At 43.7% G+C, this 230,686-nt stretch carries 196 protein-coding genes, 1 tRNA gene and 4 pseudogenes (2 of these 201 only partly in view); 93 read left to right on the top strand and 108 right to left on the bottom strand.

All coding sequences use genetic code 11. The annotated features are described in order from the left end of the window. The 9 genes from ACSAZL_RS20575 to ACSAZL_RS20535 form a co-directional block, all read right to left on the bottom strand. Nucleotides 1–1,856, bottom strand: the 5' portion of a protein-coding gene (locus tag ACSAZL_RS20575) for a type II/IV secretion system ATPase subunit (protein ID WP_440946416.1). 7 nt of this gene lie to the left of the window's left edge; only the first 1,856 of its 1,863 coding nucleotides appear in the window; the start codon lies at nt 1,854–1,856; the stop codon falls past the left edge of the window. After that, nucleotides 1,849–2,658: a phosphate ABC transporter permease PstA gene (gene pstA / locus ACSAZL_RS20570; protein ID WP_440948922.1), complete on the bottom strand. Its 810-nt coding sequence runs from the start codon at nt 2,656–2,658 to the stop codon at nt 1,849–1,851. Before pstA ends, ACSAZL_RS20575 begins: the two co-directional genes overlap by 8 nt. 88 nt (nt 2,659–2,746) lie before the next feature. After that, nucleotides 2,747–3,727 (bottom strand): phosphate ABC transporter permease subunit PstC, encoded by a 981-nt coding sequence (gene pstC / locus ACSAZL_RS20565; protein WP_440946415.1) that lies wholly within the window; start codon nt 3,725–3,727, stop codon nt 2,747–2,749. A gap of 95 nt (nt 3,728–3,822) precedes the next feature. Continuing rightward, complete coding sequence (locus ACSAZL_RS20560) at nt 3,823–4,776, bottom strand: PstS family phosphate ABC transporter substrate-binding protein (protein ID WP_440946414.1); 954 nt, start codon at nt 4,774–4,776, stop codon at nt 3,823–3,825. Nucleotides 4,777–5,374: 598 nt separating this feature from the next. Next, nucleotides 5,375–6,184, bottom strand: coding sequence for a formylglycine-generating enzyme family protein (locus ACSAZL_RS20555; RefSeq protein ID WP_440946413.1), 810 nt, complete (start codon nt 6,182–6,184; stop codon nt 5,375–5,377). Nucleotides 6,185–6,602: 418 nt separating this feature from the next. Further along, nucleotides 6,603–8,882 carry a hypothetical protein gene (locus ACSAZL_RS20550; RefSeq protein WP_440946412.1) on the bottom strand — a complete coding sequence of 760 codons (2,280 nt, stop codon included), beginning with the start codon at nt 8,880–8,882 and terminating at the stop codon, nt 6,603–6,605. Between the two features lie 52 nt (nt 8,883–8,934). Continuing rightward, on the bottom strand, nt 8,935–9,147 hold the full coding sequence (locus tag ACSAZL_RS20545; RefSeq protein ID WP_440946411.1) for a hypothetical protein: 213 nt from the start codon (nt 9,145–9,147) through the stop codon (nt 8,935–8,937). Between the two features lie 199 nt (nt 9,148–9,346). Beyond that, nucleotides 9,347–9,709: a hypothetical protein gene (locus ACSAZL_RS20540; RefSeq protein WP_440946410.1), complete on the bottom strand. Its 363-nt coding sequence runs from the start codon at nt 9,707–9,709 to the stop codon at nt 9,347–9,349. A gap of 28 nt (nt 9,710–9,737) precedes the next feature. Further along, the gene (locus ACSAZL_RS20535) at nt 9,738–10,700 is read right to left on the bottom strand and encodes a PhoU domain-containing protein (RefSeq protein ID WP_440946409.1); all 963 of its coding nucleotides are present in this window, start codon (nt 10,698–10,700) and stop codon (nt 9,738–9,740) included. Between the two features lie 762 nt (nt 10,701–11,462). Between ACSAZL_RS20535 and ACSAZL_RS20530 the strand changes: the two genes are divergently transcribed. From ACSAZL_RS20530 to ACSAZL_RS20515, 4 genes are all read left to right on the top strand, one after another. Then, entirely contained in the window at nt 11,463–12,494 is a 1,032-nt protein-coding gene (locus ACSAZL_RS20530) for a PEGA domain-containing protein (protein ID WP_440946408.1), read from the top strand. An 839-nt stretch (nt 12,495–13,333) separates the two neighbouring features. Beyond that, nucleotides 13,334–14,386 carry an elongation factor Tu gene (locus tag ACSAZL_RS20525; protein ID WP_440946407.1) on the top strand — a complete coding sequence of 351 codons (1,053 nt, stop codon included), beginning with the start codon at nt 13,334–13,336 and terminating at the stop codon, nt 14,384–14,386. Nucleotides 14,387–14,488: 102 nt separating this feature from the next. After that, complete coding sequence (locus tag ACSAZL_RS20520) at nt 14,489–14,977, top strand: gamma-glutamylcyclotransferase family protein (RefSeq protein ID WP_440946406.1); 489 nt, start codon at nt 14,489–14,491, stop codon at nt 14,975–14,977. 288 nt (nt 14,978–15,265) lie between these two features. After that, nucleotides 15,266–16,105, top strand: coding sequence for a class I SAM-dependent methyltransferase (locus tag ACSAZL_RS20515; RefSeq protein ID WP_440946405.1), 840 nt, complete (start codon nt 15,266–15,268; stop codon nt 16,103–16,105). Between the two features lie 217 nt (nt 16,106–16,322). Here ACSAZL_RS20515 and ACSAZL_RS20510 read toward each other — a convergent pair whose 3' ends face one another. The 4 genes from ACSAZL_RS20510 to ACSAZL_RS20495 form a co-directional block, all read right to left on the bottom strand. Further along, on the bottom strand, nt 16,323–17,096 hold the full coding sequence (locus ACSAZL_RS20510; RefSeq protein WP_440946404.1) for a sugar phosphate isomerase/epimerase family protein: 774 nt from the start codon (nt 17,094–17,096) through the stop codon (nt 16,323–16,325). A 258-nt stretch (nt 17,097–17,354) separates the two neighbouring features. Further along, nucleotides 17,355–17,825 carry an RNA-binding domain-containing protein gene (locus ACSAZL_RS20505; protein ID WP_440946403.1) on the bottom strand — a complete coding sequence of 157 codons (471 nt, stop codon included), beginning with the start codon at nt 17,823–17,825 and terminating at the stop codon, nt 17,355–17,357. 101 nt (nt 17,826–17,926) lie between these two features. Beyond that, on the bottom strand, nt 17,927–18,487 hold the full coding sequence (locus ACSAZL_RS20500; RefSeq protein WP_440946402.1) for a dephospho-CoA kinase: 561 nt from the start codon (nt 18,485–18,487) through the stop codon (nt 17,927–17,929). Between the two features lie 368 nt (nt 18,488–18,855). Next, nucleotides 18,856–20,100, bottom strand: a complete 1,245-nt coding sequence (locus ACSAZL_RS20495) for an ORC1-type DNA replication protein (protein WP_440946401.1) — start codon at nt 20,098–20,100, stop codon at nt 18,856–18,858. Nucleotides 20,101–22,237: 2,137 nt separating this feature from the next. Between ACSAZL_RS20495 and putP the strand changes: the two genes are divergently transcribed. Both putP and mfnA read left to right on the top strand, forming a co-directional pair. Next, nucleotides 22,238–23,782 carry a sodium/proline symporter PutP gene (putP, locus tag ACSAZL_RS20490; protein ID WP_440946400.1) on the top strand — a complete coding sequence of 515 codons (1,545 nt, stop codon included), beginning with the start codon at nt 22,238–22,240 and terminating at the stop codon, nt 23,780–23,782. 1,300 nt (nt 23,783–25,082) lie between these two features. Next, the gene (gene mfnA, locus ACSAZL_RS20485; RefSeq protein WP_440946399.1) at nt 25,083–26,270 is read left to right on the top strand and encodes a tyrosine decarboxylase MfnA; all 1,188 of its coding nucleotides are present in this window, start codon (nt 25,083–25,085) and stop codon (nt 26,268–26,270) included. A gap of 178 nt (nt 26,271–26,448) precedes the next feature. Here the strand turns inward: mfnA and ACSAZL_RS20480 are convergent, their stop codons facing one another. Continuing rightward, nucleotides 26,449–26,679, bottom strand: coding sequence for a hypothetical protein (locus ACSAZL_RS20480; protein ID WP_440946398.1), 231 nt, complete (start codon nt 26,677–26,679; stop codon nt 26,449–26,451). A 661-nt stretch (nt 26,680–27,340) separates the two neighbouring features. Here ACSAZL_RS20480 and ACSAZL_RS20475 point away from each other — a divergent pair. After that, nucleotides 27,341–28,435, top strand: coding sequence for a CBS domain-containing protein (locus ACSAZL_RS20475; protein WP_440946397.1), 1,095 nt, complete (start codon nt 27,341–27,343; stop codon nt 28,433–28,435). A 640-nt stretch (nt 28,436–29,075) separates the two neighbouring features. Continuing rightward, nucleotides 29,076–30,617, top strand: a complete 1,542-nt coding sequence (locus tag ACSAZL_RS20470) for a TraB/GumN family protein (RefSeq protein ID WP_440946396.1) — start codon at nt 29,076–29,078, stop codon at nt 30,615–30,617. Nucleotides 30,618–30,782: 165 nt separating this feature from the next. Here the strand turns inward: ACSAZL_RS20470 and ACSAZL_RS20465 are convergent, their stop codons facing one another. Continuing rightward, nucleotides 30,783–31,079 carry a DUF4405 domain-containing protein gene (locus tag ACSAZL_RS20465; RefSeq protein ID WP_440946395.1) on the bottom strand — a complete coding sequence of 99 codons (297 nt, stop codon included), beginning with the start codon at nt 31,077–31,079 and terminating at the stop codon, nt 30,783–30,785. A 202-nt stretch (nt 31,080–31,281) separates the two neighbouring features. Here ACSAZL_RS20465 and ACSAZL_RS20460 point away from each other — a divergent pair, with 202 nt between their 5' ends. Next, nucleotides 31,282–31,575, top strand: a complete 294-nt coding sequence (locus tag ACSAZL_RS20460; protein WP_440946394.1) for a hypothetical protein — start codon at nt 31,282–31,284, stop codon at nt 31,573–31,575. Between the two features lie 86 nt (nt 31,576–31,661). Here ACSAZL_RS20460 and fhcD read toward each other — a convergent pair whose 3' ends face one another. From fhcD to ACSAZL_RS20425, 7 genes are all read right to left on the bottom strand, one after another. Next, nucleotides 31,662–32,555, bottom strand: coding sequence for a formylmethanofuran--tetrahydromethanopterin N-formyltransferase (fhcD, locus tag ACSAZL_RS20455; RefSeq protein ID WP_440946393.1), 894 nt, complete (start codon nt 32,553–32,555; stop codon nt 31,662–31,664). 599 nt (nt 32,556–33,154) lie between these two features. Continuing rightward, the gene (locus ACSAZL_RS20450) at nt 33,155–33,613 is read right to left on the bottom strand and encodes a chemotaxis protein CheD (protein ID WP_440948921.1); all 459 of its coding nucleotides are present in this window, start codon (nt 33,611–33,613) and stop codon (nt 33,155–33,157) included. A 164-nt stretch (nt 33,614–33,777) separates the two neighbouring features. After that, a complete protein-coding gene (locus ACSAZL_RS20445) occupies nt 33,778–34,404 on the bottom strand; it encodes a chemotaxis protein CheC (RefSeq protein WP_440946392.1) in 627 nt (208 codons plus the stop codon). Between the two features lie 144 nt (nt 34,405–34,548). Next, the gene (locus tag ACSAZL_RS20440; protein ID WP_440946391.1) at nt 34,549–35,565 is read right to left on the bottom strand and encodes a CheR family methyltransferase; all 1,017 of its coding nucleotides are present in this window, start codon (nt 35,563–35,565) and stop codon (nt 34,549–34,551) included. A 73-nt stretch (nt 35,566–35,638) separates the two neighbouring features. After that, nucleotides 35,639–37,660 carry a chemotaxis protein CheA gene (locus tag ACSAZL_RS20435; RefSeq protein ID WP_440946390.1) on the bottom strand — a complete coding sequence of 674 codons (2,022 nt, stop codon included), beginning with the start codon at nt 37,658–37,660 and terminating at the stop codon, nt 35,639–35,641. A 364-nt stretch (nt 37,661–38,024) separates the two neighbouring features. Then, a complete protein-coding gene (locus ACSAZL_RS20430) occupies nt 38,025–39,095 on the bottom strand; it encodes a protein-glutamate methylesterase/protein-glutamine glutaminase (protein WP_440948920.1) in 1,071 nt (356 codons plus the stop codon). 380 nt (nt 39,096–39,475) lie between these two features. Continuing rightward, nucleotides 39,476–39,841 (bottom strand): response regulator, encoded by a 366-nt coding sequence (locus tag ACSAZL_RS20425; RefSeq protein WP_440946389.1) that lies wholly within the window; start codon nt 39,839–39,841, stop codon nt 39,476–39,478. Nucleotides 39,842–40,928: 1,087 nt separating this feature from the next. On the opposite strand from ACSAZL_RS20425, the gene ACSAZL_RS20420 reads away from it, so the two are divergent. From ACSAZL_RS20420 to ACSAZL_RS20375, 10 genes are all read left to right on the top strand, one after another. After that, the gene (locus tag ACSAZL_RS20420) at nt 40,929–41,309 is read left to right on the top strand and encodes a response regulator (RefSeq protein WP_440946388.1); all 381 of its coding nucleotides are present in this window, start codon (nt 40,929–40,931) and stop codon (nt 41,307–41,309) included. 324 nt (nt 41,310–41,633) lie between these two features. Then, a complete protein-coding gene (locus tag ACSAZL_RS20415) occupies nt 41,634–43,703 on the top strand; it encodes a methyl-accepting chemotaxis protein (protein WP_440946387.1) in 2,070 nt (689 codons plus the stop codon). Between the two features lie 153 nt (nt 43,704–43,856). Continuing rightward, nucleotides 43,857–44,399, top strand: a complete 543-nt coding sequence (locus ACSAZL_RS20410; RefSeq protein WP_440946386.1) for a chemotaxis protein CheW — start codon at nt 43,857–43,859, stop codon at nt 44,397–44,399. A 141-nt stretch (nt 44,400–44,540) separates the two neighbouring features. After that, a complete protein-coding gene (locus ACSAZL_RS20405; RefSeq protein WP_440946385.1) occupies nt 44,541–45,995 on the top strand; it encodes a GntP family permease in 1,455 nt (484 codons plus the stop codon). 164 nt (nt 45,996–46,159) lie between these two features. Beyond that, complete coding sequence (locus ACSAZL_RS20400; protein WP_440946384.1) at nt 46,160–46,609, top strand: metal-dependent transcriptional regulator; 450 nt, start codon at nt 46,160–46,162, stop codon at nt 46,607–46,609. A gap of 270 nt (nt 46,610–46,879) precedes the next feature. Beyond that, a complete protein-coding gene (locus tag ACSAZL_RS20395; protein WP_440946383.1) occupies nt 46,880–47,872 on the top strand; it encodes a metal ABC transporter solute-binding protein, Zn/Mn family in 993 nt (330 codons plus the stop codon). 114 nt (nt 47,873–47,986) lie between these two features. After that, nucleotides 47,987–48,751, top strand: coding sequence for a metal ABC transporter ATP-binding protein (locus tag ACSAZL_RS20390; protein ID WP_440946382.1), 765 nt, complete (start codon nt 47,987–47,989; stop codon nt 48,749–48,751). Between the two features lie 47 nt (nt 48,752–48,798). Beyond that, the gene (locus ACSAZL_RS20385; protein ID WP_440946381.1) at nt 48,799–49,623 is read left to right on the top strand and encodes a metal ABC transporter permease; all 825 of its coding nucleotides are present in this window, start codon (nt 48,799–48,801) and stop codon (nt 49,621–49,623) included. Nucleotides 49,624–49,853: 230 nt separating this feature from the next. Beyond that, nucleotides 49,854–50,771 (top strand): helix-turn-helix domain-containing protein, encoded by a 918-nt coding sequence (locus ACSAZL_RS20380; RefSeq protein ID WP_440946380.1) that lies wholly within the window; start codon nt 49,854–49,856, stop codon nt 50,769–50,771. Nucleotides 50,772–51,387: 616 nt separating this feature from the next. Next, on the top strand, nt 51,388–51,843 hold the full coding sequence (locus tag ACSAZL_RS20375; protein ID WP_440946379.1) for a hypothetical protein: 456 nt from the start codon (nt 51,388–51,390) through the stop codon (nt 51,841–51,843). A 662-nt stretch (nt 51,844–52,505) separates the two neighbouring features. On the opposite strand, the pseudogene ACSAZL_RS20370 reads toward ACSAZL_RS20375, so the two are convergent. The 9 genes and pseudogenes from ACSAZL_RS20370 to ACSAZL_RS20330 all read right to left on the bottom strand — a co-directional run. Beyond that, nucleotides 52,506–52,667, bottom strand: a pseudogene (locus tag ACSAZL_RS20370) (pentapeptide repeat-containing protein); the annotation flags it as partial. 447 nt (nt 52,668–53,114) lie between these two features. Further along, nucleotides 53,115–54,503: a DUF7507 domain-containing protein gene (locus ACSAZL_RS20365; protein ID WP_440946378.1), complete on the bottom strand. Its 1,389-nt coding sequence runs from the start codon at nt 54,501–54,503 to the stop codon at nt 53,115–53,117. 284 nt (nt 54,504–54,787) lie between these two features. After that, nucleotides 54,788–55,841, bottom strand: a pseudogene (locus ACSAZL_RS20360) (transposase). A gap of 641 nt (nt 55,842–56,482) precedes the next feature. Next, nucleotides 56,483–57,373 (bottom strand): pyruvate synthase subunit PorB, encoded by an 891-nt coding sequence (gene porB, locus ACSAZL_RS20355; RefSeq protein WP_440946377.1) that lies wholly within the window; start codon nt 57,371–57,373, stop codon nt 56,483–56,485. Then, nucleotides 57,370–58,581 (bottom strand): pyruvate synthase subunit PorA, encoded by a 1,212-nt coding sequence (porA, locus tag ACSAZL_RS20350; protein ID WP_440946376.1) that lies wholly within the window; start codon nt 58,579–58,581, stop codon nt 57,370–57,372. The genes porB and porA overlap by 4 nt, the downstream gene beginning before the upstream one ends. Next, entirely contained in the window at nt 58,581–58,841 is a 261-nt protein-coding gene (porD, locus tag ACSAZL_RS20345) for a pyruvate synthase subunit PorD (RefSeq protein ID WP_440946375.1), read from the bottom strand. Before porD ends, porA begins: the two co-directional genes overlap by 1 nt. Beyond that, complete coding sequence (locus ACSAZL_RS20340) at nt 58,838–59,386, bottom strand: pyruvate ferredoxin oxidoreductase subunit gamma (RefSeq protein WP_440946374.1); 549 nt, start codon at nt 59,384–59,386, stop codon at nt 58,838–58,840. Before ACSAZL_RS20340 ends, porD begins: the two co-directional genes overlap by 4 nt. 575 nt (nt 59,387–59,961) lie before the next feature. After that, entirely contained in the window at nt 59,962–60,933 is a 972-nt protein-coding gene (dusB, locus tag ACSAZL_RS20335; protein WP_440946373.1) for a tRNA dihydrouridine synthase DusB, read from the bottom strand. Nucleotides 60,934–61,306: 373 nt separating this feature from the next. Beyond that, nucleotides 61,307–61,864: a signal peptidase I gene (locus ACSAZL_RS20330; protein ID WP_440946372.1), complete on the bottom strand. Its 558-nt coding sequence runs from the start codon at nt 61,862–61,864 to the stop codon at nt 61,307–61,309. 1,109 nt (nt 61,865–62,973) lie between these two features. Between ACSAZL_RS20330 and ACSAZL_RS20325 the strand changes: the two genes are divergently transcribed. The 5 genes from ACSAZL_RS20325 (at nt 62,974) to ACSAZL_RS20305 (ending at nt 70,972) form a co-directional block, all read left to right on the top strand. Continuing rightward, on the top strand, nt 62,974–64,962 hold the full coding sequence (locus ACSAZL_RS20325) for a DNA-directed DNA polymerase II small subunit (RefSeq protein WP_440946371.1): 1,989 nt from the start codon (nt 62,974–62,976) through the stop codon (nt 64,960–64,962). Between the two features lie 112 nt (nt 64,963–65,074). Then, nucleotides 65,075–66,112 (top strand): 4-demethylwyosine synthase TYW1, encoded by a 1,038-nt coding sequence (gene twy1, locus ACSAZL_RS20320; protein WP_440946370.1) that lies wholly within the window; start codon nt 65,075–65,077, stop codon nt 66,110–66,112. Between the two features lie 857 nt (nt 66,113–66,969). Continuing rightward, nucleotides 66,970–68,217 carry a peptide chain release factor aRF-1 gene (gene prf1 / locus ACSAZL_RS20315; protein WP_440946369.1) on the top strand — a complete coding sequence of 416 codons (1,248 nt, stop codon included), beginning with the start codon at nt 66,970–66,972 and terminating at the stop codon, nt 68,215–68,217. Between the two features lie 187 nt (nt 68,218–68,404). Beyond that, a complete protein-coding gene (gene argS / locus ACSAZL_RS20310; protein ID WP_440946368.1) occupies nt 68,405–70,114 on the top strand; it encodes an arginine--tRNA ligase in 1,710 nt (569 codons plus the stop codon). Nucleotides 70,115–70,600: 486 nt separating this feature from the next. Further along, the gene (locus ACSAZL_RS20305) at nt 70,601–70,972 is read left to right on the top strand and encodes a hypothetical protein (RefSeq protein ID WP_440946367.1); all 372 of its coding nucleotides are present in this window, start codon (nt 70,601–70,603) and stop codon (nt 70,970–70,972) included. Between the two features lie 70 nt (nt 70,973–71,042). Here the strand turns inward: ACSAZL_RS20305 and ACSAZL_RS20300 are convergent, their stop codons facing one another. Beyond that, a complete protein-coding gene (locus ACSAZL_RS20300; RefSeq protein WP_440946366.1) occupies nt 71,043–71,984 on the bottom strand; it encodes a DUF5655 domain-containing protein in 942 nt (313 codons plus the stop codon). 264 nt (nt 71,985–72,248) lie between these two features. Here ACSAZL_RS20300 and ACSAZL_RS20295 point away from each other — a divergent pair, with 264 nt between their 5' ends. Together ACSAZL_RS20295 and ACSAZL_RS20290 are read left to right on the top strand one after the other, a co-directional pair. After that, nucleotides 72,249–72,575 carry a hypothetical protein gene (locus tag ACSAZL_RS20295; protein ID WP_440946365.1) on the top strand — a complete coding sequence of 109 codons (327 nt, stop codon included), beginning with the start codon at nt 72,249–72,251 and terminating at the stop codon, nt 72,573–72,575. Nucleotides 72,576–72,692: 117 nt separating this feature from the next. After that, on the top strand, nt 72,693–74,102 hold the full coding sequence (locus tag ACSAZL_RS20290) for an ATP-binding protein (protein WP_440946364.1): 1,410 nt from the start codon (nt 72,693–72,695) through the stop codon (nt 74,100–74,102). Nucleotides 74,103–74,288: 186 nt separating this feature from the next. Here ACSAZL_RS20290 and ACSAZL_RS20285 read toward each other — a convergent pair whose 3' ends face one another. Beyond that, complete coding sequence (locus tag ACSAZL_RS20285) at nt 74,289–76,061, bottom strand: asparagine synthase-related protein (RefSeq protein ID WP_440946363.1); 1,773 nt, start codon at nt 76,059–76,061, stop codon at nt 74,289–74,291. 656 nt (nt 76,062–76,717) lie between these two features. Between ACSAZL_RS20285 and ACSAZL_RS20280 the strand changes: the two genes are divergently transcribed. Together ACSAZL_RS20280 and ACSAZL_RS20275 are read left to right on the top strand one after the other, a co-directional pair. Beyond that, nucleotides 76,718–77,761, top strand: coding sequence for a methionine synthase (locus ACSAZL_RS20280; RefSeq protein ID WP_440946362.1), 1,044 nt, complete (start codon nt 76,718–76,720; stop codon nt 77,759–77,761). A gap of 170 nt (nt 77,762–77,931) precedes the next feature. After that, a complete protein-coding gene (locus tag ACSAZL_RS20275) occupies nt 77,932–78,966 on the top strand; it encodes a methionine synthase (protein ID WP_440946361.1) in 1,035 nt (344 codons plus the stop codon). 411 nt (nt 78,967–79,377) lie between these two features. On the opposite strand, the gene ACSAZL_RS20270 is transcribed toward ACSAZL_RS20275, so the two are convergent. Next, complete coding sequence (locus ACSAZL_RS20270; RefSeq protein ID WP_048128601.1) at nt 79,378–79,548, bottom strand: ribbon-helix-helix domain-containing protein; 171 nt, start codon at nt 79,546–79,548, stop codon at nt 79,378–79,380. A gap of 698 nt (nt 79,549–80,246) precedes the next feature. Beyond that, nucleotides 80,247–80,320, bottom strand: a tRNA-Lys gene (locus tag ACSAZL_RS20265). Nucleotides 80,321–80,870: 550 nt separating this feature from the next. Here ACSAZL_RS20265 and ACSAZL_RS20260 point away from each other — a divergent pair. From ACSAZL_RS20260 to ACSAZL_RS20240, 5 genes are all read left to right on the top strand, one after another. After that, entirely contained in the window at nt 80,871–81,077 is a 207-nt protein-coding gene (locus ACSAZL_RS20260) for a TRAM domain-containing protein (protein ID WP_048175167.1), read from the top strand. 66 nt (nt 81,078–81,143) lie between these two features. Then, nucleotides 81,144–81,350, top strand: coding sequence for a TRAM domain-containing protein (locus ACSAZL_RS20255; protein ID WP_011033302.1), 207 nt, complete (start codon nt 81,144–81,146; stop codon nt 81,348–81,350). Nucleotides 81,351–81,418: 68 nt separating this feature from the next. Continuing rightward, nucleotides 81,419–81,625, top strand: coding sequence for a TRAM domain-containing protein (locus tag ACSAZL_RS20250; protein ID WP_011033303.1), 207 nt, complete (start codon nt 81,419–81,421; stop codon nt 81,623–81,625). Between the two features lie 57 nt (nt 81,626–81,682). Then, nucleotides 81,683–81,889, top strand: coding sequence for a TRAM domain-containing protein (locus ACSAZL_RS20245; RefSeq protein WP_048064799.1), 207 nt, complete (start codon nt 81,683–81,685; stop codon nt 81,887–81,889). A 420-nt stretch (nt 81,890–82,309) separates the two neighbouring features. Next, nucleotides 82,310–82,735, top strand: coding sequence for a polymer-forming cytoskeletal protein (locus ACSAZL_RS20240; RefSeq protein ID WP_440946360.1), 426 nt, complete (start codon nt 82,310–82,312; stop codon nt 82,733–82,735). A gap of 261 nt (nt 82,736–82,996) precedes the next feature. On the opposite strand, the gene ACSAZL_RS20235 is transcribed toward ACSAZL_RS20240, so the two are convergent. The 3 genes from ACSAZL_RS20235 to ACSAZL_RS20225 all read right to left on the bottom strand — a co-directional run bounded on the left by ACSAZL_RS20235 (nt 82,997) and on the right by ACSAZL_RS20225 (nt 85,708). Continuing rightward, nucleotides 82,997–83,761: an ABC transporter ATP-binding protein gene (locus tag ACSAZL_RS20235; RefSeq protein WP_440946359.1), complete on the bottom strand. Its 765-nt coding sequence runs from the start codon at nt 83,759–83,761 to the stop codon at nt 82,997–82,999. 1 nt (nt 83,762) lies between these two features. After that, nucleotides 83,763–84,551, bottom strand: a complete 789-nt coding sequence (locus tag ACSAZL_RS20230; protein WP_440946358.1) for an ABC transporter permease — start codon at nt 84,549–84,551, stop codon at nt 83,763–83,765. A 137-nt stretch (nt 84,552–84,688) separates the two neighbouring features. Further along, nucleotides 84,689–85,708, bottom strand: coding sequence for an ABC transporter substrate-binding protein (locus ACSAZL_RS20225; RefSeq protein ID WP_440946357.1), 1,020 nt, complete (start codon nt 85,706–85,708; stop codon nt 84,689–84,691). Nucleotides 85,709–86,129: 421 nt separating this feature from the next. Here ACSAZL_RS20225 and ACSAZL_RS20220 point away from each other — a divergent pair, with 421 nt between their 5' ends. Continuing rightward, nucleotides 86,130–86,651: a helix-turn-helix domain-containing protein gene (locus ACSAZL_RS20220; RefSeq protein ID WP_011020126.1), complete on the top strand. Its 522-nt coding sequence runs from the start codon at nt 86,130–86,132 to the stop codon at nt 86,649–86,651. A gap of 170 nt (nt 86,652–86,821) precedes the next feature. On the opposite strand, the gene ACSAZL_RS20215 is transcribed toward ACSAZL_RS20220, so the two are convergent. The 5 genes from ACSAZL_RS20215 to ACSAZL_RS20195 all read right to left on the bottom strand — a co-directional run bounded on the left by ACSAZL_RS20215 (nt 86,822) and on the right by ACSAZL_RS20195 (nt 95,675). Beyond that, on the bottom strand, nt 86,822–90,316 hold the full coding sequence (locus ACSAZL_RS20215) for an S-layer protein domain-containing protein (RefSeq protein WP_440946356.1): 3,495 nt from the start codon (nt 90,314–90,316) through the stop codon (nt 86,822–86,824). 224 nt (nt 90,317–90,540) lie between these two features. Next, nucleotides 90,541–91,542, bottom strand: coding sequence for a thiamine-phosphate kinase (gene thiL, locus ACSAZL_RS20210; RefSeq protein ID WP_440946355.1), 1,002 nt, complete (start codon nt 91,540–91,542; stop codon nt 90,541–90,543). Nucleotides 91,543–92,134: 592 nt separating this feature from the next. Further along, the gene (locus tag ACSAZL_RS20205; RefSeq protein ID WP_440946354.1) at nt 92,135–92,929 is read right to left on the bottom strand and encodes an anaerobic ribonucleoside-triphosphate reductase activating protein; all 795 of its coding nucleotides are present in this window, start codon (nt 92,927–92,929) and stop codon (nt 92,135–92,137) included. A gap of 34 nt (nt 92,930–92,963) precedes the next feature. Beyond that, complete coding sequence (nrdD, locus tag ACSAZL_RS20200) at nt 92,964–95,354, bottom strand: anaerobic ribonucleoside-triphosphate reductase (protein ID WP_440946353.1); 2,391 nt, start codon at nt 95,352–95,354, stop codon at nt 92,964–92,966. Between the two features lie 69 nt (nt 95,355–95,423). After that, nucleotides 95,424–95,675 (bottom strand): glutaredoxin family protein, encoded by a 252-nt coding sequence (locus ACSAZL_RS20195; protein WP_440946352.1) that lies wholly within the window; start codon nt 95,673–95,675, stop codon nt 95,424–95,426. Between the two features lie 747 nt (nt 95,676–96,422). Here ACSAZL_RS20195 and radB point away from each other — a divergent pair. Continuing rightward, nucleotides 96,423–97,133 carry a DNA repair and recombination protein RadB gene (radB, locus tag ACSAZL_RS20190; RefSeq protein ID WP_440948919.1) on the top strand — a complete coding sequence of 237 codons (711 nt, stop codon included), beginning with the start codon at nt 96,423–96,425 and terminating at the stop codon, nt 97,131–97,133. 151 nt (nt 97,134–97,284) lie between these two features. Here the strand turns inward: radB and ACSAZL_RS20185 are convergent, their stop codons facing one another. Continuing rightward, nucleotides 97,285–98,385, bottom strand: coding sequence for an inositol-3-phosphate synthase (locus tag ACSAZL_RS20185; RefSeq protein ID WP_440946351.1), 1,101 nt, complete (start codon nt 98,383–98,385; stop codon nt 97,285–97,287). Nucleotides 98,386–98,999: 614 nt separating this feature from the next. Here ACSAZL_RS20185 and ACSAZL_RS20180 point away from each other — a divergent pair. The 6 genes from ACSAZL_RS20180 (at nt 99,000) to ACSAZL_RS20155 (ending at nt 108,736) form a co-directional block, all read left to right on the top strand. Then, a complete protein-coding gene (locus tag ACSAZL_RS20180; protein ID WP_440948918.1) occupies nt 99,000–100,019 on the top strand; it encodes an S-methyl-5-thioribose-1-phosphate isomerase in 1,020 nt (339 codons plus the stop codon). 377 nt (nt 100,020–100,396) lie between these two features. Then, on the top strand, nt 100,397–100,564 hold the full coding sequence (locus ACSAZL_RS20175) for a preprotein translocase subunit Sec61beta (RefSeq protein ID WP_440946350.1): 168 nt from the start codon (nt 100,397–100,399) through the stop codon (nt 100,562–100,564). Between the two features lie 24 nt (nt 100,565–100,588). Further along, a complete protein-coding gene (locus ACSAZL_RS20170) occupies nt 100,589–101,566 on the top strand; it encodes an alpha/beta hydrolase family protein (protein WP_440946349.1) in 978 nt (325 codons plus the stop codon). A gap of 49 nt (nt 101,567–101,615) precedes the next feature. Continuing rightward, the gene (locus ACSAZL_RS20165; RefSeq protein ID WP_440946348.1) at nt 101,616–103,739 is read left to right on the top strand and encodes a MutS-related protein; all 2,124 of its coding nucleotides are present in this window, start codon (nt 101,616–101,618) and stop codon (nt 103,737–103,739) included. Between the two features lie 831 nt (nt 103,740–104,570). Then, nucleotides 104,571–106,757: a polyphosphate kinase 1 gene (gene ppk1, locus ACSAZL_RS20160; RefSeq protein WP_440948917.1), complete on the top strand. Its 2,187-nt coding sequence runs from the start codon at nt 104,571–104,573 to the stop codon at nt 106,755–106,757. Nucleotides 106,758–107,104: 347 nt separating this feature from the next. Continuing rightward, nucleotides 107,105–108,736: a Ppx/GppA phosphatase family protein gene (locus ACSAZL_RS20155; protein WP_440946347.1), complete on the top strand. Its 1,632-nt coding sequence runs from the start codon at nt 107,105–107,107 to the stop codon at nt 108,734–108,736. Between the two features lie 51 nt (nt 108,737–108,787). On the opposite strand, the gene ACSAZL_RS20150 is transcribed toward ACSAZL_RS20155, so the two are convergent. Next, complete coding sequence (locus tag ACSAZL_RS20150; RefSeq protein ID WP_440946346.1) at nt 108,788–111,469, bottom strand: CYTH and CHAD domain-containing protein; 2,682 nt, start codon at nt 111,467–111,469, stop codon at nt 108,788–108,790. A gap of 609 nt (nt 111,470–112,078) precedes the next feature. Here ACSAZL_RS20150 and ACSAZL_RS20145 point away from each other — a divergent pair. Then, nucleotides 112,079–113,200 (top strand): ORC1-type DNA replication protein, encoded by a 1,122-nt coding sequence (locus tag ACSAZL_RS20145; protein ID WP_440946345.1) that lies wholly within the window; start codon nt 112,079–112,081, stop codon nt 113,198–113,200. Between the two features lie 1,168 nt (nt 113,201–114,368). On the opposite strand, the gene thsB is transcribed toward ACSAZL_RS20145, so the two are convergent. After that, the gene (gene thsB, locus ACSAZL_RS20140) at nt 114,369–116,027 is read right to left on the bottom strand and encodes a thermosome subunit beta (protein ID WP_440946344.1); all 1,659 of its coding nucleotides are present in this window, start codon (nt 116,025–116,027) and stop codon (nt 114,369–114,371) included. A 783-nt stretch (nt 116,028–116,810) separates the two neighbouring features. Here thsB and ACSAZL_RS20135 point away from each other — a divergent pair. Further along, nucleotides 116,811–118,232, top strand: coding sequence for an Hsp70 family protein (locus ACSAZL_RS20135; protein WP_440946343.1), 1,422 nt, complete (start codon nt 116,811–116,813; stop codon nt 118,230–118,232). A gap of 82 nt (nt 118,233–118,314) precedes the next feature. After that, on the top strand, nt 118,315–119,031 hold the full coding sequence (locus ACSAZL_RS20130) for a DnaJ domain-containing protein (protein ID WP_440946342.1): 717 nt from the start codon (nt 118,315–118,317) through the stop codon (nt 119,029–119,031). Between the two features lie 106 nt (nt 119,032–119,137). Here ACSAZL_RS20130 and ACSAZL_RS20125 read toward each other — a convergent pair whose 3' ends face one another. The 4 genes from ACSAZL_RS20125 to ACSAZL_RS20110 all read right to left on the bottom strand — a co-directional run bounded on the left by ACSAZL_RS20125 (nt 119,138) and on the right by ACSAZL_RS20110 (nt 123,645). Continuing rightward, nucleotides 119,138–119,887, bottom strand: a complete 750-nt coding sequence (locus tag ACSAZL_RS20125) for a DUF169 domain-containing protein (protein ID WP_440946341.1) — start codon at nt 119,885–119,887, stop codon at nt 119,138–119,140. A gap of 29 nt (nt 119,888–119,916) precedes the next feature. Next, nucleotides 119,917–121,536, bottom strand: coding sequence for an O-phosphoserine--tRNA ligase (gene sepS, locus ACSAZL_RS20120; RefSeq protein ID WP_440946340.1), 1,620 nt, complete (start codon nt 121,534–121,536; stop codon nt 119,917–119,919). 398 nt (nt 121,537–121,934) lie between these two features. Further along, complete coding sequence (locus ACSAZL_RS20115) at nt 121,935–122,666, bottom strand: haloacid dehalogenase (protein ID WP_440946339.1); 732 nt, start codon at nt 122,664–122,666, stop codon at nt 121,935–121,937. Nucleotides 122,667–123,372: 706 nt separating this feature from the next. Then, nucleotides 123,373–123,645 (bottom strand): UPF0147 family protein, encoded by a 273-nt coding sequence (locus ACSAZL_RS20110; RefSeq protein WP_048064806.1) that lies wholly within the window; start codon nt 123,643–123,645, stop codon nt 123,373–123,375. 245 nt (nt 123,646–123,890) lie between these two features. Here ACSAZL_RS20110 and ACSAZL_RS20105 point away from each other — a divergent pair, with 245 nt between their 5' ends. Beyond that, nucleotides 123,891–124,571, top strand: a complete 681-nt coding sequence (locus ACSAZL_RS20105; RefSeq protein ID WP_440946338.1) for an Sjogren's syndrome/scleroderma autoantigen 1 family protein — start codon at nt 123,891–123,893, stop codon at nt 124,569–124,571. Nucleotides 124,572–125,328: 757 nt separating this feature from the next. Here the strand turns inward: ACSAZL_RS20105 and ACSAZL_RS20100 are convergent. Next, nucleotides 125,329–125,550 carry a hypothetical protein gene (locus ACSAZL_RS20100; RefSeq protein WP_440946337.1) on the bottom strand — a complete coding sequence of 74 codons (222 nt, stop codon included), beginning with the start codon at nt 125,548–125,550 and terminating at the stop codon, nt 125,329–125,331. Nucleotides 125,551–125,625: 75 nt separating this feature from the next. On the opposite strand from ACSAZL_RS20100, the gene ACSAZL_RS20095 reads away from it, so the two are divergent. Next, nucleotides 125,626–125,808, top strand: a complete 183-nt coding sequence (locus tag ACSAZL_RS20095) for a hypothetical protein (RefSeq protein ID WP_440946336.1) — start codon at nt 125,626–125,628, stop codon at nt 125,806–125,808. A 292-nt stretch (nt 125,809–126,100) separates the two neighbouring features. On the opposite strand, the gene ACSAZL_RS20090 is transcribed toward ACSAZL_RS20095, so the two are convergent. The 4 genes from ACSAZL_RS20090 to ACSAZL_RS20075 all read right to left on the bottom strand — a co-directional run bounded on the left by ACSAZL_RS20090 (nt 126,101) and on the right by ACSAZL_RS20075 (nt 132,116). Beyond that, nucleotides 126,101–128,602 carry a DEAD/DEAH box helicase gene (locus ACSAZL_RS20090; protein WP_440946335.1) on the bottom strand — a complete coding sequence of 834 codons (2,502 nt, stop codon included), beginning with the start codon at nt 128,600–128,602 and terminating at the stop codon, nt 126,101–126,103. 160 nt (nt 128,603–128,762) lie between these two features. Beyond that, a complete protein-coding gene (gene glyS / locus ACSAZL_RS20085) occupies nt 128,763–130,604 on the bottom strand; it encodes a glycine--tRNA ligase (RefSeq protein WP_440946334.1) in 1,842 nt (613 codons plus the stop codon). 218 nt (nt 130,605–130,822) lie between these two features. After that, nucleotides 130,823–131,233, bottom strand: coding sequence for a hypothetical protein (locus ACSAZL_RS20080; RefSeq protein ID WP_440946333.1), 411 nt, complete (start codon nt 131,231–131,233; stop codon nt 130,823–130,825). Nucleotides 131,234–131,309: 76 nt separating this feature from the next. Further along, nucleotides 131,310–132,116 (bottom strand): IS5 family transposase, encoded by an 807-nt coding sequence (locus ACSAZL_RS20075; protein WP_440945022.1) that lies wholly within the window; start codon nt 132,114–132,116, stop codon nt 131,310–131,312. 460 nt (nt 132,117–132,576) lie between these two features. Here ACSAZL_RS20075 and ACSAZL_RS20070 point away from each other — a divergent pair, with 460 nt between their 5' ends. After that, nucleotides 132,577–132,852: a hypothetical protein gene (locus tag ACSAZL_RS20070; protein WP_440946332.1), complete on the top strand. Its 276-nt coding sequence runs from the start codon at nt 132,577–132,579 to the stop codon at nt 132,850–132,852. A 158-nt stretch (nt 132,853–133,010) separates the two neighbouring features. Further along, nucleotides 133,011–133,217, top strand: a complete 207-nt coding sequence (locus ACSAZL_RS20065) for a hypothetical protein (protein WP_440946331.1) — start codon at nt 133,011–133,013, stop codon at nt 133,215–133,217. Between the two features lie 240 nt (nt 133,218–133,457). Here the strand turns inward: ACSAZL_RS20065 and ACSAZL_RS20060 are convergent, their stop codons facing one another. Then, entirely contained in the window at nt 133,458–134,048 is a 591-nt protein-coding gene (locus ACSAZL_RS20060; protein WP_440946330.1) for an acetate uptake transporter, read from the bottom strand. Between the two features lie 387 nt (nt 134,049–134,435). On the opposite strand from ACSAZL_RS20060, the gene surE reads away from it, so the two are divergent. Further along, nucleotides 134,436–135,239: a 5'/3'-nucleotidase SurE gene (surE, locus tag ACSAZL_RS20055; RefSeq protein WP_440946329.1), complete on the top strand. Its 804-nt coding sequence runs from the start codon at nt 134,436–134,438 to the stop codon at nt 135,237–135,239. Nucleotides 135,240–135,423: 184 nt separating this feature from the next. On the opposite strand, the gene ACSAZL_RS20050 is transcribed toward surE, so the two are convergent. Together ACSAZL_RS20050 and moaA are read right to left on the bottom strand one after the other, a co-directional pair. After that, entirely contained in the window at nt 135,424–135,585 is a 162-nt protein-coding gene (locus tag ACSAZL_RS20050) for a hypothetical protein (protein WP_440946328.1), read from the bottom strand. 85 nt (nt 135,586–135,670) lie between these two features. Continuing rightward, nucleotides 135,671–136,696 carry a GTP 3',8-cyclase MoaA gene (gene moaA / locus ACSAZL_RS20045; protein ID WP_440946327.1) on the bottom strand — a complete coding sequence of 342 codons (1,026 nt, stop codon included), beginning with the start codon at nt 136,694–136,696 and terminating at the stop codon, nt 135,671–135,673. Nucleotides 136,697–137,005: 309 nt separating this feature from the next. On the opposite strand from moaA, the gene ACSAZL_RS20040 reads away from it, so the two are divergent. Next, on the top strand, nt 137,006–138,325 hold the full coding sequence (locus tag ACSAZL_RS20040) for a cobyrinate a,c-diamide synthase (protein WP_440946326.1): 1,320 nt from the start codon (nt 137,006–137,008) through the stop codon (nt 138,323–138,325). 181 nt (nt 138,326–138,506) lie between these two features. On the opposite strand, the gene ACSAZL_RS20035 is transcribed toward ACSAZL_RS20040, so the two are convergent. Next, nucleotides 138,507–139,274: an SDR family oxidoreductase gene (locus ACSAZL_RS20035; RefSeq protein ID WP_440946325.1), complete on the bottom strand. Its 768-nt coding sequence runs from the start codon at nt 139,272–139,274 to the stop codon at nt 138,507–138,509. Nucleotides 139,275–139,543: 269 nt separating this feature from the next. Here ACSAZL_RS20035 and ACSAZL_RS20030 point away from each other — a divergent pair, with 269 nt between their 5' ends. After that, nucleotides 139,544–140,044: a glyoxalase/bleomycin resistance/dioxygenase family protein gene (locus ACSAZL_RS20030; RefSeq protein WP_440946324.1), complete on the top strand. Its 501-nt coding sequence runs from the start codon at nt 139,544–139,546 to the stop codon at nt 140,042–140,044. A gap of 46 nt (nt 140,045–140,090) precedes the next feature. Here ACSAZL_RS20030 and priL read toward each other — a convergent pair whose 3' ends face one another. The 4 genes from priL to ACSAZL_RS20010 all read right to left on the bottom strand — a co-directional run bounded on the left by priL (nt 140,091) and on the right by ACSAZL_RS20010 (nt 142,970). Beyond that, on the bottom strand, nt 140,091–141,203 hold the full coding sequence (priL, locus tag ACSAZL_RS20025) for a DNA primase regulatory subunit PriL (RefSeq protein ID WP_440946323.1): 1,113 nt from the start codon (nt 141,201–141,203) through the stop codon (nt 140,091–140,093). Between the two features lie 7 nt (nt 141,204–141,210). Beyond that, complete coding sequence (locus tag ACSAZL_RS20020) at nt 141,211–141,948, bottom strand: DNA polymerase sliding clamp (RefSeq protein ID WP_440946322.1); 738 nt, start codon at nt 141,946–141,948, stop codon at nt 141,211–141,213. A 313-nt stretch (nt 141,949–142,261) separates the two neighbouring features. Beyond that, nucleotides 142,262–142,576, bottom strand: coding sequence for a transcription factor S (locus ACSAZL_RS20015; protein ID WP_440946321.1), 315 nt, complete (start codon nt 142,574–142,576; stop codon nt 142,262–142,264). After that, the gene (locus ACSAZL_RS20010) at nt 142,536–142,970 is read right to left on the bottom strand and encodes an NUDIX domain-containing protein (RefSeq protein ID WP_440946320.1); all 435 of its coding nucleotides are present in this window, start codon (nt 142,968–142,970) and stop codon (nt 142,536–142,538) included. Before ACSAZL_RS20010 ends, ACSAZL_RS20015 begins: the two co-directional genes overlap by 41 nt. 794 nt (nt 142,971–143,764) lie before the next feature. Here ACSAZL_RS20010 and artA point away from each other — a divergent pair. The 4 genes from artA to ACSAZL_RS19990 all read left to right on the top strand — a co-directional run bounded on the left by artA (nt 143,765) and on the right by ACSAZL_RS19990 (nt 146,483). Next, nucleotides 143,765–144,634 carry an archaeosortase A gene (gene artA / locus ACSAZL_RS20005; protein WP_440946319.1) on the top strand — a complete coding sequence of 290 codons (870 nt, stop codon included), beginning with the start codon at nt 143,765–143,767 and terminating at the stop codon, nt 144,632–144,634. Nucleotides 144,635–144,639: 5 nt separating this feature from the next. Continuing rightward, a complete protein-coding gene (locus tag ACSAZL_RS20000) occupies nt 144,640–145,266 on the top strand; it encodes a phosphatidylserine decarboxylase (RefSeq protein WP_440946318.1) in 627 nt (208 codons plus the stop codon). A 1-nt stretch (nt 145,267) separates the two neighbouring features. Continuing rightward, nucleotides 145,268–146,011 carry an archaetidylserine synthase gene (locus tag ACSAZL_RS19995; RefSeq protein ID WP_440946317.1) on the top strand — a complete coding sequence of 248 codons (744 nt, stop codon included), beginning with the start codon at nt 145,268–145,270 and terminating at the stop codon, nt 146,009–146,011. A gap of 115 nt (nt 146,012–146,126) precedes the next feature. Further along, nucleotides 146,127–146,483, top strand: a complete 357-nt coding sequence (locus tag ACSAZL_RS19990; RefSeq protein WP_440946316.1) for a dihydroneopterin aldolase family protein — start codon at nt 146,127–146,129, stop codon at nt 146,481–146,483. Nucleotides 146,484–146,536: 53 nt separating this feature from the next. Here the strand turns inward: ACSAZL_RS19990 and hisC are convergent, their stop codons facing one another. The 5 genes from hisC to ACSAZL_RS19965 form a co-directional block, all read right to left on the bottom strand. Beyond that, nucleotides 146,537–147,637 (bottom strand): histidinol-phosphate transaminase, encoded by a 1,101-nt coding sequence (gene hisC / locus ACSAZL_RS19985; protein WP_440946315.1) that lies wholly within the window; start codon nt 147,635–147,637, stop codon nt 146,537–146,539. After that, nucleotides 147,618–148,805 carry an acetylornithine transaminase gene (locus tag ACSAZL_RS19980; protein ID WP_440946314.1) on the bottom strand — a complete coding sequence of 396 codons (1,188 nt, stop codon included), beginning with the start codon at nt 148,803–148,805 and terminating at the stop codon, nt 147,618–147,620. Before ACSAZL_RS19980 ends, hisC begins: the two co-directional genes overlap by 20 nt. Before the next feature lie 252 nt (nt 148,806–149,057). Further along, the gene (locus tag ACSAZL_RS19975) at nt 149,058–149,282 is read right to left on the bottom strand and encodes a hypothetical protein (RefSeq protein ID WP_440946313.1); all 225 of its coding nucleotides are present in this window, start codon (nt 149,280–149,282) and stop codon (nt 149,058–149,060) included. A gap of 136 nt (nt 149,283–149,418) precedes the next feature. After that, nucleotides 149,419–150,531 (bottom strand): hypothetical protein, encoded by a 1,113-nt coding sequence (locus tag ACSAZL_RS19970; RefSeq protein ID WP_440948916.1) that lies wholly within the window; start codon nt 150,529–150,531, stop codon nt 149,419–149,421. Between the two features lie 357 nt (nt 150,532–150,888). Beyond that, entirely contained in the window at nt 150,889–151,371 is a 483-nt protein-coding gene (locus ACSAZL_RS19965) for a PUA domain-containing protein (RefSeq protein WP_440946312.1), read from the bottom strand. A gap of 319 nt (nt 151,372–151,690) precedes the next feature. Between ACSAZL_RS19965 and ACSAZL_RS19960 the strand changes: the two genes are divergently transcribed. The 5 genes from ACSAZL_RS19960 to ACSAZL_RS19940 all read left to right on the top strand — a co-directional run bounded on the left by ACSAZL_RS19960 (nt 151,691) and on the right by ACSAZL_RS19940 (nt 156,261). Next, a complete protein-coding gene (locus ACSAZL_RS19960) occupies nt 151,691–152,797 on the top strand; it encodes a hypothetical protein (protein ID WP_440946311.1) in 1,107 nt (368 codons plus the stop codon). A 122-nt stretch (nt 152,798–152,919) separates the two neighbouring features. Continuing rightward, complete coding sequence (locus ACSAZL_RS19955; RefSeq protein WP_440946310.1) at nt 152,920–154,002, top strand: hypothetical protein; 1,083 nt, start codon at nt 152,920–152,922, stop codon at nt 154,000–154,002. Between the two features lie 287 nt (nt 154,003–154,289). Next, nucleotides 154,290–155,420, top strand: a complete 1,131-nt coding sequence (locus tag ACSAZL_RS19950) for a hypothetical protein (protein ID WP_440946309.1) — start codon at nt 154,290–154,292, stop codon at nt 155,418–155,420. A gap of 47 nt (nt 155,421–155,467) precedes the next feature. Continuing rightward, nucleotides 155,468–156,034 carry a hypothetical protein gene (locus ACSAZL_RS19945; RefSeq protein ID WP_440946308.1) on the top strand — a complete coding sequence of 189 codons (567 nt, stop codon included), beginning with the start codon at nt 155,468–155,470 and terminating at the stop codon, nt 156,032–156,034. Continuing rightward, the gene (locus ACSAZL_RS19940; RefSeq protein ID WP_440946307.1) at nt 156,010–156,261 is read left to right on the top strand and encodes a hypothetical protein; all 252 of its coding nucleotides are present in this window, start codon (nt 156,010–156,012) and stop codon (nt 156,259–156,261) included. The genes ACSAZL_RS19945 and ACSAZL_RS19940 overlap by 25 nt, the downstream gene beginning before the upstream one ends. Nucleotides 156,262–156,399: 138 nt before the next feature. Here the strand turns inward: ACSAZL_RS19940 and ACSAZL_RS19935 are convergent, their stop codons facing one another. Beyond that, nucleotides 156,400–156,702: a DUF1894 domain-containing protein gene (locus tag ACSAZL_RS19935; RefSeq protein ID WP_440946306.1), complete on the bottom strand. Its 303-nt coding sequence runs from the start codon at nt 156,700–156,702 to the stop codon at nt 156,400–156,402. Between the two features lie 255 nt (nt 156,703–156,957). Further along, nucleotides 156,958–158,346: a phytoene desaturase family protein gene (locus ACSAZL_RS19930; protein ID WP_440946305.1), complete on the bottom strand. Its 1,389-nt coding sequence runs from the start codon at nt 158,344–158,346 to the stop codon at nt 156,958–156,960. A gap of 519 nt (nt 158,347–158,865) precedes the next feature. Between ACSAZL_RS19930 and ACSAZL_RS19925 the strand changes: the two genes are divergently transcribed. Next, complete coding sequence (locus ACSAZL_RS19925) at nt 158,866–159,300, top strand: DUF1890 domain-containing protein (RefSeq protein ID WP_440948915.1); 435 nt, start codon at nt 158,866–158,868, stop codon at nt 159,298–159,300. Further along, the gene (locus ACSAZL_RS19920) at nt 159,297–159,671 is read left to right on the top strand and encodes a DUF1894 domain-containing protein (RefSeq protein WP_440946304.1); all 375 of its coding nucleotides are present in this window, start codon (nt 159,297–159,299) and stop codon (nt 159,669–159,671) included. The genes ACSAZL_RS19925 and ACSAZL_RS19920 overlap by 4 nt, the downstream gene beginning before the upstream one ends. A 259-nt stretch (nt 159,672–159,930) precedes the next feature. Here ACSAZL_RS19920 and purM read toward each other — a convergent pair whose 3' ends face one another. Further along, nucleotides 159,931–160,935, bottom strand: a complete 1,005-nt coding sequence (purM, locus tag ACSAZL_RS19915; RefSeq protein WP_440948914.1) for a phosphoribosylformylglycinamidine cyclo-ligase — start codon at nt 160,933–160,935, stop codon at nt 159,931–159,933. A gap of 22 nt (nt 160,936–160,957) precedes the next feature. Continuing rightward, nucleotides 160,958–162,376, bottom strand: coding sequence for an aspartate kinase (locus ACSAZL_RS19910; RefSeq protein WP_440946303.1), 1,419 nt, complete (start codon nt 162,374–162,376; stop codon nt 160,958–160,960). Nucleotides 162,377–162,839: 463 nt separating this feature from the next. Between ACSAZL_RS19910 and ACSAZL_RS19905 the strand changes: the two genes are divergently transcribed. Both ACSAZL_RS19905 and ACSAZL_RS19900 read left to right on the top strand, forming a co-directional pair. Further along, entirely contained in the window at nt 162,840–164,033 is a 1,194-nt protein-coding gene (locus tag ACSAZL_RS19905; RefSeq protein WP_440948913.1) for a cofactor-independent phosphoglycerate mutase, read from the top strand. 284 nt (nt 164,034–164,317) lie between these two features. Beyond that, entirely contained in the window at nt 164,318–164,779 is a 462-nt protein-coding gene (locus tag ACSAZL_RS19900) for an Hsp20/alpha crystallin family protein (RefSeq protein WP_440946302.1), read from the top strand. 266 nt (nt 164,780–165,045) lie between these two features. Here the strand turns inward: ACSAZL_RS19900 and ACSAZL_RS19895 are convergent, their stop codons facing one another. Beyond that, a complete protein-coding gene (locus ACSAZL_RS19895) occupies nt 165,046–165,444 on the bottom strand; it encodes a hypothetical protein (RefSeq protein WP_440946301.1) in 399 nt (132 codons plus the stop codon). Nucleotides 165,445–166,008: 564 nt separating this feature from the next. Here ACSAZL_RS19895 and ACSAZL_RS19890 point away from each other — a divergent pair. Further along, nucleotides 166,009–166,773 carry a coenzyme F420-0:L-glutamate ligase gene (locus ACSAZL_RS19890; protein ID WP_440946300.1) on the top strand — a complete coding sequence of 255 codons (765 nt, stop codon included), beginning with the start codon at nt 166,009–166,011 and terminating at the stop codon, nt 166,771–166,773. Nucleotides 166,774–166,892: 119 nt separating this feature from the next. Here the strand turns inward: ACSAZL_RS19890 and ACSAZL_RS19885 are convergent, their stop codons facing one another. Beyond that, nucleotides 166,893–167,216, bottom strand: coding sequence for a cupin domain-containing protein (locus ACSAZL_RS19885; protein ID WP_440946299.1), 324 nt, complete (start codon nt 167,214–167,216; stop codon nt 166,893–166,895). A gap of 50 nt (nt 167,217–167,266) precedes the next feature. Further along, nucleotides 167,267–167,728, bottom strand: coding sequence for a deoxycytidylate deaminase (locus ACSAZL_RS19880; protein ID WP_440946298.1), 462 nt, complete (start codon nt 167,726–167,728; stop codon nt 167,267–167,269). Nucleotides 167,729–168,122: 394 nt separating this feature from the next. On the opposite strand from ACSAZL_RS19880, the gene ACSAZL_RS19875 reads away from it, so the two are divergent. The 3 genes from ACSAZL_RS19875 to ACSAZL_RS19865 all read left to right on the top strand — a co-directional run bounded on the left by ACSAZL_RS19875 (nt 168,123) and on the right by ACSAZL_RS19865 (nt 171,829). Next, on the top strand, nt 168,123–169,028 hold the full coding sequence (locus ACSAZL_RS19875) for a protein translocase subunit SecF (protein ID WP_440946297.1): 906 nt from the start codon (nt 168,123–168,125) through the stop codon (nt 169,026–169,028). Next, nucleotides 169,025–170,737, top strand: coding sequence for a preprotein translocase subunit SecD (locus tag ACSAZL_RS19870; RefSeq protein WP_440946296.1), 1,713 nt, complete (start codon nt 169,025–169,027; stop codon nt 170,735–170,737). The genes ACSAZL_RS19875 and ACSAZL_RS19870 overlap by 4 nt, the downstream gene beginning before the upstream one ends. A gap of 66 nt (nt 170,738–170,803) precedes the next feature. Continuing rightward, a complete protein-coding gene (locus ACSAZL_RS19865) occupies nt 170,804–171,829 on the top strand; it encodes an AAA family ATPase (protein WP_440948912.1) in 1,026 nt (341 codons plus the stop codon). A gap of 607 nt (nt 171,830–172,436) precedes the next feature. On the opposite strand, the gene ACSAZL_RS19860 is transcribed toward ACSAZL_RS19865, so the two are convergent. The 5 genes and pseudogenes from ACSAZL_RS19860 to ACSAZL_RS19840 form a co-directional block, all read right to left on the bottom strand. Then, nucleotides 172,437–172,673, bottom strand: coding sequence for an AcrB/AcrD/AcrF family protein (locus ACSAZL_RS19860; RefSeq protein WP_440946295.1), 237 nt, complete (start codon nt 172,671–172,673; stop codon nt 172,437–172,439). Nucleotides 172,674–172,686: 13 nt separating this feature from the next. Beyond that, nucleotides 172,687–172,956, bottom strand: coding sequence for a monomethylamine permease (locus tag ACSAZL_RS19855; RefSeq protein WP_440946294.1), 270 nt, complete (start codon nt 172,954–172,956; stop codon nt 172,687–172,689). Further along, the gene (locus ACSAZL_RS19850; RefSeq protein WP_440946293.1) at nt 172,943–174,349 is read right to left on the bottom strand and encodes an APC family permease; all 1,407 of its coding nucleotides are present in this window, start codon (nt 174,347–174,349) and stop codon (nt 172,943–172,945) included. Before ACSAZL_RS19850 ends, ACSAZL_RS19855 begins: the two co-directional genes overlap by 14 nt. 297 nt (nt 174,350–174,646) lie before the next feature. Then, a pseudogene (locus ACSAZL_RS19845) lies at nt 174,647–176,023 on the bottom strand (monomethylamine:corrinoid methyltransferase). Nucleotides 176,024–176,042: 19 nt separating this feature from the next. After that, a complete protein-coding gene (locus ACSAZL_RS19840) occupies nt 176,043–176,699 on the bottom strand; it encodes a methyltransferase cognate corrinoid protein (protein WP_440946292.1) in 657 nt (218 codons plus the stop codon). A gap of 1,455 nt (nt 176,700–178,154) precedes the next feature. Between ACSAZL_RS19840 and ACSAZL_RS19835 the strand changes: the two genes are divergently transcribed. From ACSAZL_RS19835 to ACSAZL_RS19810, 6 genes are all read left to right on the top strand, one after another. Beyond that, nucleotides 178,155–178,874, top strand: a complete 720-nt coding sequence (locus tag ACSAZL_RS19835; RefSeq protein ID WP_440946291.1) for a helix-turn-helix transcriptional regulator — start codon at nt 178,155–178,157, stop codon at nt 178,872–178,874. Nucleotides 178,875–178,953: 79 nt separating this feature from the next. Then, complete coding sequence (locus ACSAZL_RS19830) at nt 178,954–179,268, top strand: hypothetical protein (RefSeq protein ID WP_440946290.1); 315 nt, start codon at nt 178,954–178,956, stop codon at nt 179,266–179,268. A gap of 139 nt (nt 179,269–179,407) precedes the next feature. After that, nucleotides 179,408–180,352 carry a cache domain-containing protein gene (locus ACSAZL_RS19825; RefSeq protein ID WP_440948911.1) on the top strand — a complete coding sequence of 315 codons (945 nt, stop codon included), beginning with the start codon at nt 179,408–179,410 and terminating at the stop codon, nt 180,350–180,352. Nucleotides 180,353–180,393: 41 nt separating this feature from the next. After that, nucleotides 180,394–180,834, top strand: a complete 441-nt coding sequence (locus ACSAZL_RS19820) for a sensor histidine kinase (RefSeq protein ID WP_440946289.1) — start codon at nt 180,394–180,396, stop codon at nt 180,832–180,834. 30 nt (nt 180,835–180,864) lie between these two features. After that, a complete protein-coding gene (locus ACSAZL_RS19815; protein ID WP_440946288.1) occupies nt 180,865–181,104 on the top strand; it encodes an ATP-binding protein in 240 nt (79 codons plus the stop codon). A 19-nt stretch (nt 181,105–181,123) separates the two neighbouring features. Beyond that, a complete protein-coding gene (locus tag ACSAZL_RS19810; protein WP_440946287.1) occupies nt 181,124–181,303 on the top strand; it encodes a hypothetical protein in 180 nt (59 codons plus the stop codon). 482 nt (nt 181,304–181,785) lie between these two features. Here ACSAZL_RS19810 and ACSAZL_RS19805 read toward each other — a convergent pair. The 4 genes and pseudogenes from ACSAZL_RS19805 to mtbA all read right to left on the bottom strand — a co-directional run bounded on the left by ACSAZL_RS19805 (nt 181,786) and on the right by mtbA (nt 185,863). Beyond that, nucleotides 181,786–183,162 (bottom strand): annotated as a pseudogene (locus ACSAZL_RS19805) (monomethylamine:corrinoid methyltransferase). Nucleotides 183,163–183,181: 19 nt separating this feature from the next. Further along, the gene (locus ACSAZL_RS19800) at nt 183,182–183,838 is read right to left on the bottom strand and encodes a methyltransferase cognate corrinoid protein (protein WP_440946286.1); all 657 of its coding nucleotides are present in this window, start codon (nt 183,836–183,838) and stop codon (nt 183,182–183,184) included. 251 nt (nt 183,839–184,089) lie between these two features. Beyond that, nucleotides 184,090–184,227 (bottom strand): hypothetical protein, encoded by a 138-nt coding sequence (locus ACSAZL_RS19795; protein WP_440946285.1) that lies wholly within the window; start codon nt 184,225–184,227, stop codon nt 184,090–184,092. 616 nt (nt 184,228–184,843) lie between these two features. Then, nucleotides 184,844–185,863 carry a methylcobamide:CoM methyltransferase MtbA gene (mtbA, locus tag ACSAZL_RS19790; protein ID WP_440946284.1) on the bottom strand — a complete coding sequence of 340 codons (1,020 nt, stop codon included), beginning with the start codon at nt 185,861–185,863 and terminating at the stop codon, nt 184,844–184,846. Between the two features lie 419 nt (nt 185,864–186,282). On the opposite strand from mtbA, the gene ACSAZL_RS19785 reads away from it, so the two are divergent. From ACSAZL_RS19785 to ACSAZL_RS19775, 3 genes are all read left to right on the top strand, one after another. Continuing rightward, a complete protein-coding gene (locus tag ACSAZL_RS19785; RefSeq protein ID WP_440946283.1) occupies nt 186,283–186,885 on the top strand; it encodes an NAD(P)H-dependent oxidoreductase in 603 nt (200 codons plus the stop codon). A gap of 99 nt (nt 186,886–186,984) precedes the next feature. Continuing rightward, complete coding sequence (locus ACSAZL_RS19780; RefSeq protein ID WP_440946282.1) at nt 186,985–187,686, top strand: class I SAM-dependent methyltransferase; 702 nt, start codon at nt 186,985–186,987, stop codon at nt 187,684–187,686. A 207-nt stretch (nt 187,687–187,893) separates the two neighbouring features. Further along, nucleotides 187,894–189,516: a methylamine methyltransferase corrinoid protein reductive activase gene (locus tag ACSAZL_RS19775; protein WP_440946281.1), complete on the top strand. Its 1,623-nt coding sequence runs from the start codon at nt 187,894–187,896 to the stop codon at nt 189,514–189,516. Nucleotides 189,517–189,740: 224 nt separating this feature from the next. Here the strand turns inward: ACSAZL_RS19775 and pylD are convergent, their stop codons facing one another. The 5 genes from pylD to ACSAZL_RS19750 form a co-directional block, all read right to left on the bottom strand. Beyond that, on the bottom strand, nt 189,741–190,520 hold the full coding sequence (pylD, locus tag ACSAZL_RS19770) for a 3-methylornithyl-N6-L-lysine dehydrogenase PylD (RefSeq protein ID WP_440946280.1): 780 nt from the start codon (nt 190,518–190,520) through the stop codon (nt 189,741–189,743). A 75-nt stretch (nt 190,521–190,595) separates the two neighbouring features. Then, a complete protein-coding gene (gene pylC, locus ACSAZL_RS19765) occupies nt 190,596–191,687 on the bottom strand; it encodes a 3-methylornithine--L-lysine ligase PylC (RefSeq protein WP_440946279.1) in 1,092 nt (363 codons plus the stop codon). 1 nt (nt 191,688) lies between these two features. After that, nucleotides 191,689–192,741 (bottom strand): methylornithine synthase PylB, encoded by a 1,053-nt coding sequence (gene pylB, locus ACSAZL_RS19760; protein WP_440946278.1) that lies wholly within the window; start codon nt 192,739–192,741, stop codon nt 191,689–191,691. Between the two features lie 246 nt (nt 192,742–192,987). Next, nucleotides 192,988–194,307, bottom strand: a complete 1,320-nt coding sequence (gene pylS, locus ACSAZL_RS19755) for a pyrrolysine--tRNA(Pyl) ligase (protein WP_440946277.1) — start codon at nt 194,305–194,307, stop codon at nt 192,988–192,990. 580 nt (nt 194,308–194,887) lie between these two features. Continuing rightward, complete coding sequence (locus tag ACSAZL_RS19750) at nt 194,888–195,604, bottom strand: hypothetical protein (RefSeq protein ID WP_440946276.1); 717 nt, start codon at nt 195,602–195,604, stop codon at nt 194,888–194,890. 134 nt (nt 195,605–195,738) lie between these two features. On the opposite strand from ACSAZL_RS19750, the gene ACSAZL_RS19745 reads away from it, so the two are divergent. From ACSAZL_RS19745 to ACSAZL_RS19730, 4 genes are all read left to right on the top strand, one after another. After that, nucleotides 195,739–196,233, top strand: a complete 495-nt coding sequence (locus ACSAZL_RS19745; RefSeq protein ID WP_440946275.1) for a DUF134 domain-containing protein — start codon at nt 195,739–195,741, stop codon at nt 196,231–196,233. 167 nt (nt 196,234–196,400) lie between these two features. Next, complete coding sequence (locus ACSAZL_RS19740; RefSeq protein WP_440946274.1) at nt 196,401–196,790, top strand: DUF5320 domain-containing protein; 390 nt, start codon at nt 196,401–196,403, stop codon at nt 196,788–196,790. Nucleotides 196,791–197,084: 294 nt separating this feature from the next. Next, entirely contained in the window at nt 197,085–197,300 is a 216-nt protein-coding gene (locus ACSAZL_RS19735; RefSeq protein WP_440946273.1) for a hypothetical protein, read from the top strand. Nucleotides 197,301–197,332: 32 nt separating this feature from the next. Next, a complete protein-coding gene (locus tag ACSAZL_RS19730) occupies nt 197,333–198,313 on the top strand; it encodes a radical SAM protein (RefSeq protein WP_440946272.1) in 981 nt (326 codons plus the stop codon). 131 nt (nt 198,314–198,444) lie between these two features. Here ACSAZL_RS19730 and ACSAZL_RS19725 read toward each other — a convergent pair whose 3' ends face one another. Both ACSAZL_RS19725 and ACSAZL_RS19720 read right to left on the bottom strand, forming a co-directional pair. Next, a complete protein-coding gene (locus ACSAZL_RS19725) occupies nt 198,445–198,951 on the bottom strand; it encodes a ferritin (protein ID WP_440946271.1) in 507 nt (168 codons plus the stop codon). A gap of 55 nt (nt 198,952–199,006) precedes the next feature. Continuing rightward, nucleotides 199,007–199,459 carry a universal stress protein gene (locus ACSAZL_RS19720; RefSeq protein ID WP_440946270.1) on the bottom strand — a complete coding sequence of 151 codons (453 nt, stop codon included), beginning with the start codon at nt 199,457–199,459 and terminating at the stop codon, nt 199,007–199,009. A 151-nt stretch (nt 199,460–199,610) separates the two neighbouring features. On the opposite strand from ACSAZL_RS19720, the gene ACSAZL_RS19715 reads away from it, so the two are divergent. Both ACSAZL_RS19715 and ACSAZL_RS19710 read left to right on the top strand, forming a co-directional pair. Further along, entirely contained in the window at nt 199,611–200,576 is a 966-nt protein-coding gene (locus ACSAZL_RS19715; protein WP_440946269.1) for a DUF7490 domain-containing protein, read from the top strand. Further along, nucleotides 200,573–200,830: a hypothetical protein gene (locus ACSAZL_RS19710; protein ID WP_440946268.1), complete on the top strand. Its 258-nt coding sequence runs from the start codon at nt 200,573–200,575 to the stop codon at nt 200,828–200,830. The genes ACSAZL_RS19715 and ACSAZL_RS19710 overlap by 4 nt, the downstream gene beginning before the upstream one ends. A 121-nt stretch (nt 200,831–200,951) precedes the next feature. Here ACSAZL_RS19710 and ACSAZL_RS19705 read toward each other — a convergent pair whose 3' ends face one another. Further along, complete coding sequence (locus ACSAZL_RS19705; protein WP_440946267.1) at nt 200,952–201,611, bottom strand: TfuA-related McrA-glycine thioamidation protein; 660 nt, start codon at nt 201,609–201,611, stop codon at nt 200,952–200,954. Then, nucleotides 201,608–202,882 carry a YcaO-related McrA-glycine thioamidation protein gene (locus ACSAZL_RS19700; RefSeq protein ID WP_440946266.1) on the bottom strand — a complete coding sequence of 425 codons (1,275 nt, stop codon included), beginning with the start codon at nt 202,880–202,882 and terminating at the stop codon, nt 201,608–201,610. Before ACSAZL_RS19700 ends, ACSAZL_RS19705 begins: the two co-directional genes overlap by 4 nt. Nucleotides 202,883–203,269: 387 nt before the next feature. Here ACSAZL_RS19700 and ACSAZL_RS19695 point away from each other — a divergent pair, with 387 nt between their 5' ends. Continuing rightward, nucleotides 203,270–203,482: a YgaP family membrane protein gene (locus ACSAZL_RS19695; protein WP_440946265.1), complete on the top strand. Its 213-nt coding sequence runs from the start codon at nt 203,270–203,272 to the stop codon at nt 203,480–203,482. 897 nt (nt 203,483–204,379) lie between these two features. Then, nucleotides 204,380–204,601: a hypothetical protein gene (locus tag ACSAZL_RS19690; RefSeq protein WP_440946264.1), complete on the top strand. Its 222-nt coding sequence runs from the start codon at nt 204,380–204,382 to the stop codon at nt 204,599–204,601. A gap of 84 nt (nt 204,602–204,685) precedes the next feature. Here the strand turns inward: ACSAZL_RS19690 and ACSAZL_RS19685 are convergent, their stop codons facing one another. Both ACSAZL_RS19685 and ACSAZL_RS19680 read right to left on the bottom strand, forming a co-directional pair. Beyond that, nucleotides 204,686–205,234: a hypothetical protein gene (locus ACSAZL_RS19685; RefSeq protein WP_440946263.1), complete on the bottom strand. Its 549-nt coding sequence runs from the start codon at nt 205,232–205,234 to the stop codon at nt 204,686–204,688. A gap of 326 nt (nt 205,235–205,560) precedes the next feature. Then, a complete protein-coding gene (locus ACSAZL_RS19680; protein ID WP_440946262.1) occupies nt 205,561–205,734 on the bottom strand; it encodes a hypothetical protein in 174 nt (57 codons plus the stop codon). Nucleotides 205,735–205,858: 124 nt separating this feature from the next. On the opposite strand from ACSAZL_RS19680, the gene ACSAZL_RS19675 reads away from it, so the two are divergent. Together ACSAZL_RS19675 and ACSAZL_RS19670 are read left to right on the top strand one after the other, a co-directional pair. Then, nucleotides 205,859–208,096 carry a heavy metal translocating P-type ATPase gene (locus tag ACSAZL_RS19675; protein ID WP_440946261.1) on the top strand — a complete coding sequence of 746 codons (2,238 nt, stop codon included), beginning with the start codon at nt 205,859–205,861 and terminating at the stop codon, nt 208,094–208,096. A 290-nt stretch (nt 208,097–208,386) separates the two neighbouring features. Continuing rightward, nucleotides 208,387–208,920: a c-type cytochrome gene (locus tag ACSAZL_RS19670; RefSeq protein ID WP_440946260.1), complete on the top strand. Its 534-nt coding sequence runs from the start codon at nt 208,387–208,389 to the stop codon at nt 208,918–208,920. Nucleotides 208,921–209,052: 132 nt separating this feature from the next. Here ACSAZL_RS19670 and ACSAZL_RS19665 read toward each other — a convergent pair whose 3' ends face one another. Then, nucleotides 209,053–209,271 (bottom strand): PLDc N-terminal domain-containing protein, encoded by a 219-nt coding sequence (locus tag ACSAZL_RS19665; RefSeq protein ID WP_440946259.1) that lies wholly within the window; start codon nt 209,269–209,271, stop codon nt 209,053–209,055. Nucleotides 209,272–209,452: 181 nt separating this feature from the next. After that, nucleotides 209,453–210,835, bottom strand: a complete 1,383-nt coding sequence (locus ACSAZL_RS19660; RefSeq protein ID WP_440948910.1) for an MFS transporter — start codon at nt 210,833–210,835, stop codon at nt 209,453–209,455. 74 nt (nt 210,836–210,909) lie between these two features. On the opposite strand from ACSAZL_RS19660, the gene ACSAZL_RS19655 reads away from it, so the two are divergent. Both ACSAZL_RS19655 and ACSAZL_RS19650 read left to right on the top strand, forming a co-directional pair. Continuing rightward, complete coding sequence (locus tag ACSAZL_RS19655) at nt 210,910–211,065, top strand: hypothetical protein (protein ID WP_440946258.1); 156 nt, start codon at nt 210,910–210,912, stop codon at nt 211,063–211,065. Between the two features lie 74 nt (nt 211,066–211,139). Then, nucleotides 211,140–212,006, top strand: coding sequence for a class I SAM-dependent methyltransferase (locus tag ACSAZL_RS19650; RefSeq protein ID WP_440946257.1), 867 nt, complete (start codon nt 211,140–211,142; stop codon nt 212,004–212,006). A gap of 272 nt (nt 212,007–212,278) precedes the next feature. On the opposite strand, the gene pheS is transcribed toward ACSAZL_RS19650, so the two are convergent. The 7 genes from pheS to ACSAZL_RS19615 all read right to left on the bottom strand — a co-directional run bounded on the left by pheS (nt 212,279) and on the right by ACSAZL_RS19615 (nt 222,119). Beyond that, the gene (pheS, locus tag ACSAZL_RS19645; RefSeq protein WP_440946256.1) at nt 212,279–213,757 is read right to left on the bottom strand and encodes a phenylalanine--tRNA ligase subunit alpha; all 1,479 of its coding nucleotides are present in this window, start codon (nt 213,755–213,757) and stop codon (nt 212,279–212,281) included. A 145-nt stretch (nt 213,758–213,902) separates the two neighbouring features. Continuing rightward, nucleotides 213,903–215,216, bottom strand: coding sequence for a tryptophan--tRNA ligase (locus ACSAZL_RS19640; protein ID WP_440946255.1), 1,314 nt, complete (start codon nt 215,214–215,216; stop codon nt 213,903–213,905). Nucleotides 215,217–215,907: 691 nt separating this feature from the next. Beyond that, nucleotides 215,908–217,122, bottom strand: coding sequence for a radical SAM protein (locus ACSAZL_RS19635; protein ID WP_440946254.1), 1,215 nt, complete (start codon nt 217,120–217,122; stop codon nt 215,908–215,910). Nucleotides 217,123–217,558: 436 nt separating this feature from the next. Then, a complete protein-coding gene (locus ACSAZL_RS19630) occupies nt 217,559–218,167 on the bottom strand; it encodes a translation initiation factor IF-2 subunit beta (RefSeq protein ID WP_440946253.1) in 609 nt (202 codons plus the stop codon). A gap of 38 nt (nt 218,168–218,205) precedes the next feature. Then, a complete protein-coding gene (locus ACSAZL_RS19625) occupies nt 218,206–218,727 on the bottom strand; it encodes a 50S ribosomal protein L16 (protein WP_440946252.1) in 522 nt (173 codons plus the stop codon). A 306-nt stretch (nt 218,728–219,033) separates the two neighbouring features. Then, nucleotides 219,034–220,155, bottom strand: coding sequence for a DUF1786 domain-containing protein (locus ACSAZL_RS19620; protein WP_440946251.1), 1,122 nt, complete (start codon nt 220,153–220,155; stop codon nt 219,034–219,036). A 143-nt stretch (nt 220,156–220,298) separates the two neighbouring features. After that, the gene (locus ACSAZL_RS19615; RefSeq protein WP_440946250.1) at nt 220,299–222,119 is read right to left on the bottom strand and encodes an MFS transporter; all 1,821 of its coding nucleotides are present in this window, start codon (nt 222,117–222,119) and stop codon (nt 220,299–220,301) included. Nucleotides 222,120–222,358: 239 nt separating this feature from the next. Here ACSAZL_RS19615 and ACSAZL_RS19610 point away from each other — a divergent pair, with 239 nt between their 5' ends. Next, nucleotides 222,359–223,132, top strand: a complete 774-nt coding sequence (locus tag ACSAZL_RS19610; RefSeq protein ID WP_440946249.1) for an HFX_2341 family transcriptional regulator domain-containing protein — start codon at nt 222,359–222,361, stop codon at nt 223,130–223,132. A gap of 142 nt (nt 223,133–223,274) precedes the next feature. After that, nucleotides 223,275–223,814 (top strand): MogA/MoaB family molybdenum cofactor biosynthesis protein, encoded by a 540-nt coding sequence (locus ACSAZL_RS19605; protein WP_440946248.1) that lies wholly within the window; start codon nt 223,275–223,277, stop codon nt 223,812–223,814. A gap of 186 nt (nt 223,815–224,000) precedes the next feature. Here the strand turns inward: ACSAZL_RS19605 and ACSAZL_RS19600 are convergent, their stop codons facing one another. Continuing rightward, entirely contained in the window at nt 224,001–225,587 is a 1,587-nt protein-coding gene (locus tag ACSAZL_RS19600; protein WP_440946247.1) for a hypothetical protein, read from the bottom strand. A 272-nt stretch (nt 225,588–225,859) separates the two neighbouring features. Here ACSAZL_RS19600 and ACSAZL_RS19595 point away from each other — a divergent pair, with 272 nt between their 5' ends. Continuing rightward, nucleotides 225,860–229,087 carry a DEAD/DEAH box helicase gene (locus ACSAZL_RS19595; RefSeq protein WP_440946246.1) on the top strand — a complete coding sequence of 1,076 codons (3,228 nt, stop codon included), beginning with the start codon at nt 225,860–225,862 and terminating at the stop codon, nt 229,085–229,087. 1 nt (nt 229,088) lies between these two features. Beyond that, nucleotides 229,089–230,027 carry an SWIM zinc finger family protein gene (locus ACSAZL_RS19590; RefSeq protein WP_440948909.1) on the top strand — a complete coding sequence of 313 codons (939 nt, stop codon included), beginning with the start codon at nt 229,089–229,091 and terminating at the stop codon, nt 230,025–230,027. Nucleotides 230,028–230,084: 57 nt separating this feature from the next. On the opposite strand, the gene ACSAZL_RS19585 is transcribed toward ACSAZL_RS19590, so the two are convergent. The 3 genes in view from ACSAZL_RS19585 to feoB are tightly spaced (each overlapping or abutting the next) and all read right to left on the bottom strand, a layout consistent with a single transcriptional unit that may run on beyond the window. After that, nucleotides 230,085–230,348 (bottom strand): FeoA family protein, encoded by a 264-nt coding sequence (locus ACSAZL_RS19585; RefSeq protein ID WP_440946245.1) that lies wholly within the window; start codon nt 230,346–230,348, stop codon nt 230,085–230,087. Beyond that, a complete protein-coding gene (locus ACSAZL_RS19580) occupies nt 230,345–230,509 on the bottom strand; it encodes a hypothetical protein (RefSeq protein WP_440946244.1) in 165 nt (54 codons plus the stop codon). The genes ACSAZL_RS19585 and ACSAZL_RS19580 overlap by 4 nt, the downstream gene beginning before the upstream one ends. Next, nucleotides 230,506–230,686, bottom strand: the end of a protein-coding gene (feoB, locus tag ACSAZL_RS19575; protein ID WP_440946243.1) for a ferrous iron transport protein B. Its footprint extends 2,030 nt past the window's final position; 181 of the gene's 2,211 nt are visible here — the last part of the coding sequence; the start codon falls outside the window, past its right edge — the gene reads right to left on this strand; its stop codon occupies nt 230,506–230,508. Before feoB ends, ACSAZL_RS19580 begins: the two co-directional genes overlap by 4 nt.

Raw genomic sequence — 230,686 nt, 5'->3', positions numbered from 1 at the left:
TTATCCTCCTGAGCGTTCTGCATCCTCACATAGTCCTTGACTGCACTGGCTACTTTTGCGTAATCCAGGATATCGTTCTCATGGAGCCACTCAAGCACTCTTGCACGGGTGTACATTTCCTCAACAAGGCCTTCTTCGGAGATCCCGAACTCTTCCTCGATGTCTGCAAACATCGCGCTGCTCCCGCCGAACTCATATGTATCGTCCGCAGCATTCCACTTGAAGACCGGGTTCGTTACCAGGTCGCCTTTTTCGGGGTCAAGTTCCACGATTTCTACGATGCGCATAACCCTTCTTATGAAATGTTCCCCGTGCTTGACCATGGCGTTGAAGATCACCACGTCCAGGCTTGCAAAAAGGTTTCTGGGCACGTTCATGGGCTCGGACTCTACCCTTGAGAGCAATTCCTGAATGCTCCCTGCGTGGATTGTCCCCATACAGGGGTGCCCAACCGAGATTGCCTGGAAAAGGGTGTTAGCTTCTTCTCCTCGGACTTCACCCACGAAGATGTATTCGGGGCGCTGCCTGAGGGCTGCTTTCAGGAGGTCATAAAGTTCGATGTCTCCTTTAGCCTTGCCCCCTCCCTCATTTCCTCCGAAACCGATCCTGGTAACGGACTGCGTCCAGTTCGGGTGCATAAGGTTCAGTTCTGCGGTATCTTCTATGGATACGATCTTGTACTCGTGGGGGATGAAAATGCCAAGCGCATTGAGGGTGGTGGTCTTTCCCGAAGCCGTCCCTCCCGCTGCAAGGATGGAACGCTTGCGTTCGATAATTATCCAGAGGTAGGCGAGCATGAGGGAATCGAAGGTTTTGTACTTCATAAGGTCGATACAGGAAATAGGGTTGGACTTAAAGCGCCTTATCGTAAAAGTCGAACCTTTCTTTGTGACCTCACGCCCCAGGGTCAGATTTGCCCTGCTCCCGTCAGGAAGGGTTGCATCCCTGATCGGCTGAAGGAGGGAGATGTGCCTCCCCGAGATCTGGGCGATCTTCATGACAAAGTTATTGAGCTCCACTTCCTCAAAAGTAACATCGGACTTGATGGACCCGTAGAACCTGTGGTTGATATAAATATAAGTACCGGGCCCGTTGCAGGTGATATCTTCCACATAGGGCTCATTCATGAGGATGTCAATTTTCCCGTACCCCATATATTTTTTCATTAGGTAGTAAAACATCTTGTCCTTCTGGAACTGAGTAAGTTCAATCCTGTAGATCCTGAGAATCAACAAAAAACGGTCCTCTAACGCCTTTTTCCGCTCCTTTTCGTCCACGATCAGGATTTCCGAAGAAGTCATCCTCTCAAAAGCCTTTTCGATGATGTTCAGGTATTCCTTCTCTCCCCCGATCAAAGGGGGCTCGATCCCTTCATGGACAAGCTCCTCCCCATTAAAATGGACCCGAGCATACTGGAAAGGCGCTTTTACCTCGTAAGTCACATCAATATCCCTGAGAGAAATCCCGTATTTTGGGAAGGAAATTTCTCCAGGATCAAAGCCGGGATCTTCGGAGTCCTCAAATTTGGGATTTAAAAGCTTCCTGGCACCCTTCTTAAGGCCGACCTTTACCTCCCCCACATCCGTATCAAGCACGACACTCTCAGTCTCAGGGGACTTTCCCTTCTTAGTCCCATCTTTTTTGAACAGGTTTTTCAGACTGAACTTCGGCTTCTTCTTCTGTGAAGGGATGCCGGGCTTAACAATTTTTTCGGAAGCTTCCGGCTCTACAGGCTTCGTAAAGCCGCTTTCCGAAGGGTCAACAGCCTCGACTACATCCGAAGATGCCGAAACTTCCTGGGCAGCAGGCGCCTTTTTTCTGAAGAATTTTCCTGCGCCAGTCCCGAAATCATCCAATCTTTCTCCTCCTCAGAAACATGCGTGTCGTGAAATTGATCAGCATGACTATCAGGATCAATACGAAGGCGGCCCCGAAACTTTCGGAAGGCGATACCATATTTGGGAATTCAAACCCGTGGTAAACAGTTATCGGGAGAGCCGCAACAAGGTCTTGAAAAGGATAAATCTTTACACCGAAGATGAACTTGTCATTGGGGACAATTTTCCATTCAGGGAAAAACTGAGAGTAGCCGGCAGTCAGCACAACCACTGCGGACTCTTCGGCAGCCCTCCCTATGCTGAGCAATATGCCTGTAATAATCCCAGGGAGAGCGTAAGGAAGAGATATTTTACTGATGGTCTCCCACCGGGTCGCTCCAAGGGCGTAGCTTGCGTCTTCAAGTTCCAGCGGTACGCTTTCGAGGGCATTTTCAGCCGCTTTTTCCATAACAGGCAGGACAAGTATTGCAAGGGCTATTGTCCCTGAGATTAAGGAAAATCCCCCTGTAAAGTACCGCATCTGGATAACAAGGAAAAGGAACCCAAAAAGCCCGAGTACAATAGATGGTGTGCCTGAAAGGACTTCGAGCAAAAAACTGAAAAAATCGGTAAAAAAGCCCTCTTTTGCATACCTTTTAAGGTAAATTGCAGTCCCTATTGCGAAAGGGACGGCAAGAAGGGGAGAGAGGGTTGAAAGCAGGAGAGTTCCCACAATAGCATTTCCTATGGCTCCTCCAAAGCCGAAGACCTGAGACTCGGAAGAGAATACAAACTCAGTGGTTAAAGAAGGAAGCCCCCTGATTGTTATTGTCCCGAGTATGAATAAAAGGGCCAGGACTACGGTTGCTGCTGCAAAATAGGATATACACGTGAAGATATTGCCCTTCAGAATTCTTAGATCCGTGCTGTTAATACCTATACCTCCTCACAAGTAATCTTGCAAACCCCGCAAGAAGGATTTCAAGCGCAAAAAGGACTGCCGCAATCCCGAAAAGGGCACTCATAATCTCTTGATTTCCTATACTCTCCCCTACATTTGTTACAATTTTGGTGGTCATGGGGAGGGTGTAGTCAAAGATTGAGGACGGGGTTTTGTTTATATTCCCAATAAGCATAACTACAGCCATCGTTTCTCCCATAGCTCTCATAATCCCGAGCACAATTGCAGAAAGTATGCCTCCTGAGGCTGCTGGCAGTACTACGTGCCTGATAGTTTCCCATCTGGTTGCCCCGAGAGCAAAAGAAGCTTCTCTGTATACACTAGGGACTGTCCTCATGGAGTCTTCCGAAATGGTAACGATAGTGGGCAAGATCATTATCGAGAGCACGACAGAGGCTAAAAAGACCCCATCGCCCTGCCCAGGAGTTACATCCTTCATAAAAGGAATAAAGTAAAAAATGCTGCTGATTACAGGGTCTATATACTTCAGGATGTCTGCGAGCACATAAAGCCCGAATATCCCGTAGACCACCGAGGGGATCCCCACGAGCAGCTCTATGAGAGGGCGAAAAGTCGAAACTACCCGTGGAGAGGCAAATTCAGAGAGAAATATGGCAGTAAAAATGCTTGGGGGTACGGCAAGGACAATAGTAACTGTGGTTACAATAAGGGTTCCCATAATAAAGTTTCGGATCCCGAAAGCCCCATTACTCCAAGAGCTTCCAGTGATAAAACTGGGCCCCTGACTTTCAAAAACAGGAATTGCAGAGTAAAATATGAAACCGATAAAATACAGGATAAGGACTGCTGTAAGGAGGACGATACCCAGAAAAACAGCGGAAGGAAGTTCATCAGGAATCCTGTTTTCAGTAAATTTTATTTTTTTCCCAATATGCAGACTAGGAATTCCGTTTTCAGCATATTTTGCTTTTTCCTCAAATTTAACCATTTGAAACCTCAAAAAATTTTCGAAAAAGAAAAAAAAGTTGGTTTGTATTAAGTAAACACAAACCATCACAAACCAGTAGTTACACTAATTTGTACTTAGAATTTGTAGTCATAGATGCTGTAGTAACCTGCATCGTGGAAGTAGTCAATTGCTGCAGGAGACATTGCAAAGTCAATGAATGACTTTTCTGCTGCAGATGGTGTGCCGAGAGTACAGTAGTACAGGTTTCTGCAAAGACCGGTTGGGAACACAGGGGTTTCGGTAGAGGCACCTGCTTTAATCTTTAATGATTTCTGAATGTTCTTTGGAGTCACGTCGCTGTTTGCACAGGTGATACCAATAGCTGTTACACCATCACCATCTTTCACAAATCCGTAATCGACAAAACCGATTGTAGGAGTAGTTGCAGCTTTAACGGCTGCATATACACCGGCATTACCGGAAGCGCCTTTAGCAGATGTGCCGTCAATAAATGTCTTGCTGCTGTTGCCGCTGATGTACTCAGAGAAGGTATCTTCAGTGCCGCTAGCTTCGGATCTCTGGTATGCTGTCACAGTTACACCACCGAGAGTGCCACTTTCGTATGCAGTCTTAACATCAGCTACAGATACGTTATCGGGGATTGTTGCAAAACCTTTACCGATAAGAACCACTCCACTACCACCGATTTCAAAAATTTCAATGTCTGGATGGCTTGCGGGGTCAACTTTTGCATAATCGGAAGAAGAACCGATGTCGAGGACACCCTGTTCACAGCCGGCTACACCTGCACCGGATCCGCCGCCCTGGACGGTTACTTTAACACCCTTGTGGCTTGTCATGAATGCGTCTGCAAGGAGTTCGGAGACAGGCTGGACAGTGGTGGAACCGCCGATAAGGAGTTCGGAGGATGATGCACTGGAGGTTTCGCCAGCGCTTGCTTCGCTGGAGACATCGCTGCTGAATGCGCCGAGTAATGCACCGACTGCTGCTGCGCCGATGATTGCGACAACAACCAGTACGAGTGTTGCTACGACTGGAGATACTGCTTTATCGTTCTTAAATACCATAATTTATTACCTATGAGTCCTAGTTTTTCGATATATTTTTAGGACTTATGCACTTGAAATCTAAACCAAGCACCTGTGAGTTTTCGAGATATGGTAAATTGATATGGTTGGAGTTTAAGCAAATAAGGGTTTGTTGGTATTGATTTCTCAGTTCAACTGCATAAGTCCTGAAGATACCATAAGTACCGGGGTTAACAACTGTAGATTGGTGACCCCCCACTTAGGGAGCTAAATCTTTTGCTCAGTCCTATAATTTTATTTGATCTATATAATGTTTGCACAAAGGGTATACATAAACGCATTTTTGATATAGAATAGACCATTTACTATATAGATTGTCATAGAAGGGAATTAGATAAGTAAAAAAAGAATTAAGAGGCAAAATCAACATCAAAAGAAGGGATGCCCTCTGGAGAAAGAGGGTTAAAGGCAGGAAAAAATATTGTGTGTTTCATGCCGGAAATTCCTGAAAGAATAAGGGCACTCAGTTAAAATTTAGTGGAGAGAGATACGGGAAAAAGGAGTGAAAGAGCCTTTCAAACCCTGCAAAAATAAATAAAGTTGAAATATGAAAGAAAAACCTTTTCAGGTGTTTTTTTCATGCGTTTTTTACCAGGCGGAAGCCGAGGCAGCTAACCCTTAAGTCTGCAGAGTTGCTCCCACGGAAGTTGCTTGTGCAGAGGTTGGGACCGTCGAGCCAGCTCCCTCCCCTTCCCACTACAGATGTCTGGTTTTTGTCTGACCAGGCACTGCCGTCAGAGGGTGCGCCCTCATAGCTGCTGTTCCAGCTGTCCTGGGTCAGCTCCCAGACGTTGCCGTACATATCATAGAGCCCCCAGGGGTTCGGGAGTTTCTGTCCTACAGGGTGGGAGGTCTCGTTAGCATCATAACCTGACCATCCGTATTCGATGAGGTCTTCATTTTCGTCCCCGAAAGAGAAGCGTGTAGTAGTCCCTGCCCTGCAGGCGTATTCCCATTCAGCTTCTGTTGGGAGGCGATATGTGTTCGAGCCTTCTTTTAGGTTTAACTTGAGGATAAACTGCTGTGCCTCAGACCAGAGCGCACTGTCCACGGGCAGGTCGTCACCTTTGAAATACGAAGGGTTGTAGCCCATGACTTCAGTCCATTCTTTCTGGGTGACCTCATATTTTGACATGTAGAACGGCTCCTGGATGGTCACGTTGTGGACAGGAGAATCGAAATCAAACAACTTTCCCTCATATGAAGGAGACCCCATCCGGAACTCTCCTGCCGGGATAAGCACAAATTCCATGCCGAGGGAATTGGTATAGTTTTTAGGAAGCTCTTTGGGTCCGTCATCGATACAACCCGAAAAGCCCACAATACAAACAAAAAGAAGAAAAACCGGAATTAACTTCAATAACTTTCGTTTTGGGGATAAAGACATTGCCTCAACACCTTTTCTGCTGCTATTATTTTGCAGGGCCCTTATACGGGCACCTGTTCACGGCCTGACTCCTTAACTGCCCCCAGAGGCGCCAGAGAGCCTGAAAAGGAGGCATACGGCAGCCTTCAGGATGGAGGAGGTTCAGGAACAAATTCGTTGAATACAAGCTCATTAAATCTGAAACTCATCTAATCCAAAACTCATATATACATGGACCCTTTGTTACCTACAAAATTTAAAAGTATTTAAAAGTATCAGATATTAAATACTTTTCTTATGAAATATATAGAAAAACCCTGACGCGGAAAGATTCCATACATATAATTTTTCTGTATAAATTTCCTGAAGGGCAAAAAAGAGAGGAAAAGTATGGGAAAGTATGCCCTCCGATCCAGCCTCAGGTTTCGCTCCCGGAAGTTTACTGGACCTCTTCATCTTCAGAAGCCGTCCCTGTGTCTTTTCCCCCGGGCAGAAGTCCTGTAACGAAATTCCTGATTTTAACGATAAGGGGTTCATGCTCTGAAATATCCTCGGTTTCCTCGGTGAAGTCTGACGGTTCGGAATCTCCTTTCCCGCCGGGCAGAAGTCCTGCAAGGGAATCCTTGATTTTGTCAAGGGTTGATTTAGGGGGTTCGGGAAGTTCTGCCGGGGAGTCTTCGAGCGTCTCGACAGATTCAGGCTCTATCTCACTTACCCACCGCTTTGCTATGGGGTCCCAGTCTTCTGCCCAGTCTCCGGCCGAAGCATCCCAGTTTTCGGAGGTTACTTCCCAGCTGTTTTCGTAGTAATCCCATTGCTGCATGACTTCGGCTCCGGACTTGAAAAAAGAGGAGAAAACAGTCCCTTTGTAGTTATTCCGGTCCGTGAAGTCCACCTCTGCATACGGGAGGTCCATATTGCGGAGATTTTCGGGCTCAAGAGAGTATTTCAGGTCGTAATATTCTCCGGGCTGCAGGGAAAAAGCTGCTGAAACGGACGTGGAGTCCTCTCCCTCGTCGATTTCAAGTTCCCATTCTTTGAGAGGAAGGGTGGAGTCCTGCATCTGCCCGTTGCGCCATAAACTGATGCTGTCTGAGACAAGTCCGGCTTCCAGTGGCACCAGGTCGCTCAGGCTGGCGGAGGCAGCCCTGTCCCCGTCGTTCTTAACCGTGACAGCGACATCAACCTTATCTTCCCCGGAACTTTCGAGAACTTTGTTGACAACTATATGGGGCCCGTGCACCGTAAGGGAAACGGAGTCCGATGTTTCTGAAAGGTTGTACCCGTAACATTCGGCACTGACTGAAAAGCCTTCGATCTGATAGGTGTCTGGTCGGGTAGGGACAAGGATATAGTATACATTGTAAGACTCCTTACCTGAGATGGATTCTGGGAGGATATCTCCAAGTGTAACGGAGTCCGCATTTTCGGGAATCTGGATAGATACCCTGCCCAGGGAGGAACCAGGCTTATTCCCTGAAATTCTGGCAGGTTTCCCGTTCCTGTAAGCTTCGGCAACGAGCAAGCCCTCCGGCACAGAGGGGAGTACAAAACTCAGGTTTTCCAGAGGATAGCCCTGGAGGTTATAGAGAGCTTCCCTGAGTACACAATAGCCCTTGAGCCCGTGAACCTCTGAATCCTCTATGTACCAGGAACTCATGAAAATTTCTTTGTCTTCAGAGAAATGGACGGTTTTTTCGGTGGAATTAGATTCCGATTCTTCCTCATTCGCCTGAGAAACGCCTTCGAGAGAGAGAGAATATGTGTAGAGCTTCCGGACAACATTGATGTCCGGATCTGGAGGACTGCAGGAAAGGGTTTTATTTCCCTCATATTCATACCCGAGAATATCGTCTCCTGTAGCGATCGCAGTAATGTTACATGGCTCCATTTCCAAGTGCGAATTAATATCTTCCCAGGAAGGAGCTGTCACGGTAAAGTTGATTGAACGCTCCTCGCCTTTTGCCAGCCACCCAAGGTCTGCATAGAGGTGGTTACCTTTACTCTGTATGTCCCTTTCCGAAAGGTTCTTCCTGCTGTTCGCAAGGTCAAAATTTGTAAGGTTCACATCAAGTTTAATGCTTTCGACCCAGGCATCCCCGCTGTTCTTAACCCTGACTACGATATCTTTTTCCCTTCCCGGAAAATAATCTGCCTCTTCGACAGATACGCCATCATAAGTCTCGGTACTTGATTCAACCTCGATTTCCAACTCGGGGTTTCCCCGTTTATAGTATTTTAATTGGGCATGAGGAGTACCCTGGCTGTCTTCGGTTATGTCGGTCAGTTCGATCTTCAACTCATGGTCAATCTGGCACCAGTTTTCGTCCTCTCCGGTTTTATCTGTTTCGTCCAGAAAAAGGATCTTATGCACGGGTTTGGCTCCTTCCTCAGCTTCTGCTATGGAAATATCAGCCATCGTATGCCCGAAGTTAAAATCATTGACCTTGAGGACGTAAGGGACAATCTCATATTCCCATGACTCGTTGATGACCTGAACCTCAAGCTTAGTTCCCGAGTACTGGGAGTCCATTGTAGTCGTCTTCCAGGCAATATCCCCGCTTCCAAATTCCACCCATTCGACGTCATCGGCTCCGGAATCTGTCACTGTGTCATTGGGGGCGTAAATTTGGTAGGCAAATACTGATGGTGCCAGCCCAACAATCAAAAATATATAAAGAAGATGGACTACGGCAGCCTTTGGTAAACCATAACTCATAAGACCAGACTCGACAAAAGTGCGGTTAATGCGGGTTAATTTGGGGCACAACTTATACTTGAGCAGTTTCCTTAGTCTCTTTTCTCTGAACTCTGTTGGAACGAACCCTGTACAGCACGAACACTAAAAGCATGTACATGAAAAGCCCTACAAACACCAGGAGCAGGACGTATGAATACCCCTGATATGGCGCATACCAGCAAGTAGAGTAAAAAGAGCATAATGCAAGTATTGTTGCAGCCAGCAGACTGAGTATTTTGTTCATCAGTTGAAGAACATATTATCAGGAAACTATAAACTTTGCACAAATGAATTTTATAGCGCACAATTCGTTAATTAGGGCTATATAGATCTCTTTATATTCATTTTGCCCTCCTCTGGAGCTGAATTTGGTTTTATTTATGGACCTTATTCATGCGGTTTAAACCCTTTTTCACCTGACCTTTTTGCCTCTGCCTGCCACCTCAGTTCGTTTTCTTGAGGACTTCGTATCCGAAAGCCAGGAGAGTTGTCAAGACCGAGATCATGGAAAGGGAAATCACGCTGTTGGAGTACCAGGGGTTCTGTACATACCAGGAGAGCCCACCGAGGACATGAGTTATGCTTATCAGCAGCACTACGGCAACTCCCACAAAGTAAATCTCGGAGTCTATCAGGAGACTCAACACAAAATACCCGGCAGCATAGTAGAAAAGAACCATTGCCCCCATGTAAGGGATGACAATGCCGTGCTCGACAGCAAAACGCAGGGTCGGGCTGAATTCATACTTGAGGATTAACTCTGTACTTCCTGCAAAATGAAAAGTCAGTAAATAGTCAGTAAGCACGGCAATACAGAGACAGAGGGGGACCAACTTATAATTGCGATAGATCGATTGTAAGTTTTGCGATATTTCTTGCATAGTCTTTTATCCTGCTAAAACTGTCGGTAATAATGTCAAGCGTTGGCTCGGTTGCGGACCTGTTCAGTACGAGCAACTCAGCCCCAAAATTTTCTTTTTCTTGCAATAAATTATTTGCAAGTTCGGTATCCAGAAGGCGGAGTGAATTTACACTGTCCTGGACAAACAGCCGGGTGAAAAGCCCGAACTCTAAGAGTTTTTCTGTTTCTTCCCCCGAAAAACTGGTTCTTTCAAGGTTATGTGCAATCTTTACTATAAGGCTCCCTATCCTTTCCAGCTCGCATGCAGCAAGCCGATAGTAGAAAGCTTCGATAAGTCTCAATCGATCGTTTTTCGAGGTCTTGTTAAGGTTAAGCCTAGAGACGATTAGTTTTGAGAGTAGAAAGAATATTTTATTCACATCTTCATCTCTGCGTCTTATATCCCTGATAGCTTCCGGATCCCTGGCTTTCAGAATCTCAAGAAGGTCATTGAACATCAGGAACACAAGGGAAGACATTCTCTTAAACCCGGCTTCAATTGTAAATTCGTCCATATCAAGAATGTCCTGGATCAAGATTCTGGAATCTCCGACTTCCACGATCTCATAGCCAATAAGTACCTTACAGAGCTCCTTAATTTCATTCTTGATTTCCTGTCGACCTTCAATTCCACTTATCTCAAGGAACTGGCAGCTCCCCATGATGTAGGCACCTATTATGTTCCTTTTAAGTTCATCCACGCTTTCTTTCATCACCAATCTTCTGGATGCTGTCGATTTTCTTAATGTGAGTGGAGAAATTACGAGAGAGCCGTCCTCCTGATACGATAGACCAACTGATGAGCCGGCTCCAAGAACTGATTTCGTTACCCATTTCTTCGGAAGTGTTAAAATATAAGTAGACTTTCCCGTGATCTGAACTTTCCGTGTTTCCATCTCCTACCCCATCCCAATAAGATTTTTTTATAGAAACTTAATTATCAATTTGATTCATTCAATTGGATTTACTCATAAAAAAATTCAATCTGTATTCGCCTCTTAATTTCTATAGACATGCCTATTTGATTCGGAACCACTCTGAAATTTTCTTGAGTAACAGTTTGAATATAATATTACAAATATTAAATTTTTTTGATACTCCGGGATTCCCCCGAACAGCCTGCAAACTTTCGAATAAGGGAGTTACAGGTTTTTTCGAATATTCCACCTTTTTCAAGATATGTACCTTTATTTTAGCACTGCTTTTCTTGACTCTGATACAGCTACACGAGTCAGATTAACCTTCAAATTCTCTGTAATGAGGAACGCATCAAGGTATTTTTTTATATTAATTTTTTAAATATGTACAGTTCCTCAAGTTGAACAGTGTCTGATTATTTGGCTCCTGATTAATAATACTATCTAGAAATGCTACATATACATATAAAGGAAAATCTTTATATAAAAATAATTTGTACCTCTCAATAACGGGTAATATCTCCCAACAACAAGTATTATCAGCCATTACTAAGTAATACATGAAAAAAAGTCAGTATTATTGGCAATTAATATATAGTTTCACTCGTCCGGGAGCTAATCGAACATTACCCACAACCCCAGACAAGTACTTTTTTAATACAAATTGTCGCCCACTCTGAAATCTTAAAGTGATTTGAAATGTTCGGCTATATATTTTGAAAATAAGCCCTGAGGGAGAAAATGGGTATTTACGATAAAATCAAAAACGTCTTTAAGTGCACAAAAAAGGAATTTATGCCCCCAAAAAGGGTTTTATTGTATTGTTTTGCTGCCCTGTTCCTTTTTCTGATCCTGATAGCAGCAACAGAATATTATATGCTGCCCATGGAAGCCAGAAGCGGGGCGGATTTTAATTTACGGAGTATCCATCCCCTTACGAGCTATGCGGACAGGGGGGAGACGGTACCTTTAAAGTTTAATGTTTTTACCCACTCTCCCGGGCTTTATGAGTTAAAGGTTTATTCTCCTGAGGGAAAATTAGTCTTCAGAAGCCTGAAATCTGTCCGAAAAAATGATTTTGATGCCTGGACAATCACTTCCGAGCTTGAGGCACAAGAGTTCGGACAGTATGCAGTAGAACTGTCAGGGATTTTCAACAAGAATGAAAATAAGTCCTACAGGACATCTTTCTGGATAGAGGAGTTGAGTAAGAGGCAGCAAAGATTTTCAGAATCCGAAGGTTCCGAAGGCAAGCTTTCTGCTGACTCCAGGAATAACCCCTCAATTACTGAAAACCTGATAGAGGAGCTGGAACCTGTAAGCTTCGAGTTTTCTGAAGATCCCGAAGATGATAGGCCTGTATCCCTGGAAAACGAATCAGTGCCGCCGGTAAATCTGACAGACAACGGTTCGATACCAGTTAAGGAACCTGGCAGTCTTTATATCAACTCGATCCCCATCGGAAGCACGATATACCTGAACGGGCACGATATGGGAAGAACTCCTCTCAACATCGACAACCTTCCGGTCGGAGACTATTCACTGATACTTGAGCTGGACGGATACGAAGCACTTGAGACAAAAGTAGACGTCCTTGCCGGGCAAACCACAACGGTTTACCAGCCCTTAGCGAAAATTCAGCCTTCGGATGACACGAAAAAGCCTTTGATAACTGCCCTTCATATAAAAGCTTTCATCATTTTCATGATTGCAGGCTTTTTTGTGTATGTTATAATTGAAGTATTGCTAAAAGATGCGAATAAAGTCCGATGAACAGAGACTATAGAGCAGATTGCTGAAAAAATTTCTTTTAAAATTCTTGCAATACACCTTGTGAATCCCTTACCAGTATGACCACTTTTTTGAGCAGATCACGGACTTTAAGAACGCCCGGAAAAGGTCTTCCTTTGTGAAGATTACCTTTTGCTGGGGGCTCGCTCGTTTCGCTATCCCCTGCAGGGTCAGGATTTCAAATCGAATGTTTTATAAGAATTTTGACCCCTTCCTCCCGACCCGTACTGAAAGATCGAAAAGCTTCCGATCTTGCAGATACTTCCGAAAACCTATTAAATATTGTTTTACTTTCCTTTGTCTCAGCAGGTTGCCAACTCTGATTTTCTTCTTAGCTTCTGCCAGGAGATTGTTTGGCATCATAGTGATCCGATTCGTAAATGTCTGCGTTGCCTGAGGTAGATTTTTCCCATGTTATCCGCAGGGTTTAAAGTATCCAACCAATCAATTATAGTAGAATCTACCCTATTCATTCACTTTCATTAAAAACTCTTAACATGATGAATATATTATTACTTTTGTAATAAGATACTACACCAGTACCAGTGACAGGTACAAAGTTAACTAAAACCATCGTCTAAAAATTGCAGTTTAAAACAAGGTGTAAATATCAAAAACCTGGACTATCTTGGAAATACAGGATTTAAATCAATCCTGTAATCAATCCTGTAATCAACCCTGTAATCAATCCTTACACTCAAATTAATTCAACAAATCAGGAAATATTACCGTACACATTATTGATTCAGAAACATTAATTCAGAAACATTAATTCAGAAACATTAATTCAGAAAATACTGATTCGGAAAAGGGGACTCACAATGGTAAACGTTGCAATTATAGGGACAGAAAAAAGCGGGAGGACCTCCCTTGCCGCAAACCTCGGGAGAAAAGGAACGTCTTCCGACATAACCATGTACAACAATGATAAGGAAAGCCGTAAAATGGTTTTTGTGGATGCGCACAGCTATCCGAAAACCCTGAAATCCCTGATTACGGCCCTGAATATTTCGGATCTGGCAGTCCTGTGCATCCCTCCCCAGGGCCTGGACGCCCATACCGGAGAATGCATTATTGCCCTGGACTTACTCGGGTTTAAACATGGAATCATTGCCCTGACAAGATCGGACAGCACGCACATGCATGCAATTGACGAGCTGAAAGCAAAGATAAAAGTGATCACTGCAGGAACTGCACTTCAGGAATGGGAATGTATCTCCCTGAACACAAACAAAAGTGCAAAGAACCCCTTTGAAGGCGTAGACGACCTTAAAGCCAGAATAAATGAGATGGCAGAGCAAATAGAAGCCGAACAGGCAGAACTTAACAGCCTGCCTACAAGGATCTTCATAGACCACGCTTTCAATGTGACAGGCAAAGGTTGTGTCGTGCTCGGAGTTGTCAAGCAGGGCATCTCAAAGGACAAGGATAAGACCAAAATTTTCCCGCTGGATAGGGACATCGAAATCCGCTCTATCCAGAGCCATGATGTTGACATCGACAGCGCCCCGACAGGCACAAGAGTAGGCATGCGTCTGAAAAATGTCCAGGCCAAAGATATAGAAAGAGGTTTCATCATTTCCGACAAGGAGATCGTGACTACCGACTATACCCTGGAATGTACCATCTCAAAGTTCACGAAAAAGATAGAACCGGCAAGTGTCCTGCACCTCTTTGTCGGTTTGCAGTCCGAACCTGTGCGCGTTGAAAAAATCCTGGTTGACGGAAACGAAGTAAAAGAAGCAAAGCCTGGAACTACCTGCGTGCTGGAACTTTCAGGAAACAAAAAGGTCGCTTACAGCAAAGAAGACCGTTTCCTGCTTGCAAACCTTGACCTTACCCAGCGCTTTGCAGGTTACGGTTTTTCGAAATAAGACTGTCAAAATAAGACTAAAAGAATTTGGACTGAAAGATCGGGTTGAAAGGTCGGATTGAAAGATCGGATTAAAAGGGACGGGTGCAGAAAAGGGGAAAACATGTCTCAGGAAACAGACAGGACTCTTTATGGCAGGGTTTTTCACAGGAATGTCTGCTGGCAGCGCTCATACGAAAGAGTGGAAGGTGAAGAGCTCGTAATGGCACTTTACGGCAGCCTGAGAAACGGGCTTTACAATAACCGGCGTTTCGATCTTCAAAACAGGTCCGAATTCCTTGGGACTATAAAAATCGACGGATATGCACTCTATTCCCTTGGTCCCTACCCTGCTGTTTATCCTTCGGAAAACGGTTCCGTGGTCGCAGAGGTGCGAAGATTCTCAGGAAAAAAGCAACTTGAAGTTGCTAAATCCATTGATTATATGGAGCTTTTCGGAGGGTACCACAGGGAATATGTGAACCTGGAACTCCCGGAGAAAAAACTCAGAGGTATCATCTACGTGTATGACGAAAAGCCCGAAACGGAGAAAATCCAGCATGGAGACTGGACCAGATACCTCAAAGAAAAAGAGCTGCCTGGTGAAAGCTGAAATAAACAGATAACACTGTCTGTACCGTCTGCGTGAGGAGTTCCCAACATACCGAAACTTTATTAACAGGGAATCCTAAAAATGTTCGGCGATGAACAACAACTGAACCATTCTGTTTTATTGAAGGATGTTAACGGTTAATCGTAGATATCGGGTCTAACGGTTAATCGCAAATATAGCGTCTGAAGGCTGATTGTAGATTAGAGTTTGACGGTTAATCATAGATATTGGGTCTAACGGTTAATCGCAGATATGAGAGTCCGTGAAATTGGAAAGGAGGACTCATTAATGAATTTTGCAGATATTATTGAGTTTGCAGAAAAACCGCAAATCTATACAGAAGGGAATGCTGTTATGTGGACAGATGACCACATTTCAAAGCAGTTGTTGGATGTTCACCTGAACCCGGATATCGACCTTGCAAGCCGGAGAAGAACGAGTATAAAGAGTACTGTGGACTGGATTTTAAATTCGGTCAATCTGAAAAAAATGAACATTCTTGATCTGGGATGCGGGCCTGGATTGTATGCCGAACTCATGGCAGAGAGGGGACATAAAGTAACAGGTGTCGATTTCTCTAAGAATTCGATCGAATATGCCAGAAGCGAAGCCATAAAGAAAAATCTGGATATAGAATACGTAAACCTGAATTACCTCGAATTGCGTGAAGAAAATAAATATGATCTTGTAATGATGGTTTTTACTGACTTTGGCGTCTTAATACCAGAAGCAAGAAAGAAGTTGTTACATAACGTTTACAGGGCTTTAAAACCTGGCGGAACTCTCATTTTTGATGTTTTGAGTGATAAAGACATTGAAACGAAAGTTGCTGAGAAATCCTGGGGAGTGGAAGAGCGTGGCTTCTGGAAAGATAGACCACACCTGATTCTTTCAGACTCCTTTTACTATCCGAAAGACAAAGTGATATTGTACCAGCATATCGTAATCGATAATTCTGACAATTTCGATGTGTATCGTTTTTGGACTCACTTTTTCAAGTCTGATGACCTGAAGAAGATACTGGGACAGGAAGGCTTTAAAAAAATTGAGTGCTATGACGATGTCTTACCGGATACCGATCTCTGGAATGGAAATAACGTTATCTTCTGCAAGGCAACTAAAAAGTAATTTCAACCGTCTTCGAGTGAAACAATTATTTTGGAAATACAATTTTGGAAATACGATTTTGGAAATACGATTTTGGAAATACGATTTTGGAAATACAATTTTGGAAACACCGGAAAAAGAACGGTTTGAAAAAAATAAAAATACAGAAAATAGAACAAAATGGAAAATAGAACAAAATGGAAAATAGAACCAAAATGGAAAATAAAGTCTCGAAAACTCACAGTTTTCTTAAAAATTCAAGGCTTTTGATCCCTTCTTCAACCGAAGCCATTTCTGTAACAAAGATCCCCTTATAGTTTAAGAGCTTCTCCATAACCTGTTTCCAGTTTACAGTTCCCTCCCCGAGGGGGAGATGCTCATCTTTTTTGCCCATGTTATCATGGATATGCACATGGGAAATCCTGTCTTTCAACTGGTCCAGAAACTCATCTATAAGTCCGACAGTGTTGGCATGCCCTACATCGAAGGTAAAGCCCACGTTGTGGCTCCCGACCGCGTCGAGCATTTCCTGCATTTCATCAGGATATTTGCCAAAAATTTTCGGAAAATCGGGCATATTTTCAACAGCTATAATGATCCCGAAATCTGCTGCAAAGTCACATAATTCCCGGATGGAAGCAAGGTTTGTCATATAAGCTTGCTGCGGAACCTGTACTCCATAAGGAGAGAGATATCCTGGATGTACCACAGCAAGGTTGACATAGTTCGAGGCAAGGGTGAGGTAGTTCTTCATCTGCCTGAGGACTTCTGCACGGATTGAGTCATTCAGGCCTGCAAGGTTCATATCAGAAAAGGGCAAATGCAGGGTCAGTTCCAGATTAGTGGTTTCATAAATGTTCTTCAGGTTCTGAACGGTCTTGCTGTTCAGGCACTGGGACCCTTCCTGTACGATCTCCCAGCCCGTATACCCGTGGTCTTCAAGCGTATACGCCCATTTAAAAGGATCTTCAACGACCGCACGCGATGAAAAACTGATTCTATGCAGCTGCATGGTGATAATTCATCCTTGTTAGTTCATCCTTGTTAGTTCATCCTTGTTAATTCGTCCTTGCAATTCGTCCTGCAATTAGTCTCTGCAATTCGTCCTTGCCAATTAGTCTCTGCAATTCGTCCTTGCCAATTAGTCTCTGCAATTCGTCCTTGCCAATTAACCCGTTTAGGTCATCCCTGATTGACATAAGTTTAGGGCGGGAATAAAAATATACCTAACTAAACTTCGTAATTACTGGATTTTGAGATTTCAGTCCATTTACACATAGTCCATTTCCACTTCAACAACCGGTACCCCTTCTTCGGTGAGAGGCAAAAGCCACTCAAAGAGCCTTTCCATCTCCTCAGGAGAGTCTGCCCTGATAATGACTTCGATAGAGCCCAGGGGTTCTTCTTCGGCAGGAACACTGGGAATTCCTACAAAAGCTGCCTGCTTGTTGAGCAAAAAACGAACTAAAAGCCCTTCGCTGGATAATCCTTTATTGAAAACCTTGTTGCGGATACTGTCTATAATCGCTTCCCTGCGAATAAGTCCGTGCAGGGTAAACAGGAGATCAAGTCCTCCCTCGCCTGTGAGACGGAAAGCAGGAGAAACTCCTTTTTCGGATTCCGTTGCAGCAACAGGCTCTTTTTGGAGTCCTATTCCAGTAAAGAGAACCGAAATTGCTTTAGCGACTTTGTCGGGGTCTTCCGTAGGATAAACAGCTGCTGAAACCTTTACATTTATCATAAATCTACTCCACGATGATCTCAAATGTGATTGTTCCGGAAAGTCTTCGGTTTTCCCGGGTTTGTTTTTAACATTAACCCATCAGATTTCTTCCTGAGATGTTATTTTGCCGGATTTGATTTCAAATAATTACTCAAAACATCATTAACATCTTTTCTGAAGGTCTCGAGAGTGAAGTTATTTTCGATTTCCACGTTGGAAGCCTCGATAGCTTCTCCCATGCCCCAGCTGAGTTCTCGTTCGTCTCTCTGGCGGAGACCGTCGATACTGTTCATATCATCGCTTCTGCCTCTTTTCTGAACCCTGGAAAAGCGAACCTCAATGGGAGTGTAAATGGAAATCAGGATAAAGCCTTCTCCGAATTCCTTCCTGAAGCACTCCACTTCAGCAATCCCACGCACACCGTCAACAACTACAAGTTCCGAGCCTGTTTCCCTGATCTGAGAAATACAGCGTCTGGCAACGGCATCCATGCCTTCACATTTGCGAAGGTCCGTTGCAACCTTTCCTGTATTGGAATCATCGGGTTCAAGCCCACGCTTCAGTACTTCCTTCCGGATCACGTCACCCATAATAATAACAGGAATGCCCATCTCAGCAGCAATCCTGGAAGCTTCGGATTTTCCCGAAGCTGGCATGCCTACAAAAGCTATTATCTTCATCAAAAATTACCTTTTAAACCTGAATCCTGGGATTTGAATTATAAGCCTGAACTGATTTGAATTATAAATCTGAGTTTATTTGAATTATAAATCTGAGATATAAATTTTAGTAGAAAACCTCAGAAATCTCAGTTAAAATCTCGATAGAAACTTAATTTTGTAAACTCGATTTGTAAGTTAGAATCATTAACTCCGTATAAACTTGAATAATATTGATCTGTACATAACATATGAATTATGATATGATCCTAGTCAAACCACAGGATCGTATATATTATTTCCTGAAAAGCTGAGGCTATTTCTGAAAGATTGAAGGAAAAATTGGAAAGGCCAAATCAGGAAAATAATCCGGACAAATAATCCGGACTTTATGAGAACATCTTGTTGAAGACGGAAGTTTTGAAATCTACAAGAGGTTTAAGCCTGTAGTCTTCAAGAAGTACCTTGCGAGTGTTTTCCACAGGCACGCTTAAAGAAATTTCTTTTGTCCTGCCGTAACGGCCCTTGCTTACCACCACGGCATTCACAATGCCCAGCATGTCGAGTTCTGACATAAGATCGGTGACCCTGCGCTGGGTAAGGATATCCACGTCAATGTGATGACAGAGCTGGCGGTAGACGTTATACATCTCCCCGGTTGTGACGTTTTTGCCTTCTCTTCCCCGGCTCCTGAGCAGGATGATGCTGTAGAGTACAAGCTTGGACTGGGTGGGAAGAGTCCTTACAACTTCTACGACACGGTCGATTTCGATCTTTTCCTGTGCGCGCCTTACATGCTCTTCAAGAACCTGAGGCTGATTTTCTCTCTCTGCAATTTCACCCGAAACGCGCAGAAGGTCAAGGGCCCGGCGGGCATCGCCGTGTTCCTGGGCTGCAAAGGCTGCACAGAGAGGGATTACCATTTCGCCCAGCACTCCGTCGTTGTAAGCCATTTTTGCCCTTTGCTTCAGGATGTCGCTGATCTGCTCGGCGTCATAGGGAGGGAAGATCAGTTCCTCTTCGCCCAGGGAACTTTTGACTCTGGGGTCCAGAAACTCCGTGAATTTGAGGTCGTTAGAAACCCCGATCATGCTGACCTTGGCTTTCCTGAGGTCGGTATTGATCCTTGATAGGTTATAGAGGACGTCGTCGCCTTTCTTGATCAGCTTGTCAATTTCGTCCAGAATTATGATAATAACCTGATCTCTTGCATCGATTGCTTCCTTGAATTTCATGAAGACCTGATCCGTGGGCCACCCGGTCATAGGGACCTCTTCTTCGAAATGCCTAGCAAGGTTTGCAAGAAGCCTGTACTGAGTATCGATTACCTCGCAGTTAATATAAACAACAGAACAGAAAATTGACTTGTCTTCGCTTACCCTTTCAAGTTCCTTTCCTACATATCTGGTCACTGCAGTTTTTCCTGTCCCTGTTTTTCCATAAATGAGGACATTGGAAGGGGTCTCTCCCCTGAGTGCGGAAACCAGAATAGTTGCAAGACTGCTTATCTGTTCGTTCCTGTGTAATAACAGGTCCGGTGTATAAGAAGGACGAAGAACCTCTTTGTTTTTGAAGATTGACTTTCCGTCAAGTAATTTTTCGAATAAGCCGTCTAATGATTGAGCTTTTATCATGAATGACCCTCTTCGTATAAAAGTTATAAAAACACAGATGTAACGGATTGAGCGGATTTATATGAACAATTAATATGTACGTTTAATACACAGACAATATGTACACTTAATACACAGACAGAGTGTGCAAGTTAGTAGCAAATCAAATAAGTTTAACGAGCTTGCACGTGCTTTTTCCTTTTTTAATCTTAAATTTTCAACCTTAATTTTGAAATTCCGTTATTCAACCTTATTTTTGCAATTCCTTTTTTGACCCGTAATTTTTAGTTACATTTTCAACCTTATTTTTGCATTCCTTTTTTGACCCGTAATTTTTTTAGTTCCTGCCTAAAGAATCATATCATTAATTTTCCATTGGTACAATGATCGGGAATCTGCAAATGTTTAATCTAGTTTTTGAAAGAGTTTTTGAACCATTTTCATTATTTTGAAGTTAGTATTTTTCGAAGTTAGTATTTTTCGAAGTTAGTATTTTTCGAAGTTAGTATTTTTCGAAGTTAGTATTTTGGAAATTCAGAAAATTATACAGATAGATACCTCAGACTGAATATCTTGAACTGAATATATTAAACTGAATATGTTAAGGCATAATACCATCCAGACATGGAAAAGATATGTGTGAAGGTATAATTGTTAATTTTCAAAGTGTCTTTTGCTCTTGATTCTCAATAATTCTTGAAACCTGGTTTGTTATTTCGTATAATTTTGATAAGTCAAATCCTATTAATGAGAGTTCCACAAAGAGAGATGGATAGATAAATGCATGTTTCTTAAAGTTAATGCCTGAAATTTTTGTTCCCAATAGGCTGGAGGTAAGCTGAAGAGATGGTTGCGCACTTTAGGGTATCTCTTAAGCTCTGATAAATCTGTATTCGGAATGTTCTTTAGCTAAAATTTTAAATGAAAATTGTATATAAACATCTGATTTAAGGGTATATTTGCAGTAGATGCAATGGAAGTACACGGTATTAATAGTTATGGTGAGGACCCCTTTATTTCCACTGGAATGGATATTTACCTTAAATATTCTCTGAAAAAATCGACATCATGGAATTCAGTTTTAAAAAAATTGAAAAATTAGAATTCCAGCACCCCTGGAGGTCAGTTTTAAATCCCCTTTTTCTAATGGAAGAAAATAGGAGCATTTTAGACTCCATTACTTCCATTGAACCCCTAAAAATATTTATTACCAGATAATATAGATAAACAAAGAAATGACTTTACTGAAACGAAAGTGGATGTATTAAAAATAAGAACAGTTTTGATGTGAGAGAGATCATTGATAACAAAACGGTTACCAAGAAAATATAGATAGTTTGACTGGAAATGAGGAATAGATATCAAAAGTAACTATATTCATGGAGTGTAAATACATAAAAAATTGTCTCTGTTTATACGTTAACTTATAAATTTTATGTTAACTGCATATTTTTCAAAGTCCTATTGTTTTTCTAAATGTTTTTTTTAGAACTGTCAGTTTAGTTCCAGAACTGTTGATCTAATAAATTGTTGATCTAATAAACTGTTGATCTAATAAACTATTGATCTAATATTATCTACTGACACTATCCACTGACACTATCTGCTCCAATTGTACTATCTACTACAATTTCACTTATCGACTTACTGAAAGAGTTTTTTAAAGGAATTTTTGAAGAAAGAAGTAAAAACGGTAATACTCTTAATAATTTATTAAAAGTACCGAAGTAAAACGAACCGTTTTTAATATCTGAATAACAAGAAGGTATCTATGGAACTGCTGTAAATAATTATATTTTATAATATAAATGACCCACTATAAAATTTTAAAATATAAAATACGTCTCTGAAATATATGACTCTAAACATAGCTGCCAACAGATTGCTATAACTGGCAAATTTGCAGATAAGCAGTGTTAAAGGAAGTAATGATAACGAAGTAATCTTCCTGGCAAATATGCTCCTTGCGAAAGCAACGTCACTGCATAAAACTACTGATTTACAGCTGTGGAAATGGAGAAGCTTGAATTAAATGAACCTGTGAAAACACAGGATATTTGTTAACACAGGATATTCATCCGACATAAGAAACTAACAAAAATCTACAAAAACTGAAATTTTGCTAAAAAAGATTTTTACTAAAAAAAGGAGTTAAACAATGGTACTGGATAATTTTAGTATTGTACTTGTTTTCGCAGTATATCTGCTTTTCATGATAGCTATCGGAGTTCTCTATTATCAGAAAACGGAGAATCTTTCAGATTATATTTTGGGAGGAAGGAAGCTAAACAGCTGGGTTACTGCGCTTAGTTCACAGGCATCGGATATGAGCGGCTGGCTGATACTGGGAGTACCAGGGTACGCTTACCTGTCAGGGATGGAATCTATCTGGTTAGCAATTGGGCTGACTGCCGGGACCTATCTGAACTGGAAATTTGTTGCAAAGAAATTGCGCCAGTATACTGAGATTGCAGGCGATTCCATCACAATTCCTGTGTACTTTGAAAACAGGTTCAGAGACAAAAGCCATTCCTTAAGAATTATCTCATCCATTTTTATTCTGATCTTTTTCCTTCTTTATACTTCCTCAGGCCTTGTCGCAGGTGGAAAGCTTTTTAATACTGTTTTTGGAATTCACTATCAACAAGCCCTTCTCATCGGTGCACTGGTAATCATCAGTTATACGTTTCTTGGGGGTTTTATGGCTGTCTGCTGGACCGACTTTTTCCAGGGCATGCTGATGGTCTTTGCCATTGTTTTTGTACCCCTTGCAGTTTTAAAGGGAATGGGAGGTTACGAGTCGACCGTGAGCCTGATTGAGAGTATCGATCCTCAGTTACTTAATCCCTGGACCGCCCTTGCCGGTGGTTCAATCCCTCTAATCTCAAACCTGGCCTGGGGCCTGGGATACTTTGGTATGCCACATATTCTGGTCCGTTTTATGGCCATAGAATCCCCTGAAAAAATCAAAAAGGCAAGAATTATTGCAATGGTCTGGGTCACTATCTCTCTGTTTTTTGCCGTAGCAATCGGGATCATCGGAAGAGCTTACCTCTATCCTGAGTTTCTGGGAGATGGGGGAAGTGAAACTATTTTCATGGTAATGGTAAACAACACGTTTACTCCGATAATTGCAGGAATTTTTCTTGCGGCTATCCTTGCAGCTATTATGAGTACTGCCGATTCCCAGCTTCTTGTAGCTGCTTCTGCCTTTACTGAAGATATCTACAGGATAACTTTAAAAAAGAATGCAGGAGAAAAAGAGCTCATCTGGATGGGCAGGTTTGCAGTCATTCTAATTTCAGCAATTGCCTATGTAATAGCAAGAGATCCGAACAACTCGGTCATGGGACTTGTCTCATATGCCTGGGCAGGATTTGGAGCTGCCTTCGGACCTGTTATCCTCTTCTCTCTTTTCTGGAGAAAAACAACCAGGAATGGCGCACTCGGCGGAATGATTGTCGGCGGACTCGTGGTTATCATCTGGAAGCAGCTCTCAGGTGGAATTTTCGACATGTATGAAATTGTACCCGGCTTTATCCTTTCATGCATAACACTCTACACCATCAGTATTCTGGATAAAGAAGGTCCTGCAGAAGAAATTCTCAAAGAATTCGACAGCGTAAACCATATAACCCTTCATAGAATGTCAAGCCACAAAGAAGACATGATACCAGTGGAAACGACACCCCCGGAAAACTGATCTCGTACAATATGAAAAAACATAATATGAGAAACGTTTCCCATAACCCGGGAAAACACTTCTTAAATCAAAAATATAAGAGTAACCGCCAGCTCCCCTGGCAGTACCTCTTTTCAAATGAAAAATTCCCTTCTTTTTATTCCTTCGATTTTAGTATCCTCTTTTGTTTTCTCTTCATCTTATTTTTTATTTTCATCCTGAAGAACTGAACTGAACTGATGTACGGAGATAAAAAGCCAGTTTAGGTTTTGGAATTTTGAAAAAAGCCAGTTTAAGTTTTAGAATTTCGAGATCTAATTTTACTTTTAAGATGTAAGTTTGTTACCATTCTCCAGTCATTATGGCCGTTAATTTCCTGAAAGATTGAGATTCTAAAACAGAGTATAAAAAGAGTAAAAAAGAGTAAAAGTGAGTTCAGAAGTTCAATTATTAGAATGAACATTTGAAAACAGGAGTTTTGCATCAGAATTTTAGAAGTTAATTATTTTCGAAATCTCAAAGTATCTCAAAGTTAATCTTCACTCCGTTTCAAAATTGAATTTCAAAATTGATTATTGTGAAATATTCTTATTTTTAAGGAAAATTCTGGATTGGATATTAAAGGAAAAGTTTAGACCCCTTTATTTCTACTGGAATGTTTATATAACCCCCGGACCCTATGGTTTCCAATGAAAGGTTTTTGGGATTGTACAGAACAAAATAAAAAGTGGTTTTATTTTGTTATGGGAACAAAATAATGTTGTTATGTTATAACATTAAATGTATATATATTTTGTTATTAAAGTTCTATATTTTGAAAAAGAAAAAACATAATTTAATTTAAAATTCGATTAAAATAAATTTATTTTTTTAAACTCACTCTATTAAATTAACCAAAAAAAGCTGGACTTCAAACCCCAATTTAGATCTCCAGTAGAAATAAAGGGGTCTCTCTCTAATCTCTCTTGAAAGCCATCAAAGCCTTTCTTGAAAGCAAAATAACTTTAAGGTTAACTTATACTTGATAAATTATCAATTATTTAAACATCAAATAAGTATCAATCACAAAATCAATCTAGAAACCAATCTTTCTTTTTTCTTTTCAGTTCTTTTTTCTGTTTTTCAATTTGTTTAATTTGTTCAATTATTCCGTTATTTCATTTTCTTTTAGCTGGATTTCTTTTCGTTCAAATTTTTTTCAAATCTAGCCAGAATTGCCGGCTAATTAAGGCTTTATTTGTTTTTTTGGAAGTTAGGGAGATGAATTTTTTTAGGTTTATTCCATAAGTATTTTAAATAAAACTGGTTTTACTTTACCTGTATGAATGAGCAGGGTCTTTCTGAAAAAGAGATATTTTCCTATCTGGAAAATGCGAAGTCAGAAGATACGGATTATTATCGGGTTTTAAGTTCAATGTGTACTCACCCTCATAAGATCGCAGCTGAGGCTAACAGGCTCTTTATTGAGGCCAACCTTGGCGATCTCGGGCTTTTTGCCGGAGCCCACAGGCTTGAACAGGAGGTTGTCAGGATGCTTGGAGAGCTTCTCAACGCTCCATCGATTGACGTTCCTTCCGGAGGTTCCTGTGAGAGTTCGGTTTGTGGCTACCTTACTACAGGAGGTACCGAATCCAATATTCAGGCTGTAAGAGGAATGAAAAACCTTGTAACCGCAGGAGAAGAAGGGCTTAAAGGAACTCTAAACATTGTAATTCCCGAGTCGGCGCATTTTTCTTTCGATAAGGTTGCAGACATGATGGGGATAGAGGTCAGAAGGGCTTCTCTGGATTCGGAGTTCAGGGTTGACCTGACCTCCGTTGAAAGTCTTATTGATTCAAACACTATGGGACTTGTAGGGATAGCAGGAAATACCGAATTTGGCCAGATAGATCCCATTGACAAACTCTCGGAAATAGCGCTTGAAAACGAGCTTTTTCTGCATATCGATGCGGCTTTTGGAGGTTTTGTAATTCCTTTTCTCGAAAAACCCCAGCCTTTTGATTTTAAAGTACCAGGCGTTACTTCGATTGCCATAGACCCCCACAAGATGGGCCTGTCCACAATTCCGTCAGGAGCTCTGCTTTTCAGGTCCCCTTCTTTCCTTGATTCTCTTAAGGTAAACACTCCATACCTTACCACAAAGTCCCAGTTCACACTTACAGGCACAAGGAGCGGAGCTTCAGCTGCCGCTACCTGCGCTGTCATGAAATATCTTGGTAATGAAGGTTACAGAAAGAATGTGCAGTATTGCATGCAGCTTACCGAAAAACTGGTCGCAGAAGCTCGAAAAATCGGTTTCGAACCCCTGCTTGAACCTGTCATGAACGTGGTTACTCTGAAAGTCCCGGACCCTGACCTTGTCAGAGAACAGCTGCTTGAAAGATTCGGCTGGAATGTTTCAATTACCCGTACTCCGAGAACCCTCCGCCTGGTTCTGATGCCGCATAATACTCCAGAAGATATCGAAATATTTGTAAAGGATCTTAAAAAAGTGACATCAGAAATTTAAAGTAATTACTTTTTTATCCCCAAGATGATTACTTTTTTATCCCTAAGATGATTGCTTTTTTATTCCTAATGTGATTACTTTTTTATTCCTTTCTGTTTCCCTTTTTCCGTTTTCAACTTTTCTGGCGGTTCCGATTAATCGGTTGATACTGTTAGATATTGAAATTTTTTACTACATTTTACTTCCTGGTCTTTATTTTGGGTCTTTTTCTTCTTTCTCTTGGGTCTTTTTCTTCTTTCTCTTGGGTCTTTTTCTTCTTTCTCTTGGGTCTTTTTCTTCTTCCTCTTGGGTCTTTTTCTTCTTTCTCTTGGGTCTTTTTCTTCTTCCTCTTTTTACTTTGTAAGACCGTTCTCCTGCGTTGAGCGTGATAAAAATGACTCAAAACAACAAGCGTGACAAAATGAATCAAAACGGTTAATGACGTTTTATGGGTTAGAAAGATCTATAAATTGAATTCATAAATTAGATTCGGGGATCCTTTCCTATTTAAGGCATGCAAAGATAATTATACTATTTAAATTAATATAATGCATACTTCTGGGTACACGACAGTTTCCGTCCCTCGAATCAGGTTTAATGGGTTAAGAGTAAAGAGTAATAAAAAGTAATAGAAGTAATAAGCTAAAATTAAGAAATAAAGCAAAGATTTTGAAAAGCAGTTTAGCGGCTTTCAACTCAGGTTTAGCAACCTGTCACATGTTTATGTAGTCTGTCAGCCTATTTCAGATATGCATATCTTTATGTCACACGGCTTATTAGCCTGTTTTAAATATATTTCAAATTACAGTCTGATTATAAGATCTATCAAGTATTTCACGTATAGTAAGTATTTCACGTATAGTAAGTATTTCACGTATAGTAAGTATTTCACGTATAGTAAGTATTTCACGTATAGTAAGTATTTCACGTATAGTAAGTATTTCACGTATAGTAAGTATTTCACGTATAGTAAGTATTTCACGTATAGTAAGTATTTCACGTATAGTAAGTATTTCACGTATAGTCCGTCAAGTATTTCATATATCTCATCAAGTGTTTGTATTAGATAAATAAAGGGGGTACTTTACTTTATGAAATCTGCATTGAAAATCGGAAGCATAATGGGCATACCTATCAAACTGCACATCACTTTTCTTTTGATACTTCCCATTTTTGCATATATCTTTGCAATCAATCCATACCCTTATGGCTTTCAAGGGGTTGAGCCGCCTGCGACAAAATACGCGCTTTCGACCCTGACTGCAATCCTGCTTTTTGCCTCAATCCTTGTACATGAGCTTGCACATTCCTATCTGGCAATGCGCTATGGAGTAAATATTGAGAGCATCACACTCTTCCTTTTCGGAGGAGTATCTTCAATGGAAGAGATGCCAAGGGATCCCGGACAGGAAGCAAAGATGGCTTCCGCAGGACCTCTAACAAGCCTGATTATAGGCGGCGTCTGTCTGCTAATATATGGAAACATAATTGCGCCAAACTCTGCACTTTCTGAAAATCCCGTTTTTCTGACAATCTGGATTCTTGGAGCCATGAATATAATTCTTGGAGTTTTCAACCTGCTACCCGCATTCCCGATGGACGGCGGCAGAGTACTCCGTGCTTTCTATGCCAGAAGAATGTCTTATGTCAAAGCTACGCAGAGTGCAGCTGCCGTAGGGAAGTTTTTTGCCATCCTGATGGCGATTTTCGGAATTCTTGTAGGAAACCTCTGGTTCCCTTTGATTGCTCTCTTCATTTATGTTGGTGCATCCGAAGAGGAACGCTCCACCCAGGCATCCGTAACTCTGGAAAATGTTCTTGTAAAAGATATAATGACAAAAAGTGTAGTTACAGTGCCCTCTTCCATGAATATTGATGAGCTTGTTCAATTTATGTTTGAGAAAAAACATATGGGTTACCCTGTGGTAGACGGAGGCAGCCTGAAAGGGATTGTGACTTTTACCGATATCCAGCGTGTTTCCACCCTTGACCGCCCTGTAACCCGCGTCTCAGATATTATGACCCGAGATATCATATCCGTTCCTTCGAACGCTCAGGCAAGTGACGCCCTCAAGCTAGTTACAGCCAGGAACATAGGAAGAGTTCTGGTCATTGATAATGGGGATCTTATAGGAGTACTTTCCAGAACAGACCTTGTCAGGACCCTGAGGCTCAGATCTGAATGATGTTCCCAGAATGCCGCTCCCAGAATAATTCCCAGAATGTGCTCCCAGAATAATTCCCAGAATGTGCTCCCAGAATAATTCCCAGAATGTGCTCCCAGAATAATCCCCAGAATGCTGCTCCAAAGATTCCTTTTTGGAACTATCATCTGGGATTTAAAATATACATCTTAGAACGTGTAATTAAAATGTGTAATTTAATATCTTTGAAGTACAGTTTATTCTACAAGGTATAGTTTTATATCTTTGAAGTATAGTTTGGTATTCGGGATTATAATTAGTTATTTCGTTGTATGATATAATTTGTCTTATATTCAGATCCGTATAAATTGACTATGTACGGATCGGTCATGATGTGCAGACGGCTTTGGTGTAAAGATCGGCTATATACCATATCGGTTGCGACGTATAGGTTGGCTATGATGTAAAAATTGGCTGCGATGCAGGTTGGTTATGTATAAATTGACGGTTTACAGATCAGCCATTTTACGGATCAGTTATATAACATGTGTAACTTATTTAATGTGTATAGTTTAATAATACCATGCATTAAATTACCTGTATACTCAAACCATTCACTTAATATCTTCGAATTGGCAGCGGTAGGCGTTATTTCTAATCTGCCGCAATAGAGAGACTGATAATGGACAGGTCTAAAATTACAGATTCTCAGGACAAGGATCCTGAATACAATTTTCATAGTTCATCTCAGGAGTCAATATACTCTATGGACAAACTTACAACCGAATCCGCGGAAGATAATGTTTCTGTCGGAAAGTCTAAGCTTTCTGATTCTTCAATCAACAAGCCAGAGAAGACCGGAATTTCTGTACCGTCTCCTGTAGCAGAAGTCGGAAATACCGAAGTGAAACTCGATATAAGTTCCGAGCTTATTGCGGAACCTCTTCCTGATTCAGCTTCGGAACTTTTAGTTCCTTCTTCTTTCCAGCCTCCAGCTCTGGACGGGAATAATCCGGCTGCCCCGTTTCAGCCTTCAAAAGTTGTGCTCATAGGTACGGCTCACGTTTCGGAAAAGAGCGTGGCTGAAGTCAGGGATGCTATAAGGAACCTTAAACCTGATATTGTAGCTGTTGAGCTCTGCCGGGCACGTTATGATTCTCTGAAAGGAAACATCCCGGAGACTAATCAGCTTCCAATAAAGGAAATTCTCAGTGAAGGAAAGGTATACTATTACCTGGTTCACTGGCTGCTTGCCTATGTGCAGAAAAAGATCGGGGAAGACATGGGTGTAAAACCCGGTTCTGAGATGCTTTCCGCAATTGCGGAGGCAGAAGCATCAGGAGCCAGAGTAGCTTTAATTGACAGGGATATCCAGGTGACGCTCCAGCGTTTCTGGGGCCGCATGAAATTCGTGGAAAAAATAAAGATGCTCGGTTCTCTCGTAGGCGGCCTGATAGGAATAGGTGGGTCCGAGATCGATATCGATCAGATCACTCAACAGGATGTGGTCACAGCCCTTGTCAGTGAGCTCAGAGAATTTGCCCCAACTGCTGCTGAAACTCTCATAGATGAGCGTGACGCATACCTTGCAGGAAGTATTCTCAGGGTGGCGGCAGGTGGAAATAAAACTATTGTTGCGGTGATCGGAGCAGGACATAAGCCCGGAGTAATTAATTACCTGAAAAACCCAAAGAGCATTCCTCCACTCAGCACTCTTATGGAGCTTCCTAAAAAACGCATTGGAATCGGCAAAATTGTCGGTTTTGGAATAGTTGGGCTTGCAATTCTGGTTTTTTTGTTGCTTATAGCATCGGGTACTCCCCTAAAACTCCTTTTAATAGCTTTCGTATGGTGGTTCCTCATTAACGGAATCCTGAGTGCAGCCGGCGCCCTGCTGGCGGGAGGACATCCCTACTCTGCCCTTACTGCCTTTTCAGTTGCTTGGTTAACCTCGCTGAACCCCATGATGGCTGCAGGCTGGTTTGCAGGTCTGGTAGAAGCAAAACAGCGTAACCCTACCACTGACGACATTAAAGCCCTTGCAGGGATAGATACTTTCAAAGAAATGTTCAAAAACAGGTTCATGCGTGTCCTTCTTGTGGCCAGTTTTGCCAATATCGGAAGTGTGATAGGTACCTTCCTCGGGGCATATGTAATGATACAGGTTACTGGCCTTGACCCGCAGGACCTTCTTCATTCCGGGTTCAGCGCGCTAGGACTCTAATAGGACAACAAGTAGTTCTCTAAACAACAAGTAGTTCTCTAAAATAGTTCTCTGGTAGCGGGATGACATCTTTGCTTTCCAGAGTTTTTTCCTACTTATACTTCTTCAGGGCCCATTTTTTTCCGTATTTTTCCTGATGGCTCTTCTTTTCCAGTCAGCATTCTTTTATGAATCCACTTTTTCGAGCTCACAATGTTCTTTCCTGAAAAAATTCCTTGTAGTGCATACAACCCACTTCCGATGCAGGATAAGGTGAATGAGCACCAGAATTATCATCAGGATTCCGATTCTGCTATGTATCCAGATCCAGGTAGCTTTCGTCAGCCCCATGTACACAATATATCTGCCCCTTTGAACTCCCGAAGGTATAAAAAAATACATGAAAAGCCCTGTACCTGCGACTCCGAAAAACAGTGTTGTAAGGGCAAGGTCTATCAAATAATTGGTTTTTTGTCTGTTCATGTTTCCCCTCTCACTTTGTTTCTCCGAATTTGAAAAGTAACTTTCTTAATCAGAAAAGTAATCCCCTTAAAAATAGACTTCTAAAGAATGGACTTTAAAGTTTACTTCAAGCTTACTTTAAGCTTAGTTTAAGCTTACTTTAAACTTGCTTTAAGCTTATTTTAAGCTTACTTAGTAAATATTTTGCCGAAAGTAATTCAGTTTGGAAAATAAAAAGGTATGTGACAAGAAAATCTGTGATAAAAAAGTACGAGAGAAAGATGGAGAAGTATGTAATAAAAAAGTACGAGAGAAAGATGGAGAAGTATGTAATAAAAAGGTACTAGAGGAAGACGGAGAAGTATGTAATAAAAAGGTACGAGAGAAAGATGGAGAAGTATGTAATAAAAAGGTACGAGAGGAAGACGGAGAAGTACCTGATAAAGAGGTTATGAGAGAAAAAAGAGAAGTACCTGATAAACGGTGTGAAAAAGACATATGGGAAAAAGGGAGATAGACTGATAAAAAGAATTTTTGAATTCAAAAGAACCGGTGGAGTCTGAAAAAAGGAAATAGAACTGCTAAAAAAGAGAATTTTTGAGCTCAGAAGAGCTCGTGAAGTTTGAACTGGTACTTACCCAGTTTGCCGCCGTAGTTCCCTGCGGAAATCTTCTTGATTCCGGGGACAGTAACTGCAGCTTCTATTCCAGCTTTCATGGCTGCTTTTATGCTTGCTTCATCAAGTCCGTTGATAACGATTTCATAAATAGCATTGACATCTGCCGGGACTTCAGTGTTTTCTACTTTGTCCTTTATGGAGGGGCAGAACTTTTCATTTGCAGTAGCTTTCAGGAATTTGTACTTGTTTGCTCCGGATTTGGACCCGCTTGCAACGATGCCTCCGGGGAAGGGGGTAATTGTGCCTTCAAGTTCTGCAATTGCGTCCACGGCAGCTTCGGCTGCAGTCAGGGCGCTCATCTGGGAATCTCCGAAGATAAAGAAGTTTCCGCCTGCAATTCCGGCTATGGCTCCTATATTGTCTTCGGTCACAAAGTCTCCTTCCATGATCGGGACTTTGTATACTCTGCGGCCTGCAACCTGGGCTTCGGACTCCATGCCGTCTCCGAAAAATTTCAGTTTAAAGCCAACATTAAATTGTTTCTCAGTATCAGGCAGCCCGTTAAAAACTGCAGTTGTAGGAGCTGTAAGTACGCACTGCCCTATCCTCTCAAGGAGCTGTTCTTCGAGAGCTTCGTATTTGAAAGTACAGATCTGGATATAGACTCCAGGTCTTCCGTCGGGGGTCTCGCTGGGGCTTGCGAACCTTTCAATTCCGGCCTCTGCAGGGCACATTATAACTGATGTCCCAAAGCCAGTGGCTTCAGTGGCTGCTACCTGTGCCCAGCGTTTAGTTACTGCTGTTATGAGCACTCTTGCAATCTTGATCGGAAACGCTTCTGCATACGTATCTTCAATTTCTACTCCGTTGATTTCCATGAAAATCCCCTATTTACTTTTCGTTATTAATTATTCTGATATCCAGGCTTGATATCTTACTATAAGTTAGCATATTTTAGCATATTCCAGTACAATCCAGTACCAGTACAATTCAGTACCAGTACAATCCAGTATCAATTTTGTCCAGCACAGTCCAGGCATAATACATTATTTTTTAGCCTGCTTTAGATATTTTTTAACTATTTATGCTGTGTTCGGATTATCTGTGCTATGCCGGTTGTTCATGCTTGGCTGGATTGTTTATGCCTTACAGAAAAAGTCACATAATCGCAGAGTTACTTAATCTCAGGCATACACTTAAAGTTTTGTGGTACTTTTAATTCTCTCGGGTTTAATTAATCGGTTTAATCGATTAGCTAATGAATGTCTATTATAATATTTATATCAAATATATAATTTTTCAAGGAAAAGAAATTAAAAAAAGTTGGATGGTATTTTAGAATGAATCGGAAAATACGTTACGCAGCTAAAACATAAAAAGAATCAGGAAGTACGTATGCCGGCCAAACCATAAATAAACTGTAAAGACCACAAATAACTTGTAAAAAGGATCTTAAAAGAGAAGGGCTTCGTTGCTCTCAGATTACTTTATCCCCTCTTAGAATTGTCTTTATAAGGAGATCGCCAGTAAAAGTATCGAATATTATTGTGCGTCCGTAGTTTTTCCCTGTATCTTCAGCTATGATTTCGACTCCCAGTTTTTTCAGGGTTTCTCTTGCACTCTTAATGTTTCTCTCACCTATATTCATACGTGAGTTTTCGAACATGCTTGCCCCCCCGACAAGTTTTGCTTCAAGTTTTTTTCTGGAACCTCCGTTTTTTATTATTTCGGCCACAAGGTACTCTATCCCTGCGTCTGTAAACTTGGCGGGATTATCCTTTATCCCTGCTCTTTTTATATTCGGAAGCATAGTATGGAGAAGCCCTCCTATTTTTTCCTGCCTGTCATAGAGGGTTACCCCTACGCAGGAGCCCAACCCGGAGGTTTTAATTTTTACAGGGCTTTTAACTATTGCATAGTCTCCAATACCTACCATAACTATGCCTGATTCTGCCAATATGTAAAACCTCCTTATTGTTTGCTTATTATCTTTATAATCTGCTATTTATGTTCGGTAAATCAGGGATTTTGATTCGTTAAAGTATATCAGGGATTTTTGATTCGTCAAAGTTACCAGGGATTTTGATTCTTTAAATTATATCAGGGATTTTGATTAATCATTGAATTAATTCTTTTTAATAGACTGTCCAGAGATTCCGGGTCAAGTAAAGTTAGTATGTTTCCTTTAATTTTCTTTTCTTTTATCAAAAATTCCGCATCAATCATAAGTGCGAAATCTGCTATGTACCCTATCTCTGTGACTGCCGAATTGAAAATGGCTCCAGACATATCATATGTTGCACAGGGTATTGATATCGAAAGATTAAGTTTCAGAAATTTCGCGAGGGAAGTTACGTAGGTCCCTGCCAGGATGTGGCTGACTTCTTCAATTATAGACAGATTCATAGAATCGGTCAGATTTCCTTTTCTCTCTTCACCCGAAAGGCTAAGACAGAGGTTTTTTGCGCTGTTTCCAGGGAAAAAGACGAGTATATAACCAGTAAGATCCTCTTTGATACGCATCAAAGTACCCAACACCGGGGACTCTGAAAAGCCTGCTATTTTCGGTATATCTTCGATTAACCCAAATTTTGTATCGAGAACTCTGGTATAGACAATACCGTTTACGATCCTGGAAAGAGAAACTGCTGAGTTTCCGATCCCTATGTTGCCTATCTCTTCCAGCGCTCCGTATTCAAATTCACTCAAGCTTCTGATTTTTTCCATGAATGTCCCCTTTCATTCTCTTCAAACCTTTTAGACTTTTATATTTTTCAGGTAACTCAGACTTTTCAGGTAACTCAGACTTTTCAGTTCTTTCAGATCTTTCAGGTTTTCAATTTTCTTGTCTTTCAAACATCTTTAAGCATTCTAAGTTTCTTTTATATACAGACGTTCTCTTGCATTGTAAGGCTTAAAACGATTTGAAGCGGTTCCCAGTAGTGTTTCAGCTTTTCCTATCACAAAAAACCCTCCTCTGTTTAAAACCTGATGAAAATTAAGCTGCAATTGTTCCTGAATTTCCTTTTTAAAGTATATCATGACGTTTCTACAGATTATAAGGTCAAAACGATTTGCACAGAATTTCGACATCGATTCCGATAGCATATCATGCCTTTTAAAGCGTATCATACTTCTTAGCTGCTCGGAAACCTGATATGTCTCACCCTGCTTTATGAAATAGCTTTCTTTTAGACTGGCATCCACATTTTTAAGCACATTTTCCCCGTAAATCCCTTTTAGGGCTTTTTCAAGGCTTGAATTGTCAATATCAGTACCTAAAATACTTATTCTATACCTGTCGAAGTCTCTCCCGAGAATTTTGTGCAGCAAAATGGCAAGAGAATATGCCTCTTCTCCTGTTGCACAGCCCGCACTCCAGATACGGATCGATTTTATCATGGAATCCGATCTGGATCTTATAAGAAAGGGGATAACTTCTTTTTCAATTACTCCGAAAGTTTCCGGGTTTCGGAAAAACTCACTGACGTTTATGGTAAGGGCTTTAACAAGATATTCATGTTCTTCCGAATCCTTTTTCAATACCCTGAGGTATTCTTCATAATTCTCCGAATTGGTAGCTCTGACCCGGACATTAATTCTACGCCTGAAATGGGCTTCTTTATAATGCTCACAGTTAAAACCAGTACTTTCCGTAACCACTCTTTTTAGCAGTTCAAATCCCGGGTCCTCCTCGAAATTCTGGCCTGCCTTATTTCCTTCTTCATTTGATTTTATTCCTTTTTCATTTGATTTTATTTCGTTTTTATTTCTCTTTTCATTTACTCTGATTCCGTTTTTATCTCCTTTTTGATTTGATCTTATTCCTTTTTTGCTTTCTTTAACTCCTTCTTCATTTATTTCTACTCCACCTTTATTTATCTCCATTTACTTTCTTTTAATCTGAAGCATTCGCTTTCTTGTCGGCATTTACCGGAATTATCAGTTCCTGAATAAGATTTCAGATTATGGAGTTAACGTCAAGAATTAAAATGACACTCCCGTCTCCCAGAATTGTTGCTCCCGCAAATCCCCGGGTTTTTTCCAGCAGCCTGCTTTTAAAATTTTTTATGATAACTTCCTGCTTTCCAAGCAGGGAGTCCACAACAAGTCCCATATATTGTCCGGCTTTTTCTACTATAACAATGACAAGGTTTTCTTCTTTCTGGACGGCAGGTAACTGGAACAGCTTACGCAATCTAAGGAGAGGAAGCGCTTTTTCGTTTATCACAATAACCTCTTCACCCCTGATATGCCGGACTTCTTCTTTCTTGACAGAGATACTTTTTGCTATGCTCGTGAAAGGAATCGCATATCTTTCCATTCCGACTTTCACGAGCATAGCCTGATAAAGAGCAATTGTTATGGGAAGCCTCATTTCAAACCTTGAGCCGAATCCGGGGTTCGATTCCACTTTAACGGAGCCTCCAAGCCGTTCAATCCGGTTCTTTACAACGTCCATCCCAACCCCTCTGCCCGAAAGATCTGTTATCGTGCTGGCAGTAGTGAATCCGGGTGCAAAAATCAGCTGTATTGCTTCTCTTTCCGAAAGCTGTTCAGCTTCATCTCTCGAAATGAAGCCTTTTTCCAGGGCAGCTTTCAGGATTTCTTCTGCGTTTATTCCTCTTCCGTCATCTTCTATTTTGACAAGAACGTAATTTTGCTGTTTTGAAGCCGTAATCATTATAGTACCGGTTTCCTCTTTCCCTAGCTCCACACGTTTTTCGGGAATTTCTATTCCATGGTCCACCGCATTTCTTAACAGGTGCACCAGAGGATCTCCGATTTCTTCCATAATGGCTCTATCGAGCTTGATTTCTTTTCCCCTGATCACAAAATTAATTTTTTTATTTTGCGCCCTTGCAAGATCCCTTATCATCCTGGGAAAAATATTGGTTATATGATCCAGAGGAACCATTCTTATCTCTAACACTTCTTCCTGAAGTTCCCTGGTTAGTTTCTGGAATTCGGAAAGTGCGAGCTCCAGGTCCTTTGATTTAGATTCCCCCGTAAGCTCTTTTACCCTGCTCCTGTTAATTATGAGCTCGCCCACAAGATTCATCAGCTTATCTAACTGTTCCGTACTGATCCTTGAACTCTGTATTTTTGGACTCTGTGTCTTTGAATCCTGTATTCTTGAGCTCCGTATACTCTTTACTTTAAAATCCGGTCCAGAGTCAGTATATCTTTTCTTTTCTTTTATTTCTTCATTTATACTTTCGAGTTCCTTATCTTCTATACTTTCTATCTTCTTTTCGTCTTTCTCCTTTTCTTTTCCCTCTTCTTCTCTTCTCCCTTTCTCTTCCTTCTCTTTTCTCTCTTCTTCTCTTCTCCCTTTCTCTTCCTTCTCTTTTTCCCTTTCTTTTTCTTCGTCTTTTTCCTCTTTCCTCTCCTCTTTCTCTTTTTTATCTTCTTTTCTTTCTTTTGTTTCTTTTTCTTTTTCCATTTCTACTTCTTTTTCTTTTTCCACTGCCGCTTCTTTTTTATCTACTTCTTCTTCTGTTTTTATGTCTGCAGAAAAGGAATCTGATTCAATTTTTCGAGAGATAACTTCTTCTGAGGGATTATTTACTGCCCTGAGAATGTTCAGAACTTCTCCGGCATCAGGATAAGACTTATCACTTTCATTTCTATCGTTTCTTCTCTCTCCGGTTTTACTTTCTACACCCTTGCAGACATTTTCAACAAGCCCTTCCAGAGCATCCAGGCATTCGAAGAGAATATCAATTAAAGAAGAGTCAAGAGTCAAACGCCCCGCACGGAACCTGTCAATCAGGCTTTCCATCTCATGTGTTAGTTCGACAATCTGCCTGAACCCCATTGTCGCAGCCATGCCTTTGAAAGTATGGACCGCACGGAACATTACATTCATCTGCTCGATATTTTCAGGATCCAGTTCGAGCGCCAGCAGGGAATCGCTCATTTCTTTGATGTATCTTTCAGATTCGGACCTGAAAATGGCCATATACTTTGACATGTCCATGATTTTGCCTGCCTTTTATAACCCTGAGAGCTATCTGAATTTCCGATAAATTCTGATAAATTTCCGGTAAATTCTGATAAATTTCCGGTAAATTCTGATAAATTTCCGGTAAATTCTGATAAATTTCCGGTAAATTCTGATAAATTTCCGATAATTTCCGGTAAATTCTGATAAATTTCCGGTAAATTCTGATAAATTTCCGGTAAATTCTGATAAATTTCCGGTAAATTCTGATAAATTTCCGATAATTTCCGATAAATTCTGATAAATTTCCGGTAAATTTCGGTAAATTTCTGGTATGTAAGAAATTATTAAATTATTCTACTTTAAGTTCATTCAGTTATTCTGTTTTTTACTTTAAAGTTCATTGAATTATTCTAATAATTTCTTCAGCCATTCTATTCAGAGGGAGCACTAGATCCGCCAGGTTTCGCCTCACAACCTCTCCGGGCATGCCGTATACCACACATGAACTCCGGGCTTCTGCGATTACTCTGCCTCCCATTTTTTTAATTTCCTCGGCTCCAGCTGCTCCATCGCAGTTCATTCCTGTAAGGACAAGGGAAATAACTCTGGAGCCGTAAACCGGGGCAATTGATCTGAAAAGTACGTTTACCGAAGGTCTGGACCCCAGTTCTTTAGGGCCGCAAGACAAATGTACTACTTCTTCAAGGCTGTTCACTTTATCTCGTACAATTTCCATATGATAATTCCCCGGGGCTATGAGCACAGTTCCCTCCTCTACTCTATCTCCTTCCCGTGCTTCTTTTACCCGGAGAGCTGACTTTGCATCAAGCCTTTTGGAAAGCGATGCTGTAAATCCCGGAGGCATGTGCTGTACTACAAGAACTGCAGCCGGAATTTCGGCGGGAAGTGAGCCAATTAGTTTTTCCAGTGCACGTGGTCCTCCTGTGGACGCGCCTATCGCCAGTACATTTCTTACGGGGGCTGCCTTTTCCGGAATTCGGTTTTCTTTCACCTCATCTTTTTCGGGATTCAAGGGTTCGGAATCTCGCATGCACCCCAGATTTTTAAGGTTGGCTTTGGAAGCTGTCCTGACTTTCCTGCAAATTTCCTCTGCCATCTCGGGAATGCTCTGGCTGAGGATACCTGAGGGTTTTTCGATTACATCCACTGCCCCGTATTCAAAAGCCGTAAGGGTGATCTCTTCAGCTCTTTCTCCCAGAGCTGACACTATAACTACGGGAGTAGGCTGTTCTTTCATGATACGGGCAAGGGTCTTAAGGCCATCAAGAACTGGCATTACATTGTCCAGAAGTACTACATCGGGCCTAAGTTTCCTGACTTTTTCAAGACCATCCTTTCCGTTAACTGCCGTTCCGACAACCCTGATCTTCGGATCTTCGTTGAGAATATCGGAAAGAACCTTGCGGATTAAAGCAGAATCATCTACTATGAGTGTGCGGATAGTCATCTCAAGCACTTTCTTATTGAATCACTTTCTTGTTGAATCACTTTCTTGTTGAATCACTTTCTTGTCGAATCGTTCAATTAAAAATCGTTTTTAAAATTCGTTTTATTTAGCCCTGGTGTTTGATTCGGTCCGTTTATCCAGAATAGTTGTGTAGTTCAGAAAAATCCAGAACGCAGTTATGTAGTCCGGAAAATAACTGTTTAATTCAGTAATCGAATACTACCAGAAAGTAATCGTTTAATCCAGTAATCAAATGCCAGCCAGGAAAGTAACTTTTCATTCGGTAATTCGCTATAATCCAGAAATAAGCTATTTATCCATGATTCGGATACTTTATTTAGAAACTGACGTGTGACTTAAACTCAATTAACTTAATTTAGTTAATTTGGTTCAGCAATTTTTTTTATTACATCCAGCATGCCATCGGGCTCGAAAGGTTTCACTATAAAACCCATGGCACCTATTTTCATAGATTCCGTTATCAGGGCCTGTTGCCCAAGAGAAGAGCACATTACTACTTTCGCATCAGGGTCCATTAAAAGAAGTTTTTGCAATGCCTCTTTCCCATCCATATCTGGCATTATTATATCCATCAACACAAGATCAGGTTTGACCTCCAGATATGTCTGAACCGCTTCTTCCCCATCACCTACTTCAGCAACCACCTCGTGTCCGTGCTTTAAAAGAATGTCTCTGATCACCATTCGCATAAATTCGGCATCGTCCACGATCATTACTCTTGCCATTGATTTACCTTCTCTATTTTTTTTGTTAAGCAAGTGACAATATCTTAAGTACGGTAAGTGACAATATCTTAAGTACGGTAATCCTTTTACCATTTGTGCTGTCACTCGAAGATTACATTGAAGCTATCAATCAAGGAATCCCAACTGGATTTTTTAATGAAAAATTCCTTGAAGCAGTCAACTGAAGGATTCATGCTAAAGCTATTGATTCAATAACTTCTATCAGAATACGTATAGGTTAACATAATGGTCGACGCAAGTTTTTTTGCTAACGTATGCCTTTCCTGTTAATGTGAAAAAATATATGCGAGACCTGCTATATTAAACTTTTTTAATTATCTTTAGCAAATTATATAGCTTTAAACCCGTCTCAATTTTGGAATGTTTGCACGTTAACAAACAATCTGTAAAAGTTATGTGAACTTGTAAAAAATATGCTTGATCCTCACAGAGTCTGCCATGTACGAGACTACTGTCGATGGTTTGACAGAATTTGTTTTTCACTTCAGGTTAAATTAACCCTTATAAAATGAGTATATGCGCAAAAGAGGGAACCTGCATTGTTTATATATATAATAAAACAGTAGTATATATATTAATAAATAACTTTATATCCTACTGGAGATTCATATATCTTTATTAAGTCGGGGAATTTACTGCGATCTGTATATCGTTATACAAAGCATCAACACTGGTAACTGAATATCTTCTTTTTGTCACTGGAATCCAATCTTTCTGGTGTTAAAATTTAGTTGTGAGTGTTTGAATGCCAGATTATAAACTCCAACTAACTGCATTCAAAATCTTACGAACCGTGTCGAGAATTGTAAATAAAGATGGTATTACTTGCATGACTTGCGATAATTAAGCCTTTTTATCTGTTCCGACAGCAAACATTATTTCCCCAAAATAATCCCCCTGTAAGAGCAATAATTCAGTAAGAAAAGTACCTATGGAAGAAAGACCTCATTCCGAGACCTCTATAAAATGATCTCATTCCGAGGTCTCTATAAAATGATCTCATTCCGAGACCTCTACATAAGGATCTCATTCCGAAAATTCTTCAAACAAACACAGGAGTGATCGAATGCCTGAAATCCTGATCGTTGAGGATAACCTGCTTAACCTTGTTATTGAAGCTGACCTTCTGAAATCCTGCGGATATGATCCGAAGAAGGCAAAAAACGGCTTTGAAGCGTTGGAAGTTCTCAGTAAAGTTAAAGTTGATCTTGTACTTATGGATATGGAACTTCCAAAGATGCATGGTCTTGAATTACTTCAACGGATAAAATGCAACCCTGAGACAAAAAGTATAAGAGTTGTTGCCGTCACGGGACATTGCGATCCTGAAAGTGAACAGGAATTCCTTAAAGCCGGATGTCATGCTGTCCTTCCCAAACCCATAAATTTTGATGTTTTTGGATCGCAGGTCAAGGAGTTTCTTTCAGTAACGAATTCTTCTCGCTGAATAATTCTCCTCGTAGAATAATTCTCCTCGCTGAATAATTTCCTTCACTGGATTTTTCCTGAAGGGTATATCCAGAAGGAGGATCCTTGACGAATGCCGGCCCTCAGGTTTTCCTATTATTTGAGATTCTTATTCTTTTTAAGAATCAGAAAATTTATGAATCCTTAAACAATCTATATTGAGTACTAGTTGGGAAATCTGGATAAGACCTTTACTGGCGTTTATATCCTTCTGTTCCTTTCAGCAGAGGCTGCTGTGAATTATAATGCAGTTCCGGGATAGAAAGGGCAGAAAGCCGAAGAAGCTGGAAGCACGGGTGAAAAGATGTACAAAAGCACAAAGATAGGGCATGTGGTGATAGGATTTGCCCTTCTCCTCATTTTGATCTTTTTTGTAGGTTATACAGGTTATCAGGGTATGACCGAAGTCGAGAAGAAGAGTCGGGCTATCCAGAATATGACTTTTATCATGAATAACATGCAGGAAGCTCTGCAAGCAGAGGAAAGCTATGTTATTCACCGCGATCCAGCTTACAAAGAAGAAGTTTATCACTATCTCGGTCTTGTACCCACACAGGCGGCTATATCCAAAGAAATATATATAGGCTATCTGGACCCTGTGAACCGCGACAGGATGGATTTTGTTCTTTCAGCTTCGAGCAATTTCAGTGAAGCTTTTAACAGATATGTCGAAGCAGATGACGAACAGGCAATCGTAAGAGATAAACTGGTCGCCGATAGTGAAACTCTAATAACAAACGCAGACAATCTTTCTAAAAATCAGATGACCCAGTACAGGGAGGAGTTCGAAAGCGGATATTCAAATGAAACTCTCGAGCGAAAATTCTCCAACGCCGAAAGTGCTCGGAGTATCATTGTATTGACAATGAACGCCAGAAATGAATATCAAAATTATGCTATGAGCCCTGGTCAGCAATATGCGGATAATTTTGATGCTTTTATGGAAGATATTATCGAGCTCTCTACAGACTTGAACGGGCGAATGGAAAGGCCTGAAAATATTGCTCTGGGAGAGGAAATACTTACAAGTGCGGAAAACTTCCAGGCTGATTTCGAGCAGTTTAAGGTTCTGGAAGAAAGAAAAACACTTGAAGAGGAAAATATGACAGCTATAGCTGCGCAGGTTGGAGAAGTAGCTACGGCTGCCAGTGCTGACCAGAAAGAGAAACTGGACGCGCTGATCGTAAACTCCATAAATCAAATCTTCCTGGTAACTTTTCTTTCAATGCTTATTGGTGCGTTACTTGTTTTTGTGATTTTGAACATCTACAGAAAGCCTATCTACGAACTGCTTGAAGCTGCCGACAGGATCTCTGAAGGAGACCTTGATGTTGATATTAAAGGCTCCTCCAGAAGTGAGATCTATCAGCTTTCAGAGGCTTTTAAAGCAATGGTTGAAAACCTGCGCAGCTTGATTAAGGAAATTCAGGAAGGTTCGCTGCACCTTGCAACCCTTTCGGAGGAGATGTCTTCTTCTTCCGAAGAAGTGGCATCCGCATCAAGGAGAATTTCAGAAACCGCAGGTGAGATCTCTAACGGGGCAGAGATGCAGAGCACAAAAATCATTGATATAACTCACGCAATGCAGGATATGACCCACAACATCCAGGAAGTTGCGGATAATACCCATAAGGTTTCTAAAAGTACAAATCTGGTGAATGAGACTGTCGGTAATATCGGAAACGTTTCCCGAGACGTCCTGTTGAAGATGGACCTTATCCGTTCTTCTGTTGATGACACTGAAATTGTTATCAAGGAACTTGACTCAAAGTCTCAGCAGATCAATGAGATCATAACGCTGATAACCAGAATTGCCGACCAGACCAATATGCTTGCCCTGAATGCCGCAATTGAAGCCGCAAGGGCAGGCGAACACGGCAGAGGATTCTCTGTTGTAGCCGATGAAGTCCGCAAACTTGCTGAGGAATCCGGAAGTGCAGCCCAAAATATCTCCAGACTTATTGATGAGATCCGGGAAAGTATAAGCGATACAGTAGAAAGCATAGAAGCAAGTAAAAAGAACGTAAAGAACGGTTCAATATCGGTTAGCGAAGAAGTTGAGATGGTTACGGGGATCGTCTCCACGATCAATGAGATCACGAATATGATCGAGGACGTTGCAGCTGCTACGGAAGAACAGTCCGCATCCATCGAAGAAATTACCTCCACGCTGGAAGATATATCCTCCATATCGGAGCAGTCCGCTGCAGGAACCCAGGAAACTGCCGCAGCTCTTGAAGAACAGAGTGCCTCTATGTCCGAACTTGCCGGCATGGCGAATGATCTCTCTTTGCTTGGGGAAAAGATGAAAAAAGCCACCGAAAAATTCAGGCTCGGTGATTCGAGAGGCGAGCCGGAAAATCGTTCTGGCTAACTGCAGTTGTCCGGTTACGGTTGACTAACTACGGTTTACGGTCGACTAACTACGGTTTACGGTTGACTAATCACGGTTGGCTGAATATTGCTGGCTAACTACGGTCGGATAAATAGCCGGTTAAAATCCTTAAATTAGCCCTGAGGAATTGAAATGTTTGAGGAAAAAGCAGAAAAGGAAGATTCGTCTCCCTCTAAGGATTTGCTTCACTTAGTAGTTTTTGAACTGTCAGGAGAGGAATTCGGGGTCGATATCATGCAGGTCTCCGAGATCATGCCGGTTTCAAAAATCACCCGCGTTCCTCAGGCTCCTGAATGCGTAAAGGGACTAATTAACCTGAGGGGAAAAATTATCGTAGTAATAGATCTCAACAGGCGCCTCGGTTTCAGTCCAAAAGAAAGTGACAGCCTCTCCAGAATTATCATAGTGGAAGTCAGGGATACAATGATAGGCATGCTTGTAAACTCCGTAACCGGGGTGTTGAAACTGCCTGTTTCTTCTGTTGAACCGACTCCAGACATGATTAAATCGAAAATCAACGCAGAATATCTGACCGGAGTAGGGAAAAAAGGGGACCGTCTCCTTGTCCTTCTGAACCTTGCAAGGGTACTCGGAGAGGAAGAAATCGACGAACTCAGCCAGCTTTCTTCTGCTCCATCTCCTTCTTCTGAGCAACTTCCTGAGGAGAATATTTAAAGCTTATAATAAGATCTAAAAATTTATAGTAATATATAACTGATGAAAACTTTCCATTGTCGATAATTCTTTGTTTACGGTTTCAGAAGAATTTTATAATTTGAGAAGAGTTTTATAGTTTCAGAAGAAATTTAGACAAAGATGCATCCTGCCCTTATTTTTCTTTTTTCCCTTATAGCCATACTGCTTCTTACAGCAAAATTCAGGCTTCACCCTTTCCTTAGCCTTGTTCTCGTATCTCTTTTCACAGGAGTGCTTGCGGGAGAGCCTATGGGTACAGTCGAAGCGATAACTAAGGGGCTTGGCAGTGTTTTTTCCCGTTTTGCTATTATTATCACCTGTGGGAGTATCATCGGACTTTTGCTCCAGAAGACCGGTGGAATGTCTTTAATAGCTTCTGACATTCTGCGCTTTTCCAGAAACCCTCTGCTTGCCCTGATCATTCTCGGTTTTCTTTTTTCCGTGCCGATGATGTGCTATATCCTTGCTTATGTCATCTTTATTCCGATAGCAAAAGAGTTGGCTACCAAACTTAATTACCCCTTCATTTCCACTGCAACCTCTCTTGCACTCGGAGCCGTTGCCTCATTTAATCTGGTGTATCCTTCCCCTGTAATTATTTCGGCAGCAGACGAACTTTCGGCAAATACGGATACACTCATTCTTCTGGGGTTTTTTATTGCTGTCCCGACTTCTACTGCAGGTTATCTCTATGCCAGAAAATTGGGGAAGACTGAGCCCCCTAGAGTTTCTGAATATTGCAATCAGGGGCGCGTTAAGCCAGGATTTACTGAAATTACGGTAACAGCACAAAAGGAGAAGGCAGAAATAAAGGAGAAGGCAGAAATAAAGGAGAAGGCAGGAATAATACAGGAAAAAGGTATCGAAGTGCAGGAAGATAGGGTACAAAGAGAAGACGGATTGCAAAGAAAAGAGGGAGTGCAGGAAAGAGAAACTAAAAATCCAGGCCGGTTTGAAGCATATGCACCAATCTTTCTTCCTTTGCTTCTGATCATTTTGCAGGCTGGATTTGAGCATCCCCACCCTCTGTTTGCCTTTCTGGGAAACCCGAATGTTGCACTCCTTATAGGAGTTCTTCTCTCCATTTTTTCCGGCAGAGTGCTGGAATCTGGAATTGTCAGAACCCTGGTTGAAAGAGGAGTAAGGAGAAGCGGTGTTGTTCTTCTTGACCTGTGCGGCGGTGGAGCTCTTGGTGCAACTCTTGCTATGACAGGGGCAGGAGAAGCCCTTGGCAGGTTTTTCCTGCAGATCAACTTTCCTCATATCCTTGTGCCTTTTCTTGTCGCAGCAGCCCTTCAAACCGTACAGGGGTCAAGGGTTGTAACAATGCTTGTCGCACCGTCCCTTTTGCTTCCTCTGGTTCCGGAACTTGGGCTTCCCGCGGAAATCCTGATTCTTTCGATGGCTTCAGGCACATTCTTGTTTTCACATGTCAATGATCCATTCTTCTGGATTTTCGGGGAGCTGGCAGAACTTGAACCCTCCGAGGTTTTCAGGTCAAATACGCTCGGAAACGCTTTGATGGGCGTGGTAAGCTTCCTGCTTGTTGCGGGGGTTCATCTGTTCTTTTATTAATTTTTTCTTTTATTGAATTATTTTCATGTTTTCTTCTATCGAATTATTTTCATGTTTTCTTCCATTAAATTTTTTCATATTATCTAATTTTGATACACTACAAATATCAATCTGTTATTTGGCATATGACAAATAATAAATATTAGTTTTTTATATTTCTCTATATGAATGAGCAGAATTATCCTGATTTTACTGGCCTCGAACTCTCTCCGAGAAAGGTGGATTACCTCAAGTTCATTCTTGAAAAAAGAGGCACTGTAAAAACTACTGAAATTTCCTCCTGTCTGCAGGTTGATCCGTCAACAACAAGCAAGACCTTAAATGAACTTGCAACTGCTGGATACCTGAACCATGTTCCGTACAGGGGTGTGAACCTGACAGAAATGGGAAAGGAATATGCAGAATTTCTTGTTCGGAGGCACAGAATTTTGAGTCTTCTGTTTACCCATTACGGGCTCTCGACAGAGGAAGCATGTGCCGAGGTCTCCCGCTTTGAATCTTTTGTTTCAAGGGATGCGGTAAACAAAATCTGCAACTCGATGGGCCATCCGATGGTCGGCGTATGTGGAGAAATCAGTCACGAGAAATGCCTTCATTTGGAGCATTATCATTGAAGAAGCATTATCATTAATTTCCAGCACAAATGAAGAGTTGAATAAATCCTTTGATTCAATCCTTTGATTCAAGCTTCTGATCAGGTTTTGAATCGAATTTGGATTGTCTCCAAAAAAATCTCATATATCTATAAAATTCTTGAATATATACCAAATTTATCTCGTTTCCAGGTTTATCCTGCTTATATCAACCTCATTCCAGAAAAGGACTGAAATGAAATTGATCGAAGTAATGAAGCAAAAACAAAAGTGAAAAACAGGAGTTCAATTATGAAATTAAAAATCATAACTATATTGGTACTTTTGGTCGTTGGTCTGAGCATTTTTATCAGCGGCTGTACAGATTCCGGCAATTCCGATGAGAACGAGACTGCGGGACAGGGAGCTAAAGCGTCGGGAACAGACGAGCCTATAATAGTTGCCGTAAGTGTTGTTCCCCAGGCTGAATTTGTAGAGAAGGTCGGAGGAGACAAAGTAAAAACCGTTGTTATAATCCCATCAGGTGCAGATCCTCATACTTATGAACCTTCTCCAAAGGAAGTCCAGGAAATTAACAAAGCAAGCATGCTGGTAACAGTCGGGGTTGGTATGCCTTTTGAGGAAGGCTGGATTGACAATTTCGAGTCCACGAATAGTAACACTCTTATCGTAAATTGCTCCAAAGGGATCGAACTGAGAGAGCTTGCAGAACACCATCATCACGAAGGAGAGGAAGAAGAGGAACATGATGAAGAACTTGAGGCCGATCATGAAAACGAAAGTGATGGGGAGCATGAAGAACTGGATCCTCACATCTGGACATCTCCTGCAAACGCAAAGATAATGGTCGAAGATATTTATGAAGGGCTTGTAGAGCTCGATCCTGAAAACGAAGCTTACTATGCTCAGAACAGAGATGCCTACCTTGAAGAACTGGACGCTCTGGATACAAGAATTCGGGAAAAGCTCGAAGGAAAAGAGGAAAAAAGTTTCATGGTTTATCACCCGTCCTGGGGATATTTTGCCGCAGATTACGGGCTTACCATGATTCCTGTCGAGATTGAAGGAAAAGAGCCGAGTGCCCAGGACCTTGCGGAGCTGGTGGATCTTGCAAAGGAAAAGAATGTCAAAGTCATCTTTGTCCAGGCTCAGTTCAACACCCGGAGTGCGGAAGTTTTAGCTCAGGAAATTGGCGGCGAAGTTATAGCTGTTGACCCTCTCGCGAAAGATTACATTGCAAACATGGACAACGTATCCGATGTCTTTGCCAGAAACCTTGTGTGAGATCGTGTTTAAGTTCTCATTCAGGCTCTTGTTAGGTTCTTGTTCAGGTTCTATATCTAAATATAAAAAGAACCTAATTTGGGGTAAGATAAAAACGATGGTGAAGGAAAGGTAATGGAGAAGGTTATAGAGTTAAAGGATGTCTGGGTCCGCTACGGAAACCAGACAATCCTCGAAGCCATAAATCTGGAATTAACAGAGCCTTACGGGCTTCTCGGGATTATTGGACCCAATGGTGGAGGAAAGACCACATTTCTCAAAGTGCTCCTCGGGCTCTTGAAGCCCTACAAAGGAAGTGTGAAACTCTTTGGGAAGCCTCCGGAAAAAAGCAGAGACCTTGTAGGGTATGTCCCTCAGTACAAAGGTTTTGATTTTGATTTTCCGATTAGTGTTTGGGAAGTAGTCCTGACAGGCAGGATGAGCCATACGGGTTTTCTGAAAAAGTACAGTGAAGAAGACAAAAAGGCTGCTGAAGAGGCTCTGAAAACAGTGGAGATGTTCGACCTGAAGGACCGGCAAATAGGCCAGCTCTCGGGTGGGCAGCGGCAGAGGGTTTTTATTGCCAGGGCTCTTGCAACGAACCCTAAACTCCTGCTTCTGGACGAGCCTAACTCCGGGCTTGATCCTCACATGCAGGACGAACTCTACCGGCTTCTGGACCGGCTCAAGCATAAAATGGCAGTCATTATGGTCACGCACGACCTCAGTGCAGTTTCTGTCTATGTGGACAGGATAGCCTGCCTGAACCGCACGCTTCACTACCATAACTCGAGGGAAATCCCTGTTGAGGACCTGGAAGCCACTTACCAGTGCCCTGTCGAACTGATTGCTCACGGAGTGCCTCACAGGGTGCTGGAGCAGCACAAAGGGAGTTCCTGAAGCAAAGGATTGGGTCTGAAAAACAGTCTCTTGAGGAGAAATGAAAAATGTTTGAGCTTCTGCAATATACTTTTATCCAGAATGCCCTTATAGCCGCAATCCTTGCAAGCGTTGCCTGCGGAATCATAGGTGCCTTTGTTGTTGTCAAAAAAATCGTCTTCATCAGCGGTGGGATTGCCCACGCTTCTTTCGGAGGTGTCGGGCTCGGTTATTATTTAGGGATCAACCCCATGCTCGGAGTCCTTCCCTTCAGCCTGTTATCCGCTCTTGTCATGGGTATCGTAAGTAAGAAATCTAAAATTCCGGAAGATAGTGCAATAGGTATACTCTGGTCTCTTGGAATGGCTCTTGGTGTTATTTTTGTCTATCTGACTCCCGGATATGCTCCGGACCTGATGACTTACCTCTTTGGAAATATCCTTACGGTTCCCCGTTTTGATCTGTACCTAATGCTGGTCCTTGACGCCGTCATAGTGGGCGCTGTCTACCTGTTCTATAAGGAATTTCTCGCTTTATGCTTTGATGAAGAGTTTACAACTGTACAGGGTGTCCCGACCGAAAAGCTCTACCTCTTCCTGCTCTGCATTATTGCTCTTACAATTGTTGTCCTCATCAAAGTCGTGGGGATTATCCTTGTGATCGCCCTTCTAACCATCCCTGCCACCCTGAGCCGAAAATTCACCCATAACCTGAAGAAAATGATGTTTATCTCCACCACTTTCGGGACCTTGATCAGTGTTGCAGGAATAGGCCTTTCCTATGCTCTGGATGTCCCCTCAGGAGCCACTATTATTCTTGTACTGAGCTTTGTATACGGGCTTGTAGCTGTCGGGATGGATATGCTCGAGAGCAGGCATGTTTCAAAGAGCTGAAAACATGCCATTATTTTTTAAAGGTTTTTTGAACCTGCCGGCACCTCTATCATAAGCGCGTTTGTACAGAATCAGGTAATGTACAGAACTCAGGTCTAAGGCTCAGATATGAGGGCTCAGGTATATGTTTTACCGCTCCTCAGTATATAACACATTTAGGTAAATTTTTTGGCTGTTTTATCCCGAAATTATTTCGCGCTAAATATGTTAGTTGTAATCCCTTATCTTTTGTGAAACTTAATGGGAAAAAGATACGTTGGATCATTGCCCAAAAGTCGAAAGGTGAATCTACCTCGACTATAGCTGAGATCCAGGGGATCTCATCCCGTCGAGTTCAGCAGATCTATAAAGAATATGTTGAAACTGGTCAGCTTCCTCAAGTTGGTACTAATCTTGGACGGCCAAAGAAACCATTATCATCCGACGATAAGGAATTGATTGACCAAGCTTACTCCGCTTATAAGTTTGGAGCCTGTTACCTCGAGATTCTCATCGAAGGCGAACATAATCGTAAGATATCTCATAACAGAATCCATAACTACCTACTTAGCATGAACCTTGCCAAGGAAAACCGAAAAAAGAAACAGAGAAGAAAATGGTGTAGATACGAACGTGAACACAGCATGTCTGCTGCACATATCGATTGGCATGAAAACCCTCTGTTAGGGCTGCAAGTCTGTGCCATTCTTGATGATTCATCAAGAATGGTAATTGCAGGAGGAGAGTACGTTCATTGTAACACGGAGAACACCATTACAGTGATCGATGAACTCGCCAGAGAGTACTGGGACATATGCCCTTTAAGAGAGCTCATAATGGATCATGGAAGTGAGTTCGGAGCTCACAGGATCAATAAGGATGGTTCATGGGATAGTGAATTTAAAAAGCATATTGAAGAACTTGGAATTAAACCGATACTTGCAAGGGTAAGACATCCTCAGACAAATGGAAAAATAGAGAAATGGTTCGATACATATCAAAGGTTCAGAGGAGAGTTTGAATCATTCGAAGAATTCGTACAATGGTATAACAAGAGGCCTCATGGAGCTTTGAAACTTGAACAGTTAGAATCGCCACAGGATGCGTTCTGGAATAGATTAACAATTGAGGCAAAATTCAGAATAGGAGTCAGATTGTTTGGGTTGTGAAAACATGGACAAAGAGAAAAAGGTTTCAAAGCGAAATTATTTCAGGATAAAACAGGTAAATTTTTTGGCGGAATTAAGTTCTACCTTCTATAAAATTATATTTGAATAGTTTTATTAAGACATAATTTTATATATGGTAAAATGCAAGAAGCCTTATTGTTAAATCAAGTTTTTTTATACTACCAGGGTTACAAGGTTAACATTCCTGGAGTAAATTAGTATTAAAAACGGAATCCAAAAACGGAATCCAAAAACGGAATCCAAAAACGGAATCCAAAAACGGAATCCAAAAACGGAATCCAAAAGAGAAATCCAAAAATGGAATTTAAAAATGGAATTCAAAAACGGAGTCCACAGCACCGTGTGAGATGCCACAAAGCCGCTTCTAGTGGGGAGGCGATGCATTTGCTACAGGTTAGGGTAGCCTGCACAGTCAGATCTCACTTTGGTGCACAACCGATATACTTGCGTTGCCACCATATCAAGCCGGCAGGTGTATCCGAAAGCCACCTCAAAGAGGTAAAAGACTGGTTTAGTTCCTATAAATCAGAAACCGCCAGATCCATCTATTAAAATATAAAACCTAAAATATAAAACGTCATACCAGGGTGATAAAATGGACCGCGAGACAACCCGGGATCAAAACATTGAAGAAAACGAAACCTTTGATGGCGAAAACCTCAACCTTCCGGATATCCCTCTTCCGGAAACAGATAATGTGCTACATTCAATCCTGAACTCTTTGAATCAGAACATTGCAGACTTTTACACGTTTGTGAAGTTCAACAGCTACCTCTCTGAGGACCATCTCAACGTTGAGCTGCTTAAAAGAAGCATGGGTATTCACAGGGACTTTACAGCCCTTTTCCTGCACACCAAAGAAGAACTGGTATTTACCTACCCGGAATTCGTAGAAAAGATAGAAAAGCTGCTGTTTAAAGGGGAAGTGGGTACCGACTGCATAAAATACACACACAAGGTATGCAGGTCAATAAGTGATTATAAGATCGCTCTTCACAGAGAAGGTTATTTGCCAGACCTCAGAAGACAACTGCCCCTGGTTGACATTTAACTCTCAGGCAGCTTACTTTTTTCCATTCTTTTTCGATTGTGTTTCATTTCCATAATTCTCCTTTTTTTGTCAAAGTCTAAAATTTTATAAAATTTATGTTTTGCATACCTGAGTTTTATAAGATCCAATCTTTGTAAATTTAAAGTCGATCTTAAGCTAAAGCTTTTTAAGGAGCTGAAACCTCATTGGAAATCTCTGAAAAATATAAAAAAGCTCTTCTGCTTTTGATTTTGGTCTCATACTTCCTGGAAAATTTACAGTACCTCTGAAGAGTTATATTCAATTTTCAGTACATCCGTAGTCTTATATTTAGTGAAAGATATTTGGCGTGCAAGGCATCTGTGAAAAAAAACGGTATTCGAAAAACGGTGTCTTGAAAAACGGTAGTCTAAAAAACGGTAGTCTAAAAAACGGTAGTCTAAAAAACGGTATTCGAAAAACGGTATTCGAAAAACGGTATTCGAAAAACGGTATTCGAAAAACGGTATTCGAAAAACGGTATTCGAAAAACGGTATTCGAAAAACGGTAGTCTAAAAAACGGTATTCGAAAAACGGTATTCGAAAAACGGTAGTCTAAAAAACGGTAGTCTAAAAAACGGTATTCGAAAAACGGTAGTCTAAAAAACGGTATTCGAAAAAACGGTATTCGAAAAACGGTAGTCTAAAAAACGGTATTCGAAAAAACGGTATTCGAAAAAACGGTATTCGAAAAAACGGTATTCGAAAAAACGGTATTCGAAAAAACGGTATTCGAAAAAACGGTATTCGAAAAAACGGTATTCGAAAAAACGGTATTCGAAAAAACGGTATTCGAAAAAACGGTATTCGAAAAAACGGTATTCGAAAAAACGGTATTCGAAAAAACGGAATTTTTGAAAAACGTTGATTACAAAACGGCATTAAACAGATGCCTATCACCAATTCGATAAGTAGTTTTCTAGTTTTGTTAATTCGATGGTTTCCGCGTTTCTTAGTCTTAATGCTTAGCGTTTCCAAATAACTCTAGTTTTAGAAATATGGGTTTCGATGCATTATATACAGTTCTTAATTTTATCGTGAAGCCTTCTAAAACTAACCCCCGGGAAAAAATACTTTTATCTTTTTTCTGGCTTGCTGCCCTTTGAAGTAAACCAAAAAAATCACATTTTTCTTGAACATCTCTTTGGATTGAGAATAAAAATTAGCAAATTAGATGAAGGTTTGATTCCCCCATCTAATTGTTTTCTGGGTCGGGCTTGTTTAAAGCTTTTTTACCTGATTCTCGTTGTTTTTACTTCCTTTTATACAGGAATATTGCAGCAAGCATTCCGACTGCGCCATAAACGATTTCAAACCCGGGTATTCCTGCTTTTTCCTGTTCAGGCTCCTCTCCAAGATCTGCTTCTGCGCTCTCAGTGTTCTGGTCAAAATTTCTAACGTCAGGTCCAAGCTGCGTTTCATTGCCAGTTTCGTTCACTTCGAGATTTTTGGTAGGTTTAGGGATGATACGGGCTTCCCCGGTACCGCCATCACTGTGGTAGTGGGCTATACTAGCGTTATTACTGCTATCACTGTCGGTTGAATTAAGGGTAATCGGTTGCTGTACACTGCTGCTTTCATCAGGAAGTTCGTTGCAACTTACTATTGCCGTATTTTCGATGACCCCATCTCCTCCACCGTTACTGTCAATATCCTCTTGGGTTACCGTATAGTTTCCGAAGAAGTTCCACGTTTCTCCCGGATTCAACACTCCTGAGTCAAGATCGTCTCCAGCAGGTCCTGTCAATGTAATCATCGGGTCGTTTACCGAAACTCCTGTCAGGTTCGCGTTACCTTCATTCTTCACAGTTATCTGATATTCTATTATGTCCCCAGGTTCGTTGATTATACGATCTCCAGCTTCATCGGCTCCGATTATTGATTTATATATGAAATAATCAGGGTTCTCTCCTGTTGAATCGTCATCCTCTGTTGAATCATCATCCCCTGTTGAATCATCGTCTCCTGTTGAATCATCGTCTCCTGTTGAATCATCGTCTCCTGTTGAATCATCATCCCCTGTTGAATCATCTCCTGAAGATGCTTTTTCTATCAGTACTTTGGCACTGTCACATTTTGGTTCCAGCTGATCACAGTCTACCATTGCTACATTGTTAATGTATCCATCGCATCCCCCGTTAGTGTTTATGTCTTCCTGCGTTACCATGTAGCTGCCGGTGTATGTCCATATCTCTCCTGGGTCCAGAATATCGTCGGTATCCTTTGACTTTGTTGGCCCTGTTAGAGTTTCAATTAACGAGTCCGTAACAGTTACATTTGTCAGGTCGATGTCTCCGGTGTTTGTCACCTTTATACGGTAGGTGACGACATCTCCTGCCTCTTTTACGCTGGCTTGCGATCCCATACAATTTACGTCTGTAACGCATTTTTCTATTTCATATGCTGGACTGGGTTCGCAAGCCGAACTTACCTGTATGGATGCTGCTTCACAGTCAGATTCGGTTTCCAGCTGGTCGGAGGATGCGTTTGCTGATGTGATTTGCACAAATTGTGTCGCACTGAACATGATCAGCATCACTGAAAATATCAGCAAAAGTAGTGAATGTAACCGGTTTTTCCTCATCCAATGGGGGGTGGATATCATGATTGTTCCCACAAGGTTTGAAATATTCTTTTTCATTTATTCACTTCCAGATTTTTTTCTCTAAAATTTGAATTTATATTTATTACAGAATTAATCATAATTTTCAGAAATTTTCTACACTGCCAGCTTTTGAAAGGTTACCTGAACAGTTAGGTTTATTTTTTATAGCCATGCTGGAAACCCCCTTCCTCTCATATTCCCTTTTTTAAGATATATTTGACACAAGTTAATTTAAAAGATTCCTCTTCGATTCAGATGTTAAACTTTTATATATTTTGTTTAGAAAGGTAATATATAAAAATAGCCCCCTCTTTATTTCTTCATTCAGAGAAGGCTTGTAATTCCTTCCTTTCATTAATCCCGTAATTTACAGTTATCCCCACTAAAAGTACGGCTAAAAAACAGTATTTTTGGACCTAATTCCTCGTATATCTGTGCAAATTCTCCATAGAGTATGCTTTCTTCGCCAATTTGAATACATCTTCTATGATTGATCTAACAGATCTGAACTCTTTCCATTTGCTTATTAGCTCTTTAAATTTTGCAATTATTTCTTTGTAGATTTTTATTTCCTTTTTAGTATCTCTCTTTGAATCAAATATTTTCAGAGGATATCTCAGCATATTGAAAAGTTTCTTAAAATTACAGTTTTTCCTGGGAAAAATTAAAGGTACTACCTTGAACTCTCTGACAGATATCACGTAGTTTTCGTAAGAATAGTAACCTCTATCAGCATAAACAATGTCTCCTGCTCTTATTATTCTCTTCCTTTTCAGTTCTTTAAGAATTTCTGGATAAATTTTAGGTTCTGATGTATTCGCTTCATTAATCAGAAACGCTAATGGTTTCAATGTTTCAGTTTCAGGTGCCAGAGTCAGTTTCATGCCAATGAAAAAACCTCTATGAGTTGAATAACCCCATTTATAGTCCTTGTTCTCCAGGCTTTTCTTGGTAATCTTTTTTGCATGAAAGTTCAGGTTAAGGTTTATGTCTGTACTATCAATGATAATGCCTCTTGATCCACTTTTTCTCTTAGGACATAAATCGTTCAGTAATTCAAAAACATAGTAGGAGAATTGTTCTGGTTCATACTTACTCAGAACACCATAAATTTCATTTTCTTGGTACTGAACCTATTTTTAAAAAGTTTCTCAAGCTTTCCCTTTCTTTTAATTCTCTGATAGAATAGGAAATTTCACAGGAAAAAAACATGCTCAGAAGTACGGTTTTAATCGCAGGCACTGATTTCTGGAGGGGCAGAATGCCCCTCTTTGTAAGGATTTGCCTGCAAGGTCTCATATCAAAAACGTTTAATATTTCGGATAACAATTTCCATCTGAAATCTTCGTTTAGTGGCATAAGCGGAGCTTTCATAATATATCGCCAGAAGAGGATTGTACATCCTCCTCAATAAAATTTACGATTTTTGAAGGTCTTAATTAGATTTTAAATCAAAAATAAGACGTACTTTTTTTGGAGAAACTATTATATGGCTTAATTAGCAGAAAAAAGGGAAATAAATTCCAGTTAAATAGTGAGTTTAAGAGGGCCCTAATATAAAAAAGAAAGGTGGAAGTTTAGTTTTCACTGAAATCTACATTATTCAAGCTCTTTATGAATTAAAACTCTTTATTTTCTTTTTTAAGCATTTTTAAGATTTTTTTCATTCAATCTTTTTTCTAATGTATCCTATTTTTTGGCTCAAATTCTCTCAATTTAATTCATATTGTCTATGGAGAAAAAAAATAATTTTTTCCGAATGAAGTTTTCAGATTTTAGTTTTAAGTTTTTTTGCAGTTTGTTAGCAATCTATGTTTTAAAAGACTGATATCTTGAGAAAAAGTCAAAATCTTTATTTAAATACTCAACAATGTATAAAATTAGGAAGAGTTAAGAGGAAGAAGTTTAGAATAGTGACATCTTTAAATTATTACCCTGGAGATCTAAAAATCTAAACGACCCGCAAAAGTCTAAAAAGAAAATAAAAGAAGAATAAAAAAGTAGAACTTCAGTTTTTACTGAAGTCCGTAGTGTTTTATGTTCCAGTCTGCAGCAGCCTGGATCTTTGCGATTTCTTCTTCGCCGCCTTCCATAGTGAAAAGGTGTTTGAACCGCTTCTGGGCTCTGAGGTATTCCTCGACTGGCCTCGGGTCCTTGACTTTTCTGACCTGGGTGATCTCACCGTTTTCCATTTCGTACATGGGCCAGAGGCAGGTCTCGACTGCGAGTTTTGCAAGTTCGATGGTCTTGGAGCCATCGAAACCCCAACCGGTTGGGCAAGGTGCGTGGGAGTGGATGTAGGTGGGGCCCACAATTTCGGTAGCTTTCTTGACCTTCCTCATCATGTCCCGCGGGAAGCCGATTGAGGTTGTGGCCACGTATGGAGAGCCGTGCGCTGCCATGATAGCCGGCATATCTTTCTTGGGGCGCGGGTTTCCAAAGGAGACTTTACCTGCGGGGCTTGTCGTTGTGGAAGCGTCGAAAGGAGTTCCGGAACTTCTCTGGATCCCGGTGTTCATGTAGGCTTCGTTGTCCACACAGACATACGTAATGTCGTGGCCCCTCTCAAAAGCACCTGAAAGGGATCTAATTCCTATGTCCATCGTTGAGCCATCGCCGCCAACTCCGATGACCCTGGTGTTTCCTTTCCTGCCGAGGGCTTTTAAGGCAGCCTCGACACCTGATGCCACTGCGCCTCCGTTTTCGAAGAGGGAGTGGATCCAGGGGACCTGCCAGGCGGATTCCGGGAAGGGTGTGGTCATAACTTCCAGGCAACCTGTAGGGTTAATCACTATCGTGTCCGGGCCTGCGCCCATGAGCATGAACTTTGCGGCAAGGGCGTCACAGCAGCCTGCGCAGCCCCTGTGTCCCGGAGCAAGGTAGGTTTTTGGTGCGGGTTTACTCATAGTAACTCCTCCTTGACGTCAGCAAACTGGCTCTCAACAGTAATACCGGATTTTGCGACCTTCTTGCTCTCTTCGATTATCTTCTCCACGAGCTGTACGGGCACATCGCGGCCTCCGTGGTTTAAGGTGTAGCCGATAATCGGAATATCACACCTGCTGTTGTACATGCAGGCCTTTGTTTCGGTGAAGAGAGCACCTTCATTGGTTCCGATGGAGATGTTCTTGTCGAGCACGACCACAACATTGGCTTTTGCCAGGGCCTTTCTGATCTGCATCTTCGGGAAGGGCCTGAAGGACCTGACTTTCAGAATACCGATCTTCTCTCCCTTTGCCCTGTACTGGTCAACTACGTCCTTGAGGGTACCCACAAGGGAGCCCATAGCCATGATTACAACTTCAGCATCTTCAAGCTGGTAACCGTCGATAAGGCCTCCGTGGTCCCTGCCAAAGATCTCTGCGAACTCTTTGGAAACGGCTTCAATCTTCGGAAGAGCTGCCTGCATTGCCTTTTCCTGCAGGTATCTGAATTCGGTGTAAGTCGAGGGGTCTGCAAAGGCTCCGAAGGTCATAGGGTTTTTGGGGTCAAGCACGTATTCCGGCTCATATTTGGGCAGGAACTCGTCAGTAAGGTCCTGCTCAAGCAGCACCACGGGTTCGTAGACGTGGGAAAGGATAAATCCGTCCATGCAGGCCATGCCCGGCAGGAGCACATCTTTGTCCTCTGCGATTTTGAAGATCTGGGGGACCATGTCTGCTGCTTCCTGGACGTCTTCGGCATAGAGCTGGAGCCAGCCTGTATCCCTCTGAGCAATTGAGTCCTGATGGTCATTCCAGATATTGATCGGGGCACTGACTGCCCTGTTTGCCACGGTCATGATAATGGGAAGCCTCATTCCTGCGGCGTTGAAGAGGACTTCGTGCATGAGCAAAAGCCCCTGGGATGTGGTTGCGGAGTATGTCCTTGCCCCGACTGCAGAGGCTCCCACAAGGGCCGAGATTGCTGAGAATTCGGATTCCACGTTGATATATTCACAGTTCGGGATTTCCCCGTCTGCCATAAACTGGGATAGGTCCTCGACAATATGGGTCTGAGGGGTGATAGGATAGGCGGAAATCACGTTTGGACGGGAGATTTTTGCTGCATGGGCAACTGCGTAGGAACCCTCCACGACGACCATTTTGGCCTTGTCAGCTGAGTTGAGCGGCATTATTTCTCCTCCAGAATCATTTCAATTGCATCTGCAGGGCATTCGTTTGCACAGATGCCGCACCCCTTGCAGTAGTCATAGTTGTACTCGAAAAAGCCGTCTTCTCTGGGAAGAACTGACATATCGGGGCACACAATCTGGCAGATTCCGCATTTAGTGCATTTTTCATAAATGTAAACAGGACGGAAATTTCTCCAGCCTCCTGTTTTATTTGCCAGGGTTGAACCCGGTTCACAAATTCCTCCGATTGGGATCTTCATGCTTCTTCCCCCCTGATAAGTTCATAGGCTTTCTGGATAGCCTGAGCGTTCTTTTCGGCTACTTTGCCGGAAAAACGGTCCTTTACGGCTTTTTTAATGGATTCCACATTAATTTCTCCGGTTGCACCTGCAAAAGCTCCCAGGAGAACAGTGTTCACAATAGGAAGGCCTATGATGTCCATTGCCACTTTTGTGGCATCCACGGTCATGACTTTTGCTTTTGTATCAAGTTTAAGGTCTTCGGGTTTTTCTTTTGTATTGATAATGATGACGCCGTCATCTTTTATCCCGCTTGCAACATTGACAGTTTCGAGCAGGGTGGCATCCTGGACGATCACGTAATCTGGTGTGTATATCTGGCTTCGGAGCCTGATCGGATTGTCACTGAGCCTTGTGAATGCCTGCACAGGAGCACCTCTGCGCTCTACCCCAAAAGCGGGGAAGGCCTGGCTGAACTTACCATCTTCAAAAGCTGCAACGGAAAGCATTTCAGCCGCAGTAACAGAACCCTGGCCTCCTCGACCGTGTATTCTGATTTCCTTCATCTGGATTCTCCTTCTTAAATGCGGTTTCAAGTTATTGTTTTTCTACTGTTTTTCCAGCACTTTTTGCTGTTTTCGGCAGTCTGTATGGCATACGTCTGTATGGCATACTTATGATTTAGCTGTCGGCACACTGCTGTTAATCGAGTTAACCTGATGTTAATCTCTATATTAATGCTTGCCAGATCAGGAACTGCGTACCTACCCTTGTACGGTTTTGTATCTGGCTTTTTCTTCAGACACCGTTTAATATCCAAAGACAGGTTTGCATGAATTCAAAGCTTTGGACGGCAAATTGTTAACCTGATAGTATTCATAATTGATGGATCATAATTATCTTGAGTGTAATATATTTTCAATTATATGTTCACGCCGTTTGGTGCCTGATAGTTCATGGATAATAGTGTAGATTATTATTAGTTTTTCGGTGAACGTCGAGAAATTCTTTATAAATACTTCTAATTTTAAATTATTTTTTAGACGTTTTATAATTATGGTTTCCAGGTTAACCTGTCTCATAATCATGTTTTTTCTCTAATCTATTGTAAACAAAGCTAAGCTCAAAAAATTGAGTATTTTTAATATTTTTCCTGACAGGAACTTCTCATCAGTTCAGTTATGGCCTTTCCGTCTTTCATGCCATTAATCTTTTCCCTTACATGCCGCGAGCCGCGCAGTCCTTTAGTAAACCAGTGTGCGTGCATCCTGAGGTTTATGGATGAAAGCAGGTTGTGTTCCTCAAGGAGGGAAATATATTTTTCAAAATCCTCAAGTTGCCTGGTCTGTCTCTCAACCTCAAGCTTTTCCCCTGTTTCCAGATAGTGCCTGATCCTTCTAAAAATAAATGGGTTTCCCATTGCTGCGCGCCCTATCATAAGCCCGTCGCAGCCTGTCAGTTCCAGAGTTCTTTCTGCCGATTCCTCATCTCTGATGTCCCCGTTTGCAATTACAGGAATCGAAAGCTCATTTTTGACAGCCCTTATCTCCATAAGGTTCGTGCTGCCTGAGTACATCTGCGATGCTGTCCTGCCGTGCACGGTCAGAGCCGATGCCCCTGCCTTTTCTATCAGGTGGGCAATTTCAAGAGTTTTTTCCTCCCTCTTAAGGAGGCGGATCTTGGCGCTGACCGGTGTCTCCAGGGCATCTGTAAGCTCTGAGATTATTGCATTGACAAGTTCCGGAGAATTGAGGAGAGCCGAACCGCAGCCAGTCCCTGTGATGCATTTTGCTGGGCAACCCATGTTAACGTCTATGACTTCAGGTCTGTACTCTTCTTCAACAAAAAGTGCAGCCTCTCTAAGTTTCTCAGGGCAACTTCCCACAAGCTGAACCCCAAAAGGCCTGTCTTCAGGAGAACTCAGCCCTTTAATAAAAGATTTTCTGCTTTCATTAAGCAGGGCATCCGCATTGATCATCTCTGTGTAGGTCAGGTCAGCTCCGTCCTGCCTGCAAAGCAGTCTGAAAGCCAGATTTGTTACATCTGCCATGGGTGCAAGAAGAAGGTTTCCAGGAAGCTCTGTCCTGCCAATTTTCAGTTTTCTAAGTTTCATGTTTCCTATGTTTTTTAAGTTTCACATTTCTTACGTTTTTTAAGTCTCATGTTTCTCATGATTTCTAGTTTTTTCTATCAACGAAAAGAAGTTAAAAGCAAGATACTCGAACCAGGATTGAAAGTCTGGTTCAGATCCTTAACGAGAATGCAAAAGTTGATTGAAGTTAATTACGGGGTTTGAGGTTAATAGGCGATTGAAGTTAATTACGGAGCTTGATTGAAGTTAAATGTGCAGGTAATGTGGTTATATAATCACAGGAGAATAATGACCACTGGTTATAATGTGGTTGTATAACCACAAGAGAATAATGACCACTGGTTATATACTGTGGAGGCGATTATCTGCTGCAGGCGCATACAACTCAAAGGGCTCATGAAAAGAGCAGCCTGACATATCCAAGGTAAGGAATCCTGTACCTTGCAACCCCTATTATCCATTCATCCTTAACAGGCACATAATAACTTATCTGTCCTTCCTGGTCATAGTGCTTGTTGGTAATAGGGTTGTCTCCTTTGGTAATGTATCCCGAGTAAGGGGCAGCAGGACCGTTTTCCCACATAGGCTCGCCGGCTTCCACCCGGTACATTGCTCTATGTATTATAGGAGTTATGCCTTCCTGCCCGTAGGGTCTATAGAGGATCACGTCTCCGTACTCCCCAAAGGTCGTATAACCTGACTCTTCCCCTTCTTCATTGGTAATAAGATCAACTCGATCGATGTTTTTAATGAAGATAATGTCTCCTACCTGCATATGTGGTTCCATACTTCCGGACTCCACTGCGACCATGGGAGTCCAGAGCCCGAACGCCAGTTTGGAAAGAACCATAAAGGCTATCAGGACAGCCGCAACCGACAGCAAATCCTTTCCAAGGGAAACCAGGAAGCTTTCTTCTTCCTGGGTACTGTTTTGTGTATTAGTGTTGCTCATAGTAAGCCTTTATTCTCTTGATCTTATTCTTCCGGTGCTGTATTATATTTCATTCGGTCTTTATTGCCTGTGCCAGCACTTCATCAGCTATGTAATTTATATTTTTGTATAAATCCCACTTTAACACTTTCAATTGTACCCTACTCTTCTGTTTTATTGTATAAGTCTTTTCGGTATACTTGCCTATACGATTTGTTTTTATCCTATATTAACTTACAATTGATCATCGGGTTATGATATTTTTATAGGCAATTATTTAAAAAATAGACTGAGATTCCCTCGAATTCGAATAAATTGTTCGGAAATCTGTTTAGAAATCTGTTTAGTAAACCTGATTATGCCGGTGCCCGGAAAAATAATGAGGTTCAGGAAATTGAGTGTCCTGAACGCCTGCATATTCAGGCCGTTTCCGGTACCCTCATATTGATTCTTAAATTTTAGAGATCGGGGTAAAAATCAGGGGTAAAGACCAGGGGTAAAGATCAGGGATAATTAACACCCTAAAACTAATTTTTCCACTGCATGGCGATCATTAATTACCGTAACTATATCCTGTTTTAATTGATATAGGGATGCGGATCATATTATATTTAATATAAAAGTTTTTCAGGCGAGTAAGGGAACACCTTTATCCATTAATTCTAAAGTGCAAATCGATACTGTCGGGCGGATTCCAAAACTGTCACCAAGTAATTTTATAAAAGTATTTTATATAATTATTAGGATGTTATCAATGATTATATTAGGCATAGGTGGCAATTATACTGATAATTGCTGGTAATATACCGGAATATGCTAGCAATTATGAGACCATGAGGAGTTCTCAACTGATTTTGAGATGAAAAAAATTACTAAAACTATATCATGTTATTTTGCTTGTATCGAATTACTTTTGTATGTTATTAGTTTTTATATTTTAAATGGGTCTTTGCCTTAAATATTTTTGATTTCAGGTTGATAAATGTCGGGTCAAACAGGTTCAACAGACCCTATCAGTCACGAATCCAGAAGGAAAGTCAGATTGAGAAGCTAATCGAGAGGTCATATCGAGAAGCCATATTTGGAAAGTCAGGTCTGGAAATCCAGGCCGAGAAAGTCAGGTCGGGATTATGAACGAAATCGATATTGTAAGGGCAGTTATAGAGGAAGGGTATCAGATAAGCCCGCAAGCCGTAGAACTGATCAAGTTAAGTAACTCCCCCAAAAGACTTCTAAAATACATTCTTTCAACTATTGATGATTGCATTTTTGTTATTGAGCCCGAACATGTCGACCTGAAGGGCTTTGAAGCTTCTACAACTGTTTCCAGGGTAACATCTGAAGCGTCTCCTGAGATAGTTTCCGGGACGGTTTCAGGTAAAATTTCAGCCCCTTCCTCAGCCCCTTTCCTGGAATCTTCAGACCCTACGGCAAAAGCTTTTGATCCTGCTCTGGACGCCCTTAAAGAACCAGGATTAATTTCAAGTGTCGAACCGGAGGTTGCTTCAACAGTTCAAGTCTCAGACTCCAATCCGGAGATCGAACCTGAAATTCTTTCTTCTCAGGGTTCGAATTCCGATTTTGATTCCGATTCAATTTACGATTCTGCTTCTGATTTAGTTCATGATCCGACTCACGATTCAGTTCACGATTCAGTTCATGATTCAGTTCACGATTCAGTTCATGGTTCTTTTTCCAATCCTGTTAGTCCCTCTGCTTCTTCAAGAAGTGTAGAAAAACCAGCTTCCTCTTTTTTCGGAAATACAGGTCCTTCTTCTGCCTCTAAAAATGCTTTCAGGCCAAATTCTCTTTTTTCAAATCAGAAAAATTCTTTTTCTCCGAGTTCCAGGGATGAAGGAGTCAGATATCTCCCGGGCCGCAACCCTGTTACCGTGCTTTCCGACATCACCGGGCATTCAACCTGTGTTGGAGAGTATATGCAGTTTGTGCAGTATTTCAGGGACAGATACAGCAGGCTCTCTGAAATCCTCCGGGGCAGGATGAATGCCCGGCCTATAGAGAGTTTGAAAAGGAGGAGTTTCCGCCGCGGATCCGACGGAGGCACTGAGGAACTGTCGATCATAGGAATGGTTTCCGACATCAGCAGCACCACCAACGGGCACAAGATCCTTTCTCTCGAAGACCCGACAGGCTCTTTTTCCGTGCTTATCCGAAATAGTGACAAGGAACTCTTTGAGCTGGCTTCGCGGCTCCTTCTGGACGAAGTCGTAGGGATAACAGGCTCGGTTACGAATGATGGAAACCTTATGCTTGCCACAAAGCTCCTCCAGCCTGATGTCCCTAACAGTGTTCAGCGCAGGACAGGAAGCCACGGAAAAGCCGTCCTGATCTCGGATGTGCATGTGGGAAGCTCCCAGTTCCTGGAAGATTCCTGGCTTGACTTCCTGGACTTTTTGAAAGGAGAATCCGACTCCGAAGAAATGCGGGAGATTGCAGCCCAGGTCCGTTATCTCGTTGTTGCAGGAGATCTCGTAGACGGCATAGGGATTTATCCTGACCAGGAAATGGAACTGGAGATTCTGGATGTCTATGATCAGTACAGGAAAGCTGCAGAGTACTTCAGAGAAGTTCCTGAACACATCCACGTGATCATAAGTCCTGGAAACCATGATGCTGTACGCCAGGCAGAACCGCAGCCAGCCCTGCCTGAGAGGATCTGCGCGGACTTTCCCGAGAACGTCACCTTTGTCGGCAACCCTGCTCTTGTGGATCTTGACGGTGTCCAGATCCTTATCTACCACGGCAGGTCTATTGACGATCTGGTGGCAAGCGTTCCCGGGGTCTCGTATCAGGAACCTGCAGGGGCAGTCCTTGAGATGCTAAAGCGCAGGCACCTTGCTCCGACTTACGGGAGCAGGGTTTCCATATCCCCTGAGAAAAAAGACTACTTTATAATCGACCCCGTTCCGGATATCATTCATACGGGGCACGTCCATACCCTGGGAGTCCAGCGATACAAAAATGTCCTGCTGGTCAACTCCGGAACCTGGCAGGCTCAGACTGAGTTCCAGAAGCGTGTAAACCTGATGCCCATGCCGGCCAGAGTCCCGGTTGTGGATCTTGCAGATTTTGACGTGAAAATCCTGGCATTTGATTGAGCCCGAGTCTGCGGGTTTAGATCCTGTTCGGGTTCAGGTCCGGTTCCCCCCGAAGTTCTCTAAAATTATTTTCCGATCCTTATATATACCACAAAGATTTAATATCCGGAAAATGCCACTTGAAGAAAGAAAGGAAGAGAAAGAAGATTTCGGAGAAAGCTTTCCGGAAATCCTGGAAGAAAATCGGAGTGAAGAACAGGGCTCTCTCCCCTTTGATATCCCTGATTTTGCGACCCTTCTTAAAAAGCAGGGCTATGCTCTCGCAGGCCGCCACTCGGCAGTAAAAACCTGCCTCTGGCTCAGAAAAGCCATGAACGACGAAGGCTTTTGCTACAAATCGAAGTTTTATGGCGTCCGGTCCCACCGCTGCCTCCAGATGACTCCCACTCTCATATGCAACCAGCGCTGCCTTTTCTGCTGGCGCCCGACTGAGGTCCCGGTCCCTGCACCCGGAGAATGGGATTCCCCTGAAAAAATAGTTGAGGAAAGCATCGCCTGCCAGCGCAAATTGATCACGGGTTTCGGGGGTTCTCCGAATGCACTCAGGGAGCGCTGGCTTGAAGGTAATGAACCCAATAACGTTGCAATCTCCCTGTCCGGAGAGCCGACCTTTTACCCTTACCTTCCTGAACTTATCGAGGAATATGAAAAGAGAGGTTTTACCACCTTTCTGGTTACAAACGGAACCGTCCCTTCAATGCTTGCAAAGGTCAACCCTTCTCAGTTATACATGAGTCTTGATGCCCCGGACCTCGAGACCTACCTCAGAGTCTGCCAGCCAAAATCGCCTGCCCTCTGGGACAGGATCAACGAGTCTCTGGACATCATGAGGGATAAATGCTCAAGAACAGTCATCCGGACCACACTGGTAAAGGGCGAAAATATATTCAATCCGGAAGGCTACGCCGAACTGATTAAAAGAGCCTCCCCGGATTTTGTGGAGATAAAGGCTTACATGCACCTCGGCTTTTCGCGCCTCCGTCTGGACCGTTCTGCCATGCCTGCCCATGAAGATGTATTGGAGTTTTCAAAAAAGCTTGCAAAACACCTGGGGTATGAGATAGCAGATGAGTCCGAAATCAGTCGGGTTGTCCTGCTCTCAAAGGACGGAAAAAAGTCTCCTGTGAAAAAGATTTCCTGTCAGGACTAAACCTTTCTTAGATAACCTTTTTTACCAGGTTTTTTACCTGACTTTTTCCTTATTTTTACTTACCTTTTTATCCAACTCTTTTTATCCAACTCTTTTTATTTTCGATTTTCACTTATCCGGTCAGTTCTCCCTTTTTTCTCTATTTTCTCTATCTCTCTTCTATCTGAAAGTGAATTCTAAAGTAAGAGATTAGTGTACAGGAATGTTTTTATAGTTAAATGAATATATAAAAAAAGTCGGGGAATAGAAACAAATATAAACCTAAGTTTCAATTAGAGTATCATCCCACAGGGATTAATCCAGTATTAAATTAAATCAAGCCGTTAATTATCACATACAGTCTGAGTAATATTATGTCTCATATCTAGTGCGATCAAAAGAATGCGAAACCTGGCGGGTTTATGCAGCATAAGAGCAAGTTTTAGCGATTTGCTGAGATGTCGGCTTCTGAAGGGTGTATTTCTCACTCTCAGGTTCTTCGTATTCCAGGCGGTTTTTGTACCCGGATTTCGGGTGAGACAGGAACTCACTGTGTGATTTATCCTTATCAAATCCTCCGGTTATCCGTTGTATGCCAACCGATACGCTAAACGAGTCCAATATGCCAAACAAATATTACACTGAATAACTAAATTTATTATGATGCCGGACTTTATAACTTTTCAGTTGAAATCATCGGTTTCAACAGAAATCTCTAACTGAACCAGATATATCCCGGTTAAACTGGACAATCTCAATACAAATCAATCTCAATACAAATCAATCTCAATACAAATCGATCTCAATTAAGATCAATTCACTATCAGATTCACGATAATCACGAATCTTACTGCTTTATTCATCGGGGAATTTTTAAAATGACTGAACAATCCGCACACGAAAAGTACGAATTTAAAAAGAAGCTTGAAAGCCTCAGGGATAAGAAAGGAAGGAGCACGGAGCTTATTTCCCTTTATATTCCTGCTGACAAGCAGATTTTCGATGTCACAAACCAGTTAAAAGACGAGCACGGGCAGGCTGCAAACATAAAGTCCAAACTTACGAGGACGAATGTGCAGGGAGCAATTGAATCTCTGCTCTCAAGGCTCAGATACCTGGATAAAGTACCTGAGAACGGAATAGTGTACTTTACAGGGGCTGTGGACATCGGAGCCAACAAGACAAGCATGGAAAGTGAGGTAATCATTCCTCCCGAACCCATTACTGTCTACAAGTACCACTGCGACTCATCTTTTTATCTTGAGCCTCTTGAGGATATGCTCAAGGATAAGAGCACCTTCGGGCTTCTTGTTCTTGACCGCAGAGAAGCGACCATAGGACTTCTGGTCGGAAAACGAATCCAGGCCTTCCGCAACCTGACCTCAACGGTTCCCGGAAAGCAGAGGAAAGGTGGTCAGAGTGCCCACCGTTTCCAGCAGCTCAGGCTCATTGCAATTCACGATTTCTACAAGAGGATAGGAGATGCTGCAAGTGAGATCTTTATGGCTGTTGATCATAAAGACCTCAAAGGCGTCCTGATAGGAGGTCCCTCTCCGACAAAGGAAGAGTTCTACGGCGGGGAGTTCCTGCACCATGAACTCCAGAAGAAAATCCTCGGGCTCTTTGATACGGCATATACTGACGAGTCCGGGCTTTCCGAGCTTGTTAATGCTGCAGGAGAAAAGCTCCAGGACCTTGAGCTTATGGGACAGAAGAACGCAGTCAGAGATTTTTTCAAGGAACTGATTGCCGATTCTGGTAAGGTAGCTTACGGAGAATCCCAGGTCAGGGCAAACCTCGAGATCAATGCAGTGGACGTGCTCCTGCTCTCCGAAGACCTTCGGGCGGAAAGAGTAACCACGAGATGCAGTGTATGCGGATACGAGAATAAGTGGACACGGCGCTGGAAACCCGGAGAACCTGCTCCCACGGCCGGTAACTGCCCCAAGTGCGGTTCTTCCCTTGAGGTTACGGACGTTATAGACGTTGTGGACGAATTCTCAGAGCTTGCCGACAAGAGCAACGCGAAGGTAGTTTTCGTATCCACCGACTTTGACGAAGGTTCCCAGTTAATGAATGCTTTTGGAGGCATTGCTGCAATCCTGAGGTACAGTACCGGAATCTGAGTACCGAAGGTGATCTCTCCAGAGGGGGCAAAGTCCCCTATCCACTAATTTTTTATCCGATACTCTTTTAATTAAACTGTCCTAAGATCAGTGGATCAAAAGTTAATAGGATAAAAGCTATCACATCAAGGCTATCATATCAAGGAATTTCATAGTTTTTCACGGTTATTTATACAGGTGATTTATCTTGTTCCTGGAACTCAAAGCTCAGGCTACATCAATCTTAAAAGAGGCTATCCGAAAGGTCGGGTTTGAGGTTGAGGATTCCGAACTTCAGTTCGAAACCTCCTCCCATGCTGACCTTGCAAGCAGAGCCGCCTTCAGGCTTGCAAGCATTCACAAGCAAAACCCAAAAGAGCTTGCATCCCGTATCGTTTCTGCAATTGAAATTCCTGAAGGCTCGTACATAGGAAAAGTAAGTGCTGCAGGCCCTTACATTAACTTCCTTGCAGGCAGGCACTACCTGGACGAAACCGTAACGGCTGTCCGGGAAGAAAAGGAAAAATTCGGCTGTGGAGCTCCGAAGGACAGGATCCTCCTTGAGCACACCTCGGCAAACCCTAACGGCCCCCTGCACGTAGGGCATATCCGCAATTCGATTATAGGGGACACTCTTGCCCGTATCCTCAGGCGCGCAGGGTACGATGTTGAGGTCCAGTACTATGTTAACGACATGGGACGTCAGATTGCGGTGGTTTCCTGGGCATGCGAACGCTTTGAGCTTGACCTTTCCAGGAAGTCCGATGCTGCAATTGCTGACGTATATATCAAAGCTAATGTCGAACTGGACAAAAACCCCGACTATGTAAGGGAAATCGATGCCCTTATGGAAAAGGTCGAAACCGGAGACCTCAAAACTATCGAACGTTTTGATAAGGCAGTTTCCCTTGCTGTTGCCGGGATCAAAGAAACCCTCCTCCGCTTAAATGTCGTGCATGATAAATTCGTGAATGAGTCTCGCTTCCTCAAGTCCGGGGCAGTCCACGACATTGTCGAGCGCATCAAGGCTACCGGCAGGACTGAAACGGATAAAGGAGCCCTTGTGGTAGACCTTTCGGACTACGGGTTTGAAAAGACCCTTGTTATCCAGCGCTCAAACGGCACCTCCCTCTACACAACCCGCGACCTTGCCTACCATGAATGGAAAGCCGGGCAGGCAGACCGTATAATCGACGTTTTCGGAGCCGATCACAAGCTTATTTCCGGCCAGCTCAGGGCTACGCTGAATTCGATAGGAATCAAGGAGCCGGAAGTCGTAATTTTTGAGTTCGTCTCTCTCCCCGAAGGCTCGATGAGCACCCGCCGCGGCCAGTTCATAAGTGCGGATGACCTCTTTGACAGGGTCACCGAAGCTGCCTTCGAGCAGGTTGAAACCCGCCGCCCCGAAACTTCAACCGAATTTAAGAAACAGGTTGCGGAAATGGTCGGAATAGGTGCAGTCCGCTATGACATTGTAAGGGTCTCCCCCGAAAAATCCACGGTCTTCAACTGGAAAGAAGCCCTTGACTTTGAAAAACAGGGCGCTCCCTACATCCAGTACTCTCATGCCCGTGCCTGCAGCATCCTTGAGAAAGCAAAAGAAGAAGTCGCCTGGGACCCTGCAGCAGAGATTAACCCCTCTCTCCTTGTCGAGGACAGCGAAATCGATCTCATCAAGAAGATGGCAATGTTTGACGGCGTAATCGACCTCGGAGCCCGTGAACTCAAACCCCACGTCCTTGCAATCTACGCTCGCGAACTTGCCGATGCCTTCAATCAGTTCTACCGCTTTGTCCCGGTTATCGCAGCCGAAGACGAGCAGGTCAGGGCTTCAAGGCTTGCCCTCGTAGACTGCGCAAGGATTGTCCTTGCAAATTCTCTTGATACGCTGGGGATAGGTGCTCCTGAATCAATGTGAAAGTATGAACAAAGAGGAAGCAACAAAGAGAAAAAAACGGAAAAGAGGAAAATAGTAATAAATTATTCGTTTTCCTTTTTTCCCTATCTCTCCATTCCTTTTTATCCTCCTTGTTTTACGATTTTCGTCCTCGGTTTCCTTGTTTTATGATTCTTGTTTTTGGTTTCTTCGTTTTATGATTTTTGTTCTCGGTTTCTTGTCCTTCGTCCCCCGTTCTTCGTCCCCTGTTCTTTGTTCGCTAGTTGAAACGCTGTAATTAAAACACTGTAACTAGCGTCCTGTCAATCATCAAGTATCGAATGAATGACTGTAACCCGTTTAATACGGCATTACTTGATTGACAGGACACCAGAAACAACGACAGTGGTTTTGCACAAAACATATTCTAGAAAAATATATGACCCTTTATAACAAGCTCATATTACTCTACAAAGTAACGTTGCAGCGATAAGTATGATCACTATAAATGAAGCTTTTAGGACATTTTTGAGTGAACAGGAAACCTGTTTAAAGCCTGATGCCTTCATGGACTGTGAAGATGTGATCCTTCTTTACGAGGAATTCCTTGAACTCAATGCAGAGGACTACCTGTCAGATGAAGACAGGGCTCTTTGTACCGCCCGGCCTGAAGGCAAAAGTTACTTTGACGTTTTTGGACCCGAACAGCTCAGCTCCGATGGAATTAAGGATTTTCTCGAGGACTACGTGATTGAGGTTGGAGGAGGTAAAAAGTTCATCGGGACAGCTGCAAAAGTTCTCCAGAGCTTTTTTGAATGGGCTCGAGAAAAAGGGTACATTGAGGAAAAAGCTTTTGAAACGAATAACGAACTCCTCGCAAAGTACAGGAAGAGATATTGAGTGTAGGAAAATAGAAAAATCAAGCTTTTTAGATAGTTTTTTCCTTTTTCTTTTTTGCGAAGTTTCGTTCTCAGTTGTTATCATAACTTTGCCTTATCAGATCTTCTGCTTTTTTCAAGTCATCATCTGATCGTATGGTAATCTCCAAATCGCCTGTTCCGAAATGTCCTATATTTCTCACATCTCTTGTAAATCCAGGCTCTAAAATGATTTGATCTGGATTTATTTTAACAAATACGAGAATGTTTCTTGTTTGAGGATGAACTTCTACACATGCAAAGTTTCTCAACCTTTTGAAAGCTATGTAATTCTTGAGCGCTTTGAACTGTACATCATCACCTAAGGCTTCGATGAACGATTTTAACTCTTCATATCGGTTCTGAATTTCGGAATCAGATTGTTCTATATATTCACTTACAGACTTGCTAGACCATTTTTTGATGCTGTTCTGTTTTGCTTTGATTTCTATATTTTTCTCATTTCTCAAAGAATTGCCCGTATTTTGCACATTAGTTGCACTTACAAGATCTAGAAGGAGAAGATCGTCTTCAAACTTCAGATAACGAAGGAGTTCAATATTACGGTTTATTTGCTGTATTGCATGCACATCGTATTTTGTGAAATCACCTGCAATGCAAATTAAACGTGGGATTCCCCATTCAATTTCATTGGCAGTTTCAGTACCAAGAATTTCCATTACCTTAAGTTTGAATTCCGCTTTATGGTCGAGGAGCCAGTCGAGATAAAATAATCCCTGGTTTATCACATTCTCGTTTAAGGTTCTCTTGTATTCAATTATAACGGGGGAATTATTTTCGTCAATACCAAGTGTGTCAATTCGTCCTCCATGTGTTTTTCCAGTTGAGTATTCACTCGCAAGAAATTTAATTCCCAACAGTGTTTCCAAGTTCTTTTCCATGTAGTTCTGGAGAGATTTTTCCAGAGCAATAGAAGATCCTTTCAGTTCTCGTGCTGAATCTCCGTTAATTTTGAAAATGCGAGTGTCACTCATTTTGTTCCCCTTTTCCAAATAAGATTTACAAATTTGATCTCTTGTGTTTAATCGAAAACATATTAGTAAATCTAATTACTTAATCTTCTGTTATCAGAGAAACGAAGTAAATTAAAACTTTAAGCATACAGATAGATTTTACTGAATAATATTGTTTTTTAACAAGTATCATTAGTCGTCAATTAATCGTCATACTATAACATAAATGAGACAGAAGCGGTAGTATCCAATCAAAGAGAGACCTCATCAAGGAAGATTGCTTCCATGGAACCTGAAAATTCTAACACTTCTAAGGAAAGACTCCATGTTGCTCTTTCTTTCAAGCGATTTTATCGTGAGATCCAAGATGAAGAAATAGAAAATGCAATCAATTACCTTGCTTCGAATATGCCGGCGGATATCCTGAAAGAGACTTTTGAGAAATTTGAACAGAATCTTGATTTTGCTGTAGAGGGGCATTTTGGCCTTGGAATATACGTTCGTAATCTTCTCCGTGAAGGAGGCCTTGACTGGGGAGACATGGAACTTGATGAAAATTGGTTTTACCTTCTGTGGAAGACTTCGAAAAAAGTATGCAGTAAAAAGGATTGAACCTAAATTATTGATTTCCTCATTATTCGAAATTAATATACTTTAAGGGATTATACTTTCAAGTATACTACTTTAAAATAGTATACTCTTAAGTATCTTAATGCTCTAAATATTATTATGTTTCTCAACCGGAAAGCTGAGCTTTCCCTCTTCGAAAACCTCCATGCTGAAGGCAAGCCCAAACTGATCCTCCTCTACGGGAAGCGCCGTGTTGGGAAAACCGAGCTTCTGAACGAATTTGCTCGCAGGCACAGGGCTCTCTATCTTGTGGCCCGGCAGGAGGCATATGAGGGGCAGCTTAAAAAGATGAGTTCCGAAATTGCGGAATTCTTTGATGATGATGTCCTGAGGCACAGCCCTTTTCAGAATTACGATGCCCTTTTCATTTATCTTGCACAAAAGGAAACCCCTGTCCTGTTTGATGAGTTTCCTTACCTTGTTGAGGCAAACAGGGCTCTGCCTTCAATCCTTCAAGAGTACTGGGACCGCTATTTCAGCAAAAAGAAGACTTTCCTGGTGCTCTGCGGCTCTTCCATTGCCATGATGGAATCTCTGCTCGGGTATAAATCTCCGCTTTACGGCAGGAGGACAGAACAGATCCTGCTTGAGCCCCTGAAGTTCAGGGAAGCCTGTGAGTTTTTTCCGCAGCTGGAGCCGGAAGATAAAGTCCTTACTTATGCGGTACTGGGAGGGGCACCTGCGTACCTTCTCGAGTTCGATTACGGAAAACCCCTTCTGGAAAATATAAGGGACCGAATCCTGCAGAAGAATACTTTCCTCTATCAGGATACAATGTTCGTGCTCCAGCAGGAGCTCACCGAACCCAGGATATATTACTCGATAATAAATTCCATTGCAAAAGGGAATACCAGACTGGGAGAGATAATGAACGACACAGGGCTTGAGAAGAGCAAGATTACGAAGTACCTGAGTGTTTTAAAAGAACTCCATATCATCGAAAGAAGGGTTCCTGTCACGGAAAAAAGTCCTGAAAGTTCAAAGAAGGGCATTTACCTCCTCAAAGATAACTACTTTAAGTTCTGGTTCCGATTTGTCTTTGAAAATGCCGAATATATCGAGCAGGGTAGGCAGGAGAAACTTATAGGGGATAAAATAAGCCCTGTCCTGAACACCTTTGCAGGCTTTGCTTACGAAGAAATAGTCCTCGAATACCTGAAATCCAGTCCCGGATTTTCGGATTATATTTTTGGGCGCTGGTGGGATAAAGAGGAAGAAATCGATGTTGTTGGGCTGGACAGCAGCCAGAACAGGATCATTTTTGGTGAGGTTAAGTGGAAAGCCCTCACGGAAAAGGAGGCAAGGCAGACTCTGAACCGGCTTGTGGAAAAATCGGTGGAGGTAAAATGGGGGAAGAACTTGAAATCGGGAGAAAGACAGGGAGATCCGGAAAAAAAATACCTGCTTGTAGGGAAAACCGTAGGAGGAAAAAAACGTTTGCTTGAAGATGGCTATCTGATACTGGAACTGGAAAATCTGGTCGAAAAGGCTGATCTGGTTGAAAGTTAAGCCCACCCCGAAGGAAATTTTCTGTTATACAGTTAATTTCGCTCCCCTTCCCTCCATTCTCAAGATTTTTTGACTTTAATTTTTCTCATTTTCATGTTAGCTAGTTAATATTAGCTAATTGATATCAGCTAGTTAACATTAGCTAATTGATATCCGTTAATAATATCCGCTAATAATATCCGCTAATTAAAGAGGTCTTTTTGTCGGGTATCCGGCTGGCTTCAGAACCTTCTTGCTTCTGGACGAATAAGCTTCTCCCTTGATGCCTGCAAGGTATTCCAGAGTACTTATTCCGTTCACTGATATGGGGTACTTTTCTTCGTTTCTGTATTCCAGAATCATTTTTAGTAGCGGATATTCCTCAATGTTTTCATTGTCATATCTTGAAACTTTAATTAGAAATCTCGAAAGAAGAGGGTTTTCAAAATATCTTCCCCACATAGGATTATTCACTTTTTCATCGTAGTAGCTGTGAACGAATGTCCTGTAATAAAGGAGTTTTTCATACTTTGAGCGCTTTTCCAGGGCCTTGAGGTTCAGTATATCGGTAGTACAATCAATTTTTTTAAGCATCTCCAGATCTCCTGAAAACAGGCAGTCTCTGGCATATTTTTTGTAGAGGTCCTGGTTTATTCTGTGTTTTATCGGAACTTTTAAGAAGAAATTAATAAATTCGGTGTCCCAGAAAGGAGTTCTCCACTCATATCTGAAAAACTCGTAGACTCTGACTGAATTGACTATGAACTTTGACTGTCTTTCATTGAAATCAAAGAATTCTATTGCATTTGCAAATGTTTCATTATCTTTGATTTCCAGCCCTGCTGTTGACTTGCTTATCCTCTGCTTGAAGATTTTTTCAAGTCCCTGCCCATGAGGCCATTTCCAGAGGTTGTAATGTTTTTTCAAGGAGGCTTCCAGATAAGCTTCCAAACTGAAGTCCCCTGAATTGTCGAGGCAATACGGAGGAATATGACTGCCTGCAAGCATATCTCCACTGTGCCCGGGGATAAATACTGAATTTTCCGGAATCTTCCCCTGGCTTTTCAGCTCTTTAACTGCCAGAAAGTCCTGCATGTGCGGGAGAGATGATAAATTTCCAGCCAATATCCGGAACAAATCGGCTTCCTTTGAATTGTAACACTCATGCCATTTTTTTGCGGTGTATTCTACGAAAAGCCACTCATATCCCAGGGCTTCTGCCACGTGTCTGCCGATATCTGATTCCCGGCTGCCTTTCCTTCCATAGCTCATACATATAACATCATTAACTCCGAGCCTTTTTAGCATTCCAACAATGATGCGTGAATCAAGCCCCCCGCTTAACGGGACTACCAGCCTCTTTCCCTGCTTGCTGGTGCTTTCTATAAGCCTTGAGAAGGCATTTACAAGGGTCCGGTCCAGAAGTTCAAGCAATCCGGTCTCAGGCAGTTCATAATAGTCTCCGTGTAAAAATCGGAAGTAATGGCAGGATTTTAGGCGCTTCTCATTTTTCTGATAAATTAAAAATTCCCCGGTTCTTATCTGCTTTATGTCATCAAAGAGCGTCTCGTTGCCTGTTACGTATCCGGCGACCATGAACTCTGCCGCATTTTCCTCATTCAGGGGCTGATTGATTTTATCTTTTAAATAGCAGGCACTATCTGATACAAGAAAACCGGTCCTTGTTTTTATATAAAAAAGAGGAATGCTTCTTGTTTTATCAACAGCGCAAAATATAGTATTTTTTGTCTCGGCAACAAACGCAAACTCCCCATTTAATTTCTCAAGAAGGGCTCCGATTTCTTTTTCTCTGCCCTGCCCCCCTTTGCAGATTAAGGCGGATACCAGCTCAGCAAATTTTTCCGGACTCTGGAGTTCATTCTCAAAAAATACGTTTCCTTTCAGGTAACATCTGGCTCCCTTAATTTTTACCTCTTTCCAGGGATGGTACTCATTCAGTAATTTTATTTCATTTTTCATAGTTCAGATCCCCCTAAATTGGAAAGCTCAGAGTCTGTAATGGTTTTTCCTGATACAGGTTTTGCAGTGTTTCTCATTAATTTGGACATCATGTCTCCAGCTTTAAATTTCAATGGCTCTAGATCAACTGTAAAGCCAGGGTTTTATTGCATCCAGATTGTAGCACTTTGGTAATTTGTTGTTCCTAATATATGGCCGAAGACGCATCTTTGGTTGAATTATGAGGATGGATCAGTTCAGGGATCAGTTCAGGGATCAATTTTCAGAAATGATCTCAAGAAATCTCCTTATTTTTTATAATGTTATACGATTTTAAATGAGTAACACATACTCTATTTTAAATCAGTTAAGACCTTATACAGCTATTTATCCCCCATCAAGCTTCAATTTATTTCCTTTTAATTGCCGCCTTTTTTCCAAAGGGAACGTTTAAGAGATTTATACTCTAAAAATTCTTTTTATTATATAATCTTCAATACCTTAAATTTCTTTTTATATTTAGTTTATCAAATATTTTTTTATGTTTCGATTTTGGAGACCTGATTTTCACTCGGCAACTTTGTTTAATGAATAAAGGTTCGGTACCCATGCTTTTTAATTTATTATCCAGAGTAATTCCAATACTTATAATACCCGATCTGTCTTACATTATGCATATGCAGGACATCACTTTTATCGACGGAGGCAGCCTTCCCACACCTGAGGGTCTCACAAGGGAATGGGTTAAAGCGGCAGCTGAAAACCGGGATGAGGACGAAAAACTCTTTTCTCTGGTAAGGGAGACTTTCCAGAAAAAAATTGATGTTGGGGTACAAGTTCCCACTTATCCGCAGTTCAGGGACATGATCGGGCAGTTTCTTGACATAGTCAAAGATGAAAAGAACTGTTACGAGCCTTATGTGGTAAAAGAGGAGCATGCAAAAATCCTTGAGCTGGAGATAATTGACGAGGTTGCAAAGCAGTACAGAGAAAAGACAGGGGCGACTCTGGAAGTGAGAGTTTGCGTTGCCGGCCCTACGGATCTGTATCTTCAGGCTTTCGGAGCGACTGCTTTTGCAGATGCATACCATGTAATGGCTCTTGATATCGAGAATTTCATAAAGCAGGCGTTTAAAGCTGCAAAGAATTTCAAAATCAGGGTTATTGCTCTGGACGAGCCCAGTCTCGGAATGAACGACAGAATCCAGTTTTCTGACTCCGATATCGTCTCTGCCCTTACTCTGGCCTCAACCTACGCGCGGAAACAGGGGGCGGATGTGGAGATCCATCTGCACTCTCCATTGAAGTACAAACTTGTTTGCGAAACCCCTATCAATGTCCTTGGGTTTGAGTATGCTGCAACTCCTTCTTACATAGACCTTATGGACAAAAAAATTCTGGAGGACTCGAATACTTACATAAGGCTCGGAGTCTCGAGAACCGATATTTCCAGCCTTATAGGCATGGTTAATGAGAACTATGGAGTCAATGCCTGGAAGGAAAAGGAGTACATGCAAAAGATTGTTACTGACCTCGAAACTCCTGAGCTCGTAAAAAAGCGGCTTAAGAATGCTTTTTCCATCCTTGGGGACCGTATAAAATATGCAAGTCCGGACTGCGGGCTGGCATTCTGGCCTGACCAGGAACTTGCTTTCAGGCTGCTTGAGAATACGGCAAAAGGCATCAATGCATTCAATGCCGAAATGAAAAACAAGGGGTAACCCCATAAAGAGATCAATCCAGAAAATCCGGAAAAGAATAATCCAGAAAAATAGCTCCGGAATATGAGCAGGGAAATTTTTGATATCTTTCCTCTGCTTTACTCTCTGTCTTTTTATAATTTTACTGTCTTTCCAATAATGATAAATTCTTGCAGGTATACTAAGAGGACATGCAAGAAATCATCTTTGACGATATCGGAAGTTATCCTCTCCCTGAGGGAGTCAGTAAGGAATGGGTCCAAAACGCATTTAAAACGAGAGCAGAAGATGAGAAACTCTTTACTGTAATCAACGATGCTTTTCAGCAGAAGATCGATGCAGGTGTAGAGGTTCCTACTTATCCTCAGTATCAGGACATGAATGAACAGTTCCTGAAGGTTATCCGGGACTCGGAATGCACTGAAGGCCCGTTTGAGGTAAAACTGGAATGTGCAAGAATCGAAGAGCTTGAGGCTATAGAAAAGGTTGCAAAAGCCTATAAAGAAAAATTCGGAGAAACCTTAAAGGTCCGGATCTGTGTAACCGGCCCGACCGAACTCTACCTGAAGGAATTCGGGGGCACAAGGTATACGGATATATATACGCTTTTTGCAAAAAACGTCAACAAATTCGTCCGAAACTCTATGAAATCTGCAAAGCATTTCAAGATTGCAACGGTTTCTATTGACGAGCCAAGCATAGGGCTGAACCCTGAACTTGCCTTTGACGAGAACGAAATCATCTCTGCCCTTACCGAAGCCTCCAGGTCGGCAAGTAAGAGGGGAGCTGATGTAGAAATCCATCTTCATTCCGCTCTTTATTACAATTTTGCCTGCCAGACCCCTACGATCAATGTGATAGGGGTGGAGTCTGCAGGCACTCCTTCCTATCTGGAGCTTATCGACAAAAAAGTGCTTGAAGATACGGATTCTTTTCTGAGGCTCGGAATCGCAAGAACAGATATCTACTCCCTGGCAGGAATCCTGAATGAGAAATACTGTACCAACGTCTGGAAGGATCAGCAGTATCTGCCAGAGATTGTTACGCAACTGGAAACTCCGGCTGTCATTACAAAAAGGCTGAAGCTGTCTTACAGACGTTTTGGCAGCCTGATAAGGTATGTGGGTCCTGACTGTGGCCTGGGCTCCTGGCCCAACCAGAAAATAGCTTTTATCCTGCTTTCGAACGTTGCGCAGGGCATCAAGGATTTCAGGGAAAGTTGTTAACCCTGAAACCATTTCTTTTTGAAAACTAACCAGAAAAATTGCCCAGATCAGCCTAAAATTTCAGCCAGTAGTTTTAGCTGGAGATTCCAACCCGAAATATTCAGAAAATTCTCTGAACTATATCCAGGTCAGCCCTCATTTTTCGTTCCAGTGGAAACTCTGCTTGACTATAGGAATCCTGTAAAAATAGTCTATTGATGTTTAAACACAGTGGAAATAAAGGGGTATTCTTCTCCGGCAACTTTCCGGTCGGATGAGAGTTCTGGGGTCGATGAGGGTTCTGGTTAAGTTTTGTCTTATTTATGTTTTTACATATTTTCCTGTCTTCGATTTTGTTCATCTGATTTTGTTCGTCTGATTTTGTTCATCTGATTTTGTTCATCCGAGTTCGCTCATTAATGCATAAGTGGTTTACTCGTTCAGCCTTCCACGCCTTCTGTCTATGTCATCCATCATATCCAGCATTTTACGAATAGAAGTCCGGATGGCATCAGATTGGCTGACGAACTTTTTGTTATCTCCTACATGCCTGTTGAGGTCATCCAGGAGCTCCTGAGGAATTTCAACACTTACTTTTGGCATCAGGGTTGCACTCCAATGTTTTTCTTTTTTGATTTCGAATTTTGTCTTTTCTGGTTGATAACTTCTTCCTTCGACCCTTATTTCTCCCTTCCAGATTCGATGGATTCTTTTAATGGATAGAATCCGAGAAGAGTCCGTTTGAGTTGCACTGATCGTCAGAATTCATAGATCTTCAAGTTAGATTTAGAGTTCACAGGATTGTTAAAGTTGCCTTGATTGTTGAAGTTGCTTGGGTTGTTAAAGTTGCTTGGGTTGTTAAAGTTGTCTGGGTTGTTAAAGTTGTCTGGGTTGTTAGAGTCATACAGGATCTGTTTAAGCTGCCTGGGATCGGTTGGAGCGATACAACGCTCAGAATGTATAGGAAATAAAGTTTCTCATCAGCATGCTGCTTAAGGCTTCACAAACACCTTTTAGGCGGGTTATCTGTGAAGCATCTAAGGTGAGTTTAAACTGGATTGAGAGCCATCTGAATCATCTGAAGTTAGATTAAAGAACAGTAAGGAAAAGTGCCAGATAAGGGTTTGAAAATGGTTTTTGAAAAAGAATTATGAAATAGTTTTTGAAAAAGAATTATGAAATAGTTTTTGAAAAAGAATTATGAAATAGTTTTTGAAAAAGAATTATGAAATAGTTTTTGAACAGGATTTTTGGAAATGATTCCTGCTAAAAAAAGCTGCAAAAGAGATTAATGAGATCAGCGGGCCCGAAGGGATTTGAACCCCCGGCCTATGGATTAAGAGTCCATCGCTCTGCCTGACTAAGCTACGGGCCCACACATTATTGTTCTCATTTAATGAGCGACTCTCACAATGTATTTTCAAATATTTATAGGTTGCGCCTAAAGGGGTACTCCATATAGTTTTTCAGAAAATGAATGCCGAATTTTTTCTGCTTTCTCTTTAAGATCCAGAAAAAATTTACATTTATATGGAATAGTTGCTTTTTATAGTAAGACTAAATTTTATTCTGAATAGTTTTATCTTTTATATTAATTAATAATAACTGTCATTACTTATTGTGTTTTTGAAGCAAGAATGCTGAACTCCGGAAATCGAGTTTCAGATAATCTCCGAACTTCTCTATTTTTCTTTATTGAAGGGCATTAAAGCAAAACGTTATATACAAGCGAATATGAGTATGACCAATTAATTGACTTATCCGAAGCTCTATTGGGGATTAGTTGACCGTAATAGATAAAGTAGAATGTGTACTTCCGAAATTTGGTTTTTCCAGTTTGGTTTGTTAAGTACTGTTTTTACTCTTTTCTGTTCTATCGATGGAGCTTTTATAAGCTGGTTAATAAAGTTAAAGGAATGAACCTAATGTTTAGAGATGAACGTACTTCTGTGCCCGTTGAAGAGGGCAAAACTTACGACGTAACTATTCAGGATATCGCTCGCCAGGGAGACGGCATTGCCCGTATCGAAGGCTTTGTGGTTTTTGTCCCGAATACAAGTGTTGGCGACGAAGTCCAGATTAAGGTCGAAAGAGTACTTCCGAAATTTGCATTCGCAAGTGTTGTCGAGTAAGTGTGGGTTGAAAAATAAGTCAATTATGTTAATTTTTAACTAAAGTAAAATTAAGGAATGATTTTAATGTTCAGAGAAGAAAGTCGCCCAGTCCCTGTCGAAGAAGGTGAAGTTTATGATGTCACAATTCAGGACATCGCCCGTCAGGGAGACGGCATCGCTCGTATTGAGGGTTTTGTAGTCTTTGTCCCTAACACCAGTGTTGGCGACGAAGTCCAGATTAAGGTCGAAAGAGTACTCCCGAAATTTGCATTTGCAAGTGTTGTCGAGTAAGTGTGGGTAAGAGAATCAATTTAATTGATGCTAAAAATTAATTAAAGTAAATTTAAGGAATGGTTTTCATGTTCAGAGAAGAAAGTCGCTCAGTCCCTGTTGAAGAGGGCGAAGTCTACGATGTTACAATTCAGGATATTGCTCGCCAGGGAGACGGCATTGCCCGTATCGAAGGCTTTGTGATCTTTGTCCCGGGTACCAAAGTCGGCGATGAAGTCCGCATCAAGGTCGAAAGGGTACTTCCGAAATTTGCGTTTGCAAGCGTTGTCGAGTAAAGTAGCCGGAAAACACTCGGTTACGCGAAATTCTATTAAATCAAAGGAATGATTTTAATGTTCAGAGAAGAAAGTAGCTCTGTTCCTGTTGAAGAAGGCGAAGTCTACGATGTTACAATTCAGGACATCGCCCGTCAGGGAGACGGCATTGCCCGCATAGAGGGCTTCGTAATCTTTGTTCCGGGTACCAAAGTCGGCGACGAAGTAAGGATCAAAATCGAAAGGGTACTTCCTAAATACGGTTTTGCCAGCCTTGTTGAATAAACAGGACAATTTATTAGAACAACAGGACTGAAAAATAATAAAAAAATCATTTTTCAGTCTTTTTGCTGTTAATTTCAGTATTCTAACTAATTTCCGGCTTCCAGAACGTGCCGGAACCTCTTTTTCTGTAATAAAATTTCCTTGTTTAATTTTCTTGTAGTTTTCTTGCTTAATTTTCCTGTTAGTCTTCTTGCTTGAGTCCTTTGTTTAGCTTCCTTTGTTTGGTTTCCGTGACCATACGTTAACCTTTAACAACCTTTTTTTCAGGCTTCTGATATTGAACATTCGATGCTATTATATAATAGATGTTCAATCATACTTTGAAATCCAATTGGCAAAGTTTTTACCGATGCCTTAAAAACCGTTGTTTGCGGCTTTCTTCGATCGATAGCCGGGGACAGTAACCCGGAGTGATTTCTAATGATGAGCTTTATCAAGTACCACCCCCGGTCCAACACTTACGTGATTGAAAAAGGAGCTTTTCTCGAAGAAGACCTTATCCTGGAAGGCAATCTTATTGTCGGGCAGGACGTGAAGTTCTGGAAAAGCCTCACCGTATCTGGCAGGCTTGAGCTCGGGAAAGGTTCGATTATTCAGGGCAATGTGAAAGCCAGAAGTGCCCTTGTCTGTGCGGCAGCAAAAATTCTGGGTAGTATAGAAACGGTTTCTGAACTTGTGCTTCTTGACGGTGCCTGGATAAATGTTGCATCCTGTGAGGGGGACATCCGTGTAAGACCCGGCTGCGCTCTCGGTTCAGTAAAAGCAGGAGGGACTCTTGAGCTTGTGGGAAAGGTTGCCGTGAAAAGAGTAGAGCCGCTAACAAAAGTAATCATTCGGGCCGAATAATGATTTTCGGTTAGTTTATGACTTATCAGCACTTTTTTTAGGGAATTGCTTCGGCATCTTATTTTTTAGTATCATCTTTGGCATGAAAGTACTTTGATTTGACAGGTACTTTCATCCCTTTATGCCCTGTTATTCAAAGAATTTATGTGAGTTTTTTAGCAACTTCTTCTTTAATAGCCTCTTTTTCCTTCAAAGGCTCCCTTTTTCAATGACTTCTTTTTCAATGACTTCTTTTTTCTGTAACTGTACTTTTTCAGCGGTTCACTTGCTGAACCGCTCCTCTTCCAGAAGTTTGAGGACATGATCTCTTAAATGGTTTACTTCCGGACTTGTACGGCTTCGTGGGCGGGGTAATTCCACTTTTACGATCTCCTTTACTCTTCCGGGCCTTGAGGTCATGACCACTATCCTGTCAGAAAGGACAACAGCTTCGTCCACGCTGTGAGTTACAAAAAGGAATGTTACGTGTTTCTGTTCCCATATCTTCAGGAGTTCATCCTGGAGGACGTTTCGAGTCTGGGCATCGAGAGCTCCGAAAGGCTCGTCCATGAGAAGAACCTCTGGCTCGTTAGCAAGAGCTCTTGCAATGGCTGCTCTCTGCTGCATGCCTCCTGATAGCTCATGCGGGTAGCTGTTTTTGAACTGCCCCAGGCCCACAAGTTCCAGGTACTTTTCCACCTGTTTCCGAGCTTCACTCTTTTTGATTCCCTGCATTTCCAGCCCAAAGGTGATATTATCTATAACAGTCCTCCAGGGAAAGAGAGAATATTGCTGGAAGACCATTCCCCTTTTGGGGTCAGGGCCTGTTATAGGAACTCCATTGAGTGAAATCTCTCCTGAGGTCAGGGTCTCAAGCCCTGCAGCTATCCGGAGCAGCGTTGTCTTCCCGCAGCCTGAAGGTCCGAGGAGGCAGATAAACTCTCCGTCCTGCACATCAAAGCTTATATTATGCAGAGCTTCGGTTCCGGACTCATCTTCTTTTTTGCTGAAGACACGAGAAACATTTTTTACACTTACTCTACCCATTTTATACCACAGTTCCTGTCTTCCATCTGAGCAGTTTTTCATCCACGTAGTATCTGAAGAAGCGGTCTATTAAAAGACCTATGAACCCCAGCAGGAGCATATAGACTAGTACGAAATCCATCCTGTGCAGGTAATAATTGTGCCAGATCTGGTAGCCAAGCCCTCTGTTGCTGACTCCGAACATCTCGGCAGCTACAAGGCACATCCAGCCCACACCCATTGCAATCCTTATCCCTGCAGCAATCGAGGGCATGGCCGAGGGAATAGCAACAAAGCGGATGAGGTCTATATTTCGGGTACAGCCTAAAACCTTTGCTGCTTCGACATAAACCCTCGGTACATTTTTGAAACCCGTATAGGTATTGATGATAATAGGGAAGATCATTCCTACAAATACAACAAACCCTGCTGCCTGATGGGTGAGCCCGAACCATACTATTGCAAAGGGGATCCAGGCAAGAGGAGGAATCGGGCGCAGGATTTCTATTATAGGGTCGACTGCCCTGTTTACTGCTTTGAACCACCCCATGGCTATTCCCAGTGGGATTCCGAGGATAAAAGCGGCAGCAATACCGATTGAAAAGTGAAGCAAACTTGTCAGAGTATCCGTATAAATTAGCCCATTTTTGACAATCACGGAAAAAGAGATTAGCACATCATAAAAACTTGGCAGAAGCAATTTGTTCTGTACGATCCTATCCGCTGCTAACTGCCATATAGCAATTGCGAATATAAGAGATAATGCTTCAACGCCTTTTTCTTCGATTGTTTTTATGAAATTAATTTTCATGTCTAATTAAAAGGATTCTTAGTTTTTTACCTTTCCGGCAGTTTACCATTTTTTAGAACAAATTGGAGTACAAACTACCCCTTCTTATAAAAGAGGCAGTTTGAACTTTTCTCAAAAATTTAGTTCAAAATTCTTTTTTATTCCTCATTTTTGGCTGTTTCGTAGAAGCTTGTATCAAAGATTTCTTCCTTTGTCAGAGGCTTCTGGATGTACCCGAGTTCATACTGAATGTTTGCATACTCTACAGTTGAGTTTTCGATCAGCGTGGGGTCTGTAATCCAGGTTCCGTCCCATTCCTCAAGGGACTTCTGTACAACTTCCACATCCTCTGAGGTCTTGTTTGAATAGATCTGAGCGGCTTCGTCTACGTTCGCCTGGTTGTATTCGGTTGCTTTAATGTGGGTCTTTACAACCTGCTCCACGATGTCAGGGTGTTCCCTGATCATTTCCCCGCTTGCTACGAGTACACAGCAGGCGTGGTTTGCTGTCATCTCTCCGGAAGACACAATTGAACGTCCATTGCCTTCACTTTCAATTATTGCAGGGGAGGGGTGAGGCAGGAAGACGGCATCGACCTGTTTGGCTGAAATAGCGGTGACCGCGTCTCCGGGGCCCATTGCAAGAATTGTCACATCTTTCTCAGGGTCAAGTCCGTTTTCCTCGAGCCAGTTTCTGAGCAGGGTGTCCTGAATTGTTCCTGGCGGGAAGGTGGCAATTTTGAGCCCTTTTAAATCTTCGGGGCTTTCGTAATCGTATTCAGGGCGAAGGACAAGGTCTGAACCCTGGATCTGGACAGGAGCAACGATCTTTGCGTCAAGGCCCTGGCTGAGAGCTGTAATCACCGGGGCTGCCCCAACATATGCGAAGTCCAGTTCGCCGGCCATCATAGCCTGCATTTCCGGGGCACCTGTCGGAAACTGATATTCATTTATTTTTTCAATTCCGTAAGGTGCAAGATCCTCCTGCCACCATCCTTTCTCATAGGCAGTCATGTATGCAATCTGGTGGGTGCTCGGCTGGTAGCCGAAGTTCAGTTCAGTAATTGCTGCAGGAGTTTCTTCAGTTGCGTTTTCATCTGTATTTTCGGATACGCAACCGGATACGAAGATCGATACGGCAAGCAGTAAAGTAAGGATAATTATACTTGATTTTCTCAAAACTACACCTCAATAATTGCCTCTTCTAACGCTAAACACTAACACTAAGAACACTAACACTAATAGACCTTACCTGCTAAATAAGATCTACTGGGACCGGGTTTTCTTCGGGGAAATTTGAAGGCTTTTACACTCTTTTTTTCTTAACTTTTTCCAAATTTGTTAAAAGCAATCTCGTTTCCTCTCTTCCCATTCTTTCATTTTTTGCTTGAAAGAACAATTCCCGTGAAAATAAACAGCGGTCTCTTACGCGTCAATATTCTTTGAAATTTGCTATATATATTTTCTCAAATGCTTTTCCATTATAACCCAAATGTATTAATACATCTGGATATATTTCTCATTCAGGAATAAAACTCCTGTAAAACGTAAGTCCTTTATAATTATTGAAAATTTTTACAGGATCAGAGGTTGAATTTTAATGAACGTTGCAGACAAGGTCATCAAATCCGCATTCGAGTCCGATGAAGTGTTTCAGAAAACACTTTCTGCTGTAATTAAGGAGGACCTTAACCTGACTGCCGTGGATTTTGCAAAAAAAGCAAACATCCCCCCCAGTACCCTCTATAAGATCCTATCGGGTAACCGGGACCCCAACATTAAAACCCTCCGTCAGATTGTAAAAACAATCCGGGATATCAAGGAGTCAGATAGCGGAGAATTTATCGCTGTAATCGCAGCCCGATCGGTACTTGACAACATCGTGGAAACGAAGAAAAAAATCGCTGGCAGACTGGTCACAATAAGGGAATATTCGGCGACCTCAATGGAAGAAGCCATAATCGCAGCCGTTAATGCTGAAAGGGATGGGGCAAAAGCCCTGGTCTGTGCTCCCATAGTAAGCCCTACTGTTGAGAAAATCCTGAACATTCCGGTTACAACAATTATCCCTAAAAGCAGCCTTATAGACGCCATCGAACTTGCACTTAAAAAGATGGAATAAATCACATTGGAAATAAAACATGTAAAAAACACATATAAATCGTTTTAATAGTAAAGCTCGAATAAAACTGAAAACTATTAATTTAACCTTTTTTTAAAAATAGAAAAACCCGCGTTTTAGTTAACGCGGGAGTTTAAACTCGTTTTTGTTTAAGCTTTCTTTTTCTCAGTTTACTTTTTTACAGACCTGATAAGTTCGTCCATCTTTGCCTGCATGGTCGACGCATCCCAGCCTCCTTTGGTAAACATGTAAGCTATCCCACCGCCCAGTAACAGGATAATGGTTATCAGGGCATAAAGCAAGATAGAAGACTTCTCTTTTACCGTATAGGTGGCTTCCTGTCCTTCTATTTCGACAGTATAGGTGCCTGGAACCTCTTCGATGTGTTCAAAGGTTACTGTTGTGCTTTGTCCCACATCAAGGGAGATCTGCTGGGAATCAACCGAACTGTCGTTCACGATCAGTTCAACATCGTATTCTCCTGCAGCGTTCCCCGTATTTTCGGCATCAATAGTGATTGTTGCTTCCTTTCCGGCTGTAACCTCTATCGGGTCAATTACCAGGTTCGAGAACTCGAAGATAGCTTCATAGTCCTTTACAGTGACTTCAACACTTTTGTCAATGAAGCCCTCTCCACTGGCGCTTATTTTTATTTTCCCGACGTCTTCCGTGGTGTACGTGATCTGCCCGTCGGAGTCGGTTTCCCCAATCAGATCACCATCGACTGAGACGTTTACACCTTCAATCGGGTCTCCTCCTATTGTTTTTAAGGCCTCTATGGTAATCGTATCTCCCACGTATACGGTTTCGGGAGAGATGTTGAGGCTTATTTTCTCTTTCGGAGGAATAATTTTCATGTTCATGTTTGCGGTGGTGTAGTCGTCCTTCTCTGCGGTTATCTTGAAGGTCCCTTCCTCTTCGGCAGTGTACTCAACAAGTCCATCAGCGTCGGTTTTGCCTATTGTGGATGAGTTGACTTTTACAGTGACATCTTCTACCGGCTCGTCACCTGCAGTCACCTCGATATCAAAAGTGTCGCCTACGACGATCTCATCAGGCAAGCTTATCGAGAGTTCCCTGCTGGTTCCTTCACCTTCGACTTCAACGAAGGGGTAGAACCTGAGAGTGCTGTCATCAGCTGTCTTGAACTTGACGTCCCCCATAATGTCGATGGTTTCGTCATCATCAAGCCCGATGTCATCATCGTTCTTCATTGTGATGCCGCTTTCCGAGACGCTGGTGATCTCCATCTCGTCGAAAGCATCTCCGTTATTGATTTCAATGTACTCGTCCGAGATCTGGAAGATACCCTCCGTGAAGACTGCAGAGGTCTCAGTACTTGTGAAAACCGTACCGAAATGGACAATGATTATGGGTACATCTTCTGCATCCCCGAGTTCGGTTTCATAGATGTAGTCATCGCCTGATGATATGAAATCGTCGTCAACGACGTCTCCGTCCTTTTCAAGCTGGACCCAGACGACCTCCCCATTAACATCGACTTGCAGGATGTTCAGGGAATAGCCTTCTTCAAGCACAAGGGCAGAACCTGAGTACATGGACTCTTTGTCGTCGCTGTCCGTGAGTACTTTGGAAAGGACGTTGTCCGAAAGAAGGCTCACATCGTCAATTTCTCCGTCGACGGTATCCTCGGGATATCCTGCAAAGTATTTTTCTGCCATGAACCCGACAACTGTGAAATTACCCCACTCGTCGTGTTCAAACTCAACTTCCTGGGGTGAGGACGTGTAGACCAGTTTTCCGTCAGGGATTTCCCTGTCATTCAGTTCCTCGATTTTCAGCTCTTCAGTCCCTATTCCCTCATCTATGTTGTAGTAGAAACCTTCAAAGTTGTAAGGCGTCCAGGTTGGGAGAGAGTTATCTTCATCTTCATCATAGACAGTTCCGCGCAGTTCGTAAGTCCCTTCTTCAGAGGTATCAAGGACCGGGGCAAAGCGCAGTGTATTGTCATCAGCCACCTGAATCTGTATCTTGCCCATAAGGTCAATTGTGTCGCCCTTATCAAGGCTTATGTCGTCATCATTCTTCATTTTTATTTGATCGCTGCTAAGGGACGTTACTTCCATTTCCCCGTAGGAATCTCCGTTTTCAAGTTCCAGATAAGTATCCGAAACCTGGAAGATCCCCTGTATGAAGACTGCAGAGGTCTCAGTACTTGAGAAAACCGTACCGAAATGGACAATGATTATAGGTACGTCTTCTGCATCTCCGATTTCGGTTTTATAGACGTAGTCATCGCCTGAGGCTATGAAATTGTCGTCAACGACATCTCCGTCCTTTTCAAGCTGGACCCAGACGATTTCCCCATTAACATCGACTTCTACGATGTCAAGGGCATAACCATCTTCAAGTTCAAAGGAGTCTCCTGTATATGCGGACTCTTTATCATCACTGTCAATAAGGATCTTGGAAAGTACTCCGTCGGATATCAGGCTGACATCGTCTACATCGTCAACTGTGGTGTTATCAGTGTAGCCTGCGAAGTATTTCTCTGCCATGAAACCTATTATCTGGTACGAACCCCAGTCATTGTATTCAAAGTCGGTTTCAGTAGGTTTTGTGATGTACTCGATGTCCCCTTCATCTATGTTTCTGCCTATATCCGTGATTGTCATCTCTTCGGAAGACACCCCGGAATCAAGGTCATAGTAGAAGCCTGAGTAACTCTGGGCATTCCATGTGTATGTAGTGGACAGCCCAAGGTCTTCATCCCAGATCCTGTTCCCGCTTAAATAGTACTTGGACCGGACTGTCACATTCCACGTTTCTGTCACCGAATCATAATTGTCGTCAGGATCCGTGACCACTGCTTTAATATTGTAGGTTCCGGAAGTATCTGGCTCAAACTCGTATGAAGAAGAAGTTACGGTGCTGCCAGTATCTGATTTCACTGAGTCGTTATCGACAAACCACTCAACGTTGATATAACTCGGACTGTCTGTAGCATTGACATAGAAAGTCTGGGATTCTCCTTCAGACATCTCAATTGTGTCATCGGAAGGGTCAATATCTACATCTATTTCATCGTCGCCTGATGATGATGAGGATACTGTCCATGTCCAGGACTTTGATTCCGCTGCAGTTCCGTTTCCATCTACTGCGTTCACTGTGAGTGTGTGTGTACCCTCTACTGCAGAACTGTTAGTATATGAAGACGAATCTACAGATGAGTTTGTTTGAACATTAACACCATCAAGAGACCACGTCATATCCGATGTCCGGCTCACAGTCGCGGTGAACGTTCTTGAATCTCCTACGTTGTTGCTGACACTTGAATCCGAGGGTGAGGACAGAGTGATCACAGGAGCTCCTTCTGTTCCGGTTACGTTCCAGGCTGCTATTTGCCCTACACCATCTATGGAAGCTGTTATCTGGTACGAACCCGACTGGATTTCGTGACTGAGAGTTGAAATATTGCTTGAATCAGTTGATCTTGTTGTGTCCGAACCATTTACAGTCCATATAACATCGGCGCTTTCGTTTAAAGGAATGGTGAAATCTTGGGTGTCTCCGACTGTTCCTGTAACAGTAGAATTCTGGTTGGGGTTGACATCTCCTGATATGGACGGAACTGCAAACACAGTCCCACAGAAGAGTCCCAGCACCAGAAGTGCTGTAAAGATTTGTAGACTAGCTTTTTTCATATTTTACCTTCTGAACCTTGTGCATAAAATATAGTAGTCGTGAGTATATTGCAATTTGAATTAACTTACTTGAATTAACTTTGTTCTATTTTTTTCCTGAATTTGTGGACTTTTAGAAGTCGATTGTTTTTTATTTTATCTCTCGATTTGTAAAATTTTATATTTTGCGAATTTTTGTATTAGGTGGTTAACTTTAATTTTTATCAGGATGGACGATTAACTGTTCAAGCTTTTAGCTGCAGGTATCCCCGCTGCTCTATGGCTGTCAGCTCGCATTCGAGGGATTCGAGCACAATACCGGTTTCGTACTTTGTGCATTCCCCTATGATAGTCAAGTTACATATATTTTGTACTTTTTTCAGCCGTCCCGGGTCAACTGTGAAAATGAGTTCGAAGTCTCCGCCCGTGTAAAGGGCAAATTCCAGCAGTTCCCCGGGATCCGAAGCAAACTCTCTTACTTCCGGGAGAACTGGAAGAGCCTCTTCCCGGATCCGGAAACCTACCTTACTCTGCCTGGCAAGGTCGTAAAGAGACATGGCAAGGCCGTCACTTGTATCCATCATGGCTGTGACTGCACCCGATTCCGCAAGTTTCCGGGCTTCCCTGGTGCGGGGAACAGGTTCAAAAAGAGCCTTCAGGACGGTTTTGCTGACCGGCTTTTTCGACTGGATCGCTTCAAGGGCGGCTCCGGCTGATCCTGTATATCCCGTGACACAGACAAGATCTCCGGGCTTTGCCCTTTTTCGCAGGAGGAGCTGGCTTTTTTTAACTCTTCCGAGGGCTGTCCCTGTAATTGTCAGTTCTGCGTGGGTATCGAGGTCGCCTCCGATAACAGCAGTTCCGCAGAATTCGGCGCATGCCTGTATGCCTTTTGCAAGTTCTTCGACAAAAGCAATTTCAGTATCTGCAGGCATGCCTATTGCCATAAGGAGGCCTGTTGGCTCTGCACCCATAGCTGCGATATCGCTCAGGTTTACGGCTGCGGACATCCAGCCCATCTGCCAGGGGGTCATTTCCGGAGGAAAGTCCGTAGTTCTGTGCAGCATATCAGTCGTAACGACCAGACAGTCTTCACCTTTCAGGTCAAGGACGGCACAGTCATCGGAACCGGCACCTATAAGGATCCCTTCCTGTCCTTTCTCCTTTCCTTCGGGGGCATTGAAAATCTCAGATAAGCGGGAGATTAGAGCGCGCTCTCCGACTGAAGATACTTTTGTTTCTTTCATGGTCATTTTTTGGAAGCGATTACTTCCGCTTTCCTTTTTTATAGATACGTACCCTTCTCCGGGCTAAAATGGACTGAGTCCCTCTCCTTTATTTAACTTTTGTAACCCCGGAGGTTACACAAAAGTTTGGTGGTGTGCATACAGGATTTTTTTGATCTATTGTCAGGAGTGCAGCAGGGAATATCCCCGGAGAAACTATGAGGGAACTTTCCGGGATACCTGTACTTTCGAATACAGGATAATGAATTCCAGGTAAAGGGGTTTTTACCAGGGGTTTAATCATTTTCTTTTATGCTTTGGCATGTATAAGGCTTTTGTAAACTTCAAATTCATTTGAACCTAAAACATATTTTTTCTGTAAAAATTTGGTAAAATAACAATTAGTAAAAAGATAAATGGATGGCGCAATGAAAGAACGGGTGGACAGGATAAAAGAGTTAATGGACACTGTTAGATCCAGACAAGATTACTTTGAATCGTATCTATAAGGCTGTTTTATAGTTAGATTCCAGTAAGATCACTTTGTATTCAAGTATAGCAAGGCTGTTTCGTCGTCAGATTCCAGTAGGTTGCTTGACGGTGCCAGATAATATCAGACGATTTCTTCTCCTTCTTCTTTTGTCCTTATCCTTACTTTTTCCAGGAAGCCTTTTGCTATTTTTCCAAGTTCGAGAAGTTCTTCTCTCTCCAGAACCCTGTTTTTCCTGAGTCCCTCCTCAAGACTGTGTTCCGGAATTCCCTGCTGCAGCACATATGTGACCTCTCTATTTTTAACGTGTTCCGAAATCCAGGCTGCTATGCTGGAAATTTCCTTTTCGTTCCCGACGAAGTCTCTGATTACAGTTGTCCGGAGTTCCAGTTCCAGGCCGCTGGTATCTGCTGTCTCGATTGTTTTTGCAACGGCTGCGATGATTTCTTCCGGAGTCTTGTTGACGACAATACTTGCACCTTTGTATTCTTTCCAACCTGCAACCTTTCCGTAAAGTTCAGGATCGTCAAGAGGGGCTTTTATGTCGATAAAGAACTTATCGACCAGTTTCCGCTCAGCCAGTTCGGCAGCCCTTTCAGGGTAACAACCGTTTGTATGGATCCCTACTGCAAGCCCGAGACTTTTTGCAAACTCTGCAAGAGGAATAACAGCTCCCTGCATGAGGGGTTCTCCTCCAGAAAAAACAACCGCACTTACGAAAGGTTTCGATATTTTGATCTGCTCTTTCACAAAATCAAGTTCCACAAGACCTGCCCCTTCGAGGTACGGATGGTTCTGGCAGTAAGGGCAGCGAAGAGGACAGCCTCTAAAAAAGATTGTAACCGCAGCTTTTCCTGTCCAGTCAAGGGTTGAAAGCGGGACAGTGCCTGCGTAATTTATCTTCATAAGAGCTACCATTTTTCAGTTTGAATAAAAAAGGGCGAAGGAACTCTTATCTGAGTTCCCTTGTACCGTAGCGTTTCCTGTCCTTGAGTTCCTGGCGCTTGCCCCTGTTCCAGCCTTCTACGGACTGGAGGTACCCTGTGATCCTTGAGAGGTGCTGTACGTTTTCGGACCCGCATTTAGGGCATTTGTCCAGCAGGCCGGCAGCTACGTATCCCTCGTCAGTGCATACGGTCATGTCCCTGGTGAAGGCAAAGTACCCTGTCTGTGTGTTCTTTGCTATATGCATGGCAAGTTCCTGCAGGCCGTCAGGGTCCGGTTTTCCTTCTCCAAGCCAGATATGCATGATGTTTCCTCCGTCTACGATCGGGAAGAAAGTATGCTCATACTTTATCCTTTCAGGGAGAGACACATCTGCGCCTGGCGGGATGTGAGTCCCGTTGGTATAGTAAATCGGCAGGTCATGGGTCTCATTGATTTCTTTCTTTGCGGTTTTCAGGTCCCCTTTAATTATGAGTTCGGCTTTTTCGGCATATTCCCTGTGCAGGAGGTCGGAGACTGCAAAGCGCTGGGCTGTAGTTTCCGCAGGAGTCCTTGCAAGGGCAATCTCCATGCCGTTTTCCTTTGAGAGCTTCTGGGCATGCATTTTCATTTCGAACATAGCCCTGATTGCAAGCTTATACGCAATAGGAGACTCGTGGATCTGGTAGCCGGTGTGGTACTGGACCATTTCATTGATCCCTACTATCCCTATAGTATACACAAGGCTCTCGAAGTCCACAGCCATTGCTCCTTTTTCTCCGGTGTTCGGGTCCTTGGGGCACTGGGCTGCAAAGGGAATCCTGTTTTTCTTGATCAGGCTGTTCATCCATCTCCTCTTGATCTTGAAAACTTCCACACCCCTGTTCATCAGGGTTTTGAGTTCGGTGAAAAGCTTCTCATCATTATATTCGGCCCTGTATGCAGCTCTCGGACAGTTTAGAGACAGGACCATCCATGAGCCCATGGAGAAGTGTTTTCCATCCCTGAAATGCAGCTTGTCATCGAATTCTTTATCATCGGTAGGGTTTGCAGAGAACTGGTAGGCACAGCACTGGTAGCATGAAATCCCTTCTCCTGCGCCTCTGTATTCGGGAAGCTGGTTGTCAAAGTAGGGAGTTCCGAATTTGGCAGCCAGTTCAAAGGTCAGCCTGTACAGTTCTTTGTAAGTCGGAAGTTCGGGGTGAGCCCCGTTAAAGCTCTCGTCTTCTTCCATGAAGTCGGGTTCGAGAGAGATTTCAGGCTTCGGGAAGCTGAAAGGTTTGCCCCAGGCATCTCCTTCAAGCATGACGTCCATAAGCGCCTTAAACCCGAGACGGACCTCTTTTTCGAATTCTCCGTAGGCCCTGAGGGGGGCCTGCTTGCCATCCCAGACTTTGCCCATGGCAACAACCGGAATGTTTTTCCAGAGCTTTGGGACTCCGGGAGAAAGCTGCACCGAGGAAAAGACAGTCTGTCCGCCTCTTGCGCACATCATCTGCATCATTTCATAGACGAACATCTGCATTAACTGTCTTATTTCAACTTCGGACTTGCCTTCAAGATAGGGTGCAATAAAGGTCAGGAAATTGTAAAAGCCCTGTCCACCTGCGAAATTGGTCTGTGCGGAACCCATTGCCTTTACCGCATGAAGGAAAGCTACTTCGGCATTCTTTGCAGGTTTTGCAACGCTTGATTGGGTCCCTACGCCATCAGGCATGAGCCCGTAGTAAAAGAAGTAACGAAGGTCCCAGTCCTGGCAAAAAGGCCTTGTGCCCATGTATTCGAGGTCATGGATATGGAAATCCCCGTTCAGGTGCAGGTCTGCAAGCTCTTTTGGCATCAGAAGGAGATTTTGCTCTTTGGACATTTTGTCGGCTTTTCTTTTGTGGGAGGTCTCGGCATTGTTCAGCTGGTTTGCATTATCGTTTGCCCCAAAACCGAATCCAGAGTCGATTTCATAAGCATCGTAAACGGATGCCCCGACTCTTGTCATTATATTTCTCCATTCCACATGCCCTCTGTCAAGAAGTATGTTGTTCACTATTTCCCGGATAAGGGGGCCTGAAAGAAACTTGATGTTCATCTTTCGGATGATTTTTTCCGCTTCTTTTGCAATATCAACGGCTTCCTCTTTTGTGATCGCAGGTTTGCCATAGAATATTTCGCTCAGTTTTGTTTCTTTCAGAAGCTGGTTCACAATGATGTTCCGGTCCCAGTTAAGCATGAAACCGTCTGTTGTTCTTACCTTTGGGAGGGGAGAGACAGACAACCCGTCAAGTGTCTTTTGCACGGGCTGATTGTCGGATAACCGGTCATTTTTAGGAAGGGAAGATACGGAGATGGAGAGCCCGTCAAGTGCTTTTTTCCCTGACTGGTTCTCGGATAATTCGTCATCGTGTAAGAGAATATCGCCTGTCATTTTCTCATCTTCAGTAGTTGTTTTAAGGAGGGATGTAAGTTATTTATCGTTGAAGTTTAGCGGGGTTTGTCACAGAATTCCCCGGAGTTTTTCCGGATTAACGTCTTCCCCGCGGAAGATTTCGTCGTGTGTCAGGAATTCGCTATTGATCTGTAATACAGGCGCTGTCACTGTGAAGACTCCGTTGAAACGCAGTTCCGTTAGAGCTTCCGGGGTGGACATATCTGCTACTTCGAAGGGTACTGAATTTGCTTCAAGATATTTTTTTAATTTGTTGCACTTCGGGCAACGTTCAGTTGTATAAACGATTATTTTTGCCATGCTTTGCGCCCCTCTGATTTATGGTACAGTTTTTTTACATGTTTTTTAACATGCCTTTTACATGTTTCGTTTTTTGTTACTACATTCTTGTTTTATTTCCATTGTGGGGAGGGTGAGTGTGCCGGCGCAGAGCGCATCACAGCAACAAAACAAACCCCCACATGGGTACCATTCCTTAGCCAACCCGATTTATTCTATAATAATTTTCCCAGACTTGTCAGCAACATCGGAACAGGGCATGTGGTTCCCAAAGACTGCCCCTCTAGATATCATTTCTCACTCTATTGAGTGAAGGTTATCTTTATTTCCAGGTAATTATTCTAAATGCCCGATCTCATTTATAATGGTTTTTAACCTCAGGTCTGAATACAAAAGATCCTTTGTTTTGTATACAATAGTTTCCTCCAACCCTCTCACTTTGTATACAAAGAACGCCATTTGTTATCAGATATGGTAACAAACTTAATGGCTTCTGTTTTTAAAAAAATGCCTGATTTCTCAGGGTATTTTCAAATACAGAAGACTTTATCTGGTATAAAAGGCACTTTAATAAATACAGGTACGGTTATTATATATATGACCTTATTCCTTGAAGACATTATAACATATTAGGGGGAGAAACCCTCTCAGTTTCAGGGAAAGGACTGAGAATTTGTCTTTCTTTTCTGCTCCCTTTTACCTTTCTGGCTTTTAAGCCTTTCTTTTTAAAAGAAGGCAAGAAAATATGAAAAAAGCATTATATCATTGATCTCTCATACCTCTGTCAAGTGCAAAGAGAGGTGTCACACCATAGAGAAATTATTATCTTCCGGTTGTAAACCCCTTGATGACCTCCTGGGAGGAGGTTTCGAGCGAGGGATCGTAACTCAGGTCTTCGGAGCCGCAGGAACCGGAAAAACAAACATCTGCATCCAGCTTGCAGTGGAATGTGTAAAGCAGGGGCAGAAAGTCATTTTCATCGATACCGAAGGGCTTTCTCCTGTTCGTTTCAAGCAGATAGCAGGCGAAAATGCAAAGGAAATAGCCGGGAACATAATTATCTACGAACCTCTGAGTTTTGAAGAGCAGTATTCAGCCGTAAGAGAGGTAGAGAGGATAGCGGGTGAGAATATAGGGCTTGTGATTCTGGATTCTGCCACTTCTTACTACCGGTTTGAACTCGAAGATGAGGATACAGGCATAAAAAGCCGCAGAGAGCTTGCTAACCAGATAGGGTTCCTGCATGCCCTTGCCCGCAAATACGGTTTTGCCGCAGTTATAACAAATCAGGTTTACTCGGATGTCATTGTAGGAGGGGTGCGCCCCCTGGGAGGCAGTTCCCTGGAGCATATCTCTAAAACAATCCTCAGGCTGGAAAAAACGGGTGAAGGGAAAAGGCGCGCAGTCCTCTACAAACACCGCTCCCGCCCTGAAGGTTCAAGCGCGGAATTTACGATTACAGCAGAAGGAATCCGTTAAAAAGGAAAAATGTAATGTTCCCGGATATCTCATTCAAAGGAAGTATTTCAAAAAAGGAAAAAACGTAAGGTTCCCGGATATTTCCGGGATTTTCTGGCATTAAACTGTTTTTACAGGAACTTTTCTCTCCGGGAGTATTTTGTTTCCTGCTTTAACGTTCCCGGGTACCGGCTATGAACTCTTCGGTCCTTCTGTAGGCTTCGTCATCAGGGTACTGGATAGCCGGATGTTTCATGAAGTAGGATGCCGGCGAGTACAGCACTCCTCCTATCCCGCGGTCAAGAGCCAGCTTGCAGCAACGAATGGCATCAATTACCACACCTCCAGAGTTAGGGGAATCTTCTACCGAAAGCCTCATTTCAAGGTTCATTGGGACGTCCCCGAAAAGTTTGCCTTCCATTCGAAGGAAGCAGACCTTGTTGTCTTTCTGCCAGGCAACGTAGTCGCTCGGCCCGATATGGATATTTTCATCCGCAAGCTTATGCGAGAGCACGGACTGTACGGCTTCGGTCTTGGATTCACGCTTGGAAGCAAGCCTGTTCCGGTTGAGCATATTGAGGAAATCGGTGTTTCCGCCAGTGTTCAGCTGGTATGTCCTTTCGAGCTTTACACCGCGTTTTTCAAACAGGTCTGCAAGGACCCTGTGGGTAATAGTTGCCCCAAGCTGGGCTTTGATATCATCGCCTATAACTGGAATATTCTTTTCTTCAAACCGCTTTGCCCACTCAGGGTTGCTTGCAATGAAAACAGGCATGTTGTTGATTAAAGCCACCCCGGCTTCAAGGGCGCATTCGGCATAGAAACGGACAGCTTCTTCGGAACCTACGGGGAGGTAATTAAGAAGCATGTCGGCGCCAGAATCCTTCAACTCTTTCACAATATCGGCTTTTGTGGCTTCAGGCTCCTTACTAACAACAAATGTGTAATTTTCCCCATAATTCTTCATGTGGCCAGAGACCCCATCAAGAACTCTACCCATCTTAACCTTCACGCCTGTGGGAGGGACATCAGGACAAAAAACCGCGGTGCAGTTCGGGGGAGCAAAAATGGCCTCTGACACGTCCTTTCCTACCTTCCTGGCATCAACGTCAAAGGCAGCAACAACTTTGATATCGCCGGGCTTGTACCCACCAATGTCCCTGTGCATAAGTCCTATGGGATCTTTATCGTCGGTTTTATAGTACTCGATGCCCTGTATCAAAGAGCTTGCACAGTTCCCGATTCCTGCAATTGCTATTTTTATTTTTGTCATAAGCGCTTACTCTCCGATGAATACCCTGACTCTCATAAACCACAATTTGCATGAAACAACAGATTCTCAGAACTTCCGAAATTTAAGGATTTATGGGTTCAAGGTCCCTGAAATTTATGAAATTATGATTCCTGAAATTACGAATCTTCCTGTATCTCAGCTATTGATTTTAAATCTTCTCTTATTTGTACTGTTACTTTATAAATCTATTATATCTAATTTTGCTCCCCATGAAAGGAATATTCTTTTTGCTTATATATCTAAAGCGCACTCTAAAATTTGCCAGCTATAATGAAATAAAATTTTTAATTCTGCTGTTTGGCTTCTGAGCCACTCACTTATATGTTATTTTTTATCCGAAACAGAGCTTTTTTCAGTTTAAATTCCTACTTAGGTTTTCAGGTCGCCTGATACGGGATATAACAATGCAGGTATGACGATGAAGATGCAACGTGCAGGATAAACAATGCGGAGCATAATGATAGTTCCGGGGAAACGAAACGTTCCCCTTTGAGAAGAAACGAGTCGAATAGGTTTTTATTAGATGGATGGCTTGAAAGGGAAGTCGGAAGATTTTCCGGCAGAACCTGATGTTCACATCGGAAAGTGATTTAATGAGGACAATTGACTGGAACGAAGAGTCCAATTCCGTGGTGCTGGTAGACCAGACCTTGCTCCCGCAGGAGTACAAAGTTATAGAATGCAAAACCCTTAGTTCGCTCTGCGAAGCTATAAAATCTCTCAGAATCAGGGGCGCACCTGCGCTCGGGGCTGCGGGTGGCTTTGGAATCGCTCTGGCAGCTTCCCTCAGCGGGGCAAAAGATCTTGAATCGATGAACAGAGACCTCAAGGTCGCGGCAAAAGCCCTTAAATCGACCCGCCCTACAGCCGTAAACCTGGGCTGGGGTGTGGACAGGGTCTTAAAAGCAGTTTCTGATGCCTTCGATGTTCAGGGGGCCCGGGATATTACCCTTCAGGAAGCTAGGGATATTGCGGAAGAGGATATAGCAACAAATAAACTGATAGGCAAATACGGGGCAAAATTCCTGAAAGACGGAGATACCGTCCTTACGCACTGCAACGCAGGAAGGCTTGCCTGTGTTGATTGGGGGACGGCACTAGGAGTTGTGCGTTCGGCTATTGCGGAAGGCAAAAATATCAAAGTTATTGTCTGCGAGACGAGGCCTTTGAACCAGGGAAGCAGGATCACCACCTGGGAACTCATGCAGGACAAAATCCCTGTAACTCTTATTGCGGATTCTATGGCTGGCTGGGCAATGCACCAGGGACTTGTGGACAGCGTGCTCGTAGGAGCCGACCGGATTACCCAGGATGTTGTTTTTAACAAGATCGGGACCTATACGCACTCGGTCCTTGCAAAAGAGCATGAGATTCCCTTCTATGTGGCAGCTCCGATCTCTACTTTCGACTTCAAAGGGTGGGAAGGAAGCGTAAAGATTGAAATGCGAGACCCTGATGAGCTGCGGTTCTCAGGCTGCCAGCAGCTTGCCCCGAAAGACGTTGAGGTCTATAATCCTGCTTTCGATGCAACCCCCATGGAAAACGTGACAGCGGTAATCACTGATAATGGAGTATTTTATCCGCCTTTCCTGCTGGACGAGGTTCTCGTCTGAGATCCTCCGTCTCCGGTTTTTGGAAATTTGAGGTCGCGTTTTTTCTTTCCTGGAGCAGACCTGTTCCGGAATAGCTCTGCAGGATTTATATATGAGAACTGTAAATTATCTGATAACTATCCAAATGAGAAGTTTAATACTAATCATATGGTTAGTTTAAAACTATCTGAGTGAGGAGTTCAAAACTAACGGTAAACAGTAAATTTACAGTTAAGTTACATTTTCTAATCTCAGGATAATATTCCAGAGCTAGACATCCAAAAATTCCAATCAGGAACGAATCAATTAATCAATATCATATAATCAATATCATACGTATTCGATTAATCAATGTCATATAATCAATATCATACGTATTCTTAAAGGTGTTATTACTCATGGCTAAAAGATCAGGTTCCGGACTTCAGTCCTCAGCAGGGCTCATGCGCTACTACGAAGCCGACAAAAATGCAGTTCATATCCAGCCAAAAACAGTGCTGATCGTTGGCGCCGTTGCGGGCATAGCAGTACTATTCTTAAGTGCTGTAAACGGCTTCTGGCCGTAACTACAGTTTTCTGGCAGGGTTCCTTTGAGCAGGCATAGTTCTGGAAAAAAAGATCTCAAAAAAACGAAGAAATTTTCTTCAGGCGCCAGAACCCCGAAACCCGCAGTTTTTATTCTGGGCTTTCTCCTTATAGTTGTGGGTTTCTTCGGGGTCCTGTATAACCCCTCCAATTCCATAGAGGAAACTCTTCCCTGGAAGATTTCGGAGGCAGGAATATTATCTTTTTCCCCGAGAGAAGGGCCCGTATTTACGGTTCAGGAAATTGAGGATCCTTACTCTCCCGAAGACCCGGATATTCTGAAAATGGTATCTTTTGAGAGCAGTGGCGAAAATGTCCAGGCTCTCCTGAGAATTCCTGCAAACGCTTCTTCTTCCCCCGGCATAGTTCTGCTCCCGGGAGCAGGAGTCAGTAAAGAAGGGGAACAGGGGCTGGCTGCCGAACTCTCTAAAATGGGATATGCAACTCTCACCCTTGACCAGCGCAACAAGGGTGCAATAAACGTTGACCGGGATCTTGAACTTTTCAGGGCAGGCCTCGAACCTGTCGAACACCTTATGGTTTATGACGCCCTCAAAGCCGCAGACGTGCTTTCCGTCCAGCCTGAAATAGATCCTGAAAGGCTTGCAATTCTCGGGGAAAGTAACGGCGGCAGGTTTGCAATTATTGCCTGTGCCCTTGAGCCTTCCCTTAAAGGGGTTATAGGGATCAGCACTTCAGGGTATGGCACTGAAGAGATCGACCCGGCAAGTGTGGCTGACTCCGAAGCTTATCGGTTCTACCTTTCAATTGATCCGGACACTTATCTCAGTGCCCTGCCGCCTTCAAGGCTTGTTATGGTACACTCTTTTAATGATACCGTAATCTCGCATGAACTGGCACTCAGGACTTTTGCCCTTGCAGAAGAGCCAAAGGCAATGTATAATGCTACAGAAGAAACGCACGGATATACTGCTTCTATGCGCCCCTATCTTGAGAAAGAACTTGAACTCTTCCTGAACTGACCACTGGTACAGGCTTCGGTCCAATTAATTCTACAAAAGTGTTTTGAATATGGTATCTCCTCAGCAACTCTCAGGCTTACGGGAACTTAATGGAATAGGTGAGCGAGTAGCCGGCAGGCTTGTCGAGCATTTCGGAAGCGAGGAAGCAGCTCTTCAGGCGATCCTTGAAGGGGACATAGCTTCGCTTTCCGAGGTCAACGGGGTCAGCCATACCTTTGCCCTTTCCCTTGCCAGGGATGTCAGGGTTCGGGTTGAAGGCTGTGCAATTTCCGATTTCCTGAAGACAAAAGAAGCTCTTGACCTCTACTCCCGCCTGCTCGAGCTGATAAAAAGCTTTGCCCACACGGCGCATGCAAAGGACAAGCTGGACCTTTTTTATCCGTTTCCTGCGTCCCGCATGGACCTTATTCGGGAGAGACGGGCTTTTGTAGGGGAATACCTGGAGCTGGCCAATGCCCTTTCTGCGGATAAGGAGTTCCTGAGCCTTCTTTCCAGCGTGAAAAAACTCAGGCCGATCCCGGGGAGCTTGAGGGTAAGGGACAGGATAATTCTTTCCGGAGACCGGAAAACTCTGGACGCAGCAAAGGAAAGGTTCCAGGCATTTTTGCCTGTCCAGGCGGTGGAGGATTTTTCCGAGTTCGTGGACCTTGCAAGAGGCTACTCGAATGTGATTGTTTTTGACGATACTTATCTTGGTTTTGACCTGCCTGAAGGGCTTGAGCCCGAGTTTTTCCAGGACCCTTCAAAAACGGAATTCTGGCAGATCCTGCCTGAAATAGAACTGGCTTTTTTCTCAAGGAACCTGGACTGCATCCTTGCCTGCCTGGATATCACATCAACTCTGCAGGCTTCTGGTTTTGATTTCTTTGAGGAACTCTCTGATGAGGAGCTTGAGACTCTCAAAACAGCCCTTCTTAAAGTGGGAGAGGACGGAAAGCCTGTTGAGGGTTTTGACCCCGAACTTGACAGGCTCGGAGCTGCCCTTCAAAACCTCGATCCTGTGCTGACTTCTGCCTTAAATGAGGCAAACCAGCACATGAACCGGACACTTGAAGCAAGCTCCCTTACCCTGAGCGGGCAGGAACTCATCAAGCTCGTGAGCGGGGGAATGGAAATCAAAGACCTGCTTGCAAAAGAACTCAACAGGGTCTATACAGGCGAGATCGAAGCCGTAAAAGAGGAACTCGCAGAGAAGCTCAATTTCCAGAAACAGGAAAAACTGATGCTTGACTCCCTCTTTTCCGATGAAATCGCCTATCCTCTCCGGGCAGAACAGGCTCAACTGCAGCTTCTCAGGCAAAAATTGAATATGTCTCTTGAAAAAGCCAGGCTTACCCGCAAAAGGGAGCTTGCAAAAGTCCTCTCAAGCTTCCGCCAGCCTGTAGAAAGGCTTGTCAGGGAAGTCCTTGACTTTGACCTGGGTTTTTCCATAGCCTGCTTTGCCGCACAGCTTCGGCTGAAAATGCCGGAGCCAGTTCCTGAAGCCGGAATTGGCTTTGAAGGGGGAGAAAACCTTTTCCTGAAAGCCAGGTACGGAGAAATTGACCCTGTCAGTTATTCCGTCGGAAAAACTCGTTTTTCTCCGGAAGGGCTGGAAAACAGGGTTGTGCTTTTGAGCGGGGTGAACTCCGGGGGCAAAACCTCTTTACTTGAACTGCTTGCCCAGTGTGTGGTCCTCGGGCACATGGGTTTTCCCGTCCCTGCAAAAGAACTTGAGCTGGGCCCTGTAGAAGAATTTTACTATTTCGGAAAATCAAAAGGAACGCTTGATGCGGGAGCCTTTGAGACCACTCTAAAACAGTTTTCCGTGCTTTCCGAAGCTTCCGGGAAACTTGTGCTTGCCGATGAGCTGGAATCAATTACAGAACCCGGAGCCTCAGCCCGAATCATAGCAGGGATCCTTGAATACCTTACCCGAAGCGAAGAGAGCCTTGGGGTTTTTGTTTCCCACCTTTCGGAACTGATCCTTGAAAATACCGGGACAGATATCAGGGTGGACGGAATAGAAGCCGAGGGGCTGGACTCAAGCCTGGAGCTGATCGTAAACCGAAACCCGATATACAATTGCGTGGCAAGAAGTACTCCGGAACTGATTGTAGAAAGGTTGCTGAGAAAGACCACGGGAAAAGAACAGGAATTTTATGCCCATTTAAAGGATAAATTCAAAAATTAATGGATAAGTGGGCTATTCGGGTTCGAATTTCAGTGACAAGTTATGAGTTATTTGATTGTCAAGTTACGAATTATTTGACCGTCAAATTTTGAATTATTTTTTGTCAAGTTACGAATTATTTTCTTTCGAATTGTGAATTATTTTGCTGTTAAATTGTGAATTGTTTGACCGTCAAATTTAGAATTAAGTTGTTTTAGAGGCCAGCTTCACAGAATAGGACCTTAATCAAAAGTTTACTTTCCGGGTAATTTCTAAATCTATTTTGAAATTTCTTTCAAAACATATTTCTCTCGAATACATATGGGCATTTTCTGGTTATTTTTGGTGGTTTTCTCTGGGATAATATCCTGTTATTTTCGTTTCTATAGATCCACCATATTCTTTTTTGTTTATTTTTTCTGTTTTCTTAGAGATAATATTATAAATCTTTAGTACTATATATTAATAAATAGTAATGAGTTAGCTGAGATTTCGGGCAGTTTCTACATTCCTGTTAATCCAAAAGTCTATATACGTCTTAGTGTCAATGCATCTCCGATTACTTTATAAGAAGATGCGCCTCACCCCCGACAGGAAATCGAAAACTCAGCCGGCTAAATGGTTATTTAAAGGGTTGGTGCGCGGTTCAGGAAAATTTTTCCCGGGAACTGGCTACTCTGGCTGTGGAATGGATTGGTGGCTATCTTCTTTTCAACCCTGCTAACTTATACTGAACAAACATCTGGTAGTAATGTCAAATAGTAAAACAGGCAAAAATCTTATATTCCGATCTTCTTATATTTTTGAGGATGGATCTGAAGAAACACAAAACCCAGACCACGCGTGATAGGAATGGAGCGGAACTTCCCAATTCAGTGTGCAGATTTTGATAGATTGGTTACGGATAGTGTTGAGGGGATCCGGGTTGAAGTATCAGGCATGCCTGACCTGAGCGACCCATGCCTTTATGCAGACAGGGAATACAGCTGGCTCCAGTTTAATGACCGGGTACTCGAAGAAGCGCTGGATGAACGCAATCCCCTGCTTGAGAGAGTCAAATTTCTTTCCATCTTCGGGAGCAACCTTGATGAATTTTTCATGGTCAGGGTCTCTGGAGTCCAGAAACGTATTGCTGAAGGGGCAAAAGAAGACCGGACAGATGAACTGGCTCAGGAACAGCTGCAGGTCATCCGGGAAGAACTCCTAAGGCAGCTTCCTGTAAACGATAGCTGCTGGAATGAAGTTCTCGAGCCTGCTCTAAGGGAAAAGGGAATTAAGGTCCTTAACTACTTTGAGCTTTCCGGAGAAGACAGAGAAAAACTCAGGGACTACTTCGAAAGAAACATTTTTCCGCTACTTACTCCCCTTGGTTTCGATTCGGGGCATCCTTTTCCCCATATCTCAAACCTGAGTCTCAACCTTGCCGTACTTATTGATGACCCGGACTACGGGGAACGTTTTGCAAGGGTCAAGATCCCTCCTATGTTCGCAAGGCTGATTGTTGTCCCTGAAGAAGGTCAGGAAAAAGTTAGTTCCGGTTTTGAAGAACTGAAATCAGGGCTTTTTGTGTGGCTCGAACAGCTGATTGCTGCAAACCTCGATCTGCTGTTCCCCGGGCAGCGTATCCTCGGAGCCTACCCTTTCAGGATCACCCGGGATGCTGACCTCGGCTTTGACGAAGATGGGGATAAGGACCTCCTGACCGCTGTTAAGCAGAGGGTGGGGAGAAACTATTTCGGGCCTGCTGTCCGGCTTGAGACCGATTATACCATGCCTGAAAGGGTTTCCGATATTCTCCTTAAGAACCTGGAGCTGACTCCTCCTCTTATGTTCAGGTCAGCGGCACCTCTGGGCCTCTCAAGCCTCATGAAGCTTACGCAAATTAACCGCCCTGAGCTTAAATACAAGCCTTTTGAGCCAAGAAAACATTCCCTTATGGCTAATAAAGAAAACATTTTTTCAGCCCTGAAAAAGAAGGACATCCTTCTCTATCACCCTTATGATAGTTTTGAATCGGTAACCGATCTGGTGGAAGAAGCTGCTGATGACCCGGATGTCCTGGCAATTAAGATGACTCTCTACAGGGTAGATGACAACTCCAGGATTATCCAGGCTCTCATGAAAGCTGCGGACAGGAACAAGCAGGTTGCAGTCCTTGTCGAACTTAAAGCCCGCTTTGACGAAGAGAATAACATTGGCTGGGCAAAGGAACTCGAGCGCAAAGGAGTTCACGTAGCCTACGGCTTTCCCGGGCGCAAAACCCATGCCAAGATGTGCCTTATTGTAAGAGCCGAAAAAGAAGGCATCAGGTATTATGTACATATGGGCACTGGAAACTATAACGCTGTCACCGGAAGACTCTATACAGACTTCGGCTATCTCACAAGTGACCCCTTCATAGGCAAAGATATCTCTGACCTTTTCAATGCCCTTACAGGCTATTCAAGAAAGGACCATTACATCAAGCTCCTGGTAGCGCCCCAGAACATGAGACATCAGATCCTTGAGCGCATCAGGCGCGAGATCGACCTGCATGAGAAATTCGGAAACGGACACCTGATTTTCAAGATGAATTCTCTTGTGGACTACCAGTGCATCCGGGAACTCTACAGGGCTTCACGGGTTGGGGTAAAGGTAGATCTCATTGTCAGGGGCATCTGCTGCCTCAGGCCCGGAATCTGCGGACTGAGCGAAAACGTCAGGGTCATTTCGATAGTCGGACGTTTTCTTGAGCATTCAAGAGCATACTATTTCAGGAACGGCGGAAAAGAAGAGATCTTCATGGGCAGTGCCGACCTTATGCCCCGCAACCTTGACAACCGGGTCGAAGTACTCTTTCCCGTATCCCCTGATTACATTCCTGTCCTGCGTGATGTCATTCTCGGAACCCACATGAAGGATAACATAAAAGCTCGCCTTCTCCTCCCCAACGGCAGGACTGAAAGAATATATCCGCAGCCTGAAGAAGAAGAACTGGATTCTCAGCTCTGGCTGCTTGAGAACAGAGGTAGCTGGGAGCTTAAAATGGAAAAGAGCTGAAAAAAGCTTTTATTTCCCTTTTTCTTTTTTTACTTCTTTCTTTATTTTCTTCCTTTTCCTCTTTTCTTTCTCTTTTCTGTTTTCTCTTTTCTTTTTCTTCCCATTTTTTTCTTTTAGTTTCCTGTGTTTTCCTTTCCCACCTGAAGTTTATACTACTTCCGGAACTTCATATGGGCAGGGTTTTTGAACTTACAATTTTACATATATAGAAAGATAGAATTCAGGAAAAAATACAAGTCCGAAAAATAAATCTCAAATAGAATAAAAATATGAACTGATATTGTGAAGCTTATGAAGCTTGCAATCCTTCTATAAAAACGAGAGACAGGGCTTTCAGGTGGTCATGAATGGAACCCGAGAAAATTTCCGAAGGCAGGGTTGTTGCGTTTATCGATATAGGGACTAACTCAGTCCGGCTTCTTCTGGTCCGGATCAATCCCAACGGGTCTTACCAGCCCCTGACCAAGCAGAAGGAAACGGTGCGGCTTGGAGAAAAGGAGTTTATAGACAGGATCCTGCAGCCAAAAGCAATGGAAAGGGCAACCGTTGTCTGTAAAAAGTTCATGGAACTTGCAAGGGCTTACAGGGCAGAAGAGATCATAGCCGTGGCAACCTCCGCAACCCGGGATGCGAGCAATAAGGTTCAGTTCCTTGAAATGATTAAAAGAGAGGCAAACCTTGAGGTCTGCACGATCTCGGGCTCGGAAGAAGCCCGTCTGATATATCTGGGGGTCTCAAGCGGGCTCCGTCTGGGTTATACAAAAGCTCTTTTCATTGATATCGGGGGTGGGAGCACTGAGGTGTCGATAGGGGACCAGAACCAGTTTTACTTCCTTCACTCCCTTAACCTCGGGGCAATCCGCCTGACAAACATGTTCCTTCCGGATGAAACAGGTCCTGTCTCCGAAGAGCAGTATGAGCAGATCAAAGCCTACATCCGGCGCAAGACTGTAGATATAATAAAAGAACTTTCCAGGTACAGGGCAGGCTGTGCGGTTGGAAGCTCGGGAACTATCGAAAATCTTGCAAAAATCGCTTTTGTTTACCTGCATAAAACCGCCCATGAAAGTTTCGAGAAGCTGGAGTACGAAGACCTGAAGGAAATTGTCAGGGCAATGTGCGCCCTGCCACTTGAAGAGAGGCGCAAGTTCCCGGGAATAAACGCCCAGAGAGCAGACATAATCCTTGCAGGCGCTGCGATCATCGAGACCCTTATGGAGGAGCTTGAACTTCCGAAGATTGCGGTCAGCAAGCGAGGGCTCAGGGAAGGGCTGCTCGTGGACTATATCTCAAAGAGCGAGTTCTCTTACATGGTTACGCAGATGTCGGTAAGAAAGCGCAGCATAATGCAGCTTGGCCTCGCCTGCAACTTTGACGAGGAACATGCTCATATCGTTACCAGACTTGCCCTCGAGCTCTTTGACAGCATCCAGGCGCTTGGGGTCTACGAGTTTCAGGAGAGTGAGAGAGAGCTTCTCGAATACGGTGCGACCCTGCACGACATAGGGACATTCCTCTCATATGATACCCACCAGGCGCATGCCTATCACCTTATAAGGGAGAGCAGCCTCCCCGGCTTCCAGCCTGAAGAAATCGAGATCATCGCAAACCTTGCATATTTCCACAGGAAAAACACCCCTAAAAAGAAGCATCCCAATCTCGAAGGGCTCAGCAAAGAAGCCGTAAAAAGTATCAGATTGCTAAGTGCCCTGCTCCGTATTGCCGAAGGGCTTGACCGTTCCCATACGGGAATTATCTCTCATGTTCGTTTCTATATCGCTTCCACCGACAGTCTTGTGCTTGAGATGCATGCCCGGCGGGAGTGCCAGCTCGAAATCTGGGAGGTTGAGAAACAGAAGAAGTATTTCAAAAAGATGTTTGGGTATAACCTCCAGTCCAAAGTCCTTATAGAACAGGCTGCAGGTGTCCCTTTAATTTTTGAGGGCAGCGTCGAGGTTGAAGAAGTCCAGCGGGAATGAAGCTTCTTCACCACGGAAATTAAACTTTTTCAAAAATAAACCGAAAATCCTTCAGAGGCTTTCATACAGGCTTCTGACTGCACTTTCAATTCTTCTTCTAAACTCTCCGGTCCGGACTTTTTCCCAGGCGTCCGGAAAAGTGTTGAGCAGGGTCAGGAGTTCTTCTTCCCTGTATGCAAGGTAAGCTTCCACTCCAGGGTTTTCGGAAATCTGCGTTTCATTCGATGCCTTTTCACTTTCTGAAGGGTTCCAGGTCCCTGTCTTCAGGTAAAAACCCAGCATACTGGTTGCAACGGCTGCATCATGCAAGTCTCCAAGGTGATCCTGCAGAACTTTAAAATCTTTGATTAAAGGTTCAACTTCTTTCCCGAGCACGCTCTCAAAGAACTCTAAAGTATAACGCAGTCCCTTGGCCGCAATCCTGAGCCTGTGCAGCCTCTCAACCGAAACATAGGGCCCTTCCACCCATTCGGAGTAGGCACTTATGTCGGCTAAACGGGCATAGAGGATCGAAGGGAGCACGTCCGTTACCCTGTTCGGCAGGGCATCATGCTTCTCCGTAGTTGTGGGGAGAGCCCAGGTTTCCGGAAACTCCAGAAATTCCGAGAAGTCTTTCTTAAAACGGCTGTATTTTTCACTGTCAAGGTAATCAAGCATATTTTCCCTGGCTTTTTCTCTTTCCTCCGTAAGCGTGATAAAAAGAGGGTCAAGGTCGTGTTCGTGTCCGAAAGGCAGGGTCTCCAGGTAAGTTTCGGCTTTTTCCCGGAAAACATCCAGATCCCGGACTCCTCCGAGAGCTCCAAGTGTTCTCTTGAGCCCTTTAAGGTGCGGTTCCAGTTTTTCGGATTCAAGGTATTCATTAAAGACTGTTGCTGCCGCCCTCATCCTTCGGACTGCAACGCGCATGTCATGCAGCTCTTCGATGTCTTCCCCTTTTCGGGTTCCCTTTTCATGGGCGAGCATCTGGGAGAACTGGTATGCAAAGATCCTGTGTGCAACGGAAGCCATGGAATCTTCCGGGCTGACCGTGGATTTCCTAGTTTCTTTTCTTTTTTTCTTCTCGGTTCTTTTTTCAGCTTTCTCTTCAACTTTCCCTTCAACTTTCTCCCGAATTTTTTCGCCTTCTTTTTCTTCAGCTCCTCCCCCTTTTTCTCTTTGAATTTTTTCTGAGGTCCTTCCCGGGGTTTTTTCCAGGGCTCTTTCCGAGTCTCCTGATACCGGCGGTTCCCTTGCCTGCGTAAACCGGAGTTTGGTGCTGAAGAGATGTTCCCAGAGTTCACTTCGTTTTTCCGCTTTTTTTGCAGTTTTTTCCGAATCAGGTCCCGTAAGTTCTATTTCGACAGCTCCTTCAAGCTGCCTGAACCTGCAGGGGAAAAAACCCTGAGCTCCTGTTTCGGAAAGGTTTGCAATCCGGAGAAAAGCCGTAAGAATAAGGGCTTTATTCTGAAAAGCCGGGGAAAGGCCTGTATTATTTTCTTCAAGGGCTGCAAAAAGCTTTTTTTCACTTATTTCGAGGTCCTGAAGTTCCATGATAAGGGCAAGCATTCGCAGTTCGTTTAGTTTCAAGCCTTTAATCGGATGGGTAAGGAGAATTTCTCTGCTCATTACCGCTTCTTCTCCTCTGGAGACCGAACTTCCGATACCATGCAGGAGGGCTGCAAAGCCGAGCAGTTCTTTTTCCTCCTTTCCAAGCCCGTGATAGGCAGAAAGCCCGTCAAAAAGGGCGAAGGTTCCTGTCTTTATATTTTCTGCTTTTTCCCTGTCAATCCCATAGAACTTCAGGAGAGTTTCAGGAGTCCATTCCTCATAACCTATTTCTGTCCAGCCCCGTTCCGGATTCCCTCCATCCGATTGAAAATAAAATACCGGACTTTTTCCGGAAATTTTTTCTTTAGTTCCTGTAAAAGGAAAGATTGAAAGCCTTTCTTTTTCAAACCGCAAGAGTAAAGCTTCGATCTCAGGTTCCGGAACTTTAAGCAGAAGGCTGATTTCTGCAGGACTGTTGCCCCTGTCAAGTAACAGAAGGGTTTTAGCCTGTTTGCCGTAGATGTTTTTGTGGTTTGCCAGCTGTGCGCAGACAGCTCTTTCTTGCATGTTCAGGAAGGTTTTTTCCGGAAGTTTTTCCCTGAAAAGATAAGCCCTTTCAAACTTAGAAAAAAGGCTTTCTTCAAGGCTGTAGTTGTCGAGGAGGAAATCCCGGATAGCTTCGAGATCTTTGACAGTCCCTTCGTTTTTAAGTTCCACTTCAAACTCATTGTAGAGTTTTTTTCTGCTTTCGCTTTTGAGGTTCACCCTGTCCAGGTAGATTTCAGCTACCAGCTTTCCTTCAAGATTTAACTGACGAATTATCCTTTTCTGTTTGAGAGTTATAAGTGGAGTCAGGTCAAGCCCTGAGGTAAAATCAAAAATCATATTCCTTATCCTGAGAGAGGGGCATTCAAGCACCGAAAGCCCTTCGGGCAGGAAACTGACGTATTCTTCTCTCCTGTGGGTCCCGCCCTCAAAGCCTCCCAGACTTTTGATTGTCACCCATTTACCTTTTTCTCCGGCGGCTTTTCTCACTCTCAGGTAATACCCGGCGGCCATAATATCCTTATTTTTTGTATCAAGAAAAATGTCTTCGATGATCTGGACCTGAGCCTCGGAAATAGTATATGAAGTAAGCCCGGAGAGATTTTCAAGAGCTTTAAAATCAGTTTCTTCCGGTACCAGAAATTTTGACTCTATTTCCATATTCTTCTCCCTTTCCCGCTGTGAATACTGAGTGTATCTGTTCTTGTTCTTCAAATATGTACTCAGTCTTAAAATATGTGTTCAGGAATCTACGGCATTTTAGTTATTCTCTATATTCTTTAATTTGTTTTCCCTTCCACGAATACCCAAAAGGCAGAATAGTGGACAGGAAGTAGCTTATCGAATGTTCAAAGGGTAAAATGGTGGCCCAGAAGTAGTTTATTAATCCGGTAAAAATTCAAAAAGCTAAAATGTAATAAAACATATTTATTAAAAATTTAAACAGAGCAATAGCTATATTTACCAAAAATTTAACTTATTTATATCAAAACGGGAGTATAATCTTTTAAAAACATTGTTCAAACTGTAAAACTCATGATATTTACTTACCCTGAATATTAAATTACACCTAATATTATTTGCGCCGAATATTTACTTCCGCTGCATATTTACTCCCTCTGCATTCAATTGTGATCAACCGTTCAAACATACTTTTTCCAGACCAGCACTCAACCGTAGTATCCAGCAATTGCAGAAGATTCCTCAAAAAATACGGAGCAAAAAGGATACATTATAAAGGATACATCAATAACAAAGGAGCAAGTTTCCTTGACAGGCAATGATATTCTACTCTGGGACGAAACTCTATTTAAGGACCTTTCGGTACTTGAGCCGGATTATCTCCCGGAATATTTTCCCCACAGGGATTCGCAGTTAAACGCGCTCAGGTTTGCGCTCAGACCGGCCCTGCGCGGTATGAGGCCTTTGAATTGTCTGCTGGTCGGCCCTCCGGGGACAGGAAAGACCAGTGCCGTTATGAAGGTTTTCAGGGAAGTTGAGGCTCATGCTCCTGGAGTTGTGGCTGTAAAAGTCAACTGCCAGATCGACTCCACACGTTTTGCCGTGATTTCCAGGATTTACAGGCAACTGTTCGGGATCTCCCCTCCGAATTCCGGGATTGCTTTTCGGAAACTCTTCGAAACCGTTGTGAATTTCCTGATCTCTTCGGAAAAAGTCCTGATTGTGGCCCTGGACGACCTCAATTATCTTTGCTGTGAGGGGCATGCCAATGAAGTGATGTATTCTCTGCTCAGGGCGCACGAGCAGTACCCGGGAGCAAAGATAGGGGTTATAGGGATCGTAAACGATGCATCTGATCTTTATTGCCTGGACTCGAGGGTCAACTCCGTTTTCCTGCCTGAAGAAGTCTCTTTCCCGAGATACGGGGAGGCAGAGATTCTGGACATCCTTAAGGACAGGGTTAAATACGGCTTTTATCCGAAAGTAATTTCTGACGACGTGCTGGAACTTGTTGTCTCATATGTGGAAAAAACGGGCGACCTGAGGGTCGGGATCGACCTTTTGAGGCGTTCGGGTTTCAACGCCGAGCGCAGGGGAAGCCGCATGATTTTATCCCAGGATGTGGAAAAAGCCTACGAAGCTTCCAAGCTTCTTCACCTGTGCAGGGGCATTAGTCTTCTCTCGGATTCTGAAAAACAGCTGCTAGAACTGATCGCAAAGGCAGATGATGTTAAGGCCGGAGAACTCTACAAATCCTTCCATGAACTGACCCAGCTTGGGTACACCCGTTTTTATGGCATGGTAAACAGGCTCCAGACCCTCAACTATGTAGATGCCGACTTTACGGGCAAGGGTAAGCGAGGCAGGACGCGGATAATCAAGACAAAGTATGAAGCTGATGACATTCTTAACTGCCTTAAAAAAAGTTGAGCAGTAAAGTAACTGCCTGAAGACATGCTTATTAAGAGCCTGATCCTAACCATGCTGCTTCGTAATTTATTACAGGGCACGATGTGTCTGTATTTTTAATTTTCTTTGTTCTGATGTTTTTCGTCTCGTTATCTCATAATCTCTTTTATACTTCGTACTCCGCACACTCTCTATCATCGGTATCAAAGTTTATCTCAATGGAGTGGAAGGTGATATAGATATGCAAGACTCATTACCAAGGCGGGGATGAGATACAGATAGAAAATTCTTGGAACAAGTTTCATGCCTCTGGTGTATTTTACAAGTACGAGCAGCGAAATCCATGCAATGATACTATAGAATGTATATGACGTTACTCCCCACGAGTATTGCTCAAATACAATACCAATTGAATTAAGTATCATAATAAGCCAGCTCCACACAAATAATACAAAGAACGAAACAGGAAGCGCATAGTCTGTAAATACGGCGTAACCTATAACCCCGAGTTGATCAAGCATCCCGTGTACTACGTGTACGAAAAGTAGACATAAAATAATTGAAGCCAGGATTTTATCTCGTTTTGTTAGTCCCAGTTTTGCTACTGCAGATACAAGCAATGCAAATAATGCGACTACATACATGTAAGTTATAAATTCAACGAGATTGCAATATGGAATCATATCTTCAGTTATGCCATTCAATGCAATGAAACCAAAATAAATAATACGGGCAAAAAATAGACACAAAGCGATTGAAATTAGGACTTTATCTCTTTTTGTAATTTCTATTGTTTACTACCTCCTTTTAATCTTATTTTGTCTATGCTTGTATCTCCACCATACTATTAAATTAAGAGTGTAAATTACTTTTCTCCGCTGACTTGAGGGCAGGGACTTACTGCCTGAGAATTAAAACAGTTTTTTACTTTTTATAATCCCTTAAAAAAGCTTTCAAAAGCCTGAATATCAGCTGAAAAGAGATCTGGAAAAGAGAATTAAAACGAGATTAAAAAACAAGCCTGAGAGAAAAAGAGAACGAAGATTCACATGGATTTTTCCGGTGAGAGGCCGGAAAACAGGCTTTCAGGCTTGAAATGTTTTTTGATTGAACTTTAAAAAAGGAGCAGTATGAAAACTGCACCTTTTTCGATTCAATCAGTTTTAGGTCTTTCTTATTTTTCAGGAATTTACATCATTCCTGGTGGCATTCCGCCCATTCCCGGCATTCCGCCCATTCCTGGTGGCATTCCGCCCATTTCTTCAGGGCTTGGGCCTGCTGCACGGGTAGAAGCAATGATGTCGTCGATCCTGAGGATCATAACTGCAGATTCTGTGGCTGCATTGATGACCTGGGTCTTGACTCTGAGAGGTTCGACTACGAAGCTTTCCCACATGTCAACGACCTTGCCTTCATAAACATTAAGGCCTGCGGTCTTCATGCCTTTCTCGTGCTGGGAACGCAGCTCCATGAGCATGTCGATCGGGTCAAGACCTGCGTTTTCTGCAAGGGTCCTGGGGATAACTTCGAGAGCTTCGGAGTAGGCTTTAACTGCAAGCTGTTCCCTGCCTTCGAGGGTTGCTGCGTATTCCTGGAGCCTGAGGGCAACCTCAACTTCCGGAGAGCCGCCGCCTGCAACGAGCTTTTCGTCTTCGATTGCAACTCCTACTACACGGAGGGCGTCTTCAAGAGCGCTGTCGACACTGTCAACCACGTGTTCTGTGCCGCCGCGCAACAGAATGGTAACAGCTTTCGGGTTGTCACAGCCTGTGACAAAGGTCATGCTGTCGCCTCCAACCTTCTTCTCTTCAACGAGCCTGGCAAAACCGAGGTCTTCGGGGGTGATCTCGTCGAGGTTGGTGATGAGCTTGCCGCCTGTTGCCCTTGCGAGTTTTTCCATGTCGCTCTTCTTGACTCTGCGGATAGCGAAGATGCCTGCTTTTGCAAGGTAGTGCTGGGCAAGGTCTTCAACGCCCTTTTGGCAGAAGACAACGTTTGCGCCGCTGCTGATTACCTTCTGGACGATCTTCTTGAGCATGGCTTCTTCCTGGTCAAGGAAAGACTGGAGCTGGTCAGGAGAGGTGATTGAGATTTCTGCATCCACTTCGGTGTCTTTAAGTTCGATTGCACTGTTCAGGAGGGCAATCTTTGCGTCCTTGACCTTTTCAGGCATGTTTGTGTGAACTCTTTCCTTGTCGATGATCATGCCCGGGATAAGCTCGGAATCCTCGATCCTGCCGCCGACTTTCTTGACGACGCTGATGTTGTCCTTGTCAATTGTCTTCTTACCGTTTGTGTCGACAACGCTTGTGACAGCATCAACGGCAATTCCGGAGAGGAGTTTCTTGGAGGCCTCTGCACCTTTTCCGGTCATGGCGGTTTCGGCAATGCTGACAAGCAGTTCACGGTTGGACATCTCCACGTTCATTGCCAGGGAGTTTAAGACTTCTACTGCCTTTTCGGCTGCCAGCCTGTACCCGGACGCAATAATTGTCGGGTGGATTTCCTGCTCGATTAAATCTTCAGCTTTCTTTAAGAGTTCGCCTGCGACCACGGCTGCACTGGTAGTTCCGTCTCCGACCTGTTCGTCCTGGGTTTTGGATACTTCTACTACCATCTTTGCTGCAGGGTGTTCAATGTCCATCTCTTTGAGAATGGTTGCCCCGTCGTTTGTGATGACCACGTCACCCATGGAGTCCACGAGCATCTTGTCCATGCCTTTGGGCCCGAGGGTTGTTCTGACCGCTTCGGCTACTGCCTTTGCAGCCATAATGTTGTTACTCTGGGCATCCCTGCCTCTGGTTCGCTTACTTCCTTCTTTCAAAATGAATATTGGCTGTCCTGCCATGATTTAATCCTCCATTAGTGTGAATTTGGAATATCTCTGGAATTAAAATCGCATTTTACATGTTTGTACTTCTATATAAACTCATCCCGCAGTTCTCTCCGTAATAAGTATGCCCTGGGATTTGCTTCTTTTAAAAAACAGCCTGGAATGGACTCGTTTTATACCGGATTTCTTTACGGAAAATCTCAGAGTAAAGAGTTCTGGTTATAATTCATCCCTCCATTTTTCCAGAAAAGTCCTAAAATTTATTTCATTAATTTTTATACAACTTTGTCTCACTTCTGATGCAACTTTGTCTAGTTGCTTATATAACCTTACTTCCTTTTTCAAAAAAATATTTTCATCTGTATTCATGATTTTTCTCAGAATATTTTATAACTGTAATTCAGATTCTGGCTATTTTGTTCAACTTATTTCCACTTACTTCCACTTAACTTCGTGTTCTTTTCGATAATTGTAAAGAATATTCAAATGTGGGGAAAACTTTGAAATGGTTTAGGATTTTGACACTGAGTTGCCAGATTATTTCTCTTCCAGCGAAAACCTTTTTTAATCTCATTTCCTTTGTATTACTAAAAAATATAAAGAAGAATATTTTATGTCTTAGTAAATATTATATTCTTTCTTTGTTTAATCTCTTCCATTTAAATCAGCATATATAGTCATGACTGTAATAGAAAAATTAATATCTCTTGGGAACATTATACAAATTTTGGGGGTGCTCCAACGGCAAATAGCAGAGGAAAAGTCCTGGGCATCGACCTGGGAACAACCAATTCCTGTATGGCGATAATTGAGCTTGGTGAACCCAAGGTCATTACCAATTCCGAAGGAAAAAGGCTTACGCCTTCAGTTGTAGGTTTTTCAAAGAAGAACGAGTTGCTTGTAGGAGACCTTGCTAAAAGGCAGATTATTTCAAACCCTGAAAATACCGTTCAATCCATAAAGAGGCATATGGGGAAATCCGATTACAGAGTACCCCTGAATGGCGAGCAATATACTCCTCATGGAATCTCCGCAAAGATTCTTCAAAAACTGAAACATGATGCAGAGAAGTATCTAGGGGATGCCGTCGAAAAAGCGGTAATTACTGTCCCCGCCTATTTTAACGATTCTCAGCGCTTTGCCACAAAAAAAGCAGGTGAACTTTCAGGTCTGGAAGTTCTTCGAGTCATAAACGAACCTACCGCAGCTGCGCTCGCTTACGGCCTGAAAGACGGAGTTGACAACCGGAAAATTCTTGTTTACGACCTTGGGGGCGGTACTTTTGATGTTTCAATTCTTAAGATTAAAAACGGAATTTTCGAAGTACTGGCTACCAGCGGGGACACCGAACTTGGCGGTGATGATTTCGACAGGCAGGTTGTTGAACACCTGCTTGCTGAGTTCCAGAAAGCCGAAGGCACAGACCTCTCAGGTATACCCCAGGCGATGCAGCGTGTTAAAGAGGCAGCAGAACGCTGCAAGATTGATCTGTCCACTCTCACAACCGCAAATGTTAACCTGCCCTACGTTTTTGAAAGTAAAACCCTGGATATAGATGTAACGAGGGACCAGTTTGACAGGATGACAGAAGACCTTGTTAAGAAAACTTTATCAATTATGGAAAAAACCCTGCAGGATGGAAAGCTTTCTCCCTCCGAAATTGATGAAGTAATCTTTGTAGGCGGCTCTACAAGAATCCCTGCCGTAGCGAAAGCCGTAGAAGATTTCATGGGAAAAAAGGCTCTTCAGAACATCAACCCTGACGAAGTGGTAGCAATGGGGGCTGCTGTTCAGGCAGGAATCCTTGGAAACGAGTTTCTTAAGTCTTCCAGAGAAAATGTTGACGCAGGCAACCTTGTGCTTCTTGACGTGACCTCTCTCACTCTCGGGTTTGAAACCGTGGGAGATTTGATGGCGCCAATAATTCCGAGGAACACAACAATTCCCACAAGAAACAGTAAAACCTTCACCACACATTACGATAATCAGAGAGTTGTGAGAGGTAAAATCCTTCAGGGAGAAGAACGAGTTGCATCAAAAAATGTTACCTTAGGAATGCTTGTGCTCGATAACATCCCCTCTGCCCCAAAAGGCATCCCGCGTATAGAGGTTATTTTTGATATTGACGCTAACGGAATAATAAATGCTACAGCAAAAGACCTTGGGACCGGTATCATGCGAAGTGTTACTATCGAAAGGCCCGAAGGTCTCAACGATTAATCGCTTAAGCGGTTGATAGCTCAACAATAAAAATCGATTAACAGCTCGACACTAGATCTACAGGTTCAGAGGGTGAAAAGCAGTGGACTATTATCAGTTGTTCGATATTCCCAGAGGTGCGAGTCCTGAGGAGATCGAAAACAGGTATCACTATTTTGCAAAGAAATATCATCCGGACAGAGCTAAGTCCCCTGATGCCCATGAAAAGTTCATAAAAATCAAAGAGGCTTACGAAATTCTCAAAGATCCTCAAAAAAGAAAAGCATATGATATGTCTTTGCCCCCGGAAGAAAAGGCAACGGAAATTTCTGCCACTTCCGAGAATCCAAGTAACCGAGAAGTTATCCAGGAATCTCCGGTTCCGGAGGTTCCCGATATGCCGTCAGGCTCCAAATCTCCTTTCAGGTCGACTACAATCTCCTACGTTTCGTTCAAATCTTCCAGTGACCCCCTGAGCTCTGTCCATTCCGATTCCTCTCCCGAAACCGAGGTTGTTGACTGGTCCAAATATGTCTATTCCGGAAAAAGCCAGGATTCTGAAGAGGGAGACCTGTCAGGAAACGCAAAAGTGGATAATGCCGACTGGTCAAGTGTAAAAGTCAGTTATCAGGGTCTTACAGAAAAAGTCGATGACAGCCAGCGCAAAAAGCGTTTTTCAGCTGGCTCATTTTTAGTGAAGACATTTGCCTTCGCTCTCGTCCTTATCTTTCTGCTGGCAACCGTTGCAGTTGTTTCTCCTGGTCAGTTAAAAGCTATAGGGCTCGAAAGTGTGGTGGACTTCTTTGCTAGAGTAATATGATTAAAAGTTAACAGATGCCTGTTATTTCTTCTTTTATTTCTTCTTTATTTCTTCTTTATTTCTTCTTTATTTCTTCTTTATTTCTTCATTCTTTATGGAGTGCTTTTTACTGCGTTGTTTCGGGAAGCTCTGAAAGCCCTTCCTCGATTTCCTCTACTTTTTCAAAAGCGATTCCAAGAGGAACTTCAAAATCTTCGTATCCGCTGTGTTTTCTTGACCCTTTGCACCCGAAAGATAACCCCATTCCTTTTTCAAAAGCCAGTACGGTGCAGTCTCCACAGATTGAAGCTGCCCCCATCGTGTCCATCACTGTCCTCTCCCCTTCGGGATAGGCATTCGCCTGGACAATTCGCATGGCTTTCTCAGGTTTAAGGAAAAGAATTAGCACATCAAAGGTACCCCTGTTAAGGGATAGAGGTTCGATCAAGATGGAGCAAAACTTTCTCTTTAATCTTGGAAGAGATAGGGCTGCCTTTTCTGCAGCCTGAATATCCCTGTATCTTCCGGACTTAAGATAATATCCAGCAGGGCTTTCCTCAGAGAGCCCAAGGACATAATCTCCGGGAGAGCAGCTCTGTCCGGAAATCCGGAACTTCTCTCCCATACGGGCTTTCTGCACAAGTTCGCAAAAAAGAAAGCCGGATTTTTCAGGAAGCTCTTCACTTCCTTTTCCGGTTATTTTTCCTTCGGGTACTGCTTTCTGGAGTGGTACTGTTCCCCGGAATGGTACTGCTTCCTTGATTACTTCTTTTCTGTCCCCTTCGTTTATTTCAAAGGTAACGCAGACAGGTTCTCCTGTTTCCATCAACCGCCTGAGTTCCGGGTATCCTGAAAACGGTACTCTTTCTTTTTGCATACAGCCAATCCCTGTTTTTGCTGCTTATTTTACCTGAATTCCGCTTTTACGGAGGTGAAGATCGGGCCTCTCATATCTATTTTTTTGTTTTTACCCGTGATATAACGCTGGGCAGTAGCGCCTATTCTAATGTTGACTTCAGAGGGGACCTTGACAATTCTTACCCTGACGATATGTTCCTCTGCTCCGGACATCGCAGCTTCTTCAATTTCCCTGGCAGCCTGGGCAGCAAAGGCTTCTATGAAGCGGATGCCTGCCATTGCGGAGTGGTTCTCAAAGGCTTTCTGCCACTTCTTTGTGTTCGGGATGCCCAGGATATCTCCCTGATAGGCAACAACCTCGTTGAAGGCAGCAGGTCCGCAGAGTTTTGTGTTCTCTTCGGGCTCGATTACGGAGACTTTTACTTTCCTCCCGCAAACCTCCCCTTCCCAGGCAGGGAATTCACAGGGGCTTGGCTCTTCCCCGTGCAGTTCGCACTGGGCGACCACGGCATCTGCAATTGCCTGTCCTTCGGGGGTTTCCGGGGTCCTGTCCACAAAGACCTGCTTTGCAAGTTCGCTGTCCGACATCTCCCATTCGCTATACTGCGGAATCTGCGGATAGGTCAGGGAGCGGATGTCAGGGGCGTCATGGAGGATCATGGCAAGCCTCTCAACCCCGAGTCCCAGGTTCATGACAGGGTACGGAATGTCGTATTCTGCGAGGGCTGTCGGGGAGTAGATCCCGAAGGTTGCGATCTCGATCCAGCCGTCCGAGTACTTGGAGTTCGAACCCACAAGTTTCGGGTGGAAGGCAAAGACCTCGGTCTGGGTGTCAGGCACATAGTACTTGCTGCGTTTTTCATCGGGTCTGAAGAGGAACTTTTCAAAGCCGAACTGGGAAAGAAGCCCTTCGGCGACTGCTTTTCCGTGGTCTACGGTCACATCCTCGTCCATAATAACACAGGAAGCCGAGTAGTAGGTCATGAGCCTGGAAGCGTCTTCCTGTTGTTCCCTCCTGAAACAGCGGTCTATAGAGAAGAAATTGAACGGGGGTTCTTTTCTCTCGAGGAGAGCACCAAGGGAAATGAACCAGCCGCTTGTCATATGGCTGCGCAGTGTTTTTGTGCTTGCCTGGGCTACAAGCTCTTTGAATTCGGGAAAGACCTTTTCAATCATGTCGGCTACAAGGGCATCCGAAACTTCGAGGGCTGCCGAGATTTCGGGTACCAGGTCGTCTCCCTCGACTTTCCCTTTTTTGTAAGCGTGGAGGACTTTTCTGATTTTGTCTATACCTTCGTCCCCTATATCGCCCAGGATTTCCATTATCTGTGCAATGCGCTCGTCAGAAATCCCCACATTCGGGCGGGGCAGCCCTGCAAGATAGAAACAGCGGTCAAGGACTGCGAGGGCTTCGCTTCCGAACTGCTTGTGGACCTCTTTTTCATCAACTATAAGAGGGTTCATCATCTCTTCGAAGCCCATGCGCAGATAGGCTTCTCTCAGTTTCTGGATTGTATCATAAACGGGGTGAGCCTTCCCGTATTTTAAGGTGGTTCTCGGGTAGCGCTCGTTAAGGGTAGGGGTTTTGACCATTTTTTTACCCTCGTTCCAGGCAAGGTCAAAATTCTCCTTTGCATCTTTTTTTATTTTTTCTGGATCAAATCTCATGGATATCCTCTTGTAACTGATTATTAGAATTCTGGATCTATCAGACCCTTACGGTTTTATCATTTATATGAATATGTCGAATTGTCTGGCAGCCATGTGAAGCACATCGAATAACGGGCTTCAGGAAGCTGATTGCTAAATTTTAGGTAACCATGCCAGGCTGCAATCAATCATGTTAAATTGTAGTTAATCACGCCAAGTTATAATTAACCATGCTAAATTGTGATTAACCCTGCTAAGCTGTAATTAACAATGTAAGTTGTAATGTAACTGCACTGAATAGTAAATGATTTTAATGGTTATTGTGAAACTAATTTAGTTCTCTTTCTCATGCAGCTCTGCTAGGGAGTGAAATAGTAAATTGTCTTACAGTCTGATTGTCTTACAGTCCGGCTGTCTTACAACCTGGATTCCAGGCTCTTCATCGCAAGCTCAAGCTTTTTCTGCTGAATTGAGTTTACCACATCACCGCGTGTTTTTTCTATCAGGGAGCGGGAGACATCGGTCTTTCGCCTGAGCCCGCCGGTTATTGCATCAGGGTAGTCAAAGTCCATAAGGACTGCATGGATATTTTCCATGATCCCTAAAAATACTTCGGCCTTTTCAAAGGACTCTCCCCTTATAAGGTCAAGGACATGCCTCCGGATCTCTCCCACTACATCTCCAAGCCCGTTAAGATAGGCAGCATACTCAACTCCAAGTTCATCCGGGGACGGAAGGTTCTGTGTCTTTCCTTCGTCCTTTAAGAGACTGTAGAGGACTGCAACTTCCGAATATTCCTGCTGGGCATGTTCTACAAAGCCGGCATGGTAAATATCAGCATGCCCTTCGAACCGGGATTCAAGTTTCTTTAAGGCCCTTCCAGCCGCATCTATGCTTCTATCTGCTTTTTCAAAGTCCCTCGCATGCAGGGCAAAGCTTGCTATCCTGCATTCCCTGACGATTTCCCTTGAAATTTTCAGTCCTTCCTCTCTGATCTTATCTTTAGTCTCAAAATTGTCCCTTATCTGGGTAGAAATTTCTTCCAGCATTACTTTTGCCCCCCATGTAAGCATTTTGCATTTCTGTGACACTGGCTTTCCGCCTGCTGGCTCTTCACCTGTATCATGTTGTCCCCTATTTCTATGCATTTAGATGTGTTTTTAATTTTTATATGCTTTTTTAAGCTCCCATGCCCCCATCGAAAATTTCTTCCTGAATTTCTTTCCGATTGTATTCTTTTTGATTTCTTTCTGGAGGCATTTTTTCTGAATTTCCTTTTGACTGTATTCTTTCCATGATTTCTTTCTGACTATCTTATGTCTGTAGCCTTACTCTCTTGCCTGAATCACTCTCTAATTCTTTTATATGTATATGATGATTCTGAGGTTCTTTATATCTTTATCCCTCTTTTAGTTCCTTTTTCACGAACAAACTCTATGCATTTATTTTTCTTTTGAAGCCCTGGTCATAATCCGAATTTAATTCTACTCGGAAAAATATGGAAAAAGTAGAAATTAGATCGAAAAAAGACCGGAAAAAGATCGAAGTTAGATTAAAAAGACCGAAAAAACATCGAAGTTAGATTAAAAAAGATGAAAAAAGTTTTTACCTTATCGGTATCCCTGATCTTCTGAGTTAATTCTAAAATCAGCTGGAGGCGACTATCAGAATTACCAAGTCGCTTCCTGGCGGTTCTTAATTTAGAATCAGATAAAGTTCGAGATTTTTAACAGAATCATCTCAAGGAACGAATCTGAGCGTGTTTTCTTTCCGGGAGCTAAATTTTTTCTCTAGGGAGCCCTCGGAGAAAATCCTTTTTACAGGATTAAGAAGAATTCTTTTGTTTTTCTTGTTTTACTCATCTACCGGAATGGTTTCAAGCTGGCTTGAAAGGTTCCATATCAGAGTCCTTGTGTGCAGAGGGAGGTTCGGGTCGTTGCTTATATCTTCGAGAATTGAAATGCTTGATGCTGCTCTAAGGAACAGGGGTTCGGATTCATTGTTCAGGATATCCATGATTTCATTCACAGAACGCCTGATATTTCTTGGAACTGAAGAGTCACTGGTTATGCTGTCAAGGACCTGAAGACATTGTCTGATAACTTCTGCTGAATCATTTGATGACATTTGAATCACCTTCGCAGTCAATTATGATGTAAAAATTAGAGCTAATAAATTAGTGTAAGACAGGCTAGTTATATAAAATATTATCGGTAATCCATGAACCCGATTGTGTCAGTGTTTTCTCCTTGCGATTCCATAAACAGCCCATTTCCTTTTTACGCATGATAAAGGTAGTTTCATATAGGGGGAGTTACACGAGAAATCTTATAATATGAGTGAAAAACTGTGCAAAAAGGAAGGTTAGGCATATGGATTCTGACAGAGACAAAAAAGTAAAGCGAATAGCCCGTTTCCTGGAACTCGGGGGCACAATGCTTGCCGAACACTGCAAGGTCTGCGGAGCCCCAAAATTTCGTTACCAGGGCACGGTAATCTGCCCGATCTGTGACGTCCGGGAAGAAGGGGAAGAAACACCGACTCCAGAACCTGCGGCAGAAGTCCAGGCTCCAGAAGCCAGATCTTCACCTGAACGAGACAGATCTTCAACAGAAAGGGACAGATATCCGGCTGAGCAAGACAGATCTTCACCTGAACGAGATAGATCTTCTTTTGAGGCCAGAAAGAAAGTACAGGCACGCAGACCGAAAACGAGGTTCGGGCAAAGAGCCCCGGATACCGAGGGGGAAGAAGATAAAACTCTCCAATCTGCGGAAGAAGAGATTCCGGAACCACCTTACGAAGCTGAAGCCGCACGAAGAACGTTTCCCGAAGTTCAGGCTGCTCCTCCGGTCCGGGCAGAGAAAAGGACGGAACAGGCAATGGTTTCTACAGCTCATGGAGACCGTGAGGTGTTGGAAAACCTTCTCTTTGAAAAGATGGTCGGTATTGCAGCTTCTCTTCAGAATGAAAAGAACCCGCGCAGCATTGCTGAGCAGCTTGAGCTGATCGAAAAAGGCATCGGGCTGATAGAACGTTTGAGGCAGATATAATCTAACTGTAAAAATCTAACTGCAGACAAAGCTGAAATAGATAGGATCAGGCTGGGCGAGCCAGAAATCTAATAAATTTAAATTAACTGTAATTAAACGATAAATTTAAATTAACTGTATTAAACGATAAATTTAAATCAACTGTAATTAAACGATAAATTTAAATCAACTGTAATTAAACGATAAATTTAAATCAACTGTAATTAAATGATAAATTCAGTTTAATAATGTGCAAATGTGCAGAAATAGTGCTAAAAATATGCGGAGTTAAATATATACTGAAAAATTTCAAATAAAAGAGGAAGCTAGGTAAAAAAGATTGCATATATCTCTAATAATTGGAAGAAGAGGCCATAATATAACTGAGTGGTAGAAAAAAAGCATTCAAAGGGCAGAGAGAGCAAAAAAGACGATTTTCAGGCTAAAAACTGGAAAAAGCAGCTCTTTTATAAATTTGCTTGAGGAATCTGGATTTTCCCGTTCCTTTTTCGTCCTTAAAAAGTTTGATATGCCCTGACTGGCGAGACTTTCGCTGAAAAACCTAAGCTTTTGTTCTGGAAACTCCGGTCTCGATATGCACCCCTTTCCTCCTATACCTGCGGCAAACGTCGATTGATGCCGATTTTGCTTTTTTGGGCTTTATTCAAGGTATTTCTTCCATTTGTATATAGGCGTTTTAATTATAATTTCAATATATATCTATTATATATCCAATAGTTTTTATTTCTCCCATATTTCCTGATCTTTCATTATAGTTTTACGCTTTTTGATTACAGGAATCCTCTTTCCTGGTTTTCATTTCCACAGGGGTATCATTTTTAAAAAGTATTCGTCTTTGCCATATGATACTGGTTTTACTCTTAACTCCGTTAACTTCCGCAAAGTGATCTGGAAGGGTGTTTTTTCTATCATTATTTATTGTTAAGAATTTTGCCCTTTTTTTCAAAACCGGTATTTTGAAGCTCAACAGATCTATCATGATTTATCATAAATTTCTTTTAGGAGTGTTTATATTTTATGACCCGATAAATGTATATTGAGAGGTGATGAAAGCATGCGAGAGGTATACAAAGACCTGCTTTCGTATCTGTTTACCTTTTTGAGGCTGCTTGGAGCGATGATTCTTCTCTTCCCTTTGGGATGGGTTTTTATCCTCCTGGGTGTGCTGCCTGAGCCAAAGTGCACAGTTCACAGGCGGCGTCTCGAAAAAATATTCTGCGACGTCAAAAGGTATTGATAGGACAGGTTTTTTCTCGCGGGAATTCCCTCGGGAATTCCTTGTTAAAAACGTTTTTCCCGGAGTCTACAGTTGAATACTGTTATTGCAGGCTTTATGGTATGCGGTTTTCCTCCGATTCTGTTGCCGGCTTCCTCCTAATCGTCATCATGGGTCTTTTCAGCTTCAGTCTCCGGGGATCATTAAATTTTATTTTTTAATATGTCTAAATATTTTTTCATATGTGCGGACTTTTTCAATATATGTGCAGATCTTTTTCATATATACGCGGAGTTTCTCATTTTCAGGTTCATCAACCTTTATACGGGCTTTCGAGAACTTCCCTTATCCTGGCTGCGGTCTTTGGGCCTATTAGTTTTACTTTCTTGAGTTCTTCCGTATCAGCCTGCAGGACTGCCTTTACGGAGCCGAAGTGCAAAAGGAGGTTTCTGGCGGCTTTCGGCCCTATATTCGAAATTGAAGAAATAAGATATTCCTGCTGCTCGACAAGAGTGCTGGCAGATTTCTTCCCGTGCGGGTTGATTTCACGTTTGTTCTCTGTCTGCTCGCGTTTTGCAAGCACCTTTAAAATAGAAGCTGTTTCTTCCTCATCCCGGGAATAGAGAATGGATACCCCAAAATCGATTGCAATGGACACGAGTGAACCATAAATGGCATTCGGATTGATCTGCCTGGAAGTGAAAAGATCTTCCCCTTCAATGATCAGGACAGGTTTTTCATATACTCTCGCAAGGTCTGAGAGCTGGGCAAAAAGGTTGCGCTTTCCGTCGATCAGGGAACTTGTAAAGTCATCCGTGCGCTTTCTTTCCACAGCAAGGCGGTCGCTTACCACATAGTCCCCTACTTCAAGCGCCGCAAAGCTGAGTTCCATGCCGAGCCTGTCCAGGGTTTTTGCAACCCCGCTTTTAGTCTCCCTGTGGTCTATCACTATTCTGAGGGATTCGCTTGCGTTTTCTTCGGATGCGGTTCCGAAATCCACAAGGGTTTTTTGCCTCTCTTTTGCGTTTATATCAGCTTGTTCATTTCCGCTCTTCTTGCCATCCCCGTTTACGCCTATTTCAGGATATGAGCTTTTTTCCGAGTATAGATCTGTTCTGTTCTCGAAACTGTCCCCTTCTTCATCCTCTTCTTCTTTTTCAATTTCCATTTCCATTTCTTCCTTTTTCAGTTGCGGGGCTGAAGTACAGGGCAGGTTTTCGAAATCCGAAAGTGCTGCACTCTTTTTTGAGGCCTTTAGGGTGAGGGCGCTTTCAAGCCCGTGCATGCTGTTAAGCATCCTTTTTTCCTTATTTTTGCTGCTCCAGTAATAGGCTTCGTCCCGCGTGCCCTTTGTCACAAGCACAATTACTCGGCCTTTTTGCTGCCTGCCGGTCCTGCCCTTGCGCTGGATGCTGCGGATTTCCGAAGGAATGGGTTCGTAAAATAACACCATGTCCGTTGCGGGGATATCGAGGCCTTCTTCAGCAACTGAAGTGGCTACTAGGACATTGTATTCTCCTGCCCTGAACTTATCCAGGATTTCCGCCTGTTGCTTCTGCGTAAGCCCTTTGTCCTTATTGCGCGAACCCTGCCCTACAAAACGGATCGGAATAATTCCGGAAACCCCGGAAAGGGCATTTGCCACTATTTCGGCAGTATCCCTGTAGTTCGTAAACACAATTACCCTGGAATCGGGGTTTTCCTTCAGCTGTTCGGATACGATCTTCCGGGCAAGCTCGAGTTTGGGATGCTCAATGTCGCATTCCTTTACCCTGTACAGGGCTTTTCTCATGTAAAGGTCGTCCATGAGCCTTTTTGCAGCCTTGCTCGCATTTTTTGAAGAAGCTTCCGCATCCAGTTTTTCCAGGTACTTTCTGAGAGTCTCAAGTCCCTGAGTCTCCACCATTTCCACTGCATGGTTTACTTTCATCATCTCGGCGACCACAGACATAGCAGAGAAAATCGCAGGGTCTCCTCCAACACGGATTTCTCCTTGAAGCTGTTTCTGAAGAAGCAGGAGGTCTTTTTTGGAGATGTATTTTCCACCGCCTGCGGAAAAGCCAAGATCCCTTATGATTCTGAGCCGGTCATCGAGGATCTTTTCCAGATAGCCCCGAATTTCGGCCATTTCGGCAGGGAGCTGGACCTGGAGCCACTCTATTTCTTTTTCCTGGACATAAGGGCGAACGTCCCTGTCTTTCTCGGTTTTCACAGCTACGTTTTCAACGTGCAGAGCCTGGCAGACCTCTGCGATTTTCTCGTCCGAGCTGCCCGGACTTGCGGTAATTCCGAGTATATGGGGATTTTTTGCGCTCTCAAAGTACTTTTCCGCAATAAAGGTATAAGCGTAATTTCCAACAGCCCTGTGGGCTTCATCAAAGGTGATGTGGCTTACGTCCTCAAGGCTGATCCTTTTCGTAAGAAGGTCGTTTTCGATCACCTGGGGAGTGGATACTATTAACTTTCCCTGTTCCCAGAGCTTTTCCCGTTCAGCCGGGGCAATGCTGCCTGTAAAAGCCAGAATCTCTTCTTCGGGAAGGGCCATCACCTTTTTGAAAAAAGCAGCATGCTGGTCTACAAGGGGTTTTGTAGGCGAAAGGATCAGGGCTTTTCCCCCGAAACGCTGGAGTCTGGAGGCAATTACAAAAAGAGCTATTATAGTTTTTCCAAGCCCCGTGGGAAGCACGACAAGGCTTGACCCTTCAAGAGCTTTTCCTGCAAGGTTAAGCTGGTAAAGCCTCTGCTCAACTGTGTCGGGCTTAATCAACGGATGCTTCATGCATGCCGGTTTCTCAGGAAAAAGACTCTCGTTCATTTTGGTTCAGGTTTTTTTTGTCTCAGCCTTGTTTTTTTCAAGGTTGTTTTGTTTCAGAGCTTTATTTCAATTATAAAAAAGTAATAAAAAATTAAATATTTTGCTGTAGGCTTCTCAGCCCGCAGCTCAGGAATTAAGTAGGATCCTTAATTCCTTAATTTTAGAAGTTAAAGGGCTTACCTGCGGATTCGAAATCCCTGCCCCTGTAGATCAGCTCATAGAGCACGTTTTCGATCCCGTTGATCGGAGCCCGGACCTGGCGCATGGAGTCCCTGTCCCTGATTGTGACAGTCCCGTCCTGAAGGGTGTCATAGTCCACGGTTACCGAGTAAGGAGTCCCTATTTCATCGTTTCTCCTGTAGCGGCGCCCGATAGTCCCGGAGTCGTCGTAATTGACAAGCAGGGTCTTTTCCCTGAGTTTTGCAACAATCTCCTTTGCCGGGTCTGCAAGCTCTTTTCTTGTAAGGAGCGGAAGAACTGCTACCTGCACGGGAGCAACGGCGCTTGAGAAGTGCATGATAAGGCGGGCTTCCTCTTCGCCTTCTCCTTCGCTTTCACCCTTTGCTTCTCCGGATCCTTCTCCTGCATCCTCTGTCCCTTCTGCTTCTCCTGCACCTTTAAGTCCGGATTCGGCTGCTTTCTGGGCAACGATTTCTTCGTCAAAGGCATGTTCCATGACCCCGTAGAAGATCCTGTCTATCCCGTAGGAAGGTTCAATCACGTGAGGAATGACGTTTTCTCCGCTGACTTTTACGGTCTCCTCGGCAAAGTCCACAATGTCCGGACTGACAGTCAGCTCTTCTCCGTCCACGGTGACCTTTATCTGGTCTTTTGAGAGCTCTTCTTCCGAAAGCCGTTTTAAGGCTTCCGCAACGGCTTTTGCCTTTCCCTTGAAGAGGGGGCCGAGTTTACCCATGTTCGGTTTTACGACAAAGCGGGTAACCATTTTGGGCTCGTCGTATTCCACATAAACGTAGAGATCGGTTTTGCTGACCCTTGCGTGGGCTTTGAGATCGTAATCCGTCCTGTCGGCGATGCCCACGATCTCGACCCAGCCGAAGCGGTCCGTTTCGATCTCGGCGTCCCAGCAGTCGATTGCATAATGAGCCATCTCATCTGTCAGGTGCTGCCTGAACCTGAGTTTTGCAGGGTCGATCCCTACTTTTGTCAGGAACTCGTTTGTGAGCGCGATGTTGTAGCCCAGAATCTCATGGGCGATGACACCGGTCTCTACAGCCTCCCTCACGGTCAGTCTGACAGGTTCGCCCGTCTGCTGGGCTGCCTGCGAATAAAGAACAAGCTCTTTGTCTGCGAAGCGCCCGAAGTTGGGATGTTTCTTGTTCCTGGGGTCAACGAAGAGCTCACACTCAGCCTGGGTAAACTCCCTGAGCCTTATCACACCCTGCCTTGGCGCAATCTCGTTCCTGTAAGACTTGCCGATCTGCACTGCTCCGAAAGGCAGCTTATCCCTGTAGAAGCGGGACAGCCTCTGGAAGTCCACGAACATCCCCTGCGCCGTCTCCGGCCTGAGGTATCCCTGCCTTCCGGTCCCGGGCCCTATTGTGGTCTTGAACATCAGGTTAAATTCATAAGCTTCCTCGAACTCTCCGCCGCACTCGGGACACCTGATTTCTTTTTCCCTTATAACTTTCGTAAGTTCTTCTGCGCTCAGCGTCCCTGCCGCTTCAGTTACGTTTTCCACAAGGTGATCAGCCCGGAATGCCTCTTTACAGTTCATGCACTCACACAGGGGGTCAGAAAAGCCTCCGACGTGCCCGGATGCAATAAAGACCTCTTCAATCCCTATGGTCGGGCACTCGATTTCCATATGCCCTTCCTGGATAACGTAAAACTCTCTCCAGACCTGCTCAATCCGCCTCTTCAGCGTGCTCCCGAGCGGCCCGTAATCATAAAATCCCCGGCTTCCGCCATACAGCTCAAAGGAGTTCCATAAAAAGCCGCGGCGTTTTGCCAGCTCGAATACTTTCTCGTATTTGTCCATTTTATAAATCCTCGTAAAATTGATCGGGGGGATATAGGGTAATTGTGAATTTTTGACTTGTTCGAAATAATAGATGGATAAAGGAAATCATTATATTAAATTTGCACTGCTCTGAGATGACGAGAGGGTTGAGGGGGGATGGAGGATTTCGGAGATAGAGGTTTCGAAAATGAAGAATAACAAAAAGCTAAATTGGGCTAAGTAAGAATTTGAAATATTTATTCAAAATCGTATAACTTTTTTTGCCCTGAATAATCTAATATCGTTTTTTGTCTTGATTCGATCATTCGATCTGAAAAAGAGATTTCAGTAGAACAGTGATGACATACCTTTGTTTCTTTTTTGTCCCAGTCTCGCAGTAAAGTAGCTTTGCAACGTGGACAAAATTTGAGTTTTGTATCTATAAATTTCTCAAGTGAAGTTTCAAACAATACATACTTTGCTACTGTAATGTCATTGATGCAATATTTGTTGACAGGTTTGTTTCTTCCCTTTTCTTTTCCGATATTCTCGATAATCCCAAAATTTCTCCATGTATTCATTTTAGACCGAACAGTTTCTTGCTTGCATTTGTAAACGTCATTTGCTAAGTAATTTATAGTAAACTCAATTTGGCCAATTTTTCTCAAATCTCTTATTATGTTTATATCCAGAATTTCATTTGTGTTTTTCTTAGAGCGTGTCTTAAAATTATTCTCCTTCTCTTTAATTCTTGATATTAGCGATTCTTTTAATCATTATTCTGATCATAGCCGCATATATCAATGCTTGACTTGATTCTGTTAATCCTTCGTAGTCTTTACTTAACCTTCGATATCTACCTAGCCATCCAAACGTCCGCTCTACTATCCATCTATGTGGAAGTACTTGAAATTCTTTGATATTATCTCTACGCTTAACTATTTCTAGTACCCATCCACATGTTATCTTGACCCACTCAATCAGTTTACCTGAATAACCAGCGTCAGCCCAAATAAGCTGTAATCGAGGGAATGCTCCATTAACTTGTTCCAGAACAAGTCTAGCACCATCTCGATCCTGGATATCTGCTGTATGAACCACAACCATCAACAGTAACCCTATTGTATCTACCAGAATGTGACGCTTTCTCCCTTTCACTTTCTTGCCAGCATCATACCCACGGACTCCTGGAGTTTCTGTGGTTTTAACAGATTGGCTATCTAAAATTGCAGCACTTGGCTCTGGTTCTCTACCATATGCAATTCTCAGTTCTATTCTCAGAACAGTATTGATATGTTCCCAAATTCCATAAATACGCCAAAGACGAAAGTAATGGTAAACAGTTTTCCAGGGTGGAAATTCGTGAGGTAGCATTCGCCAAGCACAACCAGAACGTAACAAATAGAAGATAGCATTCAATATTTCTCGATAAGAATGAACACGTTTTCTACCTCGATTTGTTTTGAGATCAGGAAAATAAGGATTAATTATTTTCCATTCTCTGTTGGATAAATCACTGGGATAAGGAAGCCTTATAGATCGTTTTGACATCGAAGAAAAACCAAGAGAAAAGGATTATTTAATTTTAAGACAGCCTCTTAGATCTACTCAATCCTATCGTTTCCTTTTGTCCTCAACCGGATTTGCGCTTAAGTTTCGCTTTGCATGTATCATGCAGGTTGGGAATTAACACCCATCGTTGCCTTCTTTTTTCGACCTCGGGTTCGTAAATTCTATCCTGTTTTCGTTGCTATCTTCTTTTACTATTAATATTCAGCTTCTTTTTCCTAATTTTTGATCAAAAGGTTCATTGGAGGGTCTGGATATTATTTGAGTGATCATATAAAATTCTCTTATACAAGCTCAACAACTTTTAATATGACAAGCTTCTAAAGCTAGAGTCGGTGGGGTTAAGTAAGGCATTTTCAATATGGGGATGCCTCTTTGAGATTACGTCGGATAGTGTATACTATGAAGGATGCCTTTAAACAGAAGGCTCCTTTTTGAGACTATGTTGGAATATATCTCACGCAGGGTATTTTCAAACAGGGAATATTCTGAGTCAACGTCTGATGGAATACATTATCAGTGGGGTTATGACAAAATGTTAGCAAAAAGTTTACACGAAATTGTAAAAACCGTATTGGAAAAGAAAAATTTACATCCGGAAACGATTGTGGAGATAGGGGAATGGCTTCACAGTCTGGAGTTTCTAACAATGAAGGTGATAATGTTCTCTTTAAGTGTTTATCACCTGTATGAATATACGGTTAAACATGTGCTTTAAAGCTGTACTTTAAACTCACACTTTAAAGCTGTACTTTAAACCTGTAATTTGAAAGTGCGGCCAATATGGGTCCGCATGTTCGCCTCCTTTAGAGTTTGAATTGAAAAAAAATGCTTCTACTGAAACAGAATGTTTCGGGTTAAATCTGAGGTGGACCCGTGGGATACTTCAAGTCTGGCCTCAAAATGCCTGGGGTTGAAATAATCAACACAGGGTGGATCAAGCACCCTCTTCCAATACCCCGCCTGTTTCAAAAATCCTCAGGTGCAAAAAGCGAACCGGAATTAAATAACCAGTTGATAGCCATAAGAGGAAGCATTCCCAAACCAGAAGAAGTATCAAGATCAAAATCAGATCAAAAATAAACATTCTAACTAAAAGAAAGCATTATCAAACAAAAAGAAGCGTTATCAAATCAAAAAGAACCAGGGCTTGCAAATGTTAAACAAACAGCCCTGTGCTTTATTTTTTACTCTGGTATTTTTGAAGTTACATTTTTTGCTCTTAATTTTGTGTTCTTGTTTATCCTGTACTTTTGTTTAAGCTTACGCTCTATTTCGTTCCTGTTTAATCTTATTTTTTGTTTCGTGTTTTACCTTTCTCTTTCAGATCGGCACAACTTTCCTTCCGTATGCATCATTCAGCACTTCTCCAAGGGCGGTGTAAAGGGACGAAAGGCCCAGGAGCAGCCCCACATAGCCGGCTACGACAAGCAGGCCTGCGTTTTCCGTAGCGTTTACAATAGCCAGGAGGATGAACAGCACGAAGAGGGTCAAGAATACGAACATTATGGCTTTGCTGCCCAGCTTCAGAGTGGCTATAAGCATTACGAAAGTATAAACTCCCCAGAAGAAAAGGTAGGCTGCAAGCGACATAGGCTCCGGGCCTTCGATCCAGCCAATTGCGGGCAGGAGTATAAGACCTGCAAGGGAGAACCAGAACAGTCCGAATGCGCAGAAGGCCGTGCCCCCGAAAACGCTTCCCTTTTTCCAGGCCATTAAGCCCGCAAAGACCTGGGCAAAGCCGCCGAGGAATATTGCCATGGACACTATCATCGAGTCCACAGGGTAAACACCTATATAACTAAGGCTCAGGAGGGTTGCTGAAAGGCCAAGTCCCGTAAATCCCAGAGGTGAAGGGTTTGCGGTTTTGTCCCTTACATGTACATGTGTTATTACTTCCTGTGCTTCTACCATCAATATCACTCCCCGGATTTTCTCCGGAATTTTAATGGAAATACTTAATTCAATAGAGATTTTTAATTTTGATTTTGATTATAACAAGCATCGGCACTACTGAAAGATCCTGCACTGGACCTTTTGATCCATGAATATGATGAAAAGAAAAACAATTCGGGACAATTCTCTTTCTTATTCCTTTTGTCATTCTTTTTGTCATTCTTTTTGTCATTCTTTTTGTGTCGGAACCTTCCGATTTGTTCCACCCCCGAAAATATTATTAGAAAATATATTGCTCCATATATATTATTCTTATTTTTATAATAATCTTAACATAGAATCTCCTCCTTCGTTTTTTCATTCCATACAGCCTTTTTCCATTAATTTTAAATCATCCTGAAACTTATGGGAAAACAGATGGCCCCCAAAATTCTTGTTACCAATGATGACGGTGTTTATTCCACAGGTCTGAAAGCCGCCTTTGACAGCGTTTCAGACCTTGGAGAAGTTACGATTTCGGCTCCTGCTGTCCAGCAGAGCGGGGTCGGACGTTCGATTTCTATCTTTGAGCCCCTCCGGATTACAAAAACCGATGTAGGAGGCGTACCTGCATATGCTGTGGGCGGGACTCCGACGGATTCCGTAATTCTGGGGATCTTTACAGTCCTCAAGCAGATGCCGGACCTTGTGCTCTCCGGCTTCAACATCGGAGAAAACATCAGCACGGACACGATCACAACCTCCGGGACCATAGGAGGAGCCCTGGAAGCTGCAAGCTACGGGATTCCTGCAATTGCCGCCTCCATGCAGGTGCTTGACGAAGGCCAGAAGTTCGATGACCCCAGGGACTACCACAGGGAACGCTTCGAAGCCGGGATCAAAATCGTGAACAGAGTAGCCCGAAATGTCCTCAGGCATGGCATGCCCGAAAATGTGGATCTGTTAAACATCAACATTCCCTACCATGCCGAAGAAGACACCCCCATAGAAATAACCCGCCTGGCGCGGAAGGTCTTCAAGACTGACGTAGAAGAGCGGCGGGACCCGAGAGGCAGGCCCTACTACTGGATTGCAGGAGACCTGATACGGGAAGAAGAAGAGGGAACTGACGTGCATGCTGTCATGCAGAAAGGGCACGTTTCCATAACGCCTATTTCCCTGGACTCAACAGCAAGAATAGAATTCTTGGAGATCGAAAAATATCTCTGAGAGCGGTAATCTAAAACAGCGATCCAGAACAGTGATCCAGAACAGTGATCCAGAACAGCGATATGATTCTGGATAAACCTGTTTAAGATAAATTCGCATGAAAAAAGAGAATAGAATCCTTTGCGGATAAATATCGCCTTTTTATCCAGAAAAAAGTTTTTTGTTCTTTATTCGCACTTTTTTCTTAGTTTGATTCATCCTGTTCTATATGGATGGATATTTCCTTCCAATCGCTATCGATTGTGTGAAGAGTTTCAACCATTGCCTTAACAACATTTCCTACGATTTTCTGGACAAATTCGTTCATCGGGATTTTTCTGCCGTCTACCATAAGTTCAATTTTCATTTTTTTCCTCCTATTATGGGTCTTTCTTTTTTCTTCTTTTTTTCTTCTTTTTTCTCGCTTTTTATTTTGTGCTCTTCTTCACTACTTAATCACTTTTTGATATCGCTTTATCTTGCCTCTTCTCCAAGTTTGTGACTCCTCTAATCGGAATATAGTAAGGTTTTCTCCGGCTTACCGCGAGTCTGAGCAGTTTTTCTATCTCTTCGGGGCTCTTTGCTTCCCTGGCATCAACAAGGTTATCTTGTACAAGCAGGCAGGGCTTGAACTTTCCGTCGGCTGTGACCCTGAGCCTGCTGCAGTGGGCGCAGAACTCCGAGTTGTCCATTGGCCGCACAAATTCCACTTCAACCCCGTCGATAATGTATTTTTTCCGGTGGTGCAGATGCCGGACTCTTACCTCGCTTGCTCGTTCCTCAAGGCTTTTTTCGAGGGCTTTTGAGTCAATCGTGTACTTTGAAAGTTGCGGGTCAATGTTCATGAGCTCGATAAGCTGCAAGATAACTTTTCCTCTGTAAGGCCGGATAAACTCCATCATTGCATCGATTTCATTGTCATTTATGCCTTTCAGGAGCACCATATTCAACTTTACGGGAGTCAACCCGGCTTCAACTGCACTGTCTATTCCTTTAATTACTTTCTCAAGAGTGCCTGGGGGAGCTCCGGTAATCTTTCCATACTTTTCGGGATCAAGGGAATCCAGGCTCACGTTTACTCTGTCCAGGCCCGCAGCCTTCAGGGTTTTTGCACGCTTTTCAAGCAGGACGCCATTTGTGGTTGCCGAAACCTCTTTCAGAGGAGGGAGACAGGCAAGGATTTCCTCAAAATCCTTCCTGAAAAGCGGTTCTCCTCCCGAGAACTTCACTTTACGGACCCCGAATTTCGCTGCTTCCCGGACAATCCCGCAGATAAGTTCCGGGCTCATCTCATGTCCAAGCGGGCCATAGGAACAGCAGTCTGCTCCTTCATTGTGGCAGTAAATGCAGGAAAGGTTACACCTGTCAGTGATGGATATCCGAAGCCCGGTTACTTTGCGCCCGTAAGGGTCAACCAGAATTTTTTCTTCTTTTTCTTCCGGAAACAGGGAATTTTTTCCTGAGTTATTGTCCTTCATATTTCCTCGGCGTATTTATATTATCGAGGTAATAATATTTTTGGTAAAACTCTAATCAGTATCCTGATCTGGTCATCTGAAATTATCAAAAGTATCATGGCTAAAAAGAATATCTGCTAGCGGTATGTTTCAGCCAATATAATACATAATTACAGCTAATATATAAATTGATGGCGTATATTATTTCAGGAATTGGTGGAAGAAAAATACTGAAGTTTGATTCTTTATTCCGGCTTCCTTTCAGATAAACAGTTGCTGTTCTCCTTTACAGCCGAATTGATATATATTAATCTGTCCAATAGTTACCAAATGACAAAAGGAATACTTATCGCAGGAACCCATAGCGGAGTTGGAAAAACCACAGTCTCCATGGGTATTATGGCTGCCTTAAAGCACAGGCAGCTAAAAGTCCAGCCTTATAAGGTAGGACCGGATTACATAGACCCTTCCCACCACACAGCCATCTGCGGGCGTTCTTCCAGAAATCTGGACACCTACATGATGGGCACGGAAGGTGTGAGGCAGACAGTTGCCCGTACGTCTGCAGACGCTGATATTGCGGTCGTTGAAGGGGTCATGGGACTTTTTGACGGGATTGACTCCACGGAAATCGCAAGCTCGGCACATGTAGCCAAGACTCTGGATATCCCGGTGATCCTTGTTATCAATGTCCACGGCATGTCAAGAAGTGCCGCAGCCCTCCTGAAAGGTTATTCCGAATTCGATCCGGAAGTCCGGATTGCAGGCGTGATCCTGAATCAGGTAGGCAGCCCCCGCCATGTAGAACTTGTAGTCAATTCCCTCCCTGGCAACATTCCTGTTGTCGGCACAATTCCCCGAAGGAAAGAGATTGAAGTCCCTTCAAGGCACCTTGGGCTCTACATGGCGCATGAAAAGGACTACAACACTGCGGAAATGGCAGCTTTTATCGAAGAAAATGTTGACCTTGATGCAGTGCTTGACCTTGCCGAGCCCTGTTCGGTTCCGGATTTCGAGGAAGTCCCGCAGATCGGGGCAGACCTCAGGATCGGGGTTGCCTGGGATCCCGCTTTCTGTTTCTACTATCGGGATATGTTCGATGCTTTCAGGGATCATGGAGCCGAAGTTGTGTTTTTCAGCCCCATGGAAGGAGAAGTCCCTGATGTGGACGGGATTTATTTTGGAGGTGGCTATCCCGAACTCTATGCAGAAGTCCTTGAAAGTTCGGAAACCACCCGGAAACTTAAAGGGCTTGCAGCCGACGGCCTGCCCATCTATGCGGAATGTGGCGGTCTGCTCTATCTCTGCGGAACCTATGAGGTTGATGACAGGACTTATAAACTGGCTGATGTCGTACCGGCAAATACCCGCATGACAAACCGGCTGAAAGCTCTCGGATATACCGAAGCCCGCCCCCTTGACAAAAACTTCTCTTCGCATAATATCCGGGGTCACGAATTCCATTACTCTATCACGGAATGTGACAGAGATGCCATATTTGCATACGAAATGGTCCGCGGAAAAGGCATACAGGACGGTTTTGACGGACTTCGGGAATACAACACCCTTGCAGGGTATATGCACTCCCATCCTGCCAGCTTCCCGGTAGATAAGTTCGTGGGAAAATGCAGGGAATACAAAAGAAGATAAATGTTCAGGACTTAGATAAGGTTCAGGAGCTTATGCAGTTGAAGCAGTTATGAGAGAGATAAAAATACCCTTTTCAAATCTCTCTTTTTACTGGCTATCATCCTTACCTTTTAATTGGTTAAAAAACTCGAAATTCAGCTCTTTATAGAATTCAGCCCTTTAAATGCAGCGAGATTTTGCATTAAAGTGCTGTCCAGCCGCCATCAACGGTAATTATCTGGCCTGTAATATATTTTGATGCATCGGATGCAAGGTAAACAACGGTTGTATCCAGATCTCCGGACTGCCCTGCACGTCCCATCGGACACATAAATTCAATAATTTTTGAAAATTCCGAATCAGCAACAGCTCCTTCGGCCATTCCGAGGGCAAAATAACCGGGTCCGATCGCATTAACCGTAATGCCTTCTTTTGCCCATTCGGTTGCCAGAGCCCTGGTGAGCATCAAAACTCCGCCCTTTGTTGAGCAATAAGCTGTAACCGGTAGTCCTTTCATTGACACTGTCGAGTGAATCGATCCGATGTTAATGATTCTTCCATATTTTTGCTTTAACATTACTTTCCCGACTTCGCGGGCAAAAAAATAAACACCATTCAGGTTGGTATCAATCATATTGTGCCACATTTCGTCAGTTGTTTTGTCCGCAGCCTCAACAAGTCCGAGGCCGGCATTGTTTACAAGGATGTCAATTCTGCCGAAGCCTTTTTCTACCTGCTCCACAGCATTCTTAATCTGTTCCGTTTGCATCACATCGCACAGGTAATAGCGGCAGGTTACTCCAAGTTTTTCAATTTCCTTCTGTACTTCCTTTAATTTTTCTTCACGGCGTGCAACTATAGCAATATTTGCGCCTTGATTTGCCAGAGCTCTGGCAAATTCTACTCCTAGACCTGAGGAAGCACCTGTTACAATAGCAACTTTTCCCGTTAAATCAAATAGATTTTTCATTTCCCAATCCTCCTTATTTTTCCATTACATTTTATTCCTTGATTATTTTAAATATTTGTATGTTAAACTGTATATGCTATCATCGAATTTGATACTTTCAGTCTGCCAGGCTGAGATTAATAAATACCGAAGTAATTTTTAGGAACAGAGGTAATATGCTGGAATGGATACTGAGAGTGGATACTGAGAATGGATACTGAGAAGATTTGTTAAACAGGTTTTCACCATATATGAACAACGATTTGGAATAATGGTCAGCGTCCGGTATCGTGCTCACCACAAAAGGAGGGAATAGAATGAAATTTATATGCCCGCTTATTGCTGTCAACAATATGGAAATTTCCAGGAACTTTTACGAAAAAGTTCTCGATCAAAAAGTACAGTACGATTTTGGCGAAAACGTATCATTTGAGGGCGGTTTCGCGATACACTTAAAGTCTCATTTTTCAGACTTAATAAATATAGACAAAAACGATATCGTTCAAAAATCAAATAATTCTGAAATGTATTTTGAAGAAGACGATCTGGATAGTTTCCTTCAAAAGCTAAAAGACATTGATTCCATTGAGTATGTACACGGATTAAAAGAACAGCCCTGGGGACAGCGGGTTATCAGGTTTTACGACCCTGATATGCACATCATTGAAGTTGGTGAACCAATGGAAAGCGTAGTAAAAAGACTCCTGAGTGAAGGGTTGTCGGTTGAAGAAACTGTAAAACGCACCTCAATGCCGGAAGAATTTGTCAGGCAGTTTTATAACAGTCAATGAATGTCAGCCTGTATGCTTTTTTGAAATTCTTTATTTTGAATCTTTCTCAGGTGGCATTTTCCCTTTCATTTTTTCTTTCATTCTCCTTTTCATTCTCCTTTTTATTTTCCTTTTCATTCTCCTTTTCTTTTTTCTCTTCCCGTTCTCTTTCCTTATTTTTTATGTAGACTTTTTTCTCGTAATACCCCAGAGGATGGCTGATTTTCTCGCAGAGCCTGTCTTTTCCGACACAGTTGCCATAGGTCCTCATGGTGTCGCAGGCAGGGGGTTTGTATACATTCCCTGTGGCGCCTGCAATGTGCTCGATCTGGTAGAGGGTTTTTTCCGCATCAAAATCAGGAGAGATGTTGAAAAGGTTCAGGATTTCGTCCACGGACATCCCCACGCTCAACAGGAACGAGGTCATTGCAAAACGCATCGAATGGGCAAGGTTGACCCCTCCCTGTACGTTTGCAAGCGCATGGGAAATGCAGGGAGGAAAGAGTTCGGGCTCAACAACCCCGAAGTCCGTAGCTCCGAATTTCTTCTTCTGGACCTCAAACTGTTCCTTTATCTCGGCAACATGGGGAGCACAGAAACTGGAGACTTCGGGAGGGATTTCAGGAATAGGGAAGGACTGCTCGATCCTTTCCCGGACTGCCTCTTCAAGAAGCCTTGCAAACTCTTCCTTTGTTATTTTTATCTTCCCTGCCCTGAACTGGCGGTTTGTCAGTTTCCAGGAAGGGTCTTTGAGGGAATTGGAAAAGCGGATATAGTCCGTAAAGTGCATACTGAAATGGGAGTCCCTGATATCTGCCGAGATTCCGAAATCTTCCCCGAATTCGAGCAAAAAGTCCGGGGTTTCGTTCCTTAAAAAAGTGTAGGCCGCTTTAGCTTCTGCCAGAGCATAGCGCCGGGTAAAGAGCTGGTCATCCACGCAGGCGACCAGCATCCTGGCAAAGGGATAGGAAAGGAGTTCCGAGAGCACCTGGGCTTCCCCTGATACGGGGGACTTTTTTATTTCTCCTTCAAGAGCTTCTTTTACCCTTTCTATTCCGTGAGCTCTTGCGGTCCTGTAAGCCCGCGAATTGAGCAGGCTTTCCAGGGAAATTCCCAGGTTTCCGACATGGGTAGATGCTTCTGAAATAAATGGGTAATATGCAAGTTTTTCGGCCTGCATGCCATCCTTAGTCTGATTCTATTCTCGGGGCCAGAAGGTAAGATATTCTTCCTGCGCCGTTTGCAATTTCAAAGTCAATCAGGATAGGGAAGTCTCTGCCAAGAGAAAGGGTAACCTCATTTACCTTGTTTGTGGGCTTGACTATATCTGTCAGGTAGTCAAGGGAGAAGAGGGAACAGGCTTCACCTGCTTTCAGATCGATTAACTGGTCTCTGCCCATCTCCAGGCGGACCTGATCGGTATCGCCTTTAGCTTCCATATAGAAAGTATCTCCGGAGACTCCCATGAGCATATGATCGCTTATCTTTTCTGCGGCTTTTACGGCACGCCTGAGGTCCGCACCGTTCAGGACAACTTTGGCAGGCAGCTCGAGCTGGGGGACTCTGGGTTCTGCACGGATTGTTGAAGGGTCCAGCAGAGAAAGAGTATAGGATAGCCCTCCTACATCGATCAGGAGTTTATTGCTTCCTTCTTCAAGTTCCATCCGGACCGTATCGTTCCTGTCCGCAATTCCCAGAAGGTCGGTAATCTTGTTCAGGTCAAGTCCGATCTCACACTCATCAGCGCTGTATTCATCAAAAGCCGATGACCCGAGTTCAAAAATCCCCATTGCAACGTTGGCAGGGTCAACTGCTTTTACCGAAATCCCTTCGGGTTTAATCTTGAATCTAACCTCATCTACAATTACAGCCAGTGCGGCAATCGCGTCTTTCAGAAGCTCTGCATTAATTGCTGCCTTGAACATGATTCTTCTCCATCAAATAAATTTAAGCCTTAAACCCTTATCTATCCTTGGATATATAAATTTCCTTACAATTTGGGACTTTTTTTCCTTTTGAGGAAAACTTCCCGAATCGGAATAAGTAGCCATATATGGAATCGGGTTAAACCAGTAGATTCAAAGTCCCGGCAACTATATAAATCTTGGTCAGAAAATCAGGAAGCTTCAGGCTCTGCCTGAAACATAAAAGAAGTTCTGACCTGAGAATTAGTTTTCCAGAAGTGCATTTTCCAGAACTACGTTTTTTAGAAGGGCCGGAAGGAAAAAATTATGAAATTCAGTCGTATTCTCTCCACGTAAACCCGCACTTCGTACACTTGAAGAAACGGGTCTCGGACTCGTCAGCAGACCTGAGCTGTCTGAGCCACCAGGCTGCAGTGTTGTTTCCGCACTCCGGGCATTTTACATTCGTTGTTGGCAGGCCTGAAGTCTGTTCTCCTTCGAGCACTACTACTTCATGATCGTCAATCTTGGCTTTGGAGACAAAACTCTTTGCGTCACTTTCAATCGGTATTATGTTTCCACACTTTCTGCACTGGTAGTTGCCGTCTTTAGGAAACATCATACTTTTGCATTTGGTACAGAACTGCATTAATATCACTTTTTGCGTCATTTATCATTTTATTGTGGTCAAAAGCTAGCTCAGGAATCGAATCAAACTCAAAAAGTTCAACGGCATCAGCATCAGAGCCTGATTTTAAATCTCCGTATCCTTTCGCAAGGTAGCACACTGAGACCGTATGCCTTCTTGGGTCACGTTCAGGGTCGGAATAGACACCGATAAGTTTGAGAATCTCTACGGAAAGGCCTGTTTCTTCAAAAGCTTCCCTGGAAGCTGCTTCTTCTGTACTTTCCCCGATTTCGACAAAGCCGCCAGGAAGGGCAAATTTTCCCTGATACGGAGGGTTTTTTCTCTTCACCAGAACAAGCTTGTTTTTAAAGAGAATTACAGCATCAACGGTCAGGCTGGGGGTATTATGTTTCATAAAACGCCTTCGAAGTTCACTTTCCGGGAGATATTTTTCCTCTGCCAATCTCCTTCCTGATTAGCTTTTCTGGCGCATCGCCAGGTAAAATAATATATTAGTATAGTGCCTATTGTAGAAACTCGTCATCATATTTCAATTATTCTTATCAACTTTTTTATTCTTTTCAATTCTTTTTCGAGTTATTCTCAGATTCTCAGGGCTATTAGTCGAGTTCTATCAAGCAAAAAAGTCACTTACGCAGTAGCCTTTATTAAAGGTTTCTCTTTTACAGTTTCCCAAAAAGTTCTTTATCTATTTTTTAAGGACCTTTTTGTCTGGATCATTTTTCTTATAAACAGAGATATTTCATAATCGTTATTTTTCTATAATAGAAATTTGTTACCTATCTACAGGGCTCTTAATATAATCAAATGCCGACTGCAGAAATCTGCGCAGGTATTTATATATCCGGAGTTCGATCAGGTGCGCACAATCCGCAATAAGGTATGTATTTGCCAGTGCCCTATCTCAGCTTCTCAGGAGAAAAATTCATAAAGCTTTAAGTCCGCTGGCTGTAAATCCGTTATATCAATAAAATCCATAAGCTTTGAGTTCCTTAATACTTATAAAATACTTGTAATTATGAAAGCTTTAAGTCATTTGTAGAAGCTCTATGGAAATCTATTAATTATTTTAGGGAATTTCATGTTTTACTTTCCGGAAACTTCAGAACTTGTTCGGGATTTTCCAGTATCACAGAAGGGAAAGGGGATCTGGAATGTCTTCGCCCCGGACAAAAAGGTGCGTGAAAAATGATAGAAAGTGTACTCTGGCTCGCAGTCGGGTTAATGATTGCGTCATCCGTTATCCCCAGAAACTCAAGAATTCGTAAACTGGTAGGGGGAATAGGGTGGGGTGTGTTTTCCATCCATTGGGGTTTCCAGCCTCTCCACTATATCGAGATTCAGGACTATGCCAATGTGGTCCTTACATTTTTATTTGCCCTATTCTGCTTATTTGTGGCATATATCATGCTTCGGGAGTACAGGAAAGGCCCTCTTCTCGTAAAACAGAATAGAGAAGTGGTGCACTCGGAAGTTTCAGCTCCGATAGAAGGAGATTCCCTTGACATAACTTCGATGCTTACGAGTGCAAGCGCTCTTGGCGCTCTTATTTATTTCCCGTTTGCAAATTTCTCTACCCTGAATACCTGGATTATTGGAAATGTTACCTCGCAGGTTTTCTGGGTTCTTCAATACCTGGAGATCCCGGCATACATGAAAGCCTGGAACATGATAACCCTTAACGGTTATACGGTTGAGATTATCCTTGCCTGTACCGCAATTGAAAGCATAGCCCTTTTTATGGGGCTAATAGGTGCGGTCAAAGCGCCCCTGAACCGTCTTGTAATGGCCTTCATCGTATCCGTGCCCGTGATCTATGTGCTTAACCTCATCAGGGATATTTTTGTGGTTATAGCTTATGGAGAACAGTGGTTTGGGACTGACAGTTTCATGATCGCCCATAACTATATTGCGAAGGCAGGGTCAGGGATCGCTCTCTTTGCAATTTCATATGCAGTACTCAAGATTCTGCCTGAGTTGCTGGGAATGATCGATGGCCTCTGGGCAATACTTTCCGAAGAATTGAAATATCTTCTGCATAGATTTGCTGGGGATTGAGATTGATGATTGCAAAAGGATCCGAACCCTGGCTTTTCACAGCTGCATCTGTAACTGCCCTGTTTGCAATTCTCTCCTGGGCAACGGATAGTTTACCGTTCCTTAATCATGCAGCTCATATGGGGATGGCATTAACTTTCTTTATGGTTATCTTTTTCAGGGATCCCGAAAGAAAGGTAGAAATCTCTGATGCTTATATGATTTCTCCTGCCGATGGCACGGTTATCGACATCAGGGACAGGAAAATCTGTATTTTTATGTTTCTTCAGAATGTACATGTAAACAGAGCTCCGATTTCCGGAAGGATCAGGGAAATTACCTACAAGAAAGGTGGTTATCTCCCTGCTTTTTGTAAGGATTCGGAAAGGAATGAAAGAAACGAGTTCATTATCCACAGCAAGTACGGGGATGTAGAAGTTACGCAGATTGCAGGCACTATTGCCCGCAGAATTGTCACATATTCGAATTTGAATGACATTGTAGAACAGGGACAGCGGATCGGAATGATCCGTTTCGGGTCAAGAGTCGATGTAACAATTCCTCATGATTTTGATATTACAGTCTGTAAAGGGGAGCGGGTGCTTGCAGGCAAAACCGTTATAGCAACAATAAAAAATGACAGGGACTTTTGATATGAACGTATTTCAAATGTTAAGGCTCCCGGACCTGGTCTCTCTTTTGAACCTGATCTGCGGGATTGGCTCCATTGCAGTAGCTGCCCAGAGTAACTCTTTTGGCTTTGCCTTGATCCTGCTCCTTATTGCGGCAATTGCAGATGGAGCGGACGGATACATCGCCCGCAGGTTCAGAGGAGGAGAACTCGGAGAGCAACTCGACTCTCTTGCAGATGCAGTCTCTTTTGGGGTCGCTCCCGCTCTTCTCATCTTCCTGGAATTCGGAGAACAGGACCCCCTTGTCGCGATATTTGCAGCTTTTTATGCTGTATGCGGGGTGCTCAGGCTCGCCCGTTTCAATTCTACGATATCTACCCCGAAGCCCGGATTTGAAGGGCTCCCCATCACCGCAGGCTGCATTATGCTGGTTACCTACCTTTTGCTTGGCGAAAGTATCGTAGGGATAGCCTTCCTGCTGGCTTTGACTCTTGCCCTCTCTATCCTTATGGTCAGTTCCGTAAGCTATCCGAAGATAAGGAATATCAAAATTCTGGCTTTCGTAGCTGCGGTTTTCGTGATAACTATTCTTCTGTACTTTATTGATCTGGAGTACATGCGGCTTTTTTCCTTCCTGCCTTTCATTCTTATGCTTACTTACCTGTTTTCTCCTTTCCTGAAGATCCCTCTGATCAGCCCTGTTAACAGTAAAGATCAGGGGAACAAAAAGGCAGTGAAAGCCGGAGGGGAAAAAGAAAAGCATTAAAGCCTGTTCAAATATTACTGTAGTTTCTGACTTGGTATTTATACCTGGCCAACTTGATATCTGGTATTTGGTCTAATTCGTCCGCAGCACATCGAATTAACAAGGAGAAGTTTATTTGACCGGAAACAAAATAACCGATAGAGATAACGCACTTTTCGAAGCAGGAATAAAACTGGGAGCTTTATACCATCAATTTACGGGTTCCCCGGTAAACCTGAAAACTGTTTCGAGCCTTGAGCAGGCTATCCAGGAAAGCATTTCAGTTCAACCGTTTGTGGAAAGCATCTTCGTGAAAATTGACCGGGAGCTCTTGAAAAGTAAGCTAAACAACGAGTTCGGATATACCGAACTTCAGGGACCCATGCTCGATGTTAAAATCACTGTAAAATACGGCTCTTCACGGGTGAAAGTCGCAATGGAATTCGACTCCGAACTGAATTATCCATTGATGAAAATTAAAGATATAGAATAAAATTAAAAGCTGAACCTAAAAAAATAAATCTTAATTAAAGTAACCAGAGGTTTTTAAACCTCTGTTTTTGCAATTTCAAAAGCCCTGACTACCTTTTCATTCTGTTCGGGGGTCCCGACTGTTACCCTGATAAGGGAATCTCCGGCTTCCCTGAATGAATCGCAGGGGCGCACGATTATTCCTTTTTTCATAAGGCTTTCTGAGACCTTTTTTGCTTTCAGGGGGGCAACATCTACGAGCACGAAATTTGCCTGTGAAGGATAAACCGTGAACGGGATGTTTTTCCTCATTTTTTCCCTGCCTTCTCTTGCAAGATTTATGCTTTTATTCAGGTGGTCGGCATCCGAAAGTGCGGCTACTCCTGCCTTTAAAGCCGGGAGGCTTACCGAAAAAGGGGTGGCTGCCCTTGAATACTCTTTTACGAGCCATTCCGGCAATATCCCATATCCCAGGCGCAGGCCTGCAAGCCCGAAGACCTTGGAGAAAGTCCTCCCAACCGCAAGGTTGTCATATTCCCTTACAAGCCATGCGAGGTTCCTGTCCGCAAATTCAACATATGCTTCGTCCACAAACACAAGGGAACGGGTATTTTCTACGATTTTCCTCAGGTCGGCTTCGGGAAGGAGGTTGCCTGAAGGATTGTTTGGGGAGCAGAGGAAGATGATCTTTGTCCTGGGCGAGACGGCTTCAAGGATCTTTTCAGGGTCCAGGGAAAAGTCGGGGTTCCGCCTGACAAAAACCGGTTTCCCCCCGCAGGCTCTGGCAGGCAGTTCGTAATAAGAAAAGGTCGGGGTGGGGACAATAACCTCATCTCCCTTTTCAATGATTATCCTGCAAAGTCCGTCAAGCAGCCCGTCCATTCCGGGGCCGGAGGCGACGATGTTCGATACCGGAAATCCGGTGTATTTCGAGAGGGCTTCTCTTAATTCCCATGCATCGGCTGAGGGGTAGATATTTGCTCCGGGAGCTGCCTCTACGAGAGCCCGGACAGCTTTGGGGGAGGGCCCAAGGGGATTTTCGTTTGAACCGAGTTTGATAATCGATGTCGGGTCAAGCCCGTAAGCGGAAGCTATCTCTTCTATGGATTTTCCGGGAACGTACTCTGCGATATCAAAGATTTCTTTTTTTATCAGTTCAGGCCTGCTCAAGAACATCAACTACCGTATCGATCTGCTCTTTTGTAATCACAAGTGGAGGGACAAGGCGGAGTACCGAGTCCGAGGTGCAGTTTACGAGCACACCCTGTTCCCTTGCAAAGTCAACAAATTTGCCGCAGGGGTACTTAATTTCAACTCCTATCATAAGCCCTTTCCCGCGGATTTCCACAACGTCGTCCCTCTTCATGCCGGCAAGCCTTTCTTTGAAATAAGCTCCCATTTCCTTTGAGCGCTCCAGAAGCTTTTCTTCCTTTATCGCCTTTATCGAAGCAAGTGCGGCTGCACAGGCAAGGGGCCCGCCACCGAAGGTGGAAGCATGCTGTCCGCGCCCGAAACTGATCCCGCTGCGGGCCGCAATGGCGCCCATGGGGAAACCTCCTCCTATTGCTTTTGCCATGCTCATGATGTCAGGTTCAACCCCGAATTGCTCTTTGCAGAACCAGGTGCCTGTCCTTCCAAAGCCGGTTTGCACTTCATCAAAGATAAGGAGGGTGCCGGTCTCATCACAGATCTCCCTTACTTCTTTTAAGTATCCGGGATCCGGTATGTTTACCCCGCCTTCCCCCTGAATGGGCTCAAGGATTACTGCTGCAGTGTTTTCTGAAATTGCCTGCCTGATAGCATCGGCGTCGGAATATGGGACAAAGGAGGTTTCGGAGCTTACCGGCGGCATGAAAGGGTCCCTGTACATGCTTTTGTGGGTCACGCTGAGGGCTCCAATAGTCCTCCCGTGGAAGGAGTGTTCGGCTGCTACAAAGGCACTTTTTCCGGTAACCAGGCGAGCCAGTTTCATTGCAGCCTCTACGGCTTCGGCTCCCGAGTTGCAGAAAAAGACGCGCTCCATGCCTGTAATTGAGGCAAGGGTCTCAGCAAATTCTGCCTGGATTTCGGTATAATAGAGATTGGAAACGTGAATCAGGTTCTCTGCCTGTGCCTGGATTGCTTTAACAACTGTCGGGTGGCAGTGACCTACATTGTTTACCGCGATGCCTGCAACGCAGTCGATATATTCTTTCCCGTAGATATCCTGGACAACCGCTCCCTTACCCTTTGAAAGCACAAGAGGCTGGTGCCCGTAGGTCTGCATCACATACTCTGAGTCTTTTTCTATAACGGAATCGTACCTTGCCTGCGGGTCCCCGGATTCAATAATGTTTTCTGTCAAGTGAATTCCTTTCCTTGAATTTGTGATCATAAGTTTATTTTAAAGGTTAATATTGTAATTTTTCTTGAATTTTAATTAGTGTTCAAGCTGCATTCAGTTTCAGTTATATTCAGTTTCAGTTATATTCAGTTTCAGTTATATTCAGTTTCAGTTATATTCAGTTTCAGTTATATTTAGTTCCAAGTGTATTTCTTTTCAATTTCATTTAGTTTCAGTTGTATTTTTTCAACTGTGTTCATTCTCCTAATGTATTTATTCTCTTAATGGACTGCCGGTTTCTACGGACTGTATCCCTGAATTTAATAATTTCCTGATTAATGGACTTCTCAGTTTAAGCTTTTCTCTACCATCGCCAGAAACCAGGTAATTCCCTGCTTCCCTGAAAACCGATCCCTTGAGAACTACTTTCCTGGGAACATTCCTGACTATTTGCTGCCCTTTCTCTGAAAAAAAGAAATTTTCTGCATTATTTTCCATATTCTATGGAATTTTCCTGCATAAGGACAAAATCAGGATTCACAGAAGACTCGATATTTCAGGAGCAGTCTGTCTTGATAAATTCCGGGCGGAAGATTCTGGTTTCAGGAGCTTCGGACTTAAGCCGGGATTATGATCAGCTCTGATGCTCTCCGGCTTCGTGTCTTCTTCTCAATCTTCTCACTCCGCCGATGCGCCGGGTCCTCCCTAAAGCCACGGTCCTGGCAGACATCCCTTCCCTGCCAGGTACAAAGCCGTTTTTAGCTTTTGCACTGGTTTTAATGAGCGAGTCAATCTCAATTATGTCCAGAGCTTTAAGAAGCCCATCCTGGGGTACGGGTTCCCTGACTTCTCTTGGAATCACTTTCCCCAAAGCATTAACTTCTGCAAGAACCGGCTTTTCTGCAGCGTCCCTTAAGAAAGAAACTCCTGAAGGCGCTTTTATGGTGCCGTCTACCCTTGCGTTTTCATACAGTAAGACGGACTCAGCTTTTATTCCACCGAAAACCCTGGTGTTCCGGCCAATATTTACCTGTCCTTTTGAAGATAGATTCCCATAGATAGTGCTGTTTTCTCCTATGCTGATCTTTCCTTCGGAATAAAGGCTCCCCTTCAGGATCAGGGTTTTTCCGGTTTCGACAGATTGTGCCTTCAGGTTTCCTATCAGATAACAGTTATTTCCGATAACAGCATCCCCACCAACTTCAATGGCTTCAGGAGCGATTTTTGTGCCTGTGGGTATGATAAGTACTTTTTCGGCGGGTTCCTTCCCTTCGGATTCCCGGTCCTCTTCGGAGTCGTCAAAAAGCTCTTCAAGGGCTTTTTCGATTTCCTCTCCCCTTCCAAGGCGCATCATTTCCCTGATGTACAGGAACAAAAACATGATTACAGGAACCGGGTTCCTGACGACGATCCAGCCTTTGGCTACAAACCCGCCTTTTATTTTGACTTCCTTGCCTACGTCCAGGTCCCCTTCTACGGTCAGTTTCCCCTCAATGCTAACGAATTCTCCCAGATAGGCGTTTTTACCGACTTCCACATTGCTCCCCATTTTTGACCACATGTCAATCCTGGCATCAGAGCAAGCTACCACATCTCCGGAAACGGCTACTCCTTCTCCCATAATGACCATATCCCCGGATATGCCGTACTGGATGATGGAGTGGTTGCCGACAATAATGTCTCCCTCAACTACAATCCTGTTTGTGTCTATTCTGGTATTATCGGGAACCAGAAGGTGTTTTAGGATTTGCTCTTGCTCTGGGATGCTTTCACTCTCCGGGAACTGTTTTTTACAATCTGGTACGAGTTTTGCTTTTAAAACCGCAGGGCTGAAAATACAATTATTTATTTTGCGAGTAGTATTCATTCAAAAATAACTATCTACGATATATTCTTATCCATTTTTTCCGTTCAGCCTGGCATTTTTGAGCAGTAAGAATAGCCTTTTAGATATTATATCCAGCTATATGAAAATTTGCGTAAAAAGTAAAATACCTTTTGCCTTCCTGTATCAGATTTAAAATTCATTTTTCTTTTCTTAAGTTAAGATTTTCTTGAATCTAGATTTTATGGTTTGCTGGCTGCCTTTCCGGACCTGAAAGGTTTATTCCTCTTTTTTCGAAGCAATTCCTGTCCGTACATCTACAGCTGCACCGCTGTCAAGAGCCAGGATCTCTGCAGGGGATAAGAGCAACTGCCCTGTCGCAAGCAGCCTGTCTGCTTCATCTGTAACAAGCACTTCCTCTCCTGCGCGGAGTTCATTGTCAATCTCAATTACATGCTTTGCAAAAGCTGTTTTGCCTGCCTCAACAAAAGGAGCAGCGTCTTTCGAAACAACTACCCTGAGCCTTTTTCCGGGAAGAAGCCTGTGGACTACGGCAGCTCCTTCAATACTTAGCGTGAAAAAACCATCCTTTGCTCTGGCTGTTGCAATTCTCTTGCCTGAGGAAAAGACCTGGCGTACTCTTTTTGTCCGGGATAACTGGAACGTTGATCCGTCAGGGAAAAGTTCCTCTCCCGTACCCTTCCCGAACTGGTAATCCGCAATCATACGGACCCTCGAAAGTCTTTCTACATCGCCGTTCATGAGGCTAAATAATATATGCAGACCTTAAAGCCGTTCCGGTCATTAGACTCCAAAAGACTTAAAAAAATAAATAATTAAGATGGGACAAATTTATATTTCTCTGATGAAATAATAAATTATTTATATTTTGTACATTTTCTAACAATCTAACAATAACTGTCTGGAAGTAGAAATTTCATAATAATGTAAATTAAAAAGTAATTTTCCTGATTTGAAAGGGATCTGAATCCAAATCTCACGACCCCTCAGATACTTAATTCTGCAGATGGAAATTTCTCCAGAGTAGCTTCAACTTAAAAAAGAGAATTCGAGGATTTTGTTGATTCGCAAAAACGTTTCTTTAGATGAGGCTCACCTCCAGAAACTCCAGCCTCTGCTGGAAAAAAATGGAGGGAATTTGAGTGCAGCTATACGTGAAGTTATCGACCGTGTCAGCCCTGACCCTGAAAGCCCCCGAACCCCTGAGGAAACAGCTGGGGATCTGAAAAATAGTAAATCTTCTGAGGTAAGGGAGCAGCTTATTCAGAGTGGCGAATGTATAATGATAAGCCAGGAGACTATGAAATGGCTTGTGAAAAACAGTGCTGGTAGACTTATGGACGAGGATGTTGTTCACGAACTACTCAATCCTTATCTCCTCACTACAGTTTCAAGGTTAAAGGAGTTCCTCAACCGCAGCAGTAAAACCGCAGGCTGGAAAATAGACGTCTCCTGTTCTTTCAGGGGAGAAGTCGAACCCGAATCTTTTACTATGGATTTCGTTGGCGGAGACAGGGATTTTCGTGAGCTTCTCGTAGAAGCTGTCTGCATTTTTCTTTCTCGCTGGATGGACCTGGATGTAGAGGCCCTTCACCGGAAGTCCAATTCAATTACCGTATACCTGAGGCATTTTATCCGGCACGACACCCAGGATATAAGCACCGGCGTCAGGAAACATTTCGGGGCTAAGGACCTCCTGTACAGGGAAATCGAACGAAAACCCGATTTTTGGGTAACCCTTGCAGAACTTTATCAAAAGTTCAATTACCAGAGGGTAAATCTGGACAAGAACCTTTTTGAAGCCCTGGTGGCTGGAAAGCTTCCTGACATAACAAAATATTTTGAGCTTAAAGCCGACCGTTCCCTCCGTGAAATCCCTCTTTCGGAACTGCTTCCGCTCTTTAAATACCTGGTAGTTGCCTCCCAGCTGGTAAACGATGTGGAAATATATACTGAGAAGGGAAAGGAGCAGATAAAAATCCGGCATGATTATTCTGAAGAGAGCGTGATTTTAACCCTGATCCAGCTGTTTTCCAATGTATTTAATGCGGGCTGGCATAGTTTCAGTGTGAACTACGTCTCTGAACTCATAATATTCGATTTTTCTCTTCCTGATACTTCGGAACGGGACGCTGTAAAAGTTTCTTCCGGTCTGGATCTGGAATAAAATAACAACTTTTATTATATATATCGATCTTGTAAACTTGTCTGTAGTCTTTAAGTTCGTGGTATGTCTGCATTGCCAGGACGTTTGTCGAAAAAACACTCTTTATAAAGCAGGGATAAGCTTTGATTCGCAAAAACGTTTCTATGGAAGATGAGTACCTTCAGAAACTGCAGCCCTTTCTGGACAAGAATAACGGGAATCTGAGTGCTGCAATAAGGGATGCAATAGAACTCGCAGACGCTGCCCTTCGGGGTCATGAGTCCGTAGAAGATGCTCTGGAATATTTTACGGAAGGCTCAACAAAGTATCCTGAGATCCGCAACAGCCTGATCGAGAGCGGAGAATGTATATTGATCAGTCAGCTTTCATTCCGATGGTTGATTGAAAATACCGATGGGATACTGGTAGATGACGAGCTTGTAAGTGAACTTTTCAATCCTTATCAGATAAAGACTGCTCCGGATCTCCTGGAGTATCTCAATACACGTAGTCGGAATATGGGCTGGGGAATTAAAGTTTCTATCAACACCTGGCAGGAGGATAAAACCGAGGTAATATTGCTTGAAAAAGGGGACCCCAGTTTAAGAGCCTATCTTGCTGAGGCAATCTCTATCTTCCTTGGTCGCTATCTCAACCTTGATGTTTCCTTTGTCCACCGGAAATCCAACTCGATCCGTATCTTTCTTAAGGAACACAGATCTGATATGGAGGTTCCTCCGGGGATTAGAAAGAACTTCGGGACTCTTGACTATACTTTTAAGGAAATCCGAAGCAAGCCGGAATTCTGGACTTCCCTGGTGGAGAGGTACAGGTTGCAGAGGTATCAGCGGGTAAACCTTAACAAGGATGTCTTTGAAGCATTTCTTTCAGGGGAGATTCCTGATGTTACAAGCTTTTTTGAGGCTTCTGCAGGCAAGCCTATCCAGGAAATTCCGCTTTACGAACTGTTTGCTATTTCCAAAAAATTAATTTTTGTTACCCAGCTTGCAACTGATGTTGAAAGGACGGTTGAGAGGGGCAAGATACACATCAAAATTCGACATCAATTTTCCGATGAAATTGCCATTGAAAGACTTATAGCTCTTTTTTCAAAATTATTCATGGCAGCAGGGCATGCATTTGAGGCAAGGACCGTATCAAATCTTATTATCCTTGAGTTTAAAGAACCCTGTTCTGTCTATTCTTCAAGTAGTTACAAACATTGAAATTTCTCTTCCTTCTCATGCCCTGAACTCTGTAAAGAAATTAGATAAAGTACTCGCTTAAGTGAAACTTTCAATCTATTCTCTTACTCTCTTATATGCTATTGTTTTCCTGTCTTTTTCTTCCTGAGCTCCTTATCCTTTAATATAAACTTTCCTTTTTACCCTCTAGCAAAAAAATTAATAAGTAGGAGATACAATCTATTACTGGTTTATAAAAATGGTAAAGTACAGGGCCGAGGAAAGTTCGAATTTCCTGTGCTTCCAAAAAGGGATAAGAGGAACTCTGCTTGATAGTCCGTAAAAATATTTCGATCGATCAATGCTATATTGATAAATTAAAGCCCTTTCTGGACAAAAATAATGGAAACTTAAGTGCGGCGATAAGAGATTCTATCGAAACCGCCTCCCAGGCTCTTGATGAGAAAAAGAATGAGAAGGGAGAAAAAGGTGCAAGTAGCGCTTTGAAAACTGTCGAGTTACGTAACAAAATGGTTGAAGATGATGAGTTTCTGCTAATCCATCATACCATGCTTGAATGGTTTATCAAAAAAACCTCAGGCCTGCTTCTTGAAGAAGCGACTGTATACGAGTTAATAAACCCTTATACTATCAAGAAAATTCCTAATTTTGTTAGTTATGTAAACGCCCTGAATGATAGGATGGGCTGGAAAATTAAAGTTGATGCCGAATATGCCGAACCGGAACCTGAAACTTTGATCCTGACCCTTTCGAACGGCAATCCCTGTTTCAGGGGAATAGTTGCCCAGAGCCTTGCCCTCTATCTGGCGAAGCAGATGAAAATGGACGTACAGGGGCTGTTCAGCAAGTCAAATGCAACTAAAATCTATTTTAAACGATTCGAGTTCCTCAATTATGAAAAAGTCCCTAAAGGGTTTGAAGAGCATTTCGGGTCAATGGAAGGCACTTTCCGGGAAATCCAGAAAAGGCCGGAGTTCTGGAAGAATCTTATCAAGGCCTACAGGCAGCAGAACTACCAGCGACTCAGCATGAACAAAAAAGTTTTTGAAGCATTTGTCTCAGGAGATCTTCCTTCGGTTGACGACATGGGAAGAGAATTGGAATTGCTTTCAGGCAAACCCCCGGAGACTTTCACCCTTGCCGAGCACATAATGATTTTTAAGGAACTTTACCTTACGGATAGTATCGGAACCGATATTGAAATCTGTACTGAGAAAGGCCGCGAATATGTTAAACTGATTCACGACTACTCCGATAGAAAAGTATGTGAACGCGTTATACAGTACTACTCAAATATCTTCAAATCTATTGGTCATCCTTTTACAGTCACTTCCAGCCCCCATATGATTGTTTTCGAATTCGGAAAAAACCTGAGCCTCAGCCACGTCTCCGAACCCGGACTTGCAGGTGCTGAGTCCGAGCTTTCCTTCACTCCCTGAGTTTTTAGTCAGATACTTTCATATGCGGGAGTTTCCTATCACTTTTCATGAGTGATGTAATTCTGTTCTGGGACTGCCCTATTCTTTTTGAAAAACTGTTTGTAGAATACGGGCTCGAGTGCAGCCGAGCGCTCTCGACGTCCCTTGGTACCCCTTATCTGCCCGCCTGTAAAATTCTTATTCTGCCTACCGGGTTTGCAAATAAGCAGTATACAAAAACAGGAGTCGGGCTTGAACGCGGCAAACGTTCCCTTGAAAGATTTGTGGCAAAAGGTGGAACCCTGCTCGTCTTCAGTCCCCTTGTCCCCGAATATGAGTATGAGTGGCTGCCTTTCTCCCTGAAATACGTAATGGAAGAAAACTCCTGCACACCACGTCCTGTGGGCGAGCATGAAGCTCAGAAACTTATCGAAAACATTGTCCCCCCTGCAGGATGTGACGGCTACTTTTCAGAAACCGATGCCGAAGTTGTACTTGAAGATGATAGAGGTAGGCCCATTATGGTCTCAAAAGGAATCGGAGAAGGCATGATTGTCGCAACCACAATCCATGAACTACCCGCAGCCGGGTTCTTTGAGTGCAGGGCCGCATGTACGAGAAAAGTGAAGGCCTGACAAGAATATCTGACGGTGAAAGTCTGACAAATGAAAGTCTGACAAATGAAAGTCTGACAAATGAAAGTCTGACAAATGAAAGTCTGACAAATGAAAGTCTGACAAATGAAAGTCTGACAAATGAAAGTCTGACAAATGAAAGTCTGACAAATGAAAGTCTGACAAATGAAAATCTGACAGGTGAAATCTCAAGCCAAAAATATTCGCTTTATAAATCCAAAACCTGAAAAATTAAAACCTGAAAAATCTAACCCAAAAACTAAAGAAATACAGAAAAACCAGCGTAAAAAGGACTTGATAATAAACATAAAGAAAACTTTAAAGGGAAAACAAACGGCTACAGAGGGTAGCTCTTTTGTCAGACCTTATTTTATTTTCTTTACATTTTTATCCTTTTTATACTGCTCTCTAAGTTTCTTGATTTCTTCTGCTTCATTTTTCATCCTTAGTACAAAGAGGCCGAAGCAGGGTTTTATGAATTGAAATAGGATTGCATCTCCTGAGAAACCAACAGGGATAGCTGTACCCAGAAGGAAAATGCCTTTTATATTATACCCTCCTGGTACCAGGTACACTTCATCCGAATGTTCTTTAATAAGGTTTTCACATTCTTTCGGGGTTGCATTTTTCAGGAGGATCTCATAGTCAAATTCGCTTAAACATACCATTTTTGTACCTTTTATGATTTTTTTCTTTTAGAGTAAGCCATAAAGATTCTGACGTTTGTCACTGCTTCGAGTGACAGCAAGTAAATCTACAAATTAAAATTATGGGGGGATGATATATAGAGATAACATTTTGAAACGAGAAACGGAGGATTCTGTAAATCTTATTATTCAATCCAGGTCTCATATTCCGCAAAACCGTTTTCGAAAAATTTTTCTCGATAATGTTTTGAAAATTTACAAATAGAAGATAAGATTTCATGGATCTAGAATTTGTTCCTTTCTCAAAACAGTTATGAGTTTCACTATAGAATAAGCAGCTCTGGTAATTCCCATGCTGCGTTCGTCCACATCTGTACCAACTAAATACAGGTTTTTTACTGGAGTAACTGTCTCTGCGATAAAACCGTCTATTGCAACCGAAGCTTTTTCCGGAACAGTTATTTGATAATGAATCATATCTATATGTTTGTTTATGCCAGGATAAACTCGCAAAATAGTCTCGTACGCATCCATTTTTTCAGATTCTAATGAATTATTTTCATTTATGGAAAACATAAAACCTACAAGCTTTTTGCCCGCAGGAGCAAAACTCTTGTTATAATTGCTTATCGGCATTGCCCAGAAAGGTTTCTGTTTAAACCACACTTCCCCACCTGTGTAGTTGAATTCTTCAAACTCTTCGTCCAGACCAAGCCATATTGTTAAGGCCTTCGACTGTTTGATTCTGCTTAAATCCGAAATACAAGACGCAGGTAAATCAGTAACATATTTAGGAAGATCTTTTGCAAAAGCTGAGTAAATAATCGTATCTGCAAAATAGGAGTCTTCATTTGTTAAGACTCCTTTTGCAGTGTTGTTTTCTGTGATTATCTGTTCTACGGCAGTATTAGTTTTAATCTCCACCGTTTCTGGCAAAGAATACAGAATGGCATTTAATATCGCTTTCAAACCGTTTCGCGGATAATACTGATTATAATTTACTTTGTTATTATTTAACAATCGACTGACATAAGACATTCTTTTAAATTTATCAATATACTGATGTTCGCTATTTTCGTGAATAATATCTTTCTCTATATCCTCTTCAATAAATCCACCTCCGACAAACATCCTCTGAACCGATGTCTCTTTAGCAGATTTTCCAGATAAAAAATAACTAAATGTATCCATGAATTCTTTTGTGTCAGATGAAAGTGCATTCCATGGCAGGGATTGATAAACTGAAATATTAGATATGTCAGTTCCGAATTGCCATGAAAGTAGCATTTTAGTTAATGATTGCGCAATTATGAGGCGGTCTTTTCTTGGCAACACATCCATTGTAAGGTAGCCCGTAAGAGTGGTGGGCACTTCCTTCAAGCCATCTTTATCGCGTATAAAATAATCACCGTAATCAACAAAAGCGGGAATATAGTCAAAATAATTTTCCATTAAATATCTTAGTGGCCCGCCTTTATGGAGTTGAGTAATGGCATGAGGCCCGGTATCAACCCGATAGCCATCAACAAGATAGCTATTACAATTATTTCCCAGCTTCCTGTTTTTCTCTAAAACAAGAACTTTTTTCCCGGACTTGGACAATACCAGGGCAGATAATAAGCCACTGACGCCACCGCCTATTACAATAGAATCATAATTCTCCATAATATTTCTTTATAATGTAATACTAATTAATATTTTTTTATTATGCAGGAGTAATGACCTGAATAGAAGTCGATGAATCCCACTGTATCAATCGCCTTATGAAGACTTTTGCCCTCTTTCATGTTCTTTATGAGGCCAATAAGTTCTGTAAAGGTGTGATAGTCTATACCTGTATATTCCTTCAATAAAACAAGGATATAATGTTGACATACCGGGCATGAACCCGGTAAACTGATCTTGACAAGGGTTCATTCCGGAAGGTTGAACATTTTCAGGACTGATCTCAACAGGTTTAATACACAATTGGTTCTATCATTAGAATGATCAAAACCAGAACTTCGAGGGATTAAAACTCAAACCTATAGGGATGGTTGAACTAAGACGTTGTCTCGTTTTCAAAGGCTTCTACCGAATGTCAACTGCAAAGGTTGAAATTCAGGATTAACCTATCCCATTCTTACAGTTTATCCAGAGATTATCCAGAGATGAAATATTATGACCGGTGCAAAAGTGCTCCTAATGATGGGATGTCCCGAGATCCCGATCCAAACCAGCATTGCTCTGTATCTTTCCCACAAGCTGACCAACTTAGGATTCGATGTAACGGTTGCAGGGACAGAAGCTGCAACCAGGCTTTTGAAGGTCTCTGATTCCGACGGCTATTATGCAAAAAAGCTGGTGAATCTCGATAAAACCATGGAGGACATTATTGAGAAAAGAACGGATTTCGACATCTGCTTCGCCTTTATGCATAACGATGCCGGAATGACCTATGCAGCGACCATGAGTGCTCTTTCTCAGGCAAAGCTTTACTCCATAGTCTTTGGCAGACACGCCGATGAACTGGCTGAAACCATCGAATTCGATGGTGAAAAGATCGTCTCGAAGGATGTTCACAACCCCCTCCGTCTCAAGAACAGGCTGGATAAAGTTGTGGAGGGGATAGCCGTATGAGCTGTATTGAGCAGATGAAGTACGAGATCCTCCTGGAAAAGACGACTTATAAAGAGGCCAGAGAGTACATCGAGAAAAACGCAGAAGAAGTCCACTATGTAGACCCTGGCTACAAGATCTTCAAGGACTACCACATAATAGGAGTGCCGCCCATTGCTATGGGGGTTAAGGGCAATGCTCTGATTTTCACCTATACAAAGCCCTGCTACGGAACCTTTGTCCTGACCATAGATAGCGAGGACAGCACAAAAGAGATCGACCGGCTCAGGGAGACGGAGAAGGGAAAGGTTAAACCCTCTTTGAAGAAGAACAAGCCTCCTGAGAGCCCGAAAGCGCCTTCTGGCAGTTATCTGGATATGTGGAAAAAATGAATTCTTTTAATTCCTTTATTTTCATTTAAAAGTTCGGGAAATAGTGTTTAGGAGAAGAGAATTAGGAGAAAAGAGTTAAGAAAATTGATTTTAGGGGAAAAGAATTAGAAGAAATGAGTTTAGAAGAAATGAGTTTAGAAGAAATGAGTTTAGAAGAAAAGATTTTCCCCTAAGTTTTCTTCTAAGTTTTCCTCTAAGTTGTCTTTCAAAATTGAGTTTTATACTCTTACTCTATTATTAGGTTTTTATTCCCCTATTTTTATTCCTCTATTATCAGGTCCTTAACCCTGATCCCGCTTTCTACGATTTTTCCCACGATTTTTCCGCCTGTAAGCTCTGCAGCTTTTGCGGCATCTTTTTCCGGCAGGATAATCAAAAAGCCCATGCCCATATTGAAGGTTCTGTACATCTCAAGATCTTCGACTCCGCCTTCTTTCTGCAGGAATTTGAAAATCTCCTGAGGCTCGATAGGATCGGAAAAGTCAAAGCCAAGCTTCGTTACCCTTCTCAGTTTCAATAGCCCGCTGCCTGTTATGTGGGCAAGCCCGTGGACTTCGCACGCTTCAAGGACATCAAGGACTTCTATGTAAATCCGGGTGGGCTCAAGGAGTTCGTCTCCTATGATCTTTGAACTGTCATAGGGGCAGGGGTCGTGGTAAGAGTATCCTGATTCTTCGATTATCTTTCTTACAAGAGTGTAGCCGTTGCTGTGGACCCCTGTGCTGGGGATGCCTACAAGCACATCGCCTACCCGGACCTTTCCTCCTTCAATGATATCCTCCTTTTTGACAAACCCGAGGCAGGTGCCTGCAAGGTCAAAACCTTTGATGATATCAGGGAGGGTTGCGGTTTCCCCGCCTACAATGGACATCCTGGAGATTTCGGCTCCTTTTAGTAGCCCTTCTCCTATCTGGGCTGCAAAGCCCTCTTCATGCTTTTCCAGGGCCAGGTAGTCCACAAAGGCTACGGGTTCGGCCCCGATGGCAAGGAGGTCGTTAACGTTCATTGCGATACAGTCTATCCCCACGGTATTCCAGCGCTTCATCTCGTTTGCAATCAGGACTTTTGACCCTACCCCATCCGTCGTCATGGCAAGGGCATATTCTCCGAAGTCCAGGAGCCCGGCATAGTGTCCTATTCCTGTAAGGGGGGCTCCAATACCCTTTCGAACATAACTCAGTTTGTCGATCAGGGTTTTGACTGTTTTTTCTTCCTTTGTGATATCCACGCCCGAATCCGCATATGTTAGGTGCTTTTCGCTCACTCTCTGACCCTTCCTGTCTGCTTCATAGCTTTTTTTCAATTCCATTTCCATTGTAAAGTTCGAATTCGTCATGCAGGGTCTTGACTGCAGCAAATGCGTCGCTCCCTCTGACCACGAAAGAGATATTGTACTGGGAAGACCCCTGGCTGATCATAATAATATTAATCATTGAATTTCCAAGTGCTCCGAAGACTCTTTTTGCCACTCCCGGAGTTCCTGCCATGCCCGCACCCACAACTGCAACCACACAGACATTTCTATCCGAGGTGATTTCCTTTACGATTTCACGGTTGAACTCGGTGTGGAGGGCTTTTAATGCAGATTCCACATGTGACTCACTGACCACAAAAGAGAGGTTTGACTCTGAAGACCCCTGGCTGATCATAACAATATTTACCCCAGCTCGGGCAAGTGCGGTAAAGAGCCTTGCCACTGTTCCGACCGTTCCTGGCATTTCGGCTCCTGAAATATTAATAAGCGCTACGTTCTTGATCAGGCTTACTGCTTTTACTACGTGCCTGCACTGGAACTTCTCCGCAACCACAAGTGTGCCCGGAAACTCCGGATCAAAGGTATTTTTGACGCGTACGGGAATATGTTCGCGCATTGCAGGTTCAATGGTGCGCGGGTGCAGCACGTTTGCCCCGAAGTAAGAGAGTTCCATGGCTTCTGCATAGGAAATCTGAGGGATGGTCTTTGCTTCGGGCACGATTCTCGGGTCCGTTGTCATAATCCCGTTGACTTCTTTCCAGAGCCAGATCTCATCGGCTTTCAGGGCTGCCCCAAGGATGGAAGCCGAGAAGTCAGATCCGCTTCTGCCAAGAGTGGTAATGATCCCGTCTTCATTTTCTCCAATAAAGCCCGTGACCACGAGGATATGAGACTCAATCCTGCACCCCAGCCTCTTTAAGACAAGCTCGTATGTCTTTTCAAGAGGGCGGGCATTTCCGTAATCCGATGTAGTTACAATCCCGGCTTCTCCTCCGGTGTATTCGATTGAGGCTACTCCAAGGGAGCGGACCGCACCCGAAACTATAGGAGCCGCTAGTCTTTCTCCGTAAGAAGAGATATAGTCAATCGATCTGGAGGTAAGTTCGCCAAGATAGCAGATCCCGATCAGGGCTTTTTCCAGCTCTTCAATGCGGAGGTCAAGGACCTGGAGGACTTCTTTTGCGACCCTGGGGTCATCAATGGCATCCCTCACGGCTTCGTGGTGTTTGTTTGTAAGCTCTGTTTTAAACTCTTTTACAAGCGAAACCTTACCTTTTGTTGAGGCAAGGCGAGCATTTTCCAGAAGCCTATCGGTTACTCCACCGAGTGCCGAGGTTACTACCACGATCTGGTTGCCCTCCTCATAGTATCTTCTAAGGAGCTGGGCAACGTGACGGATTTTCTTTCCGTCTCCAACGGAAGTTCCTCCAAATTTCATTACAATTTTCATGATCGGATCACGTTTTGGCCTTAAGTAGTATATTCTGACATCGTTATTTTTTATAATATGTTAGTCCTGATATTTTTGTTTAATTAATTCTGACTATCCTGATCGTATTCAGGATAATCCTAAATAGCACTAGTTATGATCTGGCATTAGCACTAACAATAATCTGACATGTGTCCCGTTACGCTTACAGGTCGCTTCCCTATAAATAACCCTTCCTGCAAAGAACAGCATACGCTGGCTCTCCTGACACTTAATATATTTTACGCCGGGAACCTGTCCTGTATAGGATATGGATACTATATTATAATGTTTGTGTAAAATGGGTATGGAATTGAAACGTTAGGATTGGCAGAAAAAGCCTGCTGGCAGGTGTCCAAGAAAATACCGGAACAGGCCTCCAGCAGAAAATGATATATTTTATCCGTAAGATGAAAGTGTAAAACAGTTGGAAACAGGTGAAGCAATGAAATACGCCGTACTTATAGGAGACGGAATGGCGGATTATCCCATAGAGGAACTGGGTGGCAGGACTATTCTGCAGGCAGCTCGAACCCCCGCTATGGATTCCATTGCAGCCCACGGAAAAACGGGGCTTGCAAAAACCGTGCCTGAAGGGTTCCCCCCCGGAAGCGATGTGGCAAATATGTCCATTTTCGGGTATGACCCAGCAATCTATTACTCAGGGAGGGCTCCTCTGGAAGCTGCAAGTATGAGAGTAACCCTTGCAGCCGATGATGTGGCTTTCAGATGCAATCTCATAACAATCGAAAACGGAAAGATAAAAGACTACAGTGCAGGGCATATCAGCAGCGATGAAGCTGAGATTCTGATCGATACGCTTGATTCCGAACTCAGGACTGAAAAAGTCAGGTTTTATCCGGGGATAAGTTACAGGCACCTTATTGTTGCCGGGAATGACCTGGGAGCTGAAACGGAATGTACACCTCCGCATGATATCACAGGAGAGAGAAAAGATGATTATCTCCCCCGAGGAAAGGACGGAGAGTTTTTTTCAGGGTTGATTGAGGCGTCCACGGTCGTTCTGGAACTGCACCCTGTTAACCTGAAAAGAGTACAGGAAGGCAAAAACCCTGCCAATTCGATCTGGGTCTGGGGTCAGGGTTATGCTCCGAAGTTCAAGACTTTCCAGGAACTTTACGGGAAAAAAGGAGCTATTATCTCAGCCGTGGATTTGCTCAAGGGAATCGGAATCTATGCAGGGCTGGATGTGATTGAAGTCCCCGGGGCAACCGGTTATCTCGATACAAATTATGAAGGAAAAGCCAGTGCAGCTATCGAAGCCCTGAAGACCCGGGATCTTGTCTTTGTCCATGTGGAAGCCCCTGACGAGGCAGGGCATGAAGGAAGTCTTGAGAAAAAAATGAAAGCGGTCGAGGATTTTGACAGCCGAATAGTTGCTCCCATCCTCAAACACGCCGAAAATTCGGATGAGCCTTTTACGATTCTTGTACTGCCTGACCATCCGACTCCGATCTCGGTAAAGACCCATACCAGGGACCCTATTCCGTTTGTGGTTTACAGAACTGATGAAACTGATCCTGATAGCGTGGAGACCTTTGATGAGGAATCGGTCAAAAATGGTTCCATGGGTCTGGTAAAAGCCTCAGACCTGATAGGAATGCTTGTAAAAGGCTAAAACCTGTGTTCAGGTTTTTTATTCTGTTAAGGTTTTTTTATTCCTGAAGTTAGCCCTGAAGTCTTTCAATTTCTCCGGAAATTCCACCCGGGGTTTTCGGGGATTTTCTCTTTCAGACATTTTATTTTTCAGGTTCTTTTTTCCTTAATTTTATTTTTCGGGTTCTCTTTTCCTTTACATTTTAGTGAAATTATCCCCCAGGAAAACATATATATCCTTTCTCAATATATTCAAAATAGCATATCTATAGATGCATTATTTTTTACTTAAGGGGGAATATCAAGATGAAATGGCCTGCTAAAAGATCATTTTCAGGACCCGCACGCTGGGATCCTTTTGAAGAGATCAGAAGAACACAGGAACGTCTGAACCAGCTGTTTGAAGACTTCATGCCGATGGAAGAATGGGGAGGTGGAAAAGTGTACACTCCTGCCATTGATATCATGGAAGAAGACAACAAGCTTGTGGTTACTACAGACCTGCCCGGAGTCACCAAGGAAGATGTTGAAATCAATCTCAAAGAAGACATGCTTGAGATCAGTGCAAAGACCGGCAAGGAAAAGGAAACTGAGGAAGAAGGCTACCTGCGTAAAGAGAGGGAGTACACACGTTTTTACCGTGCCATCCGTCTGCCAGCCGGGGTCAAAGAGGAAGGATCTACTGCAAAAATGGAGAATGGTGTCCTGACAATTTCTCTTCCGAAAGCTCAAATTGAAGAGCCGAAAAAGAAGATAGAAATTGAGTAACCGTTCCAAAAAAGTAAACTCTACTACAAGACTATATAGGCGAGACAAACTAAGAAGATGAACTAAGAGTGACTGAAGATGAACTAAGAATGACTGCGAAAAACTCGCAGTTTTTTTAGTTTCATTTTTTATTTTCGCCTGTTTATGTTTTTCCAGTCAGTTTATCTTCTATCAATTTATTCCCAATTTGTCTCTCGTTTTTCCGCCTGTCCTTTAAATTTACTTTTCTTCATTTATTTTTTTCAGAAAAGGTTTTTATCAAAGGCTCATGTGTAGTGCGGGAAAATATATTTCGTTTCTAAGGGTTTTTCTGCTTCTCCATCTTCTTCATCGCGGAACTCTTTACTCTTCAGGGCTTCAGATCTTGCAAGTTCTGGATGTTGCTTTAGAAATTCAATGGAATAATCTGTGGTTTCCCTGGATGATGCTTTGAAGGTTTCATCGATTTCTTCCCTGCTGAACTGCCCGTGGTAAAGAAGAAGCTGAGTTATCTTTTCCCGGGTTGCCTGGGGCTCGTTTTTATAGTCCAGGGAATAGTACAGTTTACTTACAATAACTCTTAAGGCTCGAGCTTTGCCCCGGTGACTTTCTTTATATTCAAAAGGGCTTTTTTCTTTGATCTTCTGTATGATTTCATTCAGTTCGTACTGGCTGATACTTAACACCCCTTAAGAAAAAGGCTTACAAGCTAGATAAAAATTTTTGATCATACCCTCAAAAAAACAGGTACCAGATAGGGCAGGTTAAAAATTAATTCAAGTCCGAAAGCCTGCTCTGCATTTGAAAATGCGTATTAGGTAGGGCAGGTTGAAAATTAATTAACGCAAGCAAAATGGTCAGAAAATACGGTAACTGAAAACCAAAATAACTGAAAATATCAAAATAACCGGAAGATAAGGTTAAAAGTGCGGCATCAGGAAATTGTTCTCATCATCTTTTGCTCAGCTGGGGTAACTCTCATCATCGCCGCAAAACCCAGTATATCGGTGGTCTTATTTATGGTTACTGCCTTTACTGCTGTAAATTATTCCGTTATAAACCTGTTTTTCCGAACTCAGCGAAAAAGTTTCCTTAACTCAATGGAAAAACTCAATGGAAAAGGTCTTATTGCCCTAACAAATTTACCATTTATAAAATCTGACATTCTATAACATCTAATCTATAATATCTACCATTCCATATTTTGTTGCCCTATATCTTATAAAACTTAAAGCTTTTGAGGAAGCCTCTTGAAATTTGAAGCAATTGCCGTAGAAAAAGTCCCCCTGATCCAGAAAGGGGACGACCTGCCCTCCATCATTTGTGAGAGGATTGAACTTCAGGACAGAGACATTATTGTTATTGCCTCGACCATTGTTGCAAAAGCCGAAGGGGAAACTTTCAGGCTCGAAGACATCGTCCCCGGGGGAGAGGCGCTTGCGATCGCATCCCGGACAGGGAAAGATGCCCGCTTTATCCAGGCTGTTCTTTCCAGGAGTAAGGAAGTCTTTGTTGAAGCACCTTTTATGCTTGTTACAACGCTTGCAGGGCACACCTGTGTAAATGCGGGGGTTGATGAGTCCAATATCGAGCACGGGTTTTTGCTCTACCCTCCTGAAAATCCGGACTCCAGTGCTTCCAAACTTGGAGAGCGGCTTGAAAGTATTAGCGGGAAAAAGTTAAGTGTTATTATTACGGACACAAACGGAAGGGCCTTCAAAATAGGGCAGACTGGGGTTGCTATAGGGATTTACAAAATAAAACCCATAAAACGCTGGATAGGAGAAAAGGATCTTTTCGGCAAAGTCCTGGAGATTACTGAAGAAGCGGTTGCTGATGAGCTTGCAGGGGCTGCCAACCTGTTGATGGGAGAAGGGGCTGGCGGAATTCCTGTCGTGGTCATTCGCGGGCTCGATTACTTCTGTGAAGAAGGCACGTCCATAAATGAGGCGTACCGCCCTGAAGATATGGATGTTATCAAAAAAGGGCTTCGATGCCTGCAGAAAAAGAATTAAGTTAAAAAGCTGTCAACATCAGATTTCAGGTGCAGGTTTAAAAAAGAAGTACTGACATTTATATTTTAAATATCTTTATGTAATTTTTTAGAGACTGTTCTGTATATGAATTAATAGCATTAAGAGCGGATCATGGTCAGGATCATTTTGAACCTTTCCGTGGCATGGAGTTCATGGGACTCGTTTGCAGGCATTATAATCATTTCCCCCTTCTCCAGGAAATTTTTGTTCCCGGAAATAGTTATTTCCGCTTTTCCGTCTATTATCTGAACCATGGCATCGAAGGGGGCAGTGTGTTCGCTCAGTCCTTCTCCTTTATCGAAGGCAAATATGGTAACAGTCCCTGTGCCTTTACGGATAATTTCTTTGCTTACAACGGCTCCTTTCTGGTACTCGATTAAATCTTCTACCTTCAGTGTCCTGGCTTTTAATTCTTCGGACATTATTCTACCTCTTATCCCTGTTCCGTAAACTCCTATAACTTATCCGGATATCAATATCTCGGCTCAAAGGGTATGTATTCTACTTCTATTCCTGCATTCCTGAAAAAATCCAGGGAATCAGTATCAGGATAAGGTGTTGAGTATACTACCCTTTTGATATTTGAGTTTATAATCATCTTTGCACACAGGACGCAGGGCTGGTGGGTGCAGTAAATGGTTGCTCCGGAAATGCTTACCCCGTGTATTGCAGCCTGGATGATGGCATTCTGTTCCGCATGCACTGCCCGGCATTTTTCATGCCGCGTTCCTGAAGGTATCTTTTCAAGGTCCCTGATACACCCTATCTCAAGGCAGTGTTCCAGGCCGCTTGGCGCTCCGTTATACCCGGTTGAAAGAATACGTTTATCCCGGACGATCACTGCCCCAACATTGTTTCGGAGGCAGGTCGCCCTTTTGGCTACAACGAAGGCGATTTCCAGGAAATATTCGTCAAGGGGAGGTCTTTCTGTCATTATTTTTAATGAACAGTAACTGGTATATATAGTTGTAACGTTAGAACTTGTGTCACTTTTGACAATAAATTTTAAATGAAATGAATTAGCGCTATATAGAAAAAGAATCGTTTTTCGAGGAATAATTAATATAATCTATGGCATATAGAACTGAAACGAATCAACTTACTTATACTATATGGAATGTGGAACATTTCTTCCCGGGACCAGAGTTCGAAAAGGGCTGATAATTTCAAGTTACCAGGCACGTTCCGGACAACAATTCTGGATGGTTCTGGCCTGCAAATCTGGACACTTCCGTGTTATGAATTTGAACGTTTTCTGGATTGTAATCCGGAAAAATAAGCTCGGATAAATTCTAAAAAATATATGCATTCATCCGGAGTATTTAATTATGGCAACAGGTTTGACCGAATTTTTAGATAATTTCGTGAAAAATCACGATAATCGCCAGTTGCTGGCAATCCCTCTCGCAGTACTTGCAGTTTCTTTAGCCGTACTGCTGGTTTCCTTTGCAAGCAGCGGGTCGCCGGTAACCCTGGGAATGGAGTTCCAGGGTGGTACCCAGATTTCGGTAGAGACAACCGATTCCCCCGCTGTGCTTGAAGAAATGTACTCTTCTTATCCCATCAAGGATGCCCGGCAGGCCGGAAGCAGGGTTATCATGCAGTTCGAGGTTATGGATAATGAAGAACAGCGCCAGCTTGAAGATGATATAATGGGCCGCTATTCTAATGTGGAAATCAAACAGATAGGACCCGTTTACGGCCAGGAACTGCAGGTTCAGGCCCTTCAGGCTATTTTTATATCATTTATAGGAATGTCCATTGTGGTTTTCCTTATCTTCCGGAGTGTTGTACCTTCTTTTGCAGTGGTGCTCTCTGCTTTTTCGGACATTGCAATTGCCGCTGCTTTCATGCGGGTTGCAGGAATCGACCTTTCTCTCGGAACGGTTGCAGCTCTGCTCATGCTCATCGGTTATTCCGTAGACAGTGACATTTTGCTGACAAACAGAGTGCTCAAACGCAGGGGCACGGTGGCAGAAAAGGTTTCAAGGGCAATGCAGACAGGGATTACCATGACCACAACAACTCTTGCAGCCCTTGTGGTCATGTATGTGGTTTCAACTTTCCCTTATCTGGTAATTCCTTCATTCACACAGATTACCCTGCTTTCGCAGATCTCAAGCGTACTGATTGTAGGGCTTCTTGCGGATATTATGAACACCTGGCTTCTCAACACCGGGATCCTGCGGTGGTATGTGACAAAACCCGAATTCAGAGGGAGGTATAACAGATGAGCGATAAAAAAAGCCTCTTTAAAAATGTAAGAGTTATCATCTTCATACTTGCCCTGCTTATCTCTATCGTGTTTATCCATCCGGGTTATTCTCCCGGAGAAGGGGCAACCACTAACCTGAACTACGGGCTTGACCTTGAAGGCGGTTCCTGGCTTCAGATCAAATTGCAGGGAGCCCTCGCCCAGGTAGATGCGGATCCGGAAATGATAGTCAGTCAGATGGTAGAACCTGTAATTGGCGCTCCCATCCAGGTCACAGGTAGCAACCTTGACGTCAGCGGAGTGAGTTCGTCAGATAGGTATCTCACATTCACGACTTCCGTTCCGGTCAGCGCATCCCAGCTTGAGCTTCTCGATCTCGGCACTGTAAGCGTTGATAAGCTGAACCAGAGCACGACCCAGGTAACTCTTACTACCAGCAAGGGAACCCTGATCCAGGCTTATCTTGCACAGGCATATGATGCAGAAGTTCTTCCTATCAGTACCGAAGACGTTATTGTCTATGAAATAAGGGCTGAAACCTCGGAAGAAGAGCTTGAAACCCTTATGGAAAAGGTCGGAGGCACAATTCTCAAGAATGAAGACGGAACCTCTACCTATAAAGACGGGGTCAGTACCGACACGAGGGACCTGACCAGAGATATCCTGAATGACAAACTGAACTCCCTTGGCTTGAAAGACATTCCTGTCAGGACTGTCGGAGAGGACTATATCCTCATCGATTTTGCAGGGATCGACCTCGCAACGGCCAAAGATATTGCTGAGAAGCCCGGAAAATTCGAGATCCGCATACAGACCACAGGAAATGAGACCCAGCATGTTCTTTACGGAGACTCTATTGTAAGTGTGGGGATCCCGACTTACCACGATAACCAGTGGCATACTCCTTTTACCCTGAACGAAGATGGAGCACGGGCTCTCCAGAAAGTTGCTATCGATACCGGGGCTACGGATTATCCCGAAAGCCACTACCTGAACATGTATCTGGATGAAGAGAAGATCTATGGGGCTCCCCTCAGTTATTCGGCGGCTTCCAGACTGAAAGAAACGCCAATATATTCCTGGGAGGCTTCCACAGGTACTGATGAGGCAGCCAAAACTGAAGCCGAAACGCTCCAGATTCACCTCCGGGCAGGGGCTCTACCTGTAAATGTGGTACTTGTAGGTTCAGGGCACGTTGATGCAACCCTTGGAGAACAGTTCAAAACCGAAGCAGTCATAGCAGGTTTGCTCTCTCTGATCGCAGTTGCTGCAGTTGTTTTCCGCAGGTACAGGAGACCTGAAATCCTGGTGCCAATGGTCGGGACTTCCGTCAGCGAAGTCATTATGATCCTCGGAGTTGCAGCAGCCATCGGCTGGCAGCTTGACCTCGCAGCAATTGCAGGTATAATTGCCGCAATCGGAACAGGTATCGACCACCTTGTAATTATCACGGACGAGGTGCTTTACGAAGGCAAACTCCCGCCAACAAAGGTCTTCGTTTCCAGGATCGGAAAAGCCTTTGCAATCATTTTCGGGGCAGCTGCCACGACGATCATTGCCATGTCTCCACTCGTAGTCATGGGCTTCGGAGCCCTGAAGGGATTTGCCATCACTACTATCATTGGTGTTTTCATCGGTGTGGTTATTGCAAGACCTGTTTATGGTGTGGTAATCAAGGAACTGCTTGAGAAAGACGGAAACGGCACCCAGGAAAGTCTGGCTGACTGAGTGTCGGGGAAAAGATAGAAATCCCTGAAAACCAGTATTCAAAAACTGAAAAACAAGGTGGAATCAATGCAGGATCTCTGGACTCTAAAATACAGGGCAGATACCCTTGAAGGACTGCTTGGAAACGAAAATGCCGTAAGGACGCTTTCCGAACTGTTGACGTCCGGGACCCTGCCTCACCTCATTTTTTACGGGCCTGAAAATTCAGGAAAAACAACGGCTTCTCTTGCTCTTGCCAGAGGGCTTTATGGAGAGACCTGGAAAAATAACTTCGTATATTTCAATGCCTCGGACTTTTTCGATCAGGGAAAACGTTATCTTGTACGGGATAAACGTTTTGTCCGCATTCTGGGTACGGATGATCCGAAAAAAATCTACAAGAGCGTAATAGATATTTTTAAGGAAATCGTTAACGAATATGCCGGTATGGCTTCTATTGATGCTGATTATAAAGTTATCTATATCGATAATGCCGAATCCCTGAGTTCGGATGCACAGCATGCTCTCAGAAGGATCATGGAAAAGTACAGTTCAACCTGCAGGTTTATTCTTTCCACCACAAGACCTTCGAAACTCATTTCCCCCCTCCGTTCAAGGGGGCTTCAGGTCTTTTTTGCTTATGTCCCGGATCCTCTCCTGAAAACCCATCTGGAGAAAATCGCCCTTTCTGAAAAGCTGAAACTTTCCGGCGACGCACTTGATGCGGTCCTTTATCTGGCTAAAGGGAATGTTGCAAGAGCTGTCCAGACTCTCCAGCTTGCTGCCCTCAGGGCAGAAGGTGCTGAAATTACGGAAGAAATCGTGTATGAAGCTACCATGAAGGGCAGGGACGAAACTATCGATGAACTGCTTGAGGCAGCCCTTGCAGGAGACTTCGCAAGAGGGCGCCAGCTCATAGATGGAATGATTATTGAAAAAGGGCTTTCCGGGACCGATATTCTTGAAGGGCTTTCCGAAGCTCTTATAGATTCGGGAGAAACCGATGCTGATGTTGCACGCCTTATTGTCAGTATCTCAGAAGCCGATTCAAGGCTTACGGATGCTACCAGTGAGAGAATCCAGCTCGAAAAGCTGATTTCTACATTCTCCTGATTATCCGGGAATCAAGTATTTTTCCTCTTCTTTTCCCTAATTTATTTTGGATGTGAGCAGTTTGTTTTTATATATTTCCCTTTTTTGAAAGTTCTTCTGAATATATTATATAAACAATTCTATTTGATTTTCTACTCTAATCGTAAACTATATATCCAATTTACCAATAATTGAAAATCAAGTAGTAACTTATATATACAATTAAATTTTATCTTTTATTGTAAAAGAACCAGAAGTTCATGCTTCTCAGGAGTTAAATGGCTCAATTATACTTTCTAAAAAGGGTACAGACCTGAGATTTCAGGATACATCTGCAAGGTGTCCTGTACTTATTATAGAGGGTTTAGAGCCTGTATTCCCTTGAGCAGAAGTTGATGATTTTCTGGGACAAATCCACAAAAAAAATCCCTCCATTGCTCCCTGAACAGTCCCTCATTTCAGGGAGATCACGCTCATGCAGCAGAATTGAATATAGCTGCATTTGAAAAACGAAATTTTTTTCTTTGCTCCAAAAAAACCTTCAAAAATATTGCCTGCCTGATTTTACTTTCAGGCAGGCACCCTGTTTACCTTTTTACGCGGCTTTTTTTCTGCATTTTTCAGTATTTCAGTACCTGTAGTGCTTTACCGAGTGATGCAGGATCACTACAAAGAAAGCAATTATGACAAGTAAGAAACTGAAGAAGCCTACCGGGTTCCAGACGAAGCCTATTCCTGCTCCGCCTTCTTCCCAGGAAACTAGTACAGCTCCCTGGACTACTGTTGGAATAACTACACAGGCGAAGGCAAGGATGAAAATAAACACAATGTCAAAGATCTCTGCAATGATGCTTTTTTGTGCCATATCTGCTGCCTCCTCAATCGTAGTATTTGAATTCGAACATATGGTTTTTGATGGACTTTCTAACTCTCAGGCACCCGATAGTCTCAATCGAAACAATCAGCCCTAGAAAGATTACATAGAGGTAGGAGAAGCCGGAAACAATCTCCCAGGTTTCGGCAAAGATTTTGTATATTACAAATCCTTCCACGCCTACAAGCAAGGCCAGCATGCCGACAACAAGAACCGTATCTCCGTTGAGTTTGCTCTGGTATTTGCTCTCCATTGCCTGTTTATTCGTCTCCAACGCCTGTCACCTCCTTTCGTATCCCTGTATTTTCCGAGCCCCTGGGTAAGGGCCAGCCCATTTCAGTCCAGTTATTTTCTATGTTTAAACTCCTGTGCCTGTGGCTGAAATAGAAGTAAGCAATGCCATAGAACACAAAGGCGAAGATCAGGTTATACTTGTAGCCCCAATAAAGCGTTGAAAGAATTGTGATTGCAATTGCAATTGCAAAGTAAGCAATATACGGCTGGAGGGGGCCCACAAAAGGCCTGACCGTGCTTGTGTTCTGTGGAAAAAGGCTCCTGAAACGAATCAGGGCGAAAGGAATCAGCACATAGCAGAGCAGTCCCGAGACAATTGAGAAGGTAATTACCTGGTCAAGGAAACCGCTGAATGCAAAGCCAATTGCAACGGGCATTGTGAAGATCACTGCCCTGTATGGGGTGTTGTACCTCGGGTGTACTGCAGAGAACCAGGAAGAAACATAATTGTCTCTGGAGAGGGCAAACCAGGAACGTGAGGAGTCACAGACGCAGCCATTTGCACTGGCAACACAGGTCAGGAATGTCCCGAGTCCGAGCAGGGCAATGAAAATAAACATGCCGCTGTTCTGTGCAGCTTCAAAGAGCGGATACACGGAAACTCCGAGCTGGTCCGCCGGGATCAGTACCGAACACAGATAGAGGGTCATTGCCGCTCCCACGAGCAGGGTGATCATCCCGGCCTGCTGTCCGAGAGGCACTGCCCTTGACGGGTGCTTGCACTCTTCGGCGCACATTGCCGCCCCTTCTATTCCCAGGTAGAACCACGGTCCGAACTGCAAAGCTGCAAAGAGACCTATCATGCCGTTTGGCAGAGCTCCCTGAAACAGATATTCGGGGTGGATGTCCACTCCTCCAAAGGCTGTTGCGAAGAAGAAGACCACTATCGAAATGAAAGCTATCATGGTCAGGACAAAGTTCAGGGTTAATGCCGCAACAACGCCACGGTAGTTGATGAAGGTCAAAAGTGCAATAACAAACAAAGTCACGGGAAAGACCTGCAGCTCCGGGAAGATGCTCTGTGCGATGAATGCAACAACAATAGCATCTGCCGCTTCAAGGGCTATGTATTCCATATAAACTGCAAGCCCTACACTGGCAGCTGCTCCGGGTCCTACAAATAACCTTACCCAATCGTAGGGGCCTCCTGCAAGTTTGGTTGCTGCTCCGAGTTCACTGGAGCAGAGGGAGATTATGACATACATAGTTCCTGCAACCAGCATGGCAAGCAGAGAACCAAGCACCCCTCCTTTTGCGATAGTAAAATTCCAGCCCATGTATTCTCCGACCAGCACGATTCCTACTCCCAGGGCCCATACATGGAAAGGTCGCAAAGTTTTTACCAGGCTGGCAGACTCATAGTGTTCAGACATGATGCCTCAACCCCTTCTTTTTGAAACCCTGCTGGCGTCCAGTAAAACCCAGGCTATCAGCCCAAAGGCAAGAAGATATATCAGTCCGTTTATAACATTCCAGATGTCCATTTTTATATCCCCGTCTTTTTTACACAACGAATTCCTGTATACGTTCACCTATTCATGAAAAAATTTCCTTCATAATTCGTAATATTTCTGTAATTTTTGTGCCTGAAATCTTCCAAAAAAAGTTAGCCAGCGAAAAGCTCGCTGGTCTGTTATTTATTTAACTTGACTTCAGGACTAACTTTCGACTTAGAATACAAGTCCGAGGTCTTCGAGCTTCTTCCTTGCTCCGTCATAGACCTGCATGTACTCGTCAGTTGGGGTTATTGTCTTTACGTTGTAGCACTCCTGGAAGGTCTTTCCAGCCGGTGCGCTTGCATAGTTCTTCTCATAGAGTGCAACAAGCTTGTCGAGGATTTTGTTAATCTCTGTGATTTCGACACCTGCAGTTGCCCTTGCTACTTCTCCCATCATCCTGGCTTCCATACCCGTGGTCTTGTCGGTTACGACACCCTTTGCGGATGCAACACCCGAGAGGATTTCTCTTCCTGATGCTGTGTCAGTGATGGACTGGGCTGAAGCCTCGAGGAGGCACATCTCGGTACAGGGCCCTGCACATGGGTAGTACTGGTTTCCTGAAAGCATATCCGTGAACTCGGAAATTGTTGCACATGCCCAGCCTGCAATTGTAAGGGTCTCCCTGGTGTTGGTTGAGCCCCAGCGGATGTGGACCGGCCCGTCCAGGTGCCAGCTTGCACTGCTCATGACAAAGGCGTTGATGTGGGTTGCAACGTCGACAATTGTGGTTTCTTCGATACCGCCTGCATATCCTCCGAAGATCGGCATCTGTTCGTCCATGATGATGTCGCTGTTCCCTTTGTAGTGGGCAATAACGGCAATCGCGTCCAGGTCAATTTTAAGTTCGTTGAGCTGGGAGACTTCGTGACTGTCTGAGGAGATCTGGCCGCCAACGCAGTCAGATGAGATATTTCCCTGAGCGGACAGGGAAGTCTCCGGGCCCTATATGCCCATTCCTGGGCGGCCTGCCATTGCACATGCCTGTTTTATAAGGCGTGTTTCGGTCTTTGCGGCAAGGACCTCATACGGGCTTTTTGGGACCGGAGGTTTTCCGCGGACTGAGGTCATGACCCCGTCTACAATGGTGTCTACTTCCTTTTCAAGAGCGTAGCTCATGTGGACTGGCATGAAAACCTCTTCGGAAATCGGAGAGCCTGTAGGACCGCCCTGTACGATTGGCTTCCTCTTGTCCCCTACGCTTCTCTTCCGAACGTTTACTGCATCCCTGCCGGTTCCGAGGGTGAACTCCTTCTGGACGTTATTGATTGCGTCCCAGATCTCGTCTTCGGTGTATTTCACGATCCTATGGGTGTCGGTACAGTAGATACCGCACTCGAGGAGCATCTCGAACCCTGCCTTGAAGAGTTTTTCCATCATGTCCTTGTCTGTCGGGACGAATTCTCCCTTGAAGTCAAGCCCGTACTTCTGCTTGAGCTCCATTGCCTTCATGGGGATTTTCATAAGGTCCCAGTCATCCTGGGTGCACTTTTCTCCTACTTTTGCCCTGTCGTAGAAGTCATAGCAGTCGAATGATTTTCTGAATGTCATGTGCTTTTGCCTCCCAGGATTATTTCATTATGTTAAGTGCAACTTTTGCAGCTTCGGCAGCGTTTTCTGCGGTAGCGTCCGCCCCGATCTCCTCGATCCATTTACCGGATACGGGAGCTCCTCCGAACATGCACTTTACGCTGTCCCTGAGGTTTTCTTCCCTGAGCCTGTCCATAAGGTCTTTCTGGCCGAGCATGGAGGTGGTCATAAGGGCTGATCCAACAAGCAGGACTTTTTCTCCCTTGTGCTTTGCAGCTTCTTCCACAACGGTTTCATTGAGGACATCGGTCCCAAGATCAAGGATTTCAAAGCCGTTTGCCCCTAACATGGTTGTGACAAGGCGGTGTCCTATGTCATGGATGTCTCCTTCTGCAACGAAGGTGACTGCAAGCCCGGTTCCTTCTTCTCCTTCTGTTTTTGTTTTTTCAAGTTCGGGGGTAAGGACCTTCATTGCAGCTTCCATGGCCTTTGCAGACATCATGATCTGAGGTAGGAAGATCTCGGCAGCTTCGAATTTGTCCCCGATAATTTTCATCCCCGGGGAAAGGCCCTTTGTGATAATGTCAAGAGGTGGAATTCCTGCATCCAGGGCTTCCTGGGCTAACTGTGCGCAACCTGCAACGTTTTGCGTTACGATCGTGTTGGTCAATTTATCAAAAATTTCTTGGTTTGCCATTTTTAAACCTCCATTTTTCCGTCGAAAACTGGCTGTTCGTGTGGTACGTTGGGGGCACAATGTCTCTAGACAATCAAAATCTCGTAACAGAGATGCCTAAGCATATATACCCAAGCTCCGCTACCTAAAAAAAGAGCATCTGCATGGGGTTCTCTTTGATATACAGTCCTCGATTTCCGATTTCAATCAGTCATCAGGGAATGCCTTTACGGGGTTTTTGATTATCTACAGGCGAAAATTATTCATTGCCATCTTCCATTTCTTACCGAACGACTGGGATTTTCTGTGAATAATTTTTGTCTCTTGACATTGTTACCAGGGAGTTTATTTGCCGGAAACTGTAAATTCGTTTACTTTTCCAGTTGAATTGGTTACTCATATCCCAAATTTCCCAATAGCATACCTACTGGAACTGTCTGTTTTCAGTTCTTTTTCTCTGGAGATCATGTGAGTCACAGCCATATTCCAATGTACGGCCTGTAAAACTCCAGTCACTCTCTGCAAATTTCCTCCTTTAAAGGATCAATAATTTATTGGTTTTTTAGATATTCATTCGTCACAGATTTTTGATTCCGTTTTTATTGCCATTTTATCGTTTTTGGTAGTGTGCCAACTTTTCTGTAAGGCCATAAATTTCAAGCCTAAGTTCCGCTTTTTTAAGCGCATAAACTCCTTCTGATCGGATTATGTGCTTAAACTTAAGCGCATGAATCAGATTCTAATTTTAATATCACAATCATCTGACTTAGCAGATTTGTGGAATTATGCTTATGCGCTTAAATTTTGGGAAATCAGGTTCAAGAGGTTTTTGAGTCAAGAATTCCATATCAGAAGACCAATTTCTCCTACAGTATGCAAAAACTTGACTTCGAATTTACAGTAAAGCAGCGACACTGCCATTTTTGGTGCCTTTTATTCCGTTTTTATTGCCATTTTATTCGTTTTTGGTGCCGTTTTTAACCCTCTCTAAATAAATTGCGGTTATTTGTCAAGGCAATTTACCTTTAGGAGATTTATTTTAATTCTCTAATAGGCACTCTATTTATGCATTTAATAATATATAGCCCAATTTGAGTAGTTTTTCGAAACCGTTAGGTAACAGAAATAGCTCTATGTAAATTCAAGAGTAAAAGGTAATAGAAATAGATCTATGCAAATTCAAGAGTAAAAGGTAATAGAAATAGATCTATGCAAATTCAAGAGTAGAGGGTAATAGAAACAGATCTATGCAAATTCAAGAGTAGAGAGATTTTTTAATATCTTTAAAATTTTCAATTACTTTAAATTAAAAACTTGAAATAATTTTTAGATACCTTCTGCTTTCTAAATATATTTGCATAAATAACATAATCTATTAATAACAGATTTTTTAATAAATATAGAATCGCAATGGGTTTGTCGTTATGCGATACAATATGGCTTTCAGATAAAAGGAAAAATTTACTACTTTTACTCATGGAAGGACCTCAGGGCATCGAGAAAATAAAAACTTCTCTTAACGTAACTTCAAAAGCAATGATGCCCCAGATAAAAATTCTTAAAAAACAGGGACTAGTTCTTCATAAAGATGACACCTATATACTCTCGGATATTGGAAAACTTATTATCGGAAATATGCTCCCTCTCCTGAGCACACTTGAGGTCATCGAAGAGAATAAAGGGTACTGGGCAAGTCGGGAAACAGGTGTAATACCCAGTGAGCTGTTTATGCGGCTCGGAGAACTGCGAGAATGCAGAGTAATCGAGCCCGACCTGAACCATCTATTCGATCTGCCAAGGGAATTTACTGAGAATCTCATAAGATCCAAATGCATAATGAGCTCCATCTCTTACTATCATCCCTTTTATTCATCCCTTTATTCCAAGCTTGCAAAAAGCGAAGTTGAAATGGAAATAGTGTTTACAAAGGAAGTATTCGAGAGACTGAAGGATGACTGCAGGGACGATCTCAACATCCTGCTAAATTCCGAAAAAACTATCGTCAAGATATTTGATGAAAGCTTGCAGCTTCCGACTATTGCTGTTACAGAAAAGTTCATGTATCTCTGCCTTTTCGATAAACAAGAAAAATATGATCATAGGGTAGTGATGAGTTTTGATTTAAGTGCTATTCGCTGGGGTAGAGAACTTTTCATGTATTACAAGAAATTGTCCAGGGAAAAGACCAAAATCTAAGGACTGCTGACTTTTAAGGCAGAAAAAGAGCAAAGCCCCCTCTTTCTGCGCCTTTTTACAATCTGCTGGAGTTAAAGCTATGAGATTCAAACACCTTCCTCTAAAATCAAAGCTTGTTATTTATATCGTGGCGGGGGTTTCTCTTGTTCTGGCCGTTTCTACAGCTGTAATTATAAATACAGTAACTTCTCAGGAAGAAAAGCTGGCTTACCAGAAATCAACCGAGATGGCAAGCAATTATGCAAACCAATTTGATTCCGACATGATGTCAAATAGGGCAATTGCAAAAACCCTTGCCCATACAATGGAGAATTACGAAGCTTCTAACAGGGGTGAAGTAGTTAATATCCTTGAAAATATTCTTAATAAAAACCCGAATCTGGTTGGAGTCTAAGTAGGATATGAGCCGAATGCTTTTGATGGCAGAGATGCGGAATACGTAAATACTTCTGGACATGATTCAACAGGCAGATTCGTTCCTTACTGTAATAAAATTGAAGACCACCTTAGTGTCGAGCCTCTCGTGAACTACAATTCTTCTGTACAATTCTTCTGATTATTACCGGCTGCCTAAAGCAAGAGGAGAAGAAATCTTAACAGAGCCGTACTTTTATGAAGGAGTATTCATGGTGAGCTACGATTCTCCTATTTTCAAGAATGGGGAGTTCGTTGGGATAGGAGGGGTAGATGTACCCCTTAAATATGTTGACGGGGAGGTAAGCAAGGTCAGGACTTTTGAAACCGGATATGCTTTCATGGTAAGCAATAGCGGAGTTCTTCTCTCTCACCCTAAACGCAAGGACTGGATCGGAAATAAGAGCTTATATGATTTTAATTCGGAAGAAATTACAAACGCTGCAAATAATATAAAAAAAGGAATAGGGGGATATATTGAGGTGAAGGATTCTACAACAGGCAAAACTGTTGTAATGTTCTACGAGCCTATACAAACCGGAAATTTTGCATTTATCCTCGTAATTCCTAAAGAAGAAATGCTTTCAGGAGTTATTGATCTTCGGAACCGACTTTTTGTTATCTCTGCGATTTCGATCCTATTCATGGCTGGTCTTGCTTGTTTAATTGCACGTTCCATCACAAGGCCGATAGATGAAATTGTTGAAGATTTCAAGAGTATTGCCCGGGATGCAGTTAAAGGAAAACTTGATGTCAGGGCAGACACGGATGTGGAAATTGATTTCAGAGAAATACCTATGGGTCTGAATGAAATCCTTAAAGCTGGAATTGTTCCTATAAGGGAGACTATGAGAGTAACCAACGTCTTTGCAGAAGGAAAGTTAACAGAAAGAATCAAAGTGGATATGCAAGGGGAGTTTAAGGAGCTTGGAGATACACTTGACAGTTTCTCCGAAACCTTAAACCTGATTATTGACGATTCAAGCACAGTTCTTACTGCATTTCAACATAATGATTTTAAGCGGCAAAAACAGGAGAAATCAATCTTCAGGGAATTATTTTAGACATAACTGAGCATAAAAAAGCTGAAGAGAAGCTACTGCAGATGGAAGAAATCCGCAAAAAAGAAATCCATCATCGTATAAAGAATAATTTACAAGTAATCTCCACTCTTCTGTACCTTGAATCTGGGAATTTTACGGATGAAAATGTAATCACAGCTTTTAGAGAAAGTCAGTACAGAGTCAAGTCAATGACTCTTGTGCACGAAAAGCTTTACCAGTCAGAGGACATGGTAAGTGTAGACTTTGCAGATTATATTCAGAATCTTGCTGATTATCTTTTGCAATCATATTCTATGGGTCATGGAGAAGTTAGTTTGAAACTGGATGTTGAAAAAATTTTCCTGGGAATGGATACTGCTGTTCCTCTTGGAATTATCATCAATGAACTGATTTCCAATTCCCTGAAACATGCCTTTACTAAAGAAGAGGAAGGCCAAATTTATATCAAGTTGCAAAGCAGTGAAGAATATCCTGCTCGGTAGGAAGAAAGATCAAGAAATTTTGATAATAAAATGATCGGAAACGAGAGTGCTAGGACTATCGGATTTGAAGAAATGACAGGGAATAAAAAAGAGAAGTTAATTCTTACTGTAAGAGATAATGGAATAGGGTTCCCGGATAAACTGGACTTCCGGAATACGACTTCTCTGGGACTTCAGCTTGTGATCACTCTTGTGGACCAGATTGAAGGAGATATCGAACTCGACACTAAAGCGGGAACAGAATTTAAAATCAGCTTTTTCAGAAGCTGAAGTATAAATAGTGTAATAAATGGCCGAAAGAAGAATTCTGATTGTAGAATATGAACATACCGTTGCAATAGGAATCAAAAGAATGTTAAAGGGCTTGAGGTATACGGTTACTGGCATAGCCTCTTCTGGGGAGGAGGCTAATAAGCAAGGCAGAAAGTACTTTTTATGTTGTGCTTATGGATATCATGTTGAAGGGTGATATTGATGGCGTAGAAGCTGCTAAAGAAATCAAAGCAAAGTTTGAGATCCCGGTAATTTATTTAACTGCTTATTCCGAGAGCAAAAATACGGCTCTGGCATTCTATAACCCTTTCCGTATCAGGCAGCAGTCTTTTTGTCAAATGGAATAACCCTTCCGGCAACTAAGCTTGTTTTGCCATTCGTGGAAGTAATCCGTATTAAGAAATGGGTTCATTTGCAGTTTTAAAGAAATATGTCTGCATATCCTGGTTTTCGATATGAGTAATACTCATTAGCCTCTGTTCTGAAATCCCGTTTTGTATCCCCGTCTTTTTTACACAATGAATTCCTGTACACGTTCACCTATTCATGAAAAAATTTCCTTCATAATTCGTAATATTTCTGTAATTTTTGTGCCTGAAATCTTCCAAAAAAAGTTAGCCAGCGAAAAGCTCGCTGGTCTGTTATTTATTTAACTTGACTTCAGGACTAACTTTCGACTTAGAATACAAGTCCGAGGTCTTCGAGCTTCTTCCTTGCTCCGTCATAGACCTGCATGTACTCGTCAGTCGGGGTTACTGTCTTTACGTCGTAGCACTCCTGGAAGGTCTTTCCAGCCGGTGCGCTTGCATAATTCTTCTCGTAGAGGGCTACGAGTTTGTCGAGGATTTTGTTAATCTCTGTGATTTCGACACCTGCAGTCGCCCTTGCTACTTCTCCCATCATCCTGGCTTCCATACCCGTGGTCTTGTCGGTTACGACACCCTTTGCGGATGCAACACCCGAGAGGATTTCTCTTCCTGATGCTGTGTCAGTGATGGACTGGGCTGAAGCCTCGAGGAGGCACATCTCGGTACAGGGCCCTGCACATGGGTAGTACTGGTTTCCTGAAAGCATATCCGTGAACTCGGAAATTGTTGCACATGCCCAGCCTGCAATTGTAAGGGTCTCCCTGGTGTTGGTTGAGCCCCAGCGGATGTGGACCGGCCCGTCCAGGTGCCAGCTTGCACTGCTCATGACAAAGGCGTTGATGTGGGTTGCAACGTCGACAATTGTGGTTTCTTCGATACCGCCTGCATATCCTCCGAAGATCGGCATCTGTTCGTCCATGATGATGTCGCTGTTCCCTTTGTAGTGGGCAATAACGGCAATCGCGTCCAGGTCAATTTTAAGTTCGTTGAGCTGGGAGACTTCGTGACTGTCTGAGGAGATCTGGCCGCCAACGCAGTCAGATGAGATATTTCCCTGAGCGGACAGGGAAGTCTCCGGGCCCTATATGCCCATTCCTGGGCGGCCTGCCATTGCACATGCCTGTTTTATAAGGCGTGTTTCGGTCTTTGCGGCAAGGACCTCATACGGGCTTTTTGGGACCGGAGGTTTTCCGCGGACTGAGGTCATGACCCCGTCTACAATGGTGTCTACTTCCTTTTCAAGAGCGTAGCTCATGTGGACTGGCATGAAAACCTCTTCGGAAATCGGAGAGCCTGTAGGACCGCCCTGTACGATTGGCTTCCTCTTGTCCCCTACGCTTCTCTTCCGAACGTTTACTGCATCCCTGCCGGTTCCGAGGGTGAACTCCTTCTGGACGTTATTGATTGCGTCCCAGATCTCGTCTTCGGTGTATTTCACGATCCTATGGGTGTCGGTACAGTAGATACCGCACTCGAGGAGCATCTCGAACCCTGCCTTGAAGAGTTTTTCCATCATGTCCTTGTCTGTCGGGACGAATTCTCCCTTGAAGTCAAGCCCGTACTTCTGCTTGAGCTCCATTGCCTTCATGGGGATTTTCATAAGGTCCCAGTCATCCTGGGTGCACTTTTCTCCTACTTTTGCCCTGTCGTAGAAGTCATAGCAGTCGAATGATTTTCTGAATGTCATGTGCTTTTGCCTCCCAGGATTATTTCATTATGTTAAGTGCAACTTTTGCAGCTTCGGCAGCGTTTTCTGCGGTAGCGTCCGCCCCGATCTCCTCGATCCATTTACCGGATACGGGAGCTCCTCCGAACATGCACTTTACGCTGTCCCTGAGGTTTTCTTCCCTGAGCCTGTCCATAAGGTCTTTCTGGCCGAGCATGGAGGTGGTCATAAGGGCTGAGCCTATAAGGATAACCTTTTGCCCTTTGTGCTTTGCAGCTTCTTCCACAACGGTTTCATTGAGGACATCGGTCCCAAGATCAAGGATTTCAAAGCCGTTTGCTCCGAGCATGGTTGTGACAAGGCGGTGTCCGATATCGTGGATATCCCCTTCTGCCACGAAGGTGATTGCAAGCCCGGTTCCTTCTTCTCCTTCTGTTTTTGTTTTTTCAAGTTCGGGGGTAAGGACCTTCATTGCAGCTTCCATGGCCTTTGCAGACATCATGATCTGAGGTAGGAAGACCTCGGCAGCTTCGAATTTGTCCCCTATAATTTTCATCCCCGGGGAAAGGCCCTTTGTGATAATGTCAAGAGGTGGAATTCCTGCATCCAGGGCTTCCTGGGCTAACTGTGCGCAACCTGCGATGTTTTGAGTTACAATCGCGTTGGTCAATTTATCAAAAATCTCTTGGTTTGCCATTTTTTTAAACCTCCATTTCCGTCGAAACTGGCTTTCCTGTGCAGTATCGTTGGGTGTACAATGCGTATGGAATCTCAATAGACAACGGATCGCAAAGATTATTGCTCAAGCACATGCCCAAGCTCCGCTAGGTAAAAAAAGCGTTTGCATGGGGTCCTTACTTATATTGCAAGCCCTGCGACCTTATATTCTGCCATTCGGCGCAAGGGATGTCTTCGTATTATTTCTTAATTGTCTATTTCCGAAATTATTCACGACCATTTTGCCATTTGCCATTTCTTGCCCGGGTTTTCGGGTTTTCCGTGAATAATTCCTTTTCTCCTGACATTGCTACCGGGAATTTTGCTGGAGACTGCAAATTTGTTATTTCCCAGTCGATTAGCACTCATGTCCCAAATTTCCCAACAGTATGCCTGCTGGAACTGCCTGGAATTGTTCTGAATACTCAGATACAGATTCCTGAAATAAAGATGAGAATTATACTATATAAACGAACACTATCTTTCTGTATTATATATTATATTTGAGAATTTTAATCGGTGATTTTTCCGGTTGCAGCACCCAAAATCTGGAGCTCTGCATTCTTTTCTTTCTGAAGTGCTTTAAGTGCGTCCAAGAAAAAGAAAATTATATATATTAGATATCTGCGAATGTCGAGTTTTGTCCTAAAAACTGTATTCGTTGGCTTTAATATTTTTTCGGTAATATATTATTCGAAGGGAAATATTTAAATATTAGTCTTCTTTTTGCGGTATGGTCCGGAACAGGATTGGAGCAAGCTTCCGGAATATTTGAGAGCCGAATACTCAAAATATGATTCTTTTTCAGGCCGATTTAAGAGTAAGCGTAAAACCGACTAAAGGTTAAGTGCAAAAAAGTGAAGCCGGCTCCAGGCCGGCCGTTTAATCCAAAAATTTTTGAGACTTTTAATTTTGGACTCTTAATTTTTAGACCTTAAATTTTGAGACTTCTAATGTTGAAGTAACTTGCTCAGCAGTGCACTGGTCAGTACTTGTAGTTTTTAGCACACTCAACCATTTTCTGGAGATTGGCGCTGGGCGTCATGCTCACAATCCCGCATCCCGGGGAAAGCAGGCCTACTCCGGCATCGAGTACTTTCTTTGAGGCTTCTGCAACATCCTCAGGAGTCCCATTCCAGAGTACGGCAACAGGATCAAGGTTTCCGATAATGATTGCATTTTCAACGTTGCCTGTTGCGGTCTTGATATCCACTCTCTGGTCTACGCTGATTCCGTCTACACCTGTTTTGTCCATAATTGAAAGGCCGTTGGTCGTGTTTCCGCAGATGTGGAGGACAGTGCCGACATCAAGCTCCTTCATAGCATCAACGATCTTTTTCTGGTAGGGAAGGGCGTATTTCTCATAGAATTCCCCGCCGATAAGCTCGTAGCTTGCTGTCGGATCAATGATAGCTATGGTGTCTGCTCCGTTTTCAACCATTGCTTTTGCGTATGCTACGTTGAAATCCGAGCAGAAGTCCAGAAGTGCCGGGACGATCTCCTCGCCTGTGAAAAGGTTTCCGAACCAGGCGTCTCCGTTAATGTGCTGGGCAAGGGAGAAGGGGCCGATCATGGACCCTATAATCGGGAGTTCTTTTCCGTATTTTTCGGAAAGGATCCTGACAGCTTCAAGAATTAAGCCTATTCTACCTTCTTTCAGGCTGTATCCCTTAAGCTTCTCCATATCTTCCATGTTCTTCACAACGTGTTTGATCACAGACGGCTGCTGCTTCAGGTCGCCAGCCTTTATTCCGCAGCCAAAAAGTTCTGCTTCTGCTGTGATGTCAAAGGGAACTCTAACTGCTTCAAAGCCAATTACAGTGTGTCCTGCTTCCGCAAGTGTTGCCATTTTTTCTGCGTCTGCATGGGCTTCGGGCCAGTAGGCTCCGGATGCTTCCATCTGTTCGACGGTTGCGGTCTGGGTGAAACAGACGGCAGGCATTCTGTCTACTGGCTGTTTCCTCAATGCACGGTATAATCTTTCTTTTGGGGTGTATTCTGTCATCTATAATCCCTCTCTAAGTTCTATAGACAGCCCTAAATTCAAAAACCCATACTATAAATAAATATGTATTATTATTCCTTAATTAAAGCTACTATTATATATACTAATTAATTATAACCGGCGGAAATGGCTGAAAAATTTCTTAAAACAAGTAAACTTGTTTTATTCCTGATTCCCGAGCAGAAAGTTTAAAATATCTGGGGATTTGCGCCTTCGATTGAAGGCATCCAGTTACTTTGAAACAGTGGCAAGCACGGCAATTTCGTGAACAATTTAGCATTCGTAAGTTTAATGGTTTGCAATGAAATAATTTATACAGGAGTTTAGACTTTATTTGGTACTGTATTATCTGATTCTTACATTAATTGTATTTATTCCAGAGGGAAACAAGATGCGGATTTATTCAGGAGAGAAACAGGATGCATGTTTATGTTGTGTACGCTCATCCGAGCAAATCTTCTTTTACTTATGAGGTTTTGCACTCATTTTTAAAAGGTTTGAACGAATCAGGTAACACTTTTGAAATCGGGGATCTTTATGCAATGAATTTTAAATGTGAGTTAGATCTTGACCAGTATACACGTGAAATGAGCAGGACAGCACTGCCTCCGGTTCCCGATGATGTAAAAACGGAACAGGAAAAGATACAAAGGTCCGATGCGGTAGCTTTTGTTTATCCCGTTTGGTGGAGTGACTGCCCAGGCATATTGAAGGGCTGGTTTGATCGAGTCTGGACAATCGGGTACGCTTATTTTTACGATGAAAACGAAGAAAGAAAGTCGTTCATTAAGCCAAAAAAAGCGCTCGTAATGTGTACTGCCGGGCATACGGTTGAATACCTCGAAGAGACCGGAATTGCTCAAAGTATGCGCTGCATCATGCTTAAAGACCGTTTGAATAATGTTGGCTTTACGGATGTGAAAATGGAAATACTGGGCGGTATGGTGAACAAAGATGATCTTGTAAAAAAGTCAAACCTGGAAAAGGCATATAGTTTGGGTGTAGATTTTTTTAGACATTGATTTTTTCGGTCAGCCTGACTCTACCGGTATTTATCATATGGCTTAAAGCAGTAATATGCATACTCGTCTTTTTCTCTTTGCCCTATCGGAGGAGCTTATATGCGCCAATATCCAAGATGGTATTATGATGAATTCAAACAATGTGGAGTAGATTATACAGATATCGAAGAAGTAAATACTTATGATTTACGTATGCAGAACTTGAGAAATATTGAAAATGAGTCTAACCGCATCCGAGAACTCCTGAAAATAAAGAAAAGTGATGTGGTTCTTGAAATAGGGACAGGAACAGGAGAATTGGCCCTTAAGATCTCGGCACACTGCAAACAGGTTATAGCTATCGATGTTTCGAAAATGATGATAAACTTTGCAAGAAGAAAGGCTGAAAGCCAGAATAAAACAAATATACAATTTTATAATGCTGGGTTTCTAACATATGAAAATCATGATGAACTATTTGATGTGATTGTCACTCAACTGGCTTTACACCATCTTCCTGACTATTGGAAAATGATGGCTTTGAGAAGAATTTACGGGATGTTAAAGGAAGAAGGAAAATTCTATTTGCACGATGTTGTATTCCCTTCTTCTATTCAGAATTATGATAGCTATTTCGATAAAATTATAACTGATCTGGAAAAATCTGCCGGGGATAAAATTGCTGAAGAAACGGAAATCCACATAAAAGAAGAATTTTCAACACTGGATTGGGTTATGGAGGGCCTTCTCACAGGTGTGGGATTTTATATCGAATATATTAAATATGACGGATTTATGGCAAGTTACATTTGTAAGAAATAATTTCACGTGAAGAATTGAAGTAGCCAGATACTCAACCAATAATACTAATTTATATAATTCATAAGTTCTATTTTACATAATTCATATCGAATAATATTGCGTCCTCTCTCTGTATTTGAAAATATAAACTCTTTATATCATCCGTTTCCGAAGCAGTCTATGGTGCCGGACTCTTCGGGACGACGTATGCTTCAGGAGGATCTAAAAATGTACGGAATAGCACTTGACCTGGGTACCAGTGGTTTTCGAGCCCAGCTTATTGATCTTGATACGAACGAAACCTTAAAAACAGTCATAACCATGGGGCATCCTCTTCCCGGAGGAAATGTCATGGACCACCTGGATTTTGCAATCATGACAGGGGAAGATGTGGCTCACGGCGTAATTATCGAAACAATCAGGAGGATGTTCCTGAAATTCGATGCCGATCTTTCGAAGGTGGAAAGGCTTGCAGTCTGTGGGAACCCTATTCAGCTTTCTCTTTTTCAGAATATCGAAATAAGGGACCTTGCATACGCCGGAGAAAACAAACAGAAAATGCTCGGGGTCCAGAACGTAAAAAGAGATGCCCGTGTATTTCCGGCTTCCGAACTTTTCGGGGATAAAACCCTCCCTAACTGTGAAATAATCGTGCCTCCCGCAATCAAACACGAGATAGGGGCTGATGCCCTTGCCATGATGCTCGAAACCGATTTCCTTACACAGGTCGAACCTGCGCTCGTGACTGACTATGGGACAAATGCCGAAATGGCTCTCAAGGTCGGGGACAGGATTATAACTGCAAGTGCTGCGGCAGGTCCTGCAATCGAAGGGCAGGGGATCAGTTCCGGTATGCTTGCAAGTCCGGGGGCGATCTGTGATGTAAAGCCCGAAGGTGAATACTGGAAAATTCTGGTGCTTGATAGGGAAATGGAAAAGCAGGAAGCTTACCTGATCGACCCTGTAAGCGGCGAGATAAAAGAATCTAACGGGTATGAGGTTTCAGGCATTACGGGAACAGGGGTAATCTCGGTATTTGCCCTTGCGCTGAAAAGCGGGCTTATTGAAAAGCCTCCCAAACTTCCCAACGGAAAACTGATTTTAGGCCCCGGAATCGAGATTACTGAAAAAGACGTCGAAGAAGCCGGAAAAGCCATAGGGGCAATCCGGGCTGCTCACATGACCCTCATAGTGGAATCCGGAATCAAGTACGAAGACCTTGAGTATGCGTACATGTCAGGGGCTTCCGGAGCTTATGTAGATGCCGAAGACGCCCGCAGGCTCGGAGCAGTCCCGGGTTATGCCAGAAAAGTCGTACAGTTCGGAAACACCTCCCTTGCCCTTGCACGGGAACTTGTACTGGACAAATCAAGGCTGGACGACGTTATCGAAGTTGCAAAAAAGATCACTGCCGACCACCTCATGATGGCAACCAGCAATACTTTCAACAACTTTTACCTCTGTGAACTCTCCTACTGGACAATGGGCATGCCCCTCGAAATGTACGACCAGATGCTTGAACTCTACGGCCTGCCCAAACTTCCCCTGATCCTCGAGCACGCCGACATAGAAAAGAGGGTAAGTAAGGATATAGAGCAGGTCGGAACCGGCGGGCTTGCCATCCTCAAAGAAATAGGCATAATCCTTGAAGTCCCTGTAGAAAAATGTGTATGCTGCCAGACCTGCGTAAATGAATGTCCCGAAGATGCTCTTGAAATCACCGAAACCGACGGCAAAAGGATCGCAAAATATGACAGTCAGAAATGCCTCGGGACAAGCTGCCGGCGCTGTGTCAGCGTTTGCCCCGAAAATGCAATTGACATTACAAAACTCAAAATAAAGGAAAAATAAAGATTCTTGGGATTCATTCCCTCTCTTTTCCTTTACTTATTCTTCACTCCTTCCACTTTGAGCAGGGCACATTTCAGCGTCACAAATCAGTCCGCTTGAGCGAAGCATGGCAAGCGAAAAGGCTCCGTGCTCCTGAGGCGGAGTTCGGGCTGTAGAACCACACCCCCCTTGTTGGCGCACAATTCGGGAGGTGTTAACTTGCTAGCTCTGCCAGCCCAGAAGGCTCACAGGACAGAATATAGCATAGATGCCGTCCCTATCCCGAGAGGTTCCATTACAAGTTCCACTCCGTACTTCTCCTGGAGTTCCCTGGAAATTGCGCAGGGAATTCCGGGGGTGGAAATTACGCAGTTTTCCGAAATCACGGATTCTGGAATCGTGTCAGCACAGGGAGTTGCCTCGAAAATAATGGAGAATTTCCTGGGGTTTTCGGGGTCATAAGGAGTAATCCCGAGGCTGGAAACTGTTTTCTCCAGAAGGTCTTTGTCAGCATCATAGCCATAGACCCTGAAACCCTTATGTACTAGGTGTGCTGCTCCCGGAAAGCCCACTCTCCCCAGGCCAACGGCAAGCACGTCCTTAGAATCGGCTTTCAGGTATCTGGAGGCGATTTCCGCATAAATTATTCCTGTGCAGGGCTGGTTGTTGGCTATTTTTCCGTTCTTGAGGTTATGGGCAAGGAAGGTGTTGTCATCCGCCATAAGGATAATTCGGGCTCCGTTTCTTACTGCCTCATAGTACCCGCTCACATCAGGCATCTTCGTAACAAAACTGTCAAATCCGAAATATTCGGTAATTGCGTGCAGGGATTCCGAGAAATTTCCTATGATCCCATTTCCCGAGGTCACAGGTACGATACCTACCTTTTCACAGCATGGGGTAGTGCCGTAGAAGTCTTTGCAGACTCCTTTTATGTCAAACCCTGTAACTCTCCGGACAGCAGAATCAGCTTCCTGAAGCTGTCTGTTAATGTTTTCCAGGTCTTCTGGGGTCAAAAGTGCCATTTTTTATCTCCTTCTTCTGTTTTAAACAAATTCTTACTTCGAGCAAATTTTTATTCTTATCCGATTTTTGCCATTTTACACAGCCGCTCCGAAGCGGTCTTTCAGGATCAAGAGCCCTGTTCTCTTTTTATTCTCGGCTTCTTCCCTATCTTTGCCCCAGAAGACCAGGGTGAACACAGGGTCCTCTCCTCTGCACAGGAAAATCTCAATCCCGGGCTCTTCATAATATTTGCCGTAATCGTTTCCCATGGAAAGTACCTGCTCTCCCACAGGGATGAGAGCACCGTTTTCTGCAAGCATGAGGTGTTCGTAAATGCAGTACCTGTCTTCAGGAAGGGTCCTGGCCTCTCCAACACCTTCTCCGAAGGCACGGAACAGGAGTTCTATGAGGTTAACTCCCGAAGAATAGTAAACTGCAGTTGGGGTCTGGCTCGGGAAACGGGCATCGATTTCGATTACTTTCAATCCCTGCGGGCCGGAGATTGCTTCCACGTCCATGATCCCTTTTAAGGGCAGGTTTGCTGCAAGGGAATAGGATATCTCCCTGAAGAAAGGGTCAGAAGGAAGAGGGGTTACCATGTGGCAGTCGTAGGTTCCGTCAATGTGCACAAGGGTTTCTTTTACCACGGCAAAGTGGGTCCCGTCTCCGATTACTTCAAGGGAAACCACTTCCCCTTCCACATATTCTTCTACCAGCATGCCCGGCTCAAGTGCTCCAAGCTCCTCTTCGTCATAAATTATCCTTGCTCCCACACTGCTGCTTTCACAGGGGGGTTTTACAAAATAAGGCGGTCTGGTCGGTCTGTCCTGTGGGGTCGGGACTCCTATGGATGCAAAGTATTCTTTTGATTTTTTCTTGTCCCTGCTGGTCCGGTAAGCCTCGAAATCAAAGAGGACCTGGCAGGAGAATTTCTCTTTTACGGAACTCAGGAACTCTATACATTCAAGGTTCTCATTTACCGGGAGTATGGCATCAACACTTTTTGAGATCTCAAGAAGTTTTTCCGGCTCTTTTATTACATCAAAACAGTGGAATTCATCGGCATAGTTCCTTATAAGGGCCTGCGGGTTTTTATCTATCACAATTACTTTCATTCCGGCTTTCTTAGATAGGTAAGCCGCTTCGAAGCCCTGGAGTTTCCCGCCTATAAGACATATGGTTTTCAAGCTAGCACCCCAGGACAGACTCAAACTCTGCCTGCGGCGCAGGTTCCATTCCCATACTTTCAAGCCGTTTGATTACGCTTTTTATATCACGGTCCCGCTCTTCAAGGTCGCGGTCATAGTTGGCAACGCCTTCTAACTTTGAATCCGAGGGGAGGATGGAGGTGACAATGTTTGCGCCTGCATTTAAGCGGTGAACCATGCCGTCGATCCCTTCAAGGTCAAGGGATGCCGGGATCAGGCATTTCGGAAACATTAGTCTGAGAATTGCAATTATTTTCAGTTCCGAAAGGTTTGAGTTCCCTTTGAAACCTTCAAGCGGGGTTCCTTCCTGGGGCAGGAATGTCATAACCCGGACCATATCAGGGTCGTTTGCTTTCATTCCTCTCAAGGACTTGATTGTTGACTCAACATCGTTTCCGACGCCCGTGAGAATCCCGTCTTCCACACGGTACCCCTGCTCTTTTGCAAAGCGGCGTGCGTTATATCTTCCTTCGAAAGACTGCCCTACCCTGAGTTTTTCGTAAAGTTCCTGGTCATAGGTTTCCTGGTACAGGGCGAAGAAATTTGCTCCCTTTTCCCTGGCTTTGAGAAGGGTTGAGTTGTCCATCACTCCCGGGGAAATCATAATGGGAAGCCCGAGTTCATCCTTTACTGTCTGGACAAGTTCAACGAAACGGTCCGGCTCCTCATAGTAGTATGGGTCCTCCCCCATGGTCAGGTCAATCATGTGAAAACCTGCTCCTTTTAAGGCTTTGCAGGTCTCTTTGATTTCCTCTCTGGTCAGGCGGTAGCGGTTGATTTCGTTTTTGCAGTTATAGTAACAAAAAGCGCACTGGTTCTTACAGTATGTGGAGAAATAGATAAAGCAGTTAAGAAAAACCCTGTTCCCGAAATAGTAGTTTCTGACCTTTCGGGCTACATGGTACAGCTTTTCCAGCTCTTCTTCGGATTCAAGGGAGAGAAGCGCCCTCAGGTCGTCATCAGACAATTGAAAGCCTTCAATAATTTTCTCTCCGAACCTGTCAAGGTCCTCGGTTGCCATTTTTTGGATCAAAATTTCACCCTCTCATAGTTTTACAGTTTTTTTCCATCCTTGCAACTTCCTTTCAGATTTCTTTCAGGTCAGATCTTTTCAGACCTGTTTGCCATTCTGAAGTTCCGGTTCGCCATTTTAAGTCCCGGAACTTGTTTTTTTGCCATTTTAAGTTTAGATTGCCGTTTATTGCCACTCTGATATCCCTGTCCAGAGGACTTAGGGCAGTTCACTGTTTTCACTGTTACTCTTCAGGAAATTCCCGGTTTACAGGTTGGTAGAAATCCCGTTATAGTAAGATTCGGACCTTGCAGCCCTTTTGATGTTCTTGAAGTCGTGCATGACCTTCAGCAGGCGTTCGAGCCCGAAACCTGCTCCTATCCAGGGCTTGTTAACTCCCCATTCCCGGTCAAGGGGTATGGGCCCCACTACCGCTGAGGAAAGTTCAAGGTCGCCGTGCATGACATCAAGGGTGTTTCCGTAGACCATGCAGGAATCCCCTATAATCTCGAAGTCGATCCCCAGGTAGTCCAGGAGCTCCGTGATTATGGCTTCAAGGTTCTCCCGCGTGCAGCCCGACCCCATCTGGCAGAAGTTCAGCATGGTAAACTCTTCCAGGTGTTCTTTGCCGTCTGACTCTTTCCTGTAACAGGGTCCTATCTCGAAGATTTTTATCGGGTCAGGCAGGGCTCTGTCAAGCTTGCGCAGGTAGTTGTAGAGGTTCGGGGCAAGCATGGGCCTTAAGCAGAGATTTTTGTCGATTCTAAAGACCTGCTTTGAAAGCTCCGTGTCACTGTTAATGCCCATTCTCTCCACGTATTCCTCAGGGATCAGAATCGGGGACTTGATCTCCAGAAAACCTCTGTCCACAAAGAATTTCGTAATCTCGCGTTCGAGTTTTCCCAGGTAATTTTCCCTTTCTTCTGCATAGATCCGTTGCAGGTCTTTTTTTCTCCGGGAGAGCAGTTCGGACTCAAGCTCTCTGAAAGGCGTTCCGGAATCCAAGGAAATCTCATCCTTCGGGCTTAACAGCCCCTCAAGCCTGTCAAGCTGGCTCTTTGTAAGTGCAGGAGCACTCGCCGGAACAGGAGCAGCCGGAGCTGTAGCAGGTTTTGCCATTCCCTGTGCTGCCGAAGCCGAGCCTGTTGCTGATGCGGAAGCCTGTGCCGGTGCAGAAATAGGGGTCGCGGATGCAGGTTGAGACCCGGAAAGCGGAGCCTGTGCTGGGCTTTCAAGCGGTTTTGGGGCTCTGGCGACGGATTTCGGCATGGCTTTCCTGACTCTGGGAGCAGAAACAACCTTGACTTTCACGGCTGTCTTCTCTTCGCTGGTCTTTGTGAGGAAGTTGTTAATATCCTCGTCCGAAACCCTGCAGTGCCTGCAGGTCTTCCTGTATTTGTGGTGCCTGAGCGCTCTTGCAGTCCTGCTGCTCCGGGAGTTATTTACAACAAGCCTGTCTCCACATGCCATTTCGATATAGATCTTGCTTCTTGAAACTTCATAGTGCTTGATTTTGTGAATCATTCCGGTCCTGGACATCCAGAGCCCGGTTGCAGATATCAGAGTGTCTAGTGGTTTTTTATCCATAGTGTTACCCCTCGGTGAACTAAAACCCGGATAATTTCCAAGAACAGTATTCAGAACCCCGGCTTACAGAACATAAGCGTGGAGCCAGCAATTGCTGACAGCTACCCGGAAAAGAATAGGTAATCCCAGTAAATAGAAATAGTTTATAGGCTCTGGAAAGTGTTTCCTGATTCTATAAAAAATCTCAGTGGAATGTTATGCAAGTGCCATTCCGGGATTCAGAAACATGGCGGAAACCCCGGGAATCTAACCCGGCTGAACGGATTTAGAGTCCATTCGATCTACATGATCAGGTTTCCTCCTCAACAAAATAGAATTAAATTTTATATGTTGTTTTTTCTCTATAGCAATCTTAATTGATAAGATAAAATATTATTCTTTTATATATATGTTTTTTGGTGAAAACCTGGCAAAATTCGAGGTCTTATTTATAGTTTTTGGGAAACGGTTTTCAGTAACCAGGTCCCGATAAAAGACAGAAAATAAAAGAAGTCCGGTAGAAAAATCCGGATGAAAAAAGTGGGTGAAAACCTCGAATGGATTAGGGAAATGGATAAAGAAATATATCAAGTTTTCCTGTTCAGGCTCTTTCGTACATCCCGAGTGTGCTCAGAGCCAGGGCAGTTGCGTTTATATCGTCTTCTTTGTTCCCCCAGGCTCCGTTGTCACGGGCTTTTCCGAGGAGCCAGTCAATGGAGTCTCCCACTTCCTTTTTGAAACCTGCAAGAAGGAGAGCCTGGATCGCCAGATTGCTTGTGGAAATATGTTCCCAGCCTCCTTCCTGTCCTTTTTTTGAGAGGATCCACTCAGCTCTTTCCCTTATAAAATTCTCATAGTCCCTGCTTCCGGTCAGTTTATCCTGCTTTCTGAGGGCTGTGATTACAAGGGAAGTCGTGCCGACCTGTTCCCAGGCAGGCCCGTAGTTTGCGTATAACCATTTGCATCCTTCCCTATCAGAAACTTCCATATCAGCAAGAGCCCCAAGACTATAGGCAGTGTCATAGACGTCTTCATTCCATGAGCTTCCTTTTTTCATCGAAATCAGCCACCTTTCCGGAGCCCTGAATACGATTCCTTCCGCCGAAAGGGCTGAACAGGCTCTTGCCGTATCCCTTATTGAGGAGTTCCAGCAGTCACCCTCTTTTTTACGGATAAGAAGGGGGGTATAGGGATTCGGAAGTCCCCATAGAGCATGAGCCGATACCGTACTTGCAAGTTCTTTTACGGACTGAATTTGCTGGGCAGAGAGCCATTCGAAACCTTTTTTCACAATATCAAATTCCGGGTTGTTTAACATTTAACGGTGCTTTTCAAGCTTCATGTATTAAAAGTTGACTGGCACATCTCCTTTTTTCCTCCGGAAGCTATTTTAGGTCCGGGGTCTGGCATGAATGCGAAATTATATATAGTTTCGCATTATTATGCATAATTATGCGCCCTAGAAAAAGAAGGATAGTGGATTTCGAACATTCGGCAAGGCAGTTCAGACCTTTCGGCTCCGAAAGTGAAATTCCCGAAGAGGTTCTGCTAACTATCGATGAACTCGAGGCCATGAGGCTCAGCTTTCTGGAAAATCTTTCTCAGGGCGAAGCTGCACTTCGTATGGAGATCCACCAGTCCACCTTTCAGAGGGCCCTGAAAAAAGCACTTGAAAAAGTAACCGAAGCGCTTGTTCATGGAAAAGCAATACGAATTGAAGGAGGAGATTACAGGATGCCAGGTGAAGACGGGACAGGTCCTGCTGGCCAGAGCCCGGTTGGTGGTGGAAGAAGCCGTGGACAGGGCAGGGGTCGGGGTAAACGGTTCGGCGGACCTGATGGATACTGTGTATGTCCCGCCTGCGGGCATGAAATCCCCCATACGCCGGGAGTCGCCTGTAGCCAGGTAAAATGCGAAAAATGCGGAAGCTCAATGGTCAGGAAGTAAGTTAAAAAGAGGGTCGAAAAAGAGTTGAAGGAAGGTTCAACCAGTGCTCCTTTGCTGCTCCATCTCAATTTGTCTTCTCTGAACTGTTTAAAGCTTCTTCCCTCTCACCCGAACTTTGAATGTAAATTAATAGTATATTGATAGTACAATGAAAGGAGTTGGAAACAATGCCACATGGAGATAGAACGGGTCCGATGGGCCAGAGATCAAAGACAGGAAAAGCTATGGGTTACTGCTCGGGCAGTGACGGTCCGGGTCATACGACAGGCGCTCCTGCGGGAGCTGGCCGTAAGTCCGGGTGCGGTATGAGCCGAGATGCAGTCTGTGGAGCAGCTCGGAGTTTCGGATGCAGGCGAATTCCCGGCTCCAGAAGAAGTGGAAAGTTTGCTGCCCGGGATGAGTACTCTGGATATTACTACCCTGCACCTTCTCAGGCAAGGGCAGAATCGGATATAGATTTCCTTGAGGACCGAATAAAAGCTCTGAAACAGGAGTTTGATAGATTAACGGAAAATTTGAAGAACCTCCAGTCTCAGGAAAACGATAAAAAGGAATGAATTAATAGACAAATTCAAAAATGAGTTCATTAACTGGATGGTTCATTGATGGACTCCAAATTTATTCATAAACGAGTTTAAAAAAATGAATTTTGAACTGGGAAATGGAGGGATTCCTGGTGGATTTCCCGGTAGATTCCCCCGGTCTCTTATAGACTGGCAGGTTAACTGTAAAAGCAGCCTGATGTTCACCAATCTACTTTTCAGAGGGCGCTCAGAAGAGTACTTGAAAAAGTGATTGAAGCCTCCTCTGTACATAGAAAAGCAGTAAATATCGAAGGAGGAGATTACAGAATGCCAGGTGGAGACGGCAGCGGTCCTAAAGGTAGAGGCCCAGGTGTGGGCATAAGCCGGGAAGGTAGAGGGCAGTGCAGGAGCGGGGGAGGAACCGGCGGCCCGGAAGGGACATGCATATGCCCTGAATGCGGACACGAGGTGCCTCACAGGCCGGGAGTGCCCTGCATTGAGATAAAATGTGAAGAGTGCGGGACTCCTATGGTCAGGAAGTGACCGCTTACACGACAAAAAGAAGAGCCCATATAATGAAATCAAGAATCGTTTACGGGCCAATTCTTTCACGAAGGCTCGGAAGATCTCTCGGGGTCGATGTGATTAAAAACACCGGCTCGAAAAAGAACTGTAATTATGATTGCATTTACTGCCAGCTCGGGCACGTTGAGCTAAAACTCGGAAGTCCTGAAGATGTAAAAGAATCGGTGACTCCGAAAGAAGTTTCCGAAAGTTTCCGGAATTTCTATAAAGACATCGAGGGTCTGGACTATGTCACTTTCTCAGGGACATGCGAACCTTCCCTGAACCTTTCTCTGGGGGAGATGATCCGGGCTGTCAGGGAGGTAGGCGGAATCCCTGTCTGTGTAATCACGAATTCTTCCCTTGTTGGAAGAGAAGACGTCCGAAAGAATCTGGCTCAGGCGGACCTGGTTGTTGCAACTCTGGTTTCAGGAAATGAAAATACCTGGAAAGAGATCCACAGGCCCGCTCCCGGTATAGCCCTGAAGGAAATAATCGAGGGCTTACGGGAACTTGCAAAAGGAGGGGCCGGAAAAAAGCTTGCACTTGAGGTCATGTTTCTTGAGAGTGAGACAGGGAAGCCTCTGAACAGTACTGATGAAGAGGTCGAGGGCCTGGTAACAACAATCAGGTATATATGCCCTGACGAGATTGAAATTCTGACAATCAGTCGTCCCCCTGCAGAAAAATGGGTAAAACCGGTCTCTGAGGAAAGGTTAAGGGAAATTGCGAAGCGCTTTGTTTCGGAGTTTGGGGACGAAAAAGTGAGGCTTGTTTTAAAAGGAAAAAACAAGAGGTCAAGGGTTTTACACCGGGAACCGTATGAAGAGGTCTATGCCCTTCTCCTCAGGAGGCCCTGTACCTTCGAACAGATATGGCAGGGCCTGAACATGGACCCTGAAAGCCTTAGCCCTGTCCTTAAAAAATTGCTTGGTGGAAGCAAAATAGAGAAAATAGACTCGGAAACCGGGGAGTACTACAGAACAAAATAAATTACAGGTAAAGTGGGACAGGAAAAAAATGAATAAAAGGAAAATGAGATTGACTTTGGGGGAGGAGCTCGTAGCATCCGGAAGCGGAATTTTTATCCTCTTTTTTGCTCTAATTTTTGCTTTCTGATACTTTATTCCTCATCCTCCGGAGGGAGCCTCTTTGCCAGCTCAGCATCCAGTGCTGATAAGGCATCTTTGTTTTCCCCGACAACTTTCAGTTTATCAATTATCTCGTTGTCGTTTTCTTCCTCTTCTACCTGCTCTTCGACATACCACTGCAGGAAAGAAACAGTCTTTTCGTCTTTTTCCGAACTGGCAAGCTCTACCAGCTCATTGATTGAACGGGTAACGAACTTTTCATGTTGCAGGGTCTTCTGGAACATTTCCATCGGTGTCCCGAACTCCATGGGTGGCTCCTTGATTTCCTTTAACCTTGCCCTTCCCCCCTGCATGTTGACATAATCAAAGATCTTCATCCCGTGGATGGTCTCTTCTTTGACCTGTACTTTAAACCAGTGGGCAAATCCGGGCAGCCCGATAGACGAGCTGTGTGCCGCCATGGAAAGGTAAAGGTAAGACGAGTACAGTTCCTTGTTAATCTGTTCATTCAGCGCTTCTTCCATCTTTTCACTCAGCATTATTTCCCCTCACTTTGTTGAATCCCATCTGATTTTTTCCGCAAAATCCTGAATTTCACTGTTTTTTCCCGTGTACGACGAGTACCGGGATCTTTGCGTTCCTGACTACTTTTTCGGATACGCTTCCGAGTAGAAAGCGTTCGACTCCGCTTTTCCCGAGAGAACCAACGATAATCAGGTCCATCCCGTTCTTTTCTGCGAAATTGATAATTTCTTCTGCAGGATGCCCTTCAAGAAGGGCGGACTCTACCTGCAAGCCTGCGTTTTTTGCAGTTTTTTCCACGTAAGAAACAGCTTCTTCCCCCATTTCCCTGAACAGGACGTACATTGCTTCTTCCCACTCAGGGTCCTCAGGAACCGAAGAATAAACCGACCTGTCAACAACGTAGACGGCATAAATTTTTGCTCCGCTCAGGCGGGAGAGGTCAATTGCGGTATCTGCAGCTTTTCTGGCACTTTCAGAGCCGTCGGTTGCGACTAATATTTTTCTATAAAGTTCTCTCTCCATGATCCAGCCCCGAGAATTTTATCCCTTCTCCGAATATGCGTCCGTTCCTATTAATAATTCTCATCTGCCAATTTCCAGGGAAAGAAAGGTATGTCGATACAGGCAAAAAACATATACTCCTTGATACAATTAACAAAGAGGAGGATGAACTTTGGGAAAACAGAGGATCAAGCTAATCCGGATATTGTTTTTGATGTCTGTTATCTTCCTTTTTGCTTCAGGAAGCGGTTGCGTTCGGAGCTTTGAAGAGGAAAGCTACTACAGTATCAAAGATATGGACATCTCAGCAGACCGTGCCGGGACTTCTTTTGTAGACCTCAATGTTACCACGTACGTAGAAAAATATCAGGGGGATACGGAGAAAAATGCTTCTCTTCTTTTGAAAGTTTACAGCAGGGAAAGTGGGCTGCTTGAAACACAGGAAAAAATTGAATTAGGGAGGCTGGAAAAAGGGGAAACAAAAGCCGTAAGCCAAAGTCTGAGCCTGCCCAAGGCCGGAGGCTACAATATACGTTCGGTCCTTTTCGAAGAGGATACCCAGAGGGGCAGCGGAGAAATCAATGTCTACAACCTTGATTTTCTGCCTGCGGATGTGCAGGACATAGGGCTTGAAATTTCCGAAATGGATTTCAGGGTCAGGAAAGTGGAAGACGGAAAAGTCCTCATTGAAAGTGACATCTATCTGACAAATGAGGGCAAGAAAACCAGTCAGGACCTCCGTATGCTTGTCAAGGTCCGGGAACTGGACGCGGGGCTGCTTGCCGATAAGGTCTGGACCCGGACAGGAGAGACCAAGCCCGAAACAACAGTTATTCGGAGTGTTAACCTGACCATGCCTGACCAGTACAACTACGCTGTCGAAGTGCTGATCTGGAACAATGATACCATTGTCAGGCGCGGGGAAGATTATATCCAGCTTAACCCGAAAGTTGAGGTTAAAGATAAAACTTCCGCGGAAACAAAGAAGATTCAGACCAGCGAATTTGAAAACGTGGATGATTATGAAATGATCCCTGAAGAGAAATATGCCGGAGAAGAACAAGCTCCCGGTTTCAGCCTTTTCCTGGCAGCAGGCCTGCTTTGTTCGGCAGCAGTTCTAAGGAGGCGGTTTGGATGAGTGAAACAAAAGAGATCAGTTCAGAGACAAAAGGGGCAAAAACTTCAGATCTCGGGGATAACTTCAAAAAAGGAGTTTTTGTGATTGCCATGCTGCTTCTGCTTGTGGCAACCTTCCAGCTCTATTTTTCAATAGAGCGAGTAATCGAGATCTGGTTTGAGTATCAATATATCCCCATTTTCAGGGCTGTATACAATTTCATTGTCCTGCTTGCAAGCCTGTATGTTCTCAGGCTGTACATAGTACAGCGCTGAAATAAATGTGAATAATTGCCTGAAAAACTGGAAGCAGGTCTGAAATGTATGAAATATAGGAAAAGCATGATATCAAAAAGTTTGAAGAGCCGAAACCCTTGATTTGAGGAGACCTTAAGTATCAGGCCTCTTCAATAAGCTTTTTTACAGTTTCAAGCACAAGAACGGCGTCCTGTCTTTTTACGTCAACTTCGTTGTTAATGCAAAAATCAAGAAGCTGCTTTCTTTTTTCTTCCGGTATAAGCCCTTTTTTTGCCCCTTCCTTTGTAAGCCCGAGATAGCTCCGGTCAGGGTAGTAGGTGTTGATCGCAAGGCCCAGGAGGGCATCATGTTCTTTTTCGCTCACAAGCCCGGCAGCGAGAACGGCTTTAAGGGTTTCCCTTATGTTTACAAGGGGCACGGAAATGGGTTCGAAGGTGTCAGGGTTGGTGCTTACAGCCACCTCGTCATCGGACTCGATAACCCCGTCCCTGTACCACTCATAGACCTTCCCAACGCCTACCATGCCGTGTGTGTCCAGTTCCGAAGCCCTGAGGGCTCCCATGCTGGCTCCGCCCACAACCTTCACTCCTGCATTAAGGGCAGACATGATCTCTCTGTGCCCTACTGCAGCCCGGTCAAAGAAAACTCCGTCTATAATCCCTATGACCTTATACCCCTGCTGGACAAACTTTTCAAGCTGGAACCTGCGTATGGGGGGCTGGTAGTTTGCCCGGAGGATTTTTTTTGCCTCCTCATGGCTGATGCTGTTACCGGTAAAGATAACTGCTCTTGCTTTCATCTTCTTTTCCACGGCTTATCGTTTCTATCTCTTGAAAACTCTCTCTTCTTCCCGGCAGTAATTCTTTTTCCTTTCCGGTCGCGGTCTATCGTGAAGAGCTCAAAGCCCGGAATGATTACCCTGACTACAGGCACTGCGACTTCTTCTCTTGAGAGGTCTATGACAAGTACCTTTTCGGCGAGCCCCTTTAGCTGTTCGAGTATTACATCGATGTTTTCTGCCGGACTTTTTCCGGAGAGGTCCTTAACTTCGGAAAGGGAGATTTTTTCTCCTTCTTCGAACCAGAACCAGTTCAGGCGTTTCATGCGGTCGTATCCCACGCTTCGGATAAAGCCTTCCCGGTCCGTGTCTTCCCTTGCGCCCTGAATCTGGACTACCCTTGATTGTGCAGCTTCGGTTATTGCTCTTGCAATTGCGATCTCGGGTTTAAGGTGGGAACCTGCCCCCATGACCAGGAGAGCCGGGTCTTTTAATTTAACGTCGTCAGTTGCTGCAATTATTGTGGGGATACCGGTGTCAGTCGGGACAAGCCAGATTTTGAGGTCTATTCCGGAATCTTTGAACTTCCGGGCAAGCTCGTACAGGTAGCCGTCTTCTTCGGTCAGCACGATTTCTTTTCCAAGGTTCCGGGTAAACTGGGCCGTGCTTATTGCGTCCCTTTCTATAACCTCAAGCAGCCCGTGAAGGATTGCTTCCTCAAGCACGTTTCCGGATGCCAGCCCGTTGGTATTGCTCAGGAAAAGTTTCTGGCACTGCCCGGGGGCGTCATAGGGGTGGTAAACCGCATTTGCACTTACGAAGACCTCTTCTCCGTTCATCAAATCGTATGCTCCAACCCACTCTATAAGGGAGCCGGGATTAAAGGGCTGGGACAGGAGCAGGGAATTAGGGTCAAGCACACTGCAGTTTTCCTTTGCATTGACATAGGACTCCACAAGCGCCGGGGCAGAGATGCCACCTTCTATATTTGCGTTCACACCCGGCCTTTCTGCCAGGCAGCGCTCAAAACTCTCCATTATTGCCGAAATTCGGGCTCGCTGTTCGGTTGAGCCTTTGCCTGAGTAGATGCTGATCGCTCCCGGAGCGGCACTGGGGCGGATTGCCGAAAAGATCGGAATCCCGAGCCTGTCCAGGTTTGTGATGTCTGCAATTCGGGTGACACCTATCTTTTTTATCTGCTCTTTAGTGTTTTCAAGGGTTGTGGCTTCATCATACACTCGCTGAGTGCCTTCGAGGTATGAGAGTGACCTGTCAATTTTTATCTCGGGCATAGTTAGAAACCTTCTCATTTCCTGTTATATATTTTGTGATTTTTCGGGAATTTACGGCCCTTTTACATGGATTGTTACAATTACGGGGACTGTTACAATTACATGGGTTGTTACAATTACATGGGTTGTTACAATTACATGGGTTGTTACAATTACATGGGTTGTTACAATTACATGGGTTGTTACAATTACATGGGTTGTTACAATTACGGAGATTGTTACAATTTTCCTGTGCAGGACTTTCTGGCAGGTGAAATATTAAACGGAATACAATGAGATTCGGTCGAGTACAACAGAATACAAACAGAACAACGTTATATAATTGCGAGGTTCTATAAGTATGTAAGAAGGTTTATAAGGGGGTTTTGTCTGACAAATCTCAAACAATTGTTTCTGGAAGAAAATGTGGGCGGCTTTGATCTGGTACTCCGAACCCTGTTCGGGACACTTGGTATCACTGTTCTGGCAATGAATCTTATTAAAAGTTCTCCTCTGAAATGGATCGTTGCGCTGATAGCTTTTACAGGGCTCTACAGCTCAATCCTGAGACACTGCACTCCCTATGTTCTTCTCGGGATAAACACTGCGAAGAAAAAATAACAAAAAGAGTACGGAGAGTTCGATCCTCACCAGCAGTACATCGGAGAAAGCAATTATCTGATTCTTTTTCGGCAGATGTTTTATTTGAAAATGAAATTATTAAGCTCCGGCTGATTTTTTCTCCGGCCTTCGGCTGATTTTTTTTCCTCTTTTTCTTTAATCTCAGGGCGATATTCGGCAACGGCTATTTATTTCGTGAGTTACTGGATATATAAAGTGCCTCTCTTTTTCTGATTCAATCGCACGACGAATTTTTGTCACGTTACTTTATATATATGTTTGATAATATTTCCTGTATATATATTAACTAAAAGATGATAGAAAATGAAAGTGACAAGCAGTTGTGAAGTCAGATGCACACAGTGTAGAAAATGGTTCCGCTCACAAATTGTTCAATTTGAAGATGCAGAAACATTTCTGCACACGGTAATGTATAGAAATAAAGAAGTATGCCCCTACTGTGATACAATGGTTTCTCACGACAAAGAAATCATGAGATTCGTAGAAAAAGATAGTACGGGTAAAGTCATTAAAGAAACCAGATGCATATATAATTTCTAATCATTCTCTTAATCCATTTTCTTATCCTTAAAAATCAGGCAGTCACTTAATTGTTTGATCACTCCGGAGCCCGGAAGAAATCTTTCAATCCTCTCTTCCCGCACCTCACGGGGATGAGGCCGCATGGCAGCAAGAAAGATAGATGTTTTCCTTAACTCCGAAAAATACTTTTTCAATTCAGGCAAATACAAAGGCTTCCGCCAGCCTTCTATCGTTTTTTCTGCTCTTTTGATATCATTCTTACTTTCTGGCTCTCATTCTCTTTTCTCTTCTTCGTTGCGGGAAAGACCGCTCTTCTGCGTCTCTTTATTTTACCGTTGTTTTAAGTTATTCTGCTTGACCGAAGTTCCCGATTTTAACCTGCAAATTAGTCTGCTTGAGCGTAACTCACTACTATATCCCAAAATTGGCCCTCTTGAGCGAAGCGAAAAGGGCAGCGTACTGCAGAGCCGCAACTCTGCCGAAACAGACCTCGTGCTCCCGAGGCGAAATTCGGGCTGCAGAGCCGCAACTCTGCCGTCGCAACTCTGCTGTCCTAACCAGAGAAATCACTCATAATTATTTCTGTGCGATTCGGAATGAGTTAATAATTCATGGATAAAAAGGCAGTAAAAAAGATAAGAATCGAAGGAAAAGGTATGTTTATCCTTCACGAGGCTGTGCAATTTTGATATTTTTGTTTTCTTTTTTCATCCACTCGGAAAATGTAAGATGATATAACACGGAGATTATGAAAACCGGAATAGCAATACAAATTGCAAAAGGTACGAAATGGCCACAGAAGAAAATAAGAGATAGCAAAACCAGCAAAAATGAACTCATATAATAATTTTCCTGTTGTCGGACTACTACAAACAATTTTTTATTATGTATTTTAAGCTCGTTTTCCTCTCTAAATTTAACCGAACTCCCCATTTGTTTGAACTTGCGTTCCTTTGGCAGCACCAGCTGTGAAAACGGAATAATAAGTGCTATGCTGATAAAGAGCAAACATGCGAGAAGGGAATAAATTGAAACAATTTGTGCGTTGTCGAGTATGCCTATATTGAGTTTGCCGTATACGTTAGATAGTGTTAAAGTATAGAGCCCAAATATTACAAATATAAATTTTATTAGCGAAAAAAACCGATCCAGATTTTTATTATATGTTTCGAATAGTTCGCACTCAATTTCTTTCTGTTGATCCGACATGTTGCTGCCTCCTTAAAAATAAACGACAGTAACATATTTAAGTATTTTGAATAGAATTGAAATTTATATGGTCTCACCGGAATTAGCTTTTCGGTCTGCTCCTTGGTATGTAGCAGGTTATAAGGTAAAAATCAGTGATTAGAAGTTTATGGAAAAATAAAATATGTATAGCTTCTTGTTTTAATATCTCATACGCTGATTTTTTATATTTTGCTCTGTCTTATTAACTCTCTCATCTTTCTTTTTCCTTTCTAAGGTGGCCAGGTAAATTTATTAGGCGTGAACATATATGTTATAATATGTCGACGTTGCTTGGGGATTTTGGATCAACCAGTTACATTCCTGCGGATGTGGCTTTCTGGTCTACTGTCTTCATCGGGGCTGTTTGCTTCATTATGCTCTATTTTTTGATACACATTGTCCATCGGGGTATTAAGAGTAAACAAAGTTGCTGAAGTTTTCTTTTTTATGTTTTTATGTTTTCTTTTATCTTCTTTCATTCCATCTGATTTTTTAAATTAATTCAATGATTTCTCGATGCAGGACGTTTGATTCCATTATTTTCAAATATATTAAGAGTTATAATATCCCACATAAAATTAAAATCAGGGGGTATTTGGGTATATGCAGGCTGAAGAGAAGAGGATTGATACTGGAGGTTCTACAGTTAAGGTAAATAAGCCCTCTCCTCACGATACAAAATATGACTCCAGAATGGAAATTTCCAAAAATTCCCATGACTTGCACGAAGAAAACGGGCATAAGCCTGCTGGAAATATGCTGCATGAGGACCTTCCGGAAGTTCAAAGACATACAGGAGAGAAACCTCAAACCCACGATCAGCATGAAGGAATGCAACATGAGGGTCATGAAGCCGGAGGAAAAGGTCACGGCGATCACCATGCTCATATGCTTGCAGATTTTAGAAAAAGATTCATCGTTTCTTTTATACTGACCTTCCCGGTTTTACTGCTCTCTCCCATGATTCAGGGCTTTTTTGGCTTTGAATTTCGAGTCCCCGGTGCGGATATTATTACCTTTTTGCTTTCCTCTGTCGTTTATTTCTATGGTGGTTACCCGTTCCTCAAGGGGCTGAAAGACGAGCTTGCAGAGAAATCTCCGGGGATGATGACCCTTATAGCCGTTGCTATAAGTGTGGCTTATTTTTACAGCTCTGCCGTGGTCTTCGGGCTTCCCGGGGGAGTCTTCTTCTGGGAACTTGTGACCCTTATTGATGTAATGCTGCTCGGGCACTGGCTGGAGATGCGTTCGGTAATGGGGGCTTCAAGAGCCCTTGAAGAGCTGGTAAAAATCATGCCCTCGGTTGCTCACCTGAAGAAAAATGGCGAAACTGTTGATGTGGGGGTTGACCGGCTGAAAATAGGGGACAGGGTTCTGGTCAAACCCGGGGAAAAGATTCCTGTTGACGGGACTGTTATAGAAGGGTCTAGCAGCGTCAACGAATCAATGCTCACAGGGGAGTCAAAGCCTGTCTCAAAAAATCCGGGAAATGAAGTCATAGGCGGTTCGATTAACGGGGAAGCGGCTTTTGTCGTGGAGGTCAAAAAAACAGGCAAGGACACCTATCTCAATCAGGTTGTCGAACTCGTCAGAACAGCCCAGGAAAGCAAATCAAAAACTCAGGACCTGGCAAACAGAGCTGCAATGTATCTCACGATCATAGCCCTGACTGTGGGTGCACTCACATTCCTCCTCTGGATCTTCTTCGGGCATGAAGTTGTTTTTGCCCTGGAGAGGGCGGTTACCGTAATGGTTATCACCTGCCCGCACGCTCTCGGGCTTGCAATCCCGCTAGTAGTTGCAGTTTCAACTTCCCTGGCAGCAAAGTCCGGGCTTCTTATCAGGGACCGGCAGGCATTTGAAAAAGCTCGCAGCCTTGAAGCTGTAATCTTTGATAAAACAGGTACCCTCACCGAGGGCAGGTTTGGAGTAACCGATGTAGTTTCGCTCTCAGGGGAGGCCGATAAAATAAACGACAAAGAGATTCTCAGCCTTGCAGCTTCCCTTGAAGCAAGTTCGGAACACCCGATTGCAAGGGGGATCCTTGAGAGTGCCAGGGAAGAGGGGATAGAGCCTTTGCCGGTAGAAAAGTTCAGTTCCATCCCCGGAAAAGGAATTGAGGGCACAATCGAAGGCAAGAAATTCCTTGTAGTAAGCCCGGGCTACCTGGAAGAAAAAGGGATCGGCCTGAATGACAGGAAAATCGAATCCGAGAAAATTGAAGAAATTAAAGAGCAGGGAAAAACCGTTGTGTTTCTGCTTGAAGGAGAGAAGGTGCTTGGAGCCCTTGCCCTTGCCGACATTGTCCGGAAAGAGTCAAGGGAAGCAATCTCAAAGCTCAAAGGAATGGGCATAAAATGCCTGATGCTTACCGGGGACAACCGATATGTCGCTGCCTGGGTGTCCAGGGAACTGGAGCTTGACGACTACTTTGCTGAAGTTCTCCCTCACGAAAAGGCCGCAAAGGTCATTGAGGTTCAGAAGCAGTACGTTACAGGAATGGTCGGAGACGGGGTCAATGACGCTCCCGCCCTTGCCCAGGCTGATGTGGGAATTGCCATCGGGGCAGGTACGGACGTTGCAATCGAAACCGCTGATATCGTACTGGTAAAAAACGATCCCGGAGATGTGCTGTACATTATTGAGCTTTCCAGAAAGACTTACTCCAAGATGTACCAGAATTTGCTCTGGGCAACCGGGTATAACGTGTTTGCAATTCCACTTGCAGCGGGGGTACTCTACGGATACGGCATCTTACTGAGCCCTGCCATAGGGGCAGTTCTCATGAGCCTGAGTACCGTGATCGTAGCTATAAATGCAAGAGCTTTAAAGATGGGGTGATTTAATGTTCGGAATAATTCGTTTTTTGATGAAGATAATGGCTCTGGCAGCACTGGTTTCTGCAGGAGTCAAATTTATCTTAAAGCATGTACGGAGAAAACGAAAAAAATAATAAGCAGTGAACAGAAAGCCTGATTATTTTGGCTGGTTATTTTAACAGATAAACTCAGGTATGATTTAAAGGGGGTTAAAGCATCGCAGACAGGGAGAGCAAAAGCAATCCATTCCTGATTATACTGCTGGTTCTGATAGTCGCAGGGATAGCTGTCCTTATTTTTTCTTTCGGGACCATGTGGGGACTTTCTCGTACAGGGGACGGCTTCTATGGCCGGTATGGTATCTACCCGGAAAACAGGACTCCATATCCTGGTACCGGAATGTATCCGGGAAGAGGTATGTATCCGGGGGGTGGAATGTATCCGGGAGGATATCCTTCCTATAACATAAGTGATTTCGAGTCAAACGGGGAGTTAATCTACTACTCCGGGTTTAATGAAAGCGGTGAGCGTATTGAGACAGAGTACGGCCCTCACTGGCTGTACGTTCATGGGGGGAGCTGTGTTGACTGCCATCGGACAGACGGGAGAGGAGGCTATCCGGTAATGATGAGTCCCGTGATCCCTCCAGACATCAGGTATGAAAGTCTTGTTTCTGAAGAGCACGAAGAAGAGGAAGAACATCCTCCATACACGGACGAGACCATCAAAAGGGCAATCCTGGAGGGCATCGATCCAGCAGGCAAGCCTCTTGACCCTACCATGCCCAGATGGAATATGACCGATAAAGATGTAAATGACGTTGTTGAATACCTTAAAACACTTTGAGGGGGGAATCCCCTCTCCTTTTTCTCCGGATATTTTTAATGTGCTGTTCCTTAAATGTACCTGTTTCAGGCTTCCAAATAACTTTTTGCCAAATATCCGGGCCTTATCAGGAGATGCCTGAGCTCTTGAGAATTACCTGCCGAGTTCTTTGATTCTTTTAGGCTGCCTGATAAGGTAGTAAAGAAAAGCTCCTACAATGTATGTAAAAACAATTACTATTACCCATTTAAGGCGTGTATTCCCTTTATCTGTTTCTTTTCGCAGACAGTCAACAAGGGTCCAGGCCCAGAGAATAAAAGAAAGAAGAAAAATTAATCCGAATATAATGAGGATAAGGGAATTAAGTGGCATTTTACCGTTTCCTGTTTGGGTTTTTTATTAGTCCGGATTTTTAAGCTCTGTTTTTAAGCTCTGTTCTGTTTTTTAGTACAGCTCTATATACAGCCCTATACATTCCCTATATACGGCCCTGTTTACTTAAACAGTTTGTTTTTCACTTTTTTATCCGTCTTTCTTCGGCTTCAAGTTTTTTTCAATGTTTCAGCTCTTTCTCAAATCGCCTGAGCCTGAAATTGAGTAAAAATACGATATAAATCACCATTCCTGCAAGCAAAAAGGCTCTTCCTGCAAGTTGCTCATATAAAAGCCCGCCGAGAATAAGCCCGGTTATGCTTGCAAGCCCTCCGAAGCTGCTGGCAAACCCCTGTACGGTTCCCTGGTAGTTCCTCCCCGCAATCTTTGACAAAAGGGAGAGGAAAGAAGGCCACATAAGTCCGTCGCCCAGGGCGAAAAATCCCGTTGCAAGATAGGTTAGAAAAAGGTTTCCGGGGATAAGTAGCAGAAAATTTGTTCCGAGCATCAGGCTTCCGAATATTATAAGTGAAGCATCAGAATATTTATTTGAAAGTCTCGGTAGTATAGAACCCTGCACGATTATCAGAAGGGCGCTCAGAACAGTAAAGTAGACCCCCATTTTTGTGATGCCCCAGTCAAGAGCTGCGATTGCGTGCAGCGGAAAAGCGGTGTAGAAAATATTGAAACCAAGAAAGATGAGGAAGTAAAGGCCGAGCATATAAGGGATATCAGGAAGCTTTAAAACTTCCCTGAAGGAAGGCTTCCCCATTTTCTGCACGGTTCTGCATTCCTTTATCTCGTAGCCAAAGACTTTTCGTATCTTCTCAGCATCAGCAGGTCCTTCAAAAGGTCTCTCAAGAGATTCCTTAAGAGATCTCTCAAGAGAGCACTCTCTATTTTCAGGAACATAAAATATGATAAGCGCAGTGCCTATGAACGAAATTATCACTGCGCCGAGGACTGGAGCCACTTCTCCGTATTCCGTTACGCTCAAAAGCCCGGCAAGGGCAGGGCCCACTATGAACCCGAGGTTTGAGGAGACCGACATTTTTCCGAAATTTCGGTTCCGGTCTTTTTCTTCGGTAATGTCTGCCAGGTAAGCATTGGCTACGGATACGTTTCCTCCTGTAAGTCCGTCAAAAGCCCGGGCAAAGAAGAGCACTGCAAGGGGCAGGGTAAAGGTAAAAGCTCCCAGGACTTCGGAATCTACCTCAAAAAGGGTTACAATTGGGAGGAAAAGAGCTCCGAGAAAGATAAGCCATGAAAGGAGAGTCCCCACCTGGCTTAAGAGCAGGACCTTTTTACGCCCGTAGATGTCAGACCACCTGCCTAGAATAGGGGCGCCTATGAGCTGGAAAGCAGGATACATCGAACTTGCAAGCCCGTAAATGAAGGCATTGCCTCCAAGCCGGTTAACCAGAAATACAAGGAAAGGGAGAACAATGCTGAGTCCGAGTGTGCCTATGAAATTGACGGCAAGGAGAGGAAGAAGGGAAATCTTCTCTTCTGCTGGAGGGTCAGTCCCGTTTTCCTGCCCCATGCTTTCCGGATCTGTTTCCATATTCATGCCAGTTTTTCTGTTTTAAGGTTTTGTGCCAAAAAGAAGGTCCCGGAGCTACTTAACCCTTATTTCCCATGAATTTTTCAGGGCTGGATGCAGGAATAGATGTCCGAATTCAACCGGATATGGAATATTCGATACCTGAGCTCGATGTTATCCGCAACCCGGGAACATTTTTTGTTGCCTTCGTTATAGCAAAATTAAACGTACATGCGGCGCTAAATAAATAGAGAAAGTGGATAGAGAGCGTGAATAGAAAGGGTGAATAGAAAGAGTGAATAGAAAGAGTGAATAGAGAGGCATCATGACAAAAGCTGCAGCCAAAACAGGCGTGAGTCCGACAGCACTGGTTGCTATTGAACAATATTTTCCTGCGGAGCAACGCATCATCGAAGATGACCTGGCCTATCGAATACTTCCGTTAGGCCTGAGATCTCTTGTATGGCTGATGCGGTTTAATTCGTTCAGGTCCTGGATGATCCGGGTTACCAAGCATGACACTCCCGGTCTCTGGGGTGGTATGCTGTGTAGAAAAAGGTACATAGACGAGAAGCTGATCGAGTCGGCCAGTCAGGTTAACGCGGTCGTGAATCTGGGTGCGGGCTTTGACACACGGGCATACCGGTTACCAGCTCTATCTGACATGCCAGTCTGGGAGGTTGATCAGCCTGAAAACATTAAGTCCAAGCAGACCCGGCTGTGTAAGTTGTTCGGAGCAGTCCCGTCCCATGTCAGGCTTGTGCCGATAGATTTCGATCGAGAAGAACTGGGTCCCGTTCTTGCGTCTTATGGCTACTCCGAGGACATGCGGACATTTTTCATCTGGGAGGCTGTCACGCAGTATCTGACTGAAACCGGAATAAGAGCTACTTTTGATTTTCTGGCTAAAGCCGAGCAGGGCAGCCTTCTGGCTTTCACATATATTCGCAAAGACTTCCTCGATGGCCGGGCCATGTACGGCTGGGAGAATATCTACAAAAAGTACGTAAGGGATAAGATCTGGCTTTTCGGGATGGACCCGGAAGAGTGGCCGGATTTTCTAGAGGGGTATGGCTGGCAGATAGTCGAGCACATCGGTTACGAGGAGCTTGCTGAACGGTATATCAGTCCTACCGGCCGGGAACTTGCTTCTACGCCGGTCGAGCGTATAATCTATGCGGAGAAAGTGTAGTCAACTGCACGTGTTCGCCTAACTTTTTCTCACGCTAGGAGGCGGCCGGGCGCGGCTAAGCCGACAGGTTTTGAACAAATTGATGAGCAATCTTCGGGCGCGCCGGTAAAATTGAGCATCAAAATCTCAACAGCCTGATAACGTAAGATCAAAAATGTGAAAAAAAGAATCGCCTGCGGGCTGAAGCAGGCGGTTTTTACAGCCCGTGAGCTGCTTTAAGTTTTCAGCTCCTTCATATTTTGCTTTGCTTCTTCATTATTTCATTCTTGATTTTAGATCCTGCAAACCTCGCTCTTCCTGAGCCAATCGATATCGGACTGGTAAAGGAGCCTCAGGTCCTTAAGCCCCAGTTTCAGCATGGCTAGCCTGCTTACTCCGAGCCCCCAGGCAAGGACGGGTTCTTTGATCCCGAAAGGTTCCGTTACTTCTTTCCTGAAGACGCCTGCGCCTCCCAGTTCGACCCAGCCGAGGCCGTCCACGTAGACTTCCGGTTCCACACTCGGTTCGGTGTAGGGGAAATAGCCGGGGCGGAAGCGGACTTCTTCGAATCCCATCCTGTGGTAGAACTCTGCCAGGAGGCCGAGGAGGTCTGCAAAGGACATATCTTTGTCCATGACCACACCTTCAAGCTGCTCGAATTCGGGGGTATGGGTAGGGTCAATCGTTTCTCTGCGGTAAGCCCTGTCAATACAGAAGGCTTTTGCAGGCGGTTCGGGGTTGTCTGCAAGGTACTTTATGGTTACTGAAGTGGTATGGGTCCTGAGCACATTGCGCCCGGCAAGTTCCCGGTCCCAGATCCCGCCCCAGCCGCAGGAGTCAATGTCCCCTCCGCGCTCGTGCATTACCGCTACTTTCTCGAAATATTCCGCCGGGAGCTGGCAGATGCTGCCGAGATGGAAGGTGTCCTGCATATCTCTTGCCGGGTGGTCCTGAGGCTGGAAGAGGGCGTCGAAGTTCCAGAAAGAGCTCTGGATTATGCCGCCTTTGATTTCCGTGAAGCCCATTTCCAGGAAGATCTGGCGCATCTGTTCAATCAGGCGCCTGTAAGGGTGGATTTTTGTCCCGTAGAGGGGTTTCGGGGTGATGTCGAGCCTGTAAGGCCTGAACTTTTTCCCTTTCCAGGCTCCGCTCTTCAGCAGGTCAGGGGTGAGCTGGGCAATTTCTTCTTCAAGGACAATGCCTTCGGCAGCAAGAGCGCTTCCGGCCCCTGTTATGGAAACGGTCCTGAACTTTTCTTCGTGCTTTACGACAAGTTTGCGCTTGAGCAGGTCCTTTACAGTTCCTTCCTCGGCTGCAAGCTCTTCGAGAGTCTTTGGCTTGCCTGCGAAAGCCGCAAGTGTTTCTTCATCCTTGCCTGCAGGAGCTTTTCCCGAAGGTAACATAACTCCGTTTTCAACCTTGGCCCACCCTTTTTTTACGAGCCAGCCGGTTGCGATCCCCACGGTCTGAGGGGAAAAACGGCTCCTGAGTTCTTCAAGCGAGGTGGGAACTTTCAGGGCGTCAATTATCTGGCGCTCCGGAAGTCCGGTTTTCGTATATTCTTCTCCCTCCTTTGTAAGGGAGTAGCGTTCGAGCACTTTTTCGGAAACGGAAGCAAGTCCTTTTTCCTGGAGCATGAAGGCTGCCTGCATCGCCGCATCCACCTGCAACTCTGATTTCTCTTCCAGTTTATCGGGAGCTGCCGACCCCAGCTCCTCAAGGGCAAGCAAGACCTTTTTTTCGTTGATTGTGAGGTTATCCTGAGCACTCATACTGTAACCACGTCCTGATCTTCCTGAAATGATTGAGAATTTGATTGTTATAAGGGTCCGATCTTTTATCGGAATTTGATAAATCTGCTGATAATCCGATTTTGTAAGTTTATGAATAATTCAGTCTTTGTTAATTATGAATAGTTCAGTCCTTGTAGATAATTCTGTATTCGTCAAGATGTTCCCGTGCAAGTTCCCGCTTTTCCTGATGGTCTTTAAGGAATTCCTGCATTTTTTCGGCTGCAAGCTGCTTGCATGAGCCACACATCCTTGTTCCGGCGATACATTCTTGCTTGATTTCCAGCAGTTCTTCATCGCTGGCAATCAGGTGGAAAAGCATGAGTTCAAAGACAGAGCATTCCTCGGGCTTTCCTCCAAGTTTTTTCTGCTCTTCGAGGGTTACGCAGCCTCCGGTCTTTGCCCGCTTTACCTTTTTTGCCCCTTCCTTCGGGTCGTCCGTAAGGGCAATCTGGCTTTCAGGGATGCTGCTGGACATCTTTCCGCCCTGCAGTCCGCTCATGAAGCGGTGGTAGGTGGATGCAGGGGGGATGAAAGCATAGCCTCCGAACTCGACTGCGACTTCCCTGACAAGCTTTTCAAGCCCTGCAAGATCGAGATACTCGAGTACGTCAATGTGCTCTTCATAGAGTTTTACTCTTCCGGGAATACGTTTCTTGAGCTCCTGAAGCGCTTCTTTCTGGGCGGTTTTCCCCCTGACACTCAGGTATTTCCTGCCTGTCTTTACGTCTTCCCGCTCTTCTACCCTGAACATGTTCATCTTGCCTGCAAGCCCCCTTGTCAGGCGGAGGTGAGGGTCCTGGTCAGGACCTACAGGGACCACAACCGGCTTTGGTCCACTGAATTCTTCGAGCTGGGGCTGGAGAATATCTGCTGCCTGGGTTGCCACACTGAGCATATGGGAGAGGCTTGTTTCTCCCGAAAAGCCGTAGATTGCACCCAGTTCCGAGAAATTGACCTTGACTCCGAGTTCAAATGCCAGGTCTTTGACACTTCCGCAGCCCGATTGGAAGTAGATAAGGCCATTGGGTTTGAATCCGAGGGCAATGAGGCTTAATATATATTCCTCAACCCCGATCTCCCTGCATTTCTGCCAGGAAAAGCCGCGTACGGAAAAAGCCTCTCTGTCTGCAATCCCGACAAAGGCGGAAGCTCCCATTTCCTGGTGCCAGACGATCTGGTCCATGACCATCTTGTGCCCCAGGTGGACCTTTCCGGAAGGCATAAAGCCGTCCATGACCGAAAAAGGGGCACCTGTCCGCATGGCCTCTGCAATCTGTTCATAATCACGGTGCCCGAAGATAACTTTTCTCCGCATGTACATATGCGGGGAAGGGATTTCCGGAAGTACGTTTTCAAAAGGAGAAATCCCGAATTCTTCGAATAACTTTGAATAGTCAGTAATGTCGCTTGAACTCCACGGGTCAAGTTTGGTATCCATAAAATCCCCTCATAAGCTGCCTTTTCCGGAAAATTGCCGCAGGCAGCTTTTTCTTGCCACATAAATAAGGGTAACGTAAATAAGGGTGTAAACTCCGTTTCGGCAAATTGCTCTTTAAAAATACCTGCTCATATGTAAATGTTTATCTTCTGGCGTTAAATTTCAGAAATTAACTTCAGAAATCAACATTACTTTGTACTTCTTTTCTTAAAGTTATTTGGAGGAAATTTCTCTCAAAAACTGAGCTGTAAGGTATAAAGGTTTTAGGGGCAGTCCACGTTTTTACTGTCAATAATTTTGCTTTTTGAATACATAGCCAAAACAATTTAGGCTACCTTTCTGACTATGTATCTCTGTAAGATCATCTTTGCCTTACGTGGGCGATCAAAAATCAAACCTCTCTGTTATCAATGGAAACATGATCGACAGGGATTTTCCCTCCGGATTTTTCCCTCAGCGCCCGGATTCTGTTTTCTCTCAGTATCTTCGGTTCATTTCTTGAGCGAAAAGATTTCAACTAATTTCAACTATATCGATGTGGCTTTGATCCTATCCGAAATATCTTCTCCGGGGACGAGTCCGGAAGGATAGATTACGAATCCGAGGTTATCTCGGCTTATCCTGACCTGAAGTATATGTATGAAATAGACAGGGAGTTCCTGGCAGGGCCTGAAATGGGAATTATCTGAGATTATTTTTCACAAATCTCTTCGAAAGGATAGGGCAGTTTTGCCTCTTCGGGGATCCTGTCGACGAGATCCATAAATTCGGGGTCGTGCATGGGGCTCACGCTCTTTTGCCGCTGGAAATACGGATAGCTCCTGATCCTCTGCCAGATCTCTTTTAAAGATACTTCTTTTACATTTCCGAACCTGAAAGGAGGGTAAGGGCTCGGTTTTACATCGCCGTCTGCGGTTACATGCATCCAGCGCCTGCCTGCCATTGCTCCCAGCATCTGGCCTTCAAAATAGGTGTTTGAAAACATCCGGGGGCCTTCAGGGGCTGAGTTTACCCTCCGGTACATCTCAAGAATTATCTTTCTATCCCGGTCCGTAATCACAGGTTCGCCTCTATTTTTCGGCATTGATTCCCAGACCGAAAACTCATGTACCCCGAGTTCCGTTGCAAGGGCATAGAGGGCAGGAAGTTCCTTCATGTTTGAGGGAGAGGCATGAGTTGTCATTACGACCAGAAGCCCGGCTTCAAGAGCCAGTTTTATGGCAGAGATGGCCCTTTCATATGCTCCTGCAGAGTTTCGGACCGCATCGTGTTTTTCGGGATCGGTAGAATATACGCCGACCATGAGGGAATGAATCCCGGCTTCTTTCAGTTTAAGGGCGGTTTCTTTTGAAAAATCCGTGCCCCAGGTGGAACAGTTAACTATGGCCCGGGTTTTGTCCACATATTCGATAAGCTCAAAGACATCATCCCGCAGCAGAGGGTCATTTTCGGTAAAATTGATTATGAGGGTGCCAAGTTCCAGGGCTTCGTCTATCAATCTTTTAATTGTACCCGTATCAAGTTCGTCAGCAGCAGTTCCCGGCGGGTACCTTGCACTGTTCTGGTGGGTGATCTCGATTGAGACGGTTTCGGGCACGTATTTTCCCATAGCTATCTGGATTTCTGCAAAAATGAGGCGCTTGAAAACGGGGCTCGGGATGGGAGGCAGCCAGGCGGATGGAATAACCCTGTCCTCCTGCACAAGAGCCGGTTTTTCCTCCTGCAGTCGTGAATTCATCTTCTTCAGTATAGGGCTGCAGGCAGTTTTCAAAGTCCCGCTTGTTATAAGTTTCAGGGCCTGTCCTTCCTGCCGTTGAAGGTTCACAGACAGCCCTGGCATGGAAAAAAGTTCTATAGTTCCGCCTCTTGCTGGAGAGTCCGTCACATTCTTTTTTTCAGGAGTCATTTTTCCTCACGGGTCATTTTCTTACGAGTTCCTGATTTAACTGTCTAATATTTAAATCCGTCTCTGGTTTAAACCACTCATCAAATCACTATTTTTCCCGGGATAAACGTAGCTGTTCTATTTGAAAAATAACTTTAAACCAGCCTCAGAGGGCCGTAAACTCTTTAAAAACAGGCAATGCTTGAATATAATACTGAACACAAAGCTATGTTGAATATCGAACACTAAGTAACGTTGAACATCGAACACTAAGTAACGTTGAATATATCATACTTGAAAATGTATCATTCTTGAAAATGTATCATACTTGAAAATGTATCATACTTGAAAATGTATCATACTTGAAAATGAGGACTTGGGCTGTCCGGACGCGAGGGCTGAATTAATTCTTAGTCGGTCTGGACTGCCTATTTAAAAATTTAAAAAAGCTTAAACCTCATGCCCTTTCCGAGAAGGCGAGGTTTCCGCTGATTTTCTTTATCTTTACTTTTACCACGTCGCCCTTTGCGGCTCCGGGCACGAAGACTGTGTACTTATCTATTTTTGCTATCCCGTCACCTTTGGACCCAACGGCATCTATCCGGAGTTCGTAGGTTCCGCCTTCTTCGATAGCATCCCTGACAACCACGTTGCTTACCTTTCTCTTTTTGACAGGTCTGTGAGCTCCGCAGGCGGAACATTTCAGGACAAGCACCCTGTCCACCCTGACAAGCTGGGTATCCGGGCGTTCGCATTCCGAACACATAACGTATTCATCAACATATGCCTGAATATTATCTGCAATCTGAGCTCTCGTAAACCTGCCCTGGAAGACTGCACGTGTGCCTTCTATCTTCCCTGCAGTCCCCAGTTCCCTGGTGAGATATTTCATCAGGTGGTCAGGGTCCCGGTTAAGGGTGTCTGCAATATTTCCGAAGTTATCCAGAATTGTGGTTTTACCTTCGGAAAAGAGTTTGGGTTCAGGGATTACGAATCGAGCATCAGTAGTCTCTGTGTCCGGCATCTTTGCCATTGCACGGTTCAAAAGCTCTTCGTAATCATACATTCTTTAGACTCCCTTGTAATTTTATGGCTTCTTCCTGGTTACTGTACCAGTTCTGCGCCTTCATCGATAACGATTCTGCAGGGGGTGGGCAGCTTCTGTCCGGCGTGCCAGAGAGCTTCCTTTGCAGCCTTGAAGTTCTGCTTCTCAACGGCTACTGTGAAGATCTTCTGCATTGCGTTTACCCTTGCTGCGGTACCGACGTTCTTTCCAAAAGCCCTGCGCATACCACTGGACACACGGTCTGCTCCGGCGCCTGTTGCCTGCTTGTTTTCCCTGATTACTTCGTGGGGGTAAACACGGAGCTTCATGTAAAAGCCCATTTTTCCTGTGTCCGAAACAAGGTGCCTGTTTGCTGTGATACGGGCTGCTTCAAGCGCAGTGTGCCTGATCTGGCATTTTTCCTCTACGATCAGGGAAATTTTTACAGGGAAACTTGTGTTTGCTTTGTCTCCCATATCATAGTGAATAACCTGGCTTCCGGGAACACCGCCCATGTATTTTCTTCTGGTAAATGAGCGCTGTCTCACGTTTCTATACATACTTCCTGGCTTTCGTACCATTAGTTTGATTCTCCTGAAAATGATGATTTTGATAAAATTTTGAGTGGAACCTTTTTCCACTTATAACCCATTTATAAGCGTTTGCTTCAAGTTTACGAAAAAACTGTCTGGCAAACCGTTGAGTATGGAGATATGTGCATATAGAGATACCTGCCTGTATTTACATTTATCTGTAAATCCGCCCTCGCGGGTTCTGGCAGGACACTTCCGTGCCCCCGGGTTCTCCGATAGGGAATTTCGTATCTGAAACTCCACAGTTCCTGAAATTTTATATATCCCGGGCTTAGGTGACTTACTCCCTACTACTTAGTGGTTTATAAGTTTTATTGATGGTTCCGGATATTTCTCAAAAAATCCTGCAAGAAGCCCGAAGCAGCCTGAAAGCATCATGTTCCCGAAAGGTGCGGCAAAATGCAATTTTTTCGAAATTTCCTGCCTGACTTCCGAGTCCGGGAGCTTTTCAAGTATTTCCCTTTTCGGGCCGGTAACCATTATCGAGCGCACCTGATCGAATCCGAAGGCTTCCTTTATATAAGCCCCGTGCCCTCCGTCGTCAAAGACTTCCTCAAAACCAAGGGTCCCTTCGGCAAGCCGGATAATGTAGTCCTGAAGTTTTTCCGGGTCTATGCTGGAACTGTGGTGTTCAAAAATGGCTGTGATCCTGTTTTCATTCACAAGTGCCCCAAGCGTATGTCCGTTTCCTATATTGACCACGATGGCAGGCTGGACAGCTGCAGGGTCGGTAAGAGCCCCGAATACGGCGGCGGGTCCCGTATCCATGAAAACTGCCCGCGTCTTGAGGACGGTCGTGGATTTAAGAAGGGAATCCGCCTGGGCTTTCATGCGAGTAAAAGCCTGCGGGATTTCTTCGGGCAGGAACACAAAATTTTCGAGCTTTCCCCCCTTCTCAATAAGTTCTTTTAGAAGTTCGAACCTGTAGACCCTGTTGCTCTTGTCCGGAGCGTTTCCGTGGTCCTGCACCGCAACTGCATAATTTTCCGGCATCCTTACCTCAAAATTTGAGAGTGCGCAGGAGACGGCGCAGGGATCAAAGTCCTGCATAACAACTTCCAGCGCCTCCCCCGATCCTGCAAGTTTCTTTGCGTCTTCCGTTGAGACGATCCGGACCCCAAAAGCTTTCACTCGCTCAAGGTTGTCATGAATGGTCAGAGCAGCATCCTCGGTGGCATATACAGGAAGCCCTGCTTTTAAGTGAGCGCGGACAGCCCATGCCGAGGGCCCTCCTCCCATTATGGTTCCGGTAAGTACAAGCGCCTTTCCTGCTTTTGTTACTCTCCGCACCCTTTCCGTAGTAACCTGTGTGGGGGCGGGCATGACCATTATCAGGCTGTTTTCAACCTCTTTTGCCGAGTCAAAGAGCAGGATATCCTGCGTACCTGTACCTATATCCGCTGCTAGTATATGCATAACCTGAGCATTGGGCTGATAAGTTATTAAAATATAGGCAAACGGAGGTCAACAGGGAACTGAATCTTAAAAAATGGAGATAACCGAATTTTTCCCTCTACTGCAATCAGTCATCTCGATCTTATTTTGTTCAGGCACTATTGTCAGATCTGCGCTCTTTCATCTGCTCTTGCAATACTATCTTTGCTAATATCGCTGCTAATATCGCTTGTCGAACTGTGAACCTCGTAAACATACCGTTGTCCCCTCATTGCTGACAGTACCGCAGCTATACCTGAAAGTACAGCCCCGATTATGAATGGTATCCTCAGCGCCGGCATGAATGCTTCCTGAAGTGTCTGCGGGAACCAGTAATTATCCGTCAGTGTGGTAACGATCTGTTGCGGTATCGCATTTACTATGCCAGGGCCCATTGAACTCAGAATTGAATCCATCGGGTTGTAGCCCAGGAAGGCGGAGAACAGGGCATTTGTCGGGGACATGCTGGCAAGCTGGTCTGCCAGTTCCTGCATGGTAGGAGTTATTTGGGATCCAAGGCTGGCGAATGAGCTGTAGATGGCTTCCGGAAAAGCTCCCTGAATCCCAACTATTACGATTGTAAAGAACACAGCCATACTCAGCGTCGATGCCGAATTCATTAACGTCGACATCATTCCTGACGCAACGCCCCGGTCCTGCGGAGGTACCGAGTTCATTATCGAGGAAGTGTTCGGTGAGCTGAACATTCCGCTGCCTATGCCCATCAGGAAAATAAGGACGCCAAGTTCCCAGTAGTCGAAATTATAAGGAAGCATTGCAAGTCCGACGAAGACCAGAGCGACAAGAGTCATGCCCGCAGTTGCTATCCATCTTGGACCGTATTTATCGGAAAGTATCCCTGAAATAGGCCCCATGATAATGAACCCGAGGGTCATGGGAAGCATATAGATACCGGCCCAGAAAGGCGTATCTTCAAAGCGGTAACCATGAAGCGGGAGCCAGATACCTTGCAGCAGCAGGATAAGCATGAACATGATACCGCCACGTGCAATAGCTGCCGTAAAACTGGCAAGATTTGCATAGGTAAAAGCCCGAATCTTAAAGAATTCCAGTCTGAACATGGGATTCTTTACCCTGCTCTCTACAAATGGGAAAGCGATCAGGAGCAGTACGCCGATCCCAACCGTAGCGATCACCAGAGGATTGCTCCAGCCCATTGCGTCTGTAATGCCGTTGTGTTCGTAAGGCATCAGGCCATAGGTTACGCCGACAAGTAGAGAGGTCAGCCCTCCGATAAAAAACAAGTTTCCTGCAATATCGATACTTGTCTTTGGAGCCCTGAAAGAAACTTCTTTCATCTTCCTGTAGGACAATATCGTTCCCAGGAGAGCAAAGGGAATATTGACCAGGAATACATAACGCCAGTTGTATGTCGCCAGTATTCCGCCCAGTAGCAGCCCGATAAACTGGCCGGACATAAGTGCAACCATATTGATTCCGAGAGCTTTTCCACGCTCACCGGCAGGAAATACGTCGGTAATTATCGCTGCACCATTTGCCATGGTAAAGGCCCCGCCTACGGCTTGAACGAGCCTGAAAATTATTAGCTCCAGTGCACCGGCGTTGCCTGTGTCCGGGGTCAGGTAAAGCAGGACCGAGCCGATGGTAAAGATCAAAAAACCCAGCCTGAAAAGCTTAACTCGACCGTACATGTCAGCCAGCCTTCCTATACTGAGGAGTATTGTCGCAGTGACCAGACCATAACCCATAAGGATCCATAGAAGGTACTGGAATGCATCCGGCTCCATGGGGTTGAGCTTGATTCCATTGAATATGGCGGGCAATGAGATCAGAATTATACTGCTGTTAATTGTGCCCATCAGTGATGACAGTGTGATATTGAACAGTGCAGTCCACTTGTATCCGATGCCCTGTTTTTGTATCTCCGTATTCTTTTTATCCGTTACATTACTGTTTTTACTCAAACTATTACCTCATTTTTACTGCCGGCCAGTGAACTGGCAGGATCTGCGGCGGCAAGGATAGATGTGTTTCGATCGCGACTATATGTCCTGCAACTGCTCCATTTCGCCGACAGAGGCTGAACGTATAGCTGTCATGAGGGTTTTTTTCTCCCCAGTTCGCCCTTTATTCCTCAGGGAGAATTTAATAACTTCTGCGTAAGTATCGTTAATAACGTTAATAACGTTAATATGGTGATCCGGTGGAAGAGATCGTACACATTATACCCCTTGCCTCCGAAATCGATATGGCTGTCAAGCCATTTGACAAAATGAGAGCTAATAAAGTCTACCTCTTACATACCAGGCCCGTAAGTAAAAAGTTCGGTTCGAGAAGTCATGAATACTTTTTACAGGAAGTAAAAAACCGCCTTGAACAGAAGAACATGGAGGTTATTACCGTGGAGAGTGACCTGTCCGATCCGCTTCCTCTTTTATCGACTATAAGTGACATAATCGTTCAGGAGAAAAAAGAGAACAACCTCGTGTATGTCAATATGAGTGCGTCGGGGAAATTGACCGCTGTCTCATCGACTTTTGCAGCCATGCATCATGATGTTAAAGTATACTATGTATATGCGGATGGGGGTTACTCAAAAAATGAAGAAGAGTTGTTAGAACACGGTTCGTCCATCGTTAAGGAACTGAAGTATTTCATTTTAACCAATTTTACCATTGACATCCCGACCGGAGCAAAAAGCGTATTCCTCACCGAACTCTATCTAAAAAAGAAAATGACAACCAATGACATCATTAATATGATCAAAGAGGGTAAGCTTCAGGGCTTTGAGGATCTCAATGAGAGTTTGGGTGGAAAACAAAGGACATCCAGTAATATGCTGGTAAGGATAAATAGAGGCCTGCTTAATGAGTTAAAACGAAACGGGTACATCCTTATTGAAAAAAGAGGCAGAAATAATATTATTTCCATAACAGATAAGGGAAAATATGCTGCATGTCTGATAGGTCATGCCTGAGTATTGCTAAAAGGACAAATTCTCAGGATTCAATTCTCAGGATTCTATACATTCCGGGGGCTGAGTAATTATAGGAGTTCGAAGTTAACTGAAAATACTCTAAGATCCTGAAAACTAATATAAACCCGTTCAGGTGGTTTTCATGAAAGAATCTACACCAGAAATTCACAAAAAAGACGCTAAAAAATCTTTCTCTTTCGCTTTAATTACGATTTCAACCTCAAGGTACGAAAAGTATGGAGATTCAATTTCTCCCGACGAGGCAGAAGACCTTTCGGGAAAAGCCATGAAAGAACTTCTTGAGGCTGCAGGCAACAATGTCTCTTTCTACAGGCTTGTGCCGGATGAAAAAAATACACTTCTGGATGCCATTTCTTCCGCCCTTAGCAGCTCTGCGGACATTGTCATAACAAGTGGAGGCACGGGGCTTGCCCCAAAAGACCTTACTATCGAGTCCGTAACCCCTCTGTTTGAGAAAGAAATCCCCGGCTTTGGTGAACTTTTCAGGTACAAGAGCCTCGAAGATATAGGGACTTCCGTTATCCTTACAAGGGCTTCGGCAGGGGTGATTAAAGGAAAGGCTGTATTCTGCCTGCCGGGGTCTCCGAATGCGGTGAAGCTTGCCCTTTCTAAAATTATCATTCCTGAAGCCGGGCACATTGTCAGGCATGTGAGGGAATAACTCTAGTAAGTTTTATAGATGAGTTTCTTATAAGAAATGATTGGAAAAGCAGCGGTCTAAATGCCGTATCTTGAAATTTCAAAACTCATTTCTCTTCATTTTCTTCATTTTTTGATGATAGTAGGACTTATGCGGTGAATGGAAAATCTAAGCAAATTTTTTGAGTTTTAATTCAAATTCGTGAATTTAAGTAGTGTAATTTTTGATGTATTCTTGCAAATCAGAAAATGGAACTACATCTACTCCATGATATTTTTCAATATCTTCTTTAATTAATGTTACAATTAAACCTTTAACTGTTTTTATTGAGCTAAATCCAAATTCTTCTTGATTATTTTGAAAGTATCGGATTCTCATTAAATGTTTATTTTCAATTTCATCTTTTATTCCTTCATTACCCAGAGCTCGATTTTTTCTTTCATAGTCAAAAATGTATTTGGGTTTTAGAGAGTTTCTTTTACACTCTACTACAAACAGATATTTTTCATTATAAGGTAGTAAATCAATTTCCCTTTTTATGCAACTTATTTTAATTTTAACTAATTTTTGTTCTTTGTTCTTGGGATGATCTAAACTGAATCTTTCTGATTCAAATAATTCAATTGTTTTTTCTTCAAAATCATCTCCTAAATATCCCAATTTAGATTTGTATTCACATTTAGCAAAATCGAATCTTATTAAGCTCAAAATTAATTTAATTGTTTCTGGGCAGACCAAGATTTTTGATCCATACTCGATGAGCAAAGGAAATTGTTTACAATCCATTTCAGAGGAAAGCAACATATCACACATCTCAGAAAAATCTAAAGAATTCAAACTGCACAAATGAATGAATTCATCATAGCTCATTTCATAGTAATATTTTTTATATTTTTTATCTTGCTCAGTATGATTAAGTCTTTCTTTGGCAACAGCCATAATTTGACCAATAAAGCTTAAGATCTTCTTCTCTCTCCTTATTTCTCTAAAAGCGAGAAAATCTTCATCGTAATATCTCAAATAAATCGAATTATACAATTCTTCGAGTGTTTCTGCGATAGAAATTTCATCTAATTCGGATCGTTTCCTTATAAGCTGTTTTCTTTTTCTTTCATTTGCACGATTTAACTGAATTTCTATACGTTTCTTTTTTAATTGGCGTTCTCTTACTCTCATATTGATTAGTTTTATGATTCTTTCTTTCCTTATACTCGGACCAAAGTGGACAGTTTCTGCTGCTTCCATAAAATAGCGCCATCTATAAGAGGGCACAGCTCTGTAGCGCCTATCATTATTAAGAACTATTATGAGACTATTTGGGACAAGTTCTCCTAATTCATGAGAATCTTCAAAAAGAAAAAAGTAATTCTCTTGAATTTCAATTAAAAGATTTTCAGCTGTAATTATCTCAGAATAATAAGAAAACAAACAATCTAAATTTTCTTTAGAGTAATTTCCTTGTCCATTAAATGATTTATCTAAACAGTCTCGGATAATTAAAGTTGGCCAAAGAATATCTCCAACTTTGATATTAGTCACATCAGAAAACTCTTTTAGAATCATTTCTCTTTTATTTAAAGCGAGATAAAATAACATTTCTCTAGAGAATTTTTGAAGATAGTTTAGTGATGCTTGCTTAGTTAACTCAATATACTCTCTGCACAATTCCAAAGATTTTGTCTTTTCAAGTGGCCTTAAATCGAAACAAGATAGACAACAGTATTCATAAGAGTCTTCTAGTACATTTTTGAGATACAACTCATTACCACATTTTTCGCAAACATTGTTGTTCATGTTTCATTTACCATTGAAGTTGACTTCCCATATTCAAGGAAGATCATTTAACGTTTTAAGCAGCTTTTTCCGATCAAATAAGCTTCCGACCTGTTAAAGTATTTTCGACTTACCCTATATTACACTGCTGAAATCTTTCATTTCTAATTACTAGGCAAAAGACGTCCATCAATAATAAACCGAAAATTTGCCGGAGCACCATTGTAAAATCAAAGCTTCTAAACGGCTTTCCCCTATCCTTTTTAATATATCTTCCTTCTAAATCCAAATATATGATAATTCTTCATGCAGGAAGAGTCGAAAAACAGTTCTTCTTATGGGGTGAAATCCCGGCTGAAAATGAAACTCCGGCTGTTCGGTGTGGGAGAAAGCCTAAAAAGCCGGTTGTAAAACCTTATCCTTGCGATTCGGGTGTTGAAAACCTGTTTTCTGCCATTGAGCTGCTGCTGGGCAGTACTGGCCGGAAAGGGGCGGAGAAAATCAATGTCTGGATACCGACAGCAGGCGGGAATCCGGTCCATTCAAGTCCTCTAGTTGCTGAAATTCCTGATTCGAAAGCAGAACCTGCACTGGCTCCCTGGACTGTTCATGCATATCATCTGGAAGCTGAAGAAGCTGTTGTTCTCCTCTGTGCCCGTATGGGAAAAAAGGTTCTTGCTCCCGGCATAATCTCGGGAAATGACCTTCTCTGGTGGGCGGATGCTCTGAAATTTGCAGGTTCGCTGGTTGCAGGCCAGAAATACCTGCCTGGCGTCAGGGGTAGGGACGGAGAGTACAGGGCTTTCTGGGAACCCGTATTTTCCGGAGAAGATGCAGGAGAGCTGGCAAGACTTGCAAAGAAAATGCCTCCGGCTGCAAGGGCTCTTGCTCCTGAAACCTCTCCCGTGCCGCCGGAAATGCCTGCTACTGTAGCGGCAAGGCAGTTTATTGAGGACTCTCTTGACTGGATAGTCCGGTCCGAGATCGGGGAAAAAGAGCTTGCAAAGGAGATGCGCAAAAGAAAATCCTTTGATAGCGTCCATGATGCCTGGGTTTCCGCTCTTAAAAGCCCTGACGGGCTGATCTACGGAGACGAAAAAGAACTCCTGCAGCTTGCAACCCGGACTCGTGAATGGCAGCGCCCCCTCACAATACTTACTACTTCTCCTTTCAGGTTCTGTTTCCGGCTGGAAGAACCGGCGGCAGAAGAAGGACCTGAAGAATCCGAAGAAAATGAAGGTGGGATCGGAGATACTAAAAAAGGCAGGGAAGGGATAGCTGATATAGAAGTTCCCGAAGGGCTCTGGTACGTCCGCTATATGCTTCAGTCCTACGAAGACCCAAGCCTTCTGATCCCTGTAAAAGAGGCCTGGAAGCCAAAGAAGGGAAGTCCGTTGAAAAGATATGATGTAAAAAACATTCGCCAATTTTTGTTATCTTCCCTCGGGCAGGCTGCCGGCATCAGTGCAGGAATTGCTTCCAGTCTTGAAGCTCCCAACCCGTCCGGATATTCCCTTGATACGAAAGAAGCTTACCGCTTCCTGACTGAAAGTGCAGCGAATTTAAGCCAGGCGGGCTTCGGGTTACTTCTCCCCGGCTGGTGGACCCGTAAAGGTACAAAGACCCACTTAAAAGCCCAGGCTAATGTTAAGGGCAAGAAGAAGTTGCAGGCAGGATACGGGCTTACACTCGATAAAATCGTCAGTTTTGACTGGGAAATCGCCCTTGGAGACCGTGCACTCACAATCAGGGAACTGCAGGCTCTTGCAAAGCTCAAAGCTCCGCTTGTGAAATTCCGCGGGCAGTGGGTCGAGGTAAACGATGCAGAAATCCGGGCTGCCCTTGAGTTCTGGAAGAAAAATCCCCACGGGGAAGCAAGTCTGCGCGAAGTTCTAAAACTGGCTGTGGGAGTTTCCGAAAAAGCCGACGGTGTGGATGTGGAAGGGCTTAATGCAGCCGGCTGGATCGAAGAATTAGTCCGCCGCCTGAAGGACAAAACCGGGTTTGAAGAACTTCCGGCTCCCTACGGTTTTTCAGGAACCCTCAGGCCCTACCAGTTCAGAGGTTACTCTTGGCTGGCTTTCCTGAGGCAGTGGGGCATAGGAGCCTGCCTTGCAGACGACATGGGGCTTGGTAAAACCGTCCAGACCCTTGCCCTTATCCAGCACGACCTGGAACAGGTTAAAGGGCAGGTTGAAGAAAATGCTGAAGAAAAAGTTGACGGACATAAAGTCCCAAAGCCGGTTCTGCTGGTCTGTCCGACCTCTGTCATCAACAACTGGAAAAAAGAAGCTTCCCGCTTTACGCCGGAACTTTCGGTAATGGTCCACCACGGGACCAGCCGGAAAAAGGAAGAGGAATTCAAAAAGGAAGCCATGAATCATGCTATTGTCATCTCAAGTTACGGGCTTTTGCAGCGTGATCTTAAGTTTTTAAAAAGGGTTCCCTGGGCCGGAGTTGTACTTGACGAAGCCCAGAACATCAAAAACCCGGAAACAAAACAGGCAAAGGCATCCAGAGCTCTGGATGCCGATTACCGCATAGCTCTTACGGGGACTCCGGTTGAAAACAACGTGGGGGATCTCTGGTCCATAATGGAGTTTTTAAACCCGGGCTTCCTCGGCAGTCAGGCAGGTTTCAAGAGGAATTTCTTTATTCCTATTCAGGCCGAAAGGGATCAGGAAGCTGCAAGGAGGTTAAAAGAAATTACAGGTCCTTTCATCCTGCGCCGTCTGAAGACCGATACTTCGATTATCTCCGACCTGCCGGAGAAAATGGAAATGAAAACTTATTGTACGCTGACAAAAGAACAGGCTTCACTCTATGCTGCAGTTCTCGAAGACATCGAAGAGGCGATGGAAGAGGCTGAAGAAGGCATCCAGAGAAAAGGTATAATCCTGTCTGCCCTTACCAGGTTAAAACAGGTCTGCAACCACCCGGCGCAGTTTTTGAAGGATAACTCCACTGTGCCCGGCAGGTCAGGAAAACTTGCAAGGCTTACGGAAATGCTGGATGTAGTCCTTGAAAACGGGGAAAAAGCCCTTGTTTTCACCCAGTTTGCGGAGATGGGAAAAATGCTAAAAGAACACCTTCAGGCAAGCTTTGGATGTGAAGTCCTCTTTCTGCACGGCGAGATCCCCAGAAAGCAGAGGGACAGGATGCTTGAGCGTTTCCAGAAGGGAAAAGAATACTTACCTATCTTTGTCCTCTCCCTTAAAGCAGGCGGTACGGGGCTTAACCTTACAGGAGCCAACCACGTCTTTCACTTCGACCGCTGGTGGAACCCCGCTGTTGAAAACCAGGCTACGGACAGGGCATTCCGTATAGGCCAGACGAAAAATGTCGAGGTGCACAAGTTCATCTGTGCAGGTACGCTTGAAGAAAAAATCGATGAGATTATCGAGCGCAAAGTGCAGGTCGCAGAGAACGTTGTCGGAACAGGTGAGAATTGGCTGACAGAACTTTCCAACGATGAATTGAAGGGTATTCTTGCTCTTCGAGAAGAGGCGGTAGGTGAATAAAATGGCAGCTTACTGGGACGGCTATGGTTATTATGAGCCCACAAAACCAATTGAGGTCAAAGGTGGCATCAAGGCAAAGTCTAAACGTGGAAGCTTCGCTCAGAGCTGGTGGGCAAAACGCTGGATCAAAACCCTTGAAAGCTTTAACATAGGGGCTAGGTTAAGCCGCGGAAAAAGCTATGCCCGTAAAGGCCAGGTAACTTCTATAAAAATAGAGACAGGACTTGTAAGGGCTAAAGTCCAGGGTTCAGACCCTAAACCCTATTCGGTAACGATCAAAGTCCGGACCCTGACAGGTTCCGAATGGGAACTCCTTGCAGAAAAACTTGCCCTGAAACCAATCTTTGCGGCAAAGCTCCTCGCAGGCGAGATGCCGGAAGATATCGACTCCGCGTTCAAGGAAATAGGTCTCTCCCTCTTTCCTGAAACACTCGACGACCTTGAAACCGACTGTTCTTGCCCTGACTGGTCAAATCCCTGCAAACACATTGCAGCCGTCTACTATCTGCTCGGGGAAGAATTCGACAGGGACCCCTTCCTTATCTTTAAGTTAAGGGGCGTTGACATGGACGATTTTATGTCCATTCTTGGGAAGGGTTTTGTTCCGGAAACAGTGGACCGGGTAGCAGAAACGAGGGTTCTTTCAGAAAAGGCCGATGATAAAACCGTAACTGCACTCGAAGCTGAAGTCTCTCCTGTTTCTCCTGAACCTCTGCCCCTTGACCCCGAAGCTTTCTGGGGGATGCTCTCTGAAAGCCCTGGGGAGGAAAAAAGTTCCTCCTTTGAGGCTCACATCCCTCAGGTTCCTGCCGCCCTTCCAAAAAGGCTTGGAAAATTTCCATTATGGCGCGGTGAAGAAGATTTGCTTGAAGTGCTGGAGGAAATCTACAAAAAAGCTTCATCTGCAGGGATGATGGTTTTCCTTGGGGAACGTAAGTAAATGTCTTTCATTTTTTCTTCAAGGTGAGTAAAATTTTTTCCTTTGATTAGCGGTAAATCAGTAACTGACATAGATATGGTTTGCAATTTCCCTGTCCACGGCATACCGGGTCTGGTCTACCTCAAAAAGATATGACGGCGAGCTCCTGAGCAGGGTGACAGGCATACCGGGCAGGATGCCCATTGCTATCAGTTTTTGTAAAATCCCCGGGTTTTTCGTTTCCAGGTGGGAGATTTTTCCTGCTTTTTTAGGCTCCATTGAGGAAAGGGTAGTAGTATTCAGGCTGGTATTCGTAGAAATATGTGAGTTTTCTGCTATCATTTAAAGAGACTCCTTATAAGCTGTATAACCTTTGCTTCTTTTACGAGTTCGTACCCGCAGGAAGGGCAGCACTGTTTGTTGCAGTTATGAAGTTTCCCGCAGCCGGTGCATTTCGATTCATCTGCTTTTTCAAATTCGCTTCCGCAGAGGGGGCAGTTCACAGGTTCACCCCCAGCGCGGTCAGCAGGGTGTTTACGATAAAGCCTGCAAGGAAGGCAGAGGGGAAAATGAACGCTGAGATTGCAAATGCCATTTTAAATCCTCTCTCCTTTATCGTCATCATGAACTGGGCAATGCAGGGCATGAAGAGGGTCAGAGTAACTGCCGCAACCACAAGC

Origin of the sequence: Methanosarcina mangrovi (genome assembly GCF_052057765.1) — an archaeon.
In the GTDB taxonomy this organism is placed as follows: Archaea; Halobacteriota; Methanosarcinia; order Methanosarcinales; family Methanosarcinaceae; genus Methanosarcina.
This window is presented reverse-complemented; position numbering and strand designations above follow the sequence as displayed.

What these genes read in the sequence shown, in the direction of transcription:
- ACSAZL_RS19590 (WP_440948909.1), top strand. Translation starts at nt 229,089, where the DNA reads ATGGCAGCTTACTGGGACGGCTATGGTTATTATGAGCCCACAAAACCA.
- ACSAZL_RS20000 (WP_440946318.1), top strand. Translation starts at nt 144,640, where the DNA reads ATGATTGCAAAAGGATCCGAACCCTGGCTTTTCACAGCTGCATCTGTA.
- ACSAZL_RS19735 (WP_440946273.1), top strand. Translation starts at nt 197,085, where the DNA reads ATGCCAGGTGGAGACGGCAGCGGTCCTAAAGGTAGAGGCCCAGGTGTG.
- ACSAZL_RS20230 (WP_440946358.1), bottom strand. Translation starts at nt 84,551, where the DNA reads ATGAAAATTAATTTCATAAAAACAATCGAAGAAAAAGGCGTTGAAGCA.
- dusB (WP_440946373.1), bottom strand. Translation starts at nt 60,933, where the DNA reads ATGAAACTTAGAAAACTGAAAATTGGCAGGACAGAGCTTCCTGGAAAC.
- ACSAZL_RS20075 (WP_440945022.1), bottom strand. Translation starts at nt 132,116, where the DNA reads ATGTCAAAACGATCTATAAGGCTTCCTTATCCCAGTGATTTATCCAAC.
- ACSAZL_RS19655 (WP_440946258.1), top strand. Translation starts at nt 210,910, where the DNA reads ATGAATTTTTCAGGGCTGGATGCAGGAATAGATGTCCGAATTCAACCG.
- ACSAZL_RS20125 (WP_440946341.1), bottom strand. Translation starts at nt 119,887, where the DNA reads ATGCAAAAAGAAAGAGTACCGTTTTCAGGATACCCGGAACTCAGGCGG.
- ACSAZL_RS19925 (WP_440948915.1), top strand. Translation starts at nt 158,866, where the DNA reads ATGATGGGATGTCCCGAGATCCCGATCCAAACCAGCATTGCTCTGTAT.
- glyS (WP_440946334.1), bottom strand. Translation starts at nt 130,604, where the DNA reads ATGGACAAATACGAGAAAGTATTCGAGCTGGCAAAACGCCGCGGCTTT.
- ACSAZL_RS20450 (WP_440948921.1), bottom strand. Translation starts at nt 33,613, where the DNA reads ATGGTAGGTATTGGAGACTATGCAATAGTTAAAAGCCCTGTAAAAATT.
- ACSAZL_RS19875 (WP_440946297.1), top strand. Translation starts at nt 168,123, where the DNA reads ATGGCAACAGGTTTGACCGAATTTTTAGATAATTTCGTGAAAAATCAC.
- ACSAZL_RS19880 (WP_440946298.1), bottom strand. Translation starts at nt 167,728, where the DNA reads ATGACAGAAAGACCTCCCCTTGACGAATATTTCCTGGAAATCGCCTTC.
- twy1 (WP_440946370.1), top strand. Translation starts at nt 65,075, where the DNA reads ATGCCACTTGAAGAAAGAAAGGAAGAGAAAGAAGATTTCGGAGAAAGC.
- ACSAZL_RS20550 (WP_440946412.1), bottom strand. Translation starts at nt 8,882, where the DNA reads ATGAGTTATGGTTTACCAAAGGCTGCCGTAGTCCATCTTCTTTATATA.
- ACSAZL_RS20535 (WP_440946409.1), bottom strand. Translation starts at nt 10,700, where the DNA reads ATGGAAACACGGAAAGTTCAGATCACGGGAAAGTCTACTTATATTTTA.
- ACSAZL_RS19670 (WP_440946260.1), top strand. Translation starts at nt 208,387, where the DNA reads ATGTGGGGACTTTCTCGTACAGGGGACGGCTTCTATGGCCGGTATGGT.
- ACSAZL_RS20385 (WP_440946381.1), top strand. Translation starts at nt 48,799, where the DNA reads ATGTTTGAGCTTCTGCAATATACTTTTATCCAGAATGCCCTTATAGCC.
- ppk1 (WP_440948917.1), top strand. Translation starts at nt 104,571, where the DNA reads ATGGAGCGGAACTTCCCAATTCAGTGTGCAGATTTTGATAGATTGGTT.
- ACSAZL_RS20205 (WP_440946354.1), bottom strand. Translation starts at nt 92,929, where the DNA reads ATGGTAGCTCTTATGAAGATAAATTACGCAGGCACTGTCCCGCTTTCA.
- ACSAZL_RS19835 (WP_440946291.1), top strand. Translation starts at nt 178,155, where the DNA reads ATGGAAGGACCTCAGGGCATCGAGAAAATAAAAACTTCTCTTAACGTA.
- hisC (WP_440946315.1), bottom strand. Translation starts at nt 147,637, where the DNA reads ATGTTCTTGAGCAGGCCTGAACTGATAAAAAAAGAAATCTTTGATATC.
- ACSAZL_RS19840 (WP_440946292.1), bottom strand. Translation starts at nt 176,699, where the DNA reads ATGGCAAACCAAGAAATTTTTGATAAATTGACCAACACGATCGTAACG.
- ACSAZL_RS19595 (WP_440946246.1), top strand. Translation starts at nt 225,860, where the DNA reads ATGATAATTCTTCATGCAGGAAGAGTCGAAAAACAGTTCTTCTTATGG.
- ACSAZL_RS20185 (WP_440946351.1), bottom strand. Translation starts at nt 98,385, where the DNA reads ATGACAAAAATAAAAATAGCAATTGCAGGAATCGGGAACTGTGCAAGC.
- ACSAZL_RS19710 (WP_440946268.1), top strand. Translation starts at nt 200,573, where the DNA reads ATGAGTGAAACAAAAGAGATCAGTTCAGAGACAAAAGGGGCAAAAACT.
- fhcD (WP_440946393.1), bottom strand. Translation starts at nt 32,555, where the DNA reads ATGGAAATCAACGGAGTAGAAATTGAAGATACGTATGCAGAAGCGTTT.
- ACSAZL_RS20330 (WP_440946372.1), bottom strand. Translation starts at nt 61,864, where the DNA reads ATGAGCAACACTAATACACAAAACAGTACCCAGGAAGAAGAAAGCTTC.
- ACSAZL_RS19940 (WP_440946307.1), top strand. Translation starts at nt 156,010, where the DNA reads ATGTACGAGAAAAGTGAAGGCCTGACAAGAATATCTGACGGTGAAAGT.
- ACSAZL_RS19975 (WP_440946313.1), bottom strand. Translation starts at nt 149,282, where the DNA reads ATGGAAAATAATGCAGAAAATTTCTTTTTTTCAGAGAAAGGGCAGCAA.
- ACSAZL_RS20150 (WP_440946346.1), bottom strand. Translation starts at nt 111,469, where the DNA reads ATGGAAATAGAGTCAAAATTTCTGGTACCGGAAGAAACTGATTTTAAA.
- ACSAZL_RS20020 (WP_440946322.1), bottom strand. Translation starts at nt 141,948, where the DNA reads ATGTTCAAGGCAGCAATTAATGCAGAGCTTCTGAAAGACGCGATTGCC.
- ACSAZL_RS19630 (WP_440946253.1), bottom strand. Translation starts at nt 218,167, where the DNA reads ATGTATGATTACGAAGAGCTTTTGAACCGTGCAATGGCAAAGATGCCG.
- ACSAZL_RS20255 (WP_011033302.1), top strand. Translation starts at nt 81,144, where the DNA reads ATGTTCAGAGAAGAAAGTCGCCCAGTCCCTGTCGAAGAAGGTGAAGTT.
- ACSAZL_RS19965 (WP_440946312.1), bottom strand. Translation starts at nt 151,371, where the DNA reads ATGAACGGCGATGTAGAAAGACTTTCGAGGGTCCGTATGATTGCGGAT.
- ACSAZL_RS20390 (WP_440946382.1), top strand. Translation starts at nt 47,987, where the DNA reads ATGGAGAAGGTTATAGAGTTAAAGGATGTCTGGGTCCGCTACGGAAAC.
- mfnA (WP_440946399.1), top strand. Translation starts at nt 25,083, where the DNA reads ATGAATGAGCAGGGTCTTTCTGAAAAAGAGATATTTTCCTATCTGGAA.
- ACSAZL_RS20525 (WP_440946407.1), top strand. Translation starts at nt 13,334, where the DNA reads ATGGTAAACGTTGCAATTATAGGGACAGAAAAAAGCGGGAGGACCTCC.
- ACSAZL_RS19785 (WP_440946283.1), top strand. Translation starts at nt 186,283, where the DNA reads ATGCATGTTTATGTTGTGTACGCTCATCCGAGCAAATCTTCTTTTACT.
- ACSAZL_RS20245 (WP_048064799.1), top strand. Translation starts at nt 81,683, where the DNA reads ATGTTCAGAGAAGAAAGTAGCTCTGTTCCTGTTGAAGAAGGCGAAGTC.
- ACSAZL_RS20280 (WP_440946362.1), top strand. Translation starts at nt 76,718, where the DNA reads ATGCAGGACATCACTTTTATCGACGGAGGCAGCCTTCCCACACCTGAG.
- ACSAZL_RS20470 (WP_440946396.1), top strand. Translation starts at nt 29,076, where the DNA reads ATGGACAGGTCTAAAATTACAGATTCTCAGGACAAGGATCCTGAATAC.
- ACSAZL_RS20515 (WP_440946405.1), top strand. Translation starts at nt 15,266, where the DNA reads ATGAATTTTGCAGATATTATTGAGTTTGCAGAAAAACCGCAAATCTAT.
- ACSAZL_RS19680 (WP_440946262.1), bottom strand. Translation starts at nt 205,734, where the DNA reads ATGAAAGAAGATAAAAGAAAACATAAAAACATAAAAAAGAAAACTTCA.
- ACSAZL_RS19820 (WP_440946289.1), top strand. Translation starts at nt 180,394, where the DNA reads ATGGAAGAAATCCGCAAAAAAGAAATCCATCATCGTATAAAGAATAAT.
- ACSAZL_RS20100 (WP_440946337.1), bottom strand. Translation starts at nt 125,550, where the DNA reads ATGATAGATCTGTTGAGCTTCAAAATACCGGTTTTGAAAAAAAGGGCA.
- ACSAZL_RS20405 (WP_440946385.1), top strand. Translation starts at nt 44,541, where the DNA reads ATGCATCCTGCCCTTATTTTTCTTTTTTCCCTTATAGCCATACTGCTT.
- ACSAZL_RS20375 (WP_440946379.1), top strand. Translation starts at nt 51,388, where the DNA reads ATGGACCGCGAGACAACCCGGGATCAAAACATTGAAGAAAACGAAACC.
- ACSAZL_RS19585 (WP_440946245.1), bottom strand. Translation starts at nt 230,348, where the DNA reads ATGATAGCAGAAAACTCACATATTTCTACGAATACCAGCCTGAATACT.
- ACSAZL_RS20430 (WP_440948920.1), bottom strand. Translation starts at nt 39,095, where the DNA reads ATGACTATCCGCACACTCATAGTAGATGATTCTGCTTTAATCCGCAAG.
- ACSAZL_RS20555 (WP_440946413.1), bottom strand. Translation starts at nt 6,184, where the DNA reads ATGTCTTTATCCCCAAAACGAAAGTTATTGAAGTTAATTCCGGTTTTT.
- ACSAZL_RS19740 (WP_440946274.1), top strand. Translation starts at nt 196,401, where the DNA reads ATGCCACATGGAGATAGAACGGGTCCGATGGGCCAGAGATCAAAGACA.
- ACSAZL_RS19780 (WP_440946282.1), top strand. Translation starts at nt 186,985, where the DNA reads ATGCGCCAATATCCAAGATGGTATTATGATGAATTCAAACAATGTGGA.
- ACSAZL_RS19660 (WP_440948910.1), bottom strand. Translation starts at nt 210,835, where the DNA reads ATGGAAACAGATCCGGAAAGCATGGGGCAGGAAAACGGGACTGACCCT.
- ACSAZL_RS20240 (WP_440946360.1), top strand. Translation starts at nt 82,310, where the DNA reads ATGATGAGCTTTATCAAGTACCACCCCCGGTCCAACACTTACGTGATT.
- ACSAZL_RS19650 (WP_440946257.1), top strand. Translation starts at nt 211,140, where the DNA reads ATGACAAAAGCTGCAGCCAAAACAGGCGTGAGTCCGACAGCACTGGTT.
- ACSAZL_RS20505 (WP_440946403.1), bottom strand. Translation starts at nt 17,825, where the DNA reads ATGATAAATGTAAAGGTTTCAGCAGCTGTTTATCCTACGGAAGACCCC.
- ACSAZL_RS20400 (WP_440946384.1), top strand. Translation starts at nt 46,160, where the DNA reads ATGAATGAGCAGAATTATCCTGATTTTACTGGCCTCGAACTCTCTCCG.
- ACSAZL_RS19900 (WP_440946302.1), top strand. Translation starts at nt 164,318, where the DNA reads ATGAAATGGCCTGCTAAAAGATCATTTTCAGGACCCGCACGCTGGGAT.
- ACSAZL_RS20035 (WP_440946325.1), bottom strand. Translation starts at nt 139,274, where the DNA reads ATGAAAAATCTATTTGATTTAACGGGAAAAGTTGCTATTGTAACAGGT.
- ACSAZL_RS19605 (WP_440946248.1), top strand. Translation starts at nt 223,275, where the DNA reads ATGAAAGAATCTACACCAGAAATTCACAAAAAAGACGCTAAAAAATCT.
- ACSAZL_RS20275 (WP_440946361.1), top strand. Translation starts at nt 77,932, where the DNA reads ATGCAAGAAATCATCTTTGACGATATCGGAAGTTATCCTCTCCCTGAG.
- mtbA (WP_440946284.1), bottom strand. Translation starts at nt 185,863, where the DNA reads ATGACAGAATACACCCCAAAAGAAAGATTATACCGTGCATTGAGGAAA.
- ACSAZL_RS19700 (WP_440946266.1), bottom strand. Translation starts at nt 202,882, where the DNA reads ATGCCCGAGATAAAAATTGACAGGTCACTCTCATACCTCGAAGGCACT.
- ACSAZL_RS19665 (WP_440946259.1), bottom strand. Translation starts at nt 209,271, where the DNA reads ATGCCACTTAATTCCCTTATCCTCATTATATTCGGATTAATTTTTCTT.
- ACSAZL_RS19815 (WP_440946288.1), top strand. Translation starts at nt 180,865, where the DNA reads ATGATCGGAAACGAGAGTGCTAGGACTATCGGATTTGAAGAAATGACA.
- ACSAZL_RS20215 (WP_440946356.1), bottom strand. Translation starts at nt 90,316, where the DNA reads ATGAAAAAAGCTAGTCTACAAATCTTTACAGCACTTCTGGTGCTGGGA.
- ACSAZL_RS20500 (WP_440946402.1), bottom strand. Translation starts at nt 18,487, where the DNA reads ATGAAGATAATAGCTTTTGTAGGCATGCCAGCTTCGGGAAAATCCGAA.
- ACSAZL_RS19730 (WP_440946272.1), top strand. Translation starts at nt 197,333, where the DNA reads ATGAAATCAAGAATCGTTTACGGGCCAATTCTTTCACGAAGGCTCGGA.
- ACSAZL_RS19685 (WP_440946263.1), bottom strand. Translation starts at nt 205,234, where the DNA reads ATGTCGGATCAACAGAAAGAAATTGAGTGCGAACTATTCGAAACATAT.
- ACSAZL_RS20165 (WP_440946348.1), top strand. Translation starts at nt 101,616, where the DNA reads ATGGTATCTCCTCAGCAACTCTCAGGCTTACGGGAACTTAATGGAATA.
- ACSAZL_RS19935 (WP_440946306.1), bottom strand. Translation starts at nt 156,702, where the DNA reads ATGGTATGTTTAAGCGAATTTGACTATGAGATCCTCCTGAAAAATGCA.
- ACSAZL_RS20465 (WP_440946395.1), bottom strand. Translation starts at nt 31,079, where the DNA reads ATGAACAGACAAAAAACCAATTATTTGATAGACCTTGCCCTTACAACA.
- ACSAZL_RS19995 (WP_440946317.1), top strand. Translation starts at nt 145,268, where the DNA reads ATGAACGTATTTCAAATGTTAAGGCTCCCGGACCTGGTCTCTCTTTTG.
- ACSAZL_RS19905 (WP_440948913.1), top strand. Translation starts at nt 162,840, where the DNA reads ATGAAATACGCCGTACTTATAGGAGACGGAATGGCGGATTATCCCATA.
- ACSAZL_RS20270 (WP_048128601.1), bottom strand. Translation starts at nt 79,548, where the DNA reads ATGCCAAAAGTAAGTGTTGAAATTCCTCAGGAGCTCCTGGATGACCTC.
- surE (WP_440946329.1), top strand. Translation starts at nt 134,436, where the DNA reads ATGGGAAAACAGATGGCCCCCAAAATTCTTGTTACCAATGATGACGGT.
- ACSAZL_RS20285 (WP_440946363.1), bottom strand. Translation starts at nt 76,061, where the DNA reads ATGAAAAATGAAATAAAATTACTGAATGAGTACCATCCCTGGAAAGAG.
- prf1 (WP_440946369.1), top strand. Translation starts at nt 66,970, where the DNA reads ATGACTGAACAATCCGCACACGAAAAGTACGAATTTAAAAAGAAGCTT.
- ACSAZL_RS19620 (WP_440946251.1), bottom strand. Translation starts at nt 220,155, where the DNA reads ATGCATATACTAGCAGCGGATATAGGTACAGGTACGCAGGATATCCTG.
- ACSAZL_RS20015 (WP_440946321.1), bottom strand. Translation starts at nt 142,576, where the DNA reads ATGCAGTTCTGTACCAAATGCAAAAGTATGATGTTTCCTAAAGACGGC.
- priL (WP_440946323.1), bottom strand. Translation starts at nt 141,203, where the DNA reads ATGCAGGCCGAAAAACTTGCATATTACCCATTTATTTCAGAAGCATCT.
- ACSAZL_RS19865 (WP_440948912.1), top strand. Translation starts at nt 170,804, where the DNA reads ATGCAGGATCTCTGGACTCTAAAATACAGGGCAGATACCCTTGAAGGA.
- ACSAZL_RS20410 (WP_440946386.1), top strand. Translation starts at nt 43,857, where the DNA reads ATGTTTGAGGAAAAAGCAGAAAAGGAAGATTCGTCTCCCTCTAAGGAT.
- ACSAZL_RS20250 (WP_011033303.1), top strand. Translation starts at nt 81,419, where the DNA reads ATGTTCAGAGAAGAAAGTCGCTCAGTCCCTGTTGAAGAGGGCGAAGTC.
- ACSAZL_RS20365 (WP_440946378.1), bottom strand. Translation starts at nt 54,503, where the DNA reads ATGAAAAAGAATATTTCAAACCTTGTGGGAACAATCATGATATCCACC.
- artA (WP_440946319.1), top strand. Translation starts at nt 143,765, where the DNA reads ATGATAGAAAGTGTACTCTGGCTCGCAGTCGGGTTAATGATTGCGTCA.
- ACSAZL_RS20300 (WP_440946366.1), bottom strand. Translation starts at nt 71,984, where the DNA reads ATGAGTGACACTCGCATTTTCAAAATTAACGGAGATTCAGCACGAGAA.
- ACSAZL_RS19860 (WP_440946295.1), bottom strand. Translation starts at nt 172,673, where the DNA reads ATGGCACAAAAAAGCATCATTGCAGAGATCTTTGACATTGTGTTTATT.
- ACSAZL_RS20440 (WP_440946391.1), bottom strand. Translation starts at nt 35,565, where the DNA reads ATGGAGATAAATAAAGGTGGAGTAGAAATAAATGAAGAAGGAGTTAAA.
- ACSAZL_RS20175 (WP_440946350.1), top strand. Translation starts at nt 100,397, where the DNA reads ATGGCTAAAAGATCAGGTTCCGGACTTCAGTCCTCAGCAGGGCTCATG.
- ACSAZL_RS20510 (WP_440946404.1), bottom strand. Translation starts at nt 17,096, where the DNA reads ATGCAGCTGCATAGAATCAGTTTTTCATCGCGTGCGGTCGTTGAAGAT.
- ACSAZL_RS20415 (WP_440946387.1), top strand. Translation starts at nt 41,634, where the DNA reads ATGTACAAAAGCACAAAGATAGGGCATGTGGTGATAGGATTTGCCCTT.
- pylD (WP_440946280.1), bottom strand. Translation starts at nt 190,520, where the DNA reads ATGGCACTTTTGACCCCAGAAGACCTGGAAAACATTAACAGACAGCTT.
- ACSAZL_RS20235 (WP_440946359.1), bottom strand. Translation starts at nt 83,761, where the DNA reads ATGGGTAGAGTAAGTGTAAAAAATGTTTCTCGTGTCTTCAGCAAAAAA.
- ACSAZL_RS20445 (WP_440946392.1), bottom strand. Translation starts at nt 34,404, where the DNA reads ATGGAAAAAATCAGAAGCTTGAGTGAATTTGAATACGGAGCGCTGGAA.
- ACSAZL_RS19800 (WP_440946286.1), bottom strand. Translation starts at nt 183,838, where the DNA reads ATGGCAAACCAAGAGATTTTTGATAAATTGACCAACGCGATTGTAACT.
- ACSAZL_RS19775 (WP_440946281.1), top strand. Translation starts at nt 187,894, where the DNA reads ATGTACGGAATAGCACTTGACCTGGGTACCAGTGGTTTTCGAGCCCAG.
- pheS (WP_440946256.1), bottom strand. Translation starts at nt 213,757, where the DNA reads ATGAGTGCTCAGGATAACCTCACAATCAACGAAAAAAAGGTCTTGCTT.
- ACSAZL_RS19830 (WP_440946290.1), top strand. Translation starts at nt 178,954, where the DNA reads ATGAGATTCAAACACCTTCCTCTAAAATCAAAGCTTGTTATTTATATC.
- ACSAZL_RS20295 (WP_440946365.1), top strand. Translation starts at nt 72,249, where the DNA reads ATGGAACCTGAAAATTCTAACACTTCTAAGGAAAGACTCCATGTTGCT.
- ACSAZL_RS19850 (WP_440946293.1), bottom strand. Translation starts at nt 174,349, where the DNA reads ATGTCTGAACACTATGAGTCTGCCAGCCTGGTAAAAACTTTGCGACCT.
- ACSAZL_RS19920 (WP_440946304.1), top strand. Translation starts at nt 159,297, where the DNA reads ATGAGCTGTATTGAGCAGATGAAGTACGAGATCCTCCTGGAAAAGACG.
- ACSAZL_RS19910 (WP_440946303.1), bottom strand. Translation starts at nt 162,376, where the DNA reads ATGAAAATTGTAATGAAATTTGGAGGAACTTCCGTTGGAGACGGAAAG.
- ACSAZL_RS20260 (WP_048175167.1), top strand. Translation starts at nt 80,871, where the DNA reads ATGTTTAGAGATGAACGTACTTCTGTGCCCGTTGAAGAGGGCAAAACT.
- thiL (WP_440946355.1), bottom strand. Translation starts at nt 91,542, where the DNA reads ATGAAAGAAACAAAAGTATCTTCAGTCGGAGAGCGCGCTCTAATCTCC.
- ACSAZL_RS20115 (WP_440946339.1), bottom strand. Translation starts at nt 122,666, where the DNA reads ATGCATAGAAATAGGGGACAACATGATACAGGTGAAGAGCCAGCAGGC.
- ACSAZL_RS20325 (WP_440946371.1), top strand. Translation starts at nt 62,974, where the DNA reads ATGAACGAAATCGATATTGTAAGGGCAGTTATAGAGGAAGGGTATCAG.
- ACSAZL_RS19930 (WP_440946305.1), bottom strand. Translation starts at nt 158,346, where the DNA reads ATGGAGAATTATGATTCTATTGTAATAGGCGGTGGCGTCAGTGGCTTA.
- ACSAZL_RS20110 (WP_048064806.1), bottom strand. Translation starts at nt 123,645, where the DNA reads ATGTCATCAAATGATTCAGCAGAAGTTATCAGACAATGTCTTCAGGTC.
- pylS (WP_440946277.1), bottom strand. Translation starts at nt 194,307, where the DNA reads ATGGATAAAAAACCACTAGACACTCTGATATCTGCAACCGGGCTCTGG.
- ACSAZL_RS20425 (WP_440946389.1), bottom strand. Translation starts at nt 39,841, where the DNA reads ATGGCAAGAGTAATGATCGTGGACGATGCCGAATTTATGCGAATGGTG.
- ACSAZL_RS19725 (WP_440946271.1), bottom strand. Translation starts at nt 198,951, where the DNA reads ATGCTGAGTGAAAAGATGGAAGAAGCGCTGAATGAACAGATTAACAAG.
- ACSAZL_RS20395 (WP_440946383.1), top strand. Translation starts at nt 46,880, where the DNA reads ATGAAATTAAAAATCATAACTATATTGGTACTTTTGGTCGTTGGTCTG.
- ACSAZL_RS19600 (WP_440946247.1), bottom strand. Translation starts at nt 225,587, where the DNA reads ATGAACAACAATGTTTGCGAAAAATGTGGTAATGAGTTGTATCTCAAA.
- ACSAZL_RS19640 (WP_440946255.1), bottom strand. Translation starts at nt 215,216, where the DNA reads ATGGATACCAAACTTGACCCGTGGAGTTCAAGCGACATTACTGACTAT.
- ACSAZL_RS20530 (WP_440946408.1), top strand. Translation starts at nt 11,463, where the DNA reads ATGGGTATTTACGATAAAATCAAAAACGTCTTTAAGTGCACAAAAAAG.
- ACSAZL_RS20220 (WP_011020126.1), top strand. Translation starts at nt 86,130, where the DNA reads ATGAACGTTGCAGACAAGGTCATCAAATCCGCATTCGAGTCCGATGAA.
- porD (WP_440946375.1), bottom strand. Translation starts at nt 58,841, where the DNA reads ATGAAGATCCCAATCGGAGGAATTTGTGAACCGGGTTCAACCCTGGCA.
- putP (WP_440946400.1), top strand. Translation starts at nt 22,238, where the DNA reads ATGGTACTGGATAATTTTAGTATTGTACTTGTTTTCGCAGTATATCTG.
- ACSAZL_RS20420 (WP_440946388.1), top strand. Translation starts at nt 40,929, where the DNA reads ATGCCTGAAATCCTGATCGTTGAGGATAACCTGCTTAACCTTGTTATT.
- ACSAZL_RS20195 (WP_440946352.1), bottom strand. Translation starts at nt 95,675, where the DNA reads ATGGCAAAAATAATCGTTTATACAACTGAACGTTGCCCGAAGTGCAAC.
- ACSAZL_RS19750 (WP_440946276.1), bottom strand. Translation starts at nt 195,604, where the DNA reads ATGTTAAACAACCCGGAATTTGATATTGTGAAAAAAGGTTTCGAATGG.
- ACSAZL_RS19945 (WP_440946308.1), top strand. Translation starts at nt 155,468, where the DNA reads ATGAGTGATGTAATTCTGTTCTGGGACTGCCCTATTCTTTTTGAAAAA.
- pstC (WP_440946415.1), bottom strand. Translation starts at nt 3,727, where the DNA reads ATGGTTAAATTTGAGGAAAAAGCAAAATATGCTGAAAACGGAATTCCT.
- ACSAZL_RS20155 (WP_440946347.1), top strand. Translation starts at nt 107,105, where the DNA reads ATGGAACCCGAGAAAATTTCCGAAGGCAGGGTTGTTGCGTTTATCGAT.
- ACSAZL_RS20070 (WP_440946332.1), top strand. Translation starts at nt 132,577, where the DNA reads ATGTTGGAATATATCTCACGCAGGGTATTTTCAAACAGGGAATATTCT.
- ACSAZL_RS19795 (WP_440946285.1), bottom strand. Translation starts at nt 184,227, where the DNA reads ATGAGTGCTAATCGACTGGGAAATAACAAATTTGCAGTCTCCAGCAAA.
- ACSAZL_RS20095 (WP_440946336.1), top strand. Translation starts at nt 125,626, where the DNA reads ATGCGAGAGGTATACAAAGACCTGCTTTCGTATCTGTTTACCTTTTTG.
- ACSAZL_RS19720 (WP_440946270.1), bottom strand. Translation starts at nt 199,459, where the DNA reads ATGGAGAGAGAACTTTATAGAAAAATATTAGTCGCAACCGACGGCTCT.
- ACSAZL_RS19675 (WP_440946261.1), top strand. Translation starts at nt 205,859, where the DNA reads ATGCAGGCTGAAGAGAAGAGGATTGATACTGGAGGTTCTACAGTTAAG.
- ACSAZL_RS19635 (WP_440946254.1), bottom strand. Translation starts at nt 217,122, where the DNA reads ATGACTCCTGAAAAAAAGAATGTGACGGACTCTCCAGCAAGAGGCGGA.
- ACSAZL_RS20520 (WP_440946406.1), top strand. Translation starts at nt 14,489, where the DNA reads ATGTCTCAGGAAACAGACAGGACTCTTTATGGCAGGGTTTTTCACAGG.
- nrdD (WP_440946353.1), bottom strand. Translation starts at nt 95,354, where the DNA reads ATGACAGGCGATATTCTCTTACACGATGACGAATTATCCGAGAACCAG.
- ACSAZL_RS20090 (WP_440946335.1), bottom strand. Translation starts at nt 128,602, where the DNA reads ATGAACGAGAGTCTTTTTCCTGAGAAACCGGCATGCATGAAGCATCCG.
- ACSAZL_RS19885 (WP_440946299.1), bottom strand. Translation starts at nt 167,216, where the DNA reads ATGTCCGAAGAATTAAAAGCCAGGACACTGAAGGTAGAAGATTTAATC.
- ACSAZL_RS20050 (WP_440946328.1), bottom strand. Translation starts at nt 135,585, where the DNA reads ATGAAAATTGAACTTATGGTAGACGGCAGAAAAATCCCGATGAACGAA.
- ACSAZL_RS20040 (WP_440946326.1), top strand. Translation starts at nt 137,006, where the DNA reads ATGACAAAAGGAATACTTATCGCAGGAACCCATAGCGGAGTTGGAAAA.
- ACSAZL_RS20435 (WP_440946390.1), bottom strand. Translation starts at nt 37,660, where the DNA reads ATGGACATGTCAAAGTATATGGCCATTTTCAGGTCCGAATCTGAAAGA.
- ACSAZL_RS20060 (WP_440946330.1), bottom strand. Translation starts at nt 134,048, where the DNA reads ATGGTAGAAGCACAGGAAGTAATAACACATGTACATGTAAGGGACAAA.
- ACSAZL_RS20135 (WP_440946343.1), top strand. Translation starts at nt 116,811, where the DNA reads ATGGCGATAATTGAGCTTGGTGAACCCAAGGTCATTACCAATTCCGAA.
- sepS (WP_440946340.1), bottom strand. Translation starts at nt 121,536, where the DNA reads ATGAGATTTGATCCAGAAAAAATAAAAAAAGATGCAAAGGAGAATTTT.
- ACSAZL_RS20545 (WP_440946411.1), bottom strand. Translation starts at nt 9,147, where the DNA reads ATGAACAAAATACTCAGTCTGCTGGCTGCAACAATACTTGCATTATGC.
- thsB (WP_440946344.1), bottom strand. Translation starts at nt 116,027, where the DNA reads ATGGCAGGACAGCCAATATTCATTTTGAAAGAAGGAAGTAAGCGAACC.
- ACSAZL_RS20290 (WP_440946364.1), top strand. Translation starts at nt 72,693, where the DNA reads ATGTTTCTCAACCGGAAAGCTGAGCTTTCCCTCTTCGAAAACCTCCAT.
- ACSAZL_RS19705 (WP_440946267.1), bottom strand. Translation starts at nt 201,611, where the DNA reads ATGAAAGCAAGAGCAGTTATCTTTACCGGTAACAGCATCAGCCATGAG.
- ACSAZL_RS20010 (WP_440946320.1), bottom strand. Translation starts at nt 142,970, where the DNA reads ATGAAACATAATACCCCCAGCCTGACCGTTGATGCTGTAATTCTCTTT.
- ACSAZL_RS19870 (WP_440946296.1), top strand. Translation starts at nt 169,025, where the DNA reads ATGAGCGATAAAAAAAGCCTCTTTAAAAATGTAAGAGTTATCATCTTC.
- ACSAZL_RS20495 (WP_440946401.1), bottom strand. Translation starts at nt 20,100, where the DNA reads ATGATAAAAGCTCAATCATTAGACGGCTTATTCGAAAAATTACTTGAC.
- ACSAZL_RS19810 (WP_440946287.1), top strand. Translation starts at nt 181,124, where the DNA reads ATGGCCGAAAGAAGAATTCTGATTGTAGAATATGAACATACCGTTGCA.
- ACSAZL_RS20180 (WP_440948918.1), top strand. Translation starts at nt 99,000, where the DNA reads ATGAGGACAATTGACTGGAACGAAGAGTCCAATTCCGTGGTGCTGGTA.
- ACSAZL_RS19625 (WP_440946252.1), bottom strand. Translation starts at nt 218,727, where the DNA reads ATGGTACGAAAGCCAGGAAGTATGTATAGAAACGTGAGACAGCGCTCA.
- ACSAZL_RS20105 (WP_440946338.1), top strand. Translation starts at nt 123,891, where the DNA reads ATGGATTCTGACAGAGACAAAAAAGTAAAGCGAATAGCCCGTTTCCTG.
- ACSAZL_RS20560 (WP_440946414.1), bottom strand. Translation starts at nt 4,776, where the DNA reads ATGGTATTTAAGAACGATAAAGCAGTATCTCCAGTCGTAGCAACACTC.
- porB (WP_440946377.1), bottom strand. Translation starts at nt 57,373, where the DNA reads ATGAGTAAACCCGCACCAAAAACCTACCTTGCTCCGGGACACAGGGGC.
- ACSAZL_RS19745 (WP_440946275.1), top strand. Translation starts at nt 195,739, where the DNA reads ATGCGCCCTAGAAAAAGAAGGATAGTGGATTTCGAACATTCGGCAAGG.
- ACSAZL_RS20475 (WP_440946397.1), top strand. Translation starts at nt 27,341, where the DNA reads ATGAAATCTGCATTGAAAATCGGAAGCATAATGGGCATACCTATCAAA.
- moaA (WP_440946327.1), bottom strand. Translation starts at nt 136,696, where the DNA reads ATGAAGGACAATAACTCAGGAAAAAATTCCCTGTTTCCGGAAGAAAAA.
- ACSAZL_RS20340 (WP_440946374.1), bottom strand. Translation starts at nt 59,386, where the DNA reads ATGAAGGAAATCAGAATACACGGTCGAGGAGGCCAGGGTTCTGTTACT.
- porA (WP_440946376.1), bottom strand. Translation starts at nt 58,581, where the DNA reads ATGCCGCTCAACTCAGCTGACAAGGCCAAAATGGTCGTCGTGGAGGGT.